At 60.3% G+C, this 230,200-nt stretch carries 198 protein-coding genes, 2 tRNA genes, 1 other RNA gene and 7 pseudogenes (2 of these 208 running past the window's edge); 99 read left to right on the forward strand and 109 right to left on the reverse strand.

The window, feature by feature from the left end; genetic code table 11:
* Window positions 1-576, reverse strand: the 5' portion of a protein-coding gene (locus SERRSCBI_RS19335; protein ID WP_042785295.1) for a DsbA family protein. 90 nt of this gene lie to the left of the window's left edge; only the first 576 of its 666 coding nucleotides appear in the window; its start codon is at window positions 574-576; its stop codon lies off the left edge, out of view.
* A 171-nt stretch (window positions 577-747) separates the two neighbouring features.
* Window positions 748-951: a DUF4762 family protein gene (locus tag SERRSCBI_RS19340; protein WP_042785296.1), complete on the reverse strand. Its 204-nt coding sequence runs from the start codon at window positions 949-951 to the stop codon at window positions 748-750.
* A 425-nt stretch (window positions 952-1,376) separates the two neighbouring features.
* Between SERRSCBI_RS19340 and SERRSCBI_RS19345 the strand changes: the two genes are divergently transcribed.
* The 3 genes from SERRSCBI_RS19345 (at window position 1,377) to lldD (ending at window position 5,386) form a co-directional block, all read left to right on the forward strand.
* Window positions 1,377-2,297: a LysR family transcriptional regulator gene (locus tag SERRSCBI_RS19345; protein WP_033652155.1), complete on the forward strand. Its 921-nt coding sequence runs from the start codon at window positions 1,377-1,379 to the stop codon at window positions 2,295-2,297.
* 323 nt (window positions 2,298-2,620) lie between these two features.
* Window positions 2,621-4,204: an L-lactate permease gene (locus SERRSCBI_RS19350; RefSeq protein ID WP_042785297.1), complete on the forward strand. Its 1,584-nt coding sequence runs from the start codon at window positions 2,621-2,623 to the stop codon at window positions 4,202-4,204.
* Window positions 4,205-4,246: 42 nt separating this feature from the next.
* A complete protein-coding gene (gene lldD, locus SERRSCBI_RS19355; RefSeq protein WP_033632193.1) occupies window positions 4,247-5,386 on the forward strand; it encodes an FMN-dependent L-lactate dehydrogenase LldD in 1,140 nt (379 codons plus the stop codon).
* Window position 5,387: 1 nt separating this feature from the next.
* Here the strand turns inward: lldD and SERRSCBI_RS19360 are convergent, their stop codons facing one another.
* Together SERRSCBI_RS19360 and SERRSCBI_RS19365 are read right to left on the reverse strand one after the other, a co-directional pair.
* Window positions 5,388-6,197 (reverse strand): MoaF C-terminal domain-containing protein, encoded by an 810-nt coding sequence (locus SERRSCBI_RS19360; protein ID WP_042785298.1) that lies wholly within the window; start codon window positions 6,195-6,197, stop codon window positions 5,388-5,390.
* Window positions 6,198-6,233: 36 nt separating this feature from the next.
* On the reverse strand, window positions 6,234-7,499 hold the full coding sequence (locus tag SERRSCBI_RS19365) for an MFS transporter (protein WP_049866707.1): 1,266 nt from the start codon (window positions 7,497-7,499) through the stop codon (window positions 6,234-6,236).
* A gap of 670 nt (window positions 7,500-8,169) precedes the next feature.
* On the opposite strand from SERRSCBI_RS19365, the gene SERRSCBI_RS19370 reads away from it, so the two are divergent.
* Window positions 8,170-9,087 carry a TIGR03571 family LLM class oxidoreductase gene (locus SERRSCBI_RS19370; protein WP_033652158.1) on the forward strand — a complete coding sequence of 306 codons (918 nt, stop codon included), beginning with the start codon at window positions 8,170-8,172 and terminating at the stop codon, window positions 9,085-9,087.
* Between the two features lie 158 nt (window positions 9,088-9,245).
* Window positions 9,246-9,677, forward strand: a complete 432-nt coding sequence (locus tag SERRSCBI_RS19375; RefSeq protein ID WP_033644796.1) for a VOC family protein — start codon at window positions 9,246-9,248, stop codon at window positions 9,675-9,677.
* A 6-nt stretch (window positions 9,678-9,683) separates the two neighbouring features.
* On the opposite strand, the gene SERRSCBI_RS19380 is transcribed toward SERRSCBI_RS19375, so the two are convergent.
* Complete coding sequence (locus SERRSCBI_RS19380; protein ID WP_042785300.1) at window positions 9,684-11,228, reverse strand: BCCT family transporter; 1,545 nt, start codon at window positions 11,226-11,228, stop codon at window positions 9,684-9,686.
* Between the two features lie 158 nt (window positions 11,229-11,386).
* Between SERRSCBI_RS19380 and betI the strand changes: the two genes are divergently transcribed.
* Window positions 11,387-11,983 carry a transcriptional regulator BetI gene (gene betI / locus SERRSCBI_RS19385; protein WP_042785301.1) on the forward strand — a complete coding sequence of 199 codons (597 nt, stop codon included), beginning with the start codon at window positions 11,387-11,389 and terminating at the stop codon, window positions 11,981-11,983.
* Between the two features lie 9 nt (window positions 11,984-11,992).
* Here betI and SERRSCBI_RS19390 read toward each other — a convergent pair whose 3' ends face one another.
* Entirely contained in the window at window positions 11,993-13,762 is a 1,770-nt protein-coding gene (locus SERRSCBI_RS19390; RefSeq protein ID WP_042785788.1) for an ABC transporter ATP-binding protein/permease, read from the reverse strand.
* A 181-nt stretch (window positions 13,763-13,943) separates the two neighbouring features.
* Between SERRSCBI_RS19390 and SERRSCBI_RS19395 the strand changes: the two genes are divergently transcribed.
* Window positions 13,944-14,801: a GyrI-like domain-containing protein gene (locus SERRSCBI_RS19395; protein WP_042785302.1), complete on the forward strand. Its 858-nt coding sequence runs from the start codon at window positions 13,944-13,946 to the stop codon at window positions 14,799-14,801.
* Window positions 14,802-14,835: 34 nt separating this feature from the next.
* On the opposite strand, the pseudogene actS reads toward SERRSCBI_RS19395, so the two are convergent.
* Window positions 14,836-15,590, reverse strand: a pseudogene (gene actS, locus SERRSCBI_RS19400) (amidase activator ActS).
* Between the two features lie 149 nt (window positions 15,591-15,739).
* On the opposite strand from actS, the gene SERRSCBI_RS19405 reads away from it, so the two are divergent.
* The 6 genes from SERRSCBI_RS19405 (at window position 15,740) to SERRSCBI_RS19425 (ending at window position 21,546) form a co-directional block, all read left to right on the forward strand.
* Window positions 15,740-16,309: an HdeD family acid-resistance protein gene (locus tag SERRSCBI_RS19405; RefSeq protein WP_042785303.1), complete on the forward strand. Its 570-nt coding sequence runs from the start codon at window positions 15,740-15,742 to the stop codon at window positions 16,307-16,309.
* A gap of 136 nt (window positions 16,310-16,445) precedes the next feature.
* Entirely contained in the window at window positions 16,446-16,784 is a 339-nt protein-coding gene (locus SERRSCBI_RS19410) for a hypothetical protein (RefSeq protein WP_033644790.1), read from the forward strand.
* 259 nt (window positions 16,785-17,043) lie between these two features.
* Window positions 17,044-17,658 (forward strand): 2OG-Fe dioxygenase family protein, encoded by a 615-nt coding sequence (locus SERRSCBI_RS19415; RefSeq protein ID WP_232230725.1) that lies wholly within the window; start codon window positions 17,044-17,046, stop codon window positions 17,656-17,658.
* Window positions 17,655-18,887: a cysteine desulfurase-like protein gene (locus tag SERRSCBI_RS19420; protein ID WP_042785305.1), complete on the forward strand. Its 1,233-nt coding sequence runs from the start codon at window positions 17,655-17,657 to the stop codon at window positions 18,885-18,887. The genes SERRSCBI_RS19415 and SERRSCBI_RS19420 overlap by 4 nt, the downstream gene beginning before the upstream one ends.
* Before the next feature lie 149 nt (window positions 18,888-19,036).
* Complete coding sequence (locus SERRSCBI_RS24325; protein WP_232091478.1) at window positions 19,037-19,384, forward strand: hypothetical protein; 348 nt, start codon at window positions 19,037-19,039, stop codon at window positions 19,382-19,384.
* Between the two features lie 164 nt (window positions 19,385-19,548).
* Entirely contained in the window at window positions 19,549-21,546 is a 1,998-nt protein-coding gene (locus tag SERRSCBI_RS19425) for a choline BCCT transporter BetT (RefSeq protein WP_033644786.1), read from the forward strand.
* A gap of 168 nt (window positions 21,547-21,714) precedes the next feature.
* Here the strand turns inward: SERRSCBI_RS19425 and SERRSCBI_RS19430 are convergent.
* The 6 genes from SERRSCBI_RS19430 to xerD form a co-directional block, all read right to left on the reverse strand.
* Window positions 21,715-21,788, reverse strand: a tRNA-Gly gene (locus tag SERRSCBI_RS19430).
* Between the two features lie 147 nt (window positions 21,789-21,935).
* Window positions 21,936-23,453 carry a lysine--tRNA ligase gene (lysS, locus tag SERRSCBI_RS19435; protein ID WP_004931697.1) on the reverse strand — a complete coding sequence of 506 codons (1,518 nt, stop codon included), beginning with the start codon at window positions 23,451-23,453 and terminating at the stop codon, window positions 21,936-21,938.
* 9 nt (window positions 23,454-23,462) lie between these two features.
* Window positions 23,463-24,561 (reverse strand): peptide chain release factor 2 gene (gene prfB / locus SERRSCBI_RS19440; protein WP_099783420.1). Its coding sequence is split into 2 segments (ribosomal slippage): window positions 23,463-24,485 and window positions 24,487-24,561, totalling 1,098 coding nucleotides; the frame shifts between segments, so codons are not numbered across the junction.
* A 168-nt stretch (window positions 24,562-24,729) separates the two neighbouring features.
* Complete coding sequence (gene recJ / locus SERRSCBI_RS19445) at window positions 24,730-26,463, reverse strand: single-stranded-DNA-specific exonuclease RecJ (protein ID WP_033639478.1); 1,734 nt, start codon at window positions 26,461-26,463, stop codon at window positions 24,730-24,732.
* Between the two features lie 6 nt (window positions 26,464-26,469).
* On the reverse strand, window positions 26,470-27,186 hold the full coding sequence (gene dsbC / locus SERRSCBI_RS19450; protein ID WP_042785306.1) for a bifunctional protein-disulfide isomerase/oxidoreductase DsbC: 717 nt from the start codon (window positions 27,184-27,186) through the stop codon (window positions 26,470-26,472).
* Between the two features lie 26 nt (window positions 27,187-27,212).
* The gene (gene xerD, locus SERRSCBI_RS19455) at window positions 27,213-28,112 is read right to left on the reverse strand and encodes a site-specific tyrosine recombinase XerD (RefSeq protein WP_033644935.1); all 900 of its coding nucleotides are present in this window, start codon (window positions 28,110-28,112) and stop codon (window positions 27,213-27,215) included.
* Between the two features lie 106 nt (window positions 28,113-28,218).
* Here xerD and fldB point away from each other — a divergent pair, with 106 nt between their 5' ends.
* Entirely contained in the window at window positions 28,219-28,737 is a 519-nt protein-coding gene (gene fldB, locus SERRSCBI_RS19460; protein ID WP_042785307.1) for a flavodoxin FldB, read from the forward strand.
* A 65-nt stretch (window positions 28,738-28,802) separates the two neighbouring features.
* Here the strand turns inward: fldB and SERRSCBI_RS19465 are convergent, their stop codons facing one another.
* Window positions 28,803-29,225: a protein YgfX gene (locus tag SERRSCBI_RS19465; protein ID WP_042785308.1), complete on the reverse strand. Its 423-nt coding sequence runs from the start codon at window positions 29,223-29,225 to the stop codon at window positions 28,803-28,805.
* Window positions 29,206-29,472, reverse strand: a complete 267-nt coding sequence (gene sdhE / locus SERRSCBI_RS19470; RefSeq protein ID WP_019455657.1) for an FAD assembly factor SdhE — start codon at window positions 29,470-29,472, stop codon at window positions 29,206-29,208. The genes SERRSCBI_RS19465 and sdhE overlap by 20 nt, the downstream gene beginning before the upstream one ends.
* A gap of 319 nt (window positions 29,473-29,791) precedes the next feature.
* On the opposite strand from sdhE, the gene ygfZ reads away from it, so the two are divergent.
* Entirely contained in the window at window positions 29,792-30,784 is a 993-nt protein-coding gene (gene ygfZ, locus SERRSCBI_RS19480; RefSeq protein ID WP_042785310.1) for a tRNA-modifying protein YgfZ, read from the forward strand.
* A 38-nt stretch (window positions 30,785-30,822) separates the two neighbouring features.
* On the opposite strand, the gene SERRSCBI_RS19485 is transcribed toward ygfZ, so the two are convergent.
* Window positions 30,823-31,320, reverse strand: a complete 498-nt coding sequence (locus tag SERRSCBI_RS19485) for a DUF2165 family protein (protein ID WP_042785311.1) — start codon at window positions 31,318-31,320, stop codon at window positions 30,823-30,825.
* A 150-nt stretch (window positions 31,321-31,470) separates the two neighbouring features.
* On the reverse strand, window positions 31,471-32,145 hold the full coding sequence (locus tag SERRSCBI_RS19490; RefSeq protein WP_033644772.1) for a hemolysin III family protein: 675 nt from the start codon (window positions 32,143-32,145) through the stop codon (window positions 31,471-31,473).
* A 183-nt stretch (window positions 32,146-32,328) separates the two neighbouring features.
* On the opposite strand from SERRSCBI_RS19490, the gene SERRSCBI_RS19495 reads away from it, so the two are divergent.
* Entirely contained in the window at window positions 32,329-32,937 is a 609-nt protein-coding gene (locus tag SERRSCBI_RS19495; protein ID WP_033644771.1) for an HD family hydrolase, read from the forward strand.
* Window positions 32,938-32,977: 40 nt separating this feature from the next.
* Here the strand turns inward: SERRSCBI_RS19495 and rbsK are convergent, their stop codons facing one another.
* The 12 genes from rbsK to SERRSCBI_RS19555 form a co-directional block, all read right to left on the reverse strand.
* The gene (gene rbsK / locus SERRSCBI_RS19500) at window positions 32,978-33,904 is read right to left on the reverse strand and encodes a ribokinase (protein WP_042785312.1); all 927 of its coding nucleotides are present in this window, start codon (window positions 33,902-33,904) and stop codon (window positions 32,978-32,980) included.
* Window positions 33,901-34,809, reverse strand: a complete 909-nt coding sequence (gene alsK / locus SERRSCBI_RS19505) for an allose kinase (protein ID WP_042785313.1) — start codon at window positions 34,807-34,809, stop codon at window positions 33,901-33,903. The genes rbsK and alsK overlap by 4 nt, the downstream gene beginning before the upstream one ends.
* A 10-nt stretch (window positions 34,810-34,819) precedes the next feature.
* On the reverse strand, window positions 34,820-35,491 hold the full coding sequence (gene alsE / locus SERRSCBI_RS19510; protein WP_033644765.1) for a D-allulose 6-phosphate 3-epimerase: 672 nt from the start codon (window positions 35,489-35,491) through the stop codon (window positions 34,820-34,822).
* 30 nt (window positions 35,492-35,521) lie between these two features.
* A complete protein-coding gene (locus SERRSCBI_RS19515) occupies window positions 35,522-36,556 on the reverse strand; it encodes an ABC transporter permease (protein ID WP_042785314.1) in 1,035 nt (344 codons plus the stop codon).
* Window positions 36,557-36,566: 10 nt separating this feature from the next.
* On the reverse strand, window positions 36,567-37,553 hold the full coding sequence (locus tag SERRSCBI_RS19520; RefSeq protein WP_025304132.1) for an ABC transporter permease: 987 nt from the start codon (window positions 37,551-37,553) through the stop codon (window positions 36,567-36,569).
* On the reverse strand, window positions 37,546-39,063 hold the full coding sequence (locus tag SERRSCBI_RS19525) for a sugar ABC transporter ATP-binding protein (protein WP_042785315.1): 1,518 nt from the start codon (window positions 39,061-39,063) through the stop codon (window positions 37,546-37,548). Before SERRSCBI_RS19525 ends, SERRSCBI_RS19520 begins: the two co-directional genes overlap by 8 nt.
* A 2-nt stretch (window positions 39,064-39,065) precedes the next feature.
* The gene (locus tag SERRSCBI_RS19530; protein ID WP_042785316.1) at window positions 39,066-40,049 is read right to left on the reverse strand and encodes a substrate-binding domain-containing protein; all 984 of its coding nucleotides are present in this window, start codon (window positions 40,047-40,049) and stop codon (window positions 39,066-39,068) included.
* Between the two features lie 48 nt (window positions 40,050-40,097).
* A complete protein-coding gene (locus tag SERRSCBI_RS19535; protein ID WP_042785317.1) occupies window positions 40,098-40,916 on the reverse strand; it encodes a DeoR/GlpR family DNA-binding transcription regulator in 819 nt (272 codons plus the stop codon).
* A 381-nt stretch (window positions 40,917-41,297) separates the two neighbouring features.
* Window positions 41,298-41,615: a BrnA antitoxin family protein gene (locus tag SERRSCBI_RS19540; protein ID WP_016929995.1), complete on the reverse strand. Its 318-nt coding sequence runs from the start codon at window positions 41,613-41,615 to the stop codon at window positions 41,298-41,300.
* The gene (locus tag SERRSCBI_RS24330; protein ID WP_071883578.1) at window positions 41,578-41,901 is read right to left on the reverse strand and encodes a BrnT family toxin; all 324 of its coding nucleotides are present in this window, start codon (window positions 41,899-41,901) and stop codon (window positions 41,578-41,580) included. Before SERRSCBI_RS24330 ends, SERRSCBI_RS19540 begins: the two co-directional genes overlap by 38 nt.
* A 77-nt stretch (window positions 41,902-41,978) precedes the next feature.
* On the reverse strand, window positions 41,979-42,722 hold the full coding sequence (locus tag SERRSCBI_RS19550) for an SDR family oxidoreductase (protein ID WP_042785790.1): 744 nt from the start codon (window positions 42,720-42,722) through the stop codon (window positions 41,979-41,981).
* A 97-nt stretch (window positions 42,723-42,819) separates the two neighbouring features.
* Window positions 42,820-43,053 (reverse strand): hypothetical protein, encoded by a 234-nt coding sequence (locus tag SERRSCBI_RS19555; RefSeq protein ID WP_042785320.1) that lies wholly within the window; start codon window positions 43,051-43,053, stop codon window positions 42,820-42,822.
* A gap of 189 nt (window positions 43,054-43,242) precedes the next feature.
* Here SERRSCBI_RS19555 and SERRSCBI_RS19560 point away from each other — a divergent pair, with 189 nt between their 5' ends.
* The 3 genes from SERRSCBI_RS19560 to SERRSCBI_RS19570 are packed head-to-tail and all read left to right on the forward strand — an operon-like array spanning window position 43,243 to window position 45,852.
* Window positions 43,243-43,902 carry a response regulator gene (locus tag SERRSCBI_RS19560; protein ID WP_033652176.1) on the forward strand — a complete coding sequence of 220 codons (660 nt, stop codon included), beginning with the start codon at window positions 43,243-43,245 and terminating at the stop codon, window positions 43,900-43,902.
* A 4-nt stretch (window positions 43,903-43,906) separates the two neighbouring features.
* Window positions 43,907-45,325, forward strand: coding sequence for an ATP-binding protein (locus tag SERRSCBI_RS19565; RefSeq protein ID WP_042785321.1), 1,419 nt, complete (start codon window positions 43,907-43,909; stop codon window positions 45,323-45,325).
* Window positions 45,325-45,852, forward strand: a complete 528-nt coding sequence (locus SERRSCBI_RS19570; protein WP_049866730.1) for a GNAT family N-acetyltransferase — start codon at window positions 45,325-45,327, stop codon at window positions 45,850-45,852. Before SERRSCBI_RS19565 ends, SERRSCBI_RS19570 begins: the two co-directional genes overlap by 1 nt.
* 9 nt (window positions 45,853-45,861) lie before the next feature.
* On the opposite strand, the gene SERRSCBI_RS19575 is transcribed toward SERRSCBI_RS19570, so the two are convergent.
* The 8 genes from SERRSCBI_RS19575 to SERRSCBI_RS19610 all read right to left on the reverse strand — a co-directional run bounded on the left by SERRSCBI_RS19575 (window position 45,862) and on the right by SERRSCBI_RS19610 (window position 56,357).
* Complete coding sequence (locus SERRSCBI_RS19575; RefSeq protein ID WP_042785323.1) at window positions 45,862-46,827, reverse strand: zinc-binding alcohol dehydrogenase family protein; 966 nt, start codon at window positions 46,825-46,827, stop codon at window positions 45,862-45,864.
* Between the two features lie 108 nt (window positions 46,828-46,935).
* Window positions 46,936-49,815, reverse strand: a complete 2,880-nt coding sequence (gene gcvP, locus SERRSCBI_RS19580; RefSeq protein ID WP_042785324.1) for an aminomethyl-transferring glycine dehydrogenase — start codon at window positions 49,813-49,815, stop codon at window positions 46,936-46,938.
* Window positions 49,816-49,907: 92 nt separating this feature from the next.
* Complete coding sequence (gene gcvH / locus SERRSCBI_RS19585; protein WP_025304150.1) at window positions 49,908-50,294, reverse strand: glycine cleavage system protein GcvH; 387 nt, start codon at window positions 50,292-50,294, stop codon at window positions 49,908-49,910.
* Window positions 50,295-50,341: 47 nt separating this feature from the next.
* A complete protein-coding gene (gene gcvT, locus SERRSCBI_RS19590; RefSeq protein ID WP_004931631.1) occupies window positions 50,342-51,439 on the reverse strand; it encodes a glycine cleavage system aminomethyltransferase GcvT in 1,098 nt (365 codons plus the stop codon).
* A 506-nt stretch (window positions 51,440-51,945) separates the two neighbouring features.
* Complete coding sequence (gene ubiI / locus SERRSCBI_RS19595; protein WP_042785325.1) at window positions 51,946-53,148, reverse strand: FAD-dependent 2-octaprenylphenol hydroxylase; 1,203 nt, start codon at window positions 53,146-53,148, stop codon at window positions 51,946-51,948.
* 78 nt (window positions 53,149-53,226) lie between these two features.
* Window positions 53,227-54,405, reverse strand: coding sequence for a 2-octaprenyl-6-methoxyphenyl hydroxylase (gene ubiH / locus SERRSCBI_RS19600; RefSeq protein WP_042785326.1), 1,179 nt, complete (start codon window positions 54,403-54,405; stop codon window positions 53,227-53,229).
* A 1-nt stretch (window position 54,406) separates the two neighbouring features.
* Window positions 54,407-55,723 (reverse strand): Xaa-Pro aminopeptidase, encoded by a 1,317-nt coding sequence (gene pepP, locus SERRSCBI_RS19605; RefSeq protein ID WP_033652182.1) that lies wholly within the window; start codon window positions 55,721-55,723, stop codon window positions 54,407-54,409.
* A gap of 55 nt (window positions 55,724-55,778) precedes the next feature.
* Window positions 55,779-56,357 (reverse strand): YecA family protein, encoded by a 579-nt coding sequence (locus SERRSCBI_RS19610; RefSeq protein WP_004931622.1) that lies wholly within the window; start codon window positions 56,355-56,357, stop codon window positions 55,779-55,781.
* A gap of 319 nt (window positions 56,358-56,676) precedes the next feature.
* Here SERRSCBI_RS19610 and zapA point away from each other — a divergent pair, with 319 nt between their 5' ends.
* From zapA to SERRSCBI_RS19620, 3 genes are all read left to right on the forward strand, one after another.
* Window positions 56,677-57,006, forward strand: coding sequence for a cell division protein ZapA (gene zapA, locus SERRSCBI_RS19615; protein ID WP_004931621.1), 330 nt, complete (start codon window positions 56,677-56,679; stop codon window positions 57,004-57,006).
* A 41-nt stretch (window positions 57,007-57,047) separates the two neighbouring features.
* Window positions 57,048-57,230, forward strand: a non-coding RNA gene (gene ssrS / locus SERRSCBI_RS24335) — 6S RNA.
* 51 nt (window positions 57,231-57,281) lie between these two features.
* Window positions 57,282-57,890, forward strand: coding sequence for a 5-formyltetrahydrofolate cyclo-ligase (locus SERRSCBI_RS19620; RefSeq protein WP_042785327.1), 609 nt, complete (start codon window positions 57,282-57,284; stop codon window positions 57,888-57,890).
* A 48-nt stretch (window positions 57,891-57,938) separates the two neighbouring features.
* Here the strand turns inward: SERRSCBI_RS19620 and serA are convergent, their stop codons facing one another.
* Both serA and rpiA read right to left on the reverse strand, forming a co-directional pair.
* Window positions 57,939-59,177, reverse strand: coding sequence for a phosphoglycerate dehydrogenase (serA, locus tag SERRSCBI_RS19625; protein WP_025304156.1), 1,239 nt, complete (start codon window positions 59,175-59,177; stop codon window positions 57,939-57,941).
* A 292-nt stretch (window positions 59,178-59,469) separates the two neighbouring features.
* Window positions 59,470-60,126 (reverse strand): ribose-5-phosphate isomerase RpiA, encoded by a 657-nt coding sequence (gene rpiA / locus SERRSCBI_RS19630; RefSeq protein WP_025304157.1) that lies wholly within the window; start codon window positions 60,124-60,126, stop codon window positions 59,470-59,472.
* A 204-nt stretch (window positions 60,127-60,330) separates the two neighbouring features.
* Between rpiA and SERRSCBI_RS19635 the strand changes: the two genes are divergently transcribed.
* Window positions 60,331-61,224, forward strand: coding sequence for a LysR family transcriptional regulator ArgP (locus SERRSCBI_RS19635; RefSeq protein ID WP_004931613.1), 894 nt, complete (start codon window positions 60,331-60,333; stop codon window positions 61,222-61,224).
* A gap of 47 nt (window positions 61,225-61,271) precedes the next feature.
* Here the strand turns inward: SERRSCBI_RS19635 and SERRSCBI_RS19640 are convergent, their stop codons facing one another.
* Both SERRSCBI_RS19640 and argO read right to left on the reverse strand, forming a co-directional pair.
* On the reverse strand, window positions 61,272-62,003 hold the full coding sequence (locus SERRSCBI_RS19640) for an oxidative stress defense protein (protein WP_031300626.1): 732 nt from the start codon (window positions 62,001-62,003) through the stop codon (window positions 61,272-61,274).
* A gap of 121 nt (window positions 62,004-62,124) precedes the next feature.
* The gene (gene argO, locus SERRSCBI_RS19645) at window positions 62,125-62,742 is read right to left on the reverse strand and encodes an arginine exporter ArgO (protein WP_004931603.1); all 618 of its coding nucleotides are present in this window, start codon (window positions 62,740-62,742) and stop codon (window positions 62,125-62,127) included.
* A 214-nt stretch (window positions 62,743-62,956) separates the two neighbouring features.
* Between argO and SERRSCBI_RS19650 the strand changes: the two genes are divergently transcribed.
* Window positions 62,957-63,655, forward strand: a complete 699-nt coding sequence (locus SERRSCBI_RS19650; RefSeq protein ID WP_042785328.1) for an RluA family pseudouridine synthase — start codon at window positions 62,957-62,959, stop codon at window positions 63,653-63,655.
* A 7-nt stretch (window positions 63,656-63,662) separates the two neighbouring features.
* Here the strand turns inward: SERRSCBI_RS19650 and SERRSCBI_RS19655 are convergent, their stop codons facing one another.
* Entirely contained in the window at window positions 63,663-64,202 is a 540-nt protein-coding gene (locus SERRSCBI_RS19655; protein WP_033644743.1) for a DUF2058 domain-containing protein, read from the reverse strand.
* Window positions 64,203-64,517: 315 nt separating this feature from the next.
* Between SERRSCBI_RS19655 and SERRSCBI_RS19660 the strand changes: the two genes are divergently transcribed.
* The 3 genes from SERRSCBI_RS19660 to SERRSCBI_RS19670 all read left to right on the forward strand — a co-directional run bounded on the left by SERRSCBI_RS19660 (window position 64,518) and on the right by SERRSCBI_RS19670 (window position 68,089).
* Window positions 64,518-65,495: a DUF1852 domain-containing protein gene (locus tag SERRSCBI_RS19660; RefSeq protein WP_042785329.1), complete on the forward strand. Its 978-nt coding sequence runs from the start codon at window positions 64,518-64,520 to the stop codon at window positions 65,493-65,495.
* 25 nt (window positions 65,496-65,520) lie between these two features.
* A complete protein-coding gene (locus tag SERRSCBI_RS19665; protein ID WP_042785330.1) occupies window positions 65,521-66,552 on the forward strand; it encodes a methionine synthase in 1,032 nt (343 codons plus the stop codon).
* Between the two features lie 187 nt (window positions 66,553-66,739).
* Window positions 66,740-68,089, forward strand: coding sequence for an MFS transporter (locus SERRSCBI_RS19670; RefSeq protein WP_042785331.1), 1,350 nt, complete (start codon window positions 66,740-66,742; stop codon window positions 68,087-68,089).
* 97 nt (window positions 68,090-68,186) lie between these two features.
* Here the strand turns inward: SERRSCBI_RS19670 and SERRSCBI_RS19675 are convergent, their stop codons facing one another.
* Together SERRSCBI_RS19675 and mscS are read right to left on the reverse strand one after the other, a co-directional pair.
* Window positions 68,187-69,314, reverse strand: coding sequence for a hypothetical protein (locus SERRSCBI_RS19675; protein ID WP_042785332.1), 1,128 nt, complete (start codon window positions 69,312-69,314; stop codon window positions 68,187-68,189).
* 255 nt (window positions 69,315-69,569) lie between these two features.
* Entirely contained in the window at window positions 69,570-70,436 is an 867-nt protein-coding gene (mscS, locus tag SERRSCBI_RS19680) for a small-conductance mechanosensitive channel MscS (RefSeq protein ID WP_015378992.1), read from the reverse strand.
* A gap of 204 nt (window positions 70,437-70,640) precedes the next feature.
* On the opposite strand from mscS, the gene SERRSCBI_RS19685 reads away from it, so the two are divergent.
* The gene (locus SERRSCBI_RS19685) at window positions 70,641-71,309 is read left to right on the forward strand and encodes a DUF1345 domain-containing protein (RefSeq protein ID WP_042785333.1); all 669 of its coding nucleotides are present in this window, start codon (window positions 70,641-70,643) and stop codon (window positions 71,307-71,309) included.
* 56 nt (window positions 71,310-71,365) lie between these two features.
* Here SERRSCBI_RS19685 and fbaA read toward each other — a convergent pair whose 3' ends face one another.
* The 4 genes from fbaA to SERRSCBI_RS19705 form a co-directional block, all read right to left on the reverse strand.
* Entirely contained in the window at window positions 71,366-72,445 is a 1,080-nt protein-coding gene (gene fbaA / locus SERRSCBI_RS19690; RefSeq protein ID WP_025304179.1) for a class II fructose-bisphosphate aldolase, read from the reverse strand.
* Between the two features lie 116 nt (window positions 72,446-72,561).
* Entirely contained in the window at window positions 72,562-73,725 is a 1,164-nt protein-coding gene (pgk, locus tag SERRSCBI_RS19695; RefSeq protein WP_025160206.1) for a phosphoglycerate kinase, read from the reverse strand.
* 70 nt (window positions 73,726-73,795) lie between these two features.
* The gene (gene epd, locus SERRSCBI_RS19700) at window positions 73,796-74,812 is read right to left on the reverse strand and encodes an erythrose-4-phosphate dehydrogenase (RefSeq protein WP_004931582.1); all 1,017 of its coding nucleotides are present in this window, start codon (window positions 74,810-74,812) and stop codon (window positions 73,796-73,798) included.
* A 312-nt stretch (window positions 74,813-75,124) separates the two neighbouring features.
* Entirely contained in the window at window positions 75,125-76,084 is a 960-nt protein-coding gene (locus tag SERRSCBI_RS19705; RefSeq protein ID WP_162493839.1) for a LysR substrate-binding domain-containing protein, read from the reverse strand.
* Window positions 76,085-76,166: 82 nt separating this feature from the next.
* Between SERRSCBI_RS19705 and SERRSCBI_RS19710 the strand changes: the two genes are divergently transcribed.
* The 5 genes from SERRSCBI_RS19710 (at window position 76,167) to SERRSCBI_RS19730 (ending at window position 82,880) form a co-directional block, all read left to right on the forward strand.
* Window positions 76,167-77,252 (forward strand): tartrate dehydrogenase, encoded by a 1,086-nt coding sequence (locus SERRSCBI_RS19710; protein ID WP_042785335.1) that lies wholly within the window; start codon window positions 76,167-76,169, stop codon window positions 77,250-77,252.
* Between the two features lie 364 nt (window positions 77,253-77,616).
* Window positions 77,617-79,227 carry a BCCT family transporter gene (locus SERRSCBI_RS19715; RefSeq protein ID WP_042785336.1) on the forward strand — a complete coding sequence of 537 codons (1,611 nt, stop codon included), beginning with the start codon at window positions 77,617-77,619 and terminating at the stop codon, window positions 79,225-79,227.
* Between the two features lie 26 nt (window positions 79,228-79,253).
* Window positions 79,254-80,378: an aromatic ring-hydroxylating dioxygenase subunit alpha gene (locus tag SERRSCBI_RS19720; RefSeq protein WP_042785337.1), complete on the forward strand. Its 1,125-nt coding sequence runs from the start codon at window positions 79,254-79,256 to the stop codon at window positions 80,376-80,378.
* 46 nt (window positions 80,379-80,424) lie between these two features.
* Window positions 80,425-81,873: an NAD-dependent succinate-semialdehyde dehydrogenase gene (locus SERRSCBI_RS19725; protein ID WP_042785338.1), complete on the forward strand. Its 1,449-nt coding sequence runs from the start codon at window positions 80,425-80,427 to the stop codon at window positions 81,871-81,873.
* A gap of 41 nt (window positions 81,874-81,914) precedes the next feature.
* Window positions 81,915-82,880, forward strand: coding sequence for a PDR/VanB family oxidoreductase (locus SERRSCBI_RS19730; protein ID WP_042785339.1), 966 nt, complete (start codon window positions 81,915-81,917; stop codon window positions 82,878-82,880).
* 30 nt (window positions 82,881-82,910) lie between these two features.
* Here SERRSCBI_RS19730 and SERRSCBI_RS19735 read toward each other — a convergent pair whose 3' ends face one another.
* From SERRSCBI_RS19735 to SERRSCBI_RS19745, 3 genes are all read right to left on the reverse strand, one after another.
* A complete protein-coding gene (locus SERRSCBI_RS19735) occupies window positions 82,911-83,981 on the reverse strand; it encodes an ABC transporter ATP-binding protein (protein ID WP_042785340.1) in 1,071 nt (356 codons plus the stop codon).
* Window positions 83,974-85,743 (reverse strand): iron ABC transporter permease, encoded by a 1,770-nt coding sequence (locus SERRSCBI_RS19740; RefSeq protein WP_033644727.1) that lies wholly within the window; start codon window positions 85,741-85,743, stop codon window positions 83,974-83,976. The genes SERRSCBI_RS19735 and SERRSCBI_RS19740 overlap by 8 nt, the downstream gene beginning before the upstream one ends.
* Window positions 85,744-85,821: 78 nt before the next feature.
* The gene (locus SERRSCBI_RS19745) at window positions 85,822-86,907 is read right to left on the reverse strand and encodes an ABC transporter substrate-binding protein (RefSeq protein WP_369795939.1); all 1,086 of its coding nucleotides are present in this window, start codon (window positions 86,905-86,907) and stop codon (window positions 85,822-85,824) included.
* 622 nt (window positions 86,908-87,529) lie between these two features.
* Here SERRSCBI_RS19745 and brnQ point away from each other — a divergent pair.
* A pseudogene (brnQ, locus tag SERRSCBI_RS19750) lies at window positions 87,530-88,806 on the forward strand (branched-chain amino acid transport system II carrier protein).
* Between the two features lie 69 nt (window positions 88,807-88,875).
* Here the strand turns inward: brnQ and tkt are convergent.
* Window positions 88,876-90,870 (reverse strand): transketolase, encoded by a 1,995-nt coding sequence (gene tkt, locus SERRSCBI_RS19755; RefSeq protein WP_042785165.1) that lies wholly within the window; start codon window positions 90,868-90,870, stop codon window positions 88,876-88,878.
* 238 nt (window positions 90,871-91,108) lie between these two features.
* Between tkt and SERRSCBI_RS19760 the strand changes: the two genes are divergently transcribed.
* The gene (locus SERRSCBI_RS19760; RefSeq protein ID WP_004937650.1) at window positions 91,109-91,861 is read left to right on the forward strand and encodes a M48 family metallopeptidase; all 753 of its coding nucleotides are present in this window, start codon (window positions 91,109-91,111) and stop codon (window positions 91,859-91,861) included.
* Between the two features lie 41 nt (window positions 91,862-91,902).
* Here SERRSCBI_RS19760 and SERRSCBI_RS19765 read toward each other — a convergent pair whose 3' ends face one another.
* From SERRSCBI_RS19765 to SERRSCBI_RS19830, 14 genes are all read right to left on the reverse strand, one after another.
* Entirely contained in the window at window positions 91,903-93,543 is a 1,641-nt protein-coding gene (locus SERRSCBI_RS19765; RefSeq protein ID WP_033652742.1) for a thiamine pyrophosphate-binding protein, read from the reverse strand.
* 52 nt (window positions 93,544-93,595) lie between these two features.
* Window positions 93,596-95,065 carry an aldehyde dehydrogenase gene (locus SERRSCBI_RS19770; protein ID WP_033644724.1) on the reverse strand — a complete coding sequence of 490 codons (1,470 nt, stop codon included), beginning with the start codon at window positions 95,063-95,065 and terminating at the stop codon, window positions 93,596-93,598.
* A 16-nt stretch (window positions 95,066-95,081) separates the two neighbouring features.
* The gene (locus SERRSCBI_RS19775; protein WP_042785341.1) at window positions 95,082-95,876 is read right to left on the reverse strand and encodes an aspartate dehydrogenase; all 795 of its coding nucleotides are present in this window, start codon (window positions 95,874-95,876) and stop codon (window positions 95,082-95,084) included.
* 15 nt (window positions 95,877-95,891) lie between these two features.
* Window positions 95,892-96,686 carry an SDR family oxidoreductase gene (locus tag SERRSCBI_RS19780; RefSeq protein ID WP_033644722.1) on the reverse strand — a complete coding sequence of 265 codons (795 nt, stop codon included), beginning with the start codon at window positions 96,684-96,686 and terminating at the stop codon, window positions 95,892-95,894.
* Entirely contained in the window at window positions 96,683-97,501 is an 819-nt protein-coding gene (locus tag SERRSCBI_RS19785; RefSeq protein WP_042785342.1) for an alpha/beta fold hydrolase, read from the reverse strand. The genes SERRSCBI_RS19780 and SERRSCBI_RS19785 overlap by 4 nt, the downstream gene beginning before the upstream one ends.
* Window positions 97,501-98,025: a cupin domain-containing protein gene (locus tag SERRSCBI_RS19790; protein WP_004937634.1), complete on the reverse strand. Its 525-nt coding sequence runs from the start codon at window positions 98,023-98,025 to the stop codon at window positions 97,501-97,503. The genes SERRSCBI_RS19785 and SERRSCBI_RS19790 overlap by 1 nt, the downstream gene beginning before the upstream one ends.
* A 32-nt stretch (window positions 98,026-98,057) precedes the next feature.
* Entirely contained in the window at window positions 98,058-99,314 is a 1,257-nt protein-coding gene (locus tag SERRSCBI_RS19795; protein ID WP_033652738.1) for an MFS transporter, read from the reverse strand.
* A gap of 23 nt (window positions 99,315-99,337) precedes the next feature.
* Window positions 99,338-100,549 (reverse strand): NAD(P)/FAD-dependent oxidoreductase, encoded by a 1,212-nt coding sequence (locus tag SERRSCBI_RS19800; protein WP_042785343.1) that lies wholly within the window; start codon window positions 100,547-100,549, stop codon window positions 99,338-99,340.
* Entirely contained in the window at window positions 100,546-101,487 is a 942-nt protein-coding gene (locus SERRSCBI_RS19805) for a VOC family protein (RefSeq protein WP_042785345.1), read from the reverse strand. The genes SERRSCBI_RS19800 and SERRSCBI_RS19805 overlap by 4 nt, the downstream gene beginning before the upstream one ends.
* A gap of 109 nt (window positions 101,488-101,596) precedes the next feature.
* Window positions 101,597-102,391 (reverse strand): IclR family transcriptional regulator, encoded by a 795-nt coding sequence (locus SERRSCBI_RS19810; RefSeq protein ID WP_004937625.1) that lies wholly within the window; start codon window positions 102,389-102,391, stop codon window positions 101,597-101,599.
* Between the two features lie 37 nt (window positions 102,392-102,428).
* The gene (locus SERRSCBI_RS19815) at window positions 102,429-103,184 is read right to left on the reverse strand and encodes an SDR family oxidoreductase (RefSeq protein WP_042785346.1); all 756 of its coding nucleotides are present in this window, start codon (window positions 103,182-103,184) and stop codon (window positions 102,429-102,431) included.
* Window positions 103,181-104,224: an aromatic ring-hydroxylating dioxygenase subunit alpha gene (locus SERRSCBI_RS19820; RefSeq protein WP_042785347.1), complete on the reverse strand. Its 1,044-nt coding sequence runs from the start codon at window positions 104,222-104,224 to the stop codon at window positions 103,181-103,183. The genes SERRSCBI_RS19815 and SERRSCBI_RS19820 overlap by 4 nt, the downstream gene beginning before the upstream one ends.
* Before the next feature lie 20 nt (window positions 104,225-104,244).
* Complete coding sequence (locus SERRSCBI_RS19825; protein ID WP_019456046.1) at window positions 104,245-104,553, reverse strand: recombinase-like helix-turn-helix domain-containing protein; 309 nt, start codon at window positions 104,551-104,553, stop codon at window positions 104,245-104,247.
* 2 nt (window positions 104,554-104,555) lie between these two features.
* Complete coding sequence (locus SERRSCBI_RS19830) at window positions 104,556-104,873, reverse strand: non-heme iron oxygenase ferredoxin subunit (RefSeq protein ID WP_004937614.1); 318 nt, start codon at window positions 104,871-104,873, stop codon at window positions 104,556-104,558.
* A gap of 397 nt (window positions 104,874-105,270) precedes the next feature.
* Between SERRSCBI_RS19830 and SERRSCBI_RS19835 the strand changes: the two genes are divergently transcribed.
* Window positions 105,271-106,512 carry an MFS transporter gene (locus SERRSCBI_RS19835; RefSeq protein ID WP_042785348.1) on the forward strand — a complete coding sequence of 414 codons (1,242 nt, stop codon included), beginning with the start codon at window positions 105,271-105,273 and terminating at the stop codon, window positions 106,510-106,512.
* A gap of 190 nt (window positions 106,513-106,702) precedes the next feature.
* Here SERRSCBI_RS19835 and SERRSCBI_RS25390 read toward each other — a convergent pair.
* From SERRSCBI_RS25390 to speA, 3 genes and pseudogenes are all read right to left on the reverse strand, one after another.
* A pseudogene (locus SERRSCBI_RS25390) lies at window positions 106,703-106,780 on the reverse strand (endonuclease); the annotation flags it as partial.
* Between the two features lie 331 nt (window positions 106,781-107,111).
* Complete coding sequence (gene speB / locus SERRSCBI_RS19840) at window positions 107,112-108,032, reverse strand: agmatinase (protein WP_004937606.1); 921 nt, start codon at window positions 108,030-108,032, stop codon at window positions 107,112-107,114.
* 193 nt (window positions 108,033-108,225) lie between these two features.
* Complete coding sequence (speA, locus tag SERRSCBI_RS19845) at window positions 108,226-110,202, reverse strand: biosynthetic arginine decarboxylase (RefSeq protein WP_028127388.1); 1,977 nt, start codon at window positions 110,200-110,202, stop codon at window positions 108,226-108,228.
* A gap of 908 nt (window positions 110,203-111,110) precedes the next feature.
* Between speA and metK the strand changes: the two genes are divergently transcribed.
* Window positions 111,111-112,265 carry a methionine adenosyltransferase gene (gene metK / locus SERRSCBI_RS19850; protein ID WP_033644710.1) on the forward strand — a complete coding sequence of 385 codons (1,155 nt, stop codon included), beginning with the start codon at window positions 111,111-111,113 and terminating at the stop codon, window positions 112,263-112,265.
* Between the two features lie 124 nt (window positions 112,266-112,389).
* On the opposite strand, the gene SERRSCBI_RS24345 is transcribed toward metK, so the two are convergent.
* The 7 genes and pseudogenes from SERRSCBI_RS24345 to hrpB form a co-directional block, all read right to left on the reverse strand.
* The gene (locus SERRSCBI_RS24345) at window positions 112,390-112,542 is read right to left on the reverse strand and encodes a Hok/Gef family protein (RefSeq protein WP_071883597.1); all 153 of its coding nucleotides are present in this window, start codon (window positions 112,540-112,542) and stop codon (window positions 112,390-112,392) included.
* A 305-nt stretch (window positions 112,543-112,847) separates the two neighbouring features.
* Entirely contained in the window at window positions 112,848-114,836 is a 1,989-nt protein-coding gene (gene fhuB / locus SERRSCBI_RS19855; RefSeq protein ID WP_042785349.1) for a Fe(3+)-hydroxamate ABC transporter permease FhuB, read from the reverse strand.
* Entirely contained in the window at window positions 114,833-115,741 is a 909-nt protein-coding gene (fhuD, locus tag SERRSCBI_RS19860) for a Fe(3+)-hydroxamate ABC transporter substrate-binding protein FhuD (protein WP_042785350.1), read from the reverse strand. Before fhuD ends, fhuB begins: the two co-directional genes overlap by 4 nt.
* Window positions 115,741-116,538 carry a Fe3+-hydroxamate ABC transporter ATP-binding protein FhuC gene (gene fhuC, locus SERRSCBI_RS19865; RefSeq protein ID WP_033651341.1) on the reverse strand — a complete coding sequence of 266 codons (798 nt, stop codon included), beginning with the start codon at window positions 116,536-116,538 and terminating at the stop codon, window positions 115,741-115,743. The genes fhuD and fhuC overlap by 1 nt, the downstream gene beginning before the upstream one ends.
* Window positions 116,539-116,585: 47 nt before the next feature.
* Entirely contained in the window at window positions 116,586-118,784 is a 2,199-nt protein-coding gene (gene fhuA / locus SERRSCBI_RS19870; protein WP_042785351.1) for a ferrichrome porin FhuA, read from the reverse strand.
* Window positions 118,785-119,035: 251 nt separating this feature from the next.
* Window positions 119,036-121,529, reverse strand: a pseudogene (mrcB, locus tag SERRSCBI_RS19875) (bifunctional glycosyl transferase/transpeptidase).
* 118 nt (window positions 121,530-121,647) lie between these two features.
* Window positions 121,648-124,086, reverse strand: a complete 2,439-nt coding sequence (hrpB, locus tag SERRSCBI_RS19880; protein ID WP_198036330.1) for an ATP-dependent helicase HrpB — start codon at window positions 124,084-124,086, stop codon at window positions 121,648-121,650.
* 190 nt (window positions 124,087-124,276) lie between these two features.
* Between hrpB and thpR the strand changes: the two genes are divergently transcribed.
* The 6 genes from thpR to folK all read left to right on the forward strand — a co-directional run bounded on the left by thpR (window position 124,277) and on the right by folK (window position 129,378).
* The gene (gene thpR / locus SERRSCBI_RS19885) at window positions 124,277-124,819 is read left to right on the forward strand and encodes an RNA 2',3'-cyclic phosphodiesterase (RefSeq protein WP_042785353.1); all 543 of its coding nucleotides are present in this window, start codon (window positions 124,277-124,279) and stop codon (window positions 124,817-124,819) included.
* Window positions 124,816-125,523, forward strand: coding sequence for a DNA/RNA nuclease SfsA (gene sfsA, locus SERRSCBI_RS19890; protein ID WP_004937572.1), 708 nt, complete (start codon window positions 124,816-124,818; stop codon window positions 125,521-125,523). Before thpR ends, sfsA begins: the two co-directional genes overlap by 4 nt.
* Before the next feature lie 183 nt (window positions 125,524-125,706).
* Entirely contained in the window at window positions 125,707-126,162 is a 456-nt protein-coding gene (gene dksA, locus SERRSCBI_RS19895) for an RNA polymerase-binding protein DksA (protein ID WP_004937569.1), read from the forward strand.
* Window positions 126,163-126,357: 195 nt separating this feature from the next.
* A complete protein-coding gene (gene gluQRS, locus SERRSCBI_RS19900; RefSeq protein WP_033644703.1) occupies window positions 126,358-127,269 on the forward strand; it encodes a tRNA glutamyl-Q(34) synthetase GluQRS in 912 nt (303 codons plus the stop codon).
* 61 nt (window positions 127,270-127,330) lie between these two features.
* Window positions 127,331-128,878: a polynucleotide adenylyltransferase PcnB gene (gene pcnB / locus SERRSCBI_RS19905; RefSeq protein WP_071883579.1), complete on the forward strand. Its 1,548-nt coding sequence runs from the start codon at window positions 127,331-127,333 to the stop codon at window positions 128,876-128,878.
* Window positions 128,878-129,378 carry a 2-amino-4-hydroxy-6-hydroxymethyldihydropteridine diphosphokinase gene (folK, locus tag SERRSCBI_RS19910; RefSeq protein ID WP_004937558.1) on the forward strand — a complete coding sequence of 167 codons (501 nt, stop codon included), beginning with the start codon at window positions 128,878-128,880 and terminating at the stop codon, window positions 129,376-129,378. The genes pcnB and folK overlap by 1 nt, the downstream gene beginning before the upstream one ends.
* 5 nt (window positions 129,379-129,383) lie before the next feature.
* Here the strand turns inward: folK and qseC are convergent, their stop codons facing one another.
* Window positions 129,384-130,742: a quorum sensing histidine kinase QseC gene (qseC, locus tag SERRSCBI_RS19915; RefSeq protein WP_042785354.1), complete on the reverse strand. Its 1,359-nt coding sequence runs from the start codon at window positions 130,740-130,742 to the stop codon at window positions 129,384-129,386.
* Window positions 130,739-131,401, reverse strand: coding sequence for a quorum sensing response regulator transcription factor QseB (qseB, locus tag SERRSCBI_RS19920; protein WP_033651337.1), 663 nt, complete (start codon window positions 131,399-131,401; stop codon window positions 130,739-130,741). Before qseB ends, qseC begins: the two co-directional genes overlap by 4 nt.
* 166 nt (window positions 131,402-131,567) lie before the next feature.
* On the opposite strand from qseB, the gene panB reads away from it, so the two are divergent.
* From panB to panD, 3 genes are all read left to right on the forward strand, one after another.
* Window positions 131,568-132,362, forward strand: coding sequence for a 3-methyl-2-oxobutanoate hydroxymethyltransferase (gene panB, locus SERRSCBI_RS19925; protein ID WP_042785355.1), 795 nt, complete (start codon window positions 131,568-131,570; stop codon window positions 132,360-132,362).
* A 23-nt stretch (window positions 132,363-132,385) separates the two neighbouring features.
* Entirely contained in the window at window positions 132,386-133,240 is an 855-nt protein-coding gene (gene panC / locus SERRSCBI_RS19930) for a pantoate--beta-alanine ligase (protein WP_033651336.1), read from the forward strand.
* A 145-nt stretch (window positions 133,241-133,385) separates the two neighbouring features.
* Complete coding sequence (gene panD, locus SERRSCBI_RS19935; RefSeq protein ID WP_004937544.1) at window positions 133,386-133,766, forward strand: aspartate 1-decarboxylase; 381 nt, start codon at window positions 133,386-133,388, stop codon at window positions 133,764-133,766.
* A 36-nt stretch (window positions 133,767-133,802) separates the two neighbouring features.
* On the opposite strand, the gene SERRSCBI_RS19940 is transcribed toward panD, so the two are convergent.
* From SERRSCBI_RS19940 to SERRSCBI_RS19950, 3 genes are all read right to left on the reverse strand, one after another.
* Window positions 133,803-135,080 (reverse strand): polysaccharide deacetylase family protein, encoded by a 1,278-nt coding sequence (locus SERRSCBI_RS19940; protein WP_033644697.1) that lies wholly within the window; start codon window positions 135,078-135,080, stop codon window positions 133,803-133,805.
* A 177-nt stretch (window positions 135,081-135,257) separates the two neighbouring features.
* Complete coding sequence (locus tag SERRSCBI_RS19945; RefSeq protein WP_033644696.1) at window positions 135,258-136,028, reverse strand: ABC transporter permease; 771 nt, start codon at window positions 136,026-136,028, stop codon at window positions 135,258-135,260.
* On the reverse strand, window positions 136,025-136,948 hold the full coding sequence (locus SERRSCBI_RS19950; protein ID WP_033644695.1) for an ABC transporter ATP-binding protein: 924 nt from the start codon (window positions 136,946-136,948) through the stop codon (window positions 136,025-136,027). Before SERRSCBI_RS19950 ends, SERRSCBI_RS19945 begins: the two co-directional genes overlap by 4 nt.
* Before the next feature lie 199 nt (window positions 136,949-137,147).
* Here SERRSCBI_RS19950 and can point away from each other — a divergent pair, with 199 nt between their 5' ends.
* The gene (gene can, locus SERRSCBI_RS19955; RefSeq protein ID WP_015379031.1) at window positions 137,148-137,804 is read left to right on the forward strand and encodes a carbonate dehydratase; all 657 of its coding nucleotides are present in this window, start codon (window positions 137,148-137,150) and stop codon (window positions 137,802-137,804) included.
* Between the two features lie 37 nt (window positions 137,805-137,841).
* Here can and hpt read toward each other — a convergent pair whose 3' ends face one another.
* Window positions 137,842-138,378 (reverse strand): hypoxanthine phosphoribosyltransferase, encoded by a 537-nt coding sequence (hpt, locus tag SERRSCBI_RS19960; protein ID WP_048234659.1) that lies wholly within the window; start codon window positions 138,376-138,378, stop codon window positions 137,842-137,844.
* 98 nt (window positions 138,379-138,476) lie between these two features.
* On the reverse strand, window positions 138,477-140,153 hold the full coding sequence (gene cueO, locus SERRSCBI_RS19965) for a multicopper oxidase CueO (RefSeq protein WP_042785357.1): 1,677 nt from the start codon (window positions 140,151-140,153) through the stop codon (window positions 138,477-138,479).
* Between the two features lie 219 nt (window positions 140,154-140,372).
* On the opposite strand from cueO, the gene SERRSCBI_RS19970 reads away from it, so the two are divergent.
* The 3 genes from SERRSCBI_RS19970 (at window position 140,373) to speD (ending at window position 142,528) form a co-directional block, all read left to right on the forward strand.
* Entirely contained in the window at window positions 140,373-140,720 is a 348-nt protein-coding gene (locus SERRSCBI_RS19970; RefSeq protein ID WP_033644927.1) for a YacC family pilotin-like protein, read from the forward strand.
* Between the two features lie 122 nt (window positions 140,721-140,842).
* Window positions 140,843-141,706, forward strand: coding sequence for a polyamine aminopropyltransferase (speE, locus tag SERRSCBI_RS19975; RefSeq protein ID WP_016930071.1), 864 nt, complete (start codon window positions 140,843-140,845; stop codon window positions 141,704-141,706).
* 27 nt (window positions 141,707-141,733) lie between these two features.
* Window positions 141,734-142,528, forward strand: coding sequence for an adenosylmethionine decarboxylase (speD, locus tag SERRSCBI_RS19980; protein WP_004937510.1), 795 nt, complete (start codon window positions 141,734-141,736; stop codon window positions 142,526-142,528).
* A 32-nt stretch (window positions 142,529-142,560) separates the two neighbouring features.
* Here the strand turns inward: speD and yacL are convergent, their stop codons facing one another.
* The 6 genes from yacL to pdhR all read right to left on the reverse strand — a co-directional run bounded on the left by yacL (window position 142,561) and on the right by pdhR (window position 153,021).
* Window positions 142,561-142,923 carry a protein YacL gene (gene yacL / locus SERRSCBI_RS19985; protein WP_004937507.1) on the reverse strand — a complete coding sequence of 121 codons (363 nt, stop codon included), beginning with the start codon at window positions 142,921-142,923 and terminating at the stop codon, window positions 142,561-142,563.
* A gap of 139 nt (window positions 142,924-143,062) precedes the next feature.
* Window positions 143,063-145,660 (reverse strand): bifunctional aconitate hydratase 2/2-methylisocitrate dehydratase, encoded by a 2,598-nt coding sequence (gene acnB, locus SERRSCBI_RS19990; RefSeq protein ID WP_033644692.1) that lies wholly within the window; start codon window positions 145,658-145,660, stop codon window positions 143,063-143,065.
* Between the two features lie 515 nt (window positions 145,661-146,175).
* Window positions 146,176-147,600, reverse strand: a complete 1,425-nt coding sequence (gene lpdA, locus SERRSCBI_RS19995; protein ID WP_033644926.1) for a dihydrolipoyl dehydrogenase — start codon at window positions 147,598-147,600, stop codon at window positions 146,176-146,178.
* Between the two features lie 233 nt (window positions 147,601-147,833).
* Window positions 147,834-149,414: a pyruvate dehydrogenase complex dihydrolipoyllysine-residue acetyltransferase gene (gene aceF / locus SERRSCBI_RS20000; protein ID WP_042785358.1), complete on the reverse strand. Its 1,581-nt coding sequence runs from the start codon at window positions 149,412-149,414 to the stop codon at window positions 147,834-147,836.
* A gap of 13 nt (window positions 149,415-149,427) precedes the next feature.
* Window positions 149,428-152,091 carry a pyruvate dehydrogenase (acetyl-transferring), homodimeric type gene (aceE, locus tag SERRSCBI_RS20005; RefSeq protein ID WP_033632104.1) on the reverse strand — a complete coding sequence of 888 codons (2,664 nt, stop codon included), beginning with the start codon at window positions 152,089-152,091 and terminating at the stop codon, window positions 149,428-149,430.
* 165 nt (window positions 152,092-152,256) lie between these two features.
* Window positions 152,257-153,021 carry a pyruvate dehydrogenase complex transcriptional repressor PdhR gene (gene pdhR / locus SERRSCBI_RS20010; RefSeq protein ID WP_004937490.1) on the reverse strand — a complete coding sequence of 255 codons (765 nt, stop codon included), beginning with the start codon at window positions 153,019-153,021 and terminating at the stop codon, window positions 152,257-152,259.
* A 631-nt stretch (window positions 153,022-153,652) separates the two neighbouring features.
* Between pdhR and SERRSCBI_RS20015 the strand changes: the two genes are divergently transcribed.
* Complete coding sequence (locus SERRSCBI_RS20015; protein WP_042785360.1) at window positions 153,653-155,029, forward strand: amino acid permease; 1,377 nt, start codon at window positions 153,653-153,655, stop codon at window positions 155,027-155,029.
* 63 nt (window positions 155,030-155,092) lie between these two features.
* On the opposite strand, the gene SERRSCBI_RS20020 is transcribed toward SERRSCBI_RS20015, so the two are convergent.
* From SERRSCBI_RS20020 to SERRSCBI_RS20030, 3 genes are read right to left on the reverse strand one after another with little or no spacing between them, the layout of a single operon-like run.
* On the reverse strand, window positions 155,093-156,328 hold the full coding sequence (locus SERRSCBI_RS20020; RefSeq protein ID WP_042785361.1) for a cytochrome c: 1,236 nt from the start codon (window positions 156,326-156,328) through the stop codon (window positions 155,093-155,095).
* Window positions 156,325-156,879 (reverse strand): (2Fe-2S)-binding protein, encoded by a 555-nt coding sequence (locus tag SERRSCBI_RS20025; protein WP_015379038.1) that lies wholly within the window; start codon window positions 156,877-156,879, stop codon window positions 156,325-156,327. The genes SERRSCBI_RS20020 and SERRSCBI_RS20025 overlap by 4 nt, the downstream gene beginning before the upstream one ends.
* Window positions 156,876-159,665, reverse strand: coding sequence for a xanthine dehydrogenase family protein molybdopterin-binding subunit (locus SERRSCBI_RS20030; protein ID WP_042785362.1), 2,790 nt, complete (start codon window positions 159,663-159,665; stop codon window positions 156,876-156,878). Before SERRSCBI_RS20030 ends, SERRSCBI_RS20025 begins: the two co-directional genes overlap by 4 nt.
* 208 nt (window positions 159,666-159,873) lie before the next feature.
* On the opposite strand from SERRSCBI_RS20030, the gene SERRSCBI_RS20035 reads away from it, so the two are divergent.
* Window positions 159,874-160,458 carry an NTP transferase domain-containing protein gene (locus tag SERRSCBI_RS20035; RefSeq protein ID WP_042785363.1) on the forward strand — a complete coding sequence of 195 codons (585 nt, stop codon included), beginning with the start codon at window positions 159,874-159,876 and terminating at the stop codon, window positions 160,456-160,458.
* Window positions 160,459-160,466: 8 nt separating this feature from the next.
* Window positions 160,467-161,519: an XdhC family protein gene (locus tag SERRSCBI_RS20040; protein ID WP_042785364.1), complete on the forward strand. Its 1,053-nt coding sequence runs from the start codon at window positions 160,467-160,469 to the stop codon at window positions 161,517-161,519.
* Here the strand turns inward: SERRSCBI_RS20040 and SERRSCBI_RS20045 are convergent.
* A complete protein-coding gene (locus SERRSCBI_RS20045) occupies window positions 161,443-162,309 on the reverse strand; it encodes a helix-turn-helix domain-containing protein (protein ID WP_042785365.1) in 867 nt (288 codons plus the stop codon). The two genes, SERRSCBI_RS20040 and SERRSCBI_RS20045, sit on opposite strands and share 77 nt — an antisense overlap.
* A gap of 153 nt (window positions 162,310-162,462) precedes the next feature.
* Window positions 162,463-164,109 carry a class I fumarate hydratase FumA gene (gene fumA, locus SERRSCBI_RS20050; RefSeq protein ID WP_004937467.1) on the reverse strand — a complete coding sequence of 549 codons (1,647 nt, stop codon included), beginning with the start codon at window positions 164,107-164,109 and terminating at the stop codon, window positions 162,463-162,465.
* Between the two features lie 349 nt (window positions 164,110-164,458).
* Between fumA and SERRSCBI_RS20055 the strand changes: the two genes are divergently transcribed.
* From SERRSCBI_RS20055 to ruvX, 6 genes and pseudogenes are all read left to right on the forward strand, one after another.
* Window positions 164,459-164,971, forward strand: coding sequence for a SprT family zinc-dependent metalloprotease (locus SERRSCBI_RS20055; RefSeq protein WP_042785366.1), 513 nt, complete (start codon window positions 164,459-164,461; stop codon window positions 164,969-164,971).
* Between the two features lie 101 nt (window positions 164,972-165,072).
* A pseudogene (gene endA / locus SERRSCBI_RS20060) lies at window positions 165,073-165,767 on the forward strand (deoxyribonuclease I).
* A 69-nt stretch (window positions 165,768-165,836) separates the two neighbouring features.
* Entirely contained in the window at window positions 165,837-166,568 is a 732-nt protein-coding gene (gene rsmE, locus SERRSCBI_RS20065; RefSeq protein WP_025304244.1) for a 16S rRNA (uracil(1498)-N(3))-methyltransferase, read from the forward strand.
* Between the two features lie 10 nt (window positions 166,569-166,578).
* On the forward strand, window positions 166,579-167,529 hold the full coding sequence (gene gshB / locus SERRSCBI_RS20070) for a glutathione synthase (protein ID WP_033651325.1): 951 nt from the start codon (window positions 166,579-166,581) through the stop codon (window positions 167,527-167,529).
* A 147-nt stretch (window positions 167,530-167,676) separates the two neighbouring features.
* Entirely contained in the window at window positions 167,677-168,240 is a 564-nt protein-coding gene (locus tag SERRSCBI_RS20075) for a YqgE/AlgH family protein (RefSeq protein WP_042785367.1), read from the forward strand.
* Entirely contained in the window at window positions 168,240-168,662 is a 423-nt protein-coding gene (ruvX, locus tag SERRSCBI_RS20080) for a Holliday junction resolvase RuvX (RefSeq protein ID WP_015379046.1), read from the forward strand. The genes SERRSCBI_RS20075 and ruvX overlap by 1 nt, the downstream gene beginning before the upstream one ends.
* Here ruvX and SERRSCBI_RS20085 read toward each other — a convergent pair.
* Entirely contained in the window at window positions 168,659-169,681 is a 1,023-nt protein-coding gene (locus SERRSCBI_RS20085; protein ID WP_042785368.1) for a type IV pilus twitching motility protein PilT, read from the reverse strand. The genes ruvX and SERRSCBI_RS20085 overlap by 4 nt on opposite strands.
* A 20-nt stretch (window positions 169,682-169,701) precedes the next feature.
* Here SERRSCBI_RS20085 and SERRSCBI_RS20090 point away from each other — a divergent pair, with 20 nt between their 5' ends.
* From SERRSCBI_RS20090 to hemW, 6 genes are read left to right on the forward strand one after another with little or no spacing between them, the layout of a single operon-like run.
* Window positions 169,702-170,409: a YggS family pyridoxal phosphate-dependent enzyme gene (locus SERRSCBI_RS20090; RefSeq protein ID WP_042785369.1), complete on the forward strand. Its 708-nt coding sequence runs from the start codon at window positions 169,702-169,704 to the stop codon at window positions 170,407-170,409.
* A gap of 19 nt (window positions 170,410-170,428) precedes the next feature.
* The gene (proC, locus tag SERRSCBI_RS20095) at window positions 170,429-171,250 is read left to right on the forward strand and encodes a pyrroline-5-carboxylate reductase (protein ID WP_033651322.1); all 822 of its coding nucleotides are present in this window, start codon (window positions 170,429-170,431) and stop codon (window positions 171,248-171,250) included.
* Window positions 171,251-171,281: 31 nt separating this feature from the next.
* Window positions 171,282-171,836 carry a YggT family protein gene (locus tag SERRSCBI_RS20100; RefSeq protein ID WP_042785370.1) on the forward strand — a complete coding sequence of 185 codons (555 nt, stop codon included), beginning with the start codon at window positions 171,282-171,284 and terminating at the stop codon, window positions 171,834-171,836.
* Complete coding sequence (yggU, locus tag SERRSCBI_RS20105; RefSeq protein ID WP_004948014.1) at window positions 171,833-172,123, forward strand: DUF167 family protein YggU; 291 nt, start codon at window positions 171,833-171,835, stop codon at window positions 172,121-172,123. Before SERRSCBI_RS20100 ends, yggU begins: the two co-directional genes overlap by 4 nt.
* 17 nt (window positions 172,124-172,140) lie before the next feature.
* Window positions 172,141-172,734: an XTP/dITP diphosphatase gene (locus tag SERRSCBI_RS20110; RefSeq protein ID WP_042785371.1), complete on the forward strand. Its 594-nt coding sequence runs from the start codon at window positions 172,141-172,143 to the stop codon at window positions 172,732-172,734.
* On the forward strand, window positions 172,727-173,869 hold the full coding sequence (hemW, locus tag SERRSCBI_RS20115; RefSeq protein WP_042785372.1) for a radical SAM family heme chaperone HemW: 1,143 nt from the start codon (window positions 172,727-172,729) through the stop codon (window positions 173,867-173,869). The genes SERRSCBI_RS20110 and hemW overlap by 8 nt, the downstream gene beginning before the upstream one ends.
* Window positions 173,870-173,906: 37 nt before the next feature.
* Here the strand turns inward: hemW and SERRSCBI_RS20120 are convergent, their stop codons facing one another.
* The 5 genes from SERRSCBI_RS20120 to trmB all read right to left on the reverse strand — a co-directional run bounded on the left by SERRSCBI_RS20120 (window position 173,907) and on the right by trmB (window position 177,259).
* Entirely contained in the window at window positions 173,907-174,341 is a 435-nt protein-coding gene (locus SERRSCBI_RS20120; protein ID WP_016930094.1) for a DUF29 domain-containing protein, read from the reverse strand.
* 100 nt (window positions 174,342-174,441) lie between these two features.
* On the reverse strand, window positions 174,442-175,164 hold the full coding sequence (locus tag SERRSCBI_RS20125) for a DUF2884 domain-containing protein (RefSeq protein ID WP_033644667.1): 723 nt from the start codon (window positions 175,162-175,164) through the stop codon (window positions 174,442-174,444).
* Between the two features lie 30 nt (window positions 175,165-175,194).
* Entirely contained in the window at window positions 175,195-176,118 is a 924-nt protein-coding gene (glsB, locus tag SERRSCBI_RS20130; RefSeq protein WP_042785792.1) for a glutaminase B, read from the reverse strand.
* A 95-nt stretch (window positions 176,119-176,213) separates the two neighbouring features.
* Entirely contained in the window at window positions 176,214-176,540 is a 327-nt protein-coding gene (locus SERRSCBI_RS20135; RefSeq protein WP_042785374.1) for a YggL family protein, read from the reverse strand.
* Complete coding sequence (trmB, locus tag SERRSCBI_RS20140) at window positions 176,540-177,259, reverse strand: tRNA (guanosine(46)-N7)-methyltransferase TrmB (protein WP_004937410.1); 720 nt, start codon at window positions 177,257-177,259, stop codon at window positions 176,540-176,542. The genes SERRSCBI_RS20135 and trmB overlap by 1 nt, the downstream gene beginning before the upstream one ends.
* A 175-nt stretch (window positions 177,260-177,434) precedes the next feature.
* Here trmB and mutY point away from each other — a divergent pair, with 175 nt between their 5' ends.
* From mutY to mltC, 3 genes are all read left to right on the forward strand, one after another.
* Window positions 177,435-178,535 (forward strand): A/G-specific adenine glycosylase, encoded by a 1,101-nt coding sequence (gene mutY, locus SERRSCBI_RS20145; protein ID WP_042785375.1) that lies wholly within the window; start codon window positions 177,435-177,437, stop codon window positions 178,533-178,535.
* Window positions 178,532-178,804, forward strand: a complete 273-nt coding sequence (locus tag SERRSCBI_RS20150) for an oxidative damage protection protein (RefSeq protein WP_004937404.1) — start codon at window positions 178,532-178,534, stop codon at window positions 178,802-178,804. The genes mutY and SERRSCBI_RS20150 overlap by 4 nt, the downstream gene beginning before the upstream one ends.
* A 63-nt stretch (window positions 178,805-178,867) precedes the next feature.
* On the forward strand, window positions 178,868-179,944 hold the full coding sequence (gene mltC / locus SERRSCBI_RS20155) for a membrane-bound lytic murein transglycosylase MltC (protein ID WP_033644661.1): 1,077 nt from the start codon (window positions 178,868-178,870) through the stop codon (window positions 179,942-179,944).
* 48 nt (window positions 179,945-179,992) lie between these two features.
* Here the strand turns inward: mltC and speF are convergent, their stop codons facing one another.
* Window positions 179,993-182,158 carry an ornithine decarboxylase SpeF gene (speF, locus tag SERRSCBI_RS20160; protein ID WP_033644924.1) on the reverse strand — a complete coding sequence of 722 codons (2,166 nt, stop codon included), beginning with the start codon at window positions 182,156-182,158 and terminating at the stop codon, window positions 179,993-179,995.
* Window positions 182,159-182,863: 705 nt separating this feature from the next.
* Between speF and SERRSCBI_RS20165 the strand changes: the two genes are divergently transcribed.
* The 22 genes and pseudogenes from SERRSCBI_RS20165 (at window position 182,864) to SERRSCBI_RS20265 (ending at window position 211,582) form a co-directional block, all read left to right on the forward strand.
* Window positions 182,864-182,939 (forward strand) — tRNA-Phe (locus SERRSCBI_RS20165).
* A gap of 640 nt (window positions 182,940-183,579) precedes the next feature.
* The gene (locus SERRSCBI_RS20170; protein ID WP_042785376.1) at window positions 183,580-184,152 is read left to right on the forward strand and encodes a sorbitol dehydrogenase family protein; all 573 of its coding nucleotides are present in this window, start codon (window positions 183,580-183,582) and stop codon (window positions 184,150-184,152) included.
* Between the two features lie 3 nt (window positions 184,153-184,155).
* Complete coding sequence (locus tag SERRSCBI_RS20175) at window positions 184,156-185,811, forward strand: GMC family oxidoreductase (protein WP_033651316.1); 1,656 nt, start codon at window positions 184,156-184,158, stop codon at window positions 185,809-185,811.
* Window positions 185,808-187,226, forward strand: coding sequence for a cytochrome c (locus SERRSCBI_RS20180; protein WP_042785377.1), 1,419 nt, complete (start codon window positions 185,808-185,810; stop codon window positions 187,224-187,226). The genes SERRSCBI_RS20175 and SERRSCBI_RS20180 overlap by 4 nt, the downstream gene beginning before the upstream one ends.
* Window positions 187,227-187,647: 421 nt before the next feature.
* A pseudogene (locus tag SERRSCBI_RS20185) lies at window positions 187,648-188,662 on the forward strand (lactonase family protein).
* 1,024 nt (window positions 188,663-189,686) lie between these two features.
* Window positions 189,687-190,982 carry a lysine N(6)-hydroxylase/L-ornithine N(5)-oxygenase family protein gene (locus SERRSCBI_RS20190; RefSeq protein WP_042785378.1) on the forward strand — a complete coding sequence of 432 codons (1,296 nt, stop codon included), beginning with the start codon at window positions 189,687-189,689 and terminating at the stop codon, window positions 190,980-190,982.
* A 50-nt stretch (window positions 190,983-191,032) separates the two neighbouring features.
* Window positions 191,033-191,917, forward strand: a complete 885-nt coding sequence (locus SERRSCBI_RS20195) for an ATP-grasp fold amidoligase family protein (protein ID WP_033651313.1) — start codon at window positions 191,033-191,035, stop codon at window positions 191,915-191,917.
* A 615-nt stretch (window positions 191,918-192,532) separates the two neighbouring features.
* Window positions 192,533-193,447 (forward strand): alpha/beta hydrolase, encoded by a 915-nt coding sequence (locus tag SERRSCBI_RS20200; protein ID WP_042785379.1) that lies wholly within the window; start codon window positions 192,533-192,535, stop codon window positions 193,445-193,447.
* A 415-nt stretch (window positions 193,448-193,862) separates the two neighbouring features.
* Entirely contained in the window at window positions 193,863-194,273 is a 411-nt protein-coding gene (locus tag SERRSCBI_RS20205; protein ID WP_019453029.1) for a GNAT family N-acetyltransferase, read from the forward strand.
* Window positions 194,274-194,300: 27 nt separating this feature from the next.
* Window positions 194,301-194,985 (forward strand): annotated as a pseudogene (locus SERRSCBI_RS24585) (helix-turn-helix transcriptional regulator); the annotation flags it as partial.
* Window positions 194,986-195,012: 27 nt separating this feature from the next.
* A complete protein-coding gene (locus tag SERRSCBI_RS20210; RefSeq protein ID WP_033644921.1) occupies window positions 195,013-196,314 on the forward strand; it encodes a cytosine permease in 1,302 nt (433 codons plus the stop codon).
* 534 nt (window positions 196,315-196,848) lie between these two features.
* The gene (locus SERRSCBI_RS20215; protein ID WP_033644644.1) at window positions 196,849-197,463 is read left to right on the forward strand and encodes a helix-turn-helix transcriptional regulator; all 615 of its coding nucleotides are present in this window, start codon (window positions 196,849-196,851) and stop codon (window positions 197,461-197,463) included.
* The gene (locus SERRSCBI_RS20220; protein ID WP_033644642.1) at window positions 197,464-198,360 is read left to right on the forward strand and encodes a queuosine precursor transporter; all 897 of its coding nucleotides are present in this window, start codon (window positions 197,464-197,466) and stop codon (window positions 198,358-198,360) included.
* Window positions 198,338-199,177: an NADPH-dependent 7-cyano-7-deazaguanine reductase QueF gene (gene queF, locus SERRSCBI_RS20225; protein WP_033644641.1), complete on the forward strand. Its 840-nt coding sequence runs from the start codon at window positions 198,338-198,340 to the stop codon at window positions 199,175-199,177. The genes SERRSCBI_RS20220 and queF overlap by 23 nt, the downstream gene beginning before the upstream one ends.
* A gap of 123 nt (window positions 199,178-199,300) precedes the next feature.
* Window positions 199,301-201,448: a phosphocholine-specific phospholipase C gene (locus SERRSCBI_RS20230; RefSeq protein WP_042785380.1), complete on the forward strand. Its 2,148-nt coding sequence runs from the start codon at window positions 199,301-199,303 to the stop codon at window positions 201,446-201,448.
* Between the two features lie 86 nt (window positions 201,449-201,534).
* Window positions 201,535-202,671, forward strand: coding sequence for an ABC transporter substrate-binding protein (locus tag SERRSCBI_RS20235; RefSeq protein WP_033644639.1), 1,137 nt, complete (start codon window positions 201,535-201,537; stop codon window positions 202,669-202,671).
* Between the two features lie 160 nt (window positions 202,672-202,831).
* On the forward strand, window positions 202,832-204,955 hold the full coding sequence (locus tag SERRSCBI_RS20240; RefSeq protein ID WP_033644638.1) for a TonB-dependent siderophore receptor: 2,124 nt from the start codon (window positions 202,832-202,834) through the stop codon (window positions 204,953-204,955).
* A 186-nt stretch (window positions 204,956-205,141) separates the two neighbouring features.
* On the forward strand, window positions 205,142-206,113 hold the full coding sequence (locus SERRSCBI_RS20245; protein ID WP_049866710.1) for an aminoimidazole riboside kinase: 972 nt from the start codon (window positions 205,142-205,144) through the stop codon (window positions 206,111-206,113).
* A gap of 151 nt (window positions 206,114-206,264) precedes the next feature.
* On the forward strand, window positions 206,265-207,674 hold the full coding sequence (locus tag SERRSCBI_RS20250; RefSeq protein WP_033651352.1) for a carbohydrate porin: 1,410 nt from the start codon (window positions 206,265-206,267) through the stop codon (window positions 207,672-207,674).
* Between the two features lie 63 nt (window positions 207,675-207,737).
* Window positions 207,738-209,108 carry a sucrose-specific PTS transporter subunit IIBC gene (locus tag SERRSCBI_RS20255; RefSeq protein WP_033644635.1) on the forward strand — a complete coding sequence of 457 codons (1,371 nt, stop codon included), beginning with the start codon at window positions 207,738-207,740 and terminating at the stop codon, window positions 209,106-209,108.
* Window positions 209,108-210,517, forward strand: coding sequence for a sucrose-6-phosphate hydrolase (locus SERRSCBI_RS20260; RefSeq protein WP_042785381.1), 1,410 nt, complete (start codon window positions 209,108-209,110; stop codon window positions 210,515-210,517). The genes SERRSCBI_RS20255 and SERRSCBI_RS20260 overlap by 1 nt, the downstream gene beginning before the upstream one ends.
* A gap of 21 nt (window positions 210,518-210,538) precedes the next feature.
* Window positions 210,539-211,582, forward strand: coding sequence for a LacI family DNA-binding transcriptional regulator (locus SERRSCBI_RS20265; RefSeq protein ID WP_033644632.1), 1,044 nt, complete (start codon window positions 210,539-210,541; stop codon window positions 211,580-211,582).
* A gap of 56 nt (window positions 211,583-211,638) precedes the next feature.
* Here SERRSCBI_RS20265 and exbD read toward each other — a convergent pair whose 3' ends face one another.
* On the reverse strand, window positions 211,639-212,061 hold the full coding sequence (gene exbD / locus SERRSCBI_RS20270) for a TonB system transport protein ExbD (RefSeq protein ID WP_004937307.1): 423 nt from the start codon (window positions 212,059-212,061) through the stop codon (window positions 211,639-211,641).
* A gap of 3 nt (window positions 212,062-212,064) precedes the next feature.
* Entirely contained in the window at window positions 212,065-213,042 is a 978-nt protein-coding gene (gene exbB / locus SERRSCBI_RS20275) for a tol-pal system-associated acyl-CoA thioesterase (protein ID WP_084587980.1), read from the reverse strand.
* 429 nt (window positions 213,043-213,471) lie between these two features.
* Between exbB and metC the strand changes: the two genes are divergently transcribed.
* Window positions 213,472-214,668, forward strand: coding sequence for a cystathionine beta-lyase (gene metC / locus SERRSCBI_RS20280; protein ID WP_033644631.1), 1,197 nt, complete (start codon window positions 213,472-213,474; stop codon window positions 214,666-214,668).
* 145 nt (window positions 214,669-214,813) lie between these two features.
* Complete coding sequence (locus SERRSCBI_RS20285) at window positions 214,814-215,476, forward strand: DedA family protein (RefSeq protein WP_033644630.1); 663 nt, start codon at window positions 214,814-214,816, stop codon at window positions 215,474-215,476.
* Window positions 215,477-215,486: 10 nt separating this feature from the next.
* Here SERRSCBI_RS20285 and SERRSCBI_RS20290 read toward each other — a convergent pair whose 3' ends face one another.
* Entirely contained in the window at window positions 215,487-216,407 is a 921-nt protein-coding gene (locus SERRSCBI_RS20290) for a LysR family transcriptional regulator (protein WP_042785382.1), read from the reverse strand.
* Between the two features lie 107 nt (window positions 216,408-216,514).
* Here SERRSCBI_RS20290 and SERRSCBI_RS20295 point away from each other — a divergent pair, with 107 nt between their 5' ends.
* On the forward strand, window positions 216,515-217,543 hold the full coding sequence (locus SERRSCBI_RS20295) for an NAD(P)-dependent alcohol dehydrogenase (protein ID WP_042785383.1): 1,029 nt from the start codon (window positions 216,515-216,517) through the stop codon (window positions 217,541-217,543).
* A gap of 19 nt (window positions 217,544-217,562) precedes the next feature.
* Here SERRSCBI_RS20295 and SERRSCBI_RS20300 read toward each other — a convergent pair whose 3' ends face one another.
* Complete coding sequence (locus SERRSCBI_RS20300) at window positions 217,563-218,450, reverse strand: AraC family transcriptional regulator (protein WP_232091456.1); 888 nt, start codon at window positions 218,448-218,450, stop codon at window positions 217,563-217,565.
* A gap of 226 nt (window positions 218,451-218,676) precedes the next feature.
* Between SERRSCBI_RS20300 and yqhD the strand changes: the two genes are divergently transcribed.
* The 3 genes from yqhD (at window position 218,677) to SERRSCBI_RS20315 (ending at window position 221,699) form a co-directional block, all read left to right on the forward strand.
* Window positions 218,677-219,840 carry an alcohol dehydrogenase gene (gene yqhD / locus SERRSCBI_RS20305; protein ID WP_042785795.1) on the forward strand — a complete coding sequence of 388 codons (1,164 nt, stop codon included), beginning with the start codon at window positions 218,677-218,679 and terminating at the stop codon, window positions 219,838-219,840.
* A gap of 287 nt (window positions 219,841-220,127) precedes the next feature.
* Window positions 220,128-220,952 (forward strand): 2,5-didehydrogluconate reductase DkgA, encoded by an 825-nt coding sequence (gene dkgA, locus SERRSCBI_RS20310; protein WP_042785384.1) that lies wholly within the window; start codon window positions 220,128-220,130, stop codon window positions 220,950-220,952.
* A gap of 141 nt (window positions 220,953-221,093) precedes the next feature.
* Window positions 221,094-221,699: a transglycosylase SLT domain-containing protein gene (locus SERRSCBI_RS20315; RefSeq protein WP_033644624.1), complete on the forward strand. Its 606-nt coding sequence runs from the start codon at window positions 221,094-221,096 to the stop codon at window positions 221,697-221,699.
* A gap of 62 nt (window positions 221,700-221,761) precedes the next feature.
* On the opposite strand, the gene SERRSCBI_RS20320 is transcribed toward SERRSCBI_RS20315, so the two are convergent.
* Window positions 221,762-223,930 (reverse strand): YgiQ family radical SAM protein, encoded by a 2,169-nt coding sequence (locus SERRSCBI_RS20320; RefSeq protein ID WP_033651302.1) that lies wholly within the window; start codon window positions 223,928-223,930, stop codon window positions 221,762-221,764.
* Window positions 223,931-224,010: 80 nt separating this feature from the next.
* The gene (locus tag SERRSCBI_RS20325; protein ID WP_042785386.1) at window positions 224,011-224,745 is read right to left on the reverse strand and encodes a GntR family transcriptional regulator; all 735 of its coding nucleotides are present in this window, start codon (window positions 224,743-224,745) and stop codon (window positions 224,011-224,013) included.
* A 659-nt stretch (window positions 224,746-225,404) separates the two neighbouring features.
* Here SERRSCBI_RS20325 and SERRSCBI_RS20330 point away from each other — a divergent pair.
* Window positions 225,405-226,802, forward strand: coding sequence for a cytosine permease (locus tag SERRSCBI_RS20330; RefSeq protein ID WP_042785387.1), 1,398 nt, complete (start codon window positions 225,405-225,407; stop codon window positions 226,800-226,802).
* On the forward strand, window positions 226,799-227,731 hold the full coding sequence (locus SERRSCBI_RS20335; protein ID WP_042785388.1) for a PfkB family carbohydrate kinase: 933 nt from the start codon (window positions 226,799-226,801) through the stop codon (window positions 227,729-227,731). Before SERRSCBI_RS20330 ends, SERRSCBI_RS20335 begins: the two co-directional genes overlap by 4 nt.
* A gap of 34 nt (window positions 227,732-227,765) precedes the next feature.
* Here SERRSCBI_RS20335 and SERRSCBI_RS20340 read toward each other — a convergent pair whose 3' ends face one another.
* Together SERRSCBI_RS20340 and xapA are read right to left on the reverse strand one after the other, a co-directional pair.
* The gene (locus SERRSCBI_RS20340) at window positions 227,766-229,016 is read right to left on the reverse strand and encodes a nucleoside permease (RefSeq protein ID WP_042785796.1); all 1,251 of its coding nucleotides are present in this window, start codon (window positions 229,014-229,016) and stop codon (window positions 227,766-227,768) included.
* Window positions 229,017-229,097: 81 nt separating this feature from the next.
* Entirely contained in the window at window positions 229,098-229,919 is an 822-nt protein-coding gene (xapA, locus tag SERRSCBI_RS20345) for a xanthosine phosphorylase (RefSeq protein ID WP_042785389.1), read from the reverse strand.
* A 136-nt stretch (window positions 229,920-230,055) separates the two neighbouring features.
* Between xapA and SERRSCBI_RS20350 the strand changes: the two genes are divergently transcribed.
* Window positions 230,056-230,200 carry the 5' end (the start) of a LysR family transcriptional regulator gene (locus tag SERRSCBI_RS20350; RefSeq protein WP_042785390.1) on the forward strand. The gene runs 767 nt beyond the window's last position, so the window shows 145 of its 912 coding nt (coding positions 1-145); its start codon is at window positions 230,056-230,058; its stop codon lies off the right edge, out of view.

Raw genomic sequence — 230,200 nt, forward strand, 5'->3', positions numbered from 1 at the left:
GCGATTGACGATAAAGCTGGGGGTCGCGTTGACCTGGTAATAGCGGCTTACCGCCGTCATATACGCCAACAGTTCCTTGACCCGCTCTGAATCTCTGGTCCGCTGATAGGCGGCCTCGTCGATGCCGTTGGCCACCAACCAGGCGCTGAGCTGCTTTTCATCCGCCAGATTGAGGTTTTCTTTGATAATGGCGCGGTAAGCGGCGGGACGATGCTGCGCCTCGATCCCCATGACCGTCAGGGTGGCGAAGAGGGGCGCAAAGGCCGCCATGCCGGCGTGATCGTCGTCGCTGAGATGCAGGCGCACCAATTTGGCTCCCGCCGGTAAGCGTTTTTCCAGCTCGGCCACGCCGCTTTCGTTAACTTCACAATAGTGGCAGGCGTAAGAGAAGACTTCGACAATGGCGTTATCATCTTGCAATGGGCTTTGCTCTATTTTTTCCGGAGAGATAAAACTCAGGCTTTCCGCCGCCGGCGAGGCCATAACGTAATACTGGAAATAAAGCGCGGTCAAAAAAGAAGAGGCGAAAATAATGACGAGCGTGTAACTAAAAAACAGCAAAGGACGTTTATACATAGCAGACGCATCCTGCGCATAAATAAATGCTCACTTGAGCATGAGCGTTATAAATCAGAAAGGGAGATTGACGGTTCAGCGATAAAAAAGGAATTCATCTCCGTTATCAGGCGGTGCGCGCAAGCGCCCCGCCTGTCCATCACTAACCTAACTGCAAGCGTTCAGCTCGCATCAGCTCGGGATTGTCGGCGTGGAAGGGCAGCTCGCCACCGGCGCCGGATGATAGGTTTTTTTCACGCCGCCAAACTTATCGGCACAGGTGGTCACCAGTTGGCAAGTGCGGTTATTGCCACCGCCCACCCAGGCAAATTCCTTGGTACACACAAAAGTACCGCCGACGATGTTTTCCGCTTCAGACAGGTTGATTTTCTTCATTACAATATCCTTATATATATTAAAATATAAACACACTACCCATCACTCTGCCTGCAAGACAGAGTAATTCTTCAATACATTGAAAAACATTTAATTGATAACAATGAGAGCGCTGCGGGAAAAAGAATAGCCCTCTCACACAAGCAGATCAATACAATTATTTACACTGCACCGCAGGCTTAGTGGAATAAGTAACGTTTGATATAAGGATTATTCTAATTTAATTGCTTATAAAAACATGGAAGTTAATTTCACCCCCGGAATAGCCACGATTTATTTGAAGGATAATTCTCAGTTTAAGAGGTAATTAACCAAGAAAATTTCAGATCCGACCAGTTAACCGGTGCTGGAAACAGGCTGAAAAGATTGCTTCCTGCCGCGCCGGACTTACACTGGGCAACAGGACTCTCACTCTTAGGATGCCCATGCTCGCGACTCACGAATACGCCAACGACTTGATTCTGTTTGCCCTGATTGTCGACTGCGGCTCGTTCAGCAAGGCGGCGGAGAGCGCCGGCATTACCAGTTCGGTGGTGAGCAAACGCATCGGGCGGTTGGAAAAATCGCTCGGCGCCCGGCTGATGTACCGCACCACCCGCAGCCTGACGCTGACCGAAAGCGGCCAGGCGCTCTACCAGCAGGCCAAGGAGATCGGCGCCAAAGTGCAGGAAGCGCTGTACGCCGTCAGCGAAAAGAGCGAAGAGCTGACCGGCACCATTCGTATGTCGGTGCCGACCATTTCGGGTGAGCTGCTGCTGAGTGAAAGCGTGGCGGAGTTTTGCGCCCAGCACCCCAGCCTGAAGGTCGAGATGCGGCTGGAAAACCGCTTCGTCGATCTGGTGGAAGAAGGCATCGATCTGGCGATCCGTACCGGCACCATGCCGGACTCCAGCCTGATTGCGCGGCCGATCTTCGATTCCCGCTGGGTGATCGTCTGCTCGCCGGGCTATCTGGAGAACCACCCGGAGCCGCGCAATCCCGACGATCTGCTTAGCCACAACTGCCTGACCTATACCTATCAAGAGAGCGGCACCGCCAACTGGCTGATGAAGCGGCCAGGGCGCAACGAAATCTACGAGCTGCAGGTTGACGGCAACCTGTCGGCCAACAATGCGCGGGCGATCCGCAAAGCGGTAATCGGCGGCCATGGCATCGCCATGGTGCCGCGCTGCATGGTGTACGAAGATTTGCAGGACGGCAAACTGACGGAGATCCTGGCCGGCCACTGCGGCAAGGTATTGGGCATTTACGCCGTCTACCCTTATACCCGCAATCTGCCGTTAAAAACTCGCCTGCTGATCGAACATATCATCGGTTCCTATCAAAATATCAGCCACTACTTTTAAGTTTCCACTCCTGATTATTTCCACGCGTCGTAAAGTACCGCGTGGATTACCGCATTTTTGGACATGAACTCGTGAACATTAACGCCTAATTAATGTGATCCAGCGCATTCATTACACAACATAAAAACCCATCCAATTGATTTTAAATCAATTTAATTCAGCCTCAACAGCCGACATTTTTCCCGCCGCCGGCGCCATTCGCCGACGTTAAAAAATTATCGCGTGGCATCATCGCCAACGTTGTGATTAGAATGAAAATGTTGCGGTAATTAACCTTTCAGTTACATATCTCTGCCCATAAAAATAATAACCCTGAGGATCTTATGCCCCTGCTTTTCAGTATTGCGCCCATCGTCCTGCTGATATGGATGATGACCAAAAGGAATGGTGTGCCCTCTTATCTGGCCCTGCCGCTGACGGCCGCCGTGGTATATGCCCTGCAGCTCTGGTGGTTCGATGCCTCACTGCGGCTGCTGCATGCCAATATCATCACCGCGCTGGTCTCGACGCTGACGCCGATCACCATCATTGCCGGCGCCATCCTGCTCAACAAACTGATGCAGGTAAGCGGTGCGGAAAACGTGGTGCGCCGCTGGTTGGAAGCCGTTAGCCCCAACCCGGTGGCCCAACTGATGATTATCGGCTGGGCGTTCGCCTTTATGATCGAGGGCGCCAGCGGCTTCGGCACTCCGGCCGCCATCGCCGCGCCGATTCTGGTCGGGCTGGGCTTCAACCCGCTGCGCGTCGCCCTGCTGACGCTGGTGATGAACTCGGTACCGGTCTCCTTCGGCGCCGTGGGCACCCCCACCTGGTTCGGCTTCGCCAACCTCGGCCTGTCGGACGCCAGCCTGCTGGAGATCGGCCGGCAAACCGCGCTGATCCACGTTGTCGCCGGCTTCGTCATTCCTCTGCTGGCGCTGCGCTTTATCGTTTCCTGGCAGGATATTCGCCGCAACCTGCCGTTTATCTTGCTCAGCGTGCTGAGCTGCACCGTCCCCTATCTGCTGCTGGCCCAGGTGAACTATGAATTCCCGGCGCTGGTCGGCGGCGCTCTCGGCCTGGCGCTGTCGGTGCTGCTGGCGCGCGGCGGCATTGGCCTCGCCCGCGCGGAAAAACCGCAGAGCGCCGCGCAGGCGGTGCCGTTCATGCAGGTGGTCAAGGCGATGACGCCGACCCTGCTGCTGATTGCTATCCTGATAGTGACGCGCATTCACCAGTTGGGCCTCAAGGCGCTGCTCAACACCACCACGCTGCTGTGGCAGGAAAACCTCGGCTGGCTCGGGGAGCTGCGCATCAGCCAGGCGCTGATCGTCGAACTGCAGCAGGTGCTGGGCACCGCCGCCGCCGCTGGCTACAAAACGCTGTATGTCCCGGCGCTGATCCCGTTTCTGCTGGTGGTGGTGTTGTGCATTCCGCTGTTCCGTCTGAATGGCGGCCAGGTGCGGCAAATGTTCAGCGAAACCGGCGGGCGCATCACGCGCCCCTTTATCGCCCTGTTCGGCGCGCTGGTCATGGTCAATCTGATGATGCTGGGCGGCGACAACGCGCCGGTGATCCTGATCGGGAAAGCGTTGGCGGCGCTGACCGGCGACAGCTGGCTGCTGTTCTCTTCGTTCCTCGGCGCGCTGGGCTCGTTCTTCTCCGGTTCCAACACCGTTTCGAACCTGACGTTCGGCGGCATTCAGCAATCGATCGCCCAGAGTAGCGGCCTCGACGTCAATCTGACGCTGGCCTTGCAGTCCGTCGGCGGCGCCATGGGCAACATGGTATGCCTGAACAACATTATCGCGGTCTGTTCGATCCTGGGGATCGGCAACGCCGAAGGCAAAATCATCAGAAAGACCGCGCTGCCGATGCTGGCGTACGGCGGGATCGCGGCCGGTATGGCGGCGATCCTCTCGCTCTGACTGACAACCCGTTATTTGCAAGAAGACAAGAAGGTAAACACTATGATCATCTCCGCGTCAACCGACTACCGGGCCGCCGCCCAGGCCAAACTGCCGCCGTTTCTGTTTCACTACATCGACGGCGGGGCCTACGCGGAGCATACGCTGAAGCGCAATACCGCAGATCTGGCCGATATTGCCTTGCGCCAGCGCGTGCTGCGCAATATGTCCGAACTCAGCCTGGAGACCACGCTGTTCGGCGAGCAGTTGGCGATGCCGGTGGCGCTGGGGCCGGTGGGGCTGACCGGCATGTACGCCCGCCGCGGCGAAGTGCAGGCCGCGCGCGCCGCGGCCAAAAAAGGCATTCCGTTCACGCTGTCCACCGTGTCGGTCTGCCCCATCGAAGAGGTGGCCCCGGCGATCGATCGGCCGATGTGGTTCCAACTCTACGTGCTGAAAGACCGCGGCTTTATGCGCAACGCGCTGGAGCGCGCCAAAGCCGCCGGCGTGAAAACGCTGGTGTTCACCGTCGACATGCCGGTGCCCGGCGCCCGTTACCGCGACGCCCACTCGGGGATGAGCGGCCCCAACGCCGCCCTGCGCCGCGTGCTGCAGGCGTTTACCCATCCGCAGTGGGCCTGGGATGTCGGCCTGTTCGGCAAGCCGCACGATCTGGGCAACGTCTCGGCCTACCGCGGCAAACCGACCAGCCTGGAAGACTACATCGGCTGGCTGGGCGCCAACTTCGATCCGTCGATTTCCTGGAAAGATCTGGAGTGGATCCGCGAATTCTGGGACGGCCCGATGATCATCAAAGGCATTCTGGATCCGGAAGACGCCAAAGACGCAGTGCGCTTCGGCGCCGACGGCATCATCGTCTCCAACCACGGCGGCCGCCAGCTGGACGGCGTGCTGTCGACCGCGCGCGCCATGCCGGCGATCGCCGACGCGGTGAAAGGCGACATTACCTTACTGGCCGATTCCGGCATCCGCAGCGGCCTGGACGTGGTGCGCATGATCGCGCTGGGCGCCGACAGCGTGCTGCTGGGGCGCGCCTTCGTCTATGCGCTGGCGGCGGCCGGCGAAGCCGGGGTGGCTAACTTGCTGGATCTGATCGACAAGGAAATGCGCGTCGCCATGACGCTCACCGGCGCGAAAACCATTGCGGAGATCAACGCCGGATCGCTGGTCAGAAACGCCTGACTCACAGCGGCTGCACGCCCTCCGGATAAGCGTTGTAGCTCATCTTGCTGATGAAGGCCCCGGCCGGTGACACCAACACCCGGCCGGCGGCGTCCAACCCGAGGAAGGTGCCGGTGCAGCGCCCGGAGATAAAGTCGAAGAAGAACACCGAGCACACCGGGATAATCTTTTCCCGGAAGGTGAACAGGAACATCTCGTCCTCAAACTTGTAGTAAGTGGCGTAATCCATGTCGCCGTGCCCGAACTGCTCGCCGCGCAGGTTTTGCCAGGCATAACGCTCGGTGTTGACGTAGAAGTGCTCGTAGTAATGGTTGGGGCTGTAAACGTTCAGCGTGCGATAACCGATCAGCTCGCGGGTCAGATGCGGCGCGATGCCGCCCGGCGTGACGCCGGCAATCAGCCCAACGTGGAAGCTTTGCTTGAGGCGGGATCCCTTTTCCACCGTTTGTTCGGGCAACAGCGTGCTGCGCACCAGCAGCGCCCGGCCGCTGTCGCGGTTGAGCACCAGCGTCAGGCATTCGTTGCCCGGCGACTGCAGCGGAATATTGAAGAAATAGCGCGCGGCGGAGGTTTGCACCTCTTCGTAAGCGTCCTCACCGCTCTCCCCTCCCCAGGCCCACAACACCCGTTGCCGGTCGGCGCTGAAACGCAGCGTGATGTCCCCGCCGTCTTCAAAGGCGATCTGCAGCGTTTTGCCGCGCCAGTCCTGGGTACCCGGCAACCGGTTGGTATCGATGCCGCGCGCGAAATCGTCGTAATTCTTCCAGTCCGGCTCGGCATTTTGATTCAGTACGGATGATTCTGCTGACATCTTCGCTCTCCTTAATTGAATGGGATAAAACTCGTCTCAAACGTCGGCGACGCCCGCCGGCTTCACCGCTCGGCGGTTCACCACGGCAGGGGCGGTTTCATCGAGAAAACAACTCAGTACCCCGGCGCACACGGCGCCGGCGGCCGCCAGCCACATTACGCTGACCAGGCCGTAGCGATCGGCGATCAGCCCGGAGATAAACGGCGCCAGGCAGCCGCCAATCACCTCGCCGATCCCCATCACCAACCCCAACGCGGTGGCGATGCGCGCCGGCGACACCGTTTCCGACGGGATGGTGGCCATAAACAGCGTGAAACAGCCAAGGCCGGTATAAGACAGGAACACCAGCACGCCCAGCAGCCACGGGTTGGCGACGTAGCTCAGGAACAGCGGGCAGCACACCGCCAGCAGCGAAAAGAAAATCAGCGTCGGTTTGCGCCCAAGGCGATCGGAGATCGCAGGTACCGCCACGCCCCAGAAGACCCAGGCGGCGCCGATGGCGCTCATGATGCCGCCCATCGTGCCTTCACCGAAGCCACGGTCGGTCACCAAAAAGTTAGGGGTGAAGGTTATGATGATCATGAACCAGGTGACGAACACGCAGGAGATCAGAATGCACAGCGCCACGTTCTTGATTTTGAACAGCTCGCCGTAAGCGGCCTTGCCCGCCGGCTTACCGGCCGCCGGCGCGGCGCTGAAAGCGGGATCCTTTTTGCCGTTCACATAGCGATAGATCAGCCACGCCAGAATGATGCCCGGCACGGCGGTCAGGTGAAACGCCATGCTCCATCCCCACGTCTGCGCCAGATAGATGATCAGCGGCGGCGCGATGATGCCGCCCAACAGCCCCGGCGCCGCGCCCTGGATCAATCCCATGTTGAAACCGCGGCGCTGCGGCTGCGATCTTTCCACCATCAACGATTGCGCGATCGGCAATACCGGCCCCTCAGCAATCCCCATCAGCGCCCGGAAGATCAATAACATGGCAAACCCGCTGACCAGCCCCGACAGCGCGGAGAACAGCGAAAACACCAAGATGGACAGGATCAGCATCGGCTTACGGATATTAAAGCGATCGGCTATCGCCCCCAACCCGGCGCCGGACAGCGCCCAGGTTAGCGCCAACACCGCCGACAGCGTGCCGAGATGCACGTTGCTTAACTTGAGGTCGGCGGCAATCATCGGAAACAGAAACGAGATGGTCAGACGATCGACGAACACGCAGCCGAACACGAAAAACAAAATAATCAGCAACCGGTTCTCTTCACTCAATGCTCTGCGTGCCGCTGGCGATGTATTCATAGCGTCATTTGTCCATAAGTTAACTTATGAATGGCGACCCGCCATGGCATAAGTGTGTTAAGCGCTCGGCCAAGAGAGAAATTGGCCCTCCGTCACGACAACAACTCATTAACATGTTAATGACATAAAATTATCGCAAGCCGGCGGTCTGTCAACCGGCGCTCTTCGAGAGACAAATGAAATTCTGAACGGGTACTATTTCAATATCGCATTATCACCTTCAGGTTATTTATCCTTCTGTTCTTGATACATATAAAATAATGTCCGGTACTTTCTTGCGATTAAAAAAAGCCTGTTTGCGCGTTATTTGCGAATAATCCCATCGATGACGCTTCAGGCTTATTAATTTTTCATCGGCATTGAATGATCCCCGCACGCGCTTCAGAGCCATTTTTATCTATTGAATCATCTCGTTTTATTTTAAGGCCGCAGAAAAAACTAACTCTTACGAGGGAAATGCCAACGGCGGGGTTATATAACCCCGTCTGGACAATAGCAAAAGCGCAGAGCGTGACGTAAATCACGACAAGCATGCCGCATCCAGCAAAGCAATTATGCTCGCAACAGCAATTATCTATTGCGATTAGGGCTGTTTATCTCAATTAAGCGCCATGCAACACTTCGTGCCATCGTTCGACACCGCGCCGCAAGGCCTGAGACGGAGTGACACATGAGCATCGAAAAATTAACCCGGGAGCCGCTTTCCATCGGCATCGAGTTGCCGCTGGACAACGATTGGTCCACCAGCGGGCAGCTGAAACGCCAGCAGGACGGGCGGCCGTTCGGCGTGCCGGACATGAGCGAACACGCTGCGCGCATCAAGCTGGCCGATGAACTCGGCTTTCGCGCCGCCTGGGTTCGCGACGTGCCGCTGTACGATCCGGACTTCGGTGACGCCGCGCAGGTGTTTGAGACCTTTACCTACCTTGGCTACCTGTCCAGCCTGACGCGCAATATTCTGCTCGGTACCGCGGCCGTGGTGCTGCCGCTGCGGCAGCCGTGGCTGGTGCGCAAAGCGGCTTCCACGCTGCAAACGCTGAGCGGCGATCGTCTGTTGCTCGGCGTCGCCAGCGGCGATCGCCCCGTGGAGTACCCGCTGTTCGGCGCCGATTACGCCGCGCGCGGTGAAAGCTTCCGCGCCAGCGTCGGCATTCTCAAAGGGGAAGCCGACAGCGCGCTGCAACCGGGACTGCGCCTGCTGCCGGCCACGCCGCCGCCGCCGCTGCTGGTCGCCGGGCTGGCGCAACAAACGCCCGAGTGGGTGGGGAAAAATATGGATGGCTGGCTGTCGTATCCCGGCACGCCTGCGGACCACGTTTCGCGGGTCAAACTCTGGCGCAACGTAGCCGGTGACAAGCCCTACGTCAGCTTTATTCATCTCGACCTCACCGATAACGCCGACGCGCCGATTCAGCGTCATCGCTTCGGCATCAAGAGCGGCCGCAATGGATTGATTCAGGAACTGAGCGCCATGCGTGACGCCGGGGTCAATCACATCGGCCTGCATTTTCGCCGCAACCAGCGGCCGCTGGAGGAAACGATGCAGGAGATCGGCCAATGGGTGTTGCCGGAATTCCATCGCGCCTGACGCCCGCTTTAGCCCGCTATTCCGACCTGAGCTGGTCTTTGCCCCGTTACCGGGGCTTTTTTATTTCCGCCGCTGCTGGTTCATAACAACTCGGTCTAATCCCTGCCGTCAAACGGCGGCATGATGACAAGGAAACGAGCCACCATGAGGAATGAGCAATGACGGCAAAACTGACAGAAGCAGGCTTTTGGCGCAAAACCGCCGACTCTTCATCGCTGCGCGAGCCGCGCGTGCTGATCCGGGTCTACGTCAACGAAGGCGAGATTGACCGCGCCATCGCGTTTTACGAGCAGCTGCACGGCGTGGAAGCGGATATGCGTTTCGACTTCCCCGAGCATCGGCTGGTGCTGGCGGCGGTGGGGCCATTTCTGATCCTGGAAGGCTCGGAAGAAAACCTGCGTCCTTTTCGCAGCACCGTCGGCACGTTGCTGGTCGATGACATTTATCCCTACCACCAGCGGCTACAGGCCGCCGGCGCCGATATCTTCTTTGGCCCGGTGGAAGTGCCCACCGGCGCCTGTTTCAATGCGCGCCTGCCGGACGGCACGATTATCGAATACGTGCATCACCGGCCGCGCGCGGACGAATAAGCCGCCTCAGGGGAGCGCCGGCTTCATGGCGTAGCCGCGCAGATCCTTGCGCAGGCTGAGCATGTACAGCACGATCACCGCCGAGAAAGGCAAGCCGCACAGCACCACGGCAGTCTGCATCGCACTGAAACTGCCGGCGTACAGCAGCCCGGCGCACACCAGCGTGGTGACCGCCGCCCAGAACACCCGGAGCCAGGCCGGCGCGTCATCGTGAGCGGAACCGCCCTGGCAGGACAGATTCGCTATCATCAGCGTGCCGGAATCGACCGGCGTCAGGAACAGCACGAAGCTTATCACCACCACAAAACCGGCGGTCAGCTGGGTATAGGGCAGGTATTCGAACAGCTTGAACACCGCCATCGGCGGATCGCTTTGCGCCACCTGCCCCAGAATCGCTTGCCCGCCCTCCAGCACCAGACTGATGGCGGTATTGCCGAAGATCGACAGCCACGCCAGCGTGAACCCCAGCGGGATCAACAACACGCCGAAGATCAGTTCACGGATGGTACGGCCTTTGGAAATACGCGCGATAAACAGCCCGACAAACGGCGCCCACGCCACCCACCAGGCCCAATAGAACAGCGTCCAGGCGCCCTGCCACTGGCGCGCCTTGCCGTACAGATACATATCGAAACTGCGGCTGACGAGCGAGGTCAGATAATCCCCAATGTTCTGCAACATGCCGTTGAGTAGGTTCAGCGTCGGGCCGGCCAGAAACACGAACAGCAACAGCAGGCACAGGAAGCCAACGTTGATGTTCGACAGCATGGCAATGCCCTTCTCGACGCCGGTGACCGCCGCCAGCGTGGCCACCACCATCATCACCACGATCAGCGCCAGCAGCACGCCGGTGCTTTGCGGAATGTCGAACAGGTAGAACAGCCCCGAGTTCACCAACAGCGCGCCGATCCCCAGGTTGGTCACCATCGAGATCACCGTCACCAGAATGCCGAAGCTGTCCACCAGATGGCCAACGCCGCCGTGGATGCGCTCGCCGAAGATCGGGTACAGCGCCGAACGCAGCGCCAGCGGCAAACCGCGACAATAGGCGAAATAGGCAAGCGCGGTGGCGATCAACGCATACAGCGCCCAACCGTGCAGCCCCCAGTGTAAAAAGGTCAGCGCCATCGCCTGCCGCGCCGCCTGTACGCTGCCGCCGTCGCCTTCCGGTGGCGACAGGAAGTGATCCAACGGCTCATAGGCGCCGTAATACACCAGCGCAATGCCGATGCCCGACGAGAACAGCATCGCCACCCAGGAGGGATAGCTGAACTGCGGCGGCTCATCATCCTGGCTGAGGCGAATATGGCCAAAGCGCGACAGCGCCAGCCAGAACACGAACACCATACAGGCGACCATCAACAGCATGTAATACCAGCCGAACACGTCGGCCACCCAACTTTGCGCGACATTCAGCCACTGTTTGCTGGCGGCGGGAAACAGCACAATCAGCGCCCCCAGCAGCAAGATCACCGCGGCTGAGCCGAAAAATACCGGGACATTCAATCTGACAGGTTCTTCGTCAAGCGATGGAGGAGTTTTTATTGTCATTGGCAGGCTTCCATGATGCGAAAGACAGACGATTTAAATGCAACCTTTGATTAACATTTTATCGTCATTTATTTGACATTTTCGCAGCATATAGAGTATTGATTGACCGTTCAATCAATCAAATTCAAAGTGTGATTTGCCTATCAGTTGGGGAAAATATGTACCGCAGAGACATTCCTGAGCAGCGCAAGGAGCAGTTGATTAACGCCGCCTTCGAAACCATCAGCGTGGTGGGGTTGGCCGGCGTCACCCTGTCGCAGGTGGCGAAAGAAGCCGGGCTGTCGACCGGCATCGTCAGCCACTATTTTGGCGATAAGGAGGGATTGTTGAGCGCGACCATGCGCAAGATCCTGCGCGATCTGCGCGACGCGGTGGCGGAGTGCCGCGCTCAGGCGGCGAGCGACAGCCAGTCGCAGCTGTGCGCCATCATTCAGGGCAACTTCCACCCCAGTCAAACCAACGCCATTTCCATGCGCGCCTGGCTCGACTTCTGGGCCGCCAGCATGCACCAGCCGGTGCTGCGCCGCCTGCAGCGCGCCAACGATCGGCGGCTCTATTCCAATATATGCAGCCAGTTCCGCCGCGAGCTGCCGCTGCAGCAGGCGCGCGACGCGGCGCGCGGGCTGGCGGCGATGATCGATGGGCTATGGCTGCGCGGCAGCCTGGCCGGGGATGACACCGATCTGCAGCAGGATTACCGCATCGCCTGCGAGTACGTGATACAACGGCTCAAGGCCGCGCCATCGATGGTGTGAACGGCAGCGTCAGCGCGGCTCCTGCTCTTCGCTGTACTGGGTTTGCCACATGGCGGCGTAGCGGCCGTTCGCCGCCAACAGCGCCTCATGCCCTCCGCGCTCGACGATTTCCCCCGCCTCCAGCACGATGATCTCATCGGCGTCCACCACGGTGGAGAGCCGATGGGCGATCACCAGCGTGGTGTGGTTGCGGCTCACCTCGCGCAGGTGCCCCTGGATTTCGCGCTCGGTCTGGGTATCCAGCGCGCTGGTCGCCTCGTCGAACACCAGGATGGCCGGATTTTTCAGGATGGTGCGCGCGATCGCCACCCGCTGCTTTTCACCGCCCGACAGCTTCAGCCCACGCTCGCCCACCCGGGTGTCGTAACCGTCGGGCAGACCGACGATAAAATCATGGATATGCGCCAGCCGCGCCGCACGCTCGATTTCTTCATCGCTGGAGCCGGTTTTGCCATAGCCGATGTTGTAGCGCAGCGTATCGTTGAACAGCACCGTATCCTGCGGCACGATGCCGATCGCCTGCCGCAGACTGGCCTGGGTCATTTGACGAATGTCCTGGCCGTCGAGGGTAATGGCGCCGCCCTGCACGTCGTAAAAGCGAAACAGCAGGCGCGACAGCGTGGACTTGCCCGCGCCGGAGGCGCCGACCACCGCCACCGTGTGGCCCGCCGGAATGGTAAAGCTCACCTGCTTGAGGATCGGCCGGCGCGTGTCGTAACCGAAGCTGACCGCGTCGAACCGCACTTCGCCGCGCTCGAGGCGCAGCGGCTGCGCATCCGGGCTATCGACGATCTCACGCTTTTCCTGCAGCAGATCGAACATGTTCTCCATGTCGATCAGCGCCTGGCGCACCTCCGAGTAGATAAAGCCGAAGAAGTTCAGCGGCTGGTACAGCTGCAGCAGGTAGGCGTTGACCAGCACGAAGTCGCCGACCGTCATCGTCCCCTGCGTAATGCCCTGCGCCGCCATGGCCATCATGACGATCAGCCCGATCGAGATAATGGCGGTTTGCCCCAGGTTGATCGCGGTAAAACTGAATTGGTTCTTGATGGCGGCGTATTCGTACAGCCGGCGCGACAGATCGAAGCGCTCAGCCTCGAACGCTTCATTGCCGAAGTACTTCACGGTCTCATAGTTCAGCAGGCTGTCGATGGATTTGCTGTTAGCGTCGGCGTTGGCCTTGTTGAGCTCGCGGCGAAAGCGGGTGCGCCAGCTCACCGCCAGCACGGTGAACAGGATGTAGCAGCCGACCGTGGTCAGGATCGCCAACGCGAACCAGCCGTTCAGCATATGCCACATGATCGCCGTGACCAGCGTCAGCTCGAACAGGATCGGCACGATGGAGAACAACAATCGCGACAGCACCGTGGACACCGCCTGGGTGCCGCGCTCGATAGACAACGACAGCCCGCCGGTCTGGCGCTCCAGATGGAAGCGCAAGCTCAGCGCATGCAGCTGGCGAAACACCCGCACGCCCAACAGGCGCGTGGCGTTCTGGCTGACGTGGATAAACATCACGTTGCGCAGTTCCTCAAACAGCGCGCCGCCCACCCGCGCCACGCCGTAGGCGACGATCAGCCCCAGCGGCACCGCCAGCATTTTCGCCGTCTCGCCGCTCAGCGCATCGACCATCGCTTTGTAGGCCAGCGGCACCAGCGTGGTGCTGACCTTGGCCGCCACCATGAACACGAAGGCCACCACCAAATACCCCCGCAGCCGCGGGTTGTCTTTCGGCCACAGATAGGGCAGCAGGAATTTCAGCAAGCGGGAACGATCCATCATGTAATATTCATCTTCTCGGTCGGGCTCGCGGCGCATGGCCGCGCGGGGGTTATGAGTTTGGCCTGGCCGGCGGCGAACGCCGCAGCCATTCCGTTTTCCTGCGATGGCAACTCAGCATCATCCGTCAGGAGAAGCGGCGGCGACTCGGGCAAAGTTCAGGCATGGAGGAGACAATCACATGGCCCAGACGTATGCAAAGCGCTTTGCGCAGGTCTTTGACTATATCGACCGCCACCTGGACGAGGCGCTTACCGTCGACAAGCTGAGCGAAGTGGCCCATTTTTCGCGCTTTCACTTTCAACGCCAGTTTAGCGCGTATTGCGGCATCTCGGTGTGGCGCTATATCCAGTGGATGAGGCTTAAACGCGCCTCTTACCGCCTGGCGTATAACCCGCTGGAGCCGGTGATTGACATTGCGCTGGACGCCGGCTTTCAAAACCCGGAGTCCTTCAGCCGCGCCTTCAAACAGGCGTTCAGCCAAACGCCGAGCCAGTTTCGCAAACAGCCGGCCTGGATCGATTGGCAGCAGCGCTTTCCCGAACCGAAACACAGAAGGAAACACCCCATGAAGGTAGACATTGTCGACTGCCCGGCCACGCCGGTGGCGATGCTCGCACATCGCGGCCCGTCCGCGCTGGTCAATGAAACCGCCGCGCGCTTTATCGAGTGGCGTAAAACCAGCGGCCTGTCGCCGGTCAGAAGCAGCCGCACGTACGGCATCGCGCCGCACGATCCGGCCACCACCGAAGCGCAGGACTTCCGCTTCTACCTCTGCGGGGAGGTCACGGCGCCGATCCCGGAGGACAACGCCTTCGGCGTGGTGAACAGCATGCTGCCGGCCGGACGCTGCGCGGTGCTGCGCCATCTCGGATCGCTGGATGGGCTTTCGGAAAGCGCCCGCTATCTCTACAGCGAGTGGTTGCCGGCCAGCGGCGAGGAGCTGCGCGACTTTCCGCTCTATTTCCACTACCACAACTTCGTGCACGAGGTAGCGGAATATGAACTGGTGACCGATCTTTATCTGCCGCTGAAATAGCTGACATCCGGCCCCGCAAGGAGCCGGATTGACGTTAACAGGACGGCGACGATCCCTGCGGCGGCAGATAGCGCTGCGGATCGAGCGCGGTGGCGCGGTAGCGGATCTGGAAATGCAGGAACACCGAATCGGTGCCGGTGCTGCCCATGGTGCCGATCTTCTGCCCCGCTTTCACATCCTGGCCATTGCGCACCAGCGTGGTGTCGTTGTGCGCATAGGCGGTAATAAAGTCTTCGCCGTGCTTAATCATGATCAGGTTGCCGTAGCCGCGCAGTTGGTTGCCGACGTACACCACTTTGCCCTTGGCGGAAGCATAGATCGGCTGGCCGCGTTTACCGGCGATGTCGATGCCCTTGTTGCCGCCATCGGCATTGGAGTACGCCTGCACGATCCGGCCGCTGGTCGGCCAGCGCCAGCAACGTGCGGCGCCCGGCGGCGGCGTTTGCTTGGCGATCGCGGCGGAAGACGAGGATGTTTTACGGCGCGTAGCGGCGGTTTTGGTCGGCGCGCCGCCGCTCAGCCGCAGTTTTTGCCCCACTTCCAGATTATAGGGCGGGCGTATCTTGTTGATTCTGGCCAGATCGCCGACTTCGCTGTCGGTGATCCAGGCGATGTAGTACAGCGTATCGCCCCGTTTGACGGTGTAGGACTTGCCGGTGTAGCTGCCCTTCGGCAGTTTGTCGTAGTCGCGGTTGTAGGTGTTTTACCCGAACACCCGGCCAACAGCAGCCCCAATGTCAGACACACCGCGATGCGGCGCCACCTTGCCAGCTTGCTTCCTGTGCTCAAATCCTGTCCCCAATCGTCTTTTCGGTTCTGATACGCGTCAGCCGCACAGTGTAACATTTGCGCCGGGTCAGTCAAAAACCCCCAGACGGTCTATGCTAAACAGGTAAGGATGACTGATTAATTACCCAACGACGAAATGGAGTACTGTCATGTTGAACCTCGACCGCAATAATCTGCCCCTCCTGAGCGAAGACCTGCTCAAAAAGCAACGCACCACCCTGCTGATCATCGCCTTCCTGCTGCTGGCGGGCGGCATACTGTGTCTGGTGAATCCTTTCGCCTCCGGCGCAGCGCTGAGCATCGTGGTGGGCGTCCTGCTGCTGTTGAGCGGCGCCGGGCTGATTATCGCCATGATAGCCAACCGGGCGCAGAATACCTGGCCGATGATCGGCGGCATTCTGCTGGGCGTGGCCTACCTGATTATCGGCTATGTGTTCATCACCAGCCCGCTGGCGGGCATTCTGGCGCTGGCGATCTACCTCGCCGTGCTGTTTGCGCTCGGCGGCATCGCGCGCCTGGCGGCAGGCTATATGCGCCGCGGCCTGCCGGGCAACTGGCTGCAGTTCGTCATCGGCGTGCTCGATTTGATCATCGCCTGGATGCTGATCGGCTCAGGCCCGGCGGCGTCGGTGACGCTGGTGACGGCGATCGTCGGCATCGAGATGCTGGTCAGTTCCTTTGCCCTGTTCCAGGCGGCGAATCTGTTTAAACGCGCCTGATCGTAACGGCCCGCCGACGGCGGGCCGCCACCCCCTCCCCATTTGCAAACAAAACAAGGCGATACCCCCTCAGCTTGTCCGTGGTTATCTTCATCGGTAAGTGCCAATATAGGCGAAGACAAGGGAGCTGAAACCGATGACAACCCATTCCAAACCGTTGAACTCGCGGGAAGTCTGCCTGCAATTACGCCACTTCAACCAGGTAATCGGGCAACAATGCCGCAATATGGCGCGCCAAAAAACCGCTTGCCCGTGCTGCCTGACGGACATCGCCACCGGCTGCGACGCCGGTATCAAACTGTGTGGACAGCAGTTGGCCAAACCCAACCCGCAAACCCCGTTATTCCGGCAGATTCGCAACCTGCTGCTTGACCTGCGCGCAGAAGCGATAGGGGTTCACAGAATAGACGTCCTGAACCGCACCAATAACGAAATCTCCTGGCTGTTGCGCGAGCTTTATTTCGAGACATTCTGAACACGAGGGCCGCGCGCCCATCGCTTGATACCTGCCGGTGCGGGCAAGATGCCGCGCCGTTTCACCGCCGCACCAGCCGACTTTTCGCCACGTTATCTTTTTGCGCTCTCCCCACTTTACGACCGCCATCACACCTCGCCAACCCCACATTGCGTTGGTTATAGAGTCGTCTACAATTCAATCGAATTACCCCCTACAACATCAGAAATTATTATTATTAGAGGTGATTATGTTACAGAAACACGAAAACGTAATAAGTATGACTGTACTAAGCCCGCAAGCCACCCAAGAGCTGATGCCCTCATTTTCTTCCTTGCCCCACACGCAACATGCCGACGGCAAATATCGCCTGCGCCGTTATTCCGTCGTGAAATACCTCAACTCCAACATCGCCGAAGTAGGGCCGCGCACCTTCATGCAGTCGGATCAGATCAACCATTTCCAGGGCAACGTGGTGCGCCGCTTCGAGCCTATCGACAGCGCCGTGCTGCAGAGCGCCGGCATGGCGGAGATGTGCAACCTGTTTGCCGAAAATAACGAACTGCCGGAAGGCGCCGAGATAGAGATCCACCAGATGCGCGTGGTCGCCATCCAAAAAGATACGCTGGTGGCGCCGGAAGGCATTCACCAGGACGGTTTCGACCATATCGCGATGATCGCCATTCACCGCCACAATATCGTCGGCGGCGAAATCATGCTGTACGACGACAGCCGCCACGATCCTTTCTTCAAAAAAGCGCTGGCAGACGGTGAAGCCGTGCTGTTGGCGGACAGTAAACTGTGGCACAACGCCACGCCGATCAATACCGTAAGCCCGAATGAAGAAGGCTATCTGGATCTCTTCGTCCTCACCGCTCGGGGAGAGAAAGCATGACCTTTACCCCCGAGCTCGCCCGACGCCAGTTCAGCGCCCTGTCCCGGCAGATCGACGGCAAACCGGCGATCTTTTTCGACGGCCCCGGCGGTGCGCAAGTTTCCCGGGGCGTGCTGGAAAAAATGACCGACTATCTGGGGAAGTACAACGCCAACCTGGGCGGGCACTACTTCTCCAGCCGGGTTACCGGCGAGGTGATGGGCCAGGCGCGCGAATCGGTGCGCGCCTTGTTAAATGCGCCGTCGCCCGACAACATCGTCTTCGGCATGAACATGACCACGCTGACCTTTCATCTCAGCCGCATCATCAGTCGCGATTGGCGGGACGGCGATGAGGTCATCGTCACCGCGCTGGATCACTACGCCAACGTCTCCAGCTGGCAGCAGGCCGCCGCCGACAAAGGCGCCGTGGTGCATCAGATAGCGCTGGAGAGCGCCGATTGCTCTCTCGACGCGGCAAAAGTGTGCGCGCGCATCAATGCCAACACGCGTCTGGTGGCGGTCAGCTACGCGTCCAACGTCACCGGCAGCATCGTCGATATCAAAACCATCGTTGAAGCCGCGCATCGGGTGGGCGCGCAGGTGTATGTCGACGCCGTTCATTACGCGCCGCATAACCTGATCGACGTGCAGGCGTTGGGATGTGACTTCCTGGTGTGCTCCGCCTACAAATTCTTTGGCCCGCACGTCGGCATGGCCTACATCGCGCCGCAGTGGCTGCAGCGCCTGCGGCCGTACAAAGTCGAGCCGGCCACTGACGTCGGCCCCGGCCGTTTCGAGACCGGCACGCAGAGCTTCGAAGCGCTGGCCGGCGTCGCGGCCGCTATCGAGTATTTGGCGCAGTGGGGCACGCCCGACGCGCCGTTAAGGCAGCGCTTGCAGGAGAGCTTCGCCGCCTACCACCGGCATGAAGAGGCGCTGTGCCGCCACTTTTTGCAACGGCTGCAGCAACTCGACGGCGTGCGGCTCTACGGCAATCCGCAGGCGGACAGCGCACGCCGCACGCCGACCTTCGCCCTGACCTTCAGCGGCCAGGCGCCCGACGCGATCGCCCGACGGCTGGGGCACCACAACATCTGCGCCGGCAGCGGACATTTCTATGCGCTGGGCCTGATTCAGCAACTGGGGCTGCAGGACGGCGGCGTGCTGCGCATCGGCATGATGCACTACAACACCCTTGATGAGATCGATACGCTGTTTGAAATACTCGCCGAGGAGATCCTCGGTTAATGCGCCATAACGGCCCGCCCGGTTTTCCGGCGGGCCACACCGCATAAATAGCCGTGCGTCTCGCCGGAGGCGTTAAACGTGAATAACGCTCCCCCTGTTTGAGGGGTTGGGTAGAATAGGCGGGATTTTTTTGAAAAGGGATTTTTACGTTGAGAAAATATGCCGTTATCACCGCCGCGTTGATGATGTCTTCCTGCGCCACGCCGGAAAAGTGGGAAGCGCAAACGGCGGCTCCGACACCCCTTGAAGCCGCCAGAGCAAGCTGCCGACAAGAAGCCGAACAACGCTATCCCGTGAGCCAGTCTTTAGACACCCGCTCGCCTGTATTTTCCTCCATGAATATCAACGGCGCGGATATCCCCAATACTCACGGCGTCGTTTTTCCTTCGGACCGCAATGAAATGCGCAGAAAAGAACACGTTAATGCCTGCATGAAATTGGAGGGATGGGAAAATAAGAATAAGGTGACGGGGTTATTGGCCTTTTTATTTAACTAACGGCAACGTGAATTATTCGGAATTACCGCACAGAGACAGCGGTAATTCCGCTCTATAGAGCGGCGTCGGCCTCCTGCGCCAGCCCGACTATTTTGCTACGATATTACAGTCACCACCTTTCCTCCATTCAGGGCGATAATCAAACAAATGGAATAAATCAATTTATGAGTGAGAAAGACACCTCCTTAAATAAGCCGCAAAGCCATATCAACAAAGCGGTATTCTTCACCTCTGCAGTCCTCATTTTTCTTCTGGTCGCCTTCGCCGCCTTTTTCCCCGACGTCGCTGACAAAAACTTCAAGCTTCTGCAGCAACAAATCTTCACCAACGCCAGCTGGTTTTATATTTTGGCCGTGGCGCTCATATTGCTCAGCGTGACGTTTCTGGGGCTTTCTCGTTACGGCGACATCAAACTTGGCCCCGATCATGCGCAACCCGATTTTCGCTACCACTCCTGGTTTGCCATGCTGTTTTCGGCGGGGATGGGCATTGGTCTGATGTTCTTCGGCGTGGCGGAACCGGTTATGCACTATCTCTCGCCGCCGGTCGGCACGCCCGAGAGCATCGAGGCGGCCAAACAGGCCATGCGCCTGACCTTTTTCCACTGGGGGCTGCATGCCTGGGCGATCTACGCCATCGTGGCGTTGATTCTGGCCTTCTTCAGCTATCGGCATGGCCTGCCGTTGACCCTGCGCTCCGCGCTTTATCCGATCATCGGCGATCGCATTTATGGCCCTATCGGCCACGCCGTCGATATCTTCGCCGTCATCGGCACCGTATTCGGGGTCGCGACCTCGCTGGGTTATGGCGTATTGCAGGTCAACGCCGGGCTTAACCACCTGTTTGGCGTGCCAATCAACGAAACCGTTCAGGTGATATTAATCGTGGTGATTACCGGGCTGGCCACCATTTCCGTGGTTTCCGGGCTGGAGAAGGGCATACGCTTTCTGTCGGAGCTGAACCTCAGCCTGGCGCTGTTGCTCCTGGCCTTGGTCTTGCTGTTGGGGCCAACCGTTTTGCTGTTGAAATCCTTTGTGGAAAATACCGGCGGCTATCTGTCCGAGCTGGTCAGCAAAACCTTCAACCTGTATGCCTATGAACCCAAATCCAGCAACTGGCTAGGCGGATGGACGCTGCTCTACTGGGGGTGGTGGCTCTCCTGGTCGCCTTTCGTCGGGATGTTCATCGCACGGGTTTCCCGCGGCCGAACCATCCGCGAATTTGTCACGGGCGTGCTGTTCGTCCCGGCCGGCTTCACCCTCATGTGGATGACCGTGTTCGGCAACAGCGCCATTTACCTCATCATGGAAAAGGGCGCGACAGATCTCGCCGCTACGGTACAACAAGACGTGGCCTTGGCGTTGTTTAACTTCCTGGAGCATTTCCCATTCTCCAGCGTGCTTTCGTTTATCGCCATGGCGATGGTTATCGTCTTTTTTGTCACGTCCGCCGACTCCGGCGCCATGGTCGTGGATACGCTGGCTTCGGGCGGCTCCAGCAACACGCCGGTATGGCAACGCATTTTCTGGGCGTCGCTGATGGGCATCGTCGCCATCGCCTTGCTGATCGCCGGGGGGCTCAGCGCGCTGCAAACCGTCACCATCGCCAGCGCGCTGCCTTTCTCGGCCATCTTGCTGATATCCATTTACGGTTTGCTTAAGGCGCTGCGTCGGGATCTGACCAAGCGCGACAGCCAGAATATGGCCACCATCGCTCCTACCGCCGCCCGCAATCCTATCCCCTGGCAGCGCAGGCTGCGTAATATCGCTTATCTGCCAAAGCGCTCGCTGGTTAAGCGCTTTATGGACGAAGTCATCCAGTCGGCCATGACGCTGGTGCAGGAGGAGCTGAGTAAGCAAGGCACGCTCAGCAGCATCAACACCGGCGCGGAAGATCGCATTCGTTTCGAGGTTGATTTAGGCGATGAGCTTAACTTTATCTATGAAGTCAGACTGCGCGGCTACAGCTCGCCGACCTTCGCCCTGGCCGGGCTGGATAATGATGAACAGCAAGCCGAGCAGCACAAATATTATCGCGCGGAGATCTACCTGAAAGAAGGCGGCCAGAACTACGATGTCATGGGTTGGAATCAGGAGCAGTTGATCAACGATATTCTCGACCAGTACGAAAAGCATCTGCATTTCTTGCATCTGGTGCGCTGAATGCCGACATGCCGTCCCCTGGGGCGGCATTTTTTTTGCCCTGCCTTCCTCCCTGCGGCGCTGATGATGCGGGTGGGATGGCGGGCGACCAGAAATAATGCTTACATGTGCAAAGGATTGGGTTGGGGTAACGTTTTGGAGAATCAGGATGCTTTTATGAGGGGGTACTGGAGCGGGTGAAGGGAATCGAACCCTCGTATGCAGCTTGGGAAGCTGCCGTTCTACCATTGAACTACACCCGCATCGGTGTGCGACAGGCATTATAACCGGTTATCGGCGGCGGGCAAGCGAAGATGGCGCGTAACTGTCGATGTTTTAAGCGGTTAAGTCTCGTAGACGAAAAAAAACCGGCGCAGTTGCCCGCACCGGTTGTTGCACGCTAAACGCGATTATTTCTGCGGGCGCATCGCCGGGAACAGAATCACGTCGCGGATGGTGTGGCTGTTGGTGAACAGCATCACCATGCGGTCGATGCCGATGCCCAGACCGGCGGTCGGCGGCAGGCCGTGCTCCAGCGCGGTGACGTAGTCTTCGTCGTAGAACATCGCTTCGTCGTCGCCGGCGTCTTTGGCGTTCACCTGATCGGCAAAGCGCTGCGCCTGGTCTTCGGCGTCGTTCAGCTCGGAGAAGCCGTTGCCGATTTCACGGCCGCCGATGAAGAACTCGAAGCGGTCGGTGATTTCCGGGTTCACGTCATTGCGGCGCGCCAGCGGCGACACTTCAGCCGGGTACTCGGTGATGAAGGTCGGCTGAATCAGATGGCTTTCCGCCACTTCTTCGAAGATCTCGGTCACGACGCGGCCCAGGCCCCAGCTCTTCTCAACCTTGATGCCGATGGATTCCGCGATGGCCACCGCTTTGCCCATGTCGGCCAGGTCAGCCAGATCGGTTTCCGGACGGTATTTCTTGATCGCCTCGGTCATGGTCAGCTTCTCGAACGGCTTGCCGAAGTCGAACACTTCGTCGCCGTACTGCACCTGAGAGGTGCCCAGCACTTTCTCGGTCAGGGTGCGGAACAGCGTCTCTGTCAGCTCGATCAGGTCTTTGTAATCCGCGTAAGCCATGTAGAGTTCCATCATGGTGAACTCTGGATTATGACGCGGAGAAACGCCTTCGTTGCGGAAGTTGCGGTTGATTTCGAACACGCGCTCAAAGCCGCCGACCACCAGACGCTTCAGATACAGTTCCGGCGCAATGCGCAGGTACATGTCGATATCCAGCGCATTGTGGTGGGTGATGAACGGACGCGCCGACGCGCCGCCCGGGATCACCTGCATCATCGGGGTTTCGACTTCCATGAAGCCGCGTTCCACCATGAAGTTACGGATAGCCGACATCACCTGAGAACGCACCTTGAAGGTGTTGCGCGACTCTTCGTTGGCGATCAGATCCAGGTAACGCTGGCGGTAACGGGTTTCCTGATCCGCCAGGCCGTGGAATTTGTCCGGCAGCGGACGCAACGCTTTGGTCAGCAGACGCAGTTCGGTGCAGTGGATCGACAGTTCGCCGGTCTTGGTTTTGAACAGCTTGCCGCGCGCGCCGAGGATATCGCCCAGGTCCCACTTCTTGAACTGCTCGTTGTACACGCCTTCAGCCAGATCGTCGCGCGCGACGTACAGCTGAATGCGGCCGCCCACGTCCTGCAGCGTAACGAAGGATGCCTTGCCCATAATGCGGCGGGTCATCATGCGGCCGGCGACGGTCACTTCTACGCCCAGCGCTTCCAGCTCTTCGTTGTCTTTATCGCCGTACGCGGCGTGCAGTTTGTCGGAGGTGGAGTCGCGACGGAAGTCGTTCGGGAACGCAATGCCGTTCTCACGCAGGCCGGCCAGTTTCTCGCGGCGGGACTGCAGCTCGTTATTGAGATCCAGCGCCTGATCGGCGCCCTGTACTTGTTGTTCAGACATTTCTATTCCTCATAACCCGGCTTTCAAACTTGCCTCAATGAATTTATCCAGGTCGCCATCCAGTACGGCCTGCGTGTTACGCGTTTCGACGTTGGTGCGCAAATCCTTGATGCGGGAGTCATCCAGCACGTAAGAACGGATTTGGCTGCCCCAGCCGATGTCGGACTTGTTGTCTTCCATCGCCTGTTTATCAGCATTTTTCTTTTGCATCTCAAACTCGTACAGCTTGGCTCGCAGCTGTTTAAACGCTTGATCCTTGTTCTTATGCTGAGAACGATCGTTCTGGCACTGCACCACGATGTTGGTTGGCAGGTGAGTAATACGTACGGCGGATTCGGTTTTGTTGACGTGCTGACCGCCCGCACCGGAGGCGCGGTACACGTCGATGCGCAGATCCGCCGGGTTGATATCGATGTCGATATCGTCGTCCACTTCCGGGTAGATGAACACCGAGCTGAACGAGGTGTGGCGACGGCCGCCGGAGTCGAACGGGCTCTTGCGCACCAGGCGGTGAACGCCGGTTTCAGTGCGCAACCAGCCGAACGCGTAGTCGCCGATGATCTTGATGGTGGCCGATTTCAGGCCCGCAACGTCGCCGTCGGACTCTTCGATCACTTCGGTCTTGAAGCCCTTGGCTTCGGCCCAGCGCAGGTACATGCGCAGCAGCATGCTGGCCCAGTCTTGCGCTTCGGTGCCGCCGGAGCCGGCCTGAATGTCCAGATAGCAGTCGGCGCTGTCGTATTCGCCAGAGAACATGCGGCGGAATTCCAGCTGCTCGAGCTTGGCGATCAGTTGATCGAGTTCGGCGACCGCTTCGTTGAAGGTCTCTTCATCGTCGGCTTCCACCGCCAGCTCCAGCAGACCGCTGACGTCTTCGCTGCCCTGCTGCAGGTGATCGATGGTTTCAACGATGGCTTCCAGCGCGGCGCGCTCTTTGCCGAGCGCCTGTGCGCGCTCCGGTTCGTTCCAAACGTCCGGCTGCTCCAGCTCGGCGTTGACTTCTTCTAGGCGTTCCTTCTTGGCATCATAGTCAAAGATACCCCCTAAGAACCGCAGTCCGCTCGGACAGGTCCTGAATTCGGTTTTTTACCGGGTTAATTTCAAACATGGTTTTGCGTTCTTTTACGTTGATGTCGTCGATGGCGGAATGCCATTGGAACCGCTAATTCTAACGGATCCGGGCGGCAGTTTATAGCGAGTTGGTCAGTTTTTGTGGCGATCGGGAAGGATGCCGGGGATTGGAGAGCCCAATCCCCGAGTTGTGTTCAATTTCGCCTCAGCGCGGCCAAAGGTGCTGGATCAGCAGTTGCACGTTGCGGTTGCCGCGAAACTCGTTGACGTCGAGTTTGTAGGCCAGTTCCACTTCGCGCACGCTGCTGTCCGGCCACAGCGTGGTGTCCACGTTGAACGCGATGCCGTCGAGCAACGGGCCGCCGCCAAGCGGTTCCACCATCAGCTTCAGGTGTTTCTCACCCACCAACCGCTGCTGCAGGATGCGGAACTTGCCGTCGAAGGTCGGTTCCGGGAACGCCTGGCCCCACGGGCCGCCCTCGCGCAGCAGCTCCGCCGTCGTCAACGACAGCTCCTGCATCGCCAGTTCGCCATCGGACCAGATCACCCCTTCCAACATCGCCGGATCGAGCCATTCGCCCACCAGCTCGCCGAAACGCTGGCGGAACTCGTCGAATTTAGCCTCTTCCAGCGACAGCCCGGCCGCCATCGCGTGGCCGCCGAACTTCATCATCAGCCCGGGGTTCAGCATATCCAGCCGCTCCAGCGCGTCGCGCATGTGCAAGCCGGGCACCGAACGGCCGGAGCCTTTCAGGATGCCGTCGCCCGCCGGCGCGAAAGCGATCACCGGACGGTGGAAACGCTCTTTGATGCGCGAAGCGAGGATGCCCACCACGCCCTGATGCCATTCCGGGTGATACATCGCCAGCCCGTAAGGCAGCTCGGTGCTGGTGCGCTCCAGCTGATCGCACAGCTGCAGGGCTTCCACCTGCATGCCCTGCTCTATCTCGCGTCGCGTCTGGTTCAGCGCATCGAGATCGTTGGCCAGCATGCGCGCCTGCGCGATGTCGTCGCTCAGCAGCAGCGCCACACCGATCGACATGTCGTCCAGCCTGCCGGCGGCGTTGAGCCGCGGGCCGAGGGCGAAACCGAGATCGTTGGCCGCCAGTTGGCGGGCGTCGCGGTTGGCCACTTCGAGCAGCGCGCGGATGCCCGGTCGGCATTTGCCGGCGCGGATGCGGTTTAATCCCTGATACACCAGAATGCGGTTGTTGGCGTCCAGCGGCACCACGTCGGCCACGGTGCCGAGCGCCACCAGATCCAGCAGTTCCGCCAGATTCGGCATCGCCAGCGCGCGCTGCTCGAACCAGCCGCTGTCCCGCAGCCGGGCGCGCAGCGCCAGCATCAGGTAGAACGCCACGCCTACCCCCGCCAGCGATTTGGACGGGAAGGCGCAGCCGCGCAGGTTGGGGTTAACGATCGCTTCAGCCGCCGGCAGGGTCTCGCCCGGCAGGTGGTGATCGGTCACCAGCACCTGCATGCCTTTGGCGTGCGCCACGTCGACGCCGGCGTGGGAGGAGATGCCGTTATCGACGGTAACAATGAGTTCTGCGCCGCGCGCCGCCGCCTGCTCCACCACTTCGGGGCTCAGGCCGTAACCGTCTTCGAAACGGTTAGGCACCAGATAATCGACGGCTGCGCCGCCCATGCTGCGCAGCGCCAGCACCGTCAGCGCGGTGCTGGTGGCGCCATCGGCGTCGAAATCGCCCACCACCATGATGCGGCGACCGTCGGCCAGCGCTTGCTGCAACAGGCTGACGGCGTCGTCGATGCCGTCCAGCTGTTGCCAGGGCAGCATGCCCTTAACGCCGCGCTCCAGCTCTTGCTCAGCCTGCACGCCGCGCAGGGCGTAAAGCCGGCGCAGAAGCGGCGGCAAACTGGCGGGAAGATGCGTGTCGTCCGCCGCCGGGCGGCGGCGTAGTTGCGTTTTGATACTCACCGGCGATTAACCACCGGCTTTGGTGGCGGCCTGATGCGCGTCCAGCATGGCGGCCATCTCTTTCGGCCCCTGATAGCCCGGGATCATCATGCCGTTTTCCAGGATGATGGCCGGCGTGCCCTGAATGCCGAACTGCACGCCCAGCTCGTAATGCTTGCTGATGTCGGTTTTGCAGGTCGCCGGAGAAACGGCGTCGCCCTTCATGGCGGCGTCGAACGCCTTGGCCTTGTCGGCGGTGCACCAGATCGACTGCATGTCTTTTTCAGCCTGGGAAGCCAGCCCCTGGCGCGGGAACGCCAGGTAACGCACGGTAATGCCCAGATCGTTGTACTCTTTCATCTGCTGATGCAGTTTGTGACAGTAACCGCAGGTGATATCGGTGAACACGGTGATCACGTGTTTCTCTTTCGGCGCTTTGTAAACGATCATCTGATCTTTCAGCGCTTCCATCTTGGTGCTCAGCAGTTGGTTGGTCACGTTGACCGGCTCTTTGCCGCTGACGTCGAACAGCGGGCCCTGCAGGATGTGCTTGCCGTCTTCGGAGGCGTACAGCACGCCGCTGTCGGTCAGCACGGTTTTCAGACCGTTGACCGGCGAAGGCTGCACGTCCGCCTGCTGAATGCCCAGGCTGGCGAGCGCTTTTTTGATCGCCGCGTCATCGGCATGAGCGGCGCCGGCCACCGAAGCCACCAGCAGAGAGAGCAGCATTAAACCTTTTTTCATTGTTCCAATCCTTTCGAACCCGCCGCTCAGGCGCGCGGGTGATGCTGTTGATGTAGCTGTTTCAGTCGTTCGGTCGCTACATGAGTATAAATTTGCGTGGTCGAGAGATCGCTGTGGCCTAACAACATCTGTACGACACGGAGATCGGCCCCATGGTTCAGCAAATGGGTGGCGAACGCGTGCCGCAACACGTGCGGCGACAGACGCTCGCTGTCGATGCCCGCAAGGATGGCATAGTGTTTGATGCGATGCCAGAACGTCTGTCGGGTCATTTGCTGACACCGGTTGCTGGGGAACAGTACATCCAGCGTCTGGCCGTTGACCAGCCACGGGCGACCGTGCTCCAGATAATTTTCGATCCAGTAGACCGCTTCTTCGCCCAGCGGCACCAGCCGCTCCTTGTTGCCCTTGCCGATCACCCGCACCACGCCCTGACGCAGGCTGACATCGCTGATGTTCAACCCCACCAGCTCAGAGACCCGCAGCCCGGTCGCGTACAACACCTCGAGCATCGCCTTGTCGCGCAGCTCCAGCGGCTGATCGACGCAGGGCGCCTGCAGCAGCGCATCGACCTGTGCCTCGCTCAGATCCTTCGGCAAACGCTGCGGCAGCTTCGGGGAAGCCAGCTGTGCGGTGGGATCGTCGGCGCGCAGCTTTTCGCGGTACAGATACTGAAACAGGCGACGCATGGCGCTCAGCAAGCGCGCGGAGCTGGTGGCCTTGTAGCCGCCGTCCACCCGCTCGGCGAGAAACGCCTGCAGATCCAAGGCCTGAGCCTGCAGCAAGTCGGTGTTTTGCTGGCCAAGCCAGGCGCCCAGGGCCTGCAAATCCAGCCGGTAGGAGGCCAGCGTATTTTCCGCCAGATTGCGCTCAAGCCACAGCGCATCCAGGAATTGTTCAATCAGCGCATTGTCTTGCTGTTGCACGCGGTCCTCTCTTCGTTGCATTTCCACCCGCGCCATTATGCCTTAAGCCGACGCAAATCAGGTATACTCGCTGCAATTCTCTAAACAGCAACGTAACGGTTTACACATGAAGATTGGTCTGTTTTACGGCTCCAGCACCTGCTACACCGAGATGGCGGCAGAAAAAATCCGTGAGATTCTGGGTGAAGACCTGGTCGACCTGCACAACCTGAAAGACGTCTCGCCCAAGCTGATGGAGGACTATTCCATTCTCATCCTCGGCATCCCGACCTGGGATTTCGGCGAACTGCAGGAAGACTGGGAAGCGATCTGGCCGCAGCTGCCGGCGCTGGATCTGAAAGGCAAGATCGTCGCCATGTACGGCATGGGCGATCAGTTCGGTTACGGCGAGTGGTTCCTCGACGCGCTGGGTATGCTGCACGATCACATCGCGCCGCTGGGCGTGCAGTTCATCGGCTTCTGGCCAACGGAGGGCTTCGAGTTCACCAGCCCCAAACCGCTGAGCGCCGACGGCAAACACTTCGTCGGCCTGGCGCTCGATGAGGTCAACCAATACGATCTGAGCGAAGAGCGCCTGCAGCAATGGTGCGAACAGATCCTGTTGGAGATGGAGCCGCTGCTGTAGCCGCTATCGGGCGATCTTCCCCAAACGCCGAGCGCCGGCGGAATGATTCGCGCCGGCGCCCCCTATCAGTCTTGTTCGCCGTCACCCGCCGGCGGATACAGCAACAGCTGCCGCAGGTGGCGCCACTCCTCTTTGCTCATGCAGTCGGAAGCCAGCCACAGCCGACGGCGCTTTTTGCCCTCCATAGGCTGTAACGTCAGCAGCAGGCCGTAGCCCGGCATCCAGGGCTTTTTCGCCAGCCGCCATTCTCGGCCGTGCCAGCTGAAACGCCTGTCCGCCAGCAGCCGCAGTTCACCCTGCACCGCAGCGATGCGCTTCTGGCTGCGAATGCACTGAAACACCACCAGCGTCAGCAACACCAGCCAGAGCGGACCAAAGCCTTCCGGCCAGGGCGAAATCAGGATCAGCAGGATCAGGACGCCGTGGGTCAACAGAGAGAACAGCTGGGTGCGCCAGGAAATGCGGATATCACATCGCCACTGGGCCACGATCTTTATTTCGCGTTTGGATCAGGGTCACCATTCTTTGCAGCTCGCTGTCCTGCGGCGCGCCATGATTCATCAGCCAGTTGAACAAATCGGGATCGTCGCACTCGAGCAGACGGATGAACAGTGCCTTGTCCGCGTCATTCAGGCTGTCGTATTCGTATTCGAAGAACGGCATGATGGAGATGTCCAGCTCGCGCATGCCACGACGGCAAGCCCAGTGAATACGTGCTTTGTTGTTAATATCCATGTTGTTATGACTCACCTCTTTTCAGCGCGGCAGCGCCAGCGCAGGGTTCAAATGACACACTGTATGGCAACGCCGTCGCAATATAATTCCATCAACCGGGGATCTGTCTGCAAGGGTGCCCTGGCCGCAAGCCTATAGAGTAACAATTTGACATACACGCCGGGAAGGCGCTTTGTGGCGGAAAACGCAATAAAGCGCAAAATGCCAAAAAAAGCGCCCCCGGCGCCGCGGCGCGAATAACAGTTTGCAAAGCCCGCCGCCTCTTTTACCATGGGTTCAATACCCTTCAGGTAAGCTAAACGTTGAGCAGGAACTTACTATGGCGCATAACATTCCATTCCCACCCCGTCAGCCCTCCGCTTCCACCCATCTGCCCCTGACGCTGATCTCGCTGGAAGATTGGGCGCTGGTGACGCTGAACGGGCCGGACGCGGTGAAATATCTCCAGGGCCAGGTGACGGCGGACATCGACGCGCTGGCGGCCGATCAACACGTGCTGTGCGCCCACTGCGACGCCAAGGGCAAAATGTGGAGCAACCTGCGTCTGTTCCACCGTGGCGAAGGCTTCGCCTATCTGGAGCGCCGCAGCGTGCTGGACAGCCAACTGGCTGAAATCAAAAAATATGCGGTGTTTTCCAAAGTCACCATCGCCGCCGATAATGACGCGGTATTGCTGGGGGTCGCCGGTTTCCAGGCGCGCGCCGCGCTGGCGGGCCTGTTCGCCACGCTGCCGAGTGCCGAGCACCCGGTGGTGCAGGAAGGCGAAACCACGCTGCTGCACTTCGCTGCGCCGGCGGAACGTTTTCTGCTGGTGACCCGCCCCGCCGTGGCCGAACAGCTGATCGGCAAACTGCATGATCAGGCGGAACTGAATGACAGCAGCCAGTGGCTGGCGCTGGAGATCGAAGCCGGTTATCCGATTATCGACGCCGCCAACAGCGCGCAGCTGATCCCGCAGGCCACCAACCTGCAGGCGCTGGAAGGCATCAGCTTCAGCAAGGGCTGCTATACCGGCCAGGAGATGGTGGCGCGCGCCAAATTCCGCGGCGCAAACAAACGCGCGCTCTACTGGCTGGAAGGTAAAGCCGCTCGCGCCCCGCAGGCGGCGGAAGATCTGGAGCTGCAGCTGGGTGAAAACTGGCGCCGCACCGGCACCGTACTGGCGTCGAGCCAATTGGCCGACGGCACGCTGTGGGTGCAGGTGGTAATGAACAACGATTTGGACGCCGACAGCAAGCTGCGGGTGCGCGACGATGTCGCCAGCCAGTTGGCGATCAAACCGTTGCCCTACTCGCTGGCCGAAGAGAAATAATTCGTCGGCCGCAGGCGCCCTGCCTGCGGCCATCTTCGTTACTCGTCCAACTCCCCGTCGCGCTGCACCAGATAAATCAGCACCAAAATGATGGTGATGAAGAAACGAAAGGCATCGGGAACGCCGTTCCACTGCTTCGACATCCACATGCCGAACCACTCGCCGCCTATCGACATGAAACCGACCTGCCAGGTGAGGAAGCCCAGCGTCAGGCCGACCACCGCCAGCTTTTTGCGGCCGTTAAAGGCCCTGGCGGGCAGTTTCAGGCCGCCCAACAGTCGCAGGCCGCCGATCCAGCACAGCAGCGCGGTCAGGCTTTCCAGCACAATGATGAAAATATAACCGGCGTGATGCAGCCACGGCGTCTGTATCGAGCGATAGCCGATGGTGGCGTCGGGGAAAATCGTGTCCATCATAAAGACATGGCGCACGAAGGCGAAGTTGGAGCCGTAGTCGGTGATGTTGCCGAAGGCGACCAGCGAAGCGAACAAGGCGATAGCGCAGACCAGCAGCGCTTTGGATAAGCGAACGATCATCTTGGTGAGTCCTGAACAGAGGTTAAAGAAACGGTATGCGGGCTCAGAAATGAAGGAACGGGCTTGCTGGATACCCGAAAGAAGCAAGCGCCTCTTTTTTAAAACAAAAGAGGCGCCAGTTCAATACGCATTCAGACGTAGCGGCAACGCTTAGACGTACAGGTAGATCGCCATGAAATGGCAGGCGCTGCCACCGAGCACAAAGCCGTGCCAGATGGCGTGGCCAAAGCGAATGCGCTTGGAAGCGTAGAAAATCACGCCCAGGGTATAGACCACCCCGCCGATCGCCAGCAGCGTGACGCCGCCGGCCTCCAGCCGCGTGACCAACTGATAAATCACGATCAGCGACAGCCAGCCCATCGTCAGGTAGGTCACCAACGACAGGGCTTCAAAACGGTGGGCGAAGGCCAGTTTGAACAGCACGCCGAGCAGCGCCAACCCCCAGATTACCGCCATCAATCCCTTCGCCAGCGGCGAATCCAGCCCCACCAGCAAAAACGGCGTGTAAGTGCCGGCAATCAGGAGATAAATGGCGCAGTGATCGAACTTTTTCAGCCAATGCTTGGCCTTCTGGTGCGGAATCGCATGGTACAGCGTGGAAGCGAGAAACAGCAGAATCATACTGCCGCCGTACAGGCTGTAACTGGTGATGGCCGTCGCATCGGCGCCGGTATTCACCGCCTGCACCAACAGCAACACCAGGCCGACGATGCCGAACACCAGCCCGATGCCGTGGCTGATGCTGTTGGCGATCTCTTCCGCCCACGGATAAGCCGCGGCGACAATCTTATTGGTCCCGGCTTTCACTACGTCCGTTTTCCCCATAACGCGCAACCCCTCAAAATGCCCTGCTTTATTCGAAATTAACGCAAAGCAGCTTAACTGAGAATAATTCCAGTGTACACGTGTACGCTAAAATAAAAATGTGAACGCGTGTAACCATCGAAATCCCCTGCCAGGTGGTCTACAATCGTCAGGCTTCAACCCACCCACCTTGAGGTTTACACCATGTCATCCGCTGTACCCGCGTTAGATTTCGGTTCAATGACCCAGGCCATCCAGTTCCTGATGGAAATCGATAAGTTGAAAGGCGTGCAACGCCGCACCAAAGTACTGGGCACCCAGCGCCAGGAAAACTCCGCCGAACACAGTTGGCACTTCGCCATCGCCGCCATGAGCCTGGCCCCGTACGCCGGTGATGACGTAGACATTCAGCGCGTGATCCAGATGGCGCTGCTGCATGACATCGTGGAAATCGACGCCGGTGACGTACTGGTCTACGATCTGGCCGCCCGCGCGGCGATCCACGATCAGGAAGTGGCGGCGGCGCGCCGTCTGTTCGGCATGCTGCCGCAGACACAGCGCGAGTATTTCACCGCTTTATGGCAGGAGTATGAAGAGGGCGAAAGCGCCGATGCCCGCTTCGCCTTGCTGCTGGATCGCACCATGCCGATGCTGATGAACCTGCACAACGAAGGCCAGAGCTGGGTGGAAAACGGCATCAGCCTGGAGCAGGTACTGTCGCGCAATGCGGCGATCGCCGACGTGCATCCCGAGCTGTGGCGCCACCTGGAGCAACATCTGCGGGACGCGCAGCGCAAAGGCTGGTTGAAATAAGGGAACCGGGCTGCCGCCTCCGCGCCGCAGCCCGTTATCGTCAAGCAAACGCCCGTTGGCGCGCCAACGCCTCCTCATAGCTCGGCATCGATCCCGCCGCCCCGGCGCGCTCCACGCAGACCGCCGCATAGGCGGCGGCGAAGCGCACCGCCTCGGCTAACGGCACCTGATTCGCCAACTGCGCCGCCAGGGCGCCGTTAAACGCATCCCCCGCGCCGGTGGTGTCTTTCGGCTGTGCCGGAAACGCCGGGATCAGTTCGCTGTTTTCCCCGTCCGAGAACAACGCCCCTTGCGTGCCCAACGTCACGATCAGCAAACGAATGCCCTTGGCGTGCAACACCTGCGCTGCCTGGCGCGCCGAAGCCACATCGCGCACCGGCACGCCGGTCAGCAACGTGCACTCGGTGGCGTTGGGCGTCAGCAGATCGACCTGCGCCAACAGGCTGTCCGGCACCGGCTGAAACGGCGCCGGGTTGAGTATGATGAACGTTTGCGCTTCGCGGGCAATGGCGATCACCTGCTCGATCGCCGGCAGGTTGTTCTCCAATTGAGTCAGCAGAATATCCGCCGCGGCGATCGCCGGCCGGCACTGACGCACCTCGTCTTCGCTGACCGTCAGGTTGGCGCCGGGATCGACGGCGATCATGTTTTCCGCATCCTCGCCGGCAACGTAGATAAGCGCATTGCCGGTGGGGCAATCGCCGGTAGAGAACAGCGTCACCGCATCGAAACCGGCGGCGGCGAGGTGGCGCCGGGCGAACGTGCCGAAGTCGTCGCGCCCCACCTTGCCGATATAATGCACCCGCGCTCCGGCGCGCAGCGCGGCGGTCGCCTGGTTGGCACCCTTGCCGCCCGCCCCCATCATGCTGTTGCGGGCGATCAGCGATTCGCCGGGCTGCGGAAAGCGCGCCATGCCGGCGACGATATCCAGGTTGAACGAACCGAACACGCAGACTTTGCCTTTCATTGCTGGTACTCCCTGCTCAATTGGAGGTGGCGCCGGGCGGCCAGACAGGCGCCTTTGCTGCCGGTTTCATCGCTGAGGCGGCTGACGGAGATCGTCAGCCCCTGCGCCGGCTGCGGCGCGCGCAGATGACGGCGGATCTCTTGCTCCAGCCGCACCAGCGGAAAACCGCGCATGGCGATCACGCCGCCGCCCAGGATCAGGCGCTGGGGGTCGATCACGTTCATTTCGACGGCGATGGTCTGCGCCAATCGCTCGACGAAGCGCTGCAGATCCGGATGATCGCCGTGGCGTTCGAACAGCCGGTCAAACGGCGTTTGCGCCGCGTTGGCGCGCGCCCAGCCGGTTAGCCAGTGACCGGACGTCAGACTCTCGACGCAGCCCCGTTTACCGCACGGGCATTCGCCCTGATGGCCCGGCCAGGGAATGTGCCCCAGCTCGCCGGCGGCGCCGTGCGCGCCGTGGTAAAAATCGCCGTTCAGCCACAGGCTGTTGCCCATGCCGGTGCCCAGATACAGCCCGACCGCCACCTGCGGCAACGCCGGCAGCTGCTGCAGATCCCACCACAGCAGATGATTGACGTCCTTGTCCATTCGCACCGGCAGCGCCAGCAAATCGGCCAACAGCGCCGCCACCGGCTGAGCGTCCAGCGCCGGGATAAACGGCAGCGACAGCACCCGCGAGCGATCGCGGCTGAGGATCCCCGGCAGCCCCAGCATCACCTGCGCCACCTGACGATCTTGGCAATGTCCGGCGATCAGCCGGCCCAACACCGCCAGCGGATCGGCCTGCCGCGCCCAGTCGGCGGTCGCTATCTTGCGGTAACCGCTGAATTCACCTTCATCATCCATCAACAGCAGGCGGGTATTGGTGCCGCCGACGTCAACGCCAAGAAAATACCGCATCATGTCCCCCGCCTCAGGCCGCCTGCCGCATCTGATCCAGCATTTTTTCCCATGCCGTCTCCAGATCCGGATCGAGATTGAACAGCCCGGAGCTGCCGACGATCAACACTTCTGCACCGGCGCCCATCAGATCGCGGTAAGTGCGCTGGTTGCAGGATCCGTCGATCTCGATCAGATAGCGCAGATTTTGTTGGCTTTTCAGATCGCGCAATTGGCGGATCTTTTCCAGCATTTCGGGAATGAACGGCTGCCCGGCATAGCCCGGATCGACGGTCATGACGGTGACCTTGTCCAGCAGGTGAAGGTAGTGACGAATAAACTCCACCGGCGTGGCCGGGTTCAGCACCACCCCCACTTTTTTGCCCAGCGCGCGGATTTGATTGATCACCCGAAACGCGTCGCGGTTGATGGTTTCAGCGTGCGGGCAGATAAAGTCCGCGCCGGCGCGGGCGATTGGCTCGATAAAGTCGGTCGGGTTCTCCACCATCAGATGCACATCCAGCAACAACGAAGTGTGCGGGCGGATCTGTTCGATAAAGAACGGCGACAGCGTGATGTTTTTAACGTAATGCCCGTCCATGATGTCGATATGCAGCATATCGGCGCGGCGGTTCAGCACCGCCAATTGCTGGCGGATATCCATCAGGTTCATGCACATCAGTGAAGGCGAAATCTGGTATTTCATTAGCGTTATCCTGCGCAAAAGGGAAAAGGATCAGTGGCCCGCCGCGGTTCTGGCCTGGGCCGCGCTGCGGCGCATCGCCCGCCGCTGCCGATAGCGATGCCGGAAAAACTTCAGCGCCAGCACCGCGATCAGCACGGCGCCCCACATCGCCAGACTGAAATGCGGGCTGACGTTCATCAGATTCAAACCGGTCGCGATCACCTGTAGCACGATTAGCGCCAGCACCACGCCGCTGACCCGGCCAAAACCGCCGAACGGATCGGTGCCGCCCAGAATGATCGCCAGCACCGTCAGCAGCAGGTAAGAGTCGCCGTAGCCCATGCGCGCCGAGTTGAAGCGCGCCATCATCACCAGCCCGGCAATGACGCACAGCAGGCTGGAGAGGGTGTAAATGGCGATCAGCACCCGATGGGTATTCACGCCGCTGAAGTGGGTGGCGTTGATGTTGCTGCCGCTCATGTAGATGCATTTGCCGAGCCGGGTTTTCTGCAGGAACAGTGCCAGCAAGGCGGCGACCACCAGGAAGATCCACAGTGGCACCGGCACGCCCAGCACGCTCTCGGCGCCGATAAACCGCACGATCTCCGGCATGCCGCTCAGGGCTGCGCCGCGCGTCAGGTAGATGCCGATGCCGTTGACCGTGGTCATGGTGGCCAGCGTCACCAGAATCGGGTGCGCGCCGACGTAGGCCACCAGTGCGCCGGTCGCCGCGCCGATAAGCCCGGCCAGCAGCATCGCCGCCGCCAGCGCCAAGGCCAGCCACAGTGCCTGCAAGCCCAGCCCGGCGTCCGCCGGCAGGTAGCTGATGAACAGCCAGGCCATCAGCAGGCTGGTCAGGTTGGCGCTGGCGATAATGCACAGGTTCAGGCCGCCGCTGAGGATCGGAATGAACATCGCCAGCGTCAGCAGGCCCAGCTCCGGCAGCTGGAAGGCCACGCTGGTGAAGGTGGCGCCGCTGAAGAAGCGCCCCGGCATCAGCAGGCTGAAGGCGAGCACCACCGCCAGCAGCAAGGCCAGCAAACCGACGGCGGCCCCGTCCAGACGAAATTTCAGGTTCTTGCCCATCAAGCGCTCCTCAGGCGAAACCAACGTCGGTTTCTTTGCGTTTCTTGTAGTGAGTGACGGTGATCGCCGCGACGATCACCAGACCGATCACCACGTTCATGAAGTAGCTGGACACGCCGATCAGGTTAAGGCCGTTTTTCAGCACGCCGATCAGGAACACGCCCATCAGCGTGCCGACAACGCTGCCCTTGCCGCCGTTCAGGCTGGCACCACCCAGCACCGCCGCCGCCAGCACGTCGAGCTCGCCGCCCACCAGCGCGTTGGGCACCACTTCCCCCATACGATACACCTGCACCAGGCCGCCGATCGCCGCCATCGCGCCCAGATAGCCATAGGCGAACAGATGCAGCAGGCCGACGCGAATGCCGATGCGCCGCGCCGATTCCGCATCCCCGCCCACGGCAAACAGCTGGCGCCCGAGGTGCGTTTTGTTCAGCAGCAGCCAGGTCAGCAGCGCCACCGCCAGCATCACCAGCGTCGGCAAACCGAGCTGATAGCTCTGCTCACCCAGCTGGAACGGCAGCACGCTGCGCGGCAGCGTCCACCAGTCCGGCAATGCGTACAGGCTGCGGCCGTTGGTCAGCCACATCAGCATGCCGAACAACAACGCCTGCATGCTGATGGTGACGATGATCGAGACGATGCGCAGGCAGTAGATCAACAGCGCGTTGACCATGCCGAGCGCGGCGCCGATCGCCAACGCCAGCAAAATACTGCCCGCCGGGCTGGCCAGGCCGTAATGCGTCGCCAGCGTGGCGATCAGGTACTGCACCACCGAGGCGACTGCGGCGAAGGAAATGTCGATGCCGCCGGTCACCAGCACCACGAACAGGCCGAGGGCGAATATGCCGCTCACCGCGTAGCTTTCGCTGAGATCGAGCAGGTTTTGCACCGTCAAAAACTGATCGCTGAGCAGCGAAAAGACGATGACCGTCAGCAGCAGCACCCAGGCCAGGTAGCCTTCGTTGCCGCGCGGTTTCAGACTGAATCTACGCATTAACCGCCTCCGCCAGCTGCTGCTGGCTCACCTGCTCCGGCAGGTACTCGCCGATCACGCTGCCGCCGCTGAAGTGCAGCACCCGATCGCAGTTGTAATACACCTCGGGCACCTCGTCGGAGATCAGCAGAATCGCGATCCCCTCCTGCGCCAGCAGATGGATCAGTTGGTAGATGCTGGCCTTGGCGCCGACGTCGACACCGACGGTCGGCGAGTCGAGGATCAGGATCCGCGGTTGGGTCAGCACCCACTTGGCCAGCACGATCTTTTGCTGATTGCCGCCGGACAGCGTCGAAACCGCCTGATCCGGATCCGCCACCCGCACGCCGAGTTTGGCGATCCACTCCGCGACGATGCGATTCTTGCGGTAATCATCGATCAGGCGAAAACGCCCGCGCAGCTTATCGAGAATGGCCAGCACCGCGTTGTCCGCCACCGACTGTTGCTGCACCAGCCCCAGCGTCAGGCGATCCTCAGAGACATAACCGATGCCGGCCCTGATCGCGTCCTCATGGCCGCGAAAGCGCACCGGTTTACTGTCGAGGTAAAGCTTGCCGCTGTCCGGCCGGGTCATGCCGAACAGGCTCAGCGCCAGCTCGGTGCGCCCGGAGCCGAGCAGTCCGCACAGCCCGAGCACCTCGCCCTGATGCAGGCGGAAGCTGACATCGTGATACTGCCCGGCGCGGCTGAGACGATCCGCCTCCAGCATCACCCGATCCTTATTCATGCTCGGTGCCTTCAGGCGATAGTCCAGCGTCAGGCCGGTCATCAATTCGGTCAGGCGATCGCCGGTGATCTCCGCCGCCGGCCAGGTGCCGATCTTGTTGCCGTCGCGGATCACCGTGACGCGATCGGAGATCTCCAGCACCTCGTCCAGCCGGTGGCTGACGAACACCACGCAGATGCCCTGCGCTTTCAAATAATCCACCGTGCGCAGCAGCTGATTGACCTCGGTGCGGGTCAGCGAGGCGGTCGGTTCATCCATGATCACCAGCCGTGCCTGCGCCACCAGCGCGCGGCAGATCGCCACCTGCTGGCGCTGGGCGATCGGCAGTTCCGCCACCGGTTTGTCGAGATCGAGATTGAAATTCAGCTCCTGCAGCAGGCGCTCGGCGGTGCGCCGCAGCCTCGCCGGGCGGTGCCATCCCAATAGCCCGTGCAGGTTGTGCTCAAAGGCGATGTTTTCCGCCACCGTCAGGTTGGGAAACAGCGACAGATCCTGATAGATCACCTGAATGCCGAAGGCGCGCGCCTGATCCGGCGATAGCCGGCCGAAGGTTTGCCCATCGAAGGTAATGCGGCTGCCGTCATCCGGTTGATACACGCCGGCGATCGCCTTGATCAACGTACTCTTGCCGCAGCCATTGGTGCCGGCCAGGCAGTGCACCTCCCCCGGCATCAGCGCCAATGAAATATCGTTCAGCGCGCGCTGCCCGCCGAAGGTCATCGACAGCTGTTGCAGTTCGATCAGCGGCGCGCCCCGCGTTGCCGTATTGCCGGAAATCGCCATGATTACAGCCCCATCTTCACCAGCTTCGGCAGGTTTTGCTTATCCAGGCTTTCGGTGGCGTTGCCGAGAATGGTGTGCTGCTGCGCATCCACCTGCACCTTGCCAATGCCTTCGATGGTCATGCCATCGGTGATTTTTTCGCCCTTGTGCATCATGTCGGCGATGCGCACGAACACTTCGCCCGCCACCATCGGGTTCCAGATATAACCGCCCTTGATGGCGCCGCGATTGACCAGCGAAGCGCCCTGCCCTGGGCTGAACGGCCCGATGACGCAGATATCGTTGCTTTTGCCGCGGTTGAGCACCGCGCGCCCGGCGCCGATCGGCCCCTGCGAACCGAACGCCAGCACGCCTTTCAGATCGGGATATTTGGCCATCAGATCGTTGGTGGTGCGCACGCTGTCATCCAGCGATTCCCCCACGCCGAACTTGTCGCCCACCAGCTGCATGTTCGGGTAGTGCTGCTTCTGGTAATTGATGGCCGAGTCCGACCAGGTGATGTGCAGCGGCACCGTCAGGCTGCCGACGTATACCGCGTACTTGCCCTGCTCTTTCATGCAGGCGGCCAGCGCTTTCATGTGGTTGACCCCGTGCTGCGAGGCGTCCACCAGCTCAAAATCCCAGTCGGCGTACTTCTGGCCGGGGGACTCGTGCACGATCACCTTGATGCCCGCCTCCTGCGCGCGCTTGAGCACCGGCTCCAGCACCCGGGCGTCGTTCGGCACCACGCCGATGATGTCCACCTTCTGCGCGATCAGATCCTCGATGGCGCGCACCTGCAGCGCCGGATCCGCCGCCGTCGGCCCGACCATCCAGGCGTCGATGCCGCGTTTGGCGCTCTCGCTTTTGATGCCGCCCTCCATGGCGTTGAACCAGGGAATGCCGCCGATCTTCACCACCACGCCCATTTTCAGCTTGTCCGCCGCCTGCGCGGAGACCGACAGCAGCAGCGAGGCAAACAGACCGACCAGTACGGATTTTTTCATTGTTCTCTCTCCACAAGTGTTGGCTGTAATAAAAGGTTTTCGTTGTTGTTATCGCGCCGCCCTTTTCGCGGCGGGTGAAACTTCAATCACATCGACGTTGTTCCAGGCCAATTCCTGACGAAACTCGTCATCGCCAAGCCTGTCGGTGATCAGCGTATCTATTTCCCGGTAATGGCAAATGCGGGCGAACGAGCGGCGGCCGAACTTGTTGCTGTCCACCAGCAGGAACTTGCGCTCCGAGGCCAGCAGCATCTGTTGCTTCAGCCGCGCATGGTGCTCATTGCTCTCGCGGATGCCGCCGTCCTGGCAAATGCCGTGGCAGGAGAAAAACAGCTTGTTAATCACGAACTCTTTCAGCATCTGCTCCGCCAGCACGCCGATAAAATCCTCGTACTTGGCGGAATACTCGCCCCCCAGCCCGATGGTGCGCACGTTGGCCTTGCAGGCCAGCGTCTGGATGATGTGCAGCGAGTTGGTCAGCACCACCAGCGAGATATCCGGCAGCTGGCGCGCCAAAAACCAGCTGGTGGAGCTGCTGTCCAGCAGCAGGCAATCCCCGGGCGCGATAAACTCCAGCGCGCGTTTGGCGATGCGCGTCTTCTGATCCGGCGACTCATTGCTGCGCTGGCGGAAGGACTCCCCCTGATCTATCTCGGCGGGCACATAGGTTTTTTCCACCGCCGGCGGCTCGACGAAGACCGCGCCGCCGTGGCTGCGCAGCAGCAGGCCACGCCGTTCCAGCAGGGCCAGATCACGCCGCGCCGTCTCGATAGAGATGTGACACAGCTGCGCCACCTCCTGCACCATCACGCGGCCGCGCTGGCTCAAGACTTCGGTAATAAAGCGATGACGTTCTACAGGCAGCATGTTTCTTTTCTCCTCCACGACGATGATTACGATATCGATTTGCCGCGCCGCGTTTTGCGCGCAGACGCAAAGCGCATCGCCCCGCGATCGGGCAACGATCGCGCTGTGATAGTTGTCAAAAAAATCGGGAAGGAAATGAAATGAATAATTACGAAAGTGTGGAGTAACAGACAGTTATGATGCGCGACCGCCTGAGACAGACAGGAGAGAAACGGTAAACGGTCACAATTCCACGTTCCGCGGCATGACCGTTAATGACCGTTTGTGTGGTTTTGACCGAGCGCCGCAAGGAGACAGCCGGCGTTGATAACGCATTACCTGAAAAAACAGCAAAAAAAATCCGGTGAGAATCTCACCGGATCGTTAGCCGCCTGACACAAATTATTCCTCGTGCTCATGCTCTTTCAACATCGCCTCACGCAACACGGCGTTCAGGCGTTTCTGATAGCCTTTGCCTGGTCGCTGAAGCCAAGCCAACACATCCGCATCGATTCGGATGGTTTTTGATACTTTCATCGGCTTATAAAAACGCCCCTGAACCGCAGTCTGCCACGTTTCTTCCCCCAGCGCCGGCGCATCGGCATAATCGATGCCCTCGTCCGGCAACGCACTCAGTGAAGCAATTTGCGCTTTCTGCTCCTCCGTCAACGGCGGGAGTACGCTATGGGCCAGATTTTTGGCGGAATTTTTGCGCTTCATATCTTCCCCTCTCTTTGGCATCGGCCTTGCGTGCTGAAATGATACGCACGATCTCTACTGTATCGCCTTCGACATCCGTTTCGATCGTCGTATGTGCCACCAGCAATAGCAAACAGGATCCGACCATACCGATCGTTTGCCAACGTTCTTCTCCATCCTCGATCCTTTCCAGCACAGCCAAATGGTTGGGATCCAGAAAAACCCGTTGCGCTATCTCAAAACTGACACGGTGTTTGCGCTGGTTACTGTGATTTTTATCCTGATTCCATTCAAAATAAAAATACATTTTTGTAACTACATTTTGGTTGTTATTTAATCAAAATACATCACCTCCGAAGGGATGTCAAAATTCTCCGGATGCGTTCAACGCCCGCCTGCGGCCTCGATAAAGGTGCCGGTCACGTAAGACGCGGCGTCAGACAGCAGCCAGGCGATCGCCTCCGCCACTTCCTGCGGCTGGCCGCCGCGCTGCATCGGCAAACTGCTCTTCACGCGATCCACCCGGCCGGGTTCGCCACCGCTGGCGTGTATCTCGGTATAGATAAGCCCAGGCCGCACGCCGTTGACGCGGATGCCCTGCGCCGCCACCTCCAGCGATAGCCCGATGGTCAACGAATCGACGGCGCCTTTCGAGGCGGCATAATCCACATATTCCCCCGGCGCGCCTAAACGGGAAGCGGCGGAGGACACATTGACGATAGCGCCGCCCTGCCCGCCATGGCGCTGCGCCATGCGCTTCACCGCCTCGCGGCAACACAAGAAATACCCGGTGACGTTGGTGCCGAGCACCTTATTGATGCGCTCGGCGGTCAACTGTTCAATGTTCGCCTGCCGGAACAGAATGCCGGCGTTGTTGACCAGCGCGCTGAGCGTGCCCAGCCCGGCATCCAGCGCCCTGAACATTGCCATCACCTGCGCTTCATCGGCCACGTCGGCCTGCAGCGCCAACGCCTTGCCGCCCTGCGCCTCAATCTCCGCCACCACCTGCCGCGCCGCACTTTCGTCGCGCAGGTAATTCACGCCCACCGCATAGCCCTGCCGGGCCAGCAGCAAAGCGGTCGCGCGGCCAATTCCCCGGCTTGCGCCGGTCACCAATGCCACTTTCATCATCGTATTTTTTCTCTGGTTGGCGATGTCGACAACGGCCTGCGCACAGGCCTTCCGTTTGCCCGTCAGAGTATAGAGCGGCGCCCTAAAAAACGCTTCAAAGCTGAGCCAGGCGGCGCAGCTGCTTTTTAATGCGCGACTTGGCGCAGCTGTAAGCGTCCGTCGCCGCCGCCTGATGCACCCGCTGCAAAGCGGAAGCATGATGGCCGCCGTGGCTATGGCTCTGCGCATCACCGCGAAAAGACAGCATCAACAGAACGAGCAGTATCGCCACGCCTGAATACATCATCCGCCGCGAGGCGCCCGCGTTCGGGAAACCTTCAGTCTGCATGTTTCGCTCCCTCAGCCATGATTTCGAATGGCAGCAAAATAACTGAAATTCCCCCCCGCTCCCTTAACGCGAGATTAAAGCCAGATTAAGGTTTGCTTAAGAACGCGCAGGCAGAGCGGTTTTCCTCGTTGTCTTCCCGTCAGCGTTATAGTTAGATAATCGCGACTCAAGGCTCTCAGCGGAAATAACGTGAACATACTGTTGGTGGAAGACGACCTGCAATTAGGCAAGGCGCTGTGCCGAGCATTGGAGCTGGCCGGCTTTAATTTGTGCTGGGTGCGCCTGCTCACCGACGCGGAAAATAAACTTTCACCCGGCGGGTTCGATTTGATGCTGTTGGATCTCACGCTGCCGGACGGCGACGGTTTGCAGAAGCTGATCGCCTGGCGCGCCGCCGGACAGAATATCCCGATCATCATCCTGACCGCCCGCGATCGCATCGAGAGCCTGGTGAACAGCCTCGACTCCGGCGCGGACGACTTTCTGGCCAAACCTTTCGCGCTGCCCGAACTCATCTCGCGCGTCAAGGCGGTCAACCGGCGCATGGCGGGCTTCGCTTCTCAGACCTGGAGCCTCGGCGCACTGTATCTCGATCCGGTCAACCATCAGGTCATGCTGGATAACGAACTGCTGATGCTGTCGAAAAAAGAGTATCACCTGCTGCACGAACTGATGCGCTGCGCCGGCACCGTGGTGCGCAAAGCGGTGTTGGAACAGCGGCTGTTCGGCCACGGCGATAGCGTGGAAAGCAACTCGCTGGAAGTACACATGCATAATTTACGCCGCAAGATTGGTAAAGAAAGAATCATTACCGTACGCGGCATTGGCTATTTGCTGAAGAAAGAGTAGCGGGATGATCGGTTTCAAATCCTTCTTTATGCGCACCATTATTTTCCAGGTCCTGGCCATTTTATTATTGTGGGGGATCCTCGTCGCCTGGGTGAAGTACTGGTATTACCCCGACATGGAGAAATATTTCGATAACCAGCAACGCATCGTCGCCGCAGGCATCGCCAATATTCTCGATGAAACCGGCACCGATAATATTGATTACCGCGGCATCATCAAAACCATCGAAAGCATGTACATTGATTCCATCAATAATGGCATGCAGGATCAATTCGACTATCATCCGCTGTTCGTGGTTTACGATCGGGATAACCGGGTGCTTTACTGCTCACAAACGCAGGAAGAACCGCTGCGCCTGCCGCCTTCGGTGCTGTCCGGCTCCGTCAATTACGCCGGCGCCAACTGGCACCTTGCCGGCAGCTGGAGCGAAAAGCGCCAGTACCGGGTGATCGTCGGCGAGTCTTTCAACGATCGCACCACGATATTCGGCAATCCGGCGGAAAGCACCGCCGTACCGCTGTTGGGCATTCTGGCGGCGATCATCATTACCTTGCTGTTTACCGCCTACTTCAGCCTGCGGCCACTGCGCCAGATCGCCCGCACCATTTCCGATCGTCAGCCGGGCAACCTGTCGCCGCTCAACGTCAGCGAGCAGTATCAGGAAATCCGGCCGGTGGTGATGGAGGTCAACAAACTGATGGCGCGCATCGACGCGGCCAATCAGCGCGAGAAACGCTTTATGGCCGACGCCGCGCACGAGCTGCGCACGCCGATCGCCGCCGTGCTGGCGCAGCTGCATCTGCTGACCCAGGTCAGCGAGCAGCAGGAGCGCCGGGAAATCATCGGCGACATGCAGCAAGGGCTGGATCGCGCGGCGTCGCTGTCACGCCAGCTGATCAACCTGGCAAAGCTGGAGGCGGAAGATTTTCCGCTGAAGATTGAGGCGGTGGACATCTATGCGGAGATCGGCAAATGCATCGCGCAGCACGTCCCCTATGCGCTGGAAAAAGATGTCGAACTGTCGCTCGACGGCAGCGAGGATGTGGTGGTGAGTACCGACCGCCATGCGCTGATCGCCATCTTCACCAACCTGCTGGATAACGCGCTCAAGTACGCGCCGCCCGGCAGCCGCATCGAGGCCAATATCCGCTCGCTGGCGCCGCTCGGCTGCTATATTACGTTGCGCGATAACGGCCCGGGGGTGAGCGAAGAACACCATTCCCGCCTGTTTGAACGCTTTTACCGCGTGCCCGGCACGCAGCAAACCGGCAGCGGGCTCGGATTGGCCATCGCCCGAAACCTGGCCGACAAAATCGGCGCGCAGCTGCGCGTCACCGAAGGCCTTGACGATCGCGGCATCGGCTTCATCATCGATTTGCCGGAAAGTTATCGGCCACAGACTGAGAGTGAACCACGACCATGATTGCCCCTGTTCTGCTGCAACGGCAGCAACTCGACCGGCTATGGGATATCGACCGCAGCGAAATTATCGACACTCTGTATCGCCTGCAGGACGGCAAGTTGCAATCCTATGCGGAGTACTACGACGTGCGCGGCTGGGATCCGCACGATCGGGAAACCTATACGCCAATCCACGCAGCGTGCTTCGATCGCGGCGGCGCGTTCTTCGCGCTGTTCGAAGGCGAGGAGATCGTGGCGGCGGCGGCGCTGGACACCGAGCCGCGCGGCCCACAGCGGGATCTGCGCCAGCTGCTGTTCTTTTACGTCAGCGCGCACAAACGCGGCCAGGGGTTAGGCAGGCAGCTGTTCCAGCTCTGCCTGCATCAGGCGGCGCAAGACGGCGCCGCCGGGCTGTATGTCTCCTCCATCCCCAATAAAAGCACCGTAGACTTCTATCTGGCGCAGGGCTGCCGGCTCATCGAACAGCCGGATACCGAATTGTTCGCCCGTGAGCCGGAAGACATTCATCTGGTCTGCCCTTGCCGCTAGCGGCCGGGGTTAACGGGCGATGCGCATCACCGAACGCACGTCGCTTTTCTTGTTCAGATCCCACACCTCGGCGATCTCCGCCAACGCGTGCTCCTGCGTCTCGATAGTGAGCGCTCCGGTCGCCGCCAGCGCCAGAATCTCGGTCGCGTAGCGCTGCATCTCCGGGATCGGCGGGAAGTTGCCGGTACCGCTGCCGAGGATCTGCAGCTGGTTGCTGCGCAACACCGCCGCCGGCAGCCGGATGTCCGGCGCGGCCATCGAACCGACGTTGACCAAGCGAATGCCGCGTCCGCCGGCGTAAGACGAGAGATCGTGATTGTTGAGCGTTGCCAGCAGCGCTTCAGTCGCCCGGCCCCAGATGTAATCGACGATCACCTGATAACCGCCCGGCCCCGCCGCCGCCGCGAAGGCCTGCGTCAGCGCCTCGCCCTGCAGGCTCAGATCCACCGTGGCGTCTACACCCAATGCCTCCAGCACGCTCAGTCGACGGCCGGCGGCAACAATGCGTCCGGCCCCCGCCTGACGCGCCGCCGCGACCGCCAGCTTGCCCGAGGTGCCGGTGGCGCCGATGATCAGCACCGTTTCACCGGGCTGCAGATCCGCCCGCCAGCGCAGCGGCAGCCAGGCGGCGAAGGCCGGATTGATCAGCGCGGCCGCCGTAGCGTCGTCCACCGTCGCCGGCACCGGCACCGTCCAGGACGCGACGCTGCGCTCTGCCATCGCGCCGTAAGGGCGACGGAAAGAGGCGAAGTACACCCGTTGCCCGTCCGCCGTACGGCCCACGCCGTCGGTGCCGGGCACGATCGGCAATTGCTTCGGGCTGGAATAGTGGGTTCCGGCGACGGTGGCGCGATCCAGCTGTTTGATGCCGGCCGCCAGAACGTCGATCGGCACTTCATTCGCCTGCGCCTGAGGCTCCTCAAAGGTGCCGAAAACCGGGGGTTGCCCCAGCGCTGTTACGATTGCCGCTTGCATGGTGACTCCTCAAATCGTGGGAACGTACAGGAAAGAATAGGCCGCTATAAAATAAAAAGGGACACCGCATGATGCGGTGTCCCCCGAACACAAACTTTGCCGAACGTGTTATTCGTAATCGCTCATCGGCACGCAAGAGCAGAACAGGTTACGGTCGCCGTACACGTCGTCCAGACGCTTAACGCTCGGCCAGTACTTGTTCTCGCGTACGCCGGCCACCGGGAACACCGCCAGTTCGCGGCTGTACGGATGCTGCCAGTCGTTGACCAGCTCCGCCTGCACGTGCGGCGCATTCACCAGCGGGTTGTCTTCCAGCGGCCATTCGCCCTTGGCGACGCGGTCGATTTCGCTGCGGATCGCCAGCATCGCATCGATAAAGCGATCCAGCTCCACCTTGCTTTCCGACTCGGTCGGCTCGACCATCAGCGTGCCCGCCACCGGGAACGACATGGTCGGGGCGTGGAAACCGAAGTCGATCAGGCGCTTGGCGATGTCCATTTCGCTGATGCCGGTCTCTTCCTTCAGCGGACGAATATCGAGGATACATTCGTGCGCTACGCGGTGATCGCGGCCGGTATACAGAATCGGGTACGCGTCTTTCAAACGGGTGGCGATGTAGTTGGCGTTCAGGATCGCCATCTGGCTGGCCTGCTTCAGGCCCTCCGCGCCCATCATGCGGATGTACATCCAGCTGATAGGCAGGATGGAGGCGCTGCCGAACGGCGCCGCGGAGACCGCGCCCTGCTGGGTGGTCACGCCGTCGATCTGCACCACGCTGTGGCCCGGCACGAACGGCGCCAGGTGCGCTTTCACGCCGATCGGGCCCATGCCCGGGCCGCCGCCGCCGTGCGGGATACAGAAGGTCTTATGCAGGTTGAGGTGCGACACATCCGCGCCGATGTAGCCTGGCGTGGTGATGCCCACCTGGGCGTTCATGTTGGCGCCATCCAGATACACCTGACCGCCGAACTGATGCACGATCTGGCACACTTCACGGATGGTTTCTTCATACACGCCGTGGGTCGACGGGTAGGTCACCATGATGCAAGAGAGTTCTTCGCCTGCCTGCTCCGCCTTAACGCGCAGATCGTGCAGATCGATGTTGCCGTTCTTGTCGCAGGCCACCACCACCACGCTCATGCCCGCCATCTGGGCGGAGGCCGGGTTGGTGCCGTGTGCCGAGCTCGGGATCAGACAGACGTGGCGGCCTGCTTCGTTGCGGCTTTCGTGATAGCGGCGGATCGCCAGCAGGCCGGCGTATTCGCCCTGCGCGCCGGAGTTCGGCTGCATGCACACCGCGTCATAGCCGGTCAGCTGCACCAGCCACTGGGACAGTTGGCCGATCATCTGCTGGTAACCGGCCGCCTGCTCTGGCGGGCAGAACGGATGCAACTCTGAAAATTCAGGCCAGGTGATCGGGATCATTTCCGCCGCGGCGTTCAATTTCATGGTGCAGGAACCCAGCGGGATCATCGCCTGGTTCAACGCCAGATCCTTGCGCTCCAGACGATGCATGTAACGCATCATCTCGGTTTCGCTGTGATAGCGGTTGAATACCGGGTGGGTCAGGATCGGCTCCTGGCGCAGCATGGCAGCCGGGATCGATTGGCTGTTTTTGCTCACCGCCGCGTCCAACGCGTCGATGTCCAGACCGTGATTGTCGCCGGCCAGCAGTGCGAACAGCGTTTGCATGTCTTCACGCGAGGTGGCTTCATCCAGCGTGATGCCGACGGCGCCGTGAATGTCGGTACGCAGGTTGATGCCGAAGCTCAGCGCGCGCTCCAGCACGGCGGCCTTGTCTTTCACTTCAACGGTCAGGGTGTCGAACCAGGTGTGGTGACGCAGCGTCAGGCCGGCCTTCTGCAGCCCGGCGGCCAGAATGTCGGTCAGGCGATGGATGCGCCCGGCGATGCGCTGCAGGCCTTGCGGGCCGTGATACACCGCGTACAGGCTGGCGATGTTGGCCAGCAGCACCTGCGAGGTACAGATATTCGAGTTGGCTTTCTCGCGGCGGATATGTTGCTCGCGAGTCTGCATCGCCATGCGCAGCGCGGTGTTGCCGGCGGCATCGCGGGAAACGCCGATAATGCGGCCCGGCATCGAACGCTTGAACTCGTCGCGGCAGGCGAAGAAGGCGGCGTGCGGGCCGCCGTAGCCCATCGGTACGCCGAAGCGCTGCGCGGAGCCGAACACCACGTCGGCGCCCTGCTTGCCCGGCGCGGTCAGCAGCACCAGGGCCATGATGTCGGCGGCCACGCTGGTGATGATTTTGCGTGATTTCAGTTCGGCCAGCAGCGCGCTGTAGTCGTGCAGTTCACCGGTGGTGCCCACCTGCTGCAGCAGCACGCCGAACACGCCGTCCAGCTCCAGCACTTTTTCCGCTTTATCGACGATGACGTCGAAGCCGAAGGTTTCGGCGCGGGTGCGCACCACGTCCAGCGTTTGCGGATGCACGTCGTCAGCCACGAAGAAACGGTTGGCGTCTTTCAGCTTGCTGGCGCGTTTGGCCAACGCCATCGCCTCGGCGGCGGCGGTCGCTTCATCCAGCAGCGAAGCGGAAGCCAGATCCAGACCGGTCAGATCGAGGGTCACGGTCTGGAAGTTCAGCAGCGCTTCCAGACGGCCCTGCGACACTTCCGGCTGATAGGGGGTATAAGCGGTGTACCAGCCCGGGTTTTCCAGCATGTTGCGCAGGATCACCGGCGGCGTCAGCACGGCGCTGTAGCCCATGCCGATATAGGATTTGTAGCGCTGATTCTGCGAGGCGATCGCCTTCAGCTCAGCCAACGCCTGATGTTCGGTCGCCGCGTCGCCGACCGGCGGCGGCCCCGGCAGCTGAATGTCCGCCGGCACAATCTGTTGGATCAGCGCGCTGAGCGAGCGAGCGCCCACCGCTGCCAGCAACTCCTGGCGTTGTTCCGCAGAAGAGCCGATGTGGCGTTCGATGAACGCTTCGCTGTGTTCGAGTTGGCTGAGTGTCTGAGTCATTGCTACAAATTCCTGAATGCTTGCGTGATACGGGATATAGCTTGAACGGTAACTAAAACGCCCCGGCCGAAAGGCCTGGGGCGTGGTCACGATTACTCGTCGATCGAGGCCTGATAAGCCGCGGCGTCCAGCAGGTTCGCCAGCTCGCCTTCGTCGGAGGCTTTAATCTGGAACAGGAAGCCGTCACCGTAAGGTTCGCTGTTCACCAGTTCCGGAGAGCTTTCCAGCTCGCCGTTCACCGCCACGATTTCGCCGCTGATTGGCGCGTAAATGTCCGATGCCGCCTTGACGGATTCCGCCACGGCGCAATCTTCACCGGCGGCGACGCTGCGGCCCACTTCCGGCAGATCGACAAACACCATATCACCCAGCAGCTCCTGCGCATGTTCGGTGATGCCTACGGTGTAAACGCCGTTACCTTCTGCACGAACCCACTCGTGGGAGGATGCGTATTTCAATTCTGTTGGCACATTGCTCATCGCCGGTTACTCCTTCGAAGAAATAAAAGAATCAATCAATAAAAAAATCAATTTGTCAGCGGCTTGCCGGCGCGAACGAAACCGGGCTTGGTCACCTTGACCGGCATTTCACGGTTGCGGATCTGCACGATAGCCTGCTCGCCGATGCCGGCCGGCACGCGCGCCAGCGCGATGCTGAAGCCCAGCGTCGGAGAGAACGAGCCGCTGGTGATCACGCCTTCGTGGGTTTGCCCCGCCGCGTCGGTGAAACGCACCGGCAGCTCATTACGTAATACGCCTTTTTCCGTCATGATCAAGCCGACCAGTTGCTCGGTGCCCTGCTCGCGCTGTTGTTCCAGCGCTTCGCGGCCGATGAAACGGCGATCTTCCGGCTGCCAGGCGATGGTCCAGCCCATGTTGGCGGCCAGCGGCGAAACGCCTTCATCCATCTCTTGCCCGTAGAGGTTCATGCCCGCTTCCAGGCGCAGGGTGTCGCGCGCGCCCAGACCGGCCGGCTTGACGCCCGCGGCCAGCAATTTTTGCCAGAAATCCGCCGCCTGCTCTTTCGGCAGCGCGATCTCATAGCCGGCCTCGCCGGTGTAACCGGTGGTGGCGATGAACAGCTCGCCGGCCTGCACGCCGAAGAATGGCTTCATGCCTTCGACCGCGCTTTTTTGCTCCGGGGTGAACAGGGTGCCGGCGCGCTCTTTGGCCTGCGGGCCCTGCACCGCGATCAGCGCCAGATCGTCGCGCACCGTCAGCGCGACGCCATACGGCGCGGCGTGCTCTTCGATCCAGGCCAGGTCTTTGTCGCGGGTGGCGGAGTTCACCACCAGGCGGAAATAGTCTTCAGTGAGGAAATAAACGATCAGGTCGTCGATCACGCCGCCGGAGGCATTCAGCATGCCGGTGTACAGCGCTTTGCCGGGTTGGGTCAGTTTGGCGACGTCGTTCGCCAGCAGGTAGCGCAGGAACTCGCGGGTGCGGGCGCCGTGCAGATCCACAATGGTCATGTGAGACACGTCGAACATGCCGGCATCCTGACGCACCGCGTGGTGCTCATCGAGCTGCGAGCCGTAGTGCAGCGGCATCATCCAGCCGTGAAAGTCTACCATGCGCGCACCGCACGCCACGTGCTGGTCGTACAGTGGGGTTTGCTTTGCCATCTTTTCCCTCTTTCCACTCGTCGCTAGAAGTTAGGGTGCTGCCACGCAATGCGGCGGAGCCTGGCTCGCGGCCCGATCGCCATGGCGCACTGACTGCTCAACACAAATGCTGCGCCGGGACGGGCGGAAACTGCGTGCAACCGCCGTGACGCAAACGATACCTTTCCCTCGAACTTATCACCGAACGACCACATTAACCATAAGTTAAAATAGGCTCATCGCCGTTCCGGGGCGGTAAAACGCCGGGCTAGTGTGCAGAGTTTTTCACTGGAAAAATGCGCCTTAAGGCACAAAATTAACAATTAAAGCGGCAAAACACCGAACTTATATAACAAACCTATGACCTCACATGGGATCCGGACTTTTGATAACCGAACATGGAATTAGAAAAAGTAATGATAAAAAGCAGCTGAAATTAGATTATTTCAAATGAAGGGTTATATAAGGAAAAGCGATGGAATAAGGCGAGAAGCGCGAGCCCGGCGCGGGCCCGCAGAAGGAAGGGATCAGGCAAGCCACTCGGGCAGATCGTTCAGGCCCATCGCCTGACGCACCAGCTTCGGTTTGACGCCCGGCAGGCTGTCCGCCAGCCGCAGGCCCACGTCGCGCAGCAGCTTTTTGGCCGGGTGATTGCCGTCGAACAGTTCGCGGAAACCCTGCATGCTGGCCAGCATTACCGCCGCGCCATGTTTGCGGCGGCGCTCATAACGGCGCAGATAGAGGTGCTGGCCGATATCCTTGCCCTGCCGCTGCAGGCGGCGCAGTTCGGAAATCAGCTCGGCGGCGTCCATGAAGCCCAGGTTAACGCCCTGGCCGGCCAACGGATGCACGGTATGCGCCGCATCACCCACCAGCGCCAGGCGGTGCGCTGCGAAGCTGCGCGCATAGCGGCCGGTCAACGGGAAGGCCAACCGTTCGCTTTCCAGGCTGCAAGCCCCCAGGCGCATGTCGAAGGTCATCGCCAGTTCGCGGTTGAACTGCGCCGGTTCCAGCCGTTTGAGCCTTTCGGCTTCTTCCGGCGTCACCGACCAGACGATAGAGCTCAAATGCGGATCGCTGAATGGCAGGAACGCCAGAATGCCGTCGCCGTGGAAAATTTGCCGCGCCGTCGCCTGATGCGATTCTTCGGTGCGAACGGTGGCCACCAGCGCGTGGTGGCGGTAATCCCAGAAGGTGAGCGGGATATCGGCATGCTGGCGCAGCCACGACTGGGCGCCGTCGGCGCCAATCACCAACCGGGCGGTCAGCATGCGGCCGTCCTCCAGCGTGACGAAGGCGTCGTTCTCGCCCCACGCCACCTGCTTGAGCGCGGCCGGGGTAATCAGCGTGATGTCCGACAGGCTTTCGGCGCGTTTCCACAGCGCCTGCTGGATCACCGAATTTTCGATGATGTGGCCGAGATGGCTGAAGCCGCACTCGTCGCCGCGGAAGGCGATTCTGCCGAAGCTGTCGCGATCCCACACTTCCATCGCGTTATAGGCGCTGGCGCGCAGCTGGAGAATGTCGTCCCACACGCCGATGTGCTGCAGCAACCGCTCGCTGGCGGCATTGATGGCGGAGACGCGCAGGGCCGGCTGTTCCGACGGCGGCGCCATCTCCGGCTGGCGCTGCTCCAGCACAGCCACGCGCAGCCCGCTGCCCTGCAGGCCGCAGGCCAACGCCAACCCCACCATACCGCCACCGGCGATAATCACGTCAAATGATTGCATGCTGCTCGATTTCCTTAAATAACGCGCGACGCCTTGCCGCGCCGCGCTTTGGGCGCGTTAAAGCGCCCGACCATGTCTCTAACGTTCCACCCAGCCCAGCGTACGCTTGGCGAAGGCATCGCGTATCGCCGGCAAACGTTCCATCGCCATCAGCCCCAGATTGCGGCCGATCACCAGCGGGCCATAACGGTTGGCGAACAGATGAATCAACCCATCGGTCACGCCGATCGTCGCCCGCTGATCGTTTTGCCGCCGCTGCTGATAACGGCTCAGCAGTGCGTAACCGCCGGCGTCTTCGCCGCTGTCTGCCGCTTCCGCCAGCGTTTCCGCCAGCGACATCACGTCGCGCAGGCCAAGGTTGAACCCCTGCCCGGCGATAGGATGCAGCGTTTGCGCCGCATTGCCCACCAGCGCCAGCCGGTGGCTGACATGGCGATCGGCGGTCAGCAGACCGAGTGGGTAACTGTGCCGTTTACCGGCTTTGAGGATGCGCCCCAGCCGCCAGCCGAAGGCCTGTTGCAGCTCGGCGATAAACCGCTCGTCGTCCCAGGCATCCACCTGGGCGCGATCTTCGCGCGCATGGCACCATACCAGTGAACTGCGCCCCTGCGACATCGGCAACAGCGCCAGCGGCCCATAGCGAGTAAAGCGCTCAAAGGCGCGCCCCTGCGGATCTTCCGCCGTGGTGACGTTGGCAATGGTGGCGAACTGCGGATAGTCCTCCTGCCGCCACTGCATATTGCAGGCTTGCGCCAGCGCAGAGCGCGAGCCATCGGCCGCCACCAGCAATTGCCCGCGCAGACGCTGGCCGTTGTCCAGCAGCACTTCCGCCCGCTCTGCGGTGCGAATCACGTCCACCACCCGCGCCGGGCAGTGCAGCGTAACGCCGGGGGCCTTGGCCAGCAGCGCGAACAACCGCTGCCCGGCGTCGTGCAGTTCGATCACCTGGCCGAGCGCATCGACCTGATAATCTTGCGCCTGCAGATTCACAAACCCGGCGTGCCCGCGATCGCTGACGTGCACCTGAGTGATCGGCGTAGCGCAATCGCGCAGCGCCGGCCAAACGCCGATGCGCACCAGCTGTTGGCAGGTGCCCTGCGCCAGTGCGATGGCGCGGGCGTCAAAGCCCGGATGGCTGCGGTCGTCCGGCCGGGTCGCCTCGACCAGATCCACCGCCATTCTTCCCTGAGTGAGCGACGAAATGGCCAGCGCCAACGTCGCGCCCGCCATACCGCCGCCAACGATAATAACGCTCATGCTACGACCTTGCCGCCGCCATCAAAGCCTCGATGGCATCGGCGTCTTTCACCACGGTGGCGGTCAGGTTTTCATTGCCGTCGGCGGTGATCACGATATCGTCCTCGATGCGGATGCCGATGCCGCGGTACTCCGCCGGCACGTCCGCATCCGGCGCGATGTACAGCCCCGGCTCCACGGTCAGCACCATGCCCGGCTCCAGCAGCCGATCGCGGCTCGGCGTGCCGTAGTGGCCAACGTCGTGCACGTCGAGACCCAGCCAGTGGCTCAGCCCGTGCATGAAGAACTGACGGTGCGCCTGCTCGGCGATCAGCAGGTCGACTTCACCTTTCAATACGCCCAGCTCCACCAGCCCGACCACCATGATGCGCACCACTTCGTCATTGACTTCGCGAATGCTGGTGCCGGGTTTGAACAGTTCCAAAGCGCGCTGCAGCGACGCCAGCACAATGTCGTACACCGCGCGCTGCGGCCGGCTGAACTTGCCGTTGACCGGGAAGGTGCGGGTGATGTCGCCGGCGTACCCCTGGTACTCGCAGCCCGCGTCGATCAACACCAGATCGCCGTCGCGCATCTGGCTCTCGTTCTCGGTGTAGTGCAGGATACAGCCGTTTTCGCCGCTGCCGACGATGGTGTTGTAAGACGGGTAACGGGCGCCGAGGCGGGTGAACTCATGATGAATTTCCGCTTCCAGCTGGTATTCGAACATGCCCGGACGGCATTTTTCCATCGCGCGGGTGTGCGCCAACGCGCTGATCTCACCGGCGCGGCGCATCACCGCCAGCTCTTCCGGCGACTTGAACAGCCGCATGTCGTGCAGCCACGGCCGCCAGTCGGTAACGGTGGCCGGCGCCTGCAGGTTCTGGCGGAACCCCTTGCGCAGCTTGTCCAGCGCGCTGAACAGGATCTGATCGGCATAGGCATATTCGCCCTGCGCGTGGTAGACCACGTCCAGGCCGTTGAGCAGCAGGTGCAGTTGGTCATTGATTTCATCGAACGGCAGCGCGCGATCCACGCCCAGCTTTGCCGGTGCGGCGTCTTGCCCCAGGCGGCGGCCAAACCAGATTTCCGCCGTCAAATCGCGCACCCGGTTGAACAACACGCTGTGGTTGTGCGTTTCATCGCTTTTAATCAGCACCAGCACCGCTTCCGGCTCATTGAAGCCGGTCAGGTACCAAAAATCGCTGTTCTGCCGGTAGGGATAGTCTGAATCTGCACTGCGCGTCGTTTCCGGCGCAGAGAAAATAACCGCCGCGCTGGCCGGCGCCATTTTCGCCAACAGCGCCTGGCGGCGGTTGTTGAATTCCTGCTGAGTCATTACCTTCTCCTGAAATCATGCCATCCGCACCGCCGGCGGAAGGGCGATAGAACGTTTAGTGCAGCGTCGGTTTGATATTTTCCGGCGCCGTCGGTTTGTGACGGGTGAATTCGCCGTGGCACATGATGGCGGCGACCCGCACATACTCCGCCACTTCTTCCAACGACTGTTCCAATTCTTCCTGGTCTTCGTCTTCGTCGTAGCCCAGCTGCGCGATGTTGCGCAGATCGTCGATCGCTTCACCGACCTCGTCTTTCACCTGAGCCAGCTTCGGCTGCATCATGCCCAGCCCGAGCAGGAAGTGGTTGACCCAACCGGCCAGCGCGTCGGCGCGATCGAACACGCTGACGATCTCCCCTTCAGGCAGCATCAGTTGGAACAGGAATTCGTCATCTTCCAGCGTGTCACGCGTCGCTTCATACAGCTGCTGCAACGGTTGGCTGAGCGCCTGCGGGAAGGCGACGCCTTCGTTGGTCAGATCGTGCACCAGCGCCTGCCAGCCGGCGTCACGGCTGCCGCCGCACAGCAGGCCGCTGATCAGGCCGTGCATTTCTGCCGCGGTCAGCGCCACCGACTGCTGGTTGAGGGCCACGGTCAAAGATTGGTAACTTGGAAATGTATTCTGTATAGACATGCGCATTCGTCATCGTTGGCAGGATAAGTTCGTGTTATGCTACCACCAAGGTCCGTCGCTATACCAGATAAGCGCGACACCTCAGTGGCTAGTTATAATCGCGATGTGGCAGGTTTCACACTGCGCCGGCGGGTGACGAAAGTGCGGTAAATACGCATTTTGAAACCCTTTTTTGACTGGCAATGTCCGCCACAGTAGATTACAACCAGGTACTGAAAAAGGGGTTGTATCTTGGTACCGAGGTATATATAGTGGCGCCCGCTTTGACGGCCCGGCCCGGGCGGACAAGGCTGGCGCGAAATTTAGGCAGGAAGGTGGCATGTCTGCACAACCGGTAGATATTCAAATTTTTGGCCGCTCGTTAAGAGTCAATTGCCCGCCAGAACAACAAGATGCGTTGAATATGGCGGCGGACGATCTTAACCAACGGTTGCAAGATCTTAAAGTTCGCACTAGAGTCTCCAATACTGAGCAACTGGTTTTCATCGCGGCATTGAACGTCTGTCACGAACTTGCTCAAGAACGGTTGAAAACCCGTGACTATGCGTCCAATATGGAACAACGCATACGGATGCTGCAGCAGACCATTGAACAAGCGCTGCTTGAACAAGGTCGCATCTCTGAACGTCAGGATGCACAATTCGAATAACTTAAGTTGTTGAAAGCCAAGTTTTCGGCAACGAGTACAAAATTTCTCTGAGATGTTCGCCAGCGGGCCAGTCCCCTGAGCCGATATTTAGTACAAACAGAATGTGTTGCTCCGCGATCGGTGAGCACGCTCGGTGCGCCGAGAAGCCTTAAGATTGCGACGGCACGTTCACCTTGAACCATGGGTTCAAGGGTTACAGCCTGCGACGGCATCTCGGAGATTCCCCTTCTCAGCGGTTTTGTGTGCTGAACGCCACACTGAGCAAGCCTGATACGATGTCTTTTCAACCCCAATTCGCGCAGCAGCGCCAAGCCATTCGTCAACTCATTCGCCAACGTCGGCGCGAGCTTACGCCCGAGCAGCAACGCTTTGCCGCAGAAAAGATAACCGAACGCCTCACCGCACACGCGCGCATTCAAGCGGCGCACAGCATCGCGGTCTTTCTGTCGTTTGACGGCGAACTCGATACCGGGCCGCTGATCGAGCGTCTGTGGACGCTCGGCAAACGGGTTTACCTGCCGGTGCTGCATCCGTTCAGCCCGGGACACCTGTTGTTCCTGCGCTATGCGCCGGAAACGCCGCTGGTGCGCAATCGCTTCAATATTCTCGAGCCGCGTCTCGATGTGCGCCAGGTGTTGCCGCTGGGTGAACTGGAGGTGGTGCTGACGCCGCTGGTAGCATTCGATCATACCGGACAGCGTCTGGGCATGGGCGGCGGCTTTTACGATCGCACCCTGCAAAACTGGCGCAGCGGCGGCCCCTATCCCATCGGCCTGGCCCATGATTGCCAGCAGGTGGAGCACCTGCCGACCGAGCACTGGGATATCCCGCTGCCGGAAATCCTCACCCCGCTCTGCAGCTGGGCGTGGCGGGAGCCCAAATAGCAAAAGGCCGGATCGCTCCGGCCTTTTTCGTTGCGGCGAGCCGCCGAATCAGAACAGCAGACGGGCGCGAATGGTGCCGTCGATGGCCTTCATGCGCTGCAGCGCGGCGTCGGCGCGCGCGGTTTCCGCTTCGATGTCGATCACCACATAGCCGATTTCCGGCCCGGTTTGCAGATACTGCGCGGCGATGTTAACCCCCTCTTCGGCGAAGATCTGGTTAATCTGCGTCAGCACGCCCGGACGGTTTTCGTGGATGTGCAGCAGACGGCTGGCGTTCGGGCCATGCGCCGGCAACGACACTTCCGGGAAGTTGACCGCCGACAGGGTCGAACCGTTATCGGAATATTTCGCCAGCTTGCCGGCCACTTCGTCGCCGATGTTTTCCTGCGCTTCCTGAGTGGAACCGCCGATGTGCGGCGTCAACAGCACGTTATCGAACTCACACAGCGGCGAGTTGAACGGATCGCTGTTGGTCGCCGGTTCTTCCGGGAAGACGTCGATCGCCGCCCCCGCCAGGTGATTGCTGGCCAGCGCGTCGCACAGCGCGGGGATATCCACCACGGTGCCGCGCGAGGCGTTGATCAGAATAGCGCCCGGTTTCATCAGCGCCAGCTCTTCCGCCCCCATCATATTCTTGGTCGCCAGCGTTTCCGGCACGTGCAGCGTCACCACGTCGCTCATATTGAGCAGATCGGACAGATGACGCACCTGTTGCGCGTTGCCCAACGGCAGCTTGTTCTCGATATCGTAGAAGAACACCTTCATGCCCAGCCCTTCGGCCAGAATGCCCAGCTGGGTGCCGATATGGCCGTAGCCGATGATGCCCAGTTTTTTGCCGCGCGCTTCATAGGAGCCCACGGCCAGTTTGTGCCACACGCCGCGGTGCGCCTTGGCGTTGGCGGCCGGAATGCCGCGCAGCATCAACAGCAGCTCGCCCAGCACCATTTCGGCCACGGATCGGGTATTGGAGAACGGGGCGTTGAAGACCGGAATGCCGCGTTTGGTCGCCGCTTTCAGGTCAACCTGGTTGGTGCCGATGCAGAAGCAGCCCACCGCCACCAGTTTTTCTGCGGCGGCGAACACCTCTTCGGTCAGATGCGTGCGCGATCGGATGCCGACGAAGTGCGCATCGCGGATGGAGGCCTTCAGCGATTCGGTGTCTAACGCACCCTTGTGGTATTCGATGTTGGTATAACCGGCGGCACGCAAATTATCGACCGTGCTCTGATGAACCCCTTCCACCAACAGGAATTTAATCCTGTCTTTCTCCAATGATACTTTTGCCATTTACCCGACCCTATGTTCAGACTTCAGAAGCGGCTGTGACGACACAGCTCCCATCCAACATAACAAAAATAACGCAGGCGGCAATACAAACGATTGCCTGCCCGGCAGGACAAGGCGCAGCGTTGATGGCGGTTTACGGCAGAAAATGCCATAGGGAAAGTTTTCGGCAGAAGCTTTGGGGAGTCAGTTTTCACAATGTGACATAAGTCACCAAATTTGCCGCTTTTCAGAAAAGATGTTTTAACCGAAGAAATATGCGGCCCGGCACTGCCGGGCCACAGGCCGCAGAGGCTTATTTGACCACTTTCACGCCTTCCGGGGTGCCGACCAGCGCCACGTCCGCGCCGCGGTTGGCGAACAGCCCCACGGTCACCACGCCGGCGATGCCGTTGATCTTGTTCTCCAGCGCGATAGCGTCGGTGATGCTCAGGTTATGCACATCGAGGATCACGTTGCCGTTGTCGGTCACTACGTTCTGGCGATACTCCGGCAGGCCGCCCAGTTTCACCAGCTCGCGCGCCACATAGGAGCGGGCCATCGGGATCACTTCCACCGGCAGCGGGAATTTGCCCAGCACGTCCACCTGCTTGCTGGCGTCGACGATGCAGATGAATTTCTTGGCGATGGCGGCGATGATCTTCTCGCGCGTCAGCGCCGCGCCGCCGCCTTTGATCATCTGCATGTGGCCGTTGATTTCGTCCGCGCCGTCCACGTAGATATCGAGCGAGTCCACTTCGTTGCTGTCGAACACATGGATGCCGAGGCTTTTCAGCTTGGCGGTGGAGGCGTCTGAGCTGGACACCGCGCCTTCAATCTGGTGCTTGATGGAGCCCAGCGCGTCAATAAAGTGGGCGGCGGTAGAGCCGGTGCCCACCCCGACGATGGTGCCCGGCGTCACGTATTCCAGCGCCGCCCAGCCCACCGCTTTTTTCAGTTCATCCTGCGTCATAATATGTCCCTTGCCTCTGTACGAAAACGTGTGCGTATTATAGGGTAAAACGCTGTTTTTCACGCCGGCAGGATCACACTTATTTACCGCAGCCCGCATTTTTACCCGCTTGGCGGCGAGCTGGGGGCGTGATTTTTCCACCTGCGCCGCACGCAAAATGTGGCATAGTGCCGGTATCATTCTAATTTAAGGGATATCTTTCCGATGAAACGCCCAGACTATCGTACGCTGCAAGCGCTGGACGCGGTGATCCGTGAGCGCGGCTTCGAGCGCGCCGCGCAAAAACTCTGCATCACGCAATCGGCGGTATCCCAACGCATCAAACAGCTGGAAAACCTGTTCGGCCAACCGCTGCTGGTCCGCACCGTGCCGCCGCGCCCGACCGAACAGGGGCAAAAGCTGCTGGCGCTGCTGCATCAGGTGGAGCTGCTGGAAGAAGAGTGGCTGGGCAACGACACCGGCGTCGATACGCCGCTGCTGCTGTCGCTGGCGGTCAACGCCGACAGTCTGGCGACCTGGCTGCTGCCGGCGCTGAAGCCGGTGCTGGCGGACTCCCCCATTCGTCTGAATCTGCAGGTGGAAGATGAAACCCGCACCCAGGAGCGGCTGCGCCGCGGTGAGGTGGTGGGCGCGGTGAGTATTCAGCCGCAGCCGCTGCCGAGCTGCCTGGTGGATCGTCTGGGGGCGCTGGACTACCTGTTCGTGGCCTCCAGCGGCTTCGCCGAGCGCTATTTCCCGAACGGCGTCACCCGCTCCGCGCTGTTGAAAGCGCCGGCGGTGGCCTTCGATCATCTCGACGACATGCACCAGGCATTCCTGCAGCAGAACTTCGATCTGTCGCCGGGCAGCGTGCCCTGCCATATCGTGAACTCATCGGAAGCCTTCGTGCAGCTGGCCCGTCAGGGCACCACCTGCTGTATGATCCCACATCTGCAGATCGAAAAGGAGCTGGCATCCGGCGAACTGATCGATTTGACGCCGGGGCTGTACCAGCGCCGCATGCTGTACTGGCACCGCTTCGCGCCGGAGAGCCGCATGATGCGTAAAGTGACCGACGCGTTGCTGGAGCACGGTCACCAGGTGCTGCGCCAGGATTAAAACGAATAAAGGTTCGCCGCAGCGAACCTTTTCTTCATGACAACCCCTTACTGCGCGGCGTTGCGCTGCAGCTCGAACACCACATCCACCTGATCGTCGAAGTGAATGCTTTGCTGTTCATAGGTTTGCGCCGCGTCGTTTTCTGCCGCCGCGCCGGCCGCCTTATACATCCGCGCCACCGGCATCGGCTGGTAGTTGGCGACCCGGTAGCGAATGCTGTACACCGGCCCCAGCTTGGCGTGGAAGCCCTTGGCCAGGGATTCGGCCTGCTGAGTCGCGTTCTCGATCGCTTTTTGCCGCGCCTGCTCGCGATACACGTCCGGCTTGGCGACGCCCAGCTCCACCGCGCGGATCTCGTTCAGGCCGGATTTCAGCGCGCCGTCCAGCAGCTCGTTCAGCTTGTCCAACTGGCGCAGGGTCACCTGCACCTGGCGCACCGCCCGGTAGCCCTTCAGCACCGACTCGCCGGTTTTCAGGTAATCGTATTCCGGCTGGGTGCGCAGGTTGGCGGCGCTGATGTCTTTCTTCTCGATGTTGTTTTTCTGCAGGAAATCAAAGTACTGCGCCACGCGCTCGTCTACCTGCTTCTTCGCCTGGGCGGCGTCTTTGGAGGAAACGCTCACTTCGATCGCCAGAGTGGCGATATCCGGCGTGGCGTCCACGCTGGCGGTGCCGGAGGTGACGACGTGCGGCCCTTCAGGCAATTCAGCCGCCTGCAGCGCCATCGGTAGCGTCCCTAATCCGACCATTGCGGCCATAGCCAATGCTTTTAGCTTCACAGTGTCTCCTTAATGACAGGCTGTCTCTGATCGCCGGCTTTTCCCTGCGAGAACCGCCGGTTTCCTGGCATCAAACGTAGCATATCGCACGGCGTTTTGAATTCGGATTAGTGACAAATTCTTATAAATTTGCCCCCTGCCAGGCCAGCTGCAGCGCGATGCCCCACATCACCAGACCGACCAGCGCGTTGATGATGCGCTGCGCCCGCTGGGTGTTCAGCCACGGCGCCAGCCAGGAGGCCAGCAGCGCCAGGCCAAAGAACCACACCGCCGACGCGCTGACCGCGCCAAGCGCGAACCAGGAACGCACGTCCGCCGTCAGCTGCCCGCCCAGGCTGCCGAGCACCACGAAGGTATCCAGATAGACGTGCGGATTCAGCCAGGTGACCGCCAGCATGGTGACCACGATGCGCCAGCGGCTCTGCGCCAGCTCCTGCGCCGCGGCCTGCGCCGGTTGCGGGCTGAAGGCGGAACGGAACGCGCCCCAGCCGTACCACAGCAGAAACGCCACCCCGCCCCAGGTCACCAACGCCAGCAGCAGCGGCGAGCGGGTCAGCAACGCGCTGCCGCCGAAAATACCGGCGCAGATCAGCACGATATCGCTCAGCGCGCACAATGAGGCGATCATCAGATGATACTGACGGCGAATGCCCTGATTCATCACGAATACGTTCTGCGGGCCCAGCGGCAGGATCATGGCGGCGCTCAGGGCAAAGCCCTGCAGGAAGACGGCTAGCATGGGAAATTCCTCGAATGATAAAAGGCGCCGGACGTGGGCGCGTATCGGTCAACATGCGCATCATACGAGGAAGCGATCATTAGGTGAAATTGATGTTTCTAATCAAGTATCAGAGATGCTAATACCCTGTGGGCGCCAGGCCAGCGCCGCCAGATTCGCCCATCGGCGAAAAATTCGCTATCATCCGCCCCTCCTCCCTCCAGCCGGCCGACCGATGTCTACGATTACCGATACCTTCATCGCCCCGCCCTGTCATGACCAGATAGAGATCCTCTATCAGGACGATCATCTGGCACTGATCAATAAACCCGCCGGGTTGCTCAGCCTTTCGGGCAAAAATCCGCAAAATCTCGACTCGGTGCACTATCGGCTGGTGCAGATCTTCCCCGGCTGCACGCTGGCACACCGCCTGGATTTCGGCACGTCCGGGTTGATGGTGGTAGCCCGCAATAAGGCCGTCAATGCCGCGCTCTGCCGGCAGTTCAGCGAGCGCACCGTCGGTAAAGTCTACAGCGCGCTGCTCTGCGGCCATCTGGCGGATAACGAAGGGGTAATAGACGCGGCGATCGCCAACGATCCGGCGCTGTTCCCGCTGATGTCAATTTGCGCCCTTCACGGCAAGCCCGCTCGCTCCCGCTATCGGGTCATCGAGCGTTTTTATCGTCACGTGGAGGATGGGATATCGCTGCCGCTGACGCGGGTACAGCTCATTCCGGAGACCGGGCGCACCCACCAGCTGCGTATTCACAGCCGGCAATTGGGCCACCCTATTTTAGGCTGCGATCTGTATGGCGGGCGTCTGCTACCGGGTGCCGAGCAGACGCCACGGCTGATGCTGCACGCCAGCGAACTGGACTTTGTGCACCCCATCCGCGGAGAGCGGATAACCGCTCGTCACGCCGCGCCGTTCTGAACGCGGCTTACCACATCAAATCGTCAGGCACTTTAAAGTCGGCGTACGGATCGTCTTCATCCTGCTCTTCCTGACTCAGCGCGCTGTGCAACACAATGCTGCCCGCATCGCGCTGCGCGATTTTATCGGCGACGCTCGCGGGGATAATCGCGTATTCACACTCTTCCCGGTTCTCGATCAGCAAACGCGCAATGGCGAGGCGGCCATTGATCAGTTGGGTCTGCGTCGCCTTATCCACCAGGATTTTTTTGATCAGGTTACCGTCGGTAAAGTTAAAACCGATATCGCCTTTCGCCAGCACGATGCGATTCATCTCGATCAGTTGCTTCACCTGCGCCTTGTATTCTTTGGACAGCGCGGCTTGCTTTTGCTGCTCGTTCAACTGCTTATCGCGCTCAAGCTGCGCCTTTTTATTCTCTTCCACCGCCTCTCTGGCCTCGCGGGCCTGAACGCGTGATTTTTTAGCCGTTCTTTGGACTTTGGCCATTTTCTTGCTGGTTACCAAGCCCGCTTTGAGCATCTGCTCTTGTAAGGTGAGTTTTGTCATGTTCGTGTCTGAAGCCGTGGGATCATGGAGGGATTATACCCGTAATTTTTCAGGCTGCACCAGGTTGCCGGCCCAACCCACCGGCGGTTTGCGCCGCAGAGCAACGGCGGTAAAACGGCCCGAACGCCCGATCATGAATACCGCTCATGTGGTAATGAAATTAAGTCTCTTTCACTCCCTCCGGGACTCTGGCAAAAATAGACCTCATTAACGACAGACAATATGAAATCGGCTGAATAAAAAAATAGAAAAACAAGCCATTGAAAAAATGGATAAATCCGGCCTTCATATCATATAACAGGATGCTATAAGACGATGAATACAGACTTTACCTTTACGATTAAGAGCAGTTCTTTCGACGAAGATTATAACCCTTCTGAAAATACGCGTATCACCACCAACTTTGCTAATTTGGCCAGAGGGAAAAACCGCCGGGAGAACCTGCGCAACACGTTGGTGATGATCGACAATCGCTTTAATGCATTAGCCTATTGGGATAACCCCAAGGCCGATCGCTACTCTGTCGAGCTGGAAATCATCTCGGTTGAGATGCGCATCGAAGATCAGGGCGCCAGCTTTCCGGTTATCGAAATCCTGAAAACCAACATCATCGATAAAAAAACGCAAAAGCGTATCGAGGGCATCGTCGGGAACAATTTCTCGTCTTACGTGCGCGATTACGACTTTAGCGTCTTGCTGCCGGCGCACAATAAAAACGCGGCGGAATTTACCATTCCGGATGATTTCGGCGATTTGCACGGCAATATCTTTAAGCACTTCGTCAATTCAAACGAATACCATGAAAATTTCAGCAAACCGCCGGTGATCTGCCTCAGCGTATCCAGCAAAGACACCTACCATCGGACGGGCAATCAACACCCGGTCTTGGGCGACGAGTATCGGCAAGACGGCGCTTCATTGACCGACCGGTATTTTAAAAAAATGGGCCTGCAGGTGCGCTATTTCATGCCGAAAAATAGCGTTGCGCCCCTGGCCTTTTATTTCCCCGGGGATTTGCTGAGCGATTACACCGACCTGGAACTGCTCGGCACCATCAGCACGATGGAGACCTTCCAGAAAATCTATCGGCCTGAAATTTACAATGCCAACTCGGCGGCGGGGCAATGCTATCAGCCAAGCTTGAATAACCAGGATCATTCATTAACCAAGATTGTTTACGATCGCGAAGAGCGTAGCCAGTTAGCGATTGAGCAGGGGAAATTTACGGAAGAGCAATTTATCAAACCCTACAAGCCTATTCTTGAGCAATGGTCTGCTCACTACGCGCTTTGATTCACTTAAATACAGGTCACCTATCATGAAAATATTGCTCCCCACATCGACCGCCGGTAGCTTGCCCAAACCGGTCTGGCTGGCCCAACCGGAAACCCTGTGGTCGCCCTGGAAATTGCAGAATGAAGAACTCATCGAAGGGAAACAGGACGCCCTGCGTTTGTCACTGGCAGAGCAACAACAGGCCGGCATCGATATCGTCAGCGATGGCGAACAAACCCGTCAGCACTTCGTCACGACGTTTATCGAGCATCTCAGCGGCGTCGATTTCGAAAAACGCGAAGTGGTTAAAATCCGCAATCGCTATGAGGCGAGCGTGCCGACGGTCGTCGGGGCGGTCTCGCGTCAAAAACCCGTTTTCGTTGAAGACGCCAAATTTTTACGCCAGCTGACCACACAGCCGATTAAATGGGCCCTGCCGGGGCCGATGACCATGATCGACACGCTCTATGACAACCACTATAAAAGCCGCGAGAAATTAGCCTGGGAGTTCGCGAAGATCCTCAATCAGGAAGCCAAAGAGCTCGAGGCCGCAGGCGTCGACATTATTCAGTTTGATGAGCCCGCATTTAACGTGTTCTTTGACGAGGTGAATGACTGGGGCATCGCCGCCCTGGAAAGAGTCATTGAAGGGCTTAAGTGTGAAACCGCCGTACATATCTGCTATGGATATGGGATTAAAGCCAATACCGACTGGAAAAAGACGCTGGGCTCGGAATGGCGACAATATGAAGAGGCGTTTCCGAAACTGCAAACGTCCAACATCGATATCATCTCGCTGGAGTGCCATAACTCGCACGTGCCCATGGAGCTGCTTGAACTGATCCGCGGCAAAAAGGTGATGGTCGGCGCCATCGACGTAGCGAATCATGCCGTTGAGACGCCGGAGGAAGTGGCCGACACGCTGCGCAAAGCGCTGCAGTTTGTCGATGCCGACAAGCTCTATCCGTCGACCAACTGCGGCATGGCCCCCCTGCCCCGTCAGGTCGCCCGCGGCAAGCTGAATGCGTTAAGCGCAGGCGCTGAGATCGTGCGCCGAGAGCTGTTAGCCAAATAACCTTGCCTGCGCCCGCCACAGACACCTCCTGCGGCGGGCGATTATCAGCAATTCCCCCTCCCCGCAACGCCCCCGCTCTGGTGTATACTCGGATTTCTACGCGATGCCAGCCACAGCGGTTTTGGTTCAGGCCTGGCCTGAACAGCCCTCAGCCAGCCCACACCAGCCGAATAACAGTGGAATAACCATGAGCCCAAATACCGCTCGCATCAGCGAAATCATCGATCGCGCCAGGATCTCCCCCTACCAAATCCTGATCCTGACCCTGTGTTTCCTCATTGCCCTTCTGGACGGTTTCGATACCGCCATCATCGGCTATATCGCGCCGGCGCTGCGCGAAGACTGGGATCTGCTGCCCGCTCAGCTCTCCCCCGCCTTCGGCGCGGGGCTGTTCGGCCTGCTGATCGGCAGCCTGCTGTTCGGGCCGATCGCCGACGCCATTGGCCGCAAACGCGTGCTGCTCGTCGCGGTGCTGGTGTTTGGCGGCTGTACTCTGGCTTCGGCCTATACGCATTCGATCGAATCCCTGACCCTGCTGCGCTTCATCACCGGCATTGGCCTCGGAGGCGCGATACCGACCTGCATCACCCTCAGCTCGGAGTACTCGCCGGCGCGCCGCCGCATGCTGATGGTCACCTTGAGCTGGAGCGGCTTTACCGCCGGGTTGGCCCTGGGCGGCCTGCTGGCCGGGCAGATCATCCCGGCGTTCGGCTGGCGCGGCCTGCTGCTGGTCGGTGGCATCGCGCCGTTGGCGCTGCTGCCGTTGTTGGCCTGGCAGATGCCCGAATCAGTACGCTTTATGGCCGCCAGCGCCAAACATGCCGATCGGCTGCGCCGGGTGGTCGAACGCATCACCGGCCAGCGTTGGGCCGGCGTGACGATTGTCGATGACGAGCGCCCACCGCAGGCCACATCGCCGATATCACACCTGTTTATCGAAGGCCGCGCCGTGCGCACCCTGCTGCTGTGGGTGGCGTTCTTCTGTTCGCTGTTCGTGTTCTACCTGCTCACCAGCTGGCTGCCGACCCTGCTCAAAGACGCCGGTTACGATATCGCCCACGCCTCGCGCATCGGCGCGATGGTGCCGCTCGGCGGCACCCTGGGCGCCATCCTGATGGCGCTGCTGATGGATCGGATCGGGCCATACCGCGTACTGGCCGTCTCCTACCTGGGCGCCGCACTGGTAATTGGCGCGACCGGGTATCTGATGGGCGACGTCTACACGCTGGCCGCCGTCGTGTTCCTTATCGGCTTCGGCGTGGCCGGCGCGCAAAACGGCCTGAACCTGGTCTCCGCCACCCTTTATCCGACCGCAGCCCGCGTCACCGGCGTCAGCTGGGCCATGGCCAATGGCCGCTTCGGCTCAATTGTCGGCTCGATGCTCGGCGCCTGGATGATGGCCGCCGCCGGCTCGACGGAAGTGTTCTTCCTCTGGCTGGCGCTGCCGGCGCTGCTGGGCGCCGCCGCCATCTTCCTGCTCTATCGCCTCAGCCTGCGCCGCCGCACGCCGCTCACGGAACCGGCTGCGGGCATCTGACCTCGCGGAAAATAAAAGGCCGAGACGCCATCGGTAGCATCTCGGCCTCTCATGAGAAACCCTTAACCTATCGGTTATTTTTCAAAAGCGCTTGCCGCTATAGTGCACTGTTTTCCTTGTCATTGGCTTCCTTTATGCACTCATCGACATTTTTAAAATCATATTGCAGATAAACGCTCCCAACCCCACTATTGACGGCGGTCGCTTCAAGCATAATCCCCTGCAAATCGTTCTTGAACGGTTTATCTTTTTTCTCTTCCCAGTCAATACCGAAATAGCGTTCTTTTTTAAGCAGCCCCATCATCCAATCACCAGGTTCTTTCCATAACGACCCCGGCAACAGCAAGTCAGTAGCATTTCCTTTGCCATAATTAGCGGTCAATGATTTAGCAATGTCCTTCACCCTGGACTTTAACTCCACCCCATAACTGTCTGTATTGATATCACCGCTAAGCGCGCGGATTCGGCATAAACCAACCTTGGGAGAGATGAGCAAAATGTAGGTTTCAAAGGCGTAATACGTTTTGGGGACGACCTCCGTAGTATAAATATTAAGACGATTCGGTATTGCCGTTAAGGTAACGCCTGTCATGTCCTCGACGTTCTTTTTCGTCAACCCCATTTGCAGTCCAAACGGCCCAATGCCGGGCGGAAGCAACGCGTCTTTCGCCACCGGTTCTTCCCGCTGATTGGATTTTGAAGCGGTTGATGTTGCATGATGGGCTATCGTCGGAACGGCCAGGCCATATTTCGCCGACAGCAATTTTTGCTGCAACATCGCCAGACTTTGCTCTTGAGTGGCTATCGTTGCCTTTTTTATCGACCCCACCAGACCACCATCGTATTGTGCAGCCTCTTGTTTAGCGGTCGATATTTCCCGAGTCAGCATTGCCAATTCGGCGGTGAGCTTTTCCGCCAGCTTCAGATCCGGCGCGATCTGGTTCGTGACAATCTCAACCTTTGATCCAGACTCGATCGCATTGATTCGTTGCTGAATAAGCGCCTTGTTCGTTTTCAGAATTTCCAGTCGCGCCATCACCAGAGATTTAATCAAGCCGCCGTTTAACGTGTCCTGCTGTTTAGCTGCGTTTTCAATCTCGGCATCCGTACTCACCAGCTCTGACTTTAAATCGTCTACTTGCTGTATTTGTTCAAGCGACAATGCTTTTGGCCCACATCCAGAGATCAAGACGCTCAATAATGCGGCAATAACAGCCCTTTTCATTTCATCCCTTTCCTATCGACAATCCACAAGAAAGCTATGGTATCAGAGAAGGAAACAGTAACAACGAAAAGTCGTTTTTACCGCGACTTATTGAGCTTCTCGTTATTACGCCCGCATCTACTTGTCATAGGCCGCAATTTCCGAAGGCGCATATCGGCTTGGCGCCAATATCGATACAGCGGAGACAGATTGAATGGCTGCCTGGCTAATACGGGGAAAATGGCAATAAAAAAGGGGGCAAGGCCCCCTTCTCTGTTATTCCGCCTTGGCGGAAGCGTCTTCGGTACGATACAGGTGCACATCCATCTGCGGGAACGGAATGCCGATGTTGTGGGCATCCAGCGCGCGCTTGAAGTTTTCCATCAGATCGAAGTACACGTTCCAGTATTCCGCATTGGTGGTCCAGGAACGGGTCACGAAGTTCAGCGAGGACGGCGCCATCTCGTTCAGACGCACGGTCACGCCTTTGGCGTGCATGATGCGTTTGTCGGCGGCGATCACGTCGCCCAGCACCTTCTTCACCACGTCGATATCGGCGTTGTAGGCCACGCCCACCACGATATCCACGCGGCGGTTCGGTTCGCGGGAGTAGTTGATGATGTTGCCGGCGATGATTTTACCGTTCGGCACCACGATGGTTTTGTTGTCGGCGGTGCGCAGGGTGGTGGAGAAAATCTGCACCTGATCGACGGTACCGGCCACGCCGCCCAGATCGACATATTCACCCACGCGCAGCGGACGGAAGATCACCAGCAGCACGCCGGCGGCGAAGTTGGACAGCGAGCCTTGCAGCGCCAGGCCGACGGCCAAACCGGCGGCACCCAGCACCGCGATCACCGAGGTTGTCTGCACGCCGACGCGCCCCAGCACGGCGATGAAGGTGAACGCCAGCACGCCGTAACGCACGATCGCCGACAGGAAGTCGGCCACCGTGGCGTCGATGCCGCGCAGCTTCATCACGCGGTTCAGCGCATTGCCGACCACGCGGGCCACGATCGAACCGATGATCAGGATAACGATGGCGGCGACGATATTCACCGCGTACTGGATCAACAGATCCTGATTCTTCACCAACCAGTCGCCGGCACCGTTGATGCCGTCTACTACATTCAAATCTTTCATTCGTGTCGTCCTAACTCAGTCCCTAACGGGAGAAACTCGCAAAAATACACTGGCCTCGGCGGCCAGTAGGAAACCACGCCTAAGGGTAACCAACATTAAAGGCTCATGCCAACCATCAGCATTAAAAATAGCCGAAACTGCCCGCCGCTTCTTCTATGCTGAGAACAGCGCGTTGGCCATTTCACGACAAGGGATCCGTTCTTCATGCACATTCGCTCTTCGCTCAAACACTATTGGCAAGTGCGGCCCAGGCTGCTGTTTTCCGTCGGCGCCGGGCTGCTGTGCTTTCTGCTGCTGCCCGCCCAGCTCTCGCTGCTGCAACGCTTGATGATCGGCTGGAATACGCTGGCCTGGCTCTACCTGCTGTTTCTCTGGCGGCTGATGCTGGTCAGCACGCCGCAGCACATTCGCCAAATCGCCCGGCGGCAGGACGAAAGCGCCAGCATGGTGCTGGCGTTAGTCAGCCTCGGCTGCCTGGTCAGCTTACTGGCGATCCTGTTTGAATTGAGCAGCGCCAAACAGGTGGTCGGCTCTCTGAAAACGCTGCATTTGCTCCTGACCGGCGCCACGCTGGCGGTCTCCTGGCTGCTTCTGCCGACCGCCTTCACCATGCACTATGCTCATCAATTTTATCGCCAGGGCGCACAGCAGGATCCTTTGCCGCTGCTGTTCCCCGGCAATCTCGCCGATCCCACCTATCTGGATTTCGCCTACTTCTCCTTCACCATCGCGGTCGCGTCGCAAACCGCCGATGTGGCGGTCGGCGCCGCGGAGGTACGTAAAATCGCGCTCGTGCAGTCGGTTATTTCGTTCGTGTTCAACATGCTGATCCTGGGCCTGTCGATCAACGTCGGCGCCGGCCTGCTGGGCTGAAAACGAAAAAGGCTCCCCGCAGGGAGCCTTGTACATCATGCAACAGGTGCCGAAGATTACAGAACGTCTACCGCGTTCAGATCTTTGAAGGCCTGCTCCAGACGCGTCACCATGCTGGTCTGCGCTGCGCGCAGCCATACGCGTGGATCGTAGTATTTCTTGTTAGGCTGATCGGCGCCTTTCGGGTTGCCCAACTGGCCCTGCAGGTAAGCTTCGTTAGCTTTGTAGTACTGCAGGATGCCGTCCCAGGTCGCCCATTGGGTGTCGGTGTCGATGTTCATCTTGATCACGCCGTAACCCACAGACTCTTTGATCTCTGCGTCGGTAGAACCGGAACCGCCGTGGAACACGAAGTTCAGGCTGTTGTGCGGCAGGTTGAATTTCTTGGACACGTAATCCTGAGAATCGCGCAGGATGGTTGGAGTCAGCTTAACGTTACCCGGCTTGTACACGCCGTGCACGTTACCGAACGATGCAGCGATGGTGAAGCGCGGGCTGATAGCGTTCAGTTTTTCGTACGCGTAAGCCACGTCTTCCGGCTGGGTGTACAGAGCGGAAGCGTCCATATGGCTGTTGTCCACGCCATCTTCTTCACCGCCGGTGCAGCCCAGTTCGATTTCCAGCGTCATGCCGATTTTGGCCATGCGCTTCAGGTAGGCGCTGCAGATCTCGATGTTTTCTTCCAGAGACTCTTCAGACAGATCGATCATGTGGGAAGAGAACAGCGGTTTGCCGGTAGCGGCGAAGTGTTTCTCGCCGGCGTCCAGCAGGCCGTCCAGCCATGGCAGCAGTTTCTTCGCGCAGTGGTCGGTGTGCAGGATCACCGGCACGCCGTAGTGTTCAGCCATCTGGTGAACGTGGTGTGCGCCGGAGATAGCGCCCAGAATCGCTGCGCCCTGCGGCACATCGGTCTTCACGCCTTTGCCGGCGATGAATGCGGCGCCGCCGTTGGAGAACTGAACGATGACCGGCGCGCGCACTTTAGCCGCGGCTTCCAGCACTGCGTTGATGGAGTCGGTACCCACGCAGTTTACCGCTGGCAGCGCAAAGTTGTTCTCTTTAGCAACTGCGAAGACTTTCTGAACGTCATCACCCGTGATGACACCCGGTTTTACGAAATCAAAAATTTTAGACATGTTACTTTGTCCTGTTTCGTCGGCCGTAGATGGATGTAAATCGATGTTTTCACGCCGCGCAGCATTTGCCGCGCGGTATAAAACAAACGGGCGGCTTTCGCCTCCCGTTGTCTGAATTACTGCTTAGCGCGCTCTTCCAGCATCACGACTGCAGGCAGCGGTTTCCCTTCAACGAATTCCAGGAATGCGCCACCGCCGGTGGAGATGTAGGAGATTTTGTCAGCGATACCGAACAGATCGATGGCTGCCAGAGTGTCGCCGCCGCCAGCGATAGAGAAAGCGTCGCTATCGGCGATCGCGCGGGCGACAATTTCGGTGCCCTTACGGAAGTTAGGGAACTCGAATACGCCAACCGGGCCATTCCACAGAATGGTTTTGGCGTTCTTCAGGATAACGGCCAGACGCTCGGCAGAGACGTCGCCCATATCCAGAATTTGCTCGTTGTCCTGGATCTCGTTGGCCTGCTTCACGGTCGCGGTCGCGGTCTCAGAGAACTCGGTCGCCACGCGCACGTCGGTCGGCACCGGAATGTCACAGGTTTCCAGCAGTTTCTGCGCGTTCGGGATCAGATCCGGTTCGTACAGGGACTGGCCCACGTTGTTGCCCTGCGCCGCCACGAAGGTGTTGGCAATGCCGCCGCCGACGATCAGCTGATCGGCGATTTTGGACAGGGAATCCAGCACGGTCAGTTTGGTGGAGACTTTAGAACCGCCCACGATGGCGACCATCGGACGGGCCGGGTTGCCCAGGGCTTTGCCCAGCGCTTCCAGCTCGGCGGACAGCAGCGGGCCGGCACAGGCGACAGGCGCGAACTTGCCCACGCCGTGGGTGGAAGCCTGCGCGCGGTGCGCGGTGCCGAACGCGTCCATCACGTACACGTCGCACAGCGCCGCGTATTTCTTGGACAGGGTTTCGTCGTCTTTCTTCTCGCCCTTGTTGAAACGGACGTTTTCCAGCACCACCAGTTCACCTTCGGCGACGTCGACGCCATCCAGATAATCCTTCGCCAGACGCACTGGGGATTTCAGGTGATCTTTCAGGTAGTTGACCACAGGCAGCAGGGAGAATTCTTCGTTGTACTCGCCTTCGGTAGGACGACCCAGGTGGGAGGTTACCATCACGCGGGCGCCTTGCTTCAGCGCAGCTTCGATAGTCGGCAGGGAAGCGCGGATACGCGCGTCGGAAGTCACTTTACCGTCTTTTACCGGCACGTTCAGATCGGAGCGGATCAGTACGCGTTTACCCGCCAGATCCAGATCGGTCATCTTAATTACAGACATGGTGAACCCTCTTTATTGAATCTCTATAAAATTGCCTGAGCAGCGCGCCAATCACGCCGGCGCCGCCGTACTAGAAACCGCTGGCGGCCATTGCCCGTGTTGTATCCAACATCCGATTGGCAAAGCCCCATTCATTGTCGCACCAGACCAAGGTCTTTATCAGGTGCTGCCCGCTGACCCGGGTCTGCGTACCGTCGACGATAGCGCTGTGCGGGTCATGGTTAAAATCGATCGAGACCAATGGTAATTCCGTGTAGTCAACTATACCACGAAATGATTCCCGTGCGGCCTTTTGCAACAGCTGGTTGACCTCCGCCACCTTCACCGCGGCGCTCACGCTGACGCTAAGATCGATAGCCGTCACGTTGATGGTCGGCACGCGCACCGAGATAGCCTCGAAGCGATCGCAAAACTGCGGGAAGATGCGGGTGATGCCCGCGGCCAGTTTGGTATCGACCGGAATGATCGACTGGCTCGCCGCGCGGGTGCGCCGCAAATCCGCGTGATACGCGTCGATCACCGGCTGATCGTTCATCGCCGAGTGAATGGTGGTCACGGTGCCGGACTCGATGCTGTAGGCGTCGTCCAGCAGTTTGATCACCGGAATAATGCAGTTGGTGGTGCACGAGGCGTTGGACACGATGCGATGTTCCGCCAGCAGCGTCTGATGGTTGACGCCGAACACGATGGTGGCGTCCAGATCGTTGCCGCCCGGATGGGCGAACAGCACTTTCTTCGCCCCCGCCGCCAGATGGGCCTCGCCATCCGCCCGGCTGCCGTACACGCCGCTGCAGTCCAGCACCACGTCGACGCCCAGTTCGCCCCAGGGCAACTGCTCCACCGCCGGCTGATGCAACAGGCGAATCGCGTCGTCTCCGACGCTCAGCGTGTCGCACTCCTGCCGCACATCCCAGGCGAAGCGGCCATGGCTGGAGTCGTACTTCAGCAGATGGGCCATGCCTTCGGCGTTCGCCAGCTCGTTGATCGCCACCACGGAGATTTCCGCCCGTCGGCCCGATTCGTACAGTGCGCGCAATACGCTGCGGCCGATGCGGCCAAAGCCGTTTATCGCTATGCGGATGGTCATGCTGCTCCTGAAAAAGGGCCGTCCACGCCGGGTTGACTCACCGGCGCCGCCCGGCGCTGACTGGTTGTCTCACTAACCCGCATAGAGTAGTGGATCGTACCGCCCGCTGTGAATCACCGAGTTTGCATTATTCCCGCGCTTCAGCGGTTTTTCACCGCCGTCACATCGGCATTTCTGTCGAAGAGTGCTTCAACTGAAACGCTTCAGCTGAGCATAAACCAAAGTTTTGGCAAAAGGAACACGTGCGACAGTTCCTCAGGTAACGGACGGGAATTTTACGAGCATAAGATGATCTGGCGCACATTTTTGGCCTTAAGACCGCGATGGATTTTCACTCGCCGGCACCGTTTCGCCGTAGTGCTCACGAAAATAGTCGCGCAGAAATTCGACGGTCACCCGCACTTTCGCCGACGTTGCCAGCCGGGAAACGTACACCGCCCAGATATTGGCCGGCTGATAATACTCCGGCAGGATGTGCACCAGTCGGCCGCTGTCGATGTTCTCTTTCACGTCCCAGGCGGAACGCAGCGCGACGCCCTGCCCGTCCAGGCACCACTGATGCACGATTTCGCCGTGGTTCGACGCCAGCGCGCCCGTCACCTTTACCGTTTCTTCACCGCTCGGCCCCTGCAGCCGCCACAGCCCGAACGGATGATCGCGTTCTTTGATCACCAGGCAGGAACGGCCCGCCAGCTCCGCCGGGTTTTTCGGCGCCCCATGGCGCTGCAGGTACGTCGGCGAAGCGCACAGGATGCGCTGGTTGTCCGCCAGCTTGCGCGCAATAAGATTGGGGGCGATATCGTCGCCGATGCGGATATCCAGATCGAAACCTTCGCTGACCAGATCCACCAGCCGATCGGAAACGTCGAGCCGCAGTTCCAGCTGCGGATACTGCCGCGCCAGCGCCGACAGCGCCGGCGCGACGAAACGCCGGCCAAAGCCGAAGCTGCTGACCACTCGCAGCATGCCCTGCGGCGCCTGGCGCACTTCGGACAGCTCGTCCATCATCTGATCGACATCGTTGAGAATGCGCTGCGCCCATTCGTAGATGCGCTCGCCGTCTTCGGTGATCGCCACCCGCCGCGTGGTGCGGTGCAGCAACGACACGTCCAGCGTCTTCTCCAACAGCGCGATGCGCTTGCTGATAAAGGCCGGCGAAACGCCCAACTCTTCGGCGGCGGCGGCAAACCCGGCGCGGCGCGCCACCAGCACGAACACCCGCAGGTCACTCAGGATCGGCATATTGTTCATGATTCGTGTTTTATGTTTCACCGTTTTCAGGATTGATTAACAGTTAGTCAATTATAGGATAACAGTGTTGTCAATCTCCCCTACCTACAAATGAGACCTCTGTATGAGCAAAACTTACAAGATTGCCGCCATCCCCGGGGATGGGATCGGGCGGGAAGTGTTGCCGGAAGGCATACGAGTATTGCAGGCGGCGGCGGCGCGCTGGGATCTGTCGCTGGAATTCGCCACCTTCGAGTGGGCCAGCTGCGACTACTACCAGCACCACGGCCAGATGATGCCGAACGACTGGTTCGAGCAACTGAAAGGCTTCGACGCCATCTATTTCGGCGCCGTCGGTTGGCCGGACACGGTGCCCGACCATATCTCGCTGTGGGGTTCGCTGCTGAAATTCCGGCGCGACTTCGAACAGTACGTCAACCTGCGTCCGGTGCGGCTGTTTCCCGGCGTGCCCTGCCCGCTGGCGAACAAGCAGCCGGGCGATATCGACTTCTACGTGGTGCGCGAAAATACCGAAGGGGAATACTCCTCGCTCGGCGGACGGATGTTCGAAGGCACCGAACGCGAGATGGTGATCCAGGAATCGGTCTTCACCCGTCAGGGCGTGGACCGCATCCTCAAGTACGCCTTTGAGCTGGCGCAACAGCGCCCGCGCAAACGCCTGACCGCCGCCACCAAGTCCAACGGCATGGCCATCAGCATGCCGTACTGGGATGAGCGCGTGGCGGAGATGGCGCGCCAATACCCTGATATCGCCTGGGACAAACAGCACATCGATATCCTGTGCGCGCGTTTCGTGCTGAACCCCGAACGCTTCGACGTGGTGGTCGCCTCCAACCTGTTCGGCGATATTTTGTCGGATCTCGGCCCGGCCTGCACCGGCACCATCGGCATCGCCCCCTCGGCCAACCTGAACCCGGAGCGCAACTTCCCGTCGCTGTTCGAGCCGGTGCACGGCTCGGCGCCGGACATTTTCGGCAAAAACATCGCCAACCCGATCGCCATGATCTGGAGCGGCGCGATGATGCTGGACTTCCTCGGCGACGGCGATGCCCGCTACCGCCAGGCGCACGACGGCATCCTGCAGGCGATTGAGCGCATTATCGCCGACGGGCCGCGCACGCCGGACATGCGCGGCGACGCCTCCACCCAGCAAGTCGGCCAGGCGATCGCCGCCCTGCTGCAACGCTGAACGCCGCAGATTTTCCCGCGCAGGGCGCCCTTCCGCGCCCTGCTTTGCCACGTCCGTTTTTCCGCTTCGATCGCTGCCGCAAATCCGTTGAAAACCACCGCAGAAGGCACGCCAATACCCCGGTCAAGATCACAACAAATTGTTTACATACTGTGTTTTATCCTTTTACAGATGCCCCAATTGTGGCCCTCCTGTAATTTGTGCACACTCGAAAATGTTAATGAAGAGTGAATATTCCCGGTAGCGACCCACCGGGCGGTTTGCTCCTCGCGGTGTAACAAAACAAATGGTTTAAGCCAATAAGGCCCGGGCGCACCCTACGCTTTGCGCACCGGCCCACCACCGATAACAGGAGTTCACTCCCATGCAGAGCAATCCCAAAAAGGATGTCACGCTCATCGCCATCAGCCTGTGCAGCATTGCGCTGATCGCCCTTTGCCTGATGCTCTTTCCGGCTCAATCCGCGCTTATCGCCAACACCATTTTCAACGGCGTCACCCGGCTGTTCGGTTCAACCATTCAAATCCAGGTGCTGATCGCCCTGCTGGTGGTGCTGTATCTGGCGTTGAGCAAATACGGCAATATCCGCCTCGGCGAAGGCAAACCGCAATACTCCACGCTGGCCTGGCTGTTCATGTTCATCTGCGCCGGCCTGGGCTCGTCCACCCTGTACTGGGGGGTGATGGAATGGGCGTATTACTACCAGACGCCGGGGCTGAACATCGCGCCGCGCACCCCGAAGGCGCTGGAATACAGCATCAGTTACTCCTTCTTCCACTGGGGCCTGAGCGCCTGGGCGACCTACGCCCTCGCCTCGCTGATCATGGCCTATCACTTCCACGTGCGTAAGAACAAAGGGCTCAGCCTGTCGGGGATCATTTCCGCCATCACCGGCGTGCGCGCCAACGGCCCGGTCGGGCGGGCGGTGGATCTGATCTTCCTGGTCGCCACCGTCGGCGCCCTCACCATTTCACTGGTGCTGACCGCCTCCACCTTTACCCGCGGGCTGACGGCGCTGACCGGCATCCCGGACAACTTCGCGGTGCAGGCGACGGTGATCCTGCTGGCGGCGGTGATCTTCTGTCTCAGCTCTTACATCGGCATCGACGGCGGCATGCAGCGCCTGAGTAAAATGGTCGGCTGGGGCGCATTCGCTTTCGCCGGGCTGGTGCTGCTGGTCGGTCCGACCGAATTCACCATCAACAACACCATCAACGCCATCGGCCTGACGGCGCAAAACTTTCTGCAGATGAGCCTGTTCACCGATCCGATGGGCGACGGCAGCTTCAGCCGCAGCTGGACGGTGTTCTACTGGCTGTGGTGGATCTCCTATACCCCGGGCGTGGCGATGTTCGTCACCCGCGTCTCGCGCGGCCGCAAGATTAAAGAAGTGATCTGGGCGTTGCTGCTCGGCAGCACCCTCGGCTGCTGGTTCTTCTTCGGCTCGCTGGAAAGCTACGCCATGCACCAGTTCATCAGCGGGCAGCTCAACGTGCCGGAGATCCTCAGCACCCAGGGCGGCGAAACCGCCGTGCAGATGCTGCTGACGGCGCTGCCGCTCGGCAAGCTGTTCCTCGCCGCCTATCTGTTCATCATGATCATTTTCCTGGCCTCGCACATGGACGCCGTGGCCTACACCATGGCCGCCACCAGCACCCGCAACCTGCAGGAGGGGCAAGATCCCAGCCCGATGCTGCGGCTGTTCTGGTGCGTGGTGATCACCCTGATCCCGCTGTCGATCCTGTTTACCGGCGCCTCGCTGGACACCATGAAAACCACGGTGATCCTGACCGCACTGCCGTTCCTGCTGGTGCTGCTGGTGAAAACCTACGGTTTCGCCCGCTGGCTGAAGCAGGACTACGCGGCCATCCCGGCGCACCTGATCGAAAGCAGCCCGCCAACGCTGCCCGAAGCGCCGCCGGCCGGCGAACTCTCCGCTCCATCGTCGTATCAACCGCGCCCTATGGCGAAATGACAATAAGAAAAGAGGAAGGTTAACTTATGAGCACGCTGATCCCTGAATTTACCTTACCGAAAGATTTCTGCGCCGACGCACGCGAGGCCTACACCATACCGGCCCGGTTCTACACCCACCAGGCGGCGTTCGAGCACGAAAAAGAGCAGGTGTTCGCCACCAGTTGGATCTGCGTGGCGCACCGCAGCGAGCTTGCCCAACCGAACGACTACATCACCCGCGAGATCATCGGTGAAAACATTCTGGTGGTGCGCGGCCGCGATAACGTGCTGCGCGCCTTTTACAACGTCTGCCCGCACCGCGGCCACCAACTGCTGGCGGGCGACGGCCGGGCGAAAAACGTCATCACCTGCCCTTATCACGCCTGGGCGTTCAAGCTGGACGGCGAGCTGGCGCACGCGCGCAACTGTGAAAACGTGCAGAACTTCGATAAAGAAAACTCGCACCTGGTGCCGGTGCGGGTCGAAGAGTACGCCGGGTTTATTTACGTCAATCTGGACTCGCAGGCCGGCACGGTGGAAGACCAACTGCCGGGCCTCGGCGCCAAAGTGCGCGAAGCCTGCCCGCAGGTCGACGATCTCAAGCTGGCGGCGCGTTTCGTCACCCGCACCCCGGCCAACTGGAAGAACATCGTCGACAACTACCTCGAGTGCTACCACTGCGGCCCGGCGCATCCCGGTTTCGCCGACTCGGTGCAGGTCGATCGCTACTGGCACACCCTGCACGGCAACTGGACGCTGCAGTTCGGCTACGCCCGCCCTTCCGAGCAGTCGTTCAAGTTTGAAGAGGGCAAAGAATCCAGCTTCCACGGCATCTGGCTGTGGCCGTGCACCATGTTCAACATGCCGCCGCTGGAAGGCATGATGACGGTGATCTATGAGTTCCCGGTCGATGCGGAAACCACCCTGCAGCACTACGACATCTACTTCACCAATACCGATTTGAGCGACGAGCAGCTCAAACTGATCGACTGGTACCGCGACGTGTTCCGCCCGGAAGATTTGCGGCTGGTGGAAAGCGTGCAAAAAGGCCTGAAGTCGCGCGGCTATCGCGGCCAGGGGCGCATCATGGCCGACGGCGACGGCAGCGGCGTCAGCGAACACGGCATCGCCCACTTCCACAACCTGCTGGCGCAGGTTTATCAACCTTGATGCGACGGGGCCCGCGGGCCCCTTTCCCCTGACTTGTGAGGTTCTTGTGAATATTTCCGATCGGGCGCTATTCCGCCAACAGGCATATATCAACGGCCAATGGCGCGACGCCGACAACCAGGAAACCCTGCCGGTGAGCGATCCCGCCACCGGCCGGCCAATCGGCAGCGTGCCCAACATGGCGACGGCCGAAACCCAACGGGCGATCGACGCCGCCCAGCAGGCGCTGGAAGGCTGGCGCGCGCTGCCGGCGCAACAGCGTGCGCAGCTGCTGCGGCGCTGGTTCGAACTGATGCTGGAACACCAGCAGGATCTGGCCAACCTGATGACGCTGGAGCAAGGCAAACCGCTGGCGGAATCGCTGGGTGAGATCCGCTACGCCGCCTCCTTTATCGAATGGTTCGCCGAACAGGCCAAGCGCGCCAACGGCGACATCATTCCGTCGCCGAGCAGCGATAAACGCCTGATGGTACTGAAACAGGGCATCGGCGTGTGCGCGGCGATCACGCCCTGGAACTTTCCGGCGGCGATGATCACCCGCAAGGCCGCGCCGGCGCTGGCGGCCGGCTGTACGCTGGTGGTCAAACCCGCCAACGAAACCCCTTATTCGGCGCTGGCGATGGCCGAGCTGGCCGAACGCGCCGGCATTCCCGCCGGGGTATTCAATGTGGTGACCGGCAATTCGCAGGCGATCGGCGCCGAGCTGACTCGCCACCCGCAGGTGCGCAAACTCAGCTTTACCGGCTCCACACCGGTGGGCAGGCTGCTGATGCGCCAGAGCGCGGACACCATCAAGAAAGTGGCGCTGGAGCTGGGCGGCAACGCGCCGTTCATCGTGTTTGACGATGCGGACATCGATGCCGCAGTGGAAGGCGCGCTGATCGCCAAATACCGCAACGCCGGGCAGACCTGCGTCTGCGTCAACCGGTTCTACGTGCAGCGCGGCGTTTACCCGCAGTTCGCCGAGAAGTTTGTCGCCCGCGTGGCAGCGCTGCAGGTCGGCAACGGCTTCGAACCCGGCGTACAGATTGGCCCGCTGATCAATCGCAAGGCGCGCGATAAGGTGTTGGAGCTGCTCGATGACGCGCTGAGCAAAGGCGCTCAGGTGCTGACCGGCGCCACGCCGCACGCGCTGGGCGGCAATTTCTTCACCCCGACGGTGCTGGGCGACGTGCAGCCCGGCTCGCTGCTGCTGGAAGAAGAGATCTTCGGCCCGGTCGCGCCGCTGGTGATATTCGATGACGAAGCCGAGGCGATCCGCCAGGCCAACGACACCATTTACGGCTTGGCCGCTTACTTCTACACCCGTGATGCGGCGCGCATCTGGCGCGTTTCGGAACGGCTGGAGTACGGCATGGTCGGCATCAATACCGGGCTTATCTCCAACGAGGTGGCGCCGTTCGGCGGGGTGAAACAGTCGGGGCTGGGGCGTGAAGGCTCCGAATACGGCATCGAAGACTATCTGGAGCTCAAATACCTGTGCCAGGCGGTATAACTTTTTCATGCGCGGGGACGCCCGCGCTTTGGAGCCAATGAATGACCAGCTATCAGATGCTTGATGTCCGCGTCGTCGACATCGAAACCGTCACCGCACGGGTCAAGCGCTTTACCCTGGCGGATCCGCAAGGCCGGCCGCTGCCCGCCTTCAGCGGCGGCAGCCACATCATCGTGCAAATGCAGGACGGCGAGCAGCGCTACAGCAACGCCTATTCGCTGCTCAGCTCACCGTTCGAACTCGAGCATTACCAGATCGCCGTTCGGCGCGAGTCTCCTTCCAAAGGCGGTTCCGACTTCATGCATGACCGGCTGGCGGTCGGCGATACGCTGACCATCAGCACCCCGAATAACCTGTTCGCGCTGGCGCCGGAAGCGCAACATCACGTGCTGATCGCCGGCGGCATCGGCATCACGCCGTTTATGGCCCATCTGCATGAGCTGCAACGCAGCGGCCAACGCTACCATCTGCACTACTGCTTCCACAGTGAAGAGCACAACGCCTTCCAGCAGCAGCTGATGCAAGCGCCGTTCGCAGACAACGTCAGTTGCCATGTCTCCAGCCTTGGCGGCCGGTTGGATCTGGCGCGCACGCTGGCCGATGTGGAACCCGGCGCCCATATCTACGTCTGCGGCCCGGCGGCGCTGAACGAAGCGGTCTACCGGATCGCCGCCGAACGGGGTATCGATGCCGGTCGCTTGCACAGCGAAGCCTTTGCCGCCGAAGACACGGCGGGCGGCGCCTTTACGCTGGTGCTGGCTCGATCGGGTATTGAGCTTGAAGTGGCGCAAGACATGACCATCCTGCAGGCGCTGGAAAACAGCAAGGCGGCCAGGGTCGAGTGCCTGTGCCGCGAAGGCATTTGCGGCACCTGCGAAACCCGCATCGTCGAAGGGGAAGCCGATCACCGCGATCAGTATCTCAGCGAGGAAGAACGCGCGGCGCAACAGACCCTGTTGATCTGCTGCTCGCGCGCCAAAGGCAGCCGGCTGGTGCTGGATTTGTAAAAGGAGCGCCCGCAACGGCGGGCGTCCTGGTTAAGCTTTCGGGAATATCCACAGATGCTCGGCCGGCAGGGAGAGCCGGCACAGCGCCCGATCGCGCGCCTCGTGGCCATAGGCGCGCACCACGAAATCTTCGGCCACGGTGCGGAACAGGTATTCCCAGCGATCGCCGAGATACATGCTGGTCAGCAACGGCAGCTCAAGCTGATTACCCTGTGGATCTTCACCCAACCGCACGCGCTCCACGCGGATCACCGCCGTGCCCTCCTGCCCGACCTGCACGCCTTCGCCCGCTTTGCCCCACAGCGCCCAATCCTTACCTTCGATGCGCGCCCGGCCATCTTCCAGCGCCATGATCTTGCCCGGCAACCGGTTGTTGCTGCCCATGAATTCGGCGGTGAACAGCGTGGCGGGCGAACCGTACATCTCCTGCGGCGTGCCCTGCTGTTCGATTTTGCCGTTATTGAGCAGCAGGATGCGATCGGAAATGGCCATCGCCTCGTTCTGATCGTGAGTCACCATCAGCGCCGACAGACCGAGCTTGATGATCAGCTCGCGCAGAAATACCCGCGCTTCTTCGCGCAGCTTGGCGTCGAGGTTGGACAGCGGCTCATCCAGCAGGATCACCGGTGGGTTGTAGACCAGCGCACGGCCGATCGCCACCCGCTGCTGCTGGCCGCCGGAGAGCTGGTGCGGATGACGCTTGGCCAAATGCCCCAGCCCGAGCTGATCCAGCACCGCCTGTACCCGTTGGGCGATTTCCGCCGAGGCGGTCTTACGCAGCTTCAGCGGATAAGCGACGTTCTCAAACACCGTTTTGTGCGGCCACAGGGCGTAGGACTGAAACACCAGCCCCAGGTTGCGCTCTTCGGCGGGAATTTCGCTGCGCGCGCTGCCGTTGTAAACCGCGCTGTCGCCGATGACGATCCGCCCCTGGCTCGGCTTCTCCAGCCCGGCCACCGCCCGCAGCAGCGTAGTTTTGCCGCTGCCCGACGGGCCCAGCAGTGAGACCACTTCGCCCCGTTTCAGATCCATCGACACCCCTTTCAGCACCGGGTTGTCGCCATAGGTCAAATGCAGGTTCTCTACCGAAAGTTCAATCATGTAATTTCACTCCAAAGCGCAAGGCGATCCCCAGCCCCAGCACCACCAGCAGGATATTGATGAACGACAGCGCGGCGACGATATCGATGGCGCCCGCGGCCCACAGGGAAACCAGCATCGAGCCGATGGTTTCCGTGCCCGGAGACAGCAGATACACCCCGGTGGAATATTCGCGTTCAAAGATCAGGAACATCAGCAGCCAGGAGCCGATCAGGCCGTAGCGCGACAGCGGAATGGTAACGTGTCGGGTGATCTGGCCGCGGCTGGCGCCGGCGCTGCGCGCGGCTTCCTCCAGTTCCGGCCCCACCTGCAGCAGCGTGGAAGAGATCAGCCGCAGGCCATAGGCCATCCACACCACGGTGTAAGCCAGCCAGACGCTGAATATGGTGCTGCGCAGCGAACGCAGCCAGACGATCACGTTCTCGCGCAGCCATTCGGCCATCGGCAGCACGGACAGCCAGCCTTCCTTGAGCGATTTATCCAGCCACATCGGCAGGAACAGGAACACCCACAGGAACGCCAAACCGGCCAGCAGCCCCGGCACCGCGCGCGGCACCAGCACGCTGTAGTCGAGGAAGCGCGTGGCGCCGTCCGGCTTGCGGTGCATCGCGATGCCGATAAACAGATAGCACGCGACCGCCAGCGCCCCGCCGATCACCCCGATCGCCATCGAGTTGACGATGGCGCGCAGCAGGTTGGGCTGCGCCCAGATGGTGCGGAAGGTGTTGATCGACAGTTCGTCCCAGACAGACACGCCCACGCCCCAGTTGGAGATAAAGGCGCGCAGCACCACGCCGATCAGCGGCACGCCGATGGTCACGGTCAGCCAGAACATCACCACCGCGCCGGCCACCCAGCGCCATTTGCCCAGCGGCAACGCGCGCGCCTGCGAGGCTTTGCCCTTGACGGTGACGAAACGGTTGGCGGTACGCATTAGCCTGCGCTGCAGCATCACCAACGGAATGGTGATGCAGATCAGCACCACCGCTACCGCCGCCATCAGGTGGTAAGACGGCGTGCCCAGCTTGTTGGTCAACTGATACAGGTAGGTCGCCAGCACCAGGTTGCCTTCCGGATCGCCCAACACCAGCATCAGGCCGAACACCTCCAGCCCGAGGAAGAACAGCAGCACCCCGGCGTACAAGATAGACGGCCGCACCATCGGCAGGCTGACGGCGGTCATCACCTGCAGCGGCGTAGCGCCGGCGGTGCGCGCCGCTTCTTCAACGTCGGAGCCCACGCTGCGCAGCGCCGAGGAGATGTACAGGTAGGCATGGGGCACGTGCGTCAACCCGGCGATAACCACGATGCTGGCCATCGAATAGATGTTCCACGGCACGAAGCCCAGCAGCGCCTCCGCCCACAGCGAGAAGAAGCCCACCGGCCCCGCCGCCACCACGTAACCGAAGCCCAGCACCATCGGCGACACGAAGATCGGCACCAAAATCAGCGGTTCGATGATCCGCCGCCCCGGTAGATCGGTGCGCACCATCAGGAAGGCCAAAATACCGCCGAGCGGGATAGCGATGATCACCAGGCCGAATGCCAGGATAAAGCCGCTTCTCAGCGCCTTGTAGAAATCCGGATCGGTAAAGATGAACTCGAAGGCCTCCAGGCTGAAGACCTTGGAGGGAGAGAAAAACGGAGCCGAGAGGAAGCTTTGAATGATGATAAACGACAGGGGGACATAGATAACCAGCGCGGTTATCAACACCACCAGGCCGCGCGGCAGGCTCTGCCACTTTCTGCGCCATGCTTGCATAAATGCTCCCTATGGTTGTAAACGACGACCAAAGGGCGCGCGCCTGTACGTCAGGCGCGCGTCCGAATGCAGTCCCTGTTATTTCGCCGCGGCGGCGCGCCATTGTTTGATGTAGTCGAGACGCTTGGCCGGCTGCAGATACTCCAGCAGGCTGTCGTCGACCGGGATCGGCTTGAGCGCGTTGCCCAGCAGCTTGGTCATGCCGTCGATGTCGTTCTTGCCTTCGACATCGTTGCGGATCGAAGGGATATCAGCCTGATTGGCGAGAATATTTTGCCCTTTCTCCGACAGCACGTAGTCGAACCACAGCTTGGCGGCGTTAGGGTGACCGGCTTCTTTGCTGATGAAGCTCACGCGCGACAGCACCAGGGTATAGTCTTTCGGATAGACGATGCCGAGCGACGGATCGCTCTTGGCGCGGGCCTCGGCGTACGAACCGAGGATGTTGAAGCCGATCAGGTTTTCACCGGAGGAAACGCGTTCCATCATGGTGCCGGTTGAGGATTGCACCGCCAGCCCGCCCTTGGCCACGTCGGCCAGCGTTTTGAAGTAGTTAGGATCGGCCTTGAAGTCCTGCACCGACAGCATGAAGCCGACGCCGGATTTTTCGATGTCGTAGGTGGTGACTTTCTTCTTGAATTTGTCCGTCTGGCCGGCGATCAGCTTGGCCAGCGCCGCATGCGAATCCGGCACATCGCCTTGCGGGATCAGGCGTTTGTTATAGATAAACACCACCGGCTCATAGGTGGTGCCATACACCTTATCTTGCCATACCGCCCATTTCGGCAGTTGAGCCTGCTCGGGAGAGGCGTATTCCTGCGCGTAATCGCCCGCCAGTTTCAAAATGGTGTCCATCGACGAACTCCACACCACGTCGCCGCTGGTGCCGCCGGCCGCCTGCTCGCTGATAAAGCGGTTATACAGTTCGGTGCTGTTCATGTCGTTGTATTCGACCTTGATGCCCGGATACAACGCCTCAAACCCCTGGATCAGCGGCGCCGCCGCCTTGGTGTCGGTGGTCGAGTAAATCACCACCTTGCCTTCTTTCTTCGCGCCGTCGACCAGTTTCTGGTAGTCGGCGGGGTAGCCCGCCGGGAAGGCCGCATAGGCGGAAACGGAGCCCAGCAAAGTGATTGCCGCTACGGTCGCGTTGATTTTTTTCATCATCATCATCCATCCCCTGATCACATTTAATAAACTAAAAATTAACATATAGTTAATAACTGTGACGAGGCAACGGCGTTGCTTTGTTATCTTTCGGTTTTGTGAGGTTGGACGTTTTTCAGCCAATAAAAAAGCCCGGCAGCGCGGGCTTTACGGCGCTTCCTGTCGCAAACTATTCGGCCAGGCGAGAACGCCGCAGCAGGCGAATTCGCTGTACGATGGCGCCCCTGCAACGTCAGAACAAAGCCGGCATTCGACCCGCGATATGCCGATCTTTTTCCCCCGTAAACCGGTCGAAGACGGCCACGTCTCTTTCAAGCCGCACATCGAAATTCCGCTGTCGATAGACAGGGTGGCGCGCTAGCGCGCTGCCGGGCCGGCCGCCATGATCCCTCTGTGCAGCCGGTTCACGCCAGGATAAACAGCGCTGTATTAATCAGGTTTTTGTCGCCGAATTATTATATCCTGCCGGACGAAAATTTTTGCGGGCGTACGCAGCCCCACGCGCCTCCTTCTGCAGCGCTTCATTTCGCAGCCAGGCCGTTTATTTCATGAATACAGGCAGTGCCATACCGTTATGACCAAGAGTTTATCCCCGAAAGACATTATCGCCCTGGGCTTTATGACCTTCGCCCTGTTTGTCGGCGCCGGCAACATCATTTTCCCCCGCTGGTGGGGCTGCAGTCCGGTGAACATCTGTGGCCGGCCGCCCTCGGGTTTATGGTGACCGCCGTCGCTCTGCCGGTGATCGCCGTGATCGCGCTGGCGCGCGTCGGCGGCAGCATCAGCCTGCTGACCGGCCCCATCGGCCGCACCGCCGGCCTGCTGTTGGCGACCGTCTGCTATCTGGCGCTCGGCCCGCTGTTCGCCACCCCGCGAACCGCCAATGTTTCTTTCGCCCTCGGCATCGCGCCCTTCACCGGTGACGGCGACCTGCCGCAGTTCATCTACAGCCTGCTGTTCTTTACCCTGGCGATGGTTGTGTCGCTGTATCCCGGCCGCTTGCTCGATAACGTCGGCCATATTCTGGCGCCGCTGAAAATTCTGGCGCTGGCCGCGCTCGGCATCGCCGCCCTGGTGTGGCCCGCCGGTGCGCCGGTCTCCGCCGTCGGCAGCTATCAGGCCGCGGCGTTTTCCACCGGCTTCGTGCAGGGTTATCAAACCATGGACACGCTGTCGGCGCTGATGTTCGGCTCGATTATCGTCACCGCCGCCCGCTCGCGCGGCGTCAGCGACAGCGGCCTGCTGCTGCGCTACACCCTGTGGGCCAGCCTGATCGCCGGCGTCGGCCTGACGCTGGTCTATATCTGCATGTTCAAGCTCGGCGCCGGCAGCGGCAGCCTGATCGGCAGCGGTGCTCAGGATGGCGCAGCGATCCTCCACGCCTATGTGCAGCACACCTTCGGCGATCTGGGCAGCGTCTTTATGGCGGTGCTGATGTTCATCGCTTGCCTGGTGACGGCGGTCGGCATGACCTGCGCCTGCGCGGACTTCTTCTCCCGCTATCTGCCGCTCTCTTATCGCGCGCTGGTGGTCATCCTCGCCCTCTTCGCCATGCTGGTTTCCAACATGGGGCTGGCCAATCTGATCCGCGTCTCACTGCCTGTACTGACGGCGATCTACCCGCCTTGCATCGCGCTGGTGTTGCTCAGCTTCAGCCAGAACCGCTGGCGCAGCGCCAGACGCGTCTTCGCGCCGGTGATCGCTACCAGCCTGGTGTTCGGCCTGGCCGATGGCCTGAAGGCTTCAAGCTTCAGCGGCCTGCTGCCCGCCTGGTTCGATAAGCTGCCGCTGGCCGAGCAGGGTCTGGTCTGGCTGCAGCCTACGCTGTTGGTGCTGTTGCTGGCGGCGGCTTACGACCGGTTGCGCAGCGCCGAAAGCGTCAAGGCCGCGTCGTAATCGCGATTTCCGCCCATAAAAAAAGCCGGTCATGATGACCGGCTTTTTTATCGGCTTGCGCCCGGCGGCTTACTTCAGCAGCGCCTGCGCCTTGGCCACCACGTTGTCCACGGTGAAGCCGAACTCGGCGAACAGCTGCTCCGCCGGCGCCGACTCACCGAAGGTGGTCATGCCCACGATAGCGCCGTTCAGGCCCACGTACTTGTACCAGTAATCCGCGATACCCGCTTCCACCGCCACGCGCGCCGTTACCGCCGCCGGCAGCACCGACTCGCGGTACGCCGCATCCTGCTTGTCGAACGCGTCGGTCGACGGCATCGACACCACGCGCACCTTGCGGCCCGCCGCGGTCAGTTTGTCCGCCGCCTCCACCGTGATGCCCACTTCGGAGCCGGTGGCAATCAGGATAACGTCCGGCGTGCCCGCACAGTCTTTCAGCACGTAGCCGCCGCGGTACACGTTCGCCAGCTGCTCTGCGGTGCGCGGCTGCTGGGTCAGGTTCTGGCGCGAGAACACCAGCGTGGTCGGGCCGTCGTTGCGCTCGATGCCGTACTGCCACGCCACCGCCGATTCCACCTGGTCACACGGGCGCCAGGTGCTCATGTTCGGGGTCACGCGCAGGCTCGCCAGCTGCTCCACCGGCTGGTGGGTCGGGCCGTCTTCGCCCAGACCGATGGAGTCGTGGGTGTAGACGAACACGTTGCGCAGCTTCATCAGCGCCGCCATGCGCACCGCGTTGCGGGCGTATTCCACGAACATCAGGAAGGTCGCCGAGTACGGCAGGAAGCCGCCGTGCAGCGCGATGCCGTTGGTGATGGCGGTCATGCCGAACTCGCGCACGCCGTAATGAATGTAGTTGCCCGCCGGGTCAACGTTCAGCGCTTTCGAACCGGACCACATGGTCAGGTTACTCGGCGCCAGGTCGGCGGAGCCGCCCAGGAACTCCGGCAGCACCTTGCCGAACGCTTCCAGCGCGTTCTGCGACGCCTTGCGGCTGGCGATGTTGGCCGGGTTGGCCTGCAGTTTTTCCACGAACGCCTTGGCGTCCGCTTTCCAGTCCGCCGGCAGCTCGCCGTTCATGCGGCGCTTGAACTCGGCGGCCAGTTCCGGGAAGGCCCTGGCGTAGGCGGCGAACTTGTCGTTCCAGGCCGCTTCTTTGGCCTGACCGGCTTCCTTGGCGTCCCACTGGGCGTAGATGTCCTGCGGGATTTCAAAGGCGGCGTATTTCCAGCCAAGCCGCTCGCGGGTGGCGGCCACTTCGGCGGCGCCCAGCGCGGCGCCGTGCACGTCATGGGTGCCGGCCTTGTTCGGCGAACCGAAGCCGATAACGGTCTTGCACATCAGCAGCGACGGCTTGTCGGTCACCTTGCGGGCTTCTTCAATCGCGGCCTTGATGGCGTCCGGGTTGTGGCCGTCGACGTTGCGCACCACGTGCCAGCCGTAGGCTTCGAAACGCAGGGCGGTGTCGTCGGTGAACCAGCCGTCGACGTGGCCGTCGATGGAGATGCCGTTGTCATCGTAGAAGGCGGTCAGCTTGCCGAGCTTGAGGGTGCCGGCCAGGGAGCAGACTTCGTGCGAAATGCCTTCCATCATGCAGCCGTCGCCCATGAAGGCGTAGGTGTGGTGGTCGACGATGTCGTGACCAGGGCGGTTGAACTGCGCCGCCAAGGTGCGTTCGGCGATGGCGAAGCCGACGGCGTTGGCGATACCCTGGCCCAGCGGGCCGGTGGTGGTCTCAACGCCCGGGGTGTAACCGTACTCCGGGTGGCCCGGTGTTTTGGAATGGAGCTGACGGAAGTTTTCCAGCTCGCGCATCGGCAGGTCGTAGCCGGTGAGGTGCAGGAGGCTGTAAATCAACATGGAGCCGTGGCCGTTGGAGAGCACGAAACGGTCGCGGTCAGCCCAGTGCGGGTTAGTCGGGTTGTGGTTGAGGTAGTCACGCCACAGGACTTCGGCGATGTCCGCCATGCCCATAGGGGCCCCCGGGTGGCCGGAATTTGCTTTTTGTACGGCGTCCATGCTGAGTGCGCGGATGGCGTTGGCAAGCTCTTTACGAGAGGACATGTTTTACTCCAGGTCGGATAAAAAAAGCAGTCAAGTTCCCTATTTTCTCAGACTCCACATCACAACGGCAATCCCTAATGCCAAATGAGAGCGAGTTCACCACTTATTAGCACGATTGGACGCTTTTTCGGAATAACACTATTCTCGCCCCGTCTGGCGTACACTAGGCTCTTGCGGCAAGATAGCCTCAAAGCAAAATGACTCTTTTACCTTGTTACCTTCACAGGAAGATGGCGTTATGAAGATCCGTACCTCTTTGATTGCGTTGGGCATTGCCACCTTGGCAACCGGCTGTCAAAACCTGAATACCGAAACCCTGATGCAGTCCGGCGCGCAGGCGTTCCAGGCGGCGACCCTGAGCAACAACGACGTTAAGGCCCTGAGTGATAAATCCTGCGCCGAGATGGACAGCAAGGCACAAATCGCGCCGGCCGACAGCACCTATGCCAAGCGTCTCAACAAAATCGCTGCGGCGCTGGGCGACAACATCAACGGCACCCCGGCCAACTACAAGGTCTACGTGACCAAAGACGTCAACGCCTGGGCGATGGCCAACGGCTGTATCCGCGTTTACAGCGGCCTGATGGACATCATGAACGACAACGAAGTGGAAGGCGTGCTGGGCCACGAAATGGGCCACGTGGCGCTGGGCCACACCCGTAAAGCGATGCAGGTGGCTTACGGCACCGTGGCGCTGCGCACCGCGGCGTCCTCCGCCGGCGGCGTTATCGGCTCGCTGTCGCAGTCGCAGCTGGCGGACATCGGCGAGAAGCTGGTCAGCGCCCAGTTCTCGCAGAAGCAGGAAAGCGAAGCGGATGATTACTCGTTCGATCTGCTGAAAAAGCGCGGCATCGATCCGAACGGCCTGGCCACCAGCTTCGAAAAACTGGCCCAAATGGAAGCCGGCCGTCAGAGCAGCATGTTCGACGATCACCCGTCTTCCCAAGCGCGCGCGCAGCACATTCGCGATCGCATCGCGGCAGAGAAGTAACAACGAGAACGCCCGGCAACCGCCGGGCGTTTTTTATCGTCTCAATACAGGGTTTTCTGCGGCGGCCCGGCGAAGGTCAGCGGCCCGACCTGCTTCATGTCCACCTCGACCACCGACGGCCCCGGGTAATTGATCGCTTCGGCCAGCACGCCGTTGAACTGCGCCGCCGCCTCGACCTTCCAGGCTTTCAGCCCCATCGCTTCGGCTATTTGAGTAAAGGCCGGCGTATGCAGCTCGTTGTAATACTGGCGCCCGGCGAAATACTTGTCCTGTATGCCGCGCATCACGCCATAACCGCCGTCGTTCATGATCAGCAGGGTGATGTTCACCTGTTCCTGCGCCATGGTCGCCAGTTCCCCCAGGCCCAGCGCCAAACCGCCATCGCCCACCAGCCCCACCACCTTGCGCTGCGGGTTGGCGATCGCGGTGCCGATCGCCATCGGCAGCCCCATGCCGATAGCACCGGCCAGCGAGTGAATGTTGCACAGCGGCGAGATCGCGCGGAACAAACGGCTGCCCCAGACGCTGCCGGAAACGGTGATATCGCGCACCAGCAATCCGTCCTGCGGCAGCGCGGCGTCGATGGCGTCGTTGAGTTTGGCGTATTCACCGGACTGCTGACGCAACGCGCTCTCCGCCTGCTGCACCGCCCCCGCGATCTCGGCATCCCACTCGGCGTTGACCTTCTCGCCGGGGCTCAGCCGCGCCGCCAGCGCGGCCAGCAGCGCCGCACAGTCGCCATTGATCTGCTCATCAGCCAGGTAGTTGCGGTTGGCCGCCGCCGGATCGATGTCAATTTGCACCAGCGGGCGCGGCAGCGGCAGCGTCCAGGTGCGGGTTTCATTACTGCGCAACCGTGAACCGGCCACCAGCGTCAGGTCGCACTGCGTCAGGATAGCCTCGATGCTCGGCGAGTTGTGGAACGCCCGCAGGCTGCGCGGATGGCTGTCCGGCAGAATGCCGCGCCCGTGGGTGCTGGAGATCACCGCCACGCCGGCGTCCGCCAGCTTGCGCACCGCATCACCGCAGGCCAACGCGCCGCCGCCCAGCCACAGCAACGGGCGCTTGGCCTGTTTCAGCCGCTGATGCAGCCGCTCCACCGCCGCATCGTCCGCCTTCGGCAGCGGCGCCGGCGCCAACGCTTCGGTCAGCACCGAGCGGGAAACCAGGCTGCTTTGGATATCGATCGGGATCTCGACCGCCACCGGGCCGCAGGGCGCGGTTTGCGCATCCAGGATCGCTCGCTGGATCACCGCCACCGCCTGTTCCGGCGAATTGACCCGGTAGGCGCGCTTGGAGCAGGCGCGCAGAAAGCCGAGCTGATCCCGGGTTTCATGAATAAACCCGGCGTCGGCGTCCAGATAGGCTTTTTCTACCTGGCCGGTGATATGCAACAGCGGCGTGTTGGCGTTAAGCGCTTCAATCATCGCCCCCACCGCGTTGCCCGCGCCGGCGCCGGTGCTGGTCAACGCCACGCCCAGGCCGGAGAAGCGCCCATGCGCATCGGCCATGGTGACCGCGCCCGCTTCGCCGCGCGCCGGCACGAAACGAATTTTATCGCGCTGCCCCACCGCATCGGCGATCGGCAGATTATGAATCGAAATGATGCCGTACATCGCCGACACCGCGTACTGTTCCAGAGTCCGGGCTATCGCCTCGCCAACCGTGATTTTATCGCTCATCATCTGCCTTCTTAGGGTAGTCGTTATTAGGGTTATGCGTAGAGGTGTCGGCCTAGTCGCTCCAGCGGTTCACCTGATGGCTCAGCGCCAGATACACGCTTTTCTGCTGCATGTAGGCCTTGATGCCGTTCAGGCCCTTTTCGCGGCCCAGCCCGCTTTCCTTGAAACCGCCGAACGGCGTGGAAATCGAGAACGTTTTGTAGGTGTTGACCCAGACGGTGCCGGTTTCCAGCCGCTCCGCCAGCGCCATCGCCCGCGGGAAATCGCGGCTCCAGATGCCGGCCGCCAGGCCGTACACCGAGTCGTTGGCCTGTTCGATCAGCTGTCGCTCGTCGTCGAACGGCAGCGCCACCAGCACCGGCCCGAAGATCTCCTCTTGGCAGACGCGGGCGTCGTTGTTCAAACCTTCAATAATGGTCGGCAGGTAATAGCTGCCGCTCGCCAGTTGCGGATCGGCCGGCGCTTCACCGCCGATGACCACCCGGCCGCCCTCCTGCCGCGCCAGCGCCACGTAGTCCGCCACGCTTTGCCGATGTTTGGCGCTGATCAGCGGGCCGAGATGCACGCCCGGCACCAGCGGGTTGCCGATGCGCAGCCCCGCCGTCAGTTCGGTCAAGCGCGCCAGCAGCGGCTGATACAGCGAACGATGCACGAACAGCCGCGAACCGGCGATGCACGCCTGGCCGGCGGAGCTGAAAATGCCGTAGCAGATGCCGCGCGCCGCCTGCTCCAGATCGGCGTCCTCCAGCACGATGGTCGGCGATTTACCGCCCAGCTCCAGCGAGGTGGGGATCAGCTTGTCGGCGGCGATGTGCGCCAAATGGCGCCCGGTGCTGGTTCCGCCGGTAAAGGCGATCTTTTTCACCAACGGATGGCGCGCCAACGCCTCGCCGATCACCGAACCTTTGCCCGGCAGCACGCTGAGCAGCCCGGCAGGAAGCCCCGCCTGTTCGAACAGCTCGGCCAGCTTCAGCGCCATCAGCGGCGTGGCTTCGGCCGGTTTGAGCACCACGGCGTTACCCGCCGCCAGCGCCGGCGCCACCTTCTGCATTTCGCTGGCGATCGGTGAGTTCCACGGCGTGATGGCGGCGATCACCCCCATCGGTTGATACTGGCTGAGCGTCATCACTTCGGCGCTGCGCGGGGTCGGCAGCTCGCCTTCCAACACCTCGCAGGCGGCCGCGAAGTAGCGCGCGGTCGCCGCCGCGCTGGCCACCAGCCCGCGGGTTTCCGCCAGCGGTTTACCGTTGTCGCGCGTCTGCAGCTCGGCCAGCTGTTCCTGCTGCGCCAGGATCAGGTTGCTCACGCGGTAGAGAATTGAGGCGCGTTGGTGCGGCACCAGCCCACGCCATTCCGGCGCGCGCCAGGCCTTTTCCGCCGCCTCAACCGCCTCGTTGACATCCTCGACGTTAGCGGCGCGCAGCCGCGCGTTGACGCTGCCGTCGGCCGGGAATACCGAAGCCATCTCTTCGCCGCGCCCTTCACGCCAGCGCCCGGCGACAAAAATATTCAATCGTTCCATGCTCCGCTCCTGCCGTTCAGGCAATAAAACCGCCGTCCACCAGACGGCGGCAGGCTTGTACCGCGCTCAGCGCCGCCAGGGTTGATGTTTTGGGATTGCTCGCCAGCGGGGTGCCGCTCAGCTCGATGTGAAACTCGCCAAAGTCGCCGCACACCTGCAGGCGATGGGTATTGCGCCGGGTGGCGGGATCGACCTGCAGGCGTACCCGAGTGGCGTCCATCCCCAGGCCGTTGAGCGCAATGGTGGCCGCCACGTTGGCGTTGGCCGGGAATAAACGCGCCGCTTCACGCGCCGACCCTTCAAAAAATACCTGCGCTTCGCTCACCGCATCGAGATCTATCAACTGTTCCGCCGGGCTGCCGCGCCAGCTGGCCGGACTTTTACTGGCCTGATAGGTCACGCTCTCCAGCCCGCCTTCGCGCGCCGACGCCAGCCCGTCCATGCCCGCCACCGCGCCGGACAGCACGATCAGCTGCCCGTGATGGCTGCGGCAGGCCTGCTGCAACCGCTGTTGCAATGCGGCATCCGCCAGCGCGCCGGTCGAGATCACCGCCAGCGGCCAACCGCGCTGCAGCACCGCTTCGCCAAACTCCGCCACCGCCTGCTGGCTGGCGCACTCCAGTACCAGATCCGGCCGCTGCGAACACTGCTCCGGATGGGTCAGCGCCTGCACCCGCCCGCCAAAAGCCTCATCGATCGCCGCATGATGAGCTGCGCGCGCCAGGATCCAGCCGACCTCCACGCCTTCAGGCAAACGGGCGATCACTTCCTTCGCCATCGCGCCGTAGCCAATCATCATGATCTTCTTCATCTTTTTCGGCCCCTGTTACACATGGCGGTTAAAGCCGCCGGAAACGTCCAGCGCCGCGCCGGTGGTAAAGGAAGCCAGCGGCGAAGCGAGGAACAGCAGCGCCTGCGCCGGTTCCTGCGGCTTGCCGAGGCGCTTCATCGGGATGCCGCGGCGTTCGGCGATCGCCGCCGTCCACTGCTCCCAGCTTTGATCTTTATCGCTGCGATCGTCGAAACGGCGGCGCCATTGGCCCGACTCCACCATCCCCAGCAAGATCGAGTTAACCCGAATGCCTTTGCCCACCAGCTCTTTCGACAGCGTCAACGTCATATTGAGCAGCGCGGCGCGCGCCGCCGAGGTGGCGATCATGTGTTCTTCCGGCTGCAGCGCCAGCAGCGAGTTCACGCAGGTGATAGACGCGATATCCGATCGTTCCAGCGCCGGTAAAAACGCCTGCACCGGGTTGATCACGCCGAACAGCTTCAGCTCTGCCTCATGCAGCCAGGCTTCGCGCGGCGTCTGGTCAAAGTGGGCGACGAAGCCCTGACCGGCGTTGTTGATCAGCAGATCCACGCCGCCGAAACGCGCCGTCACCTGAGCGGCGAACTGCGCCACCTGCTGCGCATCCAGCACGTCGCAGCGCAGCGCCAGGATCTCCGCCTGCGGGAAGTCCGCGCGCAGGCTGGCCTCCGCGCCGGCCAGTTTGTCCGGATCGCGGCCGCAGAACGCCACCTTCGCCCCTTCGGCCAGCAGCAGTTTCAGGGTTTCGAAACCGATGCCCGATGAGCCGCCGGTCACCACCGCCACCCGATCCTCAAGCTGAAAATTCATCGTTGGATTGCTCCCGTAAAGTCCCGCAGATAGCGGTTGAAACACGCCGGCGCATCGAGGTAGCTGGCGTGACCGGCGGCGGCGATCAGACGCAGCGTCGCGTCTTGCTCACGCGCCAGCTCGGCCGCCTTCTCCGGCGGCGTAATGCGATCCAGTTCACCGCACCACACTTCCAGCGGGCCGCGATAGCGCGCCAGATAGCGGCCTATGTCGTCGTTAGCCAGCATCCAGGCGGCACTCAGAAAACCGTCGGGATCGAGCTGTTGCATGCCGTTGCGCACCCAGGCGATGTCCTGCGGATCCGCCCCTTCGCGCAGCAAGGCCGCCGCCCGCTGCTCGCCGTAGCCCACCGGCCCCAGCGTCTCCATCATCTGTTGGCGCTGGCCGTACACCTGTCGGCGTTTTTCCTCCGGCGCCGTGGCATAGCCCTGCGCCGGATCCGCCAACACCAGCCCACATAGCCCGTCCGGATAGCCGGCGGCGTAGGCGCTGCCGATCAGCGCTCCCAGCGAATGGCCGACGATCAGCGGCTGCGCCAGCTGCAGCTCCTCAATCAGCGCCGCCAACGCCGCTGCATAACCGGCGGCGTCAGCCTGCGGATCCGACAACGGCAGGCTGCCGCCGTAACCTGGCGCGTCCCACGCCAACAGACGATGACCGTCCGTCAGGCCGCTGTCGTTAAACTGCTTGATCCACGAGGCGGATCCGGAACTGATGCCATGCAGCAACACCACCGGCCGCCCCTGCCCGGCCTCGCGCCAGCTCAGGGTATACGCCCCGCAGCGCGCCCGTTGGCGTTGCGCCAGGCCGTTCATCAGTTACGCTTCACTTTGGACAGCGGGTGGTCCGCCGGATAAGTCGGGATCTCCGGCTTGGCGGTGCCGAGCATCACGCACATCAGCGCCTCTTCCTCGCCGTGATTGAAAAGGCCGCGATACACGCCCGCCGGCACCGAGATCAAATCGCGCTCTTTCAGCCTGGTTTCGTAATACTCTTCCCCATCCTGAATCATCAGCGTGATGCTGCCTTTCAGCATGAAGAACACTTCCTCCACGTCGTCGTGCAGGTGCAGCGGGCCCTCGCACTTCGACGGCAACACCATGGTGGAGAAGGTGAAATTGCCCGCCGGAATGGTGTTGGCGTCGCTGGCCACGCCGGTGGCGCCGGTGCCGATGTAGCGCATCTGCGCGCGGCGGTATTTCGGGTCGAAATCGGCCTGGAATTTCAGCGCGTTCCAGTCGTATTTGCGGCCTTCGAAACGGGCGATGCGCGACTCCACCCAGTTTTCCATCGACAGATCCTGCGGCTTGACGCCGGCTTTGTTCTCAACCTGAGACATGTTGTCACTCCTCTGTTGAAACGATTGATTAATCAGTACTTTCTCAGCAACGGCAGCAGAATGAGGCAGCCGACGAACGCCATCACCACCAGGAACAGCAGGCCGTTATCCATATTGCCGGTGGCGGCGATCAACGCCCCCATCAGCACCGGCGCCAGCGCGCCGGCAAAATTGCCCAGTCCATTGAAAATGCCGCCGGCGGTGGCGCTGACCTTGCTGCTGGTCGCCTTCGCCAACAGCGCGAAAATATTCGGCGCGCCGGCGCCCCACATAAAGGTGCTGAAAGCCATGGCGGCGATCACGCTGTAAGTGCCCTGCAGGTGCAGCACCACCGCCAGGCCAAGGCCGGCGCCGCACAGCGACAGGAAGCAGGCCAGCGCGCGCCGATCCAGCTTGTCCGACAGCCAGGCACCCAGCACTTCACCGAGCAGCATGGCGATGAACGGCAGCGAAGAGAGGTAACCGGCATGTTCCAGATGAATGCCTTTGCCCTTGATCAGATAGCTCGGCAACCAGCCGTTCATGCCCCACAGGTAGGTCAGGAAGGCGATATTGAACAGGCAAATCATCCAGAAATGCGGGCTGCGCAACAGCTCGCGGCGATGCTGTTGGCGTTCGGACACCGCCGGCTTGGCCGCCGCCGCCGGACGCGACACGTTCAGGTGGCGCATGCCGAACAGCACCAGCAACATCACCGGCAGCGTCAGAAACGCCATAAAGAAGAAGGTGGCCTGCCAGTCGAAGGTATTGAGGATGTACAGGGTGACCGGGAAGCCGAGCGCGGCCCCGAGCGGCGTGCCGAGCAGCCACAGCATGGTGGCGCGCGCCTGCAGCTGCGGCGGGAAGGCCTGACGAATAATGGCGTAGGCCATCGGCAGTAGCGGCCCTTCGGCGATGCCGAGCAGAATGCGCAGCGTCATCATGGCGTGATAGGAGCGCACCAGCCCCATCAACACCATCAGCACGCCCCATACCACCATCATGCCAATCAATACTTTGACCGGATTAAGCCGATCGCCGATGCCGCTGAGCAGCATCGAGGAGATGCCGTAGGAGAACAGAAACGCGCTCATCAGCAACCCCAGCCGCGCCGGGTCAAAACCGATGCCCAGCGCCTGCTGAAACTCGGCGTCGGAAAACAGCGCCGCGATGCTGATTTTGTCGAAAAACGCCAGCAGCACGCAGGCGAACAGCGCGATCGGCACCGACCAGCGCACCCGCTGCTGCGGATTTTCGGCAACGGTTTCCCCCGCCCGTCCAGCGCGGGCGTCAATGTCTTGCGTAGTCATAAAACGCTCCCGAGGTTCGGGCGTTATTTCAACGCCATCAAAGAAAACTCCGCATCCGCCAGCTGCTGCGGATCCAGCACCCGGCCGCTCGCCAGCCAACGCTTGCCGAGCTTGATGGTGCGCGCGTCGTTGAACGCCACCATCTGCACCAGTTGCCGATCGGCGTTCAGCGTGAAGAATACCTGCGACTGCGGCGTGCGGCGCACCACATGGTGCACGCCGCCGCTCGGCACGCCGAGGATCTGGATATTGACGTCGTATTGATCCGACCAAAGCCAGGCCACGTCGTCATACGGAGCGGCGAAGGCGTCGAGCATTGCGCAGGCGGTGCTGATGGCCTGATTTTGCGCGTAGGCCCAGGACTGCAGGCACAGGCCGAGCGTCGGGTGGCGCGCCACATCGCCCGCGGCGAAGATCGCCGGATGGCTGGTGCGCCCCTGGCCGTCGACCACGATGCCGGACTCGATAGCCAGCCCGGCGCTGCGCGCCAGTTCGAGATTCAGCTCGACGCCGATCCCCACCACCACCAGATCGAAGGCCTGCGGATCGCTGACTTCGCTGCCGATCCAGGCGGCGCCGTCGCGATCTTCCAGCGAGATCTCGCCGCAGCCGCACAACACCGTCACGCCCTGCCGGCGATGCAGTTCGAGCAACGCCTGTGAGACATCGGCGCCGACGCTGCGCATGCACAGCGCAGGCTGGCGCTCAAACACCGTCACCTCAACGCCGAGACGGCGCGCAGAAGCGGCGATCTCCAGCCCGATCCAACCGCCGCCGACGATCGCCAGGCGACGGCAACTCTGCAGGCCCTGCCGCAACCGGGCCGCATCATCCCAGGAACGCAGCGTCATCACGCGCGGGTGCTGCGCCCAGGCGGCGCCCGGCAAACGCGGCCGCCCGCCGGTGGCGATCAGCAACTGCTCGAACTGCAGCCGTCGCCCGTCGCTGAGCGTGACGATTTGCTGTTCGGCGTCGATAGACTCGGCGCGCAGCGGGCGACGCCAGTCGATGTTCAGCTCCGCCACCGCCTGTTCGCTGAACAGCCGGCTCAGGGGAGCCGCGGCATCCAGCAGCGCCGCTTTCGACAGCGGCGGCCGCTCGTAAAAATCGTAGGGTTCGTCGCTTATCACCGTCAGCCGGCCGCTGTAACCCCGGTCACGCAGCGTCTTGGCCGCCCAACCGCCGGCCTGGCCGCCGCCGACGATGACAATGCCCGCCTGTTCCGGCCGGTTCATAACGCTTGCGCCTTTTTATGCTGGCGGCGCGTATCGTGATCGATGCCGCCTTCTACCGCCCATTCGGTGAAGGAGACCAGCGAATGTTCCAGCTCGCGCGGCTGCCAGTTTTCCGTCAGATAATCGTCGTTGGTGTAGTACTCGAACGCGCCGCCGGTCGGGCTGTTGACGTACCAGAAATACGCCGAGGAAATCGGGTGGCGGCCAGGGCCGATGAAGGTGCTCCACTGCTCTTTGTTCATGGCGATGCCGCCGCCGATCACTTCATGGATATCGCGCACGGTGAACGCCACATGGTTCAGGCCGCGTGGGCGGTTGGGCAGCTTCAGCAGGAACAGATTATGGTGACCACCGCGCGCCTGGGTGCGCAGGAAGACGGCGCGATCGATATAGCGATCGGAAACCTGGAAATCCAACAGCTCGCGGTAGAAACGCTCGGTCGCCGCCAGATCGTCAACGAAGAACACCACGTGGCCGATATTGATCGGCTGCGCCTGCGAGTAGACCGGGCTGGGTTGATCGATGCGGCGCACGTCGCCCCATTGGTTGATCGGCGTGACCGGCACTTCGACCGCCTGCTGGCGGCTGACGACGAAGCGCAGCGTCATGCCGTTGGGATCGCGGCATTCCAGCTCTTCCCCCACCTGACGAAAGCCGGACATCAACGCCAAACGCGGCTGCAGACGCGCCAGATCCGCGGGCGATGCCACGCCCCAGGTCATGCGGCGCAGGGTGGAACCGCCTTCAAACGCCGCAGGCAGCGCCGCGCTTTGCAACGGGTGCAGAACGACCCGCGCCCCGCTCAGGGTAGTGAATTCGCGCTGCGGTTCGCCCCAATGTTGCGTGGCGGGCTGCAGGCCAAAGTCATGCATGAATTTTTCGCAGGTTGGCAGATCTTCGACGCCAAACTCCAGTTTTTCGATTCCGATTACGCTCATTGCTCAGCCTCACGTTCTCGCTGTATACGGTTTTCAGGCATGACTGAACCCCGGCCCCTGTTTGCTGTGGGCCTTATCCCTGCCTGAGTGAAAGAGTCGGTCCTGTCGGTTAGCCGACGTTGGCCTGCGGCGGTGCGCCGAGGAAGCCGGAAATTTTCTCCGCCGCATCGCGCACTTCCATGCGCAGCCGCTCGCGATCCGCTTTCGGGATCTCATCGGACGGCACCATGATGCTGACCACCGCCTCGACCCGCTGCTCACGGTTGAAGATCGGGTAGACGATCGAGGAGATGCCGTGGCGGAAGAACGATTCGCCGATTACATAGCCGCGCGCCTTGTCTTGCTGCACCATCTGCCACAGCGTTTCGCGATCCGCCGGGGTGCCCGGCGCGTTGCCCGGCAGCTGCGCGTCCGGATAGAGTTGTTCGAACTCGCTGCGGGTGGCGCTGGTCAACAACATGCGGCCGAGCGAGGTTTGGTGCACCGGCAAACGGGTGCCGACGCTGACCTGATTGATCTGAGAACCGGCGGCGCTGACGCGGGCGATATAGATCACGTCGCGCCCGTCGCGGATCGCCAGATGACTGCTGCACTGGCTGCGATCGCGCAGCTGTTCGATCACCGGCTGGCCGGCCTGCGCGACGTCCAGCGACGCGATGTATTCAAAACCGAGACGCAGCACCTTGATGCCCAGCGCGAAGGTATTGGTGCGCGGATTGCGCTCCAGAAAGCCCAGGTGCTCGAGCGTCTGCACCACGCGGTAGGCGGTGGCCTTCGGCATATCGACCAGGCGATGCAACTCGGCAAAGGTCATTTCCTTATGCTGCTCGCCAAACGCCAGCAGCAACTGCAATCCGCGATCCAGTCCCGGGATCAGATACTTACATGCTTGCTCGTCCGCCATCTCTCGCTCCTGCGCTGTGCGCCTGCCCTGCGGGCCGTCAGTTGAATACGAAGCCGCCGTTGACCGGCAGCAGTTGGCCGGTGACGAAATCCGCCAACGGCGACAGCAGATAAAGCACCGTGCCGTTCACATCGTCCGGATGCTGCGCCCCGGCCAGCGCGCGCCCCTGTTCATACAGCTGATGGCGCTCGGCGGGCACATACTCGGTGGCTTCCACCCGCGTCAGGCCCGGCGCAATAGCGTTGACGCAGATGCCCTGCGGGCCCAGCTCGCGCGCCATCGATCTCGTCATCGCGATCACCGCGCCTTTGCTGGCGACATAGGCCATCAGGCGCGGCGCGCCCCACAGCGCGGTGTCCGACGCCACGTTGACGATCTTGGCGTGCGGGTTGCGCGCCAGCAGCGGCACTGCCGCCTGGCTCACCAACCAGGTGCCGCGCACGTTGACCTGCATTACCCGATCCCACAGATCGATGTCGTATTCCATCATGGTTTTACCGCCGACGCCGGTCGCCAGCGCCGCGTTGTTCACCAGCCCGTCGATCCCGCCGCCTGTGGCGATCTTCTCGAACGCCGAACGGATCGAATCCGGTGAGGCCAGATCGATGATTTGCGTTTCCACCTGAGCGCCCTGCTCACGCAGCGCGGCGCCGCTCACCGTCAGCTCATCCGCCAAAATGTCGCACATCACCACCTGCGCGCCGGCAGCGGCAATGGCGGCGGCGAAGCTGTAGCCCAGACCGCGCGCCGCGCCGGTGACCACGATGCGCTTGCCGTTCAGCAGGCCGTTCACTGCGCCGCCTCCCGCTCGCGCAGCGTCGCCAGCTGTTTCTGCGCCTCTTTCTGCATCAGGCGGCGCAGGCGCGACAGACCGACGTCGTGCTGGTACAGGTATTCGCGGCCACGGGCGTTAGGCGCCATGTTTTCAAGCACGATGCGATCCTGCTCGAGGACGTCCCAATGCAATGATTCCAGGCGATTGCGATACATGAAGCGCCACATGTCGCGCTGCCAGTCTTGGACCTTACGGATGCGCCAGAAGAATACCCGGCAGTGATCCTTGTCTTCCGGCACCACCATGCCGATGATCCAGAAGTGGCCGCCCGGCCCGAAACGTTTCTTGTACGGGATCGACAGACGCATCCAATACGCGCCGCTGTTGCCGAACTCCACCCAGTCGAAGTTGACGCCGATCTGGCCGTTTTTCTTGAAGATAAACCCGCTATCGGTCGGCTCCAGCCCCATGTCCGCCTTGCGATCCCCTTCCGCCATCGAGTGCGAGGAAGAGTGCAGGTAGGTGCCGTGCATCGGATCCATCACGTTTTCCAGGGCGTATTGGTAGTTGCAGTTCCAACTGGCGGTACACAAGAAGTGGCTGTACGACGCTTCGTCCGCCAGCTCTTGCGGGAAAGTCAGCTCCGCCGGCGCTTCATCCGCCGTCACGCCAAAATAGAGGAACACCGCGCCGTAGGCTTCTTTGGCCGGGTAAGCGCGCAGGCATTTTTGCCCCACCAGCGGGCAGCGATCCACCGCCGGCACGTCTTTCACCGTCCCGTCGCCGCCGACTTCCACCCCGTGATACCAGCAGGCGATGCGATCGCCGAGGTTCCACCCCATGGAAAGCCGCGCGCCGCGGTGCGGGCAGCGATCTTCCAACGCGTGGATCTGGCCTTCACCGTCGCGCCACACCACGATTTGTTGCTCAAGGCGGGTGATGCCGACCGGATTGTTGCCCACTTCCCAACTGGCCAGCACCGGATACCACATGCCGCGCAGCCCCTGGTCAAGATAGTCCTGCAAGCTCTGTTCGGAGGATGTTGTGTTTGCTGTCATTGTCTTCTCCCGGGTGTCGATCAGAAACCGTTAACGTGAAGGAATTCGCGGAACGTCGCCTCATTCCACGGCTGGCCGCTGCGATCGAACAGGCGGCGCTGATTCAACGCGCTGACGATCTGTTCCAGCTCTTCCGCGCCCTGATCGAAAATCGTTTCCAGCGCCGCCACCAGCGCGGTTTCGAAACCGTCCGGCACCCGGGCGCGGTTTTGCCACACAACGTTGCGGAACTGGCCCGGCTGATGGATTTGACCGTTGCCGCCTTCGCGGGCCGGCGTCACCTGTTGGGTGTCCGGCAGCCAGGGATTGAAATCGGTGATGTGCTGCATGATTACTCCTCCGCGATAAAGGTGATCTGGATTTGGTTGTCGACCACCCGGGTGGGATAGGTTTGCAGATCGCGGCCGCCCGGCTCGCGCAGGCACTGGCCGGTACGCACGTCAAACAGCGCTTCGTGCAGTGGGCACTCAACCTTGCCGTCGTCAACAAACCCCTGGCTGAGCAAGGCGTAAGCATGCGGACAGACGTCTTCCAGCGCATAGTAGTTACCGTCGAGCAGGTAAACCCCGATCTCTTTGCCTTCCACTTTGCCGGAGAAAGGAAAATCTTCTTTCACCTGAGACACTTCGCACACATTCTTCCAGCTCATTGCTTTTATCCTCTATCTGATTGTTTCATATATGAAACTCAGTTTCTTATTTAATACAGTCACTATAAGTCTGGCGAAACTTTCGTCAAGCGAGCGGCGCGGCAAATGTTAATGAAAAGTTGTTTAAAAATGACAAATGCGGGAAGGATCACGAAATAATGCACCGATATGAAAAACCTATGTCAGTTGTGCGCTCTTCAGTTAATTTATGGCAAAAATTGCGTTGATCCTGGCGGCGCATTGCGCGTAAAAGAGTTCTCTCGCTGTCTTTTAAATCCAGTTTTATAACAATAAATTTACATAAATCGGCCTCATCCCCGCGTTTGCGCGTAATGGCATCCGCAGGTGAGTTTACTGCTGCCTGAATTCGTCAACCGCTCGCACTGAGGAACGCGCCGTGCAACAACGTCAACGCTGGTTTGGGGTGATCGCCCTGTTGTTTCTGATCGTTATCGCCTATGCGGATCGGGTTAATATCGCCGTGATGTTGGTCAATCCCGACTTCCTGCAACACTTTCAACTCGGCGGTGACCGCGCCCATCAGGGCACGCTGATGACGGTGTTTTTACTCGGTTACGGCCTGTCTGCCATGTTGCTGACGCCGTTTCTGGAAACGCTGATGGGTTACCGCCGCGCGCTGACGCTGAGCGTCGTGCTGTGGGCGCTGCTCACCGCCGCGTCGCCGCTGGCGGGATCGCTGCTGTTGCTGTGCGCGGTGCGCGCGCTGCTGGGCGTCAGCGAAGGACCGCTGTTCTCGCTCAAGACCATGTACATCAGCGATCATTTCGCCGCCGACGAGCGCGGCAAACCCAACGCGGTCAGCGCGCTGGGCGTCTCGTTGGGGCTGGTGATCGGCTTTCCGCTGGTGAGTTTTCTGATGGCGCACTTCGGGTGGGCGATGTCGTTTCACCTGCTGGCGCTGCTCAACCTGCTGTTGGGCCTGGCGCTGGTGCGGCTGTTCGTTCATCCGCTCGCCTTACCCTCATCTTCACGCCCCGCCGATCCTCAGCCGGTGTTGAGCCGCGTCTGGCACACCTTCGCGCTGGCCTGGCGCACGCCGATGCTCGGTTGGATCCTGCTGATCGAGATCGCCACGCTCAGCTATCTGTGGGGGTCCAGCGCCTGGCTGCCGGCCTACCTGACCGATGAAAAAGGATTCTCCATCAAGCAGATGGGGTGGATGGCCGCACTGCCTTTCATCGTCAGCATCGCCTCAAAATACCTCGGCGGCGTGCTGCTCGATCGTATCCGCCCCTATCAGGCGCCGCTGATCTTCGTCTTTGGCGGCGCGGCGACCGCGCTGTGCATCTATGGCGTAATGAACAGCCATCAGCTTGGCTGGATCGCGTTCTTCCTGCTGGCGGCCAACGCCTGTTGGGGCGCGCAGGGCGCGGCGATCCCCACGCTGCTCCAGCATTATGCGCGGCCGGAGGCGGTCGGCAGCGCCTATGGGCTGATCAACGGCATCGGCAATCTGTTCTCGGCGTTTGTGCCGATGGCGATGGGCATGGTAATGGCCAGCCAGGGCAAGGTGTCCTCGGGCTTTGCGGTGCTGATCGCCTCACAGCTGCTGACGCTGCTGGCGGGCGGCGCGCTGTTTGGCCGCATGTTGCTGGCGCGGCAGGTGAAGCGGGCATAGCCTGTTCCCGCACCGTTGCGGCAGAGAAAGCCAATGGCCTTGAGAGGGTGCTCATGGATCTGGACGCCAACAACCAGCAGACGGGGGACATCCCCCGTCGCACGGGTTGCCTTACCGTTCGGATTCGTAAGCCAAAATGGCCTTTAACCTCCGTAGTGCCCGATCGGATCCGCAGCTCACACAGCGTGCTGCGGGTTATCCATGCCAGTGATATTACCGTGGCACAAATAACCACCAGTTTTAACAGGCTCCGTTTGTTCGGCATCATGCCTTCTTCTCCTTGCCTCGCGGCGGGTAAGGGGCTAACTTAACGTTGCTGGCGTTAGAGTAGGCCTCGGGTTGATGAATATCGACTCGGGGCTTTTCTCTTTGTACCTTTCACGCAGGCTCTAGATACAAAGATCCAGAGCACCCGCGCGCAGTATATTCATCCTCCCCGTTATCCCGGTTCCTTTTTACTGACCCCGTTTCATTTCTGCGCAAAATTGCGCAAAGGCGTTGCAACAGACTGAAAATCGCCGCGCGGATGGCGAAAAATGAAATAAAAAAAGCGGCCCCATACGATGGGAGCCGCTTTTTCAGCAAGACGTGGCCTGGCGTCAGGCGTGTTTCTTGGCCGCCTGCAGGTACAGCATCTCCAGACCCAACGTCGCCGCGGCCAGCGCGGTGATCTCGGACTGGTCATACGCCGGCGCCACTTCCACTACGTCCATGCCGACGATGTTCAGCGACTGCATGCCGCGCACCAGTTTCAGCGCGCGATCGGAAGTCAGACCGCCGATCACCGGCGTGCCGGTGCCCGGTGCGAACGCCGGATCCAGGCAGTCGATGTCGAAGGTCAGGTACACCGGCATATCGCCGACGATGCCTTTGATCTGGGTCAGCAGGTCGTCCACGCTGCGATCGTTCACCTGCGCGGCGTCCAGTACGGTAAAGCCATTGTCGTGATCAAACTCGGTGCGAATGCCGATCTGCACCGAGTGATGCGGGTCGATCAGGCCTTCGTTCGGCGCATGATAGAACATGGTGCCGTGGTCGAACTTGCTGCCGTTGGCGTAGGTATCGGTATGGGCGTCAAAGTGCACCAGCGCCAGCTTGCCGAAATGCTTGGCGTGCGCACGCAGCAGCGGCAGGGTGACGAAGTGGTCGCCGCCGAACGAGAGCATGCGCTTACCGGCCTTCAGCAGTTTCTCCGCGTGCGCCTGCAGCTTGTCGCTCATGTCCTGCGCATCGCCGAAGTTGAACACGATGTCGCCGCAGTCAACCACGTTCAGGCGATCGCGCAGATCGAAGCTCCACGGCCAACGGTTGCCTTCCCAGGCCAGGTTGGTGGACACCTGGCGGATGGCCGCCGGGCCATGACGGCCGCCGGCGCGACCGGAGGTCGCCATGTCAAACGGAATGCCGGTGATGACCCACTCTGCATCGCTGTCGTAAGGCATGAAGTTCAGCGGAAAGCGCAGGAAACCAAAGGCGTTGGACACTAATGAATTATCGGACTGATGGCCTAAGGTGCTCATAGTAAACCCTCGTAGTTCAACAAGTTGCCGGGCGCAGACGCCGGGCCGTGACAAAAAAAAATCCCTCCCGCGTCGTTAGCCCGACGAGAAAGGGATTTGTTCGATGTGTGTTTCGGTGCTACCGATACGGCAGATTATGGCCGCATTTTGTTCATGCTTCAAGGGGGCCGATATCGCCCCCTGAAGAAGGCGGTTACTCGTCTTCCAGATACGTGTAGCCGTACAGGCCAGCTTCAAACTCTTCCAGGAACTGCGCCTGCAGCTCGCTGTCCAGATCGGTTTCTTTGACCTGATCGCGGAACTTGGACAGCAGCGCGCTCGGATCGAGCTGCACGTACTCCAGCATATCCGCCACGGTATCGCCCTCGTCGGACAGCTCGGTCTCGACGCTGCCGTCCGGGAACACGTACACGTCAACCGAGGCGGTGTCGCCGAACAGGTTGTGCATGTTGCCGAGGATCTCCTGGTACGCGCCGACCATGAAGAAGCCCAACGCCGGCGGGTTCTCCGGATCGTATGGCGGCATCGGCATGGTGGTCGCCACGCCGTCGCCGTCGACGTAATGGTCGATGGTGCCGTCGGAATCGCAGGTGATGTCGAGCAGCACCGCACGGCCTTCCGGCGGCTTATCCAACCCTTCCAGCGGCAGCACCGGGAACAGCTGATCGATTCCCCAGGCATCCGGCATCGACTGGAACAGCGAGAAGTTGACGTAGAACTTGTCCGCCATGCGCTCTTGCAGTTCGTCGATGATAGGACGGTGCGCGCGGTTGCTCGGATCGAGCTGCTGCTGGATCTTGTTGCAGATGTTCAGATACAGCTGCTCGGCCCAGGCGCGCTTGGTCAGGTCCAGCATGCCGTGCGCGTATTGGGTATGCACGTCGTGCAGATCCATCTGGCTGTCGTGCAGCCATTCGCGCAGCGAGCGGCGGTTTTCCGGCTCGTTCATTTCCAGCCAGGTTTCCCACATGCTTTCCAGCGCGCGCGGCGCGTCGGCTTCCGGCGGCTGCGGTTCGCTGAACTCGTTGCGCTCTACGCCGATCACGTTGGAGACCAGCACCGTGTGGTGCGCGGTCACGGCGCGACCGGACTCAGTGATCACCGTCGGGTGCGGCAGGCCGTGTTCGTTACAGGCGTCGCCGATGCCCCAAATCACGTTGTTGGCATATTCGTTCAGGCCGTAGTTGACCGAGCAATCGGACTGCGAACGGGTGCCTTCGTAGTCGACGCCCAAGCCGCCGCCCACGTCGAAGCACTGAATGTTGACGCCCAGCTTGTGCAGCTCAACGTAGAAGCGCGCCGATTCGCGCACACCGGTGGCGATGTCGCGAATATTGGCCAGCTGCGAGCCCAAATGGAAGTGCAGCAGCTGCAGGCTGTCGAGGCGGCCCGCTTCACGCAGGGTTTCCACCAGCTTCAGCACCTGCACCGCCGCCAGACCGAACTTGGATTTTTCGCCGCCGCTCGACTGCCATTTGCCGGAGCCTTGCGACGCCAGACGCGCACGCACGCCCAGGCGCGGTATGACGTTCAGCCGTTCGGCTTCTTCCAGCACCAGGTTGATCTCGGACATCTTCTCGATCACCAGGTACACCTTGTGCCCCAGCTTTTCCCCGATCAGCGCCAGACGAATATATTCACGATCTTTATAACCATTACAGACGATCACCGAGCGGGTCATGCCGGCATGCGCCAGCACCGCCATCAGTTCGGCCTTGGAGCCGGCTTCCAGCCCCAGCGGTTCGCCGGAGTTCACCAGCGATTCAATCACGCGGCGATGTTGGTTCACCTTGATCGGATACACCAGGAAATAGCCGCCCTGGTAACCGAAGGACTCACGCGCGCGTTTGAACGCGGCGTTGATAGAGCGCAGGCGATGCTGAAGGATCTGCGGGAAGCAGAACAGCGCCGGCAGACGTTGGCCGTCTTTCTGGCGCGTTTTCACCAGTTCTGCCAGATCGACGCGCGCCTGCGGGACATCCGGATCCGGGCACACGCTGATATGGCCCAGCTCGTTGACGTCATAGTAATTGTTGCCCCAGTAGGCGACGTTATAAGTACGCAGCATCTTGCTGGCATTACGATCATTCATGGCAACCTCCTGCATGGAGCGCAAAGATAAAGACTCGCCCGCAACCGGCGGACGGTGAATCAACAGATCATCAGACATGGTTCGCCTCACATTCCGTACTGACGAAACCGTCAGCCACTATCGCAGCTACAACCCGCGAGAACAACCCAACAAGCCGCGCCGGCGGCAGCGAAGAGAACTGCCGTTCGCGGTCAGCGATCGGTTTATCACTCATATAATTGTAAGACACCCTGTTCAAACCTCGTGAATCGGGCCAAGAAACATCCCACAGGAAGGCTGCAGGCTACCCTTGTTCAGTTCTTCAGACGACCGTTAGCCGGCCCGAGAATCCTGAGTAGCGGCCAAGTGTTTATCGCACCTGGTAAGTGACAGAGAGACAAGACGGGAAATAGCAGAAGAATGTGCGCCAGAACGGCACTGCTGTTGAGAACCAACAACCGGTAGACAACGGATCATTAATCCAACCACCTCCACGCGCGCCGTTCGGAGTGAACGACCCAGCCTCTAAAATAGTGTAAGAACGTGACCGTTCGATGAAGCGGCGGCGCCACGGCGAACGCCCGCGACGGATAATAGCGCAATGCCGGCGAATGCAAAGCGGAAGTTTACCGTACCTTCCCCCACGCCAGACCGCCGTACTGTGCAGCAAATGAACCGCGCGCGCAGTTTATACCGGTAAGCAGGTGAAAAAGCAAAATGAAAATTCGCCGAAAACTGTTTCAAGCGATGAAAATGGCGCCAACCCGTTTGCGCAAAAGAGCGAAAGCGCAAAAAATTACTGGCAATCTGGCTAAACCCTGACCTAAAATAGACGTCCAGATGTTAATCCATCTATACTGGTTAACTGATAAACTGCTTAACGGCTTTGCCTGAGGGGCGTTGCAGGATGCATCTCGCGCCATCAGCGGAAGACCCTTCGCTTCGATGCCGGATCTCCAGCGCTGTGCAGTAATTTCTAACCCGTCTTATGCAAGGTAAAGAACACAATGGCTAAACACCTCTTCACGTCCGAATCCGTCTCCGAAGGACATCCAGATAAAATCGCCGACCAGATCTCCGATGCCGTCCTCGACGCCATCCTGGAACAAGATCCGAAAGCGCGCGTCGCCTGCGAAACTTACGTGAAAACCGGTATGGTGCTGGTCGGCGGTGAAATCACCACCAGCGCCTGGGTCGATATCGAAGAGATCACCCGCAAGACCGTGCGCGAGATCGGCTACGTTCATTCGGACATGGGCTTTGACGCCAACTCCTGCGCAGTGTTGAGCGCCATCGGCAAGCAATCCCCGGATATCAATCAGGGCGTTGACCGTACCGATCCTCTCGAGCAGGGCGCCGGCGATCAGGGCTTGATGTTTGGCTACGCCACCAATGAAACCGACGTGCTGATGCCTGCGCCTGTCACCTACGCGCACCGTCTGGTGCAGCGCCAATCCGAAGTGCGTAAGAACGGCACCCTGCCGTGGCTGCGCCCGGACGCGAAGAGCCAGGTGACCTTCCAATACGACGACGGCAAAATCGTCGGCATCGACGCCGTCGTTCTGTCCACCCAGCACTCAGAAGACATTTCGCTGAAAGATCTGCAAGAAGCGGTGATGGAAGAGATCATCAAGCCGGTACTGCCGGCGGAATGGCTGACGGCGGGCACCAAATACCACATCAACCCGACCGGCCGTTTCGTTATCGGCGGCCCGATGGGCGACTGCGGCCTCACCGGCCGTAAGATCATCGTCGACACCTACGGCGGCATGGCTCGCCACGGCGGCGGCGCCTTCTCCGGTAAGGACCCGTCCAAGGTTGACCGTTCCGCGGCATACGCGGCGCGCTACGTGGCGAAAAACATCGTCGCCGCCGGCCTGGCCGATCGCTGCGAGATCCAGGTGTCTTACGCTATCGGCGTAGCGGAACCGACCTCCATCATGGTGGAAACCTTCGGTACCGAGAAAGTGCCAACCGAACAACTGACGCTGCTGGTGCGCGAATTCTTCGATCTGCGCCCATACGGCCTGATCCAGATGATGGATCTGCTGCAGCCGATCTACCGCGAAACCGCCGCCTACGGCCACTTCGGCCGCGAACACTTCCCATGGGAAGCGACCGACAAAGCTGCACAGCTGCGCGATGCCGCCGGCCTGAAATAAGCCCCGACATCAACATGAAAAACGGCGAGCCAAGGCTCGCCGTTTTTATTGAACGGATGGGTGCTCATGGATCAACGCATCGACTGCCGGCCGGCGGAGGCAAAGCCCCCGCCGCCGGGTTGCCTTACCGTTCGGATTCGTAAGCCAAAATGGCCGGAACCTCCGTAGTGCCCGATCGGATACGCAACTCACACAGCGTGCTGCGGGTTATCCATGCCAGTGATATTACCGTGGCACAAATAACCACCAATTTTAACAGGCTCCGTTTGTTCAGCATCATGCCTTCTTCTCCTTGCCTCGCGGCGGGTAAGAGGCTAACTTAACGTTGTCCTGATCTAGAGTAGGCCTCGGGTTGATGGATATCGACTCGGGGCTTTTCTCTTTGTACCTTTCACGCAGGCTCCAGAGACAAAGATCCAGAGCACCCGCCCGCAGTATATTCACCTCCCCCTCTCTTCCCGCGTTCCTTTTCACGTTAAATGTCTTTCTTGCGCAGCGACACGCAACGCCTTGCAAGGCGTTGAAAAAAGGCCCAGCAACGCTGGGCCCTTGATGGCGAAGAAGGCAAAGTAGGGGTGAAGCTTACGACGTCTGCTTACGCAACAGATAAACGAAGTACGGCGCGCCGATAAAGGTCGCCAGTAACCCCGCGGGGATCTGATACGGAAACAGCAGCATCCGCCCGCACCAGTCGGCAAATACCATCAGCAAACCGCCCAACAGCGCGGCGATCACCATTTGCGGCAGCGCGCGGCGGAAGCCCAACATGCGCGCCATGTGCGGCGCCATCAGCCCGACAAAGCTCAGCGGCCCCACGGTCAGCGTCGCCATGGCGGTCAGCGTGGCGGCCAACAACAGGATGGTCAATCGCGCAGGCGTCAACGCAATCCCCACCGAACGGGCGGTGGCCCCGCCGAGCGGCAGAATGGTCAGCCAGCGACGGCACAGCGGCGCCAATATCATCAATCCGGCGGCGATCAGCGCGGTGCGCAGCGCCTGCGCCGGCTCCACCGAATAGGTTGAACCGGAGAGCCAGGTCAGCAAGCCCCCCATACGCGGATCGCCGCTGGCCAGCAGCAGGAAGATGACGGTGGTAAAGGCGGTGCTGAGCGCGATGCCGGCGAGCAACATGCGTTCGGTAGAGAAACCGCCGCGGCCGGCGGCAATCATGATGATCAGCAGCGTAACGGCCGCCCCCAGACTGCCGGCGGGCAGCAGCCAAACGAAGGCGTCGCCCGGCACCATAAACAGCATCATCACGACGCCAAAAGCGGCGCCGGAGCTGATGCCCAGCACTTCCGGGCTGGCCATCGGGTTGCCGGTCAGCTTCTGGATCAGCGTGCCGGCGACCGCCAGCATCATACCCGCCGCCAACGCCGACAGCACCCGCGGCCAGCGCCACGGCAGCAAGGCGTCCAGCTCCGCGCCCAGGCTCCAGTGCCAGCCGCCGGCATTTTTGCCCAGCATCAGCGCCAACGTCAGGCCGATCAACAGCACGGCACCGGCCAGCGCTGCCCAGCCAGGCAGATTCCCGCGCTCGGCAGGCACCTTGTCGCCAAGGTTCATCGGTGGCGGCGTGGCGGCGCTGCGCAAACGCGGCAGCAGCCACAACAGCAGCGGCGCGCCGAACAGCGCGGTGGCCGCCCCGGTCGGGATCTCACGCCACACCTGCGCCACCCCAATCATCACCTGATCGGTCAGCCACAGCAGCAACGCCCCCAGCAACGGCGCCAACATCATGCGATGCGCCAGGCGGCGAGCGCCCAGCATCTTCGCCATCAGCGGCGCAAACAGGCCGATAAAGCCGATAACGCCCACCGCGCTCACCAACATGGCGCTGAAGATGATGGCCAGCCCCAGGGTGCAGAAGCGCGCCATCGACAGCCCCAACCCCAGGTTGCGCGCCACGCCGTCGTCCAGCCCCAGCAGCGTCAGCGGGCGCAGCAATAGCGCCGCCAACGCACCGGCCACCAGCAAACGCGGCAGGATAAACTGCACCGCGCTCCAGTCCTGTTGGTTCAACGCGCCGGTGCCCCACAGGAACATGCCCTGCAGCTGATCGTAATTAAACAGCGCCAACAGGCTGTTGACTGCGCCGCAGTAAAGCCCCAGCACCAGCCCGGCCAGAATCAGCGTCACCGGCGACATCCGCTTGCCCCAGGCGACGCCGAACACCAGCCCGCCCACCGCGATCGCCCCCACCATAGCGGCCAGCTGACGAGTGAACTCGCCCCCCGGCAGCACCCACAGCGTGGCGATGGTCAGGCCGAGCTGCGCGCCGGCGGCCACGCCGAGCGTCGACGGTTCCGCCAACGGATTGCGCAACACCTGCTGGAACAATACGCCGACCAATCCCAGACCGGCCCCGGCCAACAGCGACACCGTCAACCGCGGCAGCAGGCTGTAATGGAACAGCATTTGCCGCACGTCGTCGATGTCCGGCGCGCTCAGCGCCCGCGCCCATTGCGCCGGCGGCAGTTGCTGCGTCAGGTTGTATATCGTCAAACCGCCTGCCGCCGCCAGCAACAGCAGGATCAGCGTCAGCGGCAATTTCCGAATGCCCGCATTCATGCCGCACTCTCCTGAGCCTGCGCCAACAGGCGGCAAAACCGCATCGTCGACAGCGTGGCACCGTAGAACCACACCGCCGGCACCTGCCGCAGCTGGTTTTGCCGCACGAAGGGCAATGACTGCCACAGCGGCGTCGCGCTGACCTTGTCCATCATCGCCTGATTACCGTGATCGAGATAAATGACCCGGGCGTTACGCACCGTGGCCAACCGTTCAATCCCCACCACCGCCGTGCCCCAAAAGTCGGTTTGCTGCTGCCAGGCATTGCGGATGCCCAGTTGGTCCATCGCTTCCTGGAACAGGCTTTTCTGGCCGATGATCAACGCATGGCGGGTGTCGATCAGGGAAAACAGCAGCAACGGTTGCCGGGTGTAGCTTTGCAGGCGCTGACGCGCATCCTGCATAAAGCTGTCGAACTGCGCCAGGTGGTTTATCGCCCGGCTTTCTATGCCTAATCGTTGCCCCAGCGCCAGCAGCGACTGGCGGGCGACGGTCAGCGGTTTCCCGCTGCCATCGTTGAAGCCGAAGCTCATGGTTGGCGCGATGGGTTGGATTTTTCGCGGCGTCGGGCCATAGCCTTGCGACAGCAACACCAGCGAAGGCTGGAGCTGCTGCAGCAGTTCGAGATTAGGTTCGGTGCGCTGCCCGACGTCGACGACCGTCGTCGGCAGCTTCGGCTCCGCCACCCACAGGTTGTAGTTATGGACATCGGCCACCGCCAGCGGCGTCACGCCCAATGCCAACAGCAGCTCGATCGGCAGCCATTCCAGCGCCGCAACGCGCGCGATATCCGGCGGCGCATCCGTCGCTCGCCCGGGCCACGATCCCAACAGCGGCGACAGCGCCAGCGCCATCAACAGGCGGCGGCGCAGCGGATCGTGAGAAGAAGTGAATGCAGAGGACATCAGTAGACAAAACTCACCGGCGCGCCGCCGCTCGGGTGCGGCAACGTGCCCATAGGAATACCGTAAATTTGCTCCAGCACGGGCCCCTGCATCAGTTCCAGCGGGCCGCCCTGGGCGATCATGTCACCGCCGCGCAGCGCCACCAAATGGTCGCAGTAGCGCGCCGCCATATTGATGTCGTGCAGTACGGCGATCACCGTGAGATCGCGTTCGCGGCTCAGGCGCTGGATCAGCGCCAGCACCTCGACCTGGTGCGCGATGTCCAGCGCCGACGTCGGCTCGTCGAGCAACAGGCAGCGGCTGTCCTGCGCCACCATCATCGCCAGCCAGGCGCGTTGGCGCTCGCCGCCGGACAGGCTGTCCACCAGGCGGTGGGCGAACGGCTTCAGCCCCACCAGCGCGATGGCCTCTTCCACCTGTTGGCGATCGTTGGCGCCAAAACGCCCCAGCGCGCCATGCCACGGATAGCGGCCGACGGCCACCAGCTCGCGCACCGTCATGCCTTCCGCCGCCGGCAACTGCTGCGGCAGGTAGGCCACCTGGCGGGCGAAGGATTTGCTGTCCCACTGCGCCAACGGCTGCCGATTGAGCAAGACCTGACCGCCGCTGGGCGCATGGTGCCGCCCGAGCAGTTTCAACAGAGTGGATTTACCGGAACCGTTATGGCCGATCAGGCCGCAGACTTTGCCCTGAGGAAAACGGAGCGACAGCGGTTGCAACAGCACCCGGCCGGGAACGGCGAAGCTGGCGTTATCCAGCGCGAACGTCGCGCCGGGATTAAGAAGTTTGTCCTGCATAGATCCTGCTTTTTCCGAGGCGACGCGCCGCCGCCCCGGCTATCCGGTTAGAAACGGAAGGTTGCGGTGGCGACCACCTGGCGTTCTGCGCCCCAGTAGCAGGCGTAGTCGCGGTAGCAGCTCGATACGTAAGTCTTGTCGAACAGGTTGTTGATGTTGACGCCCACGGACGAGCCCGGCAGGCCAAAGCGCGCCAGATCGTATTTAATGGTGGCGTCCACCAGCGTGTAGTCCGGCACCTTGAAGGTGGTGTTATCGCTGTTGAAGCTCGAGCTGGAGCCAACGTAACGCACGCCGGAACCCATCGTCAAACCGCTCACCGCCGTTTCGTGGAAGGTATAATCCGCCCACAGCGACGCCATGTGTTTCGGCACTTCGACGGTCGGTTTGCCCTGATAGGTGTTGTCCTTGGTGTACTTCGCATCGGTGTAGGTATAGGAGGCGATCAGGTTGACGTTGGCATTCAACGCCGCCTTGGCTTCCAGCTCCACGCCGCGCGAACGGATCTCGCCACTCTGCACGCTGAACTGCGCGTTATCCGGATCCGGTGTCAGGTTGTTGTTCTTGGTCAGCTGATACAGCGCGCCGGTCAGCACGATTGGGCGATCCTTCGGCACGTATTTCACGCCGGCTTCATACTGCTTGCCGATCGAAGGTTTGAACGTACTGCCCCCTTGCGTCGTGCCCAAATTCGGCTCAAACGACTCGCTGTAGCTGAAATACGGCGTCACGCCGTTGTCGAACAGATAGTTCAGGCCGCCGCGCCAGGTGAACTGCCGGTCGGTCTGCTGGCTAGTCGAACTCGCATCACGGTTGTAAGCGGAGGTCTTCGCCCAGTCATAGCGCCCGCCCAGCGTCAACAGCCACTGATTCCACTCCCCTTGCTCCTGCACATACAGGCCGGTTTGCTCCTGACGGTTCAGATAATGGTAGGGGAAGTTGATGTTGACCGCGTCATTCCCGTATTGCGGATGGGTCATGCTCAGCCCGTCCGCTGTGCCAAATGCGGCATTGATATCGTTACGCATGCGCATGTAGTCCACGCCGAACAACAGCGTGTGGTCGATATCGCCGGTTTTCACCTTCGCCTGCGCCTGAGTATCCACCGAGAAATTGTTCAGGTGCTCTTTCGACTGAACATAGGCGCGGTTAATCGTCGTCGGCGTCGCAGCAGAAACGCCACTGCCATAAATACTCTTCATGTCGGTGTCCAACTGCAGATAGCGCAGGTTCTGGCGCACCGCCCAGGTATCGTTGAAGGCGTGTTCGAAGCTGTACCCGATCATCCGCTGTTTGCGGGAGGTATAGTTGCTGGCTTCGCCTTCGTTGAAATCGGTCGGCAGCTTACCGCCGTTCGGCAACGGGATCAGCGTGCCCTGCTTCGGCAACCAGCCGTAATAACCGGTATAGGGATCGTTTTGAATGTTGGCCAGCAGCGTGAAGTTGGTTTTGTCATCCGGGCGCCAGCTAAAGGACGGCGCGATCGCATAGCGCTTCTCTTTGCTCATGTTCTGCTGCGCATCGCTGTCTTTCGCCAGGCCGGTCAGGCGATAGGAATAGATGCCCTGATCGTCCAGCGCGTCGCTGAAATCGAAACCGGTTTGGAACAGGTTATCGGTGCCCATCTTGAACTGGATTTCGCGCAACGGCTCGGTGGTTGGCCGCTTGCTGACCAGGGCGACCAAGCCGCCGGGGTTGCTTTTGCCGTACAGCACCGAGACCGGGCCGCGCAGCAGCTCGGCGCGCTCGAGGAAATAAGGATCGATGGACGCTTCGCTGTAGTTGTCGCCCAGCAGCCGCAGGCCATCCAGATACTGGGTGGTGTTGGTGGCCGGGAAGCCGCGGATCGCCACTGCGTCATAGGTCGTGGAGCTGCCGCGGCTGGCGAATACGCCCGGCGCATAGGCCAGCGCGCCTTTCACCGTATCCGGCTGGCGCATGTCCATCTCTTCACGCGTTACCACGGAAACGGACTGCGGGTTCTTCTCGATCGGCGTATCGGTTTTGGTGCCGGTGGCGCTGCGCTTGGCGACATAGGTGCCGACCGGCCCCCAGGCGCTTTCCTGCTGGGCGGTGTTGCTGCTGCCCACAACGGTAATCGTGTCTTCCTTGGCGGCCGGCTTGGCGTCGGCGGAAAAAGCCGGCATCGCCAGCGTACCCAACGCCGCAGCGACGGTGATCGCTAACGCGCTGACGGGGAGACGGCCCTGCTTGGCCGCGGATGATGAAAGACGCTTGGTCAGCATGATTTATTTCTCTGATGAATTATTAAATGACGAATGTAAACGATAATAATTATTATAAGCGTCGCATTTTATGCAGAAGCCAAATTAAACTGCAAGCCGAATTCATAGGGCAAATAGGTTAAGGATTAGGCGCTTAGCCTTGCGGTTAACAGGGAAATAAAACGAGCGGAAAAATAAAAAAGCCCGCAACCAAGGTTACGGGCTTAATAACAAAGCAAAAATTTTCGCCGGGGCCGACGCCCCGACAGCGATTACTGACCGAACATATCCTTGATCCAGCCGGCGACGCCATCGCCATCTTTTTTGCTCACCCGCCGCCGGTTGCTGCTGTTGCTGCACCGCCGCCTGGCTGGCCTGACACAGTCCCTGCGGATTGTCGGTCCAGACCGGGATGGTGCGCCAGCTGCCGCCGCCGCAGATAAAGTTGCCGGCAGAGTCAATGCTCATCTGGTTAATGCCTTCCGGCGGCTGCAGCATCAGCGGCAGCGGCGTCTGGTTTTCCAGATAGCGGCGATACAGGGTCAACGCGCCGTTGGCGCCGGTCAGCTTGGCCGGGCCGTTGTTATCGCGCCCGACCCAGGCGATCGCCACTTCCTTGCCGTCGATGCCGGCGAACCAGCTGTCGCGCAGATCGTTGGTGGTACCGGTTTTCGCCGCCAGGTTGTAGTTCGGGAACTTCACCGACAGCGAGCGGGAGGTCCCGCGCGCCACGCCCTGCTGCATCGCGTACAGCGTCAGGTAAGCGGCCTGCGCCGGCACCATGCGCTCCGCCTGCGGGAAGCTCTGGTACAGCACCGTGCCGTCTTCGGCGATCACCGAACGCACCGCCGACAGCGGCGCACGGTTACCGCCGCTGGCGATGGTCTGGTATTCCTGCGCCACTTCCATCGGCGTCAGGCCGATCGCCCCCAGCAGCATCGAAGGCACCGGATTGATCTCCGCTTTCGGGATCCCCAGGCGTTGCAGCGTGGCGCTGATCTGATCCAGCCCGACCGACAGGCCGAGGTTCACCGTCGGCACGTTCAGCGAGTTGGCCAACGCATCCACCAGCATCACCTGACCGCGGAATTTGCGATCGTAGTTGTTCGGCTGCCAGACGGCGCCGTTCGGCTGTTTCAGCGACAGCGGCGCATCCGCCAGCCAGGTGTTGAGGCGGTATTTGTCCGGCTCGGACAGCGCGGTCAGGTACGTTGGCGGTTTGGCCAGCGAGCCGACCAGGCGTCGCGCCTGCATGGCGCGGTTGAAACCGGCGAACTGCGGGTTGGCGCCGCCGACCATGGCGCGTACTTCACCGCTGAAGCGATCGACGATCACCATCGCCGCTTCCAGATCCTGCAGGTGACGCGCAGCGCGCAGCGCCGGGATGCCGTCTTCGACCGCTTTTTCCGCCGCGTCTTGCGACACCGGATCCAGCGTGGTGAAGATCTTCACGCCGGACAGGTCATTCACCTTATCGCCCAGCTTGGTCTGCAGTTCCTGACGCACCATCTGCATAAACGCCGGCTGCGGCGTAATGACGCCGCCTTTCGGCTGCACGCCCAGCGGACGCGCGCTCAGCATGTCATACAGCTCGCCGTCGATCACGCCCTGGTTCTGCAGCAGTTTGAGCACCAAATTGCGGCGTTCCAGCGCCAGTTTCGGGTTACGCCACGGGTTATACAGCGACGCGCCCTTGACCATGCCGACCAGCAACGCCTGCTGATCGAGGCTCAGCTCATCCACCGGGCGGCCGAAGTAATACAGGCTGGCCAGCGGGAAGCCGCGGATCTGGTCGCTGCCGCTCTGGCCGAGGTATACCTCGTTCAGATACAGCTCCAGGATGCGGTCTTTGCTGTAACGGTAATCCACCAACAGCGCCATATAGGCTTCGTTGGCCTTACGCCACAGCGAACGTTCGTTGGTCAGGAACAGGTTTTTCACCAGCTGCTGCGTCAGGGTGCTGCCGCCCTGCACCGCGCGGCCGGCGGTCAGGTTGGCCAGCACCGCGCGGCCGATGGAGTACGGGCTGATGCCGTCATGCTCATAGAAGTGGCGGTCTTCCGTGGCGATCAACGTATCCACCAACAGATCCGGGAAACCGGAGCGCGGCACGAACAGCCGCTGTTCGCCGTTCGGCGACTGCAGCATGGTGATAAGACGCGGATCGAGGCGGAAGAAGCCGAAGCTGCGGCCGCTGTCCAGGTTTTCGATCTTCGCCAGGCGGTTATTCTGGAAATCGAGGCGGGCGCGGATCTGCCCTTCTTTACCATCCGGGAAGTCGAACGGGCGGCGCAGCATCTCGATGCTGTTGGCCTGCACGGTAAACTCGCCCGGACGCGTCATGCGGCTGACCTGGCGGTACTGCATGCCTTCCAGCAGATTAACCATCTCCTTCTTGCTGTACGGCATGCCCGGTTCCAGGTTGACCATGCGGCCGTACACCGCCGCCGGCAGCTGCCAGACTTTGCCGTCGATGCGGCTGCGGATCTGCGAGTCCAGGTAGACGCCATAGATCGCCAACAGGACGGCGAGCACCAGGATCAGTTTGATAAACAGGCCGAGCCAGCGGCGTTTTTTACGCGGCGGAGTCGCTTTCACCTTACGCGGCATGCGTTCCTCCTCCTCTTCATACTCGTCATCGTCATACTCGTCTTCTTCGTAATCGTCATAATCGTCGTCTCGGCGACGGCGCGGCGGCTTGCGCGACGCGGTGCTTTTTGGTTGTTTTCCTTTGCGCCCGATGGGCTCGCGGTCATCCCCAGCCATGGCTGTTGTTCTCCGAGCTTGCCGACACTGCCGGCCATAATGAGTCGCTTAATCTGTGCCGACGCCGTGGCGCTGAACAGAAGAAACATCTGAATTCCAAACCTTAAACGCTCGCGGCCTACTGATATTTCTTCGTTCGGCGCGTCGGGGCCGCCGTGGCCGGATCGTCCGGCCATACGTGTTTCGGGTAGCGACCCTTCATCTCTTTTTGCACCTCGCGGTAGGCGCCTTGCCAGAAGGCCGCCAGATCGCCGGTGATTTGCAACGGCCGGTGCGCCGGTGAGAGTAACTCAAGCACTACCGGGATGCGACCCTCAGCCAACATCGGGCTGCGCTGCTCGCCGAACATTTCCTGCAAACGCACCGCCAGCGCCGGCGGTTTGCCGGCCTCATAACGGATCGGCAGGCGGCTGCCGGTCGGCACAGTGTAATGAGTGGGTAATGCATTATCCAGCCGCTGTTTTTGCTGCCAGTCCAACAGCCGGGACAACGCCTCGGCGAGGTTGACCTGCTTCAATCCGCGCAGATCGCGCACGCCGTTCAGCGACGGCAGCAGCCACTGCTCCAGCGCCGCCAGCAGCGGTTCTTCGTCCATCGCCGGCCACTCCGCCTCCGGCAGCCAGGCTTGCGCGCACTGCAGGCGCACCCGCAGTTGTTCAGCTGCGCCCTCCCAGTTGAGCACCGCCAGCCCCTGCGCGCGCACCCAGTCGAGCAGCGCCTGCTGCAGCTCTTCGTCCGCCGGCTTGGCCAGCGGCTGCGCGCGCAGCGTCAGACGGCCGATCTGCTGGCGTTTCCAGGCGCGCAGCGTCCCCTTCTCTTCATCCCACTCCACCGCCGTGCGTTGCATGACCATCGCCGGCAGCTGCGCCGCCAACGCCTCGATATCGACCGGCAACGCCAACAAAATACGCGCATCCGGGCTGTTGTGGCCCTGCAACAGGTTGGGGACAATCAACCAGGGCGCGCGCGACAGCGCCTCGTCCTGGTTCATCGCCGCGCCCAGGCCGTTGGCCAGCAGGTAGCGGCCATCCTGACCGCGACGCTGGGCGATGCGATCGGTAAATGCCAGCGCCAACAGCCGCGGCGCCAAATCGGCGTCAACTTGCCCCGCACGTTGCGGCAGACGTTTGGCCAACTGCACGGCGCGCTGCCGCCAGTTCGGCTGCGGGCGGCTCAGCCAATAACCGATATCCATCTGTCCGCCGCGCGGCGGTTCTTCCAGCAATGCCGCCAGCAACGCGGCCGTCGCCAGGCCGTCGGCGCTCAGCGCCGCGCCGGCGACCAGCATCGCCGCCAGCCGCGGTTCACATCCCAGAGCGGCCATTTGGCGCCCCGGCGCGGTGAGTTTGTCGCCGTCATCCGTGGCCCCCAGCCGGTGCAGCAACGCCCTGGCCGCCGCCAATGCCGCTGCCGGAGGCGCGTCAAGCCAGATCAGCTGCGCCGGATCATGGCACCCCCACTGCAGCAGCTCGAGCCAGAAGCCGGTGAGATCGCTCTGTAAAATTTCCGGCTCAGCATGTTCCACAGCGCGCTCCGCCTGCTCTTTGGCGAACAGATGCCAGCAAATGCCCGGTTCCAGACGCCCGGCACGCCCGGCGCGCTGCACCATCGAGGCCTGACTGATGCGCTGTGTCGCCAGCCGCGTCAGACCGTTGCGCACGTCGTAGCGCGCTACGCGTTCCAGGCCGCTGTCCACCACCAGCCGAATGCCCTCGATCGTCAGGCTGGTCTCGGCGATGTTGGTCGCCAACACCACTTTGCGGCGGCCCGGCGCCGCCGGCTGAATCGCTTTTTGCTGTTGCGCCAGAGGCAGAGCGCCATACAGCGGGCAAAGATCGGTATCACTCGCCACTTCGCCGGTCAAACGCTCCAGCACCCGGTTGATCTCCGCTACGCCCGGCAGGAACAGCAGCAAAGACCCCGGCTGTTCGGCCAGCATGCGCTTCACCGCCGCCGCTACGCCATCCTCCAGCCGCTGATGGCTGGCCAACGGCTGATACAGGCGTTCAACCGGGAAACTGCGCCCCTCGGACACTACCACCGGCGCCTGCGGCAGCAGTTGCGTCATACGGGCGTTATCCAGCGTGGCCGACATGATCAACAGTTTCAGATCGTCGCGCAGCCCTTGCTGCACGTCGAGCAGCAGCGCCAGCGCCAAATCGGCCTGCAGACTGCGTTCGTGAAATTCATCGAGGATCACCAGCGATATGCCCTGCAGCTCGGCATCCTGCTGCAGCATGCGGGTGAGAATGCCTTCCGTCACCACTTCCAGCCGGGTCTGCGGCCCGCTTTTACTTTCGGCGCGCATGCGATAACCCACGGTCTGGCCGGGCTCCTCCCCCAGTTGCTGCGCCAGGCGGTAAGCGACGTTTTTCGCCGCCAGCCGCCGCGGCTCCAGCATGATAATGCGCCCCGGCAACCCGGCCTTAGCCATGATTTGCAGCGGCAGCCAGGTGGATTTACCGGCACCGGTCGGGGCGTGCAACAGCACTTGCGGGGCAGACTGCAGCGCAGCCAGCAACTCATCGAGCACTGCGCTGACGGGCAATGAAGACACTGAATTCTCCGTAGTGGTTAGCGTTAAACGGCGTACAGTGTAGCATTAGCTTTATCCCCGTAACCTTTCAAACTGTTGCGGCGTTAGCTATAGTACGGAGCTCATTCGTGCGCCGCGCCCCTCGCGGGGCCGCTGCCAGTAACGTTTACCGCTGTTCCCGACCGTATTGTCATGCATTTGCCGAGCCCTTATGTCCAATTCGCGCCGCCTGTTTTTCGCCCTGTCCTTGCCTGACGCCCTGCAACAGCAGGTGGTCCGCTGGCGCGCCGAGGCGTTTGCACCGGAGGCCGGTCGGCCGGTGGCGGCGGCCAATTTGCACCTGACGCTGGCGTTTCTCGGTGAAGTCAGCGCACAGAAAGAACTGGCGCTGCGTAAGTTGGCCGGCCGTATCGCTCAACCCGGCTTCAGCATGCGGCTCGACGATCTCGGCCATTGGCCGCGCCCCGGCGTGGTCTGGCTCGGCACCCGCCGCGCGCCGCGCGGGTTGCTGCAGCTGGCCGAGCTGCTGCGTTCGCAGGCCGCACGCAGCGGCTGCCATCAAAGCGCGCTGCCGTTCCATCCGCACATCACGCTGCTGCGCGCCGCCACCCAGCCGGTGGCGATCCCGCCGGCGACGCCGGGCTGGGCGTTCAGCGCCGACGCCTTTTCCTTGTATGAATCGGTGTTCGAAAACGGCCGCACCCGTTACCAACACCTTGAACAGTGGCCGCTGGCCAAGCAGGCATCCCCATGATTTTTTCTCCACCGCTGCGCTCCGCCACGCTGATCAAACGTTACAAACGCTTTCTGGCTGACGTGATCACCCCAGAAGGGGAAACCTTTACGCTGCACTGCGCCAATACCGGCGCCATGACCGGCTGCGCCACGCCCGGCGACACCGTGTGGTACTCCACCTCGGACAACCCCAAACGCAAATACGCCCACAGCTGGGAGCTGACCCATACCCAACAGGGGCACTGGATCTGCGTCAACACCCTGCGCGCCAACGCGCTGGTGCGCGAGGCGATCGAACACAATTTAATCAATGAATTATCCGGTTACAGTAAAATTAGCGGCGAAGTGAAATACGGCGGTGAAAACAGCCGTATCGATTTGTTATTACAGGCAGAAAATCGGGTTAACTGCTATATTGAAGTTAAGTCAGTCACATTACTGCAACAACAACGTGGTTACTTTCCTGATGCGGTAACGCTCAGAGGGCAAAAGCACCTGCGTGAGTTGCTCAGCGTGGTTGAAAGCGGGCAACGGGCGGTATTGTTCTTTGCCGTGTTACACAGCGGTATTGAGCAGGTCGCACCGGCACATCATATAGATGAGCGCTATGCGGCGCTGTTGGCACAGGTCCGGCAGTTGGGAGTGGAAGTGGTTTGCTATGGGGCAAAATTATCACCTGACGGTATTTATCTCTGCGATAAGCTGCCGTTTTTTATCGATTAGCGCAGCCGGGTCCCTATAAATAGACAACCGGCCAGCACGATCGCCAAATACGCCTTCCTTCACACGATTGTCAAGCGGGCGACAGGAATAATTGCCAACCTACCTTCCTTCTGTTATTTATAGCGGCCTGTTTTTCCCCCGCATTGGGGATTCGATAGTGCGTGTGTATGTAGGAGAAGCAACATGCAAGAAGGGCAAAACCGTAAAACCTCGTCCTTGAGCATTCTCGCCATCGCTGGGGTGGAGCCGTACCAAGAGAAGCCGGGCGAAGAGTACATGAACGACGCCCAGTTGTCGCATTTCAAGCGCATTCTTGAAGCGTGGCGCAACCAGCTCAGGGACGAAGTGGACCGTACTGTATCGCATATGCAAGAAGAGGCAGCCAACTTCCCTGATCCGGCCGACCGCGCTACTCAGGAAGAAGAGTTCAGCCTTGAACTGCGTAACCGTGACCGTGAACGCAAACTGATCAAAAAGATCGAGAAAACGCTGAAGAAAGTGGAAGACGATGATTTCGGCTACTGCGAATCTTGTGGCGTGGAGATCGGTATTCGTCGCCTCGAAGCGCGTCCGACCGCCGATCTGTGCATCGACTGCAAGACGCTGGCTGAGATCCGCGAAAAGCAGATGGCCGGCTAATACCGCTACTCTACATGATTGGAGCTGCATCAAGGCGGCAAGAATGCGCATGCCGATGAGCTTACTCAAGTAAGTGATTCGGGTAAGCAGGCGCAGCTAACACAGATGCAGTTTCAAGCATAACGAGTATGTTACCGCTGCGGCGTGCGCATCCGCGTGCGCCGCACAGAGAAAAGGGAACCCCTCCCCTCTGATATGCAAGAAAGTCATTATGTGGGGCGCTTTGCCCCATCGCCTTCCGGGGATCTGCATTTCGGCTCGCTGATTGCCGCTCTGGGAAGCTACCTTCAGGCTCGCGCCCAACGCGGGCAGTGGCTGGTTCGCATCGAAGATATCGACCCGCCGCGCGAAGTCCCCGGCGCCGCCGCTCGCATCCTGTCCGCGCTGGAACATTATGGTCTCCACTGGGACGGCCAGGTCATCTATCAATCCCAACGTCACGACGCCTATCGCGCCGCGCTGGATCTGTTGCAGCGCCAGGGGCTCAGCTATTACTGCACCTGCACCCGCAGCCGCATCCAGCAAATCGGCGGATTGTACGACGGCCACTGCCGCGATTTGCAGCTCGGCCCGCAGGGCGCCGCCATCCGCTTGCGTCAGACCGCCCCCGTTTACCGGTTCCACGATCGCCTGCAGGGAGAATTGCACGCCGATCCGGCGCTGGCGGGAGAAGACTTTATCATTCGCCGCCGCGACGGGCTGTTCGCTTACAACCTGGCGGTGGTGATCGACGACCATTTTCAGGGCGTGACCGAGATTGTCCGCGGCGCCGATCTGATCGAACCGACGGTGCGCCAAATTGCCCTTTACCGCCAGCTGCAGGCGCCGGTGCCCGCCTATGTGCATCTGCCGCTGGCGCTGGGTGCCAACGGCATCAAACTGTCGAAGCAAAACCATGCGCCGGCGTTGCCCGCTGGCGATCCGCGACCGGTGCTGATCGCCGCGCTGAAATTTCTGCGCCAACCGCTGCCGGAAAGCTGGCAAGATCTTGACCTGCCATTATTATTGAGCTGGGCGATCGAACACTGGCGGTTGGAAAACGTGCCGCGTCAGGAGGCTATCCCTCTGGATGAAAACACGCCGGCATTCTCAAAGGAGCCATGGTGAGCTATGATTAGCCGCTATTTTTTGTTAGCTCCATTTTTATCAGTCACTATCGAGGTGTACCATTTTTACCCGAGTAGCCAACTTCTGTCGTAAGGTACTGACCCGCGATGACAAGCTGCCCCGCGACGACGCGGCGGCCGGCGATAAAAACGTAGTCCGCGAAGAGCGTGCCGCGGCGCCAAGCCGCCCTGCGCCGCAGCCGCGCGCCGCCGATAACGGCAGCAACGCCCCTGCCCGCCGCTCAACGCCGCGCAAGCGTCCGCCTTTCCCCCTCGCCGAGAGCAACGACTCGATGACCGTGATCCCGCGCGAACAACACTCGATTTCGCGCAAAGACATCAGCGAGAATGCGCTGAAAGTGCTTTATCGCCTGAACAAGTCAGGCTACGAGGCTTATCTGGTCGGCGGCGGGGTGCGCGATCTGTTGCTCGGCAAAAAGCCGAAAGACTTCGACATCACCACCAACGCCACGCCGGAGCAAGTGCGCAAGCTGTTCCGCAACTGCCGCCTGGTCGGCCGCCGCTTCCGTCTGGCGCACGTGATGTTCGGGCCGGAGATCATCGAAGTGGCCACCTTCCGCGGTCACCACGAACAGAATCAGGAATCCGACAAGAATTCCTCCCAGCAGGCGCAAAACGGCATGCTGCTGCGCGACAACATCTTCGGTTCGATCGAGGAAGACGCCCAGCGCCGTGATTTCACCATCAACAGCCTGTACTACGGCGTGGCGGATTTCACCCTGCGCGATTACGTCGGCGGCCTGAACGATCTGAAACAAGGCGTGATCCGCCTGATCGGCGATCCGGAAACCCGTTACCGCGAAGATCCGGTGCGCATGCTGCGCGCGGTGCGCTTCGCCGCCAAGCTGGATATGCGCATCAGTGAAGAGACCGCCGAGCCGATCCCGCGTCTGGCTTCTCTGCTGCATGAGATCCCACCGGCGCGCCTGTTCGAAGAATCCCTCAAGCTGCTGCAGGCGGGTTACGGTTTCCAGACCTATCTGAAGCTGTGCGAATATCAGCTGTTCCAACCGCTGTTCCCGCTGATCGCCCGCAACTTCACGCCGAACCACGATACGCCGATGGAGCGCATTCTGGTGCAGGTGCTGAAGAACACCGATCATCGCCTGCAGAATGACATGCGCGTCAACCCGGCCTTCCTGTTTGCCGCCATGCTGTGGTACCCGCTGCTGGAGCACGCGCAGAAACTGGCGCAGGAAAGCGGCCTGGCGTACTACGACGCCTTCGCGCTGGCGATGAACGATGTGCTCGACGAGCAGTGCCGCTCGCTGGCGATCCCGAAACGCATTACCACGCTGGTGCGCGATATCTGGCAGCTGCAGCTGCGCCTGTCTCGTCGTCAGGGCAAACGCGCGCACAAACTGATGGAACATCCGAAATTCCGCGCCGCCTATGATTTGCTGGCGCTGCGTGCGGAAGTGGAAGACAATCAGGAGATGCTGCGTCTGGCCGAGTGGTGGGGTGAGTTCCAGGACGCCACGCCGGCGCGGCAGAAAGCCATGTTGAGCACCCTGGGTGACGATCCGGCGCCGCGTCGCGCGCGTCAACGCCGTCCTCGTCGCCGGGCACCGCGTAAAGAAGGGGCATAATGATCCGCGTTTATATCGCGCTGGGCAGCAACCTGGCGCAGCCGCTGCAACAGGTTAACGCCGCGCTGGAGGCGCTGGAGCATCTCCCGCGCACCCGGCTGGTCACCTGTTCTTCGTTTTACCGCACCAAGCCGCTGGGGCCGCAAAACCAGCCGGACTTTCTCAACGCGGTGGTGGCGCTGGATACCCTGTTGCCGCCCGAACAGCTGCTCGACCATACCCAGGCGATAGAACGCAATCAGGGGCGCGTGCGCAAGGATGAACGCTGGGGGCCGCGCACGCTCGATTTAGACATCATGCTGTACGGCGACAAGGTGATCCATACCGATCGCCTGACCGTACCGCATTATGGCCTGAAAGAGCGCGAATTCATGCTCTACCCGCTGGCGGAAATCGCCCCCGATCTGATTTTCCCCGATGGCGAACCGCTCGCCAGCTGCCTCAAGCGCGTGCCGGAAAACGGCATGGCGCTGTGGCACTCGCCAAAACCGAAATCCTGACCCGCCTACAGCGCCAGCCGCGCGACGAACCCGCCTGTCGGGCGATTGGCGAAACTGACCTGTAAACCATGCAAGCCGGCGATACGCTGCACGATCGATAACCCCAGCCCGCTGCCGGTTTGCTCCTGTCCCGGCGGGCGATAGAAGCGTTCCCCCAACCGCGCCAGATGCTCTGTCGTCACCCCCGGCCCCTCATCCTCTACCGTCAGCGAGCGCTCGCTCAACGTCACGGTGACCGCGCCGCCCTGCGGGGTGTAACGCACCGCGTTGTCCAGCAAGTTGCGCAATAACAGTGACAGCAGCAAGGTCTGCCCCTGACGCACCGGCGGCGTTCCCTGCTGTTCATAACGCAGCGTCACGCCCGCCGCATGAGCCAGCCGATCCTGTTCCGCCAGGGTCATCATCACCAGTTCGTTCCAGTCAATGGGCGCCAGCTCGGCCAGATCCGACAGCGAATCCAGCCGCGACAGCGTCAACAGCTGATCCACCAGCCGGGTGGCGCGATCGATGCCGACCGTCAGATTGTCCAGCGCGTGCTCGCGCATCGGCGCATCGTCCCCCGCCAACTGCACCACTTCGGTCTGCACCCGCAATGCCGCCAGCGGGCTGCGCAATTCGTGCGCGGCATCGGAGGTGAAACGCCGCTCCCGCACCAGCAGCGCATTGATGCGGGCGAACAGCGCGTTGAGCGCATCCACCAGCGGGCGCACCTCGGTTGGCACCTGGCGCGCATCCAGCGGCGTGGCGTCATCGGGCGCGCGCCGGCGCAAACCGGCGGCTACCGCACGCAGCGGCCGCAGCTCGCGCCCAACCATCAGCGCGATCAGCAGCATCAGCACCGGCAGCGTCGCCAGCCAGGGCACCAGCTGGCCAGTCACCATGCCCAGCGCCATATCGCGCCGGTAATCCCACTCCTGGCCGACCACGATGCGGTAGCGCCCGTCGGGGCTGGTCAACCATACCAGGCGCCAACTGTCGTCATCGCCTTTGCGTTCGCCGTCGGTAAAACCTTCACGCTCCCCGTCAAACAGGAAGTCGGCACCGTTCTCGCCGTCGTTGAGCAGCATCTTGCCTTGGCGATCGAAGATGGCGAACGCCAGCGCGTCATCATCTTGCTCGCCCCGTTTGCCATGATGCACCAGCTTCTTGGTTTTCGGCAGGCTGCGCGCGCTTTCATCGGCCAGCAGATCGCCGAGGTTAGCGGTCGCCAGCCGCTTGGCGAACAGCATCTGCTGGGTGTCGAACACTTCGTTGATGGTATTGCGCGACATCACCCAAGCCACCACGCTGGCAGTGCACCAGGTCAGCAGCGCCAGCAGGCTGAAAATCAGGATCAGACGCAGCCGCAGGCTGAGGCGCTTCACGGGGCATCCCCCAGCGTATAGCCCACGCCGTGGATAGTACGGATGAAGCCGTTGCCCAGCTTGCGCCGCAGGTGGTGAATATGCACCTCCACCGCGTTGCTGCTCACCTCGTCGTCCCAGTTGTACAGCTTCTCCTGGATCAACGGCCGCGCCAACACGCGCCCTTTGTTGTGCAGAAACAGCTCCAGCACCGCCAATTCGCGCGGCGTCAGCGTCACCGGTTCGCCGTTGCAGCTCACGCTGCGGGTGGCGCTGTCGAACACCACGTTGCCGTGCGTCAGCTGTGGCATCAGTTGGCCGTGACGACGGCGGATCAGCGCCTGCAGGCGCGCCGCCACTTCGGCCAGCGCGAACGGTTTGCACAGATAGTCGTCGGCGCCGCTTTGCAACCCGCTGACCCGTTGCTCCAACGCATCGCGGGCGGTAAGGATCAGCACCGGCACATCCTGCCCGGCCTGGCGCCACTGGCGCAGGAGATCCAGTCCATCGAGGCCCGGCAGGCTGAGATCGAGGATCACCGCGTCATACGGCGCGCTGCCCAGGGCGTTTTTACCAACCGCGCCGTCGGTGAACCAGTCCAGATTGAAGCCGAGTTTGGTCAGCCCGGCCTTGATGCCGTCCCCGATCAGTTTGTCATCTTCGATCAGCAGAATTCGCATGAGTATCCCTTTTGAGTCATGACGCCATTGCACCACAAGGTTCTTAAGAACCGCTTAAGCATGGCGATCCGCGCTACCCACCCCGATAGGGTTACAGTAGAATGGCTGCACTTTTTTGCAGCCTGGGCCTGCGTAAGCCGCACGGCCCGTTTCAGGAGACGTTGTGATGAAACCCACCACCGTGACCCATTTGCGCCAGTGGAAACAGGAGCAACGCAAGTTTGCTACCCTTACCGCCTACGATGCCAGCTTTGCCAAGCTGTTTGAAGAGCAAGGCATTAAAGTCCTGTTGGTGGGCGATTCGCTGGGCATGACGCTGCAGGGCCACGACTCCACGCTGCCGGTCACCGTCGCCGACGTCGCCTATCACACGCGCGCCGTGCGCCGCGGCGCGCCGGCCTGCCTGTTGCTGGCCGATTTGCCGTTCATGAGTTACGCCACCCCGGAACAGACCTTCGCCAACGCCGCCGAGCTGATGCGCGCCGGCGCCAACATGGTGAAACTGGAAGGCGGCAGCTGGCTGTGCGACACGGTGAAAATGCTCGCCGAACGCGCGGTGCCGGTATGCGGCCACCTGGGGCTGACGCCGCAGTCGGTCAACGTGTTCGGCGGTTATAAGGTGCAAGGGCGCGACGAACTGGCCGCCAAACAGCTGCTGCAGGACGCGCGGAATCTGGAGCTGGCCGGCATTCAGCTGCTGGTGCTGGAGTGCGTGCCGACCGAGCTGGCACGCCAGATCACCGAAGCGCTCTCCATTCCGGTCATCGGCATCGGCGCCGGCAACGGCACCGACGGCCAAATCCTGGTGATGCACGACGCCTTCGGCATCACCGGCGGCCACACGCCAAAATTCGCCAAGAACTTCCTGGCGCAAAGCGGCGATATCCGCACGGCGGTGCAACACTACATTCAGGAAGTGGAGCAAGGCCTCTATCCGGCGGCTGAACACTCTTTTAACTAAGCGATGGTTCCAGGAGTCACCCAATGATTATTATCGAAACCCTGCCGCTGCTGCGTCAGCAGATCCGCCGCTGGCGCCAGGAAGGCAAGCGCATCGCACTGGTGCCGACCATGGGCAACCTGCACGACGGCCATATGACGCTGGTCGATGAAGCGCGCGCCCGCGCCGACGTGGTGGTGGTGAGCGTCTTCGTCAACCCGATGCAGTTCGATCGCCCGGACGATCTGGCGCGCTACCCGCGCACGCTGCAGGAAGACAGCGAGAAGCTGACCCGCCGCGGCGTCGATCTGGTGTTCGCGCCGGCCCCGGCCGCGGTCTATCCGCACGGGCTGGAGCAGCAAACCTATGTCGACGTGCCGGGCATCTCCACCATTCTGGAAGGCGCAAGCCGGCCGGGCCACTTCCGCGGCGTTTCCACCATCGTCAGCAAGCTGTTCAACCTGGTGCAGCCTGATTTGGCCTGTTTCGGCGAGAAGGACTACCAGCAATTGGCGCTGATCCGCAAAATGGTGGCGGACATGGGTTACGACATCGACATCGTCGGCGTGCCGACCGTGCGCGCCAAAGACGGCCTGGCCCTCAGTTCACGCAACGGTTACCTGACCGCCGAAGAGCGCAAGGTTGCGCCGCAGCTGAGCAAAATCATGAACGCGCTGGCGCAGCAGCTGGCCAATGGCGAGCGCCATGTCGAAACGCTGTTGGAACAGACCGCCGAGCAACTGCGCGCCGCCGGCTTTACGCCGGATGAGCTGTTTATTCGCGATGCCGACAGCCTGCAGCCGCTGACGGTGGACAGCCAACGGGCGGTGGTGCTGATGGCCGCCTGGCTGGGCAAAGCGCGGCTTATCGACAACCAGCAGGTTGACCTGACGCTGTAAGTCATTTTTTATACTGTCGTCATCCTGCCGCCCTGACCATAGGTAGACAATGGCGGAACGATCGGTGACGATAGAGATTGCAGGGATGCAGGAGAGATGTTCAACCCCAACGCCTGTGAAGGCCGATATTCAGTTAGGTAAAGCTATGATACGTACTATGCTGCAAGGCAAGCTGCATCGCGTCAAAGTCACTCAGGCTGACTTGCACTATGAAGGATCCTGCGCCATCGATCAGGACTTCCTGGAAGCGGCCGGCATTCTGGAATATGAAGCGATCGATATCTACAACGTGGATAACGGCCAGCGCTTCTCCACCTACGCCATCGCCGCCGAGCGCGGTTCGCGCATCATTTCGGTCAACGGCGCCGCCGCGCGCTGCGCCTGCGTGGGCGACAAACTGATCATCTGCTCCTATGTGCAAATGACCGACGCCGACGCCCGCCAACATCACCCGAAGGTCGCCTATTTCGAGGGTGACAACAACCTGCAGCGCAAGGCGAAAGCCGTGCCGGTTCAGGTCGCCTGACGGTAAAACGGGCGCCTCGCGCGCCCGTTCTTTTCCTTACTGCACCACCGTGCCCGGCTTGTTGGCTATCCGATCCGCCATGGTCTGGATCGAGTCGGTGCGCAGAATATACAGCCGCTTCAACGTATAGGGATTATCCCCCGGCTTCACCTTGCCCTGCACCGTGGTCACCGCCAGATGGAAACCGGCGTCCTGTGCCGCCTGGATAGCCCGCTGGTTATAGCCGCCGAACGGGTAGGACAGATACAGCACGTGCGGGTTGAACTGCGACAGCGCGCGGCGCGAGCGCTCAAAATCGAACTCGATATTATGCAGCGAACGGCTCAGCAAAATCGGCTGGCGATTGCCGTCGGTGCGATGCAGGAAGTGGGTGTGCGACTGCACGTCGAACACGTCCTGAATCTGCTTAAGCTCCGAGACGCTCATAAACTGCAGCGAGTCCGGGTTCCATTTCTGCGGATGACGCTTGATGCGCGAAGAGATGATGAACGCCGTTGCGCGGAAACCGTAATCCTTCAATACCGGGTAAGCGTAGCGATAAACCGATTTCAGCCCGTCGTCGAAGGTCAGCACGATCGCCTTGCCCGGCAGGTTGATCTGATTCTTCAGGTAGGCTTCCAGCTGATACAGCGAAATGGTGTCGTAGCCCGCCTGCTTGAGGTAGGTCATCTGGTTGCTGAACGCCACGTCTGAGGTGGTGGTCGAAGTATGGCGGAAGCGCTTGTTCTCTTCGTTTTTCAGCAGGTGATGGTAAGTCAGCACCGGTATGCCGTTATCGATCTCGCAGTCCAGCTCATTGACGAACCCCAGCCGATCGCCGATGTTGACCTCGTACCAGGTATTGTTCAGCCGATCCTTCAGCTTGCCGATGATCGGATAACGCAGATTGCCTTCCAGCGTGCCGAAGACCTCGCTGTCCTTGTCCGCCGCGGTGTATACGTCGATCGCCTTTTGGGTGATCAGATTCTGGTTGGTCAGCGGCTTGTTCAGCTCGCCCAGATCGTCTTGCACCTTGCGCGACTTCTTCAGCTCGCGCACGTCGTCTTTATCGATAAAGCCGGTGCCGTGCCCGAATTTGAATTCGTAGTATTCCGCATCCGCCGGGAACACCTGGATCAGTTGCCCGCGCTTCACTTCCCCTACCGGGATCACATGCTCGCCCACCAGCGAATAGACTTCGCTGTCGCGCTGCGCTTCCATGTATTCAGATTTAACCGCGCCGTCTTCCGACAGCAGATTCGCCAGGCTCACAGGGGAAACCAACGACATCAGAATGCCGAGTAACCCAGTCGCCAACTTGTATTGAGGCCGCATGATGATGTTCTGCTTACGAGTGCGTAATGACAAAAATGAAGGAAATGTGGAGCGCCAGCATAGCACGATTTGAACAGCGGGGAACTAGCGGTTATTTGAGCGATTCTATTGATTTACGCGCCGCCTGCGCCAAATCGGGAAAAGCGCCCCCGCCGGGAAAACGAGGGCGCATCAGGATCAGCTGCGCAGGCCGCGGCCGCGTTCGATCAGGTACCAGGACAGCAGGTAGAACACCGTGATAAACGCCACCAACACCGCCATGGTGAACGCCAGCGGCACGTCGTTGATGCCGAGGAAACCGTAGCGGAAACCGCTGATCATATAGACGATCGGGTTCAGCTTCGACACCGCCTGCCAGAACGGCGGCAGCAGCGACAGCGAGTAGAACACCCCGCCCAGGTAAGTGAGCGGCGTCAACACGAAGGTCGGGATCAGGCTGATGTCGTCGAAAGTGGTGGCGAACACCGCGTTGATCAGCCCCGCCAGCGAGAACAGGATCGCCGTCAGCAACAGCGTCAGCGCAATCACCCACCAGGCGTGCACCTGCAGCGGCACGAAGAACAGCGAGATGATGGTCACCAGCACGCCGACGCAGATACCGCGCGCCACGCCACCGCCGACATAGCCGGCGATCACCACGTGGGTCGGCACCGGCGCCACCAGCAGTTCCTCAATGTTGCGCTGGAATTTGGCGCTGAAGAACGACGACGCGACGTTGGCGTAGGAGTTGGTGATCACCGCCATCATGATAAGGCCGGGCACGATGAACTGCATGTAGCTGAAGCCGTGCATATCGCCGATGCGCGAACCGATCAGGTTGCCGAAGATGATGAAGTACAGCGTCATGGTGATCACCGGCGGCACCAGGGTCTGGATCCAGATGCGCGCGAAGCGGTTCACCTCTTTGGCCCAGATGCTCTGTAAGGCCACCCAATACAAACGCGTCATGCTTTCTCTCCATTACCGTTAACCAGGGTGACAAACAGCTCTTCCAGGCGGTTCGCCTTGTTGCGCATGCTCAGCACCTGCACGCCCTGCGCGCTCAGCTGGGCGAACAGGCCGTTCAGCCCCTGTTCACGCATCACCTCCACTTCCAGCGTCGAGGTATCCGTCAGGCGGCTGCGGTAACCGTCCAGCTTCGGCAGCGGGCTTTTCGCCGCCAGATCGAGGATAAAGGTTTCCGACTTGAGCTTGGCCAGCAGCCCCTTCATCGAGGTGTTTTCCACCAGCTCCCCGTTCTGGATGATGCCGATGTTGCGGCACAGCATCTCCGCCTCTTCCAAATAGTGGGTGGTGAGGATGATGGTGGTGCCCTGGGCGTTCAACTCTTTCAGGAAGCCCCACATCGAGCGGCGCAGCTCGATATCCACCCCGGCGGTCGGTTCATCGAGGATCAACAGCTTTGGTTGGTGCATCAACGCGCGGGCGATCATCAGACGGCGCTTCATGCCGCCGGACAGCATGCGAGCACGCTCGTTGCGCTTGCCCCACAGGTCCAGCTGATTGAGGTACTTTTCGGCGCGCGCCATCGCTTCACGCCGCGTGACGCCATAGTAACCCGCCTGGTTCACCACGATCTGCAATACGGTTTCAAACGGGTTGAAGTTGAACTCCTGCGGCACCAGGCCAAGCTGGCGTTTGGCGTTGACGATGTCTTTATCGATGTCGTAACCGAACACCCGCACGCTGCCGGCGGTTTTGTTCACCAGCGAGCTGATGATGCCGATGGTGGTGGACTTTCCGGCGCCGTTTGGCCCCAGCAGGGCATAAAAATCCCCCGCCTCGACGCTCAGGTCGATGCCGCGCAGCGCCTTGACGCCACCGGCGTAAGTCTTGGTCAGCTGCGCTAATTCCAGTGCATAATTCATATGTAAAATAGTACCTTATAACGATGAGTATGCCGCCGCGCCCCCTGTTTGCGAGGCTTGAAACAATAACAATAATCCTAGCATCGACGGCGTTTTAAAGGGCGTCGAATCCGTGCGGTAAATGAGGTTGCACCACAAATTGTGACGCTTACCCTATATTACCCCAACGCAATCTGTTCGTTACGGGTCAATCACCTCCATGAAAGAAATCGAAGAGCTTATCGCCAACAACCAGGCCTGGTCGGCCAATATCAGTCAGGAAGACCCGGATTTTTTTGAACGTTTAGCCCAGGCGCAAAAGCCCCGCTTCTTATGGATTGGTTGCTCTGACAGCCGCGTTCCCGCAGAACGCCTGACCGGCCTCGAGCCGGGTGAACTGTTCGTCCATCGCAACGTGGCGAACCTCGTTATCCACACCGATCTTAACTGCCTGTCGGTGGTGCAGTATGCGGTAGATGTGCTGGAGGTCGAACACATCATCATCTGCGGCCACCTGGGCTGCGGCGGCGTGCAGGCCGCGGTGGAAAACCCGGAGCTGGGGCTGATCGACAACTGGCTGCTGCACATTCGCGATCTGTGGTACAAGCACAGTTCGCTGCTGGGCGAGCTGCCGCCGGAACAGCGTTTCGACATGCTGTGCGAGATCAACGTCATTGAGCAGGTATACAACCTGGGCCACTCCACCATCATGCAATCGGCCTGGAAACGCGGCCAGAAGGTGATGATCCACGGCTGGGTGTACGGCATTCAGGACGGCCGTCTGCGCGATATGGAAGTGCTGGCGACCAGCCGCGAGAGCCTGGAGATGGGCTACCGCAAAGCGATAGCCAAACTGAAGCAGGATAAAGGCGTATAATCCCGCCGCGGGCGCGGCAGGCCGCGCCCCACATCAATTACTCGTCCAGCAGCACCACTTTGCCGACGTACGGCAGGTGACGGTAGCGCTGGGCGTAGTCGATGCCATACCCCACCACGAACTCATCCGGGATCGAGAAGCCGACGTATTCGACCGGCACCTGCACTTCACGGCGCTCAGGCTTGTCCAGCAAGGTGCAAATCGCCAGCGATTTCGGCCCACGCAGCGCCAAAATCTCGCGCACTTTGTTCAGCGTATTGCCGGAATCGATGATGTCTTCCACGATCAGCACGTCTTTGCCGCGAATGTCTTCGTCCAGATCCTTGAGGATCTTCACGTCGCGAGTGGTGGACATGCCGCTGCCGTAGCTGGAAGCCGTCATGAAGTCGACTTCATGCGGCACGTCAATCGCGCGGCACAGATCGGCCATGAACATGAAGGAGCCGCGCAGCAGCCCGACCAGCACCATGTCACTGCCGCTGTCGCGGTAATGTTCGGTGATCTGGCGGCCAAGTTCGGCGATACGGGTCTTAACTTCCTGCTCGGAAATCATTACGTCTACAGTGTGTTTCATAGTATTCAGGTCAGTTGCCGGAAGAAAGGCGCAGAGTTTAGCATAGCCTTTCGCCGGTGGCGACGCGAGCGCACCGCCACCTGAGCGACGGGCCGCGATCATTCGCCGACGGTAAAGCCCATCATCATGCCGGTATCTTCATGCTCCAGCAGGTGGCAGTGGGCCATATACGCATGTTCGCTGCTTGCCGGATGGTCGAAGCGCACCAGCACTTCGCTGCGCCAACCTTCGACGCGCACCGTGTCCTTCCAGCCGCTGCGATGCGCCGCCGGTGGTTTGCCGTTTTCCGACAGGATACGGAACTGGGTGCCGTGAATGTGGAACGGGTGCAGCATCATGTCGCCCTCGCCGGAAATGGTCCATTTTTCATACTGGCCCCGTTTGGCGGCAAACATCGGTTTGTTCATGTCGAAGGCCTTGCCGTTGATCATGTTGCCATGGCTGAAGTCGAACGGTTTGGCGTTGCCCTGCGCGCCGCCATGATCCATCCCTGCCATCTTGCCATGATCCATGCCTTTCATGCTGCTCATGTCGCCGTGGTCCATGCCCTGCATGCCGCCCTTCTCCATGCCCTTCATGTTACCGTGGTCCATACCTTTCATGTCTCCAGCGCCCGTCGCGCCATGATTCATGCTCATGCCGGCCATCGCCTGATGACCATAACGATCCATCAGCGCCTGCATGCCGAGCATATCCAGCTGCGGATCCATCATCAGCTGCAGCCAACGCTCCTGGATGCCGGCGGTGGCAGGCAATGTCGGCAGCTTCACCAGGCTGTCCGGCATGGTTTTGATGCCCTGCGCCAACGACGGCTGAATGCGCAACACCGGCAGCGGCCGATCGAATGGCGCCAGCGTCATACCCATCTGTTTCACCGGCAACGTCACGATGTCGAACGCTTTCCCGTCGGAGGCATCGACCAGCACTTCAAAGCGCTCGCCCATCAGCATCGGCAGCTCGGTCAGCTTCACCGGTTCCGCCAGGAAACCGCCGTCGCTGGCGATAACATACAGCGGACGGTTGTCACTGGCCGCCAGATTCAGCGAGCGGGCGTTGCAACCGTTGAGAAAACGCAGACGCAGCCAACCGCGCGGCGCCAGATGTTGCGGGTACTGCGCGCCGTTGGTAAACATGCGATCGCCAAACCAACCCACCGCCGCGCTCATCACGTCCAGGCGATATTCGATCTGGGCATCTTTGCCCAAGCGCTTATCCTGCAGGATCACCGGAATGTCATCCTGCCCCCAGGTTTTCGGCAGCGGCAGTTTGGCGCTTTCATCGTCTTCCAGCAGCACCAGCCCCGCCAGCCCCATCATCACCTGGCTGCCGGTTTTACCGTGGGTATGCGGGTGGAACCAGCAGGTGGCCGCCGGTTGATCGACGGTGAAATTCACCGTGCGCGTTGCGCCGGGATGGATCAACGCCTGCGGGCCGCCATCGACGTCGCCGGGGATTTCCAGGCCGTGCCAGTGGACGGTACTGGCTTCCGCCAGGCTGTTTTTGATATCGACCGTCACCGGCTGACCCCGCTGCAGCTTCACCGCTGGCCCGAGCAGCGCGCCGTTGAATCCCCAGGTTTTGGTGGCGGCGCCGGGCAACCAGCGGGTTTCCCCCGCCTGCAGCGCCAGCGCAATCTTTCCCTGCGCGTCGGGCGTTAACAACGGGGGCACCGGCAGGGCCGGCCGCTCGGCCGCTAAGGCGGCCCGGCTCCATAACGGCAATGCGCTCGCGGCGCCCAATGCAGCGGTCAATTTAATAAAATCACGGCGTAACATCGCTGACTCCCTTTTCTCAGTGACATAACTCAACGCAGCCAGCCTAAACCTTCCCCCAGGCGGAAGGTCAAGCCTTTCCTGGCGGTATTTTAAGCTATGCCTCACAATCAAGAGCGCGCCGTGGGTGAGCGCTATGGCAGCGCCCGTCAGCAATAAAATTTGGTGCCTTTACAGACAAGTGTGGTAACGTCTGCAGACGACAAACAGGCCTATTTCATGATGAAAAAAACAACGTTAACGATGCTGTTGCTGGCGATGCTGGGCTTCTCCAACGCCAGTCTGGCGCTGAATGAATCCGAGGCGGAAGATCTGGCCGATCTGACGGCGGTATTTATTTATTTGAAAAATGATTGCGGCTACAACGATTTGCCAAATGCGCAAATCAAACGCGCCATCGTCTATTTCGCACAACAAAACCGCTGGGATTTGAGCAACTACAACAGCTTTAACATGAAGGCGCTGGGCGAAGACAGCTATCGCGATCTGAGCGGCATCGCCATTCCAACGCCCAAGAAGTGCAAATCGCTGGCGCGCGACTCCCTGAGCCTGCTGGCCTACGCCAATTAATCTTTCCCTCGCCCGTCCGCCCTCCGCTCTCTCTGTCTGAAATTCAACCGTGCATCGCCAGGCAGAGTTAGCTATGATGTTGCGCCGATTTTTCATGGCTGTTATTACGGAGTTTCCCGCACATGACCCAGAAAGAAATTTGGTACGAAACGCTGCATACGGGCTTCGGCCAGTACTTTTCGGTAGAGAAGGTGCTATACCGCGAGAAGACCGATCATCAGGATCTGGTGATCTTCGAGAACCCGGTGCTGGGGCGCGTGATGGCGCTCGACGGCGTGGTGCAAACCACCGAGCGTGACGAGTTCATCTATCACGAAATGCTGACCCACGTGCCGCTGTTGGCGCACGGCCAGGCGAAGAAAGTGCTGATCATCGGCGGCGGCGACGGCGGTATGCTGCGCGAAGTCAGCCGGCATCCTGGCGTTGAGCAGATCACCATGGTCGAAATCGACGCCGGCGTCGTCGAGTTCTGCCGCCAGTACCTGCCCAACCACAGCGCCGGCGCCTATGACGATCCGCGCTTCAAGCTGGTGATTGACGACGGCGTCAACTTCGTGAATCAAACCGACGAAACGTTCGATGTGATCATCTCCGACTGCACCGATCCGATCGGCCCCGGCGAAAGCCTGTTCACCTCGGCGTTTTATGAAGGCTGCGCCCGCTGCCTGAATGAGGGCGGCATTTTCGTCGCGCAAAACGGCGTCTGTTTCCTGCAGCAGGACGAGGCGGTCAACAGCCACGCCAAACTGAGCCGCTACTTTAGCGACGTCAGCTTCTATCAGGCGGCGATCCCGACCTATTACGGCGGCATCATGACCTTCGCCTGGGCGAGCCAGAACCCGGCGCTGCGCCAGCGCGATCTGCCAACCCTGCAACAGCGCTTTAACCAAAGCGGCCTACACTGCCGTTATTACAACCCGGCAATTCACGTCGGCAGCTTTGCCCTGCCGCAATATTTGCTCAATGCCCTGAACGTAACACGTTAAGCGAGAAGATAAAGGAGGTGGCCCAAATTGCATAAGCTAAAACTGCACGGCTTCAACAACCTGACCAAGAGCCTGAGTTTTTGTATTTACGATATTTGTTACGCCAAAACCGCGGACGATCGCGATGGCTATATCGCCTACATAGACGAACAATATAACGCCAACCGGCTGACCGAGATCCTGAGCGAAACCTGCTCGATCATCGGCGCCAATATTCTGAACATCGCGCGTCAGGACTACGAGCCGCAGGGCGCCAGCGTCACCATCCTGGTCAGCGAAGAGCCGATCGATCCGAAAGACGTCGATACGTCGGAACACCCCGGTCCGCTGCCGAATACGGTCGTCGCGCACCTGGACAAGAGCCATATCTGCGTGCACACCTACCCGGAAAGCCATCCGGAAGGCGGGCTGTGCACCTTCCGCGCCGATATCGAGGTCTCGACCTGCGGCGTCATTTCGCCCCTCAAGGCGCTGAACTACTTAATTCACCAGCTGGAATCCGACATCGTCACCATGGACTATCGCGTGCGCGGTTTTACCCGCGACGTGAACGGCGTGAAACATTACATCGATCATGAGATCAATTCGATCCAGAACTTTATGTCGGAAGACATCAAGGCGCTGTACCACATGATGGACGTGAACGTTTACCAGGAAAATATCTTCCATACCAAGATGTTGCTGAAGGATTTCGATCTGAAGCACTACCTGTTTAACGCGGAGCCGGAGGCGTTGAGCGCAGCCGAACGCAAGCAGATCACCGATCTGTTATGGAAAGAGATGCAGGAAATCTATTACGGCCGCAATATTCCGCATCTGTGATGGAAAGGGCGCGGCGCGCCGCGCCCTGATGCTTAGTACTTCAGCATGAAAGAACGATAGGCCTTCAACACCAGCAGGAAATCCTCAACGCCGCAGAATGAGAGGCTTTCTTCGTCGTAGTAGTTCATCCCCTCTTCCATTTCGTCGCCCTCGAACTCCAGCTGATTGGCGCGGATCATCACTTCTTCACCATCCATCAGCAGCGTATATTCATGGCCTTCCAGCTGCCATTGGCGCTCGCTGCCTTTGACCTCGGCCGCGCCGGCTTCAATGCGGTCCAGCAGGTTGAAATCGCCTTTGACTTCTTCATTGATCCAGTGGCCAATCGCTTCATGCCCCATCGAAAATCTGACGATCACCTGACCGGTGACGTCACGCAGAAATTCGTAATCCATAGCATGCCCTCCTGAGCCCTTTTTCTTAGTGTAAACATAAATGGCGGACTAACTCAGTGAGCGCTCGCAAAGTTGGCAACTGAGCAAAATAAAACGGGAGGCCAAGGCCTCCCGTTAAACAGTTGCGCAATATAGCGGCTTACACGGCGGTTTGGAAGATCACGCCGTCGGCTTTTTCGGTGTACTGGCCCAGCTGGTCAAAGTTCAGGTAGCGGTAGGTATCCGCCGCCGTCTTATCGACCTGCGCCATATAGGTCTGGTACTCGTCCGGCGTCGGCAGGCGGCCCAGCAGGGACGCTACCGCGGCCAGTTCGGCAGACGCCAGATAGACGTTGGCGCCGGTGCCCAGACGGTTCGGGAAGTTACGGGTTGAGGTGGAAACCACCGTCGCGCCGTCCGCCACGCGCGCCTGGTTGCCCATGCACAGCGAGCAGCCCGGGATCTCGATACGCGCGCCGCTCTTGCCGAAGACGCTGTAGTAGCCTTCTTCGGTCAGCTGAGCCGCATCCATCTTGGTTGGCGGCGCCACCCACAGACGAGTCGGCAGCTGGCCCTTGTGCTGATCCAGCAGCTTGCCCGCCGCGCGGAAATGGCCGATGTTGGTCATGCAAGAACCGATGAACACTTCATCGATTTTGCTGTTGGCCACGTCGGACAGCAGGCGCGCATCGTCAGGATCGTTCGGCGCACACAGGATCGGCTCTTTGATCTCGTTCAGATCGATGTCGATCACCGCTGCGTATTCCGCATCCGCATCGCCTTCCAGCAGTTGCGGATCCGCCAGCCATTTTTCCATGCCCTGAATACGGCGCTCCAGCGTACGGCGATCGCCGTAGCCTTCGGAGATCATCCACTTCAGCAGCACGATGTTGGAGTTCAGGTACTCTTCAATCGGCGCCTTGTCCAGCTTGATGGTACAACCGGCGGCGGAACGTTCGGCGGACGCATCGGTCAGCTCAAACGCCTGCTCGACCTTCAGATCCGGCAGGCCTTCGATCTCCAGAATGCGGCCGGAGAAGATGTTTTTCTTGCCCTTCTTCTCGACGGTCAGCAGACCCTGCTGGATCGCGTAGTAAGGGATGGCGTGCACCAGATCGCGCAGGGTGATGCCCGGCTGCATTTTGCCTTTGAAGCGCACCAGCACCGACTCAGGCATATCCAGCGGCATCACGCCGGTCGCGGCGGCAAACGCCACCAGGCCGGAACCGGCCGGGAAGGAGATGCCGATCGGGAAGCGGGTGTGGGAATCGCCGCCGGTGCCGACGGTGTCAGGCAGCAGCATACGGTTCAGCCAGGAGTGGATCACGCCGTCGCCCGGGCGCAGCGAGACGCCGCCGCGGTTCATGATGAAGTCAGGCAGCGTGTGGTGCGTGGTCACGTCGACCGGTTTCGGGTACGCAGCGGTGTGGCAGAACGACTGCATGACCAGATCGGCGGAGAAGCCGAGGCAGGCCAGGTCTTTCAGCTCATCGCGGGTCATCGGGCCGGTGGTGTCCTGAGAGCCGACGGAGGTCATCTTCGGCTCGCAGTATTCGCCAGGGCGAATGCCGGCGACGCCGCAGGCGCGGCCGACCATTTTCTGCGCCAGCGAGAAGCCTTTGTTGCTGGCGGCTACCGGTTTGGCGATGCGGAACACGTCGCTGTGCGGCAGACCCAGCGCTTCGCGCGCCTTGGTGGTCAGGCCGCGGCCGATGATCAGCGGGATACGGCCGCCGGCGCGCACTTCATCCAGCAGCACGTCGGTTTTCAGCTCGAAGTTGGCGATCAGCGCGCCGGTTTCGTGGTTGCGCACTTCACCTTTGTACGGGTAAACGTCGATCACGTCGCCCATGTTCAGCTCTGACACGTCCACTTCGATCGGCAAGGCGCCGGCATCTTCCATGGTGTTGAAGAAGATAGGCGCAATCTTGCCGCCCAGCACCACGCCACCGCCGCGCTTGTTCGGCACGTGCGGGATGTCGTCGCCCATGAACCACAGCACCGAGTTGGTGGCGGATTTACGGGAGGAACCGGTGCCGACCACGTCGCCGACGTAGGCCAGCGGGAAGCCTTTCTTGTTCAGCAGCTCGATCTGTTTGATCGGGCCGACGCTGCCCGGCTGATCCGGCACGATGCCTTCACGTTCGTTTTTCAGCATCGCCAGCGCGTGCAGCGGGATATCCGGGCGCGACCAGGCGTCCGGCGCCGGGGACAGGTCATCGGTGTTGGTTTCGCCGGTCACTTTGAACACGGTGACGGTGATCTTTTCCGCCAGCTCCGGGCGCGACAGGTACCATTCGGCATCGGCCCAGGACTGCATGATCTGCTTGGCGTGCGCGTTGCCGGCTTTCGCCTTCTCTTCCACATCGTAGAAGTTGTCGAACATCAGCAGCGTGTGGGACAGCGCTTTGGCGGCGATCGGCGCCAGCTTTTCGTTGTCCAGGGCTTCGATCAGCGGATGAATGTTATAGCCGCCCTGCATGGTGCCTAACAGTTCAATGGCTTTCTCGGGGGTAACCAGGGGGGATGTCGCTTCACCTTTGGCGATGGCCGCCAGGAAACCTGCTTTGACGTAGGCGGCTTCGTCGACGCCCGGTGGAACACGGTTAATCAGCAGGTCTAACAGGAATTCTTCTTCGCCTTTTGGCGGATTCTTCAGTAGTTCGACCAGCGCGGCCATTTGGGTGGCGTCTAGCGGCTTAGGGGCGATGCCCTCAGCAGCACGCTCGGCTACGTGCTTACGGTATTCTTCTAGCACGACGTTCTCCTCGCTCTCATTGTCATTTATTGTGCCTGGCGTATATGCAAACCGGGTTTATACCCTTTGGGTTTCACTCTGTGGCTAGGCGATCGGCCCGTAAAGGCCCCGAAACGGTGATTGGGGCAAACAAGCACGGTCAAACAGCGTTACAGCATGAAAGACTGATGGGTAGAGCGCACGGCGATATTGATGCCATCTATCCTGACGGGGCACTGCTGTCGATGTCCTGGACTGTAAGGTACAGTGCCCGGTTCCGCTCAGCCAGCATATCAGGATTTGAAACGGTTGTTAATTCGTTCACATAAAAGCAACATTAAATCTTTGCTGAATCGTTGAGCGCAGCGTAATCGGCTGCCGGACAAACAGGGCATTATATCCACATAATTAAAACGGATATAAGCATGAGGATCGGAATTTGGCGCAGCGGCCACAAAAAACCGCGTTCTGCATCTGAGCAAAAAAAAAACGGCCCCTTCTCAGGAGCCGCTTGTTAACCGGTCAAACCAGCAGAATTACTTCTTCTTGGCTTTCGGGTTAGGCAGATCGGTGATGCTGCCTTCGTAGATTTCCGCCGCCAGGCCCACGGATTCGTGCAGGGTCGGGTGAGCGTGGATGGTCAGCGCGATGTCTTCCGCGTCGCAGCCCATCTCGATAGCCAGACCGATTTCACCCAGCAGCTCGCCGCCGTTGGTGCCGACAATCGCGCCACCGATGATGCGGTGAGTTTCTTTGTCGAAGATCAGTTTGGTCATGCCGTCTGCACAGTCGGAAGCGATCGCACGGCCGGAAGCCGCCCACGGGAAGGTGGAGGTTTCGTAGCTGATGCCTTTCTCTTTCGCTTCTTTCTCGGTCAGACCCACCCACGCCACTTCCGGCTCGGTGTAAGCGATGGATGGGATCACTTTCGGATCGAAGTAGTGCTTCATGCCGGCGATAACTTCTGCGGCGACGTGGCCTTCGTGCACGCCTTTGTGCGCCAGCATCGGCTGACCGACGATGTCGCCGATGGCGAAGATGTGCGGCACGTTGGTGCGCAGCTGTTTGTCGACGTTGATGAAGCCACGCTCGTCAACTTCAACACCGGCTTTGCCGGCATCCAGCAGTTTGCCGTTCGGCACGCGTCCGATCGCCACCAGCACCGCGTCGTAACGCTGTGGCTCTGCCGGCGCTTTTTTACCTTCCATCGTGACGTAAATGCCGTCTTCTTTGGCTTCTACCGCGGTCACTTTGGTTTCCAGCATCAGGTTGAACTGCTTGCTGATACGTTTGGTGAAGACTTTCACCACGTCTTTATCTGCCGCCGGGATAACCTGATCGAACATTTCAACGACGTCGATCTGTGAACCCAGCGCATGGTATACGGTGCCCATTTCCAGGCCGATGATGCCGCCGCCCATAACCAGCAGACGCTCTGGGACGGTTTTCAGCGCCAGCGCATCGGTAGAATCCCACACGCGTGGATCTTCATGAGGAATGAATGGCAGTTGGATCGGACGAGAACCTGCAGCGATGATGGCGTTGTCGAAGTTGATGGTGGTTGGGCCGTTTTCGCCTTCAACAACCAGGGTGTTAGCGCCGGTGAACTTGCCCAGGCCGTTGACCACTTTCACTTTACGGCCTTTCGCCATGCCAGCCAGACCGCCGGTCAGCTGAGTGATGACTTTTTCTTTCCAGACGCGCACTTTGTCGATGTCGGTTTTCGGCTCGCCGAAAACGATGCCGTGTTCGGCCAGCGCTTTGGCTTCTTCGATCACTTTGGCAACGTGCAGCAGTGCTTTGGAAGGGATACATCCCACGTTCAGGCAAACCCCGCCCAGAGTGGAATAACGTTCAACCAGAACGGTTTCAAGACCTAAGTCAGCGCAACGAAAGGCTGCAGAGTAACCTGCCGGGCCCGCCCCAAGTACCACGACCTGAGTTTTAATTTCAGTACTCATCATGACCTCTTAATTGATTGTCCGGCGGGTCAGACGTCATTTTTATTGCTAATCGATCTCATAACGCCCTTCATCCACCGGGACGCTTACACCGCGAGCAGTTTACAGAATTGTTAATAATCTGCAAAGCGTGTTCGAGTGACCCGTGTCTCAACAATTTTGTCGAGTTATGCAAAATCCGACAAAACTGCTACAGAATCGTCAGGGGCGCAGCATGCTGCGCCCCTTTTGCATTACATCACCAGACGGCGAATGTCGGACAACATGTTGTTGATGATGGTGATGAAGCGCGCACCATCGGCACCGTCGATAACGCGGTGGTCGAAGGACAGCGACATCGGCATCATCAGGCGCGGCATGAACTCTTTACCGTTCCAGACCGGCTCCATCGCAGACTTGGAGACACCCAGGATAGCCACTTCCGGCGCGTTGACGATCGGCGCGAAGTGAGTTGTCCCGATGCCGCCCAGGCTGGAGATGGTGAAGCAGCCGCCCTGCATCTCGCCCGCGGTCAGCTTGCCGTCGCGCGCTTTCTTGGAGATGGTCATCAGCTCGCGAGACAGCTCGGTGATGCTCTTCTTGTTCACGTCCTTGAACACCGGAACCACCAGGCCGTTCGGGGTATCTACCGCCACGCCGATGTTGATGTATTTCTTCAGCGTCAGCTTCTGACCGTCTTCGGACAGCGAGCTGTTGAAGCGCGGCATCTGCTCCAGAGCGGCAGCGACAGCTTTCATGATGAACACGACAGGCGTGAACTTCACGTCCAGCTTGCGCTTGGCCGCTTCTTCGTTCTGCTGCTTGCGGAACGCTTCCAGATCGGTGATGTCGGTTTTGTCGAAGTGAGTCACGTGCGGGATCATCACCCAGTTGCGGCTCAGGTTCGCGCCAGAGATCTTCTGGATGCGGCCCATTTCGACTTCTTCGATCTCGCCGAACTTGCTGAAGTCCACTTTCGGCCATGGCAGCATGCCTGGCAGACCGCCGCCGGCAGCAGCCGGGGCCGCTTCAGCACGTTTCACCGCGTCTTTCACGTAAGCCTGAACGTCTTCGCGCAGGATGCGGCCTTTACGACCGGTGCCTTTCACTTTCGCCAGGTTAACGCCGAATTCACGCGCCAGACGACGAATGACCGGAGTCGCGTGCACGTAGGCCGCGTTCTCGGCGAACTCGCCTTTGTCTTCAGCTTTCGCAGCCGGAGCGGCGGCTTTAGCGGCGGCCGGCGCCGGCGCAGCGTCCGCTTTAGCGGCTGGAGCGGCGGCAGCGGCAGGCGCAGCGCCTTCCACTTCGAACACCATGATCAGGGAACCGGTTTTCACTTTGTCGCCGGTCGCGATCTTGATCTCTTTCACGGTGCCCGCGAACGGCGCAGGGACTTCCATGGAAGCCTTGTCGCCTTCCACAGTGATCAGGGACTGCTCGGCTTCCACCTTATCGCCCACTTTCACCAGGATCTCGGTCACTTCGACTTCGTCGGCGCCGATATCCGGCACGGCAACGTCTTTGGCCGCAGCGGCAGCCGGGGCAGCTGCTGCTGCCGGTTTTTCTTCCGCTTTCGCCGCCGGTGCAGCTTCCGCTGCGCCTGCCGCTTCGAAGATCATGATCAGTTTGCCGGTTTCGGTTTTATCGCCGACCGCCACTTTGATCTCTTTCACCACGCCCGCCTGCGGGGATGGCACTTCCATGGAAGCCTTGTCGCCTTCCACGGTGATCAGCGATTGTTCCGCTTCAACTTTATCGCCGACCTTCACCAGAATCTCGGTGATTTCGACTTCATCTGCACCGATGTCCGGTACGTTGATTTCGATAGACATTATTCAGTACCTCTTAGGCCAGACGCGGGTTAACTTTTTCCGGGTTGATGTCGAATTTCTTGATTGCATCAGCAACCACGGAAGCTTCGATCTCACCGCGTTTAGCCAGTTCACCCAGAGCAGCAACCACCACGTAGGACGCATCGACTTCGAAGTGGTGACGCAGGTTTTCGCGGCTGTCCGAACGACCGAAGCCGTCGGTGCCCAGTACGCGATAATCGCTGGCCGGCACATAAGTACGAACCTGTTCGGCGAACAGTTTCATGTAGTCGGTAGAGGCTACCGCCGGCGCGTCGTTCATCACCTGAGCGATGTAAGGCACGCGTGGCGCTTCGGTTGGGTGCAGCATGTTCCAACGCTCGCAATCCTGGCCGTCGCGCGCCAGTTCGGTGAACGAGGTCACGCTGTAGGTGTCGGAACCCACGCCGTAGTCCTTCGCCAGGATCTGCGCAGCTTCGCGCACGTGGCGCAGGATGGCGCCGGAGCCCAGCAGCTGCACCTTGCCTTTGCTGCCTTCCAGCGTTTCCAGCTTGTAGATACCCTTGCGGATACCTTCTTCCGCACCCTGCGGCATCGCAGGCATGTGGTAGTTTTCGTTCAGCGTGGTCAGGTAGTAGTACACGTTTTCCGGGTTGTCGCCATACATGCGCACCAGACCGTCGTGCATGATCACCGCCACTTCGTACGCGTAAGCCGGATCGTAAGAGATGCAGTTAGGGATGGTCAGAGACTGAATGTGGCTGTGGCCATCTTCGTGCTGCAGACCTTCGCCGTTCAGGGTAGTACGGCCCGAGGTCCCGCCGATCAGGAAGCCGCGCGCCTGTTGGTCGCCCGCTGCCCAGCACAGGTCGCCGATACGTTGGAAACCGAACATCGAGTAGTAGATGTAGAACGGAATCATCGGCAGATCGTTGGTGCTGTAGGACGTCGCTGCGGCCAGCCAGGAAGAGGCTGCGCCCAGTTCGTTGATGCCTTCCTGCAGGATTTGGCCTTTCTCGTCTTCTTTGTAGTAAGCAACCTGCTCACGGTCCTGCGGGGTGTACTGCTGGCCGTTCGGGCTGTAGATACCGATCTGACGGAACAGACCTTCCATACCGAAGGTACGCGCTTCGTCGGCGATGATTGGCACCAGGCGATCTTTGATCGACTTGTTCTTCAGCATCACGTTCAGGGCACGCACGAAAGCGATAGTGGTGGAGATCTCTTTGTTCTGCTCTTCCAGCAGCGAGCTGAAATCTTCCAGCGCTGGCATTTCCAGCTTCTGGGTGAACTCCGGCAGACGGGTAGGCACATAGCCTTTCAGAGCCTGGCGACGTTCGTGCAGGTATTTGTACTCTTCGGAATCTTTCTCGAAGGTGATGTACGGCAGTTTTTCGATGTCAGCATCGGCAACCGGCACGTTGAAACGATCGCGGAAGTGGTGAACCCCTTCCATGTTCATTTTTTTCACCTGGTGAGCGATGTTTTTACCTTCCGCGGTTTCACCCATGCCGTAACCTTTGATGGTGTGAGCCAGGATAACGGTCGGTTTGCCTTTGGTGTCCTGCGCTTTTTTCAGTGCAGCGAAGATTTTCTTCGGATCGTGACCACCACGGTTCAGCGCCCAGATTTCGTCGTCGGTCATGTCTTTGACCAGCGCCGCGGTTTCCGGGTAACGGCCGAAGAAGTGCTCGCGCACGTAAGCGCCGTCTTTGGATTTGAAGGTCTGGTAGTCGCCGTCCAGGGTCTCGTTCATCAGCTGAACCAGTTTACCGCTGGTGTCTTTGCGCAGCAGCTCGTCCCAACGGCCGCCCCAGATCACTTTCAGCACCTGCCAGCCTGCGCCGGAGAAGATGCCTTCCAGTTCGTTGATGATCTTGCCGTTACCGGTGACCGGGCCGTCCAGGCGCTGCAGGTTGCAGTTGATGACGAACACCAGGTTGTCCAGCTTCTCGCGGGTGGCGATGGTGATGGCGCCTTTGGATTCCGGCTCATCCATCTCGCCGTCGCCCAGGAAGGCGTAAACGGTCTGCTCAGAGGTGTCTTTCAGGCCGCGGTGTTCCAGGTATTTCAGGAACTTCGCCTGATAGATGGCGCTGATTGGGCCCAGGCCCATGGATACGGTCGGGAACTGCCAGAATTCCGGCATCAACTTAGGATGCGGGTAAGAGGACAGGCCGTTGCCGTGCACTTCCTGACGGAAGTTGTTCATCTGTTCTTCGGTCAGGCGGCCTTCAAGGAAGGCGCGCGCGTAAACGCCCGGAGAGATGTGGCCCTGGAAGTAGACCAGGTCGCCGCCGTCTTTCTCGTTGCGTGCGCGGAAGAAGTGGTTAAAGCAGACTTCATAGAAGGTCGCGGAAGACTGGAAGGAAGCCATGTGGCCGCCCAGCTCCAGGTCTTTCTTGGATGCGCGCAGAACGGTCATGATCGCGTTCCAACGGATCGCAGAGCGAATGCGGCGTTCCAGATCCAGGTTGCCTGGGTAAGCCGGTTCGTCTTCTACCGCGATGGTGTTGACGTAGTTGTGCGCTGCAGCACCGGCCGCAACGTTAACGCCGCCTTTGCGGGCTTCTCCCAATACCTGATCAATCAGAAACTGAGCTCGCTCAACACCCTCTTCACGGATGACCGATTCGATCGCCTGCAGCCAGTCGCGGGTTTCGATCGGATCCACGTCATTGTTTAAACGTTCTGACATGGTGGTATTCCTTATCTGTCTAATGGTTTGTTTGGAGCCTGTCTTCCTGTGTTCTGTGCCAAAACACACGAAGACAGGCCCATCAGTTTAGTTGCCGCTTAAGTACTTAACTAAGTACCTCGAACTTAACCCCCGCAGGCTGGTGTACCCTGAAGAGGACAGCTCTTAATCCTTGCGTTGCTGGAGACGCCGCAGCGATCTCTCGCGCCGAGTATGCTCCCGGCTGAGATCCAGCAAGATTTCCTCGATAAACGCCAAGTGGCGATGCGAGGCTTCACGGGCCTTTTCCGGCTCGCGTGCCACAATCGCCTCAAAAATTCCGGCGCGGTGGCTGCTCACTTTTGCCAACATCTCACGGCGCGAGTAGAGCAATTCAAAGTTCTGACGCACGTTCTGTTCCAGCATCGGCCCCATGCAGCGTAGCAGGTGAAGTAACACAACGTTGTGAGCGGCTTCAGTCACGGCGATTTGATACTGCATGACCGCATCGGCTTCGGCGTCGAGATCGCCGCTGTCTTGAGCCTGTTGAATCACGATGTGGCAGTCGCGGATGCGCGCCAGATCTTCATCGGTGCCGCGCAGCGCCGCGTAATAGGCGGCAATGCCTTCCAGCGCGTGACGGGTTTCCAGCAGATCGAACTGTGATTCGGGATGGTCGGCCAGCAGCTCGGCCAGCGGATCGCTGAAGCTCTGCCACAGATTAGTTTGCACGAAGGTGCCGCCGCCCTGACGGCGCAGGAGCAGCCCTTTCGCTTCAAGGCGCTGAATGGCCTCTCTCAGAGAAGGACGGGAGACATCAAATTGTTTCGCCAGCTCGCGCTCCGGAGGCAGTTTTTCGCCTGGGCGCAGTGTCCCCTCGAGGATCAGGTATTCGAGCTGTTGCTCGATAACATCTGACAACTTGGGTTGGCGGATTTTGCTGTAGGCCATGAGTGAATTCTTCTCTGCGAATGGCGCGGAGTCAATTGGTAATACCAATTTCAAAAACGTGACGGTAAAGTAACAAAGTATTCACCTCCTGTCCATACGGGCCTTGATCGAAATCAGGTTACCCGCACATTTTAACACCCCGCTGAAAACCCCGCTGCAAACCGGTAACGCCGTGATGGTATTACCATTTACGCGGCGGGTTGGGGATTTAACTTTTACCAAACCTTACGCAAGGCAGAGTGCAAACTTTTTGCCCGAGTTTTATTGCATGGTTATTACGCTTTAATGAATGGCTATTTGGCGAACAGCGCAACGGCGGTTCGTTCATTATTTGAACGCGGCCCACCGTTCAGATCTACGTTATTTTTGCGCATTATGTGATTTGTTGCTTATTTCATGCACTGAATCCCCCCTGCCGTCACACAACCCGCATTTTGTTTCCTAAACTGCTGCAATCTTAATCACTCACACGACAAAGCAGGTGCAAACCGACGCGCATAACATTATTCTCTGCCAAACGGTAGCGGCGCCGTGGAATTAATAGCTATAACGCCGTAAATAAAACAAAACACACATCGTAACCACTGCTTTACAGGCAGGTGGGCATTCACAACGACAGAGGGTTAGATTGATGGATGGTCAACAGCATGGTGACCAGCTGAAGCGCGGCCTGAAAAACCGCCATATTCAGCTCATCGCCTTAGGTGGCGCAATCGGCACCGGGTTATTTCTCGGTATCGCTCAAACAATAAAAATGGCCGGCCCGTCAGTGCTCCTCGGCTACGCCATCGGCGGCTTCATCGCGTTTCTGATCATGCGCCAGCTGGGGGAAATGGTGGTGGAAGAGCCGGTCGCCGGCTCCTTCAGCCACTTCGCCTACAAATACTGGGGCAACTTCGCCGGCTTCGCCTCCGGCTGGAACTACTGGGTGCTGTATGTCCTGGTGGCGATGGCGGAGCTGACCGCGGTCGGCATCTACGTGCAGTACTGGTGGCCGGAGATCCCCACCTGGGTTTCCGCCGCGGTATTCTTCCTGGCGATCAACGCCATCAACCTGGCCAACGTCAAAGTTTACGGCGAGATGGAGTTCTGGTTCGCCATCATCAAAGTGGTGGCGATTATCGGCATGATCGTGTTCGGCGCCTACCTGCTGTTCAGCGGCATGGGCGGCCCGGAAGCCACCGTCACCAACCTGTGGGCGCAGGGCGGGTTCTTCCCGAACGGCGTCATGGGCCTGGTGATGGCGATGGCGGTGATCATGTTCTCCTTCGGCGGCCTCGAGCTGGTCGGCATCACCGCCGCCGAAGCCGACAACCCGCAAAAAAGCATTCCAAAAGCCACCAATCAGGTGATCTACCGCATCCTGATCTTCTATATCGGTTCACTGGCCATTCTGCTGTCGCTGTACCCGTGGGGCAAAGTGGTTGAAGGCGGCAGCCCGTTCGTGCTGATCTTCCACGCGCTGAACAGCAACCTGGTGGCGACCGTGCTGAACATCGTGGTGCTCACCGCCGCGCTGTCGGTCTACAACAGCTGCGTCTACTGCAACAGCCGCATGCTGTACGGCCTGGCGCAGCAGGGCAACGGCCCGAAAAGCCTGCTGAAGGTCGACGGCCGCGGCGTGCCGGTGGTGGCCATCGGCATTTCCGCCCTCGCCACCGCGCTGTGCGTGCTGATTAACTACCTGATCCCGGGCCGCGCCTTCGAACTGCTGATGGCGTTAGTGGTATCGGCGCTGGTGATCAACTGGGCGATGATCAGCCTGGCGCACCTGAAATTCCGCGCCGCCAAAAACCGCGAAGGCGTGGTGCCGAAGTTCAAAGCGTTCTGGTACCCGTTCAGCAACTACCTGTGCCTGCTGTTCATGGCCGGCATCCTGGTGATCATGTACCTGACGCCGGGCATTCAAATCTCGGTGCTGCTGATCCCGGTATGGGTGGCGATCCTGGCCGTCGGTTACGCCATCAAACAGCGCAGCCAACGTGTCGCCGGCGTCACCAGCCGTTGAATCGCGTGACCGCGCAATAAAATGGCCCGCAGATGCGGGCCATTTTTTTCGTCTGAACGCCGCTTACTTGCGCAGCGCTTTCACCTGCTCGGCGGTGACGTCCGCTGGCAAACCGCCCCAGGTCACCCGCAGGTAGTTTACCAGTTCCGCCACGTCGGCATCGCTCAGACGCTCGCCGAAGCCCGGCATGCTCTGCATGCTTTCACCGTTCGGGAACTGCTGGGCCGGCAGGCCGTCCAGCACCGACACGATCAGGTTCTTGCCGTCCGCCTGGCGCAGCGTGGCGTTATCGCGCATCGCCGGTGCGACGTGCGGTTTGCCTTCGCCTTCGCGCGCATGGCAGCCGGCGCACTGATCCAGATAGGTCATGCGCCCGGCATCGCTGCCCTGCCCCATTTTCACCGGCACTGCCGCCGGCGGCTGCTCGCCCATCAGATACAGCGCCAGCGCCTGATGGTCTTCCGGCGTCAAATGACGGGTGCTGAGATCCACCACCATATGCATCTCACTGAAGGCCGAACCCTGCGGCGCGAGGCCGGTGCCGAGGAAGCGGCTGACGTCCTGCGGCGTCCAGCCGCGCTGCGCCAGACCGTGCGGCGTAATGTCCGGCGCCATGAAGCGGCCGAGATCGCCGCCCTGCATCGGCTTGCCGAGATCCATCTGTCCCAGCGCGCCGCGCGGCGTGTGGCATTCGCCACAGTGGCCCAGCACGTCGGCCAGATAGCGGCCGCGCTGCCATTGCGGCGAGCTGCCCTGCGAACTGGCCGGCAGCGGATCCTGGCTGCGGAACAGCAGATTCCAGCCGATCAGCGCCATGCGCTGGTTGAACGGGAACGGCATCTCGTTGGCCGGAATGGCCACGTCCACCGCCGGGCGCGTCATCAGGTAAGCGTAGATGTCATCGGCGTCCTGACGCGAAATGCCCTTGTACGAGGTGTAAGGCATCGCCGGGTACAGGTGCCGTCCGCCCGGCGCCACGCCCTGCGTCAGCGCCAGGAAGAAGTCGTCCTTGCTCCAGCGCCCGATGCCGTGGTCGGCCGACGGCGTCAGGTTGCTGCCGTAAATCGTGCCGAACGGCGTGTCCAGCGGATAGCCGCCGGCCAACGGCGCCCCGCCGCTGGCGGTATGGCAGGCGGCGCAGTCGGCGGCCTGCGCCAGATAGCGGCCGCGCGCGATCTGTTCGGCGCTGGCGGTCACCTGCTGCACCGGGCCGTCGTAACGGCGGTTTTCCCGCCACCACAACAGCGCAATCACCACGATCGCCACCAGCACAATCAACACTGCGAGACGTTTTTTCATTGCGCCGTCTCCTTCAGCAGGCCCGGCGTTTTCAGCACCACGTCGCGCACCGCTTCGTAGTAGCGCACGTAGCCGGTGCAGCGGCAGATGTGGCTGTCCAGCGCCTGCTCGATGGCGTTCTCCAGCTGATCGCGGGCGATCGGCTCACGCTTGAGCTTTTCCACGAAGATGGTGGCGGCGTTGACGAAACCTGGCGTGCAGTAGCCGCACTGGAAGCTGTAGTGCTCCAGAAACGCCTGCTGGATCGGCGACAGCTCAACCACCTCCCCCTGTTCGTCCACCCTGGCGTGGCCTTCGACGGTGCGCACTTTCTTGCCGTTGAAGAAATGCGCGCCGGTGATGCAGGTGCGCACCTCTTCGCTGGTGCCGCTCGGGTGATCGACAATAGCCACGCAGGCGTGGCAAATGCCCTGCCCGCAGCCGAGGCGCGAACCGGTCAAATCGAGATACTCGTGCAGGAAATCGATCATCATCAAGCCTTCCGGCACCTCGATCGGGCCATACTGTTTCTCGTTGATGGTCAGGGAAATCGGCTGGGTTTTAATGCTCATTGTAATACCTCACGAATATTTTCTGCACGAACGGGCAAATCACGGAAACGGTGGCCGGTGGCGTCGGCAATGGCGTTGACCAGCGCGGCCACGATCGGGATCATCACCACTTCCGCCATGCCTTTCGGCGGATCGGTTTCCGACAGCGCCGGCAGGATGTCGCCGCTCTGTTTCCATACCGCCACGTCGCTGGCGCGCGGCAGGTGGTAACGGTTGAAGTTCCAGGTGCCGTTGCCCGGGCCGTCTTCGTACAGCGGTAAATATTCGTGCAGCGCATGGCCGATGCCCATCGCCAGCCCGCCCTGCAGTTGGCCGGAAACCAGTTCCGGCACGATCAGGTTGCCACACTCCATGATCGAGTGGTGATTCAGCAACTCCACCTGGCCGGTGGCGATATCCACCGCCACTTCCGCCAGCGTGCCGACGGCGCTGTAGTAGGTCACCGCCGCATTGTTGCGCTGGGTCGGCGGATAATAGACCTGCCCGCGCGCCAGCGGTTTGAATTCGCCGCCGGCGTTGCGCAGCGCCATGCCGTCGATCGGCAGGCGTTCGCTTTTGCCGTTCAACGTGAAATCGGCCTCCGCCCACTGCCAGCGGTTGAACACATGCACCGCCGCGCCGGTGACGCCGCCCATCTGATAAGCCGTCTTGGCCAGCAGCTCGAGGCTCAGCACCGACATGCCCGCCGCCGTCAGACCGCCTTCGACCCAACGCGCATCTTCGCGCCGCACCACCAGCGGCGCCGCCTGGCCGCCGCCGATACCGGCCTGCCACAGCGCCATCGCCGCCGGCCACAGGCCGTGATCGAAGATCAGGCGCGCCGCTTCGCGGGTGCTGTGCGAGAAGTAATAGGCCGAGTTGCTGGCGCTCGACGGCGAACAGTAGCTCGGCGTCCAGTTGGGGTTGGTTTGCAGCTTGTCCTGCTCTTCCTGCGACATCAGGTAAGGATCGCCGCTGGTGACCATCGGCAATACCGACCAGTCGGTGACCGAGAAGTGCGCTTCGTCGGCCGGTTTGCCCAGCCACTGCGCGCACAATACCGACTGCGAGGTCGACATGCCGGTGCCCATCTCCGCGCCACTGTGATGCAGGATGATGCGGCCGTCTTCGCTCAGCTCCACCCGGGCGAACGAGGTTTCCGCCCCGGTGCCGAAGTCTTTCTGCACGCAGCCGAAGCCGACGCCATAGCGCTTGCCGGGATGGCGGCTCTCAAACTCGGCCTTGCGTTCGGCGCGCTTAAGCCATATCTCATGCTTCGCCGCCTTTTCCAGTACTTCATCGGCGCGGATCGCACCGGCCGGGATCGCCCCCTGGGTGTTTTTCATGCCGGATTTCAGCACGTTGCGCAGGCGGAACTCGATCGGGTCAATCTTCAGCTCGGCGGCCAACTCATCCACCATCATCTCGGTGGCGGCCATGCTCTGCAGCGTGCCGTAACCGCGCGCCGAACCAGCGTCGATGGCGCGTGAAGCCAGCCCGACCGACGACAGATCGCTTTTCGGGAAGTAGTAAATCGACTGGGCGGCGGTTGCGCCGACCATCACCACCGAAGGGGTAAAGTTGCTGCGGCCGCCGCCGTCCGCGGTCATGTCACCGAGGAACGACTGCATGACGCCGGTCTGCTTATTCACCGCGATGCGGTAGTTCATGTCGAACGCGTGGCGCTTCAACGCCGTCTGGAACTGTTCGAAGCGATCGTTGGCCAGGCGCACCGGGTGGCCGTCGCCATACATCGCCGCCACCGCGCCGTAATACGGGAAGTTGTAGTGGTCTTTCGAGCCGTAGCCCACGGTATAGCACGGGTGCAGGATCAGCTGTTTCACCGGCGGATTGCGCTTGGCCAGCATGCGCGGCATCTCGTCGGCCACTTCCTGCGGCGACTGAGTCGGCACCACCAGATGCAAGGTTTGCGTCTGCGCGTCGAACCAGCCGTTGGCGTTGTCCGGCTCCAGCGCCGAGGTGTCTATCGACTGCGTGGTGTAGCGGCGCGACATTACCAGCCAGTCGGCCGGCGGATTCGCCAACTCGTCGGCGATCATCCCTGCATAGCGCATGCCTTCCTGATCCAGCTTGCCGCCCTCGCGCCCTTCCGGCCACACCGGCAGGTGTTTTTTCATCGACACCGGGAAGATCGGCGTGTCCTTCAGGCTGGAGAAACGATCGTCGTCGAACGGTTGTTCTCCCCCCACCCGCACATAGCGGAAGCTGCCCCAGGGATCGCGCTCGCGCGGGCCGGTCACCGCGCCGTATTTGATGGTTTCTTCGCGGAATTTCAGCTTGTCCTTGGCGAAGCGGAAACGGGCGAAGTCGTGATAGATCAGGATCGCCACCGCCTGGCCGAGGTAGGCCGGGGTTTTGCCGCTCGGCAGCAGCATGTCGTCACCGTAGAACGCCGGAAAGGCCAGGCCGTCGCGCGCCAGATCTTCCGCCGTCACCAGGCGATCCGGTTGCAGATCGTCCCCCAACAGCGACAGATCGACCCCTTCGAACAACCGGTCGGCTTTGGTCACGCGCAGAATGAAGGCGTGCGCCTGTTTCTGCGGCCAGTGCGGCATGTCCACCGCGCGGATATCGCGCGCGAACACCTTCTGCCCCATGACCTTGGCGCGGCCGTCGATACGGAAACGCACGCGCTTGGCCTGCGGATCCCAATTGGGCGACTGGAGGATTTTTTGCTCGAACAGCGCGGCGTAGGCGCGGCTGTACAGGGGCGCGAGGTACACGGATACCCCCGCAATCACGGCGCTTTTGATAAAGCGACGCCGCGACGGGTTGAAATTGCTCATAAATAAGTCCTTCACGTCTTTCTTGTAATTGGTTTTTGTTCGCGGTGTTGTTGCGCAAACGCTGACGACCTTGCCGTAGACGTCATAAGCATATGCTTATAACTAAAATTATGTGATGATTAACAGGCTGTTTTCAACAAAAAAACATTTGCAAAACACATAAGGTTTGTACGCTAATAAATAATTTGCGCAAACGCGGGCTTGAACCATGATCACGGGCATCATTATTACCGCCGCCGGACGCGGGGAGCGCTTTATTCGGGCCGGCGGCCAGGGCAACAAACTGAACGCCGGGTTTGCCGATGCGGCGGGCGAGCGGCGTTCGCTGTTCGAACACACCCTGCGCCAGGCGCTGGCTTCCGAGCTGCCGGTGCAGGTGGTGACCCGTCCGGATAATCTGCCGGTGCTGGCAGCCTGCGCCGCCAATCAGGTGCCGGTTACCCTGCTCGCCAGCGCGGGCCTCGGCGACTCGATCGCCGCAGGCGTTGCGGGCACGCCGCACTGGCAAGGCTGGCTGATCCATCTGGCCGATATGCCGTTCGTCGGCGCCGACGTTTTCCGGCAGGTGGCGAGCGCCTTACGGCAACACGCGATCGTACGCCCCAGCTATGCGCAACAGCCCGGTCACCCGGTAGGCTTTTCCGCCCTATTGCGCAAACAACTTTGCCAACTGCGCGGCGATAATGGTGCCCGTGGGCTGCTGCAAGGCGCAGCGGTGCACCTGTTGCCACTTGAGCACCCCGGCGTCGTGCAGGATATTGATCTTCCATCGCAACTTCCGGCCAGCGAGTAAATTCACCTATGCAACATCTTGATGTCACCGTGGTCAGCCAGGCGATAAGCTGGCTGCAACACCAGCCGGTCTGGTTATGCACCGTCCTCAGCACCTATGGTTCTTCGCCGCGCTCGCCGGGCGCGCTGATGGCGGCGACCCGCGACGGCCGCTACAGCGGTTCGTTGTCGGGCGGGTGCGTGGAGGAGGACTTTCTGCGCCGCGTGGCCGCCGGGGAGTATCAGGCGGCCAGCCAGGTGATCCGTTACGGCGAAGGCGGTATGACGCCCAACGTGGCGCTGCCGTGCGGCGGCGTGCTGGACGTGCTGATCGAGTATCTGCCGGCGGGAGAAGCCAGCGTCGCTTACCTGCGACGCATCGACGGCGCGCTGGAAGGGCATCACGCGTTGATCAAACGCCTGACGCTGCCCCACGCCTGCCACAGCCTCGAGCAGAGTCATTTCACCAGCGCCACCCAGGTGGAACGCCGGCTCGAACAGATTACCCTGCATATCGCGGCCGCGCCGCGCCTGCTGATCGCCGGGCTGTCCAGCGTGGCGCTGTACTGCGCCGATTTCGCCGTGGCGCTGGGGTTTGAGGTGCTGGTGTGCGAGAATCGCCCGGAGGCGCTGGATAACTTCGCCGCCGAGTTAAAACCGGGCGTGACGCTGCTGCGCCAGTTTCCGGCCAAGTTCATTGAGGACGGCGGTTGCCACGCCAATACCGCCGTCGTGGCGCTGACCCACGATCCGCGTATGGACGATCTGACGTTGATGGAAGCGATCCACACTCCGGCGTTTTACATCGGCGCCATGGGATCGCTGAGAAACAGCGCGCGGCGGCGCCAGCGGTTGCAGCAGATTGCCGAATTCACGCCGCAGGAGTTGGAACGCATCCATGCGCCGATCGGCCTGCCGCTGGGCAGCAAAACGCCGGCGGAGATCGCCCTGGCGGTGATGGCGGCGATCGTGCAGCAAAAAAACCGGCGGCCGGCCGCCGACGGGATCAGTGCAGCGGCACCACCGGCACCAGATGCTGCAGCTCCAGGTGCAGCTCCTCTTTCCCGCTCAGCGAATAGCTGAACATCGTCATGTCCGGCCCGTCACCGCGGGCCAGCCCCATTTCGGGCAGCACCTGCGTGTAAATTTTAATGATGTGATCATTGAGCGCCACCGGCTTGCCGGAATAGCGAAAACGGCAAAACTCGCCGTGGATCTCCGGCAGCGGCTCCAGCGCCACGCCTTCACGCAGCGGATAGTCCGTCGTCACGCCCAGGGTATAGTCGACCCTGACCCGCTCGCCGTCCGGCACCAGTTGGGTAAACGAATAGGTTTGCGTCGGGCGCTCGCCCAACAAGGTGTAAAACTGCGCCCGCAGCGCGCTGCGCTGCGGCAGATGCGACTTATCCAACCTCTCTATGTCCAGGTGGTAAGCGTACTGCTTGCCGTGAAAAGCGTATTGCCCTCTGGCGATGCTGACGCGTTCAACCTCAATATCGCCGGGCTGGCTGGCCGCGAGTGAACGCACCAGATTGCTGAAGTCCTGTTTGCGGGCATGACGATAAACGCTGGGCGACTCGGCGAAGTGTTTCTTGAAACAGCGCGAGAACGTCTGCTGATTATCGAATTGATATTCAACCGAAATGTCCAGAATGCTCTTCTGCGTGAAGCGCAAGGCGAAGGCGGCGAGGTAGAGGCGACGAGCGCGGATGTAGGAGGCTAACGATAATCCGGTCTGCTTCTTGAACATGCGCTGCAGGTACCATTTCGTATAGCCTGACTTGGCGGAAACGATATCCAACGACAGCGGATTGGTCAGGTTATCTTCAATCCAGACCAGTAACTCCCTGATGTGACTTTCCTGCGTGCCCATGTGCTTGCCGAACCTTATGTTGCCGATATTCCATTAGTCGAATTTTAGTGCTATTCGCGTAGGGTATACAGGTTAAAACTCGACGTCCAGCAAGCTACAGGACTTTACACAGTCCCCCTCCACCGCCCGCGAGCGGTGGAGGGGGAGCAGCGATTATTTCAGGCAGCTGGAGCACTGACCGGCCTGGATCTTCTGGAAGAAGTCATTGCCTTTGTCATCCACCAGGATAAACGCCGGGAAATCTTCCACTTCGATTTTCCAGATCGCTTCCATGCCCAGTTCAGGGTACTCCACGCACTCCAGGCTCTTGATGCTCTGCTGCGCCAGCACCGCCGCCGGGCCGCCGATGCTGCCGAGGTAGAAGCCGCCGTGCTTGTGGCAGGCATCCGTCACCTGCTGGCTGCGGTTGCCTTTCGCCAGCATGATCATGCTGCCGCCGTGAGATTGCAGCAGGTCGACGTAGGAATCCATACGCCCGGCGGTGGTCGGCCCCAAGGAACCGGACGCATAGCCTTCCGGCGTTTTAGCCGGGCCGGCGTAGTAAATCGGGTGGTCCTTGACGTACTGCGGCAGGCCTTCACCGCGATCCAGGCGCTCTTTCAGCTTGGCGTGCGCGATATCGCGGCCGACGATGATGGTGCCGCTCAGCGACAGGCGGGTGGAAACCGGGTACTGCGACAGCTGTTTGAGGATCTCGGCCATCGGGCGGTTGAGATCGACCTTGATCGCCTCGCCTTCCCCGGCCTGGCGCAGCTCCTGAGGAATGAATTTGCCCGGATTGTGCTCCAGTTTTTCCAGCCAGATGCCGTCGCGGTTAATCTTGCCTTTGATGTTGCGGTCCGCCGAACAGGAAACGCCCATGCCGACCGGGCAGGAGGCGCCATGACGCGGCAGACGCACGACGCGGATATCGTGCGCGAAGTATTTGCCGCCGAACTGCGCGCCCAGCCCCAGGTTCTGCGCTTCTTGCAGCAGTTCCGCTTCGAGTTCCAGATCGCGGAACGCCTGACCATGCTCGTTGCCTTCGGTCGGCAGGCCATCGTAATACTTGGTCGAGGCCAGTTTGACGGTTTTCAGCGTCGCTTCCGCCGAGGTGCCGCCGATGACGAACGCCACGTGGTACGGCGGGCAGGCCGCAGTGCCCAGCGTGCGCATCTTGTCGACCAGGTAGTTTTTCAGCTTGCCCGGCGACAGCAGCGCCTTGGTTTCCTGATACAGATAGGTTTTGTTGGCTGAACCGCCGCCCTTGGCGATGCACAAGAACTTGTATTCTTCGCCGTCAACGCTGTAGAGATCGATCTGCGCCGGCAGGTTGCTGCCGGTATTGACCTCTTTGTACATATCCAGCGCGGCGTTCTGCGAATAGCGCAGGTTCTCTTCGATGTAGGTGTTGTACACCCCACGCGACAACGCTTCTTCATCGCCGCCGCCGGTCCAGACGCGCTGGCCCTTTTTGCCGACGATGATCGCCGTGCCGGTGTCCTGGCAGGTCGGTAAAATACCCTTGGCGGCGATTTCTGAGTTACGCAGAAATTGCAGCGCAACGTACTTGTCGTTTTCGCTGGCGTCCGGATCTTTGAGGATATCGGCCACCTGCTGTTGGTGCGCCGGGCGCAGCATGAACGACGCGTCGTGGAACGCATGCTGGGCAAGCAGGGTTAACGCTTCAGGGGCAACTTTCAGTATTTCCTGGCCTTCAAACTCGCTCACGGAAACGTGGTCGCGGCTCAGCAGGTAATATTCGGTATCGTCTTTCTTCAGCGGGAACGGATCTTGATAGTGGAACGGTTTATTCGACATTGATCTCTCACTTGCAACATCAGCTGCGTTAAATTCACACTTGCGGCGCGCGAGGCGGCGCCTTGTCAAAAAACTGCCTTCACCTTACGTATTTTTAATCAGTCAGTTATTGCGCCAAATCGCAAAATAACCGCTCTTTGCGTAAGGGATTGCCACAGGCGGCGTTTCAACCTTGCTCGGTGAGAACTGCGGGTACAGGCTCATCATGCACGCTTTATTATCCCGCAGTTAACACATTGATTACAATCCATCGGTGGCGATCGCTTTATCAATGTGGCGAAAAAGCGCCGGATGCGATTTGCGCCGGTGCGTATTGTCAGCCGCCGCGCCATTGCTTAAGCTAGCCGCAATGAACAAACCGAGAATCCCCATCGCGCTGCAACAAGCGGTGATGCGCTGCCTGCGAGAAAAGCTGCAGTTGGCCCGCCGGCATTTTGCCGTCGAGTTCCCCGAACCCAGCATCGTCTATCAGCAACGCGGCACCAGCGCGGGCACCGCCTGGCTGCAAAGCTGGGAAATCCGCCTGAACCCGGTGCTGCTGCTGGAAAACCAACAGCAGTTTATCGATGAAGTGGTGCCGCACGAACTGGCGCACCTGCTGGTGTTTCGCCAATTCGGCCGGGTGGCGCCGCACGGCCGCGAATGGCGCTGGATGATGGAAAGCGTGCTGCTGACGCCCGCCAGCCGCACTCACCGTTTCGAAACCGCCTCGGTGCAAAGCAAAACCTTCCCCTACCGCTGCGGCTGCGGGCAGCACCCGCTCACCATTCGCCGCCATAACCGCGTGCTGCGCGGCGAAAGCGAATACCGCTGCCGCCGGTGCGGTGAAAAACTGAAATTTCTTGCTAGCGAGAACCTTTAGTTAAACGATTTATACGTTAAAACAAGCAAATATCGCCATTTGCCACTGCCGGCAAGTTCCGTTACCCTGCCTGCTTTTCCAATTTTGAGCTGTTTTGGAATATGCTTCGCAGAATTTTGTTTATGGCGGTTTTCGCCGCAGGCGCCGTACAGGCGCACGGCATCAATAACTTCTCTCAGGCCAAAGCGGCGGCGGCCAAGATTAACCGGGATGCGCCGGGCAGCTTTTACTGCGGCTGCCGCATCGACTGGCAAGGCAAGAAGGGCATCCCGGATCTCGCCGGCTGCGGCTATCAGGTGCGTAAAAACGCCCAGCGCGCGCAGCGCATCGAGTGGGAACACGTGGTGCCGGCCTGGCAGTTCGGCCACCAACTGCAGTGCTGGCAAGACGGCGGACGCAAAAACTGCAATAAGGACGCCACCTATCGCCAGATAGAAACCGATCTGCACAACCTGCAGCCGGCGATCGGCGAAGTGAACGGCGACCGCAACAACTTCATGTACAGCCAATGGAACGGCGGCGCAGGCCAATACGGGCAGTGCCCAATGAAGGTGGACTTCAAGAATAAACAGGCGGAGCCGCCCGCCCGCGCCCGCGGCGCCATTGCCCGCACCTACTTCTACATGCGCGATCGCTACCAGCTGCGGCTGTCACGCCAGCAAACCCAACTGTTCGAGGTGTGGAACCGGCAATATCCGGTGAGCCAATGGGAATGTCAGCGTGAAGCACGTATCGCCAAGGTGCAGGGCAACCACAACCCTATATTCAACAGGCTTGTCAGCAGCGGAAAAGCTAACCTACTATAGCCTTTATCTTTCATGGCGCCGCCAACCCGCGGCGCCGTTTCGTCAGGATCAGACTACCCATGCGCATACCCCGCATTTACCATCCGCAGCCGTTGACCGACCGGGCGGAGATCGCCCTCAGCGAGGACGCCGCCAACCACGTCGGGCGCGTGCTGCGCATGAGCGCCGGCCAGGCGCTGCAGCTGTTCGACGGCAGCAACCAGGTGTTCGACGCCGAGATAGTCCGGGTGGACAAAAAGAGCGTGCTGGTGCGCCTCGGCGACGGCCGCGTGGAGGACATCGAATCGCCGCTCAACCTGCATCTGGGCCAGGTGATCTCGCGCGGCGAGAAGATGGAGTTCACCATCCAGAAATCCATCGAGCTGGGCGTCAACGTCATCACCCCGCTGTTTTCCGAGCGCTGCGGCGTCAAGTTGGACGGCGAGCGTCTGGCGAAGAAAATCCAACAATGGCAGAAGATCGCCATCGCCGCCTGCGAACAGTGCGGCCGCAACCGCATTCCCGAAATCCGCGAGGCGATGTCGCTGGAGGCCTGGTGCGCCGAGCAGGACGGCAGCCTGAAACTCAACCTGCACCCGCGCGCCAGCCACAGCATCAACACGCTGCCGCAGCCGGTAGACCGCGTTCGCCTGCTGATCGGCCCGGAAGGCGGTTTGTCCGCCGACGAAATCGCCATGACCACCGACCACGGATTTACTGATATTCTGCTGGGACCACGCGTTCTGCGTACCGAAACCACAGCGCTCACCGCCATTACCGCTCTGCAGGTCCGCTTCGGCGACCTGGGTTAAAGGAGAAAAGATGATTAAGCTCGGCATCGTGATGGATCCTATCGATTCCATCAACATCAAGAAAGACACCAGCTTCGCCATGCTGCTCGAAGCGCAGCGCCGCGGTTACGAATTGCACTACATGGAGATGAACGATCTCTATCTGCACGCCGGTGACGGGCGCGCCCGCACCCGCCTGCTGAGCGTGAAGGAAGACAAGGAGAGCTGGTTCAGCTTCGGCGCCGAGCAGGATCTGGCGCTGCACGATCTGGACGTGATCCTGATGCGCAAGGATCCGCCGTTCGATACCGAATACATCTACGCGACCTACATTCTGGAACGCGCCGAAGTCAAAGGCACGCTGGTGGTCAACAAGCCACAAAGCCTGCGCGACTGCAACGAGAAGCTGTTCACCGCCTGGTTCTCGGAACTGACGCCGGATACGCTGGTCAGCCGCAGCGCCGCGCACATCCGCAAATTCCACCAGCAGCACGGCGACATCATCCTGAAACCGCTGGACGGCATGGGCGGCGCGTCTATCTTCCGCGTGAAGCAGGACGATCCTAACCTGTCGGTGATCATCGAAACCCTGACCGAACACGGCAGCCGTTTCTGCATGGCGCAGAACTTCCTGCCGGCGATCAAGGACGGCGACAAGCGCATCCTGGTGGTGGACGGCGAGCCGGTGCCTTACTGCCTGGCGCGCATTCCGGCGCAGGGTGAGACCCGCGGCAACCTGGCGGCCGGCGGCCGCGGCGAAGCGCGCCCGCTGAGCGAAAGCGACTGGAAAATTGCCCGCGCCGTCGCCCCGACGCTGAAAGAGAAAGGGCTGATCTTCGTCGGCCTGGACGTGATCGGCGATCGCCTGACCGAAATCAACGTCACCAGCCCAACCTGCGCGCGCGAGATCGAGGCGGCATTCCCGATTTCGATTACCGGCATGCTGATGGATGCCATTGAAAAGCGCCTGGCGGCGAAGTAATGCGTCATGCGGGCGGCATGCCGCCCGCTATCCTGTATCGCGCCCGCCAAAGCCCGCCTTTCCGGCAGCGGCTTGAAAGGCGGCGGGTATAGCCGCATACTGGCGGCTGTTTATTTTCTCACCCATTGATTACCTTATACTAACGCCATGAATTTACAGCACCATTTTCTGATCGCCATGCCAACGCTGCAGGATCCTCGCTTCAAGCGCTCGGTGATTTACATTTGCGAGCACAATGAAAAAGGCGCCATGGGTTTGGTGATCAATAAACCGGTGGAGCAGTTCACGGTAGCCACGGTGCTGAGCAAGCTGAAGATCATGCCGCCTGCGCGCGATCCGGCCATCAGCCTGGACAAGCCGGTGTTCGCCGGCGGCCCCCTGGCGGACGATCGCGGATTTATCCTGCATACGCCGCGCCACGGCTTTGGCGCCAGCATTCAAATTTCCCCCAACACCATGATCACCACCTCGAAAGACGTGCTGGAAACGCTCGGCACGCCGGAGCAACCGGACGACGTGCTGGTGGCGCTGGGTTATGCGGGTTGGGAGAAGGGCCAGTTGGAGCAGGAAGTATTGGAAAACGCCTGGCTGACCATCGAAGCCAACACCGACATTTTGTTCCGCACGCCGATCGCCAGCCGCTGGCGCGAGGCGGGGAACCTTTTGGGTATCGACATTCGCAGCATCGCCAACCACGCAGGACACGCCTGATGAGTAACCGCACCATTATCGCCTTCGACTTTGGCACCAAAAGCATCGGCGCGGCCGTCGGCCAGGAGTTGACCGGCAGCGCCCGCGCCCTGCCGGCTTTCAAAGCGCAGGACGGTTCGCCGGACTGGCTGAAAATCGAAAAACTGCTGAAGGAGTGGCAGCCGGATTTGGTGGTGGTCGGCCTGCCGCTGAACATGGACGGCACCGAACAGCCCGTTACCGCCCAGGCGCGCAAGTTCGCCAACCGCCTGCACGGCCGCTTCGGCATCCAGATCGATCTGCATGACGAGCGTCTGAGCACCGTGGAGGCGCGCGCCAACCTGTTCGATCGCGGCGGCTTCCGCGCGCTTGATAAAGGCAGCGTGGATTCCGCCTCCGCGGTGGTTATCCTCGAAAGCTGGTTCGAACGGCAGCTGGGCTAAACGCCCGTTCCCTCCCCCGCGCAGTCCCCCAACACACCGGCGTCGATCCGCTGCTGCAAACCTTGCTCAAAGGTTTGCATGCCGGACTGCGCGCCGGTTTGCAACACGCTCGCCAACTGATGCGTTTTCCCTTCACGGATCAGGTTGCTGACCGCCGCCGTCGCCGTCAGCACTTCAAAGATCGCCACTCGTCCGCCGCCGGGGCGCCTCATCAGCTTTTGCGCGATCACCGCTTGCAGGCTGCCCGCCAGCTGGGCGCGCACATAGGGTTTCTCTTCCGCCGGAAACACGTCCACCAGCCGTTCCACCGCCTGCGGCGCGCTGCGGGTATGCAGCGTCGCCAGCACCAGGTGGCCGGTCTCCGCCGCAGTGAGCGCCAGCCGGATGGTGGCGGTATCGCGCAGCTCGCCCAGCAGGATCACATCCGGATCTTCGCGCAGCGCGGCGCGCAACGCCGCATCGAAGCTGTGGCTGTCGCGGCCGATCTCCCGCTGCTGGATCAGCGATCGCCGGCTGCGGTGCAGGAACTCGATCGGATCTTCCAGCGTCAAAATATGCCGCTGCTGGTGCCGGTTGATCTCGTCGATCATCGCCGCCAGCGTGGTGGACTTGCCGCTGCCGGTGGCGCCGGTGACCAGGATCAATCCGTCGGCGCGCCGCAGCAGCGCCGGGACGATGGCCGGCGCCGCCAGCTCGGCAAGCGAAGGCGATTGCCCGGCGATACGCCGCAACGCGAGAGAAATCCCCGCGCTTTGTTGAAAAACGTTGGCGCGCAACCGCTCCCCGCCCGGCCTGTGCAACGCCAGATCGACCTGCCCCAGCCGCCGCAGGCTCTCGCGCTGCTGCGCATTCAGCAATCCATCGCAGAGGGCCTGCGCGCCTTGCGCCGTCAGCGTTGGCGCCGCCGCCAGCGGCTGCAGTTCACCGTCGATGCGCAACATCGGCGGATGACCGGCACAAAGGTGCAGATCGGAAGCATTATGCTTTACACTAAGGGCCACGAATTCATCGATATCCATATCACTCTCCCGGGTCAATAATGAGCACTATCCAACAGAACCTGCAGGATGTCAGAAACCGCATCGCGGCCGCCGCGCAAAACTGCGCACGGGCGCCGGAAGACGTTGCTCTGCTTGCAGTCAGCAAAACCAAACCTGTGGCGGCGATCGAAGAAGCCATCGCCGCCGGCCAGCGCGCCTTCGGCGAGAACTACGTGCAGGAAGGGGTAGACAAGATCCGGCATTTCGCCGAGTCGCCGCAGGGCGGTGAGTTGGTGTGGCACTTTATCGGCCCGCTGCAATCCAATAAGAGTCGGCTGGTGGCGGAACATTTCGCCTGGTGTCATACCGTGGATCGGCTGCGCATCGCCCAGCGCCTGAGCGATCAGCGCCCGGCCGACATGCCGCCGCTCAACGTGCTGATTCAAATCAACATCAGCGATGAGCAGAGCAAATCCGGCATCGCGTTGAACGAACTGCCGGCGTTGGCCGACGCGATCGCGGCGCTGCCGAATCTGGCGCTGCGCGGCCTGATGGCCATCCCGGCACCGGAAACGGATTATCAGCGGCAGTTGGCGGTATTCAGCCGGATGAACGACGCATTTCTCGCCCTGCGTCAGCGTTATCCGCAGGCCGATACGCTGTCGATGGGCATGACGGACGATATGGCGGCGGCGATCGCCGCAGGCAGCACCCTGGTGCGCATCGGCACCGCAATTTTTGGCGCCCGCGACTACTCGCAGGCCTGACAAACAGACGAGGGATTTGATGCAACATCGCAAGATTACCTTTATCGGCGCCGGCAACATGGCGCGTGCAATCATCGCCGGCCTGGTCGCGGGCGGCTATCCGGCCAAATCCATCAGCGTCTGCGCCCCTTCGCCGAAAAACCGTGACGCGCTGGCGGCGGACTACGGCATCGTCAGCAGCGGCGACAACGTCGCCTGCGCGCGTGAAGCCGACGTCGTGGTACTGGCGGTCAAACCGCAAATGATGGCCGACGTGTGTCAGCCGCTGCGCGAACAGGTCGATTTCGGCGGCAAACTGGTGCTGTCGATCGCCGCCGGCATTCAGGTCAGCCGTTTCTATCAGTTGCTCGGCGACCAACTGGACATCGTGCGCATCATGCCCAACACCCCGTCGCTGGTCGGCAAGGGCATGAGCGGGCTGTACGCGCCGGCGCAGGTCAGCCAACAGGATCGCGACTACACCGGCGATTTAATGGCCTCGGTCGGTAAAGTTTGCTGGGTAGATGACGAAAATGGCATCAACGGCGTGATCGCCGCTGCGGGCAGCGCCCCGGCTTATTTCTTCCTGTTTATGGAAGCGATGCAAAAAGAAGCCGAACGCATGGGCTTCGACAGCCAGACCGCGCGCGATCTGGTGCAGCAGGCCGCTACCGGCGCCGCCGCGCTGGTTGAAGCCAACCCGGATACGCCGCTGGGCACGCTGCGCGAGCAGGTGACCTCCAAAGGCGGCACCACCGCCGAAGCGCTGCGGGTGTTCAACGAACGCCAACTGCCGGAAACCGTGGCGCAAGCGATGCAGGCCGCCGTTTCCCGTGCGCAAGAAATGGAAAAATTATTTTAAATAACCCCGAGTTAAGGAGAAGGACCACTTCATGCTAACGCTGACTTTCCTGGTCAAGACCGTTATTGATCTGTACGTGATGGTGCTGTTGCTGCGCATTTGGATGCAATGGACGCGCACCGATTTTTACAATCCGTTCTCGCAGTTTGTGGTGAAGATCACCCAACCGGTGGTCGGCCCGCTGCGTCGCATCATCCCATCGCTTGGGCCTATCGACAGCGCTTCGCTGCTGCTGGCGTTCCTGCTGATGACCATCAAGTACCCGCTGCTGCTGCTGATACAAAGTCACGCGCTGTCGCTCAGTCCGTATAACCTGCTGTTCGGCCTGATCTCGCTGGTCAAGTCCGCCGGCTACCTGATCTTCTGGGTGATGATCATTCGTGCGCTGATGAGCTGGGTAAGCCAGGGCCGCAGCCCGATCGACTACGTGATGTACCAACTGACCGAACCGTTGATGGCGCCGATCCGTCGCATCATCCCGGCGATGGGCGGCATCGATTTTTCCGCCATGGTAGTGATCCTGATCCTCTATCTGATCAACTACCTGGGCATGGATGTGTTCGGCGAGATCTGGTTCCTGCTGTGAGCGCAGTCACTCCCGTGCTGGACGGGCTGGCGATCAGGCTATATATTCAGCCGAAAGCCAGCCGCGACCAAATTATCGGCTTGCATGGCGACGAGCTGAAAGTCGCCATCACCGCCCCGCCGGTCGACGGCCAAGCCAACGCCCATTTGATCAAGTTTATCGCCAAGCAGTTCAAAGTGGCGAAAAGCAACGTCACCATCGAGAAAGGCGAACTGGGGCGGCATAAACAGTTACGCATCGTGAATCCGCAACAGATCCCCGCCGTGGTCGCGGCGCTCATCGAATAATTTTCAAGGTAGTCATTATGCAAAAAGTCGTTCTTGCCACCGGTAACCCGGGCAAAGTGCGCGAACTCGCCGACCTGTTGGCCGATTTCGGCCTGGACGTGGTCGCGCAAACCGATCTGGGCGTGGAGTCCGCCGAAGAAACCGGCCTGACGTTTATCGAAAACGCCATTCTGAAAGCGCGCCATGCGGCACAGGTCACCGGCCTGCCGGCGATCGCCGACGACTCCGGTCTGGCGGTAGATGCGCTGGGCGGCGCGCCGGGCATCTACTCCGCGCGCTACGCCGGTGAAGACGCCGACGATCGGCAGAACCTCGACAAGCTGCTGGCGGCGATGAAAGACGTGGCGCCGGGCCGGCGCGGCGCGCAATTTCACTGCGTGCTGGTCTATCTGCGCCATGCGCAAGATCCGACGCCGCTGGTGTTTCACGGCAGCTGGGCCGGTGAAATCACCGAACAGGCCGCCGGTGAAGGCGGTTTCGGTTACGATCCTATCTTTTACGTGCCGGAGCTGGGCCGCACCGCCGCCGAGCTGAGCCGCGACGAGAAGCGGGCGATTTCGCACCGCGGCAAGGCGCTGAAGCTGATGTTGGAAGCCATGCGCAATGCTTAAGCTGCCCCCGCTGAGTCTCTACATCCACATCCCGTGGTGCGTGCAGAAATGCCCGTACTGCGACTTCAACTCCCATGCGCTGAAGGGTGACGTGCCGCATCAGGAGTATGTCGATCATCTGTTGGCGGATCTGGATGCCGACCTGCCGCTGGCCGGCGGCCGGGAAATCAGCACTATCTTTATCGGCGGCGGCACCCCCAGCCTGCTGAGCGCCGAGGCGATGCAAGCCTTGCTGGACGGCGTGCGGGCGCGCATTCGCGTCGCCGACGACGCCGAAATCACCATGGAAGCCAATCCCGGCACCGTGGAGGCCGATCGCTTCAGCGGCTACCAGCGCGCCGGCGTCAACCGCATCTCCATCGGGGTGCAAAGCTTCAGCGCCGAGAAGCTGAACCGTCTGGGGCGCATCCACGGCCCGGAAGAAGCCAAACGCGCGGCGACGCTGGCGACCGGCCTCGGCCTGCGCAGCTTCAACCTCGATCTGATGCACGGCCTGCCGGACCAGTCGCTGGAAGAGGCGCTGGACGATTTGCGCCAGGCTATCGCCCTCAATCCGCCGCACCTGTCGTGGTATCAGCTGACCATCGAGCCGAACACCCTGTTCAGCTCGCGCCCGCCGGTTCTGCCGGACGACGATGCGCTGTGGGACATCTTCGAGCGCGGCCACCGGCTGCTGAGCGCCGCCGGCTATCAGCAGTATGAAACCTCGGCCTACGCCAAGCCGGGCTACCAATGCCAGCACAATCTCAACTACTGGCGCTTCGGCGACTATCTGGGGATCGGCTGTGGCGCGCACGGCAAGGTGACCTTCAGCGACGGACGCATCCTGCGCACCGCCAAGACCAAGCACCCGCGCGGCTTTATGCGCGGCGACTACATGGACAAGCAGCATGAGGTGGCGGCGGCGGATCGGCCGTTCGAATTCTTCATGAACCGCTTCCGCTTGCTGGAAGCCGCGCCGCGCGCCGACTTCGCCAACTACACCGGGCTGACGGAAAGCGTCATTCGCCCGCAGCTGGACGAAGCGCTGGCCAAAGGCTATCTGGAAGAAACCGCGGAGCACTGGCAGATCACCGAGAAGGGCAAACTGTTCCTCAACTCGCTGCTGGAACTGTTCCTGGCGGACGACGAGTAAAAAAAAGCGCTGAATGATCAGCGCTTTTTTATTGGTGTTAATCCGGGTAAAACGTCTGAGACAGAATCTGCTGAGTTTCCCAGATGCCGTTTTCCGGATACACATCCAGCCCGGTTTCGGCCGTGGCGAGCGCAACGGCCTTCGACCAGACGACATCCAGCCAATCGGCATCGCTCAGTTTACCTTTTAGGCTGGGCGACTCTTTCAAGCTGTAAAGCACTTCTTTGCGCTGCGCTTTAATCGTTCTTTCCCAGCTGGTTCCGCGCCTGGCCGGCTGATATTTCCATTTAAGCAAATGTGCAATCAGCACCGTCATCCGGCTAGCAAGTTCCCTTTGCTCGCTCTTCCCCACGTCCTCAATCTCCTCGGCGATCTTTTCAATATCGATCTCAGACAATTTTCCGGAGCGCAAAAGAGCGGCCTGTTCATTTGCCCAGGCAACAACATCGGTTTCGTAACGTGTATGGCTCATAGCGTCCTCCGTAAACATCCATAAATCTGTACGTAGTTTGATCAGTCTGTCAGATAAGCTTCAGAAGGTCAAAAAACGGTCTACCAAGAAGATTCTTAAATCACTTCAACGCGTTAAGCAGATCCTTGCGCTGGGTTTCCAGTGCGGTGACGCGGTTGCACACGTCATGACCGAAGTTCTGGAAGTCCTGTTCCTGGTTGTTCCATTCGTTCTGGATCGCCTTCTGCAAGCCGCCCAAATTGCCCATGATCGCCTGCAGCGGGTTGCCGCCGCTGTTGGCGGCCTGTTTGACGCCCATCTCGTTCAGGCTGTCCTGCAGCACGCCGCCCATGCTCTGCTGCACGATGTTGCGGCCGTCCTGCTCCACCTGGTCGATCGCCTTGTGGTGGAAGGTCAGGCCGTCGCTGCGGTGCTCGATGATGCGGTTCATCTGCTGTTTCAGTTGGCCATTCAGGGTGGTCAGCCGGTTGCGCACGTTACTGTTGCTGCCCAGCTCTTTAACGATCACTTTATCCAGCGCTGCGCGGGCTTTCTCCAGGTGTTTCTGCGCGCCGTCGTCGATCCACGGCAGCTGTTTGCGCAAGGCGCTCTGGTAACTGAAGGCTTTCTGCCGCTGGCTGTCGTTCAAGCTCAGCGCCTGGCCGTTGCGGATCACGTCGCCATCCGGCGATATTTGCAGATCGCCGCTGGCACCTTTCACCTGCACGCTCTGCGGGCTGATGATCACATCGTCCTGGGGTTTAACGCTGCACTGGTACTCGGCGTGGGCCTGCGCGGCAGTCGCCGCCAGCAGCAGTAAGGCTAACCCGGTTTTCTTCAACATAGCTTCTCCTGACTCCCATCCAGACTGGGATTAAAAAATCGAACGACCGATACGTTGAGACAACAGTTCCAGCGCCGCAGTTCCCGCCAGCGAGTTGCCGGAAGCATCCAGTTCCGGCGACCAAACGACGATCGACAGTTCGTCCGGCACGATGGCCACGATGCCGCCGCCCACGCCGGACTTGCCCGGCATCCCCACCCGATAGGCGAATTCGCCGGCGCCGTCGTACATGCCGCTGGTCATCATCAGGGCGTTGATCTGCCGCGCCTGCAGCGGGCTGATCACCGCCTCGCCGCTGAGATCGCGACCGTGATTGGCCAGATAGACGAAGCTGCGCGCCAGTTCCACGCAGCTCATGCGCAGCGCGCAGTAGTGGAAATAGGTTTGCAGCACGGTGATGACGTCGTTTTCGAAGTTGCCGAACGATTTCATCAGATAGGCGATGGCCGCATTGCGATCGGAGTGTTCGAACTCGGAGCGCGCCACCCGCAGATCATAGGCCAGGTCGTCTTCACCGGCCAACTGACGCACCACCTCCAGCATACGCTGTTTGGGGGCGCTGAGCCGGGTTTGCAGCATGTCGCACACCACCAGCGCGCCGGGGTTGATAAACGGATTGCGCGGTTTGCCCTGCTCCATCTCCAGCTGCAGCAGCGAATTGAACGGCAGGCCGGAAGGCTCTTTGCCGACGCGCCGCCAGATCTCATGCTCCTGATAGCGCGTCAGCGCCAGCGTCAGACTCAGCACTTTGGAGATCGACTGGATGGAGAAGCGCTCCGCGGCGTCGCCGGCCTGGAACAGTTCGCCATCCACCGTACACACGGCGATCGCCAGCCGATCGGCGGGCACTTCCGCCAACGCCGGGATGTAGTCGGCCACTTTTCCCTGGCCAATCAGCGGGCGCACCTGTTGCAGGATCTCTTCCAGCAACGCGTTATCCAATGTTGTTACCACCTCGGTCACACTCCGGGCAAAACAAAGGCGCCGTTGAGGCACCTTAGATCAATAAAACGGCGCGGCGCGAAGCCGCGCTCATCGGGCAAGCGCGATCAATCCCACCAGATATCGAACAGATCGCTGACCTTAACGTCGGTCAGTTTGCGCGCTTCCAGCCAGTTTTTCACCAGTTCGCGATGCTCCTCGGTGCAGTGGCCGATCTTCTGCAGGCAGATCAGACCTTCCCACTGCAGGTAGCCGCTGCCGTCAAACGCCAGACCGTTCGGCTCGATCACTTCATCGATGAAGGTATCCAGCGTGCTGTCGATATCTTCCACCGACGTGCCTTCGGCGAAGCGCCAGGCTACGGAGAAACCCAACTCCTGAAATTCTTCAATGTGCAACTTTTTACGTAAACGACGACTGCGGTTCTTAGCCATTATTCTTTCCTCTCAAACATCAAGTCCCAAACGCCATGTCCCAGGCGCTGGCCGCGTAATTCAAATTTCGTCAGTGGGCGCGAATCCGGACGCGGCACATAATCATTATCGCTGGAAAGATTACGGTAGCCTGCGACCCCGTTCATAACCTCTAACATATGTTCCGCATAAGGTTGCCAATCGGTGGCCATGTGGAAGACGCCGCCGGTCTTCAGCTTGCGCAGCACCAGTTCGACAAACGGCGTTTGCACGATGCGGCGCTTGTTGTGGCGCGCCTTGTGCCAAGGATCGGGGAAGAACAGCTGCACCATGTCCAGCGAGCCGTCCGGGATCATGTTTTCCAGCACTTCAACCGCATCGTGGCACATTACGCGCAGGTTGCTCAGCTTCGCCTCGTGGGCGTCGGCCAGGCAGGCGCCCACGCCCGGCGAGTGTACTTCGATCCCTAAAAAGTTCTGCTGCGGGTTGTTGCCCGCCATGGTCACCAGCGAGGCGCCCATGCCAAAACCGATCTCCAGCACCGTCGGCGCTTCGCGGCCGAACAGCGCGGCGAGATCGACAGCGTCAGCCTGATACTCCACGCCCATCACCGGCCAATAGTTCTCCAGCGCGTGCTGCTGGCCTTTGGTCAGCCGCCCCTGGCGGCGGACAAAACTGCGGATACGGCGCATCGCGCGGCCGTTCTCATCAAATTCCGGGGAGATGACGTCATTAATCATAGTGCTTTCTGTCTGTTTGGCTGCCAATTAGGGAAACGCGCATTATGCAAAGATACATTGGTTTAGCAAGTGTTCATCTTCTGTACCCGCCGTGCGGCGTCGGAAAGTTCCGGTTTACAGCATCATGACTCTATGCTGCAATCTCGCTTCATTTTCTGCCGGATAACGACTCTTCATGATGCAAGCACAACAATTCGCACAGGTGGTGCTTGACTGGTACCAGCGCTACGGCCGCAAAACCCTGCCATGGCAGTTGGAGAAAACCGCCTATCAAGTATGGCTCTCCGAAGTGATGTTGCAACAGACTCAGGTTGCCACCGTCATTCCTTATTTTCAGCGCTTTATGGCCCGTTTTCCCAACGTGCGCGCGCTGGCGGAGGCCCCGCTGGACGAAGTGCTGCATCTGTGGACCGGCCTCGGCTATTACGCCCGCGCCCGTAACTTGCACAAAGCGGCGCAGACCATTGTCGCACAGCACGGCGGCGAGTTCCCGACAACCTTCGCAGAAATCGCCGATTTACCGGGCATCGGCCGTTCCACCGCCGGCGCGGTGCTGTCGTTGGCGCTGGGCCAACACTATCCGATCCTCGACGGCAACGTGAAGCGCGTGCTGGCTCGCTGCTACGCGGTGGAAGGCTGGCCGGGCAAAAAAGAGGTCGAAAACCGGCTGTGGAAAATCAGCGAAGAAGTCACCCCGGCCCAGGGCGTCGGCCAGTTCAACCAGGCGATGATGGATCTGGGCGCCATGGTCTGCACCCGCTCCAAGCCCAAGTGTGAGCTCTGCCCGCTCAACGTCGGCTGCCTGTCTTACGCCAACCACAGCTGGGCCAACTACCCCGGCAAGAAGCCCAAGCAGACCCTGCCGGAAAAAACCGCCTACTTCTTATTGCTGCAGCACGGCGACCGCGTGTGGCTGGAGCAGCGCCCGGCGGTGGGCCTGTGGGGCGGCCTGTTCTGCTTCCCGCAGTTCAGCGCGCGCGTGGATTTGGAACTCTGGCTGCAGCAGCGCGGTCTGAAAGGCAAGCGCCTGGAACAGCTGACCGCGTTTCGCCACACGTTCAGCCATTTCCATCTCGATATCGTGCCGATGTGGCTGTCGCTCGACGCGGCGGGCAGCGGCATGGATGAGGGCGCGGGTCTCTGGTATAACTTAGCGCAGCCGCCGTCGGTCGGGCTGGCAGCGCCGGTGGACCGCCTGTTGCAACAGCTGGCGAAGCAGCCCCCGATCCAACAAAACTTATATGGCGATAGCGCCATCGATGAGGAATTAGCATGAGCCGCACCATTTTTTGTACTTTCCTTCAACGCGACGCCGAAGGCCAGGACTTCCAGCTTTATCCCGGCGACGTCGGCAAGCGCATCTACAACGAGATCTCCAAGGAAGCCTGGGGCGAGTGGATGAAGAAGCAGACCATGCTGATCAACGAGAAGAAGCTGAACATGATGAACGTGGATGACCGCAAACTGCTGGAAGAGGAAATGATCAAATTCCTGTTCGAAGGGCACGACGTGCACATCGAAGGCTATACGCCGCCGAGCGAATAACGCTGTTGGGGCCAGGCGCTGGCCCGCTTCAATCCTCTTATACTTCTTCCAAACGGCTTTAAGATGAAGAAAATTTTAGCTTTGCTCGTAATAGCGCCTTTGCTGATCTCCTGTTCCGGCAAAAAAAGTGAAGAAATCAACGAAGCCTGGATCAAAGACACCAACGGCTTCGACATTCTGATGGGCCAATTCGCCCACAACATCGAGAACATCTGGGGTCTGAACGAAGTTCTGATCGCCGGGCCGAAAGACTACGTCAAGTACACCGACCAATACCAAACCCGCAGCCACATCAACTTCGACACCGGCGCCATCACCGTCGAGACCATCGCCACCACCGATCCGGCCGCGCACCTGCGCCAGGCGATCATCAGCACGCTGCTGATGGGTGACGATCCGGGTTCGATCGACCTCTATTCCGACGCCAACGATATCCAGATCAGCAAAGAGCCGTTCCTGTACGGCCAGGTGCTGGATAACAAAGGGGCGCCGATCCGCTGGGAATGGCGCGCGGCGCACTTCGCCGATTACCTGCTGCAGACCAAGCTGCAAAAACGCACCTCCGGCCTGCACGTCATCTACTCGGTCACCATCCAACTGGTGCCGAACCACCTGGACAAACGTGCGCATAAATATCTGCCGATGGTGCGCAAGGCGTCGGAAAAATACGGCGTGGACGAGTCGCTGATCCTGGCTATCATGCAGACCGAATCGAGCTTCAACCCGTATGCGGTGAGCGGTTCGGACGCGCTGGGCCTGATGCAGGTGGTGCAGCACACCGCCGGTAAGGATGTGTTCCAGATGCGCGGCAAATGGGGCACCCCGAGCCGCAGCTACCTGTTCGATCCGGAGAACAACATCGATACCGGCACCGCCTACCTGGCGATCCTGCAGAACAACTACCTGGGCGGCATTCAGAACCCGACCTCGCGCCGCTATGCGGTGATCACCGCTTACAACGGCGGCGCCGGCAGCGTGCTGCGGGTGTTCTCCAGCGACAGAACGCGCGCGGTGGGCATCATCAACGGCATGCAGCCGGGCGACGTGTACCAAACGCTGACCACCAAGCACCCGGCCGCCGAATCGCGCCGCTATCTGGTGAAAGTGAATACCGCGCAGAAGAGCTACCGCAGAAAGTAGCGCTTCCCGCGTGGATAGAAGAAGGGCCGGTGCGAACCGGCCCTTTTTTCATGGCTTGATCATATAGCCGAAGATGCGCTTCCAGCCGTGATCTTTTTTCTCGATGTAGACCCCCTGCAGCTCCGGCGAGAAGCCCGGCAGGCGGTTGATGCCCTCCTCGAGCGCCAGGAAGTAGCGCTGCACCGCGCCGCCCCACACTTCGCCCGGCACCACGCACAGCACGCCCGGCGGATACGGCAGGGCCCCTTCCGCCGCGATGCGCCCTTCCGCCTGGCCGATCGGCACCAGCTCGACGTTGTCGCGGATAAACTCCACGTTGGCGTCCTGCGGGTTCATCACCACCGGCGGGAAATGATCCTGACGGAACATCTCCTTTTGCAGCTGCTTAACGTCAAAGCTGACGTACAGATCGTGCATCTCCTGGCACAGCCGACGAATGCTGTAGCCGCGGTAACGCTGCTCGTTCTTGCGGTACACCGTCGGCAGCACCACGCTCAGCGGCGCATCCTCTTCGACATAGCGTTCGAACTGCGCCAGCATCTCCACCAGCTGTTCCATCTTGGCCGGGTTCTCCGCCGGGGTCAGCAGGAACAGGATCGAGTTGAGATCGCACTTCTCCGGCACGATGCCGTTCTCGCGCAGGAAGTTGGCCAGAATGGTGGCCGGCACGCCAAACTCGGTGTATTGGCCGGTCGCGGCGTCAATCCCCGGCGTGGTCAGCAGCAGCTTGCACGGATCGACCAAATACTGATCCTGGGCGTAACCTTCGAAGCCGTGCCACGTCTCCCCCGGTACGAAGGTGAAGAAGCGCGCGTCGTTGGCGATCAGATCGGTATCGTAATCCTGCCAGTCCTTGCCCGCCACCTGCAGCGGAATAAACGGCTTCAGCTGCGAGCAGCGCGTGAGCAGCTGTTTGCGCGTCTCGATGCCCAGCTTGACGCAGTCCATCCACATGCGGCGCCCGGCGGGGCCGGCGTGCATCTTGGCGTTGACGTCCAGCGCGGCGAACAGCGGATAGAACGGGCTGGTCGACGCATGCAGCATGAACGCATTGTTCAGATGCTTATGGTTGCAGTGGCGCTTTTGCCCTTTGATGTGGTCGTCTTTCTTGTGGATCTGCGAGGTCTGCGAGAACCCCGCCTGCTGTTTATGCACCGACTGGGTGACGAAGATGCCCGGATCGTGCTCGTCCAGCTCAAGCAGCAGCGGCGAACACTCTTTCAGCATCGGGATAAAACCTTCGTAGCCCACCCAGGCGGAGTCGAACAGGATGTAATCGCACAGGTGGCCGATGGTGTCGATCACCTGGCGAGCGTTGTAAATCGTGCCGTCGTAGGTGCCAAGCTGAATGATCGCCAGCCGGAACGGCCGCGCCGCCGTGGCCTTCTCCGGCGCCACCTCGCGGATCTGCTCGCGCAGGTAGCGCTCATCGAAGCAGCGCGCATCGATGCCGCCGATAAAGCCGAACGGGTTGCGGGCGGTTTCCAGATACACCGGCGTGGCGCCGGCCTGGATCAGCGCCCCGTGGTGATTGGATTTGTGGTTGTTGCGATCGAACAGCACCAGATCGCCACGGGTCAGCAGCGCGTTGGTCACCACCTTGTTGGCCGCCGAGGTGCCGTTGAGCACGAAGTAGGTTTTATCAGCGTTGAACACCCGCGCCGCATGCTTTTGCGCATCCTTGGCCGAGCCTTCGTGGATCAGCAGATCGCCCAGCTTGACGTCTGCGTTGCACATATCGGAACGGAAAAGAGTTTCACCGTAGAAATCGAAAAACTGCCGGCCGGCCGGGTGCTTGCGGAAGAACTCGCCGCCCTGATGGCCTGGACACGCAAAGGTCGAATTCTCCATCTCGACGTAGGTCTTCAGCGTTTTGAAGAACGGCGGCAGCAGCGCCTGCTCGTAGGCGTCGGCGGCGGCCTCCAACTGCGCCATGTAGAATGGCTTGCTGGCGCCGGCCAGCAGCGCGAAGACCCCGCTGACAAACGGCAGATAATCCGGGGAAAGATGCTCGTCCCCTTCCACCGCCACGAAGGTCGGAATATCGAACCCCGTCGCCTGCAAGCGCGCCAGAATGCCGGCATCCACGTCGGCGACCGACACCACCACCGCCGCCACGTCGGTGTAGTCCGTCTGCTCTACGCGCACGATCTGGCGCAGCGTCTCAATGGTGGCGACCAGGCTGGCGCTGGTTGCGATTTTCAATTCTTTCATCATGCTGACTCTCAAACGGTGAAGGATGAGGGTGTGCCACCGGCACGGTAATGAGATAACGCGGTTATCCCGGTAAAAGCGATACCCGGGCACGGCAGCATAAGCGGCGTGCGTGACCGCCTCATGATCGGGGACCATCAGGCAGCTATCGGGGGAACTGGTCTTGGCAGCGTCCGACAGGCATCAGTAAAATCAGGGCCGCAGCGCTGGCTTTACGCATGCCTAACAGCGAGCATCAGGCGGCCTTACCGCATGATCGGCAGGCGTATTCGGACGGATGGCGTTCGGAGCAAGCAAAGACGGAACGGTGGCGGCGTCAGAGGTCTGGTGCGCGACAGCGCTTGAGCGACAAAACCAGTCATGCCAATAACCCTCTGACTTATAAGAAGCGGGAACACCGTCAGGGAACGGAGAGTGCTAAAATTTGCGCAATGATTGCATGATTCGTTACGAGGTTCAAGCGAGAATCCTCTGGGTTGAGCTTGCGTTAATGCAAAGGTAATGCATTGTTATTTAACAACAAAAATAAAAAACAATATTGACAAAGTGGTATAAATACACGTTTTTTATGCATATTTATCGGGTGGCGATATCGCCACAGGCTCTAGCGCTTCGGGTTCGCTGCCTGAAAATAGAGCAACCGATCGGCTTTGTGACAGAAAGCGATTGACGCCATCCGGCCAATACGGTTTAATGCGCCCCGTTGCCCGGATAGCTCAGTCGGTAGAGCAGGGGATTGAAAATCCCCGTGTCCTTGGTTCGATTCCGAGTCCGGGCACCATATTTAGAAGAACCCGCCTATGGCGGGTTTTTCGCTTTCTGGAATACGGACTCTCCATCGAACTGCGTTCGATTATTCGGCCAAGGGCCTCACCCTGCGGGCCAGCGCTGAGACCTTGAATACCGAGCAGAAGTGCTCCTGTTCCTATCTCTTTAACCTAAATCTCGGCCTTTATATTCGCAGTCTTAATTGATGCCCGCCCCCCTGCCCTGTGTTTACGACACTGTATTATTTCCATTTGCACCATAACCCAACCTTCCTTATTTTCGCCGTCATTTGAATTAATACGCAAACACGGGTTACGCAACAACTCCATTAATGTTTTCATTCTGCGCCTGATAAAAACCCACAGCCACAACCCAATAAAAAATCATTAAATAACAATCAATTAATCAGAATTTCACCACATAATTCCCTGCCGTTATTAAAAATAAACCAAAAATGCGGTCGGCACTCACCTTGTGATTTTTTGATAAATACCGTCCGTTGCCGCTGCTAATTTACCGACAGGCGTTCTTAAAACATCACATCGGTGAAGATCGTCATATCACCGTAATAGAACGCTTAATTTAGCCTGCTCACCCACTGATATTTTGGCCTTTTTTGGCTCTGGCATTAAACACCCGTTGAGAAAAAACATATGGAATATGGTTTATCAGACAATGGCGAACAGCCGGATCAACATGGCAAGGGCGTCAGCCGCAGAAATGTCTTGCTCGGCCTGGCGTCAACGCTTGTCGCCACCGCATTGGCCGGCGCCCCATTCCTCACGCTGGCGGAACAGCATACCGCCGCGCAAAACCCCCTGCTTTTTGCCCGTTTCTTCGCGCTCTCCCGGCAATTGACAGAACGTCAGGATATTGACCCTGGCCTTTCGGCTCGTATTTTCACTGCGTTGAGCCTCGCAAACCCGCAATTCTCATCACAGGTTGAGCGATTAAGCGCACGCGTGAAGGCCGGACAAAGCGCCCGGCAACTTCAGCAAATCGCCGGCCAACTGGGGCTCTCGGCATTGGTCTCGGCCATCGTCACCGCCTGGTATACCGGTACCGTGGGCCAGGGGGCAAACGCCAGTCTCATCGCTTATAAAGATGCCCTGATGTATCGCCCGGTTAAAGACGCCTTGATTGTGCCCACCTATTGCGGCAACGGCCCGCTTTGGTGGACCGCCGCCCCACCTGAGGTTAACGCCTTACTGCCCTCTGAGAGCTGAATCATGAAAAAACCGGTATTCACGGCTGATGGCGATGCCTCGGCCGATATTGTCATCGTCGGCTCGGGGATCGTCGGCGGCATGATGGCGGACCAGTTGGCCGGCCAAGGCTATTCCGTGCTGGTATTGGAGGCGGGCCTGCGTATCGATCGCGCGCAGGCCGTCGAAAACTGGCGCAATATGCCGTTTGATAACCGTGCGGGCTCCGATTTTCAAGGCTTGTACCCGCAATCAGCCTACGCCACCGCGCCGCTCTATTTTCCGCCAAACGATTATGTCGCGTTAAGTGGCCCAAGCGCGGACAGCTTTAAGCAGGGCTATTTACGCACCGTGGGCGGCACAACCTGGCACTGGGCGGCCTCCTGCTGGCGCCATCTGCCAAACGATTTCAAAATGAAAACGCTGTACGGGGTTGGCCGCGACTGGCCCATCGCCTATGACGATCTCGAGCCCTACTACTGCCGCGCGGAGGAGGCGATTGGCGTCGCCGGCCCAAACGATCCGGCCAAACAATCGCCTTCAGCGCGCAGCAAGCCTTATCCCATGGATATGGTGCCCTGGGCCCACGGAGATACGCGCTTCGCCGAAGTGGTCAACCCGCACGGTTACCGCTCCGTACCGATCCCCCAAGGGCGCAGCACGCGACCATGGCAGGGGCGGCCCACCTGCTGCGGCAACAATAACTGCCAACCTATCTGCCCGATTGGCGCCATGTATAACGGCATCCATCACATCGAACGCGCCGAAATGAAAGGAGCGCTCGTGCTGGCGGAAGCGGTGGCGTACAAAATCGATACCGATGGGCAAAATCAGGTTACCGCCGTGCATTGGCTGGACAACCAAAAGCGGTCGCACAAAGCCAGCGCCAGCGCGTTCGTCCTGGCATGCAATGGCATCGAAACCCCGCGCCTGCTGTTGATGGCCGCCAATGCGCAAAACCCGAATGGGATCGCCAACAGCTCCGATCAGGTTGGCCGCAATATGATGGATCACTCCGGCTTTCACTGCACCTTCCTGGCGAAAGAGCCGCTGTGGCCTGGACGCGGCCCGGCGCAGAGCAGCTGTTTGGTCGGCCCGCGCGATGGGGATTTCCGCAAGCATTACTCAGCCAACAAGATGATCCTCAATAACATCAACCGCGTTTTGCCGGCTACGCGTCAGGCCCTGGCGCAGGGCCTGGTGGGGAAAGCGCTGGATGACGAGATCCGCCGCCGCGCGGCGCACGGCGTCGATTTGTCCATCAGTCTGGAACCGCTGCCCGATCCCAATAACCGTCTGACGTTGAGCGCAACGCGCAAAGACGCCCACGGTTTGCCTTGCCCGGACATTTACTATGACGTGGGGGACTATGTGCGAAAAGGGGCTGAAGCGGCGCACCGGCAGCTCAAGCATATTGGCCAATTGTTTGATGCCGATGAATTCACCATCACCACCAGCCTGAATGCCAATAATCACATTATGGGCGGCACCATCATGGGCAACGATGAGAAAAATTCCGTGGTGAACGGCGATTGCCGTGCGCACGATCATCCGAACCTGTGGCTGCCCGGCGGTGGCGCCATCCCTTCAGCCAGCGTGGTGAACAGCACGCTGACGATGGCGGCCCTGGGCCTTAAAGCGGCGGACGACATTGCCCGCAAACTGGCGGTGAAATCATGAGAAAACCTGCAAGGATAGCCTGGCTGGCGCTGCTCCTCGCGGCGGGCGGCGGCTCGGCGTTCGCCGCCGACGAAGGACCGTATTTCAGCGCCGAGCTGATTGAAAAAGGCGAGCGGCTCGCGGTGGCGGCGGACTGCCAGGCCTGCCACACCCAAACGGGAGGCGGCGAGCGATTTGCCGGCGGTTACAGCATCGCCACGCCGGTAGGCGTGATTTACACCACCAACATCACCCCCGACCAGGAAACCGGCATTGGCCGCTACAGCGAAGCGCAATTCGCCCGCGCCGTGCGTGAAGGCATTCGCGCGGATGGCACCCCGCTGTACCCGGCAATGCCTTATACGTCATACGTCAAATTGAACGACGAGGACATTCACGCGCTGTACGCCTACTTTATGAACGGCGTCGCCCCCGTCGTTCAGCACAACAGGCGAACCGAACTGCCCTTCCCCTTTAACCTGCGCTTTATCATGCCGGCCTGGAACAGTTTGTTTCTGGAAGAGGGGCATTTCAGCGCCGACAGCAGCGAAGATGCGCAATGGAACCGCGGCGCCTACCTGGTCAACGGCCCTGGACACTGCGATACCTGCCATACGCCGCGCAACGTGTTACTGGCTGAATACAGCGGGCAACCGCTTTCCGGCGCCATGGTCGGCAGTTGGTATGCGCCCAATATTACTTCCGACCCGATCAGCGGCATTGGCGGATGGAGCCAGGCTGAGCTAATCCAGTATTTGAAAACCGGGCGCGTGGCGGGAAAAAACCAGGCGGCGGGGGGCATGGCGGAAGCGATAGAAAACAGCCTGCAATATTTGTCGGACGACGATCTGGCCGCGATTGCCGCTTACCTGAAAAACAGTCCGCCGATCAGAGATCGACGCGATACGCGGCCGGCAGACAGCTTTGGCAAGCCGTTCAACGTTGAACCCGAGCTGCGCGGCGCGCATCCGCCGACCGCCAACGAGACGGTGATTGACGGCGTCGCCTTGTTCAGCGGCAACTGCGCCAGCTGCCACCAACCCGACGGCAGCGGCAGTCAAAACCAGGCCTATCCATCGCTGTTCAACAACACGGCGACGGGCTCGCGCAATCCCTCCAATCTGATCTCGGCCATTTTGTTCGGCGTCGAGCGCCGCGTCGGGGATCAACATATCCTGATGCCGAATTTCGGCCCGCAATCCTATGTCAATCCCTTGAACGACCAACAGATTGCGGCGATCGGCAACTATGTCTTGCAACATTACGGCAACCCCGCGGCGCACGTCACCGCCGAAGACGTTGCGATCCTCAGACGAGGGGGCCCGGCGCCCTTGCTGGCCGAGATGCAGCCCTATATGGCACCGGGGTTGGGCGGCGGCGCGCTGGCGCTACTGGCCGCCATCGCGTGGCGGGTGCGCAAACGCCGCGGCGCGTGATTCACGCCAATTAAAGCTCCCTACGCTGGCGGCCGCAGGGAGCTTGTCTGCCGGCGCGCAAGGCTCTGATGCCATACGCCAATGATGTGCTAAAAATAGGCCCCGCCGGCGTTTTGCACTATTTTGGTTATGTCTGCCTGTTCATTCTGGGCGGTGCCTCGCTACGACGATAAACCCTGTACACCGTTCGCCTCGGTCACAAAACACAGTCAATCACGCCAGGAGCCCGACCATGAAAAACGCAACGTTCCCCAGCATCGCCAAGTTTTCCTTTCTGTCTTTATTATTGCCGGCCTGGATCACCCAGGCCGCTCCCCCGCAGCCGCAGCCGGGCAGCACCGCGCAAATCGTTTTGATTGGCACCTGGACAGGGGAAAGAGACGGCGATCGGGTTCAGCCGCCCGTTTATCCCAGCCAGGGGATGTATCGGTTGGCGCTCAACGAAGACGGCAGCCTGCTGCCATTGAATCGCATAAAAATGGACAGCCCTTCCTGGATAGTTCTGAGCAAAAATCGCCAATTTGCCTATACCACCAATGAAACTCAGCAAGGCCAAATCAGCACGCTCAGGCTCGGCAAAGGCGGCGACCCGCAACGCATCAGCGGCATCGACTCGCAGGGACAAGAGCCGACGCATGCCGCCATCAGTCCAGACGGGCGCTACTTATTGGCCGCCAATTACTCCAACGCCCCCGGGCATGCCAGCGTCATCGTGGCCCCCATTCTCCAGAACGGTGAACTCGGCGAGGTGCTGCAGCGCTTTCCCTTCACCAAGGGCTCAGAGGCCGTTGCCGAACGGCAAGCCAGCGCCCATATTCACTCCGTCAACTTCACCCCCGACGGGCGCATGATGTACGCCGCCGATTTGGGCGGCGACATCATTCATGCCTTCTTCTACGACGCGGCAAATAAGGCCGCGCCGTTCAGGCTCGCGCCGGATTACGATTTGTCGTTTCCACCGGGCACCGGCCCGCGACATATGATCTTTTCCGCAAATGGCAGATTCGCCTACGTGATCAGCGAAATGTCGGCGAATATTTTTGCCTACCAGATTAATAACGATCGGTTGGAGAACATCCAGACATTAGCGCTGACGGAAAGCGCCCGCGCGGATGCAAAGGGCGGCGGCGGGCTGGCGTTTTCCCCTGACGGAAAATACCTCTATGCGAGCAATCGCCAAAAAAACCAACGAAATCGTGGGTTATAAAATTAACCCGGAGAATGGCAAACTCACGCTGATTGGCCGCACGCTTTCCGGCGGAATCGAACCGCGCGCTTTCGCCTTCGATAAAAGCGGAAAGTTTCTGCTAATCGCCAATGTGTTTAGTAATAACGTTACCGTATTACAACGCGATCTGGATACCGGCGAATTATATGGCAACGGCGTAAGCGTCCAGATAGGTACGCCAACTGACGTTAAATTTATCCACGAGTAAATTATTGCTGCGGCAATCCGTTTGTCGCAGCGCCAACATCGATTCTCTTGCCCACGAGCGCCATACTTTACCCCATTCCCATGGCGTTTAACGTTCAGGTAATGAGAATCATCATCAGCGGCAAAGGAATTATAAAAGAGAAGCGCCAAAACAATTCAAACCGGGTTGATATCATGGCGGCTACATTCAGGCAAGTTCCGGCGGCACACGGATATCCTTGCACGTCACGCCGTCGCTGAACCTAAACGAACCTAAACGTCAAACTGTCGGCCAATCGGTTTTTAATTGGCGCTTTTCCAACGTCAACAGGCGCCTCTGTATATAACATGAACATTCACTCATTGAAATTAATGCATATAGGGATAATTTCCCGCCATACAGGCCCGCAAACAACAAAACTGGGCGCATTGGCCGGTGTGAAAGCGGATCCCCCCATGCCGCCCAGACGCAATAGCTCTCGCATCCAAAAGATAATAACACGTTGAATACAATGATAAAAATACCATCAAAACGGCCTAATTTCATAATTTCACTTTAATTTCATCTTTTCAAAAAGCGCTCAACGCCTAATATCATGTTATTTCACCTTCCCAGAATCCCTTTTAACGCTATTCTAAGCAGCGAATACCTGATTCAAGAAACACAAGCCGAACGCAGAACGGCGTATACACGTTAACAGTCAATAGTCGATGCCAATCCCATGCGGCTTATCCTCTTTGCGGAGTGTCGTTTACATGGAATGATGAACGCGGTTTCTAAGATTATTGCTTAAGAATATTAATTAAACACATACGCAAACTTTCGCAGGGACTTTCATGGAAAGAAATACACCCGTAGCCTTTACCTGATGTGCTACCGAATTCTAAACGGGCATTTAAAAATGACGCATTTTTAACCCGCATATCTTTTAATTATTTTTAATTCATGTCGTTTACTTATAAGAAAAAGGCAGCCTGGTTGCTATAAGCCAACCCCTTTGCAGCCGTATTTCTGGGTATTATTCTCATTATACTGGAGCTTATTAATGAATCAGCGTTTCGATATCATCGGTATTGGCCTTGGCCCGTCGAATCTTAGCCTGGCGGCCTTAGGGAGCGAAATCGAGGGATTTACGGGGCAATTCCTTGAGCGCAAACCTCATTTCTCCTGGCACCCGGGCATGATTTTGGCTGACTGCAACATGCAAACCAACTTTTTAAAGGATTTGGTGAGCGCGGTTGCCCCAACCAATCCCTACAGCTTTCTCAACTATCTGGTAAAAAACCGAAAATTCTACCGTTTCCTGACGACCGAACAGCGTACCGCATCGCGTGAAGAGTTCGCCGATTACCTCACCTGGGCCGCAAGCGGGATGGGATCGTTGGCGTTCAATCAAGACGTTCAGCGAGTCGAGTTTGACGATCGGCAACGCCAGTTCGTGGTGACCACCTCACGGGAGGTCTTCCACGCCAGACACGTAAGTATCGGTATTGGCAAGAAAATAAAGTTACCTGATTGCGTGACGGCGCAAAACGATCGCTGTTTCCACGCCAGCGAAATGATGCTGCGCAACCCTAATCTGGCAGGCAAACGCGTGGCGATCGTCGGCGGCGGCCAGAGCGGCGCCGATCTGTTCCTGAATATTTTTAAAGGGGAATGGGGGCAGCCGGAACAACTCGACTGGATATCGCGGCGCAACAATTACAACGCGCTTGATGAGGCGGCCTTTGCCAATGAATATTTCACGCCAGATTACGTCGAGAGTTTCTACTCACTGGACAGCGCGGCCAAGCGGCATATGCTGGCCGAACAAAAGATGACCTCAGACGGCATCACCAGCGAGTCGCTGCTGGCCATCTATCGCGCCATGTACCACCGCTTCGACGTACTGCGCGAGAAATTATGGGTGCGCCTGCTGCCCAGCCGTTCGCTGACGGCCGTAAAACACACGCTGGATAACGCCTACCAACTCGAAACGCGTCATCATCTCGATCACGGCGAGGAAATCTTCAAGGCGGACGTGGTGATCTTTGCTACCGGTTATCAATCGGCGACGCCTGAGTTCCTTGCGCCTCTGGCCCACCGACTGTTGACCACGGCGGACGGCGAGTACCGCATAGCCCCGGACTTTACCTTTGAGTGGGAAGGCCCGGCGGAGAACTGCTTATTTGCGATGAACGCCAGTATGCATAATCACGGCATTGCCGATCCTCAGCTGAGCCTGATGGCGTGGCGTTCGGCCCGCATTCTTAATCGGGCGTTAGACCACCAGCCATTTGATTTGGGAACAACGCCGACAGCCATTCAATGGCGCAGTGAAGGCGCGCCACCCGCGTTTTAAATACAAGAACGTCTTAATCATTGTCACTATGCTTTGATGGAATTACGTATATGAAAAGACAAATAAACAAGTTCATTATGAATCAGTTGGCCGTATTGGCCCCCGAATTCAAGGCCAGGTTGATCTACAAAAGAGCATTTGGCAAACCGCTGAACTTGCAGGCGCCATCGACCTGGAATGAAAAAATCAATCACCTTAAGTTGAATGACTACAGTAAAAATGCCTTAGTCACTCAATGCGCAGATAAATATGCGGTTAGAGAGTACATCAAGGCAAAAGGATGTGAAGAGATCCTAAATGAGCTGTACTTTGCCTGTGATTCGGTACAGGAGATCCCATGGGAAACGCTGCCTGAGAAATTTGTCATCAAGGGGAATCACGGCTCAGGATATAATTTAATTTGCCAGAATAAACAATCGTTGAACATTAAAAGCGCCTCCCAGCTGATCGATGGCTGGATGAAAGACGATTACTGGAAAACCTATGTAGAACTCAACTACAAAGGGATACAAAAAAAGATCATTGGAGAAAAGTATATCGAATCGGCCAATGGTCACGGGCCTGAAGACTATAAAATTTATTGTTTTCGCGGTGTGCCTTACTGCACCTTGCTGTGCGTCGGCAGGGATACCGGGACGCCGAAATATTACTTCTTCGACAAAGATTTCAAGTTCCTTTGCTATAGCGAGGACTGCCTGGCGTTGAGCCAGGAGGAGATAGACGCCTTCGTGAAACCGGAGGGATACGATGAGCTGTTTGAGTATGCCGCTCGCTTGTCGGCGCCCTTCGAGTTCGTGCGCGTTGATTTCTACATCTCTCAGGGCCAAATCATTTTCGGTGAGCTGACCTTTACCCCCTCGGCCGGGCTGGATACGGATATTCTGCCACCGACCGATGTTTTGCTTGGCAAGATGCTGACGCTGCAACAGCACTGATTATCATCAACAAAAGGCGGCGCAATTCCCCTGCGTATCCATCAAACAGGAGATACCGGCCGGCGTTTTCGCAGGCCGCCCGCCGGTATCTCACTGTGGGGCGGCGGGCCGGCACCGCCCCGCCACCTGCGCTTTATCCACAGCGGAGTGGCTTGCACCGCCAACGGGAACGTTCCCCTTTGGGCGACATAACCCCTTGAAAAACAATGGCATTAGAACATTAATAAGAATCGTTTACATATTTATAATAAAATGTTCTATATGTATAGGAAGCTATAATATAAGATACCGGAAAGTTTCCCTGGTGTTGTTGTGTGTCTTTGCCCTATTTTATAGGGCTTTTTTTTCGCTAACACCCATTGATGATTGAGTGTTTTTGCGCCCATCAGCAGATTATCCCCTCCCAAAAAACATAATCATTTCTAATTAATCGTAACCCTTCTTATTCCTGACTTGCCAATAATAACAATGAGTTGCTATTAACCCTGCGAAGCATCAGGCAGCCACCGCCTGATCCCGGCCGCACTTCGCCACTGAAATACCCGCCCGAAGGAGAGGTTTTTACTGGGCGCGTACCGATGCTAATATCGGCCTTTTTCGAGGACGCTGCCCCGCATGTTATTGTCTCACCGGCATTTTATCTGCACGCTTCTGGCGCTCGCCATCGGCTTTTGGTTGCCGACTGCCGTGCAGGCCAGGCCCGATCTGGAACGCAGGATCGGCGTGACCGTCGCCGATAGCGACTCTGCGGATTACCGCTTCAGCGATCTGCGCTTCACCTCCGCCGATGGTCAACGGCGTTACCGCGTCCGTATCGCCCAGCCGCGTCGGGCGCCTGCGCCTGACGGCTATCCGACGATTTATTTCCTCGACGGCAATGCGGTGCTGATGGAGCTGAACGCCAGCTTACTGGCCAGATTGGCGACGGCGAAGCGGCCACCGGTGCTGGTGATGATCGGCTATGACAACGATCTGCGCATTGATGCCGCCGGCCGCGCCTACGACTATACGCTGCCTCTGCCGACGGGCATGACGAAACCGCCGCAGGCGGGCGGGGGCGCGGAGGCCTTCCTGCAATTGATTGAAACGCGGATCAAACCGGCGATCGCCGCCAAACTGGCGGTCGATCAGCAGCGGCAAACGCTATGGGGCCATTCCTACGGCGGGCTCTTCGTTCTGCATACGTTATTCGCCCATCCCGCCGCCTTCCAGCATTATATCGCCGTGGAACCCTCGCTGTGGTGGGGCAACGGCATGATCCTGCAAGAGGCGCAGCAGTGGGCGGAACGGCATCCGACGCCGGCGGCAAGGCTGCAGTTGTGGGTGGGTCTGGCGGAGCGCGAGCGCGCGGCCCCGCCCGGCGTGAAGAGCCCTGCACTGCCGGCGAACGCGGCGCAAATGCTGGCGGAACGCCTGGCAAAGCTCGACGGTCTTACCGTCGGCTATCGGGAGTGGCCCGACTTGGGACACGGCGCCATGCTGGGTGCCACCATCGAGCCGGCACTGAGCAGCGTGGCATATGAAGACTAAAGGAGGGTATCGACCGCATTTTCATCGGCGGCTCATATCTTCTGATAAGAAGAGCGTTTAATATCTGAGACAGCGCGCAGTCATCGCGGAACGGATGCGCAAAAACAAAGTGGCTCCCCCGTCGGCAAGTTAGCTTGCTCTATCCGGTGGAGCCGTACAGTACTGCAGTTTTCCCGGTGGGGCCCTGGTGAGGCGCAAGTAGGAAAAGATGGTGTTGGCAGGGCATTTCAGCGTTTTAATACTGCCTGTTTCGCTATTTTCTTCACCCTGTGATGCTTACTATAAGCGCCCGCCTGCACGGCGGAAAAGGGTGAAAACCACCCTTGAAATACATTAATAAAAGTGATAATAGAAGCGGTTGGGGCGAAAGCGTCTAGTTCAGATTTGAATAATTAAATCAGGGAATTATATTAAAATGAATATTAATATCACCGACAAACCCAACCCGCAGGATGAAGAGTTCGTTATCGACAGCCTCTGGGCGCACAACCATAAAACCCAGCCCGTAGACATTCACCCGCTGTTCCTGACCGTCACCGACGACAACCAGCAGATCGTCGGCGGTCTGGTCGCACGTACCTGGTGGGGCGGCCTGGAAGTACAGTATCTTTGGGTCGGCGATCAATGCCGCAAAAGCGGTTACGGTCGCCAACTGATGCAGCTGGCCGAAGAAGAAGCCCGCAAGCGCGGTTGCCATATGGCCTACGTCGATACCTTCGATTTCCAGGCCAGAGGCTTCTACGAAAAACTGGGCTACCGGGTCTATGGCGAGCTGGGTGACTATGCGCATCGCCATACCCGCCATTACCTGGCTAAAAGCCTGTAACGCGGCCTGAGCGGCGCAGAGGTGGGTATGGGTTCATCGCATAAAAAATAATGAATCTTATTTCAAGGGCCTCATCACCATGATGGAGCACCTGAGCGAGCCCTGGGGCATCAAAGACCAGCTGTCCCGCCACCTCTATATGAACCGCGCCGCTTATCTCTATACCAATACGCCGCTGAATTTCGACGTCGCCGGAAAATATGACCACGAATTCCCCGCCGACTGGGCCGATTCCGCCGCCGACTTTATCGAGCATGACAAGATGACCGAAGCAGCGCGCGATCGGGTCACGGTCATCGAGACGCACTACTGGTATGGCAAAGACAGCCTGACGCCGTTTATCAGCGAAAAGCTGCCGGTCTACAACGATGACAAACAGGTGATCGGCGTGATCTGGAACGCCAAGCCGATGAACAGCCTGTCGCCGCTGAAATACATCAATCAGCAAAAACCCAGCATCTTGACCACCGAAGTTAACAACGAGCTGTTCACCCGCGCCGAGCTCGATGTCATTTTCCTTATGCTGCAGCGATTTACGGTGAAAGAGATCGCCAAAATCTATAACGTCAGCAATAAGACCATCGAAAACCGCATTTATAATATTTACCAGAAGGCCAACGTGCATACTCAGCAACAGTTTGAGGAGTATTGCAAATACGCCAACCTGGATAACTACATTCCCGATCGCCTGATAACCAAGGGCATTCAGTTTTATTTGAACCGCAAGGAAGATCTCACCGTGATAAAGATCGAAGATTATCCGCTCACCCGGGTGCCGCAGGATAAAAGAGTCTCGTTTTTAAGCGTGGCCATCGTGCATATGGGCATGCTGACCGCACTGGACCAGTTCATGCTCGGCGCCGTGCTCGGCAACTCCATGACGCTGATTGACGCCTTCACCGCCATTTTCGTCGGCAGCCTGATCTTCGGCGTGGTGACCTATGGGCTTGGGATGGCGGGCATGCGCGAAGGGATTTCCGGCAGCCTGCTGGCGCGCTGGTGCGGCTTTGGCCGCCTGGGCTCGGTGCTGATCGGCGTGGTCGTGGCCGTCAGCCTGCTGGGTTGGTTCGGCATTCAAAACGCCATTTTCGCCAAGTCGCTCGATTTCGCGCTCGGCAATAAGCTGGGCTTTGGCCTGGCCGCCGGGCTCTCGGGCACGCTGTTGACCATCCTGGTGGCATTCGGCTTCAAGGCGTTGCGCATCGCCGCCCGTATCGCGGTGCCGATGTTCATTATGCTGGTGGCCTATATTTCAGTGACCGCGCTTTCCGGCCATAACCTGCAGGAGATCATCCAGCTGGCGCCGCCGGGTGAACCATTGACCATCAGCGCCGGCATCACCATCGTCGTCGGCGGCGCCATCGTGGCCAGCCTGATGACGCCCGATCTGACCCGTTACTCCAAAAACGGCAAACACGTGCTCGGCGTTACGATCTTCACCATCGTCGCCGGCGAGTTCGTGGTGAATGGCCTGGCTATCCTGATCGCCAAAACCCTGGGCACCGCGGATGTGGTCACCATCATGTCGCAAGCGGCCGGCGGCGCCGGTTTGCTGGTGGTGGTGTTTTCCACCCTGCGCGTCAACGATCTCAACCTGTACTCCTCTTCGCTGGGCATCGTCAACGCGGTGGAAGGCATCACCGGCAAAAAGCTGAAGTACACCTACACCACGTTGGCGATCGGTATTCTGGGCACCACGCTGTCGGTGCTGGGCATTCTCGACCGCTTCGTCGACTTCCTGACGGTGCTTGGCGTGGTCTTCCCGCCCATTATCGGCATCATGTTGGTGGACTATTACCTGCTGCGCAGCCACCGCAAAATCCTGGACGAGAGCCGCCGTACGGGCCAGTTGCCGAACGAAACCCCAACCATCGGCTGGGCGGCGATCGTCGCCAGCATCGCCGGCGGCGCCGTTGGCCTGGCGACCGAATGGGGCGTACCGACCATCAACTCACTGGTGGCCGCCAGCCTGCTGTATTGGGTGCTCAAGCTGGCCTTCAGTCGGGCGCAAAAACCCCTGGCCTCGCAGAAGTCGCTCTGATTTTCGCACAGGCGTTAACGCACTCCTCCGATGACGGGGGAGTGTTTTATTGCTCGCAAAGTGCGGAGTTCAGCGCAAAGGAATAGGCCGATCGCGCAGACAAACGGCCGTGGTGATGAGGGTCCCTGGTGTCGGTAGCAAGCTATCCATTATGCTCAGAGTGCGGGAACATCCCCCTCTGAGCTTTTTATTATAAAAGTCGTTAGCTTCAGTGTTTTGATCGTAAAGAAAAACTTCAGCTTGCATGAACAGTAGCCCATGAAATCGCCTTTGGTCAACATAAAAGTGAACATAAAATTGGCTTTTGTGTTCACTTTTCCATAAGCAAAAGCTAATCAATTGATTTGCACAGCTTTATCATTTCCCCAAACCGCCTTCCGCATCCACGTCGCCCGTCCCCCGCCAAGCCGCTGACAGAAAGCAATAATTAACGAAAATAATCAGTCTGTTATCCTATTCCCTGCGCCTTTTTATCTGGACAACGCCAACGCGTAAGATATAGTGAAGCCAGCGTAATGTTTGTAAGGACAGCCTATGAAAACCCCCAACGCACAGCGCAAAATCAACATCATTAAAAATATTGAATATCTAATGCGTACCCGCGGTGAAACCAAGGCTTCCTTTTCCAACCGCAGCGGCCTGACGCGCACTACCCTATACAAAATTCTTGATGGAAGAGTGAACAACGTTCAGCAATCCACCGTTAATCGGATTTCCGATTTTTTCGGTGTCTCCTGTGAAGAGATCGAAGACTACGATCTGGAAAAACTGGAGCTGCTCAACGAAACGTTGTCCACCGAAGGCAACAAGAACCCTTCCGCCATTCCGGTGATCCCGCAGTCGCGCTATCTGGCCGTCTCGCAGCGCAAGATCGGGCAACTGGTCACCGAGTTTCCTTTGACTTATTTCTTCGGCGATGAGTCGAACATGTTGGCAATGAAAATAGAGACCGAAATTAAAGGGTCATTCATTCCGGGCGAAGTCATTATCATTAAACGTCCGCCGGTACTGATTTGCGATTCACCTTTGCTGTATCACTCGGGAAAAAGCGGCTTCTTTGTGGTTGACGACAAAGACAGCGAAAGCATGGACAAACGCCTTCAGGAGACGGTGCAATTCCTGGGTTATATCGTTGGAGAAAGGTTATAAATGGAACCGAATCAGAAGTTCAAGCTGTTGGGCTTCACCCGACATGGCACCATCGCGGCCAATGTCATGGTATTGGCCACCGGCAAAACCATTACCATGGGGCTCAATGAGCTGGCCGACAGCGAAATATCGGAAGATCTGAGCCGGCACGAGCTGCAGGCGCTGTACCGTAAACTCTACGGCGACAATCAACAAAAAACCGCCTATGAGCTCAGCGATCGCCATGAACGTTCCTGGTACGCCTACCTGATTATTACCGTGGCGCTCAGCGTGATTTATATCTTCTCGACGCTGTGCGGCGTCAAGCCGATCCAAATTCCGGTGCTGAATCTCATCACGCCGCCGGCGATCTTCATCTATCCGCTCACGTTCATCCTGGTGGACATTCTCAACGAGTTCTATGGGTTGCGGCTGGCCAGACGCACCATCATCATCTCGTTCATCGCCAACCTGACCTTCGTTCTCGGCGTCTGGGTGACGACGCTGGTGCCGAGCATTCCACAGTGGGAGTACAGCGAGACCTACAACGGCATCGTGCACAGCATCATGGCGGTGCTGGTGGCCTCTTCGGCGGCCTATCTGATCTCCGAGAACGTCAACTCCTATCTGCTTTGCAAGATCAAAGAGTTGACCAACTCCCGCTACCTGTTCGTGCGCGTGATCACCAGCACCGTAATCGCATCGGCCATCGACAGCGTGGTGTTCTGTACGCTGGCGTTCTACAACGTGCTGAGCTGGGACATCATCAAAACCATGATCCTGTCTCAGTTCCTGATCAAGGTGGTTTACGCCCTGCTGGGCGTCGGGCCGATTTACGCCACCCGCAGTCTGTTTAACCGCTACATCAATACCGAACAAGCAAAGGGCAATGAATATGCATATCCAAAAGCAAGATAAGATCACCCATCTTGGCGCGAACTCCGATTATCCGGACCAATATGCTCCCGCATTGCTCGAAGCCTTGCCGCGCGCACGCGGCCGCGATCTGATCGGCGTGGACGAACGGCAGCTGCCGTTCAGCGGCTTTGATCTGTGGACCGCCTTCGAGTTGTCGTGGCTCAACGGCAAGGGCAAACCGGTGGTGGGCATCGGCGAATTTACCTTCCCGCACTCCTCTTCCAACCTGATCGAATCCAAATCGTTCAAGCTGTATCTCAACAGCTTCAACCAAACGCGCTTCGACAGCGTGGAACAGGTGAGCGCCGCCATGCAGAAGGATCTGTCGCAGGCGGCCAATGGCCAGGTCACCGTCAAGCTCTATCCGGGTCTGGAAGGTTATCCGGCGCAGATCGATCGTCTGCCGGGCATCAACATCGACGATCTGGATATCGCGGTCGACGACTTCGCCTTCAAACCGGAATACCTGAGCGGCGCGGCCGATCAAGGGGAGCACGTAGCGGAGACGCTGTCTTCCAATCTGCTGAAATCCAACTGCCTGGTCACCAACCAGCCGGACTGGGGCAGCGTGGTGATCCACTATGAAGGCCGCAAAATCGATCGCGAAAGCCTGCTGCGCTACCTGATCTCCTTCCGCCAGCACAACGAATTCCACGAGCAGTGCGTCGAGCGCATTTTCAACGACATCAAGCAGAGCTGCCGCCCGGAAAAACTCAGCGTGTTCGCGCGTTACACCCGCCGCGGCGGCCTGGACATCAACCCCTTCCGCAGCGATTTCGAAACGGCGCCGACGCTCGGCCGCCTGATCAGACAGTAAGCCCCATCCCCCAATGCTCCCGCCAGGGAGCATTGTTTCTCTCGCTTTCATCTCCCTGTTATTTTTCGCCATTATCGTCGTCAGCGGCTATCTTCAAAGCACACTGACGGAGATTAACGACGCATGCCTGACCTTTCTCGCAGAGACATCCTGCGGGCTGCCGCCATCGGATCGGCGTTCTCGCTGTTGCCCGCCTCGATTCGCAAAGCGCTGGCCATTCCCGCCAATAACCGCACCGGCACCCTGCGCGACGTCGAACACGTGGTGATCCTGATGCAGGAGAACCGCTCTTTCGATCACTACTTCGGCACCTTGCCGGGCGTGCGCGGCTTCAGCGATCGATTTACCATTCCACTGCCCGGCGATCGCCTGGTCTGGCAGCAACAGGGCGCCGAACGGCTGGTGCTGCCCTACCATCTGGACAGCAAACGCGGCAACGCCCAGCGCGTCACCGGCACGCCGCACTCGTGGGTGGATGAGCAAGCCGCCTGGGATCACGGCCGCATGAGCGCCTGGCCCACCTACAAAACGCCGGCCTCGATGGGCTACTACCGCCAGCAGGAGCTGCCGTTCCAGTTCGCGCTGGCCAACGCCTTCACCCTGTGCGATGCCTATCACTGCTCCATCCACGCCGGCACCAACACCAATCGGCTGTTCCACTGGACCGGCACCAACGGCCCGTCCGCCGCCGACGTGGCGGTAGTGGTCAACGAATGGGACAGCCCCGGCCCGGCAGAGATCGGCTACCGGTGGACCACCTATCCGGAACGGCTGGAGGCGAGCGGCGTCAGTTGGAAGGTGTACCAATTCCTGCCGGACAACTTTACCGACAACCCGCTGGCGGGCTTTCGCCAATACCGCGCCGCCAGCATTCAGGTGGGCAACCCGGCTCGGCCGCCAAAAGACTTCAACGCCTTCGTGCCTTATCGCGACGAGCTCAACGCGACCGCGCCGCTGTACAAAGGCAACGGCAACACCCTGCCGGCCGCCGACGGCAACGATCTGGACGCCATGCTGGCCGGATTCCGCACCGACGTGCAGCAGGGCAAACTGCCGCAGGTCAGTTGGATCATCGCGCCGGCGGCCTATTCGGAACATCCCGATCCCTCCAGCCCGGTGCAAGGCGGCTGGTTCACGCAAGAGATCCTCAACGCGCTGACCGACAACCCGGAGGTGTGGAGTAAAACCGTGCTGCTGGTCAACTACGACGAAAACGACGGCTTTTTCGATCATATGCCTTCGCCTTCCGCGCCGTCGCTGCGCGAAGACGGCAGCTTCGCCGGTAAATCGACGGTGCCGTTCGATACCGAGATCTTCCAGCACGTGGCGCCGCCCGGCTCGCAGGACCAGCCGCCGCCGGACGGCCGCATCTACGGCCCCGGCCCGCGGGTGCCGATGCTGGTGCTGTCGCCCTGGAGCCGCGGCGGCTGGGTCAATTCGCAGGTCTTCGATCACACCTCGGTGCTGCAATTCCTGGAAAAGCGCTTTCAGGTGCATGAACCCAACATCAGCGCCTGGCGCCGCGCGGTGTGTGGCGATCTCACCTCGGCGTTCAACTTTGTCGATCCTAACGGCGAAGCATTGCCGAGCCTGCCCGCCACCAGCCGCCACGCCGCCGACGGTCTGCGTCAACGCCAGGAGCAGCTGCCGCAGGTGCCGCTGCCGCCGCCCGCCCGCCAGCGTTTGCCACACCAACGCCGCCTGGCGCGCCCTTCTCGCGCACTGCCCTATCAACTGCACGTCGAGGCCAGCGTCGCGGCCGAGCAGCGGCGCGTAACGCTGAACCTGTTCAATACCGGCGAGCAAGGGGCGGTGTTTCACGTCTACGACCGGCGAGATCTGACGCAGATCCCGCGCCGCTATACCGTCGAGGCCGGCAAGGCGGTCAGCGACGACTGGCAGACGGAGGACGAGTACCATCTGTGGCTGCTCGGCCCCAACGGTTTTCATCGTGAAATGCGCGGCGCGTTGAGCCGGCCGCAGCCGGAAGTGCGTTTGCGCCCGACGGGCCGCAGCCTGCTGCTGCAGTTGGATAACCCGGGTGCCGAAACGGTGACGGTCACTCTCGACCGCTGCCCTTACTCGCAACAAGGCCCGTGGCCCATCACGCTGCCTGCGGGCGGCAGCCACCGCCAAACGCTTGACGCCCGCGCCAGCGGCGGTTGGTATGATCTTGCGCTGCACAGCGCCGGAGGCTGGCGCCGCCGCCTGGCGGGCCGACTGGAGGATGGCGAACACAGCGTCAGCGACCCGCTGATGGGCCAGGAGTAGCCTATCGACAGCGAAGAGGTTCAAAAAGCGAAAGGATATCGCTTATCATTGCGTTCTCGTTCCTAGCCGATTACTCAAGGATCTCCATGTCCGCTGTTCTTATCGCCAAAGCCGGCCGCTGGCTGGCCGCCTGCGTTTTGCTGTTGGCCGGCGCCGCTCAAGCCGCGCCGATCGTCGTTACCGATGTCGCCGGCCGTCAGGTTACGCTGCCGCAACCGGCCAAGCGCGTTATCCTGGCCGACGCCCGCGCGCTGTTGGCGCTGAATATTCTGCATCCGCAGGAGCCGCTGAAAAACATCATCGCCTGGGACAACTCGCTGAAGGTCAAAGCCCCGGATCTGGTTGAGGCCTATGCGAAAAAATTCCCGCAGGTCATGCAAATCCCCACCTTCGACAACCCCTACACCAGTGACTTCAGCGTGGAGAGCGCGGTGGTGCGCCAACCGGATCTGATCATTTTCGACATCGGTCTGCTGAGCAAATTGAAGGACAGCGGCGTACTGACCCAGCTGGAAAAAGTCGGCATCCCGGTGCTGATCATCGATTTCCGCCAGCAGCCGCTGACCAACACCGTCGCCAGCATGGCGCTGTTGGGCAAAGTGTTTGACGAGCAGCCCAACGCCGACGCCTTTATCCGTTTCTATCAGCAACGCCTCGAGCTGGTGCGCCAGCGCGTCGCCACGCTGAAACCGGAGCAGCGCCCCAGCGTCTTCATCGAACGCAGCGCCGGCATCAAAGGCGAGCAGTGCTGCAATACCTTCGGCAAAGGCAGCTTCGGGCAGTTTATCGATACCGCCGGCGGCGACAATATCGGCAGCAAACTGTTTTCAGACATGGGCGGTGAAGTGAACGTCGAACAGGTGATCGCCAGCAATCCGGATTTCTATCTGCTGACCGGCGCCGACTGGAGCCGTGGCCATCGCGGTACGCTGGCCGTGCCGCTGGGCTACACCACCGATATGGCCACCAGCCAAAAGAAACTGGCGCATCTGCTGGATCGCACCGGCATTAACGTGTTGAAAGCGGTGAAAGAAAAACGCGTGATGGCGATTTATCATCAATTTTACGACACGCCGCTCAACTTTATCGCGGTCGAGGCGATCGCCAAATTCCTGCACCCGGCGCTGTTTAAAGATATTGATCCGCAAGCGGATATCGAAAGCGTGCACCAGAAATTCACCGCGCTGGATTACAGCGGGGTCTTCTGGCTTACGCCGCAATAATCCCCGCCAGGGCCCGCCAACCGGGCCCTGCTACCGGCATCCTTCATGTAGTTACCCGCTTAACTATTCCATAACAATTCTATTTACTTGCCAATAATTATCATTAAGATTGTCGTTTCTAAAAAAACACATCCGGGTCTGAAACTTCTAAGGCATTATTATGTCAATTCTTTTTCGCCTCTCCCTGCTGGCGACCTCTATCGCCGTTGCGTTCCCCATCCTTGCTGCTGATAACTCATCTCAAAACGATGCCGATACGGTAACCGTCGTCGGCAACTGGCTGGACAACCCTGATACCAGTTCGGTGCTGCTCAACCATCCGGGCGCGCGATCCATCGTCACTCAGCAGCAGATGCATGAGCAAGGCGACCAAACCATCGCCGACAGCCTGCGCGGTGTGCCCGGCGTGCAGGTGCGCGACAGCAACGGCACCGGCGGCAGCGACATTTCGCTCAACGTCGGCGTGCGCGGCCTGACCTCACGCCTTTCTCCGCGCTCCACCATTCTGATGGACGGCGTTCCGTTGGCCGTCGCGCCTTACGGCCAGCCACAGCTGTCGATGGCGCCGCTGTCGATCGGCAACCTGCAATCGGTTGACGTGGTGCGCGGCGGCGGCGCGGTGCGTTACGGGCCACAAAACGTCGGCGGCGTGATCAACTTCGTCACCCGCGACATTCCAAAAGCGTTTGGCGGCACCGCCGGCGTGCAAACTCAGGGCGCCAGCCACGGCGGCCTGAAGACCCTGACCAGCGCCTCGGTGGGCGGCACCGCAGATAACGGCTTCGGCGCCGAGCTGCTTTACTCCGGCCTGCACGGCCAGGGCTACCGCGACAACAACGACAACACCGACATCGACGATTTCATGCTGAAAACGCGTTATGCGTTCACCGATCGCGACGAACTGCTGGCCAATTTCCACTACTACGACGCCAAAGCCGGCATGCCGGGCGGGCTGAGCAGCGCGCAATACGCGCAGAACCCGTTCCAGTCCACGCGTCCCTGGGACCAGTTCGAAGGCCGCCGCAAGGATATGTCGTTCAAATACAAACATCAGGAAGACGACAAACAGTTCGAAGTGTTGACCTACTTCACCGACAGCTACCGCGGCAGCAACATCGAGTCGGAAGGCACCGGCAAAAATGCCGGGTTGCGGCGCATGGTGTCCTATCCGCGCCACTATTCGACCTGGGCGATCGAACCAAGCTATTCGCAGCTGTTTCGCTTCTGGGATATGGCGCACGAGATCACCCTCGGTTACCGCTACCTGAATGAAACCATGGATGAAAAGGCGTCGCGTTCGGCCTGGTATAACCCGGCGAATGTCGGCGCCACGCCGGATACCCCGGACTATTACCAGCACACCTCCGGCGGCACCGCAGCCAACGCGTTCTATATCGACGATACCATTAACGTCGGCAACTGGACGGTCACGCCGGGCCTGCGTTATGAAAGCATTCGCACCCACGTGGACGATTCATTCAACAACATCAGCCGCGAGAAAAGCTACAGCGAACCGCTGCCGTCATTGAACGTGATGTACCACCTGTCCGACGCCTGGAAACTGTTCGCCAACGCCAACACCTCGTTCGGCAGCATGCAGTATTTCCAGCTGACCAAAGGCGGCAACGGCAACCAGCCTGCGCCGGGGCTGACGGCGGAAAAAGCGCATACCTATGAGTTCGGCACCCGCTACGACGACACCGTGGTCAAGGCCGAAGCCACGCTGTTCTATATCGACTTCGATAATCAGCTGCAATACATCAGCAACGATGTGGGCTGGACCAACATGGGCGCCACCAAGCACAAAGGCATCGAGTTGGCGCTCAGCTACGATCTCAGCGAGCTGAACCGCGCGCTGGACGGCGCCAGCGTCTACACCAGCTATACCTACACCAAGGCCAGCACCGACAAGGGCGACTTCGCCGGTAAAGACCTGCCGTTCTACTCGCGCCAGGTCTATACCGTCGGCACGCGCTACGCCACCGGCAACTGGGTATGGAATCTGGACGGTTACGCGCAGTCCAAACAGCATTCGCCGGGCACCGGGCCGGAGTACGTCACGCAGGAAAGCGCCGATGGTCAGTTCGGCAATATCGCCGGTTACATGGTGTGGAACATGCGCGGGGAATATAATTTCGGGCCGCAGCTATCGAACCTGACGCTGGGCGCCGGGGTGAAAAACCTGTTCGATCAGCGCTACTTTACCCGCTCCAACGACAATAACTTCGGCAAGTACGTCGGTGAACCGCGCACCTTCTTCGTGCAGGGTTCCGTCGCATTCTGACACCACAGGCGCTTCGCTCATCCATACCGCCCGCTCGCATCGCGGGCGGTATTTCCTGCGCCTGACCCGCCCTATTTTTTGATCTTGCTCACTCCCCAAACGCCTGACGCATTATTTCATTGCTTTGCTAAACCGGTTCTTCTATTTTAGCCACCCATCAGACATCGGTAGAAACAGGGATTAAGCATGGCGAATCGCGTATGGGTGCTGGGCGACGCAGTGGTCGATTTGGTGCCAGAAAATTCAAACAGTTATCTTAAATGCCCCGGCGGCGCGCCGGCTAACGTGGCGGTGGGCGTCGCCCGCTTGGGCGGCGACAGCGCCTTTATCGGCCGAGTGGGGCAAGACAGCTTCGGCGCCTTTCTGCAGCAGGTGCTGAGCGAAGAAGGGGTGGATATTGACCATATGCTTTCGGATCCCGAACACCACACCTCCACGGTAGTGGTGGATCTCGATCAGCACGGTGAACGCTCATTCACTTTCATGGTACAGCCCAGTGCCGATCTGTTTTTACAGCCTGACGATCTGCCGGCCTTCCAACGCGGCGAGTGGCTGCATCTCTGCTCCATCGCGCTGTCGCAGGAGCCCAGCCGCAGCGCGGCCTTTACGGCAATGGAAAACATTCGGGCGGCCGGCGGGCGGGTCAGTTTCGATCCCAATATCCGCGAAGAGATCTGGCGCCAACCGGAAGCGCTGCGCCCCTGCCTGCAAAAGGCGTTGCTGCTGGCGGACGTGGTGAAACTGTCGCGCGAAGAGCTGGTTTTCATCAGCCATCTTGACGATGTGGAGAACGGCATCCGCTGGATGATGCAAACCTACCCGTTGCGCCTGTTGCTGGTCACGCTGGGCGGCGACGGCGTCTACGTGCATGACGGCCAACGGCTGCGTCATTTCCGCGCGGCGCCTGTCGTGCCGGTCGATACCACCGGCGCCGGCGACGCGTTTGTCGCCGGGCTGTTAGCGGCGCTGGCGCGCCTTCACGCTTTGCCGCAAGAAGCGCAATGGCCGGCGATTATCACTCAGGCTCAGGCCTGCGGCGCGCTGGCCACCACCGCCAAAGGCGCCATGACCGCCCTGCCGCGCGCCGAAGAGCTCGCCGCTTTTTCTGCGCTGATCCCCTGCATCCACGGCGATCCCCTGGGCGCCGTGGTCTTTTAACCCCACGATTTGCGCACTCGATCACAATAGCTGAATCGGGTTAGCAAACTTGATTGCCAGTCCGCTTCTCGATCGTTATCTTTCGCCATGAAAAACCGGTTTAGCAATTTAGCAAAAAATAATAACAACCCTTCCCGGATGATAGACGATGATGAAAAAACTCAGCTATTTGGCGATAACAACAGGGCTTTTCCTCTCCACTTCTGCCGCTGCGGCCTCCGGCGATGGCAGTATCGAGGCGCGTCTTAACGCGCTGGAACAACGTCTGGCGCAGGCGGAACAGCGCGCCGCTCAGGCTGAAACCCGCGCCACGGCGGCGGAACGCCGGGCGCAACAGCTGGAGCAGCGTACCGCCAGCACCGAGCGGCAAACCGCGCGGGTCGCGCAACGCGCCGCCGCGCTGGAAACGCAATCCCCCGCGACCGGCGCGCTGAAACTGAACGGCTTTAACGATCTGAAGCTATACGGCGACGTGGAGTTCAATCTGGACGGCGCCAGCCGCAGCGGCCAACTGACGTCGTTGAAAGGCAGCGATCACAAGGATTGGAAACCCGGCAACAAAGAGCGCTGGGATATCAACGGCCGCATTCTGGTGGGGCTGGACGGCTATCGCCGCAATCCGGACGGCAACTTCTCCGGCTTCAGCGTCCAGCCGCTGGCGGACATGACCGGCAAAATGAACCTGGACGACGCCGCTTTCTTCTTCGGCAATGAAAAGAACTGGCAAACCAAAATCGGCCGCTTCGAAGCCTACGACATGTTCCCGCTGAATCAGGACACTTTCATTCAGTATTCAGGCAACACCGCCAACGATCTTTACGCTGACGGCTTTGGCTATATCTATATGATGAAAGAAGGCCGTGGCCGCAGCAGCAGCGGCGGAAACCTGATGTTGAGCAAATACGCCGGGGATGTCTATTTCGAACTGAACACGCTGGTGGAAGACGGCACCTCACTGTTCCAGGACAACAGCTACCACGGCAATGCGCTGAACAATAAGAAAAACGTCGCCTATTTGCGCCCGGTGATCGCCTGGAAGAAAGAGGCCTTCAGCATCGCGGCGGCGATGGAAAGCAACGTGGTGAATAATGCCTACGGCTATCAGGACAGCCAGGGCCGCTTCGTCGATCAATCCAAGCGCAACGGCTACGGCATGACCATGAGCTGGAACACCAACGCGGCCGATCCGGATAACGGCGTGGTGGCCAACCTGAGCACCGCCTACCTGGACGCCGCCGGCGAGCAGGACTTGACCGCCGGCGTCAACGTGCTGTGGCGGCGCTTCGAACTGGGTTATATCTATGCGCACAACAACATCAAAGAGTTCAATACCGCCGGGATCGCCGCCGATATCCACAATCCGCTCAGCGAGCCGGGCAACTACGACATCCACACCGTTCACGCGTCGTATCAGATACCTAACATTATGAATATGAAGAATTTCAATGTGTATTTAGGCGCCTATGTTTCGCTGCTGGAAGCCAACGCCGAGAACAAGATCGCCAACGGCGACAACGACCAGCGTTATGGCGTGCGCGCCAGATTCAAGTATTTCTTCTGACATCGATGAACGTATTTCCGCCGCGCAGAGCGCGGCGGCATTTTAATTCAGCAAGGGGACAACATGGACATTACCGCAACCGCCAACGCGCTGTTGCCGCTGCTCGGCGGTAAAGAGAACATCGCCAGCGCCGCCCACTGCGCCACGCGCCTGCGCCTGGTGCTGGTGGACGACAGCAAGGTGGACAAAGAGGCCATCGGCAAACTGGACGGCGTCAAAGGCTGCTTCAGCAACGCCGGTCAGATCCAGGTGATCTTCGGCACCGGGCTGGTCAACAAGGTGCATGCGGAATTCATCAAGGCGGCGGGCGTCAGCGAATCCAGCAAAGCCGAAGCCGCCGATATCGCGGCGAAAAAGCTCAACCCGCTGCAGCGCATCGCCCGCCTGCTGTCGAACATCTTCGTGCCGATCATCCCGGCCATCGTCGCCTCCGGCCTGCTGATGGGGCTGCTCGGCATGGTGAAAACCTATGGCTGGGCGGATGCCGACAGCGCGCTGTTCGTGATGCTGAACATGTTCAGCTCGGCGGCGTTCATTATCCTGCCGATTCTGATCGGTTTCACCGCCGCCCGTGAATTCGGCGGCAACCCCTATCTGGGCGCCACGCTCGGCGGCATTCTGACGCACCCGGCTCTGACCAACGCCTGGGGCGTCGCCGGAGGGTTCCATACCATGAACTTCTTCGGTCTGGAGATCGCCATGATCGGCTATCAGGGCACGGTATTTCCGGTGCTGCTGACGGTGTGGTTCATGAGCCTGTTGGAAAAACGCCTGCGCAAGGTGATCCCCAACGCGCTGGATTTGATCCTGACGCCGTTCCTGACGGTCGTGATCTCCGGGTTTGTCGCCCTGCTGTTTATCGGCCCCGCCGGCCGGGCGCTGGGCGACGGCATCTCCTTCGTGCTCAGCACGCTGATCGCCCATGCCGGTTGGTTCGCCGGCCTGCTGTTCGGCGGCCTCTATTCCGCCATTGTCATCACCGGCATCCATCACAGCTTCCACGCGGTGGAGGCCGGGCTGCTCGGCAACCCCAACATCGGCGTCAACTTCCTGCTGCCGATTTGGTCGATGGCCAACATCGCTCAGGGCGGCGCCTGCCTGGCGGTGTATTTCAAAACGCGCGATGCCAAAATCAAAGCCATCGCGGTGCCTTCAGCCTTTTCCGCCATGCTCGGCATCACCGAGGCGGCGCTGTTCGGCATCAACCTGCGCTTCGTGAAACCGTTCCTGGCGGCGCTGGCGGGCGGCGCGCTCGGCGGCGCCTGGGTGGTGGCCAATCATGTCGGCATGAATGCGGTCGGGCTGACGGCGATCCCCGGCATGGCGATCGTGCAGGCCAGTTCGCTGGTCAGCTATATCATCGGCCTGGCGATCGCGTTTGGCAGCGCCTTCGCCCTCTCCCTGCTGCTGAAATATAAAACGGACGCGCAATGATGGAGGAGCTCAGCTTAATCAAACAGGCAATGCGGGCGGTCATGAACGGCCTGCCACTCGCGCTGCGCGATCCGCACCGCCCGGCCTGGCATCTGGCGCCCAGCGTTGGCCTGCTGAACGATCCCAACGGCTTCATTCAGCACAACGGCGTTTATCATCTGTTCTATCAATGGAATCCGCTGGGCTGCGACCATCGCAACAAGTGCTGGGGACATTGGCAGTCGACCGACTTGCTGCGTTGGGCGCATCAGCCGATCGCCCTGGCGCCGGGCGCCTGTTACGACAGCCACGGCTGTTACTCCGGCTCGGCGGTGGTGGCGGAAGACAAAATCACGCTGATCTACACCGGCAACGTGAAATTCCCCGACGGCTCACGCACCGCTTACCAGTGCCTGGCTCAGGAAAGCGATCGGAGCGAGTACCGCAAACTCGGGCCGGTGCTGCCGCTGCCGGCGGGCTACAGCGGGCACGTACGCGATCCGAAAGTGTGGCGTCATCAGAATGCGTGGTACATGGTGCTCGGCGCGCGGGACTTGCAGGATCGCGGCAAGGTGCTGTTACTGCGCTCCGCCGATCTGCGCGGCTGGCAAGCGCTGGGAGAGATCGCCGGTTCCGGACTGAACGGCTTAGAGGAATTCGGCTACATGTGGGAGTGCCCGGACCTGTTCTCGTTGGACGGCGACGAGGTGTTGATCTGCTGTCCGCAGGGGCTGACGCCGCAGCCGGAACGCTATCTCAACCGTTATCAGGCCGGTTATCTGCTCGGCAAGCTGGATTACCGGCAGGCGGCCTTCAGCCACGGCGAATTCCGCGAGCTGGACGCCGGCTTCGAGTTCTACGCGCCGCAGACGACGTTGGCGGAAGATGGCCGCCGCCTGCTGTTCGGCTGGATGGGCGTGCCCGAGCAAGATGAAGAAGCCCATCCGACGCGCCGTTACGGCTGGATCCACACCATGACCTGCCCGCGCGAACTGTCGCTGCGGCATGGCCGCCTCCACCAGCGCCCGGCGCGCGAGCTGCAACAGCTGCGCGGCGAACGAACATGCTGGCAGGGCCGAGCCGATGACGCCCCCGCCTGCGCGCTGGGGGCCGCGGAGCTGCAGTTGGCGCCGCAGGGCGCGTTCAACGCCGCCTTTGGCGACGCCATGACGCTGAACTGGGACGGCGAAAGGCTGCGGCTGACGCGCGCTTCCCTGGCCGACGGCCAGCCGGAGCACCGTTACTGGCGCGGCCCGGTCACGCATCTGCAGCTGCTGTTCGATCGTTCCAGCGTGGAGATCTTCATCAACCGCGGCGAGGCCGTGATGAGCGCGCGCTACTTCCCGGCCATTGAGCCGCAACTGCGGCTGTCCGGAAACGCGCCGCTGGCGTTGGAATACTGGCCGCTGACGCCATGCATGCTAGAATGACGCATCCTCCGATGACTTCAGATGGCGTCAGTGAAAAAAAATAAACGCATTACCATCAGTGACATCGCCACGCTGGCCGGGGTGTCGAAATCGACCGCCAGCCTGGTGCTGAACGGCCGCAGCAAGGAATACCGGGTGTCCGACGACACCCGCGACCGCATTCTGGCGCTGGCGCACGAGCACCATTATCAGCCCAGCATCCACGCCCGCTCCCTGCGTTCCAACCGCAGCCACACGCTGGGGCTGGTGGTGCCGGAGATGACCAACTACGGCTTTGCGGTGATTTCACGCGAGCTGGAAACGCTGTGCCGCGAAGCCGGCCTGCAGCTGTTGATCGCCTGCACCGATGAAAACCCGGCGCAGGAGATGATGGCGGTGAACAGTCTGGTACAGCGGCAGGTGGACGGCTTGATCGTCGCCTCCAGCCAGTTGAACGACGCAGAATACCAGAAGATCAACGCCGGGCTGCCGGTGGTGCAGATGGATCGCCTGATCGCCGGCTCCGAACTGCCGCTGGTGATCACCGATTCGGTCAATTCGACCGCCGACCTGGTGGAAACGGTCGCGCGCCAACATCCGGATGAGATCTATTTTCTCGGCGGGCAGCCGCGCATTTCGCCGACCCGCGATCGCCTGGCCGGCTTCCAGCTTGGCCTGGAGCGCGCCGGCGTAACGTGCAAACCGGAATGGATCATCAACGGCAACTATCACCCCAGCTCAGGTTACGAGATGTTCGCTCAGCTGTGCGCACAGTTAGGGCGTCCGCCCAAAGCGCTGTTTACCGCCGCCTGCGGCCTGCTGGAAGGCGTATTGCGTTATCTGACTCAGCATCAGCTGATGGAGAGCGACATTCACCTGTGCAGCTTCGACGATCACTACCTGTTCGACTGCATGACGCTGAAGATAGACACGGTCGCGCAAGACTGCCTGGCACTGGCGCAACATAGCTTCGACAATGTCACCGCGCTTATCGACGAGCGGCCGCTGGAACAGAACGCGCTGTATCTGCCGGGCCGCATCCACTGGCGCCATGCCGGTTCCAGGGATTTGTTGGCAAAGGCGTGACATCTCTTTAGCCGTAAAAAAAGGGCGCCTGAGCGCCCTTTATCGTTTTGCTGCCGCTACTTGGCGGCGCCTTCCATGCCCACCAGCCCCACTTTCAGGTAACCGGCTTTACGCAGGGTGTCCATCACGCTCATCAGCGTTTCATAGTCCACGCTCTTGTCCGCCTGGAAGAAGATGGTGGTTTCTTTGTTCGCCTGAGTGCGTTGATCCAGCACCGAGGTCAGCTGATCGGCATTCACCGGCTGATCGCCGACGTAGAGCTGCTTGTCGGCCTTCACCGACAGGAAGACCGGTTTTTCCGGCCGCGGCTGCGGCTTGGCGGAAGAAGCCGGCAGATCGACGCGGATATCTACCGTTGCCAGCGGCGCGGCCACCATAAAGATGATCAACAGCACCAACATGACGTCGATAAACGGCGTCACGTTGATTTCATGCAGTTCGCCGCTGTCGTCCAGATCTTCATTTAAGCGCATCGCCATGACTCACCCCGCCCGCAGTTGATGTGCGTGCTGTGAGCGCTTGGCTTCCGCCGTTGCGGCCAGATCCAGATCGCGGCCCTGCAGCAGCAAGACCTGTGCCGCCACGTCGCCCACCTGGGCGCGATGGCCGCTGATGACGCGGGCGAAGATGTTGTAGATCACCACCGCCGGGATCGCCGCCACCAGGCCCATTGCGGTCGCCAGCAGCGCCTCGGCGATGCCCGGCGCCACGACCGCCAGGTTGGTGGTCTGCGAATGGGCAATGCCGATGAAGCTGTTCATGATGCCCCATACGGTACCGAACAGGCCGACGAACGGCGAGATGGCGCCGATGGTGGCCAGAAAGCCGTTGCCGCGGCCCATGTTGCGGCTGTAGGCCGCCACGCGGCGCTCGAGGCGGAAACCGGTGCGCTCTTTGATGCCGTTGTTATCGTCAGACTCGGCGGACAGCTCCAGCTCGTTTTGCGCATCGTTCAGCAGCACCGCACTGACGCTCTCCGGGGAGAAATTTTGCGCCAGCTCGGAAGCTTCATCCAACGAGCGCGCGTCGGCCAACGCCGACTGCTCGCGGCGCAGACGGCGCTTGGCGCGCAGCAGTTCGCTGCCTTTGGCGAACAGAATGGTCCAGGTCACGATAGACGCCAGCACCAGGCCGATCATCACCGCTTTCACCACCGCGTCGGCGTGCTGGTACATGCCCCAAATGGACAAGTCCATACCGCGGGTTTCCGGTGGCTGGATCGTGGGCGCCGGGTTCACCGGCGTGATGCTTTCCGGCGCGGCGGCTGCAGGCGCAGGCGTGGTGGCCGGCGCAACGCTTTCGGCAACGGCCGGATGGGTCGCCGGCGCAGCCTGCGCGCTGCCGGCCAACCCTACGACCAGCACCATTGAAGCCATCAGGCTGCGGCCAAAGGCCTTGCCCCACTGCGCCCGGCCCTGGCCGAACGATCCTTGATTTAAATTCTTGCCAGCCGTTTTCACGCTGTGCCTCCACCCATTACCGATCAAAATAAGGAATAATTCAGCGTGCGATCATATCAAACCAACCGGGGATTGATAGTAGTTCTCATTATTATTTACCAAATAAACGAGAAAATTTTAGACACCTCCGCAACCAAACGCCAATCCACGCCCGTTCACCGCTAAAAGCCCCTTTTATAGGGCGATTTCGTTACTTTTCTCCCACAACGGCGCAACAACGCCACGCTGCCGAACGGCGTCTCGACCGATGAATGGGCTTCTCTCTGGCCGCTCGGCAGAAGGATGACGCGAAAAATGCGCGGGCGGCAGCCAATTATAGCCGTTTCTATATCCAGAAGTTAAAACGTCTGGATGGCTATAATAACTCATGCTAACGTAAGGGCTATCGCAAACGGGCAGTGCAGAGCAACCAGAGGTGAGCCAGGTACCATGACGTCAAAACACATCGAAACCACGCTGATCGGCGCCGGCCGCGGCAAACGCTACACCCAGGGCTCCGTCAACCCCGTGACTCAACGCGCCTCTTCCCTGGTCTTCGACTCCGTCGCCGCCAAAAAACAGGCCACCGCGCAACGCGCCCACGGCGAGCTGTTTTATGGCCGACGCGGCACGCTGACCCACTTCGCGCTTCAGGATGCGATGGTGGAGCTGGAGGGCGGCGCCGGCTGCGTGCTGTACCCCTGCGGCGCGGCTGCGGTGGCCAATGCGATCCTGTCGTTCGTCGGCGCCGGCGATCACCTGCTGGTCACCGGCTCAGCGTATGAACCGACCCAGGACTTCTGCACCCACATCCTCGGCCGCATGAACGTCAGCACCACCTATTTCGATCCGCTGATCGGCGCCGACATCGCCACGCTTATCCAACCCAATACCCGCGTGGTGTTCCTTGAGTCCCCCGGCTCCATCACCCTGGAAGTGCAGGATATCCCGGCGATGGTGCAGGCCATTCGCGCCGTGGCGCCGGACGTGGTGATCATGATAGACAACACCTGGGCGGCGGGCGTGCTGTTCAAGGCGCTGGATTTCGACATCGACATTTCCATTCAGGCCGGCACCAAATACCTGATCGGCCATTCCGATTACATGCTCGGCACCGCCGTCGCCAACGCGCGCTGTTGGGAGCAACTGCGCGAGTACTCCTATCTGATGGGGCAGATGGTGGATGCCGACACCGCCTACATGGCGAGCCGCGGCCTGCGCACCCTGAGCGTGCGGCTCAAGCAGCACGAACGCAGCAGCATTGAGGTCGCCAACTGGCTGGCCGAACGGCCGGAGGTGGCGACGGTCAATCACCCGGCCCTGCCCAGCTGCAAGGGCCACGCGTTCTACCGCCGCGACTTCAGCGGCTGCAACGGGCTGTTCTCTTTCGTGCTGAAAGAGCGGCTGGATGAGGCGCAGCTGGCCGCTTACCTGGACAACTTCAGCCACTTCAGCATGGCCTACTCCTGGGGCGGCTTCGAGTCGCTGATCCTAGCCAATCAGCCGGAAGAGCTGGAAGCGATCCGCCCGGCGGGCGGCGTCGATTTTTCCGGCACGCTGGTGCGGTTGCATATCGGTCTGGAGAACGTCGAAGACCTGATCGCCGATCTGGCGGCCGGCTTCGATCGCCTCAACGGCGTGCGCTAAGGCGGATTCCGGTAATTTTCTTCGTCTCGTTTAATGTCGGCTTAAGCTATTAGCGGTACACTAACCGGGTAACTGTCAGATACGGTAACCGCCGCATCCTGGAGAACGTGACCCCGGGCGCAACCGGCATGCAACAGGACATAAAATGGATGTATTACGAGAGATTATTCATGCGCTTTGGCAGCAGGACTTCATCGCCCTCGCCGATCCCAGCGTGATTTGGGTGGTTTACGCCGTACTTTTCACCACCTTGTTTTTGGAAAACGGACTGCTGCCCGCCTCCTTCCTCCCCGGTGATAGCCTGCTGTTGCTGTCGGGCGCGCTGATCGCCAAAGGCGTGATGGGCTTTGCCCCCACCCTGTTGATTCTGACCGCCGCCGCCGGCCTCGGCTGCTGGCTGAGCTATATCCAGGGCCGCTGGCTGGGCCACACCAGCCTGGTGAAAGGCTGGCTGCTGCAACTGCCGGCGCAATACCATCAGCGCGCGCATAACCTGTTCAACCGCCACGGGCTGACGGCGCTGCTGATCGGCCGCTTCCTCGGCTTCGTGCGCACGCTGCTGCCGACCATGGCCGGCATTTCCGGGCTCAACAGCTCGCGCTTCCAGGTTTTCAACTGGCTGAGCGCAGCGATCTGGGTCTGCGCGCTGGTCGGCCTCGGCTACGCTTTCAGCCAAATTCCGCTGGTGAAACGCCACGAAAGCCAGGTGATGACCGGCCTGATGCTGCTGCCGCTGCTGCTGCTGTTCGTCGGCCTGCTCGGCGCCATGCTGGTGGTCTGGCGTAAAAAACGCGCTTCCTCTTCCTGATCCCGGCGCGCTACAGCGCTTTCTCGACCAACGCCAGGCGAGGCGGCAACTTGCTCACCAGCGTATCCACCGCCAGCCGCACCTTCAGCGGCAGGTGAGGCGTGTGCGGCCACACCGCATGCGCTTCAAAGGCGGCGCCGGGCCGATCGCGCAGCAGGCGCACCAGCGCCCCGCTCAACAGCTGCTCACGCACCAGCCAACACGGCAGCCAGGCGATGCCGAACCCGGCCGTCGCCGCATCCGCAATCGCCTGCAAATCGTCCATCTGCAATCGGTTATTCGGCATCACTTCCTGCGGCTCGCCGTTCTCGTCCAGCACCCGCCAGCTGCGCCGCGCGCCGGCGCGCATATAGGTCACCGCCTCGTGCTGAGCCAGTTGCTCAATGCTGTGCGGTTCGCCGCACCGCTGCAGATAGGCCGGCGAGGCGCACAGCGTCATGCGGTGATCGCCGATGCGCCGCGCCACCAGCCCATTGCTGTTGGCCAGCGTGCCGTTGCGGATCGCCATATCGAAGCCGTCCTCAATCAGATCCACCACCCGATCGCTGAACGACAGCTCCAGCTCCAGGCCGGGATGCTCACGCGTCAGCTCGGTCAGCAGCGGCGCGATGCACATGCGGCCAAACAACACCGGCATCGATACCCGCAGCCGGCCACTGACCTGCCGCTTGCCCGACTCCAGCAGCGTTTCCGCGCCGCGGATCTCCTCCAGCGCCCGCAGGCAACGCTCATAGAACAACGCGCCATCGTCGGTCAGGCTCTGGCTGCGGGTGGTGCGATGAAACAGCCGCACGCCCAGCCGCTGTTCCAGCCGGGCGATCGTTTTCCCCACCGCCGAGCGCGACAGGTGCAGCCGACTGGCCGCCAACGCAAAACTGCCCGCCTCCACGGCGGTGACGAATACCGAAATGCCGCTCAATCGATCGCTCATGGTTTGTCGCTCTAAAAGAAACAATCTGCGGAAATCTTATCGCCACTGGCGAACCTTCATCAACGATATTATCGACAGGTCGTTAATCGCTGACTTTGGAGAACATCATGACCGACACGATGCAACGCTGGACGATGGACGCCCTCGGGCGTGAACACCTGCAGCTGACCACCGACGCGATCCCGCAGCCGGGGCCGCGCGAGATCAGAGTGAAAGTGAAGGCGGTAGCGCTCAACTACCGCGACAAAATGATGATTGAAAGCGGCATGGGGCTGACGCTGCCGCAGTCGTTCACCCCCGCCTCGGACATGGCCGGCGAGGTCGACGCCGTCGGGCCCGGCGTCAGCCGTTTCCAACCTGGCGCCCGAGTCATTTCTACCTTCAGCCCCGGCTGGATCGACGGCCGGCAAAAACCGTACGGCGATGCGCGCCAGGTGCCTTACCACACCCTTGGCGGCTTCTATCAGGGCGTGCTGGCGGAATACGTGATTTTGCATGAAGAGTGGCTGGTGGCGGCGCCGGCGTCGCTGGACGACGTGCAGGCCAGCACCCTGCCTTGCGCCGGGCTGACCGCCTGGTTCGCGCTGGTGGAACAGGGCAAACTGCATGCCGGCGAGACGGTACTGGTGCAAGGCACCGGCGGCGTGGCGCTGTTCGCGCTGCAGATCGCCAAAGCCCACGGCGCGGAGGTCTATGTCACCTCCGGCAGCGATGAAAAGCTGGCGCGAGCCCTGGCATTGGGCGCCAATCATGGCATCAACCGGCTGGACGGCGATTGGGTGGAGGCGATTTATGCGCTGACGCAGGATCGCGGCATCGACCATGTGATCGATACCGTCGGCGGCCCGAATTTGGGCAACTCGGTGCGCGCCGTGGCGGTGGGCGGCCGCATCTCAGTGATCGGCGTGCTGGCGGGCGCCGAGATCACCGCCCCCGCCGGCCTGCTGCTGCTGAAATCGGCGGCGATCCAGGGCATCGGCGTCGGCCACCGCCGCGCGCTGGAAGATCTGGTGCGCGCCGTGGACGCCGTCAACCTGCAGCCGGTGATCGACCAGGTATACCGGCTCGATCAACTGCCGCAGGCGTTGGATCACCTCGATCGCGGCCCGTTCGGCAAGATCGTGCTGACCCCATAGCCCGCCGCCCGGCGGCGGCTCACCCCTCCAGCATCAGCGGATTGGCGTCGCGCAGCCGGGCGACTTCATCCCCCGGCGTGACGCCAAACAGGCGTTTGAATTCACGGCTGAACTGCGACGCGCTCTCGTAGCCGACGCGGATCGCCGCGGTACTGGCCTTCAGGCCGTCATGCACCATCAGCAAACGCGCCTTGTGCAGCCGGTACGACTTCACGTACTGCAGCGGCGAGGTGTTGGTCACCGCCTTGAAGTTATGGTGAAACGCCGACACGCTCATGTTGACCTCGCCGGCCAACTGCTCGACGTTGAGGCTCTCGGCATACTGATTTTCTATGCGCCGCAGCGCCTTGGCGATCTGACTGAAATGGGTATGACGGTTGACCAGCTCCTGCAGCGACGCGCCGCAGGCGCCGCGCAGCACGTAGTAGAGGATCTCGCGCACGATCTGCGGCCCCAACACCCGAGCGTCGAGCGGCTTGGCCATCACGTCCAGCAGACGTTCGGTGGCGCACAACAGCTCTTCCGTCAGCTCGGCCAGGTTTACGCCGTTGCTCTCCGCGCGCGGCTGCATCAGGTAGTCGTCGTCGCCGATGTCGATCAGCAAGTCCTGCAGCATTTGGGTATCGATATTGACCGCCAACCCAACCAGCGGCAGCTCCGGGCTGGCGAAGGTTTCGCACTCGAACGGCAGCGGCACCGTCATCAGCAGGTAGTTGCGCGGATCGTACTGAAACACCTTGTTGCCGCAATAGCCGACCTTGTGCCCCTGAAAGATGATGACGATCCCCGGTTCGTACATCACCGGCTGGCGCGGGCAGTGGCGATCGACATACAGGATCTTCACCCGCGGCACCGGTGACGGCGTATAGCCGTTGTCGGTGGCGATAGCCATCGCCTGGCGCGCCATGCGGCTGCGCAGCGCATCGATTTCAATCACGGAAACACCCTCTTACAGTCAGAACGATTCGGCATAAATCATAATTTAAAACTCTCCATTTCTACAGTCAGCTGTAGAAATAGGCAAGAACCAAACAGGAATGTGCATTGTGCGTTACCGCCAGGTTGCTGACAATACGGGCCAGAAACCTTTGCGCCGCTTTGGCGCCCGCCTGATAGAAAGAGAGAAATCAACCATGCAAAACTTCATTCTGCATACCCCAACCAAAATCCTGTTCGGCAAGCAGCAAATCGCCGAAGTGGCCGGCCAGATCCCGGCGGACGCGCGCATTCTGATCACCTACGGTGGCGGCAGCGTGAAGAAAAACGGCGTGCTCGACCAGGTGTATAGCGCGCTGGCCGGCCGCGACGTACGGGAATTCTCCGGCATCGAACCTAACCCGACCTACGAAACCCTGATAAAAGCGGTCGAGGTGGTGAAAACGGAAAACATCGATTTCCTGCTGGCGGTCGGCGGCGGTTCGGTGGTTGACGGCACCAAGTTCATCGCCGCCGCGGCTCGTTATACGGCCGACAGCGATGCCTGGCATATTCTGCAGACCGTCGGCAGCCACATCACTGACGCGGTGCCGATGGGCTGCGTGCTGACGCTGCCGGCCACCGGTTCAGAATCCAACAGCGGCGCGGTGATCACCCGGAAGAGCAGCGGCGACAAGCAGCACTTCTTCTCACCGCTGGTGCAGCCGCGCTTCGCCGTGCTGGATCCGGTGGTGACCTACTCGCTGCCGCCGCGCCAGGTAGCCAACGGCGTGGTCGACGCCTTCGTACACACCCTGGAACAGTATCTGACCTACCCGGTCGACGCCAAGGTGCAGGATCGCTTCGCCGAAGGCCTGCTGTTGACCCTGCTGGAAGACGGCCCGCGCGCGCTGGCCGAGCCGGAGAACTATGCGGTGCGCGCCAACGTGATGTGGAGCGCCACCATGGCGCTGAACGGCCTGATCGGCGCCGGCGTGCCGCAGGACTGGGCGACCCACATGCTGGGTCATGAGCTGACCGCCATGCACGACCTCGACCACGCGCAAACGCTGGCCATCGTGCTGCCGGCGCTGCTGCACGAGAAGAAAGCGCAGAAACGCGAAAAGCTGCTGCAGTACGCTGAACGCGTCTGGGGCCTGCGCGAAGGCAGCGAAGACAGCCGCATCGACGACGCGATCGCCGCCACCCGCGCCTTCTTCGAGCAGATGGGCGTGCCGACCCGCATGGCGGATTATCAGCTCGACGGCAGCAGCATTCCCGCGCTGCTCGACAAGCTGCAGCAGCACGGCATGACCGCCCTGGGCGAGCATCAGGACATCACCCTGGACGTCAGCCGCCGCATTTATGAAGCGGCGCGTTAATCGCAAAACGGCGATTTTTTGCTAGGCTTTAGTCTTCGCCAGCCATTTTTCGCCGCATTCTGCGCTCGGCCGATCGCCGGGCGCAGTCGGGCGCCTCAGCGCGCCGCCGCTCGTTTCGCACCCTTCGTCTTACCGCTCATTCGCAGGGAGAGCGGGGAGAAAATCGCCCTCCCGCCACCGCTGAAATTAGGCTGGCAAACCCGGCAACCGCCCATTTTGCCAACTAGAATTTATCTATAGCCGTTTCGGTGCCGCAGGCGCCGCAATCCGTACACAAGGAGATGCGCATGACAACGCAACAACCCATCATCAAACTCCACGATGGTAATCTGATGCCGCAGTTGGGTCTCGGCGTTTGGCAGGCGAGTATTGAAGAGACCACCCGCGCGGTCAGCAAAGCGCTGGAGATCGGTTACCGCTCCATCGACACCGCCGCGATCTACAAGAACGAGGAAGGCGTCGGCGCCGCGCTGCAGTCCAGCGCGCTGCCGCGCAGCGACCTGTTCATCACCACCAAGCTGTGGAACGACGATCAGGGCGATCCGCTGGCGGCGCTGGAAACCAGTCTGGAAAAGCTCAAGCTGGACTACGTGGATCTGTATCTGATCCACTGGCCGCGCCCGCAGCAGGATCAATACGTCTCCGCCTGGCGCGAGCTGATCAAACTGCGCGAACAAGGCCTGGTGAAAAGCATCGGCGTGTGCAACTTCCATACGCCGCACCTGCAGCGTCTGTTGGATGAAACCAACGTGGCGCCGGTCGTCAACCAGATCGAGCTGCACCCGTTGCTGCAACAGCGCCAGCTGCGCGCCTGGAACGCCACGCACCATATCGCCACCGAATCCTGGAGCCCGCTGGCGCAGGGCGGTGAAGGGGTATTCGACCAGCCGCTGATCAAGGTGCTGGCCGAGAAATACGAGAAGACTCCGGCGCAGATCGTGGTGCGCTGGCACCTGGACAGCGGCCTTATCGTGATCCCGAAATCGGTCACGCCGTCGCGCATCCGCGAAAACTTCGAGGTGTTTGATTTCAAACTCGATAAGGACGAACTGGGCGAGATCGCCAAGCTGGACGTCGGCAACCGCCTGGGGCCGGATCCGGATACCCTGTAACCCCCCTCAAGCCCTCTCCCGCCGGAGGGGGCTTTTCCTTCCTGCACATTGCTCCTTTGCGCCGCCTGACGTTATGATGACGACGCCGGAGGCTCCGGCCACCGGTTACGCCGTTAAAAAAACAGACAAGCACGGAGCACCATGAAATTCTCTTTCTCACACGGGTCACGGCTGGGCATGCTTTGCATCATGCTGGTGCTGGCGGGTTGCGCCGGCAAGAAACAGCGCGTCAGCTACGATCGCCACGCCTTCGATAGCGCCATTCAAGACGCCGCCAGCGAATACGGCGTGGACGCCAAGCTGATCACCGCCATGATCCAGGTGGAGTCCGGCTTCAACCCTTCCGCAGTGAGCAGATCCAATGCGATCGGTCTGATGCAGCTGAAAGCCGATACCGCCGGCTGCGACGCCTACCGCTACAAAGGCAAACGCGGCTGTCCGGACGACGATGACCTGCGGGATCCCGACACCAATATCGATCTCGGCGCCGCCTATCTGGCCACCTTGCAAAAACAACAGCTTAAAGGGATCGCCAATCCCGTCACGCTGCGCTACGCCACCATCATCGCCTACGTCAACGGCACCGGGGCCCTGCTGCGCACCTTCTCCAGCAACCGCCAGCAGGCGATCGCGATGATTAACAACCTGTCGCCGGAAGCCTTTAACTGGCACGTGCGCAAATACCATCCCGCCCCGCAGGCGCCGCGCCATTTGATGAAAGTGGAAGCCGCTTACGAACGGTTGTAATTAGCCAAAGTAAAAAGGAGAACCCGAGGGTTCTCCTTTTTGTTTGCGCGCGGGCCTCGTCGTTACGGCTTGGCCTTGCGAATCGGTTTGCGCGGTGGCCGGTTGGACGGCGTGCGCTGCCGATTGATGTCGGTATGCTTGGTCAACGCCGGTCGGGTGTGGCGCTGCAGCCGTTTCGCTTCGCGCTGCTCGTCGATGCTCGGCGCCGGCACCAGACACTCGCGGCGGCTGCCGATCAGGTGCTTCAGCCCCATCTCTTCCAGCGCGGTGCGGATCAGCGCCCAGTTGGCCGGATCGTGGTAACGCAGCAGCGCCTTATGCAGGCGACGCTGGCGCTCGCCGCGCGGCACCACCACGTCTTCACTCTTGTACCCCACCTTGCTCAGCGGGTTTTTGCCGCTGTAATACATGGTGGTGGAGTTGGCCATCGGCGAAGGATAGAAGTTCTGCACCTGATCGAGGCGGAAACGGTTCTTCTTCAGCCACAGCGCCAGGTTCACCATGTCTTCATCGCGGGTGCCCGGGTGCGAAGAGATGAAGTACGGGATCAGGTACTGCTCTTTGCCCGCCTGCTTCGAATAGTGATCAAACAGCTGTTTGAAGCGATCGTAGCTGCCCATGCCCGGTTTCATCATTTTCGACAGCGGGCCTTCTTCGGTGTGCTCCGGCGCGATCTTCAGGTAGCCGCCGACGTGGTGGGTCGCCAGTTCCTTGATATAGCGCGGATCTTCCACCGCCAGATCGTAACGTACCCCGGAGGCGATCAGGATCTTCTTGATGCCCTCCAGCGAACGCGCGCGGCGGTAAAGCTTGATGGTCGGCTCGTGGTTGGTATCCATATAAGTGCAGATCTCCGGATACACGCACGAGGCGCGGCGGCAGGTCTGCTCGGCGCGCGGGTTGGTGCAGCGCAGCATATACATGTTGGCGGTCGGGCCGCCCAGATCGGAGATCACGCCGGTAAAGCCCGGCACTTTGTCGCGGATCTCTTCGATTTCGCGAACGATCGAATCTTCCGAACGGCTCTGGATGATGCGCCCTTCGTGCTCGGTGATCGAACAGAACGAACAGCCGCCGTAGCAACCGCGCATGATGTTCACCGAGAAGCGGATCATGTCGTAGGCAGGAATGCGCTCCTGACCGTAGGACGGGTGCGGCACGCGCTGGTAAGGCAGGGCGAAGACGCTGTCCATCTCCGGCGTGGTCAGCGGGATCGCCGGCGGGTTGATCCACACGTAGCGATCGCCGTGTTTTTGCATCAGCGCGCGGGCGCAGCCGGGGTTGGTTTCATGGTGCAAAATGCGCGAGGTGTGCGCATACAGCACCTTGTCGCCCTTCACTTTCTCGAAGGACGGCAGCAGCACGTAGGTCTTCTCCCACGGCTTCGGTTTGGCGGCGCGCACCGTGACAGGCTTGGCTTCCGGCTCCTTCGGTTTGGCGCCGTCGGCGCACGGCAGATCCTCGCCGTACGGGTTCGGGATAGGTTCGATGCGGCCCGGCTTGTCGAGGCGGGTGGAATCCACGCCGCTCCAGCCCGGCAGCGCTTCTTTACGCATCACCGCGGTATTGCGAATATCGTGGATATCGCCGATCTTCTCGCCGGCGGCCAGACGGTGCGCCACTTCCACCAGCGGGCGTTCGCCGTTGCCGTAGATCAGCATGTCGGCTTTGGAGTCCACCAGCACCGAGCGGCGCACGGTATCCGACCAATAGTCGTAGTGGGCGATGCGACGCAGGCTGGCTTCAATGCCGCCCAGCACGATCGGCACGTCTTTATAGGCTTCTTTGCAGCGCTGGCTGTAGACCAGGGTGGCGCGATCCGGGCGTTTGCCGCCGACGTTGCCGGCGGTGTAGGCGTCGTCGTGGCGCAGTTTGCGATCGGCGGTATAGCGGTTGATCATCGAATCCATGTTGCCGGCGGTGATGCCGAAGAACAGATTCGGTTTCCCCAACCGCATGAAGTCTTCTTTGTTGCTCCAATCCGGCTGCGCGATGATGCCGACGCGGAAGCCCTGCGCTTCCAGCATGCGGCCGATGATCGCCATGCCGAAGCTCGGGTGATCGACATAGGCGTCGCCGCTGATGATGATCACGTCGCAGCTGTCCCAACCCAGTTGATCCATCTCTGCTCGCGACATCGGTAAAAACGGCGCGGTGCCATAACATTCCGCCCAATAAGGCTTATAAGAAAACAGTTCACGATCGGGTTGGATCAGGCTGGTGGTGCTCATTCTGCTGCTCTTTTTACAGGTTAATTAATCGCCGGGCGGCGATTATACGCACTAGTGGCAAAAAGAGCATGGTTATTTCGCTAACCATTCACCTCGAATTCATAAACGTCGCTGCGGCACAAGATATCGCTGAACTCCAGCGCCTCGCCCCGGGCGTTGCGGCTGGTTTGGATGATGTGCAACAACGGCGCGCCGCACGGTACGTTGAGCAGCTCGGCGACCTCGCCGCTGCAGGACACCGCCTTCAACAAAAAGTGTTTATCTTCAGGCACGATGCCGCGCGATTGCCATAACGCATACAGCGAATGCTCCAGCTGCGCCGGTTCAGGCAGGAAGCGCAGCGGAATATAGGTGGTTTCCAGCGAGACCGGGCTGCCGTTCAGCAAGCGTAAACGCCGCAGTTTGACCACCTCATCCCCTTCCGCGATCCCCAGCGCCGCCGCGGCCTTGGCCGGCGCGCCGACCCGTGCGCGCAGCAGCCATCGGTTGCTGACGCTGCTGCCGTGACGCAGCGCCTGAGCGGTAAAACCGCTGTCCTTATCGAGGGAATAGCCGATACGCATCGCCACGCGGGTGCCAACGCCCTGCTGCCGCGAAATCAGCCCCTTCTCCTCCAGCAGTTTCATCGCCTTGCTGACGGTGACGCGCGACAGCCCCAGGCCTTCCGCCATCTGCCGCTCCGGCGGCAGAAATGCCTCCGCCGCCAGCACCTGCTGCCTGATCGCGGTTTCTATCGCCGTCGCCAGCTGAATATAGCGCGGCGCCGCCGCCCCCTGCGCCAGATGTTCACGCAGCCAGGCCATAAAATCCGTCATTCGCCCGCCCTCTTGTTCCGCCCTATGCCCAAACTTCGCTTTCTCCTATCGCCGATCCGGCGATAAAGCCTCTCACCATAACTAAAATATTGCTAATGTTTTCAGAGGGACATCACAATTTTTATTCAATGGACTTTCATTGGATCTAGATCGCGCGTAATCTGTGCTTATTGATGTTGAAACATCAATGGCACCAACACCAGGGATCCACCTTTAAAACAACTAAAAATCCGCTGCCGACCAGACAGGACGCACCTGATGGTCAGGCAGCGGGCATACGCTGTCCGCATCCCGTTCGCTGAAGCGGATGGGCGACCCTTTGGGATGAATTGCCCGCTTCTCGCCGTACCCGATGGGTCACGTTGCCCAAGACGCCACTACAAATGACAAATAATAAGCAACGGTGCTAATGGATAGCTTGCTCACGGCTCATCATCCCCTCGCGCGATCCCCCTTGCGCCGGGTGAAACGGACTGATGCCTGCAAATAAAAACGTTCTCTCTCTTCCAAACTCCGCTGCAGACCCACTCTTTGTCTACACTCATTGGCGCCGTGCGGTCGGCAAGCCTCATCCGAGGCGGCGGCCGCAGCGCCAACAAAATCGCTTTTCAGTTAACTGCGGCGGCCCTCAAGGCCCTGCGCAACAGGGATCAATTGCTATGACCGATATCAATCGCAATGAAGCATGGAAGGTAGAGAGCACCGGTATCGACCGGGTGCCGGATGCGGAACAGACCGGGCGGCCCATCGAGCTGTTTTGGATCTGGTCTGCAGCCAATATCGGCATTCTCGGCGTGGTGTATGGCGCCATCATCGTCGGCTTCGGCTTATCCTTCCTGCAATCGGTGCTCGCCGCCTTGTTCGGCGTCGCCAGCTTCGTGCTGGTTGGCCTCACCAGCTTCGCCGGCAAGCGCGGGCGCACCTCTACGCTGACGCTGTCGCGAGTGATTTTCGGGCTGAAGGGCAACGTGGCGCCTACCCTGTTCAGTTGGATCAATCTGATGGGCTGGGAAGCGGTCAACGTGATCACCGGCACCCTGACGCTGGCGGCGCTGTTCGAGGCCTTCGGGCTGGGGGCCAGCCATCTGCTGACCGCGCTCAGCCTGTTGCTGTTCGCCGGGCTCACTATCGTCGTCAGCCTGCTGGGGCAGAATACCGTAGTCTGGATGCAAAGCTGGTTCAGCCGCATCTTCGGCACCATGACGCTGATCGTGGTGCTTTATATCCTGTTCAACACCGAGTGGAGCCAGGTGCTGGCGCTGCCTTCCGGCAGCTGGCTGACCGGCTTCCTGCCGGCGGTCTCGGTGATCGCCGCCGGTACCGGCATCAGTTGGGCGATCGCCGGCGCCGATTACAGCCGCTATCAAAGCCCGAATTCGTCGAGCAAAAGCATTTTCGCCGCGGTGATGGGCGGCGCCTGTTTGCCGCTGATGCTGCTGATGCTGGCCGGCATTCTGCTTTCCGTGCAGCTGCCCGATCTGGCCAACGCCGCCAATCCCATCGCGCTGATAGGCTCAGTGCTGCCCGCCTGGATGGCGATCCCTTATCTGCTGGCCGCCACCGCCGGCATCGTCACCATCGCGGTGCTCAGCCTGTATTCCGCCAGCCTTAACCTGCTGACCATCGGCGTGCAGGTCAAACAGTGGTTGGCGGTATCGATCGACGCCGTGGTAGTGCTGGGTATCGCCCTGTATGTGCTGTTCATCTCCGGCGATTTTATGGGGCCGTTCATCTCCTTCCTGGTGTTCTGCGGGGTGTTCCTGGCAGCCTGGGAGGCGATTTTCCTGCTCGATTACCTGTGCCTGCGCCGCCGCCACGGGTATGATGGCAACGCTTTGTACGGCCTGCATGGCCAGAACCGCGGCGTGCGCAAAGCCCCGCTGTTCTGCTGGTTCCTCGGCGCCCTGTGCGGCCTGCTGGTCACCAAAACCGGTTTTATCGACGGCCCGCTGGCTAAAGGCTTGTTTGCCGACTCCAGCCTGGGGCTGTTTGTGTCGTTTGCGGTTAGTCTGATCGCTTACGGTCTGTACCTGACCCAACGCAGAGAACATCAATGAATGAGTGGGAAGCTGTAACGCCTGTCCTGGTGATAGGGGGCGCGGTCGGCGATCTGGTGATGACGCTGCCGCGCCTGCCGACCAGCGGCGAAGATATCGAAGCCCAGCCGCAGGCGCGGCAAATCGGCGGTTGCGCGTTCAACGTGGCGCGCGCGCTGACGCGCCTTGAAGTGCCGGTGATCAACGGTATGCCGGTCGGCAACGGCGAATGGGGCGCGGCGATCGAAGCCGCCATGGGCGAACTGGGGCTGGAGGTGCTGTTGCGCCACGGCCAGATGGACAATGGCTGGTGCCTGGCGCTGGTGGAGCCGAACGGCGAACGCACCTTCATCACGGTTTCCGGTTGCGAAAGCCAATGGAATAAAGCGCAGCTGGCCACGCTGCCGCTGACGGAACACACCCTGATCTACGCCAGCGGCTACGAGCTGGCGGGCGAAAACGGCGAAGCGCTGCGCGAGTGGCTGACGCGCATGCCGTTCGACCAACCGCGTCTGATCGATCCCGGCCCGCGCATCGCCCAGCTCAGCGAAGATTTCTTCGCCATGCTCAGCGACAGCCACACCCTGCTGACGCTCAACCGCGACGAAGTGGCCGCGCTGTGCGGCGCCGGCGACGCCGTGGATGCCGCGCAGCGCTATGCCGCCGCCCGTAACCTGACGCTGATCTGCCGCCTGGATCGCGACGGCGCCTGGATCTGCGACGGCCGCACGCCGCCGCTGCACGTTCCCGCCTATCCGGTGGACGTCATCGATACCATCGGCGCGGGCGATGCCCACTGCGCCGGTTTGCTGGCGGGGCTGTCCGCCGGCTGGCCGCTGCCGCGGGCGGTCGATCTGGCCAACCGGGTCGCCGCCTGCGTGGCGGCCAGCCTCGGCGCCGCCAATCCGCCGGACCGGCATCAACTGCAACAACGCTTCCCGCAGGCCTGACGTTTCAGGGCGCCACCATCCAGCGCCCTAAGCCTTACTGCGCCGCCGCCGCACTCTCCTGCGGCGAGTGGCGATAGTTGAAGCTCAACGCGAACACAATCCCCAGCACCAGCGTATACAGCGCAAACACCAGCCAGATGCTCTGCCAGTCTTTCACGCCGTCATGGCTGAAGAAATCCACCACTTCGCCGCTGGCGAGCGCCCCCACATAGGCGCCCAGACCGTTGACCATGGTCATGAATAGCCCCTGCGCGCTGGCGCGGATGCGGTGATCGGCCTCCTTCTCGACGAAAATGGCGCCGGAAATATTAAAGAAGTCGAACGCGCAACCGTAAACGATCATCGACAACAGCAGCAGCACGAAACCAAAACCGACCGGCGTGCCGTAGGCCAAGAACAGGAAACGCAGCGTCCAGGCCGCCATACTGATCAGCATCACCTGCTTGATGCCGTAACGGCGCAGGAAAAAGGGAATGGTGAGGATAAAGAACACTTCAGAGATCTGCGACAGCGACAGCAGCACCGCCGGATACCGGACGCTGAGGCTGTCCTGATATAGCGGATTGAGCGACAGATCGTGCAGGAACGGGTTGCCGAAGGTGTTGGTTATCTGCAGCGCCGCGCCGAGCAACATGGCGAACAGGAAAAACAGCGCCATGCGCCGCTGGCGAAACAGCACCAGCGCATCCAGCCCCAGCACGCTCACCCAGCGCTTCGACTCGGCCGCGCGGTTGGTCGGGCAGCGCGGCAGCGTCAGCGAATAGGCGGACAGCAGCAGCGACGCCGCAGAAGCCAGATACAGCTGCAGATTACTGAGCTCGATTTGGCTGAAACCGACCAGCCACATTGCCAGAATGAATCCCACGGTGCCGTACACCCGCACCGGCGGAAAGTCCTTTACCGTGTCAAAGCCGTGCTTCTCCAGGCAAAAATAGGAAATGGCGTTGGAGAGCGCGATGGTCGGCATATAGACCATGGCGTTGAACAGCATCACCCAGAACATCAGCATCGGTTGCTCGACCTGCGCCGCGCAGTACAGCGCCAGCGCCCCGAGCAGGTGGCAAAGCGCATACAGAGAGTTGGCCTTCATCCACCGATCGGCAATGATGCCCGCCAGCCCCGGCATGATCAGCGCAGCGATGCCTTTGGCGCTGTAAACCATCCCCACCTGCATGCCGCTGAAATGCAGCGTGTTGATCATGTAGGAGCCCAGCGTCACCAGCCAGGCACCCCAGATAAAGAACTGCAGGAAAATCATGACTTTCAATCGTGTTTTTATCGCCATCGCCATCACCTTGTTATTATGCTTTCAACGATGATTGATGCGGCAGGCCCCCTGCAGCCCGCCGCCGGTTTGCTTGCGCTATTACAGCGTTTTGAACAGCTCGCGGATCAGGCGCATGAAATCGTCCGCCGCCAGCGCCGCGCAGCTGAGCGTTTGTTCATGGGAGAGCGGCGTATCCGACAGCCCTTCGGCGTAGTTGGTCATCGCGGACACCACCAGCACCTTGAGGCCGCAGTGGCGCGCCGTCAGGACTTCCGGCACGATCGACATGCCCACGACGTCGCAGCCGAGGGTCTGCATCATGCGGATCTCCGCCGGCGTTTCGAAGTTCGGCCCGGTGTAAGCGGCGAACACCCCTTCCGCCAGCGGGATGCCCGCGCTTTCGGCCACTGCCGCTAGTTGGGCGCGCAGATCGCGATCGTAGGCGTTCGCCAGGCTGAAGAAGCGCGGCCCGAAGCGCTCATCGTTGGCGCCGACCAGCGGCGATTCCGGCATGAAATTGATATGATCGGTAATGGCCACCAGGCTGCCCGGCGCCACCGAGCGGCGCAGCGAACCGGCGGCGTTGGTCGCCAACAGGAATTCGCAGCCCAGCAGTTTGAAGGTGCGCACTGCGGTGGTCATCACCTGCATGCCGCGCCCTTCATAGAAGTGGCCGCGCCCTTTCATGCACACGACCGGCACGCCCTCCAGCTTGCCGGCGACCAGTTGCCCGGCGTGGCCGGCGACGCCGCTCACCGGGAAGCCCGGCAGCGCCGCGTAATCGAGGGTGACGGTTTCGGTCATCACCTCCGCCAGAGCGCCGAGACCGGAGCCGAGAATCAAGGCCGCTTTAGGCTGAAAACCCGGCAGACGTGCGCGGACAACATCGGCGCAGATAAAAGCATCTTCTTGATTAAACATCGTATTCTCTCTTTAAGCGGGGGACAATAAGCCCCATAGTAGAGAGCGAGGCGCGGCCGAGACCAATACATTCTTGGCGGCCGATTTATTCCATTTATCTATAAGTTGAGCTGCGTCACAGGAGGCGATACCCCGGATGAACCCGCCCCATGCCCTGCCCGATCCCGGTCGGATTAACTTCCGCCTGCTGCACTATTTCCGCGTGGTGGCGGAAGAGATGAATTTCACTCAGGCGGCGCGGCGGTTGAATATGTCACAGCCGCCGCTCAGCAAGCACATCA

Origin of the sequence: Serratia sp. SCBI, from assembly GCF_000747565.1 — a bacterium.
Lineage (GTDB): Bacteria > Pseudomonadota > Gammaproteobacteria > Enterobacterales > Enterobacteriaceae > Serratia > Serratia ureilytica.

Coding starts and splice junctions, on each gene's coding strand:
- SERRSCBI_RS19340 (WP_042785296.1), bottom strand. CDS start 951: ATGAAGAAAATCAACCTGTCTGAAGCGGAAAACATCGTCGGCGGTACT.
- SERRSCBI_RS19345 (WP_033652155.1), top strand. CDS start 1,377: ATGCTCGCGACTCACGAATACGCCAACGACTTGATTCTGTTTGCCCTG.
- SERRSCBI_RS19350 (WP_042785297.1), top strand. CDS start 2,621: ATGCCCCTGCTTTTCAGTATTGCGCCCATCGTCCTGCTGATATGGATG.
- lldD (WP_033632193.1), top strand. CDS start 4,247: ATGATCATCTCCGCGTCAACCGACTACCGGGCCGCCGCCCAGGCCAAA.
- SERRSCBI_RS19360 (WP_042785298.1), bottom strand. CDS start 6,197: ATGTCAGCAGAATCATCCGTACTGAATCAAAATGCCGAGCCGGACTGG.
- SERRSCBI_RS19365 (WP_049866707.1), bottom strand. CDS start 7,499: ATGAATACATCGCCAGCGGCACGCAGAGCATTGAGTGAAGAGAACCGG.
- SERRSCBI_RS19370 (WP_033652158.1), top strand. CDS start 8,170: ATGAGCATCGAAAAATTAACCCGGGAGCCGCTTTCCATCGGCATCGAG.
- SERRSCBI_RS19375 (WP_033644796.1), top strand. CDS start 9,246: ATGACGGCAAAACTGACAGAAGCAGGCTTTTGGCGCAAAACCGCCGAC.
- SERRSCBI_RS19380 (WP_042785300.1), bottom strand. CDS start 11,228: ATGACAATAAAAACTCCTCCATCGCTTGACGAAGAACCTGTCAGATTG.
- betI (WP_042785301.1), top strand. CDS start 11,387: ATGTACCGCAGAGACATTCCTGAGCAGCGCAAGGAGCAGTTGATTAAC.
- SERRSCBI_RS19390 (WP_042785788.1), bottom strand. CDS start 13,762: ATGGATCGTTCCCGCTTGCTGAAATTCCTGCTGCCCTATCTGTGGCCG.
- SERRSCBI_RS19395 (WP_042785302.1), top strand. CDS start 13,944: ATGGCCCAGACGTATGCAAAGCGCTTTGCGCAGGTCTTTGACTATATC.
- SERRSCBI_RS19405 (WP_042785303.1), top strand. CDS start 15,740: ATGTTGAACCTCGACCGCAATAATCTGCCCCTCCTGAGCGAAGACCTG.
- SERRSCBI_RS19410 (WP_033644790.1), top strand. CDS start 16,446: ATGACAACCCATTCCAAACCGTTGAACTCGCGGGAAGTCTGCCTGCAA.
- SERRSCBI_RS19415 (WP_232230725.1), top strand. CDS start 17,044: ATGACTGTACTAAGCCCGCAAGCCACCCAAGAGCTGATGCCCTCATTT.
- SERRSCBI_RS19420 (WP_042785305.1), top strand. CDS start 17,655: ATGACCTTTACCCCCGAGCTCGCCCGACGCCAGTTCAGCGCCCTGTCC.
- SERRSCBI_RS19425 (WP_033644786.1), top strand. CDS start 19,549: ATGAGTGAGAAAGACACCTCCTTAAATAAGCCGCAAAGCCATATCAAC.
- lysS (WP_004931697.1), bottom strand. CDS start 23,453: ATGTCTGAACAACAAGTACAGGGCGCCGATCAGGCGCTGGATCTCAAT.
- dsbC (WP_042785306.1), bottom strand. CDS start 27,186: ATGAAAAAAGGTTTAATGCTGCTCTCTCTGCTGGTGGCTTCGGTGGCC.
- fldB (WP_042785307.1), top strand. CDS start 28,219: ATGAAGATTGGTCTGTTTTACGGCTCCAGCACCTGCTACACCGAGATG.
- sdhE (WP_019455657.1), bottom strand. CDS start 29,472: ATGGATATTAACAACAAAGCACGTATTCACTGGGCTTGCCGTCGTGGC.
- ygfZ (WP_042785310.1), top strand. CDS start 29,792: ATGGCGCATAACATTCCATTCCCACCCCGTCAGCCCTCCGCTTCCACC.
- SERRSCBI_RS19485 (WP_042785311.1), bottom strand. CDS start 31,320: ATGATCGTTCGCTTATCCAAAGCGCTGCTGGTCTGCGCTATCGCCTTG.
- SERRSCBI_RS19490 (WP_033644772.1), bottom strand. CDS start 32,145: ATGGGGAAAACGGACGTAGTGAAAGCCGGGACCAATAAGATTGTCGCC.
- SERRSCBI_RS19495 (WP_033644771.1), top strand. CDS start 32,329: ATGTCATCCGCTGTACCCGCGTTAGATTTCGGTTCAATGACCCAGGCC.
- rbsK (WP_042785312.1), bottom strand. CDS start 33,904: ATGAAAGGCAAAGTCTGCGTGTTCGGTTCGTTCAACCTGGATATCGTC.
- alsK (WP_042785313.1), bottom strand. CDS start 34,809: ATGATGCGGTATTTTCTTGGCGTTGACGTCGGCGGCACCAATACCCGC.
- alsE (WP_033644765.1), bottom strand. CDS start 35,491: ATGAAATACCAGATTTCGCCTTCACTGATGTGCATGAACCTGATGGAT.
- SERRSCBI_RS19515 (WP_042785314.1), bottom strand. CDS start 36,556: ATGGGCAAGAACCTGAAATTTCGTCTGGACGGGGCCGCCGTCGGTTTG.
- SERRSCBI_RS19520 (WP_025304132.1), bottom strand. CDS start 37,553: ATGCGTAGATTCAGTCTGAAACCGCGCGGCAACGAAGGCTACCTGGCC.
- SERRSCBI_RS19525 (WP_042785315.1), bottom strand. CDS start 39,063: ATGGCGATTTCCGGCAATACGGCAACGCGGGGCGCGCCGCTGATCGAA.
- SERRSCBI_RS19530 (WP_042785316.1), bottom strand. CDS start 40,049: ATGAAAAAATCCGTACTGGTCGGTCTGTTTGCCTCGCTGCTGCTGTCG.
- SERRSCBI_RS19535 (WP_042785317.1), bottom strand. CDS start 40,916: ATGCTGCCTGTAGAACGTCATCGCTTTATTACCGAAGTCTTGAGCCAG.
- SERRSCBI_RS19540 (WP_016929995.1), bottom strand. CDS start 41,615: ATGAAGCGCAAAAATTCCGCCAAAAATCTGGCCCATAGCGTACTCCCG.
- SERRSCBI_RS24330 (WP_071883578.1), bottom strand. CDS start 41,901: ATGTATTTTTATTTTGAATGGAATCAGGATAAAAATCACAGTAACCAG.
- SERRSCBI_RS19550 (WP_042785790.1), bottom strand. CDS start 42,722: ATGAAAGTGGCATTGGTGACCGGCGCAAGCCGGGGAATTGGCCGCGCG.
- SERRSCBI_RS19555 (WP_042785320.1), bottom strand. CDS start 43,053: ATGCAGACTGAAGGTTTCCCGAACGCGGGCGCCTCGCGGCGGATGATG.
- SERRSCBI_RS19565 (WP_042785321.1), top strand. CDS start 43,907: ATGATCGGTTTCAAATCCTTCTTTATGCGCACCATTATTTTCCAGGTC.
- SERRSCBI_RS19575 (WP_042785323.1), bottom strand. CDS start 46,827: ATGCAAGCGGCAATCGTAACAGCGCTGGGGCAACCCCCGGTTTTCGGC.
- gcvP (WP_042785324.1), bottom strand. CDS start 49,815: ATGACTCAGACACTCAGCCAACTCGAACACAGCGAAGCGTTCATCGAA.
- gcvH (WP_025304150.1), bottom strand. CDS start 50,294: ATGAGCAATGTGCCAACAGAATTGAAATACGCATCCTCCCACGAGTGG.
- gcvT (WP_004931631.1), bottom strand. CDS start 51,439: ATGGCAAAGCAAACCCCACTGTACGACCAGCACGTGGCGTGCGGTGCG.
- ubiI (WP_042785325.1), bottom strand. CDS start 53,148: ATGCAATCATTTGACGTGATTATCGCCGGTGGCGGTATGGTGGGGTTG.
- ubiH (WP_042785326.1), bottom strand. CDS start 54,405: ATGAGCGTTATTATCGTTGGCGGCGGTATGGCGGGCGCGACGTTGGCG.
- pepP (WP_033652182.1), bottom strand. CDS start 55,723: ATGACTCAGCAGGAATTCAACAACCGCCGCCAGGCGCTGTTGGCGAAA.
- SERRSCBI_RS19610 (WP_004931622.1), bottom strand. CDS start 56,357: ATGTCTATACAGAATACATTTCCAAGTTACCAATCTTTGACCGTGGCC.
- zapA (WP_004931621.1), top strand. CDS start 56,677: ATGTCTGCACAACCGGTAGATATTCAAATTTTTGGCCGCTCGTTAAGA.
- SERRSCBI_RS19620 (WP_042785327.1), top strand. CDS start 57,282: ATGTCTTTTCAACCCCAATTCGCGCAGCAGCGCCAAGCCATTCGTCAA.
- serA (WP_025304156.1), bottom strand. CDS start 59,177: ATGGCAAAAGTATCATTGGAGAAAGACAGGATTAAATTCCTGTTGGTG.
- rpiA (WP_025304157.1), bottom strand. CDS start 60,126: ATGACGCAGGATGAACTGAAAAAAGCGGTGGGCTGGGCGGCGCTGGAA.
- SERRSCBI_RS19635 (WP_004931613.1), top strand. CDS start 60,331: ATGAAACGCCCAGACTATCGTACGCTGCAAGCGCTGGACGCGGTGATC.
- argO (WP_004931603.1), bottom strand. CDS start 62,742: ATGCTAGCCGTCTTCCTGCAGGGCTTTGCCCTGAGCGCCGCCATGATC.
- SERRSCBI_RS19650 (WP_042785328.1), top strand. CDS start 62,957: ATGTCTACGATTACCGATACCTTCATCGCCCCGCCCTGTCATGACCAG.
- SERRSCBI_RS19655 (WP_033644743.1), bottom strand. CDS start 64,202: ATGACAAAACTCACCTTACAAGAGCAGATGCTCAAAGCGGGCTTGGTA.
- SERRSCBI_RS19660 (WP_042785329.1), top strand. CDS start 64,518: ATGAATACAGACTTTACCTTTACGATTAAGAGCAGTTCTTTCGACGAA.
- SERRSCBI_RS19665 (WP_042785330.1), top strand. CDS start 65,521: ATGAAAATATTGCTCCCCACATCGACCGCCGGTAGCTTGCCCAAACCG.
- SERRSCBI_RS19670 (WP_042785331.1), top strand. CDS start 66,740: ATGAGCCCAAATACCGCTCGCATCAGCGAAATCATCGATCGCGCCAGG.
- SERRSCBI_RS19675 (WP_042785332.1), bottom strand. CDS start 69,314: ATGAAAAGGGCTGTTATTGCCGCATTATTGAGCGTCTTGATCTCTGGA.
- mscS (WP_015378992.1), bottom strand. CDS start 70,436: ATGAAAGATTTGAATGTAGTAGACGGCATCAACGGTGCCGGCGACTGG.
- SERRSCBI_RS19685 (WP_042785333.1), top strand. CDS start 70,641: ATGCACATTCGCTCTTCGCTCAAACACTATTGGCAAGTGCGGCCCAGG.
- fbaA (WP_025304179.1), bottom strand. CDS start 72,445: ATGTCTAAAATTTTTGATTTCGTAAAACCGGGTGTCATCACGGGTGAT.
- pgk (WP_025160206.1), bottom strand. CDS start 73,725: ATGTCTGTAATTAAGATGACCGATCTGGATCTGGCGGGTAAACGCGTA.
- epd (WP_004931582.1), bottom strand. CDS start 74,812: ATGACCATCCGCATAGCGATAAACGGCTTTGGCCGCATCGGCCGCAGC.
- SERRSCBI_RS19710 (WP_042785335.1), top strand. CDS start 76,167: ATGAGCAAAACTTACAAGATTGCCGCCATCCCCGGGGATGGGATCGGG.
- SERRSCBI_RS19715 (WP_042785336.1), top strand. CDS start 77,617: ATGCAGAGCAATCCCAAAAAGGATGTCACGCTCATCGCCATCAGCCTG.
- SERRSCBI_RS19720 (WP_042785337.1), top strand. CDS start 79,254: ATGAGCACGCTGATCCCTGAATTTACCTTACCGAAAGATTTCTGCGCC.
- SERRSCBI_RS19730 (WP_042785339.1), top strand. CDS start 81,915: ATGACCAGCTATCAGATGCTTGATGTCCGCGTCGTCGACATCGAAACC.
- SERRSCBI_RS19735 (WP_042785340.1), bottom strand. CDS start 83,981: ATGATTGAACTTTCGGTAGAGAACCTGCATTTGACCTATGGCGACAAC.
- SERRSCBI_RS19740 (WP_033644727.1), bottom strand. CDS start 85,743: ATGCAAGCATGGCGCAGAAAGTGGCAGAGCCTGCCGCGCGGCCTGGTG.
- SERRSCBI_RS19745 (WP_369795939.1), bottom strand. CDS start 86,907: ATGAAAAAAATCAACGCGACCGTAGCGGCAATCACTTTGCTGGGCTCC.
- tkt (WP_042785165.1), bottom strand. CDS start 90,870: ATGTCCTCTCGTAAAGAGCTTGCCAACGCCATCCGCGCACTCAGCATG.
- SERRSCBI_RS19760 (WP_004937650.1), top strand. CDS start 91,109: ATGAAGATCCGTACCTCTTTGATTGCGTTGGGCATTGCCACCTTGGCA.
- SERRSCBI_RS19765 (WP_033652742.1), bottom strand. CDS start 93,543: ATGAGCGATAAAATCACGGTTGGCGAGGCGATAGCCCGGACTCTGGAA.
- SERRSCBI_RS19770 (WP_033644724.1), bottom strand. CDS start 95,065: ATGGAACGATTGAATATTTTTGTCGCCGGGCGCTGGCGTGAAGGGCGC.
- SERRSCBI_RS19775 (WP_042785341.1), bottom strand. CDS start 95,876: ATGAAGAAGATCATGATGATTGGCTACGGCGCGATGGCGAAGGAAGTG.
- SERRSCBI_RS19780 (WP_033644722.1), bottom strand. CDS start 96,686: ATGAATTTTCAGCTTGAGGATCGGGTGGCGGTGGTGACCGGCGGCTCA.
- SERRSCBI_RS19785 (WP_042785342.1), bottom strand. CDS start 97,501: ATGAACGGCCTGGCGCAACGCCAACGGGCGCGCTGCGGGGCGTATACC.
- SERRSCBI_RS19790 (WP_004937634.1), bottom strand. CDS start 98,025: ATGTCTCAGGTTGAGAACAAAGCCGGCGTCAAGCCGCAGGATCTGTCG.
- SERRSCBI_RS19795 (WP_033652738.1), bottom strand. CDS start 99,314: ATGACTACGCAAGACATTGACGCCCGCGCTGGACGGGCGGGGGAAACC.
- SERRSCBI_RS19800 (WP_042785343.1), bottom strand. CDS start 100,549: ATGAACCGGCCGGAACAGGCGGGCATTGTCATCGTCGGCGGCGGCCAG.
- SERRSCBI_RS19805 (WP_042785345.1), bottom strand. CDS start 101,487: ATGAGCGTAATCGGAATCGAAAAACTGGAGTTTGGCGTCGAAGATCTG.
- SERRSCBI_RS19810 (WP_004937625.1), bottom strand. CDS start 102,391: ATGGCGGACGAGCAAGCATGTAAGTATCTGATCCCGGGACTGGATCGC.
- SERRSCBI_RS19820 (WP_042785347.1), bottom strand. CDS start 104,224: ATGACAGCAAACACAACATCCTCCGAACAGAGCTTGCAGGACTATCTT.
- SERRSCBI_RS19825 (WP_019456046.1), bottom strand. CDS start 104,553: ATGCAGCACATCACCGATTTCAATCCCTGGCTGCCGGACACCCAACAG.
- SERRSCBI_RS19830 (WP_004937614.1), bottom strand. CDS start 104,873: ATGAGCTGGAAGAATGTGTGCGAAGTGTCTCAGGTGAAAGAAGATTTT.
- speB (WP_004937606.1), bottom strand. CDS start 108,032: ATGAGCACCTTAGGCCATCAGTCCGATAATTCATTAGTGTCCAACGCC.
- speA (WP_028127388.1), bottom strand. CDS start 110,202: ATGTCTGATGATCTGTTGATTCACCGTCCGCCGGTTGCGGGCGAGTCT.
- metK (WP_033644710.1), top strand. CDS start 111,111: ATGGCTAAACACCTCTTCACGTCCGAATCCGTCTCCGAAGGACATCCA.
- SERRSCBI_RS24345 (WP_071883597.1), bottom strand. CDS start 112,542: ATGCTGAACAAACGGAGCCTGTTAAAATTGGTGGTTATTTGTGCCACG.
- fhuB (WP_042785349.1), bottom strand. CDS start 114,836: ATGAATGCGGGCATTCGGAAATTGCCGCTGACGCTGATCCTGCTGTTG.
- fhuD (WP_042785350.1), bottom strand. CDS start 115,741: ATGTCCTCTGCATTCACTTCTTCTCACGATCCGCTGCGCCGCCGCCTG.
- fhuC (WP_033651341.1), bottom strand. CDS start 116,538: ATGCAGGACAAACTTCTTAATCCCGGCGCGACGTTCGCGCTGGATAAC.
- fhuA (WP_042785351.1), bottom strand. CDS start 118,784: ATGCTGACCAAGCGTCTTTCATCATCCGCGGCCAAGCAGGGCCGTCTC.
- thpR (WP_042785353.1), top strand. CDS start 124,277: ATGTCCAATTCGCGCCGCCTGTTTTTCGCCCTGTCCTTGCCTGACGCC.
- sfsA (WP_004937572.1), top strand. CDS start 124,816: ATGATTTTTTCTCCACCGCTGCGCTCCGCCACGCTGATCAAACGTTAC.
- dksA (WP_004937569.1), top strand. CDS start 125,707: ATGCAAGAAGGGCAAAACCGTAAAACCTCGTCCTTGAGCATTCTCGCC.
- gluQRS (WP_033644703.1), top strand. CDS start 126,358: ATGCAAGAAAGTCATTATGTGGGGCGCTTTGCCCCATCGCCTTCCGGG.
- folK (WP_004937558.1), top strand. CDS start 128,878: ATGATCCGCGTTTATATCGCGCTGGGCAGCAACCTGGCGCAGCCGCTG.
- qseB (WP_033651337.1), bottom strand. CDS start 131,401: ATGCGAATTCTGCTGATCGAAGATGACAAACTGATCGGGGACGGCATC.
- panB (WP_042785355.1), top strand. CDS start 131,568: ATGAAACCCACCACCGTGACCCATTTGCGCCAGTGGAAACAGGAGCAA.
- panC (WP_033651336.1), top strand. CDS start 132,386: ATGATTATTATCGAAACCCTGCCGCTGCTGCGTCAGCAGATCCGCCGC.
- panD (WP_004937544.1), top strand. CDS start 133,386: ATGATACGTACTATGCTGCAAGGCAAGCTGCATCGCGTCAAAGTCACT.
- SERRSCBI_RS19940 (WP_033644697.1), bottom strand. CDS start 135,080: ATGCGGCCTCAATACAAGTTGGCGACTGGGTTACTCGGCATTCTGATG.
- SERRSCBI_RS19945 (WP_033644696.1), bottom strand. CDS start 136,028: ATGACGCGTTTGTATTGGGTGGCCTTACAGAGCATCTGGGCCAAAGAG.
- SERRSCBI_RS19950 (WP_033644695.1), bottom strand. CDS start 136,948: ATGAATTATGCACTGGAATTAGCGCAGCTGACCAAGACTTACGCCGGT.
- can (WP_015379031.1), top strand. CDS start 137,148: ATGAAAGAAATCGAAGAGCTTATCGCCAACAACCAGGCCTGGTCGGCC.
- hpt (WP_048234659.1), bottom strand. CDS start 138,378: ATGAAACACACTGTAGACGTAATGATTTCCGAGCAGGAAGTTAAGACC.
- cueO (WP_042785357.1), bottom strand. CDS start 140,153: ATGTTACGCCGTGATTTTATTAAATTGACCGCTGCATTGGGCGCCGCG.
- SERRSCBI_RS19970 (WP_033644927.1), top strand. CDS start 140,373: ATGAAAAAAACAACGTTAACGATGCTGTTGCTGGCGATGCTGGGCTTC.
- speE (WP_016930071.1), top strand. CDS start 140,843: ATGACCCAGAAAGAAATTTGGTACGAAACGCTGCATACGGGCTTCGGC.
- yacL (WP_004937507.1), bottom strand. CDS start 142,923: ATGGATTACGAATTTCTGCGTGACGTCACCGGTCAGGTGATCGTCAGA.
- lpdA (WP_033644926.1), bottom strand. CDS start 147,600: ATGAGTACTGAAATTAAAACTCAGGTCGTGGTACTTGGGGCGGGCCCG.
- aceF (WP_042785358.1), bottom strand. CDS start 149,414: ATGTCTATCGAAATCAACGTACCGGACATCGGTGCAGATGAAGTCGAA.
- aceE (WP_033632104.1), bottom strand. CDS start 152,091: ATGTCAGAACGTTTAAACAATGACGTGGATCCGATCGAAACCCGCGAC.
- pdhR (WP_004937490.1), bottom strand. CDS start 153,021: ATGGCCTACAGCAAAATCCGCCAACCCAAGTTGTCAGATGTTATCGAG.
- SERRSCBI_RS20015 (WP_042785360.1), top strand. CDS start 153,653: ATGGATGGTCAACAGCATGGTGACCAGCTGAAGCGCGGCCTGAAAAAC.
- SERRSCBI_RS20020 (WP_042785361.1), bottom strand. CDS start 156,328: ATGAAAAAACGTCTCGCAGTGTTGATTGTGCTGGTGGCGATCGTGGTG.
- SERRSCBI_RS20025 (WP_015379038.1), bottom strand. CDS start 156,879: ATGAGCATTAAAACCCAGCCGATTTCCCTGACCATCAACGAGAAACAG.
- SERRSCBI_RS20030 (WP_042785362.1), bottom strand. CDS start 159,665: ATGAGCAATTTCAACCCGTCGCGGCGTCGCTTTATCAAAAGCGCCGTG.
- SERRSCBI_RS20035 (WP_042785363.1), top strand. CDS start 159,874: ATGATCACGGGCATCATTATTACCGCCGCCGGACGCGGGGAGCGCTTT.
- SERRSCBI_RS20040 (WP_042785364.1), top strand. CDS start 160,467: ATGCAACATCTTGATGTCACCGTGGTCAGCCAGGCGATAAGCTGGCTG.
- SERRSCBI_RS20045 (WP_042785365.1), bottom strand. CDS start 162,309: ATGGGCACGCAGGAAAGTCACATCAGGGAGTTACTGGTCTGGATTGAA.
- fumA (WP_004937467.1), bottom strand. CDS start 164,109: ATGTCGAATAAACCGTTCCACTATCAAGATCCGTTCCCGCTGAAGAAA.
- SERRSCBI_RS20055 (WP_042785366.1), top strand. CDS start 164,459: ATGAACAAACCGAGAATCCCCATCGCGCTGCAACAAGCGGTGATGCGC.
- rsmE (WP_025304244.1), top strand. CDS start 165,837: ATGCGCATACCCCGCATTTACCATCCGCAGCCGTTGACCGACCGGGCG.
- gshB (WP_033651325.1), top strand. CDS start 166,579: ATGATTAAGCTCGGCATCGTGATGGATCCTATCGATTCCATCAACATC.
- SERRSCBI_RS20075 (WP_042785367.1), top strand. CDS start 167,677: ATGAATTTACAGCACCATTTTCTGATCGCCATGCCAACGCTGCAGGAT.
- ruvX (WP_015379046.1), top strand. CDS start 168,240: ATGAGTAACCGCACCATTATCGCCTTCGACTTTGGCACCAAAAGCATC.
- SERRSCBI_RS20085 (WP_042785368.1), bottom strand. CDS start 169,681: ATGGATATCGATGAATTCGTGGCCCTTAGTGTAAAGCATAATGCTTCC.
- SERRSCBI_RS20090 (WP_042785369.1), top strand. CDS start 169,702: ATGAGCACTATCCAACAGAACCTGCAGGATGTCAGAAACCGCATCGCG.
- proC (WP_033651322.1), top strand. CDS start 170,429: ATGCAACATCGCAAGATTACCTTTATCGGCGCCGGCAACATGGCGCGT.
- SERRSCBI_RS20100 (WP_042785370.1), top strand. CDS start 171,282: ATGCTAACGCTGACTTTCCTGGTCAAGACCGTTATTGATCTGTACGTG.
- SERRSCBI_RS20110 (WP_042785371.1), top strand. CDS start 172,141: ATGCAAAAAGTCGTTCTTGCCACCGGTAACCCGGGCAAAGTGCGCGAA.
- hemW (WP_042785372.1), top strand. CDS start 172,727: ATGCTTAAGCTGCCCCCGCTGAGTCTCTACATCCACATCCCGTGGTGC.
- SERRSCBI_RS20120 (WP_016930094.1), bottom strand. CDS start 174,341: ATGAGCCATACACGTTACGAAACCGATGTTGTTGCCTGGGCAAATGAA.
- SERRSCBI_RS20125 (WP_033644667.1), bottom strand. CDS start 175,164: ATGTTGAAGAAAACCGGGTTAGCCTTACTGCTGCTGGCGGCGACTGCC.
- SERRSCBI_RS20135 (WP_042785374.1), bottom strand. CDS start 176,540: ATGGCTAAGAACCGCAGTCGTCGTTTACGTAAAAAGTTGCACATTGAA.
- trmB (WP_004937410.1), bottom strand. CDS start 177,259: ATGATTAATGACGTCATCTCCCCGGAATTTGATGAGAACGGCCGCGCG.
- mutY (WP_042785375.1), top strand. CDS start 177,435: ATGATGCAAGCACAACAATTCGCACAGGTGGTGCTTGACTGGTACCAG.
- SERRSCBI_RS20150 (WP_004937404.1), top strand. CDS start 178,532: ATGAGCCGCACCATTTTTTGTACTTTCCTTCAACGCGACGCCGAAGGC.
- mltC (WP_033644661.1), top strand. CDS start 178,868: ATGAAGAAAATTTTAGCTTTGCTCGTAATAGCGCCTTTGCTGATCTCC.
- speF (WP_033644924.1), bottom strand. CDS start 182,158: ATGAAAGAATTGAAAATCGCAACCAGCGCCAGCCTGGTCGCCACCATT.
- SERRSCBI_RS20170 (WP_042785376.1), top strand. CDS start 183,580: ATGGAATATGGTTTATCAGACAATGGCGAACAGCCGGATCAACATGGC.
- SERRSCBI_RS20175 (WP_033651316.1), top strand. CDS start 184,156: ATGAAAAAACCGGTATTCACGGCTGATGGCGATGCCTCGGCCGATATT.
- SERRSCBI_RS20180 (WP_042785377.1), top strand. CDS start 185,808: ATGAGAAAACCTGCAAGGATAGCCTGGCTGGCGCTGCTCCTCGCGGCG.
- SERRSCBI_RS20190 (WP_042785378.1), top strand. CDS start 189,687: ATGAATCAGCGTTTCGATATCATCGGTATTGGCCTTGGCCCGTCGAAT.
- SERRSCBI_RS20195 (WP_033651313.1), top strand. CDS start 191,033: ATGAAAAGACAAATAAACAAGTTCATTATGAATCAGTTGGCCGTATTG.
- SERRSCBI_RS20200 (WP_042785379.1), top strand. CDS start 192,533: ATGTTATTGTCTCACCGGCATTTTATCTGCACGCTTCTGGCGCTCGCC.
- SERRSCBI_RS20205 (WP_019453029.1), top strand. CDS start 193,863: ATGAATATTAATATCACCGACAAACCCAACCCGCAGGATGAAGAGTTC.
- SERRSCBI_RS20215 (WP_033644644.1), top strand. CDS start 196,849: ATGAAAACCCCCAACGCACAGCGCAAAATCAACATCATTAAAAATATT.
- SERRSCBI_RS20220 (WP_033644642.1), top strand. CDS start 197,464: ATGGAACCGAATCAGAAGTTCAAGCTGTTGGGCTTCACCCGACATGGC.
- queF (WP_033644641.1), top strand. CDS start 198,338: ATGCATATCCAAAAGCAAGATAAGATCACCCATCTTGGCGCGAACTCC.
- SERRSCBI_RS20230 (WP_042785380.1), top strand. CDS start 199,301: ATGCCTGACCTTTCTCGCAGAGACATCCTGCGGGCTGCCGCCATCGGA.
- SERRSCBI_RS20235 (WP_033644639.1), top strand. CDS start 201,535: ATGTCCGCTGTTCTTATCGCCAAAGCCGGCCGCTGGCTGGCCGCCTGC.
- SERRSCBI_RS20240 (WP_033644638.1), top strand. CDS start 202,832: ATGTCAATTCTTTTTCGCCTCTCCCTGCTGGCGACCTCTATCGCCGTT.
- SERRSCBI_RS20245 (WP_049866710.1), top strand. CDS start 205,142: ATGGCGAATCGCGTATGGGTGCTGGGCGACGCAGTGGTCGATTTGGTG.
- SERRSCBI_RS20250 (WP_033651352.1), top strand. CDS start 206,265: ATGAAAAAACTCAGCTATTTGGCGATAACAACAGGGCTTTTCCTCTCC.
- SERRSCBI_RS20255 (WP_033644635.1), top strand. CDS start 207,738: ATGGACATTACCGCAACCGCCAACGCGCTGTTGCCGCTGCTCGGCGGT.
- SERRSCBI_RS20260 (WP_042785381.1), top strand. CDS start 209,108: ATGGAGGAGCTCAGCTTAATCAAACAGGCAATGCGGGCGGTCATGAAC.
- SERRSCBI_RS20265 (WP_033644632.1), top strand. CDS start 210,539: ATGGCGTCAGTGAAAAAAAATAAACGCATTACCATCAGTGACATCGCC.
- exbD (WP_004937307.1), bottom strand. CDS start 212,061: ATGGCGATGCGCTTAAATGAAGATCTGGACGACAGCGGCGAACTGCAT.
- metC (WP_033644631.1), top strand. CDS start 213,472: ATGACGTCAAAACACATCGAAACCACGCTGATCGGCGCCGGCCGCGGC.
- SERRSCBI_RS20285 (WP_033644630.1), top strand. CDS start 214,814: ATGGATGTATTACGAGAGATTATTCATGCGCTTTGGCAGCAGGACTTC.
- SERRSCBI_RS20290 (WP_042785382.1), bottom strand. CDS start 216,407: ATGAGCGATCGATTGAGCGGCATTTCGGTATTCGTCACCGCCGTGGAG.
- SERRSCBI_RS20295 (WP_042785383.1), top strand. CDS start 216,515: ATGACCGACACGATGCAACGCTGGACGATGGACGCCCTCGGGCGTGAA.
- SERRSCBI_RS20300 (WP_232091456.1), bottom strand. CDS start 218,450: ATGGCGCGCCAGGCGATGGCTATCGCCACCGACAACGGCTATACGCCG.
- yqhD (WP_042785795.1), top strand. CDS start 218,677: ATGCAAAACTTCATTCTGCATACCCCAACCAAAATCCTGTTCGGCAAG.
- dkgA (WP_042785384.1), top strand. CDS start 220,128: ATGACAACGCAACAACCCATCATCAAACTCCACGATGGTAATCTGATG.
- SERRSCBI_RS20315 (WP_033644624.1), top strand. CDS start 221,094: ATGAAATTCTCTTTCTCACACGGGTCACGGCTGGGCATGCTTTGCATC.
- SERRSCBI_RS20320 (WP_033651302.1), bottom strand. CDS start 223,930: ATGAGCACCACCAGCCTGATCCAACCCGATCGTGAACTGTTTTCTTAT.
- SERRSCBI_RS20325 (WP_042785386.1), bottom strand. CDS start 224,745: ATGACGGATTTTATGGCCTGGCTGCGTGAACATCTGGCGCAGGGGGCG.
- SERRSCBI_RS20330 (WP_042785387.1), top strand. CDS start 225,405: ATGACCGATATCAATCGCAATGAAGCATGGAAGGTAGAGAGCACCGGT.
- SERRSCBI_RS20335 (WP_042785388.1), top strand. CDS start 226,799: ATGAATGAGTGGGAAGCTGTAACGCCTGTCCTGGTGATAGGGGGCGCG.
- SERRSCBI_RS20340 (WP_042785796.1), bottom strand. CDS start 229,016: ATGGCGATAAAAACACGATTGAAAGTCATGATTTTCCTGCAGTTCTTT.
- xapA (WP_042785389.1), bottom strand. CDS start 229,919: ATGTTTAATCAAGAAGATGCTTTTATCTGCGCCGATGTTGTCCGCGCA.